Below are 227,902 nucleotides of genomic sequence, written 5' to 3'. Positions count from 1 at the left end.
CCGCGCGTCCGGGTCGTCGAGACCCCCGTGCCCTCCAAACACGAGGCCCTGCGCCTCGGCGACACGCACGCCCGCGGCTTCCCCCGGATCTACGTGGACGCCGACGTGGTGCTCGGCGCCGGGGACGTCCGCGCCCTGACCGCCGCGCTCGCCGGACCCGGCGAGGTCCTCGCCGCCGCGCCCGAGCGGGAGCTGCCGATGACCGGCTGCTCCTGGCGGGTGCGCGCGTACTACCGGGTCTGGCAGCGGCTGCCCGCCGTCCGCGACGGGCTCTTCGGGCGGGGCGTCATCGCCATGTCCGGCGCGGGCCACGCCCGGATCGCCGCGCTGCCGCCCCTGATGGCCGACGACCTGGCCGCCTCGCTCGCCTTCGGCCCCGCCGAACGCAGCGTGGTCCGCACCGCCCGCGTCGTCGTCCGGCCGCCGCGCACCTGGCGGGACCTGATCCGCCGCCGGGTCCGGGCGGCCACTTCCACGGCCCAACTGGAGGACCACCAGGCCCGGTCGGCGCGCGAGGACCATCGGGCCCGGTCGGCGCCCGAGGACCGCCAGGCGGCGCCGGAGCCCACCGCGCCGCCCTCGGCCCGTACCGGCGTCGCCGACCTGCGGGCCCTGGTGCGCGCCGACCCCACGCTGCTGCCCGCCGTCGTCGTCTTCCTCTCGGCGGCGCTCGCGGCGCGCAGGGGCGCGCGCAAGGCCATCAGGGCGCGGGACTTCGACACCTGGCTCAGGGACGAGAGCAGCCGCCAGGGGTGACGCCCGTGCCGTCGTCCGGGCTGGGGTCGGGGCTGCTTTCGGGGCTGCGGCGGGCTGCGTCCGGGCCGTGTTCCGGGCTGTGTTCGGGACTGCGTCCGGCCTGGGTGCGGCCTGCGTTCGGCCTGGGTCCGGGCCTGGGTCCGGGCCTGCGTCCGGCCTGCGTCCGGGACCGAACGAAAGGTTCCGGCCCGCCGGATGATCACCGCCGCCTACGCTGCGAGGGATCGCACCATGGGAGGGGCCCTTCATGAAGTTCCGGATATCCGGACGGCGTTCCGCCGCACTGGCGGTGGCGCTCGCCGCCTGCGCGGCCTGGACCGCCGTCGCCCCGGCGGCGTCGGCCGAGACACCGGGCGGGGGAGCGGGGCCCGGGGGGCCGCTCACGTCCGCCACCCGCTTCTACGTCGACCCCGACAGCGGCGCCGCACGCCAGGCGGTCGCCGACGAGGCGGCGGGGGGCGCGGAGAGCGCGGTCGATGCCGCGAACATGCGCCGGCTCGCCGCACTGCCCCAGGCCGCCTGGTTCACCGGCGGCACTCCCGAGGGCGTGCGCGCCGGAGCGGGCGCCCTCATGGCGCGGGCGCGCGCCGCGCACCAGGTCCCCGTGCTCGTCGCGTACAACATCCCCGGCCGCGACTGCGGGCTCTACTCCAGCGGCGGCGCCCCCTCCTCGGCCGCCTACCGCGACTGGATCGGCGCCCTCTCCGACGGCGTCGGCGAAGGCCCCGCGCTGGTGATCCTGGAACCCGACGCCCTGGCCGCCCTGCCCAAGGACTGCGCGGGGAACGCCGACCCGACCGGCGCGCTCACCGCCGCCCGCCTCGCCGACCTCGACTTCGCCGTCACGACGCTCAAGCGGCGCCCCGGCACCGCCGTCTACCTCGACGCGGGCAACAGCCAGTGGAAGGCGGTCGGCGACATCGCCCGGCGGCTGATCGACGCCGGGGTGGCCAAGGCCGACGGCTTCTCCCTGAACGTCTCCAACTTCCAGCCCACCGAGCAGCTGACCCGCTACGGCACCTGGGTCTCGAAGTGTGTCTGGTTCGCCACCCGGGGCCCCGACTGGGCCCGCGGCCACACCGACTGGTGCGCGAGCCAGTACTACTCCGGCGCCGCCCCCAACGACGGCGCGCCCGGCAACGCGGTCTCGGCGGCCGACCCCACCACCTGGCACTGGACCGACGCCTGGTACGACCAGGCCACCGGCAGCCCCGCCACCACCGAGCTCCTGCACTTCGTCGTCGACACCAGCCGCAACGGGCGCGGCCCCTGGGCCCCCGCCCCCGGCACGTACGCCGACCCGGAGACCTGGTGCAACCCGCCCGGCCGGGGCATGGGCCCGCGCCCGACCGCCGACACCGGCGTCCCGCTGGCCGACGCGTATCTGTACGTGAAGACGATCGGCGAGTCCGACGGCAGCTGCACCCGGGGCACCGGCGGCACCGTCGATCCCGCGTACGGAGTGGTCGACCCGCCCGCCGGCGCCTGGTGGCCGGAGTTCGCCCACGGTCTCGCCCGCGAGGCCCGGCCCGCCCTGACTCTCGACGCGGACCCCGCCCTTGCGCGATGATCGCGCCCGCACCACGCCACCCCCCCTCACATCCCCCAACGGGAGGACGTTGATGGCACGCCGCACAACCCGCGGCCTGATCGCCGCGGCCACCGCCACCGTGGCACTGACCGCCCCGCTCACGACGGCCACGGCCGCGCCCGCCGCGAGCGGCCCGCAGGCACGGATCTTCATGGTCAACCCGGTGCAGTCCTCGGGTGACCAGACGCTCACCGACGCCAAGGACGCCGCCGACGCGGTGCCCGCCTCGGCGTACACCACCGCCGCGCTGCGCAACCTCGACGGCAGCGGCGGGCTCTCCGGGCGCTGGGCGTACATCAGGTCCGAGACGGGCGCCCCCGCGAAGACCGCCGACGCCGGCGCGTACAACCGGGACGACGACCGGTTCGAGCAGGTCATGGCCTACTTCTGGGTCAACGAGGCCCAGGAGTACCTCCAGGGCCTCGGCTTCGGCAGCGAACTGCCCGGCGCCAACGACCGCCCGCAGGCCGTGCGGCTCAACCAGTGGGGCTCGGACAACTCCTTCTTCACCGACAAGAAGGACGAGATCCGCTTCGGCAAGGGCGGCGTCGACGACGCCGAGGACGCCGAGGTGATCGTGCACGAGTACGGGCACGCCGTGCACGAGGCCCAGGTTCCCGGCTTCGGCAGCTCCCCCGAGGGCGGCGCCATCGGCGAGGCCTTCGGCGACTACCTGGCCGTCGAGGTCGGCAGCCACGCCGCCACCCGCTACGGCTGGCCGGTGAAGACGGACCTCGCCTGCGTCGGCGACTGGGACTCCGTCCCGTACAGCACGGCCCCGCACTGCCTGCGCCGCGTCGACGGGGACAAGACGTACGCGGACCGGGTCGGCGAGGTGCACGCGGACGGCGAGATCTGGTCCCGCGCCCTGTGGGACATCCGCGGCGCGCTCGGCGCCCGGACCGCCGACCGGATCATCGTGAACGCGCAGTTCGGCTTCGCGCCCGACACCTCCTTCTCGGACGCGGCGACGAAGACGATCGCGACGGCCCAGCGGATGTACGGCCCGGACGCGGCGAACGCCGTCCGCGCCGCCTTCAAGGCCCGCGCCATCCCGGGGGTCTGACACCCGGGGGCCGCGCCAGGAGTACGGAAGCGGGGGCGGGATCCGGTGCACACCACCGGGTCCCGCCCCCCGCCCGCTTCGCTGAACGCCTCTGTCAGCGCACGCCCTTGATCCCCGCGACCGAGGCCGCTCCGAGCAGCGTGAGCAGGGCCGCCACGACGTACAGTCCGTCGTAGCCGAGCGTGAAGAGGACGGCCGCGCCCGCGATGACGGCGCCCATGACGAGGTAGCCCGTCGTGAGCGAGTCGGGGACGAAGAGCGCGGCGCCGGTGATGCCGACCGCCGAGCCGATCGGGGTGCCGATCCCGAGCGGGTGGTGCTTGCGGTGCGAGTGTTGCTTGCCGTGCGGGTGGTGCTTGCGGTGCGGGTGGTGCGCGGATTGCTGTCGGTGGGCGACCGTGCCGACGTCAGCTGCCGAAGCCGAGTCCGGCGCGGTCCAGGGTCCGCAGCCACAGGTTGCGGCGCCCCTCGTGGGCGTCGGCGCGGGCGAGGGCCCACTGGGTGATCCCGATGCCCACCGAGCGCATCGGCTCGGGCGGGAACGGCAGCGGCTTGCGGCGGACCAGCTCCAGGGAGGTGCGCTCGGTGCGCTCCCCGGCCAGCAGGTCGAGCATGACCTCCGCGCCGAAGCGGGTGGCGCCGACGCCCAGGCCCGTGTAGCCGGCCGCGTAGGCGACCTTGCCGCGGTGGCTGGTGTCGAAGAAGACGCAGAAGCGCGTGCTGGTGTCGATGGCACCGCCCCAGGCGTGGCTGAAGCGCACCCCGGCGAGCTGCGGGAAGGTCGTGAAGAAGTGCTGGGCGAGGGTGACGAAGGACTCGGGCCGCTGATCGTGCTCGGCCCGCACGGCACGGCGGTGGACGGCGTCGTAGCCGCCCCACAGGATCCGGTTGTCGGCGGAGAGCCGCACATAGTGGAAGCTGTTGGCGCAGTCGGCCCAGCCCTGCCGGTTCTTCCAGCCCACGGAGGCGAGTTGAGCCTCCGTCAGGGGTTCGGTCATCAGCGCGTAGTCGTAGACCGGGACGGTGTACGGGCGGTGCCGGCGCAGCAGTGAGGGGTACGCGTTGGTGGCCAGCGCGACCCGGCGGGCGCGCACCCGGCCGTACGGGGTGGTGACGGCGACCCGGGCGCCGTCCTCGGAGAGCCCCGTTCCCGGGGTGTGCTCGTAGACGCGGACGTCCAGCTCCTGGCAGGCCCGCTTCAGGCCCCAGGCCAGCTTGGCGGGGTCGACCATCGCCACGTCGTCCTTGTTCCACAGTCCGCCGAGGAAGGTCGGGGAGTCGATCTCGGCGCGGACGGCGGCCTCGTCGAGCAGCGTCAGCTCCCCGCCGTACCGCTGGGCGGCCTCGGCCTCCTCCACCAGGCCGTCGAGCTGGTACGGCTCGGTCGCCACGGCGAGGGAGCCGGTGCGCTCCCAGTCGCAGTCGATCTTGTAGCGCTCGATCGTGTCCTGCATGGCCCGCAGGTTCTCCCGGCCGAGGCGCTCCAGGCGCCCGATCTCGTCCGGCCAGCGCGCGATGCCGTTGCCGAGGCCGTGGGTGAGGCTCGCCTCGCAGAAGCCGCCGTTGCGGCCGGAGGCGGCGCCGCCGACCTGGTCCGCCTCGATGACGACCACGTCGGCGGACGGGTCGCGCTCCTTGGCGATGAGCGCGGTCCACAGCCCGGTGTAGCCGCCGCCGACGACCAGCAGGTCGCAGTCGGTGGGGCCGACGAGGGCCGGGGAGACCTGCGGCCTGCTCGGGTGGTCCAGCCAGAACGGGGTGGGCGAGGCGTCGCGGAGCGAGTGCACGGGGTCCATGGGGCGGGGCTCCTTCGGATCGCGGAGGTACGGGCCTCCGAAGTGCCGCCATGAGAACCGGCCGGGCGAATTTGCGTCAATGGTGTTGACGTAAGACGCCGGTGGCCGGCTCCGCCCCGCTCACCCCGCGCGGTGCGCCGCGAGCCGGGCGCCGACCGCGTCCAGCATCAGCTCCAGCGCGAACGGATGCCCGCTCTCGCTCATGTCCGCCGCGAGCAGCGGATACGTCGCGGCGACATGCGGGTGGGTGGCGGCCGACAGCTTCCCGTAGGCCGCGTGCCACACCTGCTCGTCGGCCTCCCTGGCGGGCTCCGGCAGGGCGAGGGCGGCGGCGTCCAGGGCCGCGAAGGCGAGCGCCTGGTCCACGAACGCGTGGTAGATCCGCACGGCCTCCGCGTCCGGGAAGCCCACCCCGCGCAGCACCGACAGGATCGCCTCCACCGCCCGGGTCTCGTGCTCGCGCCCCGTCGTGCGGTGCGCCGCGAGCGCCGCCGCCTGCGGATTGGCCAGATAGGCGGCATGGATGCGCAGGGCGATGTCCCGCAGGTCGGCCCGCCAGTCGCCGGTGGCCCGCCAGCCCCGCTGCGCCACGCCGATCATCTCGTCGGCGAGGGCCAGGAGCAGGTCGTCGGTGTTGCGGAAATAGCGGTACAGCGCGCTCGGGTCGGCGCCCAGCGCGGCGCCGAGCCGCCGCACCGACAGCGCCTCGGCGCCGTGCTGGGCGACCAGCCGCAGCGCGGTGTCGATGATGATCCGCTCGGAAAGGACGGTGCCCTGCTTGGTGGGACGCCTGCGCTGTCGCCGGTTCTCCGGCACCACTCGTTCGGCCATGCCGCCGACCTTATGACAACGCCCTTGACGTGTGAACCGTCACAGCGGTTGCATGACGCCCCTCGCACCGGCCCCGCCTCGGGGCCCGTCCGGTGGCCCGGGACGGCAACCGCCCCGGCCCCTCACCCTCCCTGGAGTACGCACATGAGCACGGCCGACCTGGTCTTCACCGGTGGCCCCGTCTTCACGGGCGACCCCGCCCGGACCCGGGCCACCTCCCTCGCCGTCGTCGGCGAGCGGATCATCGCCGTCGGCCACGACGAGGTCCGCGAGCTGATCGGCCCGCGGACCGAAGTCGTCGACCTGGCCGGCAAGCTGCTGATCCCGGGCTTCCAGGACGCCCACATCCACGCCGTCTCCGGCGGGATGGAGATGGCCGAGTGCGACCTCACCGGCACCACGGGCGTCGACGACTACCTGCGGATCATCGGCACCTACGCGGCCGCCCACCCCGACCGCCCCTGGATCACCGGCGGCGGCTGGTCGATGGAGAGCTTCGAGGGCGGACTGCCCTCCCGGCAGCTGCTCGACCAGCTCGTCCCCGACCGGCCCGTGCTCCTGTCCAACCGCGACCACCACGGAGCCTGGGCCAACTCCCGCGCCCTGGAGCTCGCCGGGATCACCGCCGAGACGCCGGACCCGGCCGACGGCCGCATCGAGCGCGAGGCCGACGGCACCCCGAGCGGCGTCCTCCAGGAGGGCGCGGTCGCCCTCGTCCAGCGGCTCGTCCCGGCCAGCACCGAGGCCGACCGGACCGAAGGACTGCTGCGCGCCCAGGCGATGCTGCACTCGCTCGGCATCACCGGCTGGCAGGACGCCCTCCTCGGCTCCTTCAGCGGGATCACCGACCCCTCCGACGCGTATCTCGCCGCCGCCCGGGACGGCTCCCTCACCGCGCGGGTCAGCGGCGCGCTGTGGTGGGACCGGGCCCGCGGCGCCGAGCAGATCCCCGAACTCGTCGAGCGGCGCGCGAAGTCGAGCCACGGGCGCTTCCGGGCCGGCTCGGTGAAGATCATGCAGGACGGCGTCGCCGAGAACTTCACCGCCGCCATGACCAGCCCGTACCTCGACGCCTGCGGCTGCGCGACGGCGAACACGGGGCTGAGCTTCGTCGACCCCGAGGCGCTGCGCGGCTACGTCACCGAGCTCGACGCCCTCGACTTCCAGGTGCACTTCCACGCGCTCGGCGACCGTGCCGTCCGCGAGGCCCTGAACGCGGTCGAGGCCGCGATCGAGGCCAACGGGCGCCGCGGCAACCGTCACCACCTGGCCCACCTCCAGGTCGTGCACCCCGAGGACGTCGCCCGCTTCGCCCGGCTCGGCGCGCTCGCCAACATCCAGCCCCTGTGGGCGGCGCACGAGCCGCAGATGGACGAGCTGACGATCCCGTTCCTCGGCCCCGAGCGCGCCGCCTGGCAGTACCCGTTCGGCGACCTGGTCCGGGCCGGCGCCACCCTGGTGGCCGGCAGCGACTGGCCGGTGAGCAGCCCCGACCCGCTCGCCGGTCTGCACGTGGCCGTCAACCGGGCCGAGCCCGGCGCCACCGACGGCCGGGTCTTCCTGCCCGAGCAGCGCCTCGACCTCACCACCGCGCTCGCCGCCTACACGGCCGGCTCCGCGCACGTGGGCGGTCACGACGAGGCCGGCAGCCTGCGCGCCGGATACCTCGCGGACCTCGTCGTCCTCGACCGCGACATCCTCACCGGACCGGCCGAGGAGATCGCCGAGGCCCGCGTGGAGCAGACCTTCGTCGGCGGCACCCGCGTGTACGCGGGCTAGGGGGGCGTCGTGGCGGTCGGACGGGAACGACGAGCGGCGCCGCGCGGGGTCGCGGGGTGCCGCACGCCCCGGGCGACCGTCACGACACCTCCCGGCGGCCGGGCCGTGGCCCGGCCGCCGTCACGACGAGGCCCGCACCCTGAGCCGGGCGGGGAGCAGCACGCCCGGGGGGGTGCTGCCTCCGCCCTCCAGGGCGGAGACGAGCAGCGTCAGACCCGCCTCGGCGACATCGGCCGGGCGCAGGCTCAGCGTGGTGACCGGCGGGTCGGCGTGGGCGGCGGAGCTGTCCTCGCTGACGCACACCACCCGCACGTCCCCCGGCACCGCGAGGCCGAGCCGCCGCGCCGCGTCCAGGACCAGCGGCGGGCTGGCCTCGGCCACGACGAACAGCCCGTCGGGCCGGGGCTCGGCGCCCAGGACCTCCTCGACGGACCGGATCACCGCCCCGTTGCCCGGGGCGGGCACCAGGGCGACCAGCTCCTCGGCGCCGTGCCGGGCGCACCAGTCGCGGTAGGCGGCGTGGACGTTCCGGTGGAAGCGGGTCGTGCTGTCGGGCAGGACGAGCGCGGTCCGCCGGGCCCCCCGCTCCCGCAGGTGGTCCAGGGAGTCCCGTACCGCGGCCTCCGTGTCGATGTCGACCCAGTACGCGCCGGTCCGGTCCGCGACCGACGCGTCGCTGAAGACCGGGATGCGGGCGGCGAGGAAGTCCTCGACGAGGGGATCGTCCTCGACGGGGTCGGCGACGATCACCGCCTCCAGGGGCAGATCGGCCCACTCCCGGTGCAGGGTCCCCGCGGGCAGCATCACCATCGCGTAGCCGTGTCTCAGGGCGGCGGCCGCGGTCGCGCTCGTCAGCTGGGCGAAGTACGGCGAGTCCAGGTACGTCCAGGGCTGTCCGGCGAACTCCCCCACGACGTAGCCGATCAGCCGGGCCCGCCCGGCGCGCAGCTGCCGGGCGGTGGCGTTGGGGCGGTAGCCCATGCGTCGCGCGGTCTCGCGCGCCTTCTCCCGCACCGCGGGGGAGAGGCGTCCGGTGCCGTTCAGGGCCGCGGAGACGGTCGTCTTCGAGAGGCCGGCCTCGCGGGCCACGTCGACGAGCCGGACCCGGGGTCCGGACGGTCGTGCGCCGGGTCCGCCGGGCCTCTCCCCGGCATGCCCTGCGGAGTGTTCACGTGTGGTCACGATCCGATGCTGCCACCTCCGTGACCATTGCAAAACCGTTCCCGCAAAGTCTTGTGCGGGAACGTTCCCGCATCAATACTCGCTCCATCCCCCACCATCCCCAGTGCACGTCTCTACACCCGTAAAGGGGTGGGTCTCCTTGCGCACGCCCAGACTCCTCGCAGCCCTCGCCGGTACCGCCGCCCTCGCCGTCGCGGCGACCGGCTGCGCCGGCGCCACCAAGCCGGGCGCCGGCTCCGCCACGTACACGGTCACGCCGACCTCCCCCGCGGCGAAGGGCCGGCTGTCCTCCCTGACGTGGTCCCTGTACGCCGAGCCGTACACGCTCGACTACGCCCAGGCCTTCGACTACCCGCCGAACACCGTCCTCGCCAACGTCTGCGAGCAGCTCCTGCGGGTCACCCCCGACCTGAAGATCGAGCCCGGTCTCGCCCTCAAGTGGGAGAACCCCGACCCGACGACGTGGGTGTACACCCTGCGCCCCGGCGTACGGTTCCACGACGGCACCACCATGACCGCCGACGACGTCGTCGCCTCCCTCAAGCGCCAGATGGACCCGGCCACCGGCTCCCCCTGGGGCTCCGCCTTCAAGAACGTCAAGGCGATCGAGAAGACCGGGCCCCTCCAGGTCACCCTCCGGCTCACCAGGCCCGACGTCCTCCTCAACGAGCTCATGGCCGCCTCGCCCGGCACCATCGAGAGCGCCGCCTTCCTCGCGAAGACCGGCAAGGAGTACGGCGTCCCCGGCGGCAAGGTCAACTGCACCGGCCCCTACGCGCTGGACAAGTGGCAGCAGGGCGAGTCCATCACCCTCAAGAAGCACCCCGCGTACTGGGACAAGAAGCTCACGCCGAAGAACGACACGGTCCGCTTCACCTTCGTCGAGGACCCCTCCGCCCGGACCAACACCTTCCTGTCCGGCACCGCCGACGGCGGCTACATGGTCCCCTCGTCCTCCCTCGCCCAACTGCGCGCGACCACCAAGGGCAAGCTGTACTTCGGCCCCAACACCGCCGCCGCCAACCTCGCCGTCCTCGACTTCAAGGGCACCCTCGGCGACCTCAAGGTCCGCCAGGCGCTGTCCATGGCGCTCGACCGCAAGAACATCATCAAGGCCGCCGCCGGAGGCATCGGCGTCCCCGCCAAGGCCCCCGCCGCCCGCGGCGCCTGGTCGCTCCTCCCCGAGCGCACCGAGGGGTACTTCAAGGACCTGCCCGAGCCCGTCTACGACGTCGCCGCCGCCAAGGAACTCGTGGACCAGGCCGGCGCCACCGGCAAGAAGGTCACCCTGGTGACCAGCACCCTCGCCCCCGAGATCAGCGTCGTCGCCAACGCTGTGCAGGCCGCCGGCCGCCAGATCGGCCTCGACGTCCAGCTCAAGTCCGTCTCGCCCGAGGCGTACAGCAGCATCTTCGTCGACAAGAACGCCCGCAAGGGACTCGACCTGGTCATCACCAACGGCTACGACAACACCCCGGACCCGCTGGAGTTCTACCAGTACCTGCGCACCGGCGACTTCGGGAACTACGGCAACTGGTCCGACCCCGTCTACGACGCCGCCTTCGACCGCGCCAACACCGCCGTCGACCCGGGCGCCCGCTCCGACCTCACCGCCGAACTCCAGAAGATCGCGATGCGCGAGCTGCCCATCATCCCGCTGTACGAGGCCCCGTACTCCGTCTTCCTCGGCAGCCACGTCACCGGCGCCCCCACCGGCATCTCCCAGCTCTACTACCCCTGGGCCGCGACGATCGGTGCCGCCTCCTGATGAACGGCATGCTCCGCTACTTCCTCGGCCGGTTCGCCGGACTCCTCGGCGTCCTCCTCGTCACCTCCTTCGTGGTCTTCGCCAGCGTCCACCTCGCACCCGGCGACCCCGTCTCCTTCCTGCTGCACGGCCGCCCGGCGACCCCCGAGACCGTGGCCGCGCTGCGGGCCGAGTACCACCTCGACGACCCGCTCGCCGTCCAGTACGCCAAGTGGCTCGGCGGCGCGCTCCACGGTGACTTCGGGCGCTCCGCCCAGTACCACCAGGACGTCTCGGCCCTGCTCGGCTCCCGGCTCACCGGCACCGTGCTGCTCGTCGCCTACTCCGCCGTCCTCGTCGCCGTCGGCGGCGTGGCGGCGGGCATGCTGGCCGCGCTGCGCCCCGGCTTCCTCGACCGGCTCGTCCTCATCGCCACCGGCGTCGCCACGGCCACCCCCTCGTTCGTCAGCGCCATCGGCCTGGTCTCGCTGTTCTCCGTGAACCTCGGCTGGTTCCCCGGACCCGGCGGCACCCCGGAAGGCCTCGGCGAACGCCTCTACTACCTCACCCTGCCGGCCTTCGCCCTCGCCACCACCTTCGCCGGACTCCTCGCCCGCGTCACCCGCTCGGCGATGCTCGACGAACTCGGCCGCGAACACGTGGACGTCTCCCGCGCCCGCGGCGTCGCCGGACGCACCGTGGTCCGCCGGCACGTCCTGCGCAACAGCCTCGGACCGGTCGTGACCGTCGGCGGCACCATGCTCGCCGGACTCCTCGTCACCACCTCCGTCGTCGAGACCGCCTTCGACGTGCCCGGCATCGGCTCCCTCCTCGTGCAGTCCGTCAGCGCCAAGGACTTCGCCGTCGTCCAGGCCATCACCCTGCTCAGCGTCGCGGCCTTCGTCCTCGTCAACCTGGTCGTCGACCTCTGCGCCCCCCTCATCGACCCCCGGCTCACCCTCCTCGGGGAAGGCACCTCATGACCCTCACCGCAAGCCCCGGGGCGGCCGGCCCCACGGACGCGCTGCGCCGCCGGCCCGGCCTGCGCCGGCTGCGGGCACTCGGCCAGGGCCCGCTGTTCAACGCGGCCGTGCTGCTCCTCGTCGCCCTCGTGCTCGTCACCGCCCTGGCCCCGTTCATCGCCCCGTACGACCCCGAGGCGATGGACCTGACGTCGAGCCTCGTCGGCACCAGCGGCGACCACCTCCTCGGCACCGACCAGTCCGGCCGCGACATCCTGTCCCGGCTCATGTTCGGCGCCCGCACCGGACTCCTCGGCCCGCTGCTCGTCGTCGCCGTCTCCACCCTCCTCGGCACCGTCCTCGGCGTCATCGCCGGCTGGCGCGGCGGCTGGGCGGACGCCTTCCTCTCCCGGTCCATGGACCTCGTCTTCGCCATCCCCGGCCTGCTCCTCGCGATCATGCTGGTGGCGGTCGTCGGCTCCGGCATGACCGGGCCCGTCATCGCCATGGCCGTCGCCTACACCCCGTACGTCGGACGCCTGGTCCGCGGCATCGCCCGCCAGGAGAAGGCCCGCCCGTACATCGAGGCCTACCGCGTGCAGGGCTGGTCCGGCTGGACCATCTGTCTGCGCCACCTGCTGCCCAACATCACCCCCACGCTCCTCGCCCAGTCGGCGATGAACTTCGGTTACGCCCTGATGGACCTGGCCGCCCTCTCCTTCCTCGGCTTCGGCGTCCAGCCGCCGACCGCCGACTGGGGCGCCATGATCAACGAGGGCCAGTCGGCGCTCCAGCAGGGCGCGATGCTGCCCGCGCTCGCGCCGTCCGCCTGCATCGTCCTCGCCGTCGTGGCGTTCGGCATCGTCGGCGAGGGCTTCGCCGACCGGATCGCGAAGCGGGAGCGGTGACCCCCATGAGCACCCACGACACCCGGCCCGTCCTGGAGATCGACCGGCTCACCCTGCGCCTCCCCGAAGGCCAGGCCGCCCGCCCCCTCCTCGACGGCGTCTCCCTGACCGTCGCCCCCGGCGAGACCGTCGGCCTCGTCGGCGAGTCCGGCTCCGGCAAGTCCGTCGCCTGCCGCAGCGTCCTCGGCCTGCTGCCCGGCGGCGCCCGCACCACCGGCGAGGTCCGCGTCGGCGGACGCGACGTCCTCACCCTGGACCGGGCCGGGCTCGCCTCCGTGCGGACCCGCGAGGTCGCCATGGTCTTCCAGGACCCGCGCGCCTCCGTCAACCCGCTGCGCCGCGTCGGCGACTTCGTCACCGAGGGCCTGCGCGCCGCCGGCACCCCCGCCGCGAAGGCGACCGCCCGCGCCGAGGAACTCCTCGCCGCCGTCGGCATCCGCGACCCGCGCGGCGCCCTGCGCCGCCGCCCGCACGAGTTCTCCGGCGGCATGCTCCAGCGCGTCGTCATCGCCGCCGCCCTCGCCGGCGACCCGGCGCTCATCGTCGCCGACGAGCCGACCACCGCCCTCGACGTCACGACCCAGGCCGAGATCATCGCGATCCTCACCCGCCTCCAGGCCGAACGCGGCACCGGCCTCCTCTTCGTCACCCACGACCTCGAACTGGCCTCCGCCATCTGCGACCGGGTGTACGTGATGTACGCCGGCCGCATCGTCGAGACCCGCGCCGCCGGCGAACTCTTCGACCGGCCGCGCCACCCCTACACCGCGGGCCTCCTCTCCTGCACCCCGCGCATCGAGCCCGACGCACCGGCCCCCCGCCCCATCGAGGGCCGCCCGGTCTCCGTCTCCGAGGCGCCGCCGGGCTGCCACTTCGCCGCCCGATGTCCCCACGCCCTGCCCCGCTGCGAGGAAGAGGCACCCGCGCTCACCGCCCACGGCGAGGGGCTCGCCGCCTGTCACCGCGCCGACGAAGGGATCCTGCTGTGACCACCACCGTGAAGGGGGAGGGCCTGGTCGTCACGGGGCTCCGCAAGGAGTACGGCGACCACACCGCCGTCGACGACGTGTCCTTCACCCTCGCCCCCGGTTCCTCCCTCGGCATCGTCGGCGAGTCGGGCAGCGGCAAGACCACCACCGTCCGCATGCTCGTCGGCCTCGAACGGGCCGACGCCGGCACCGTCACCCTCGACGGCCGCGACCGCTCCGCCCGCCCCCGCGGCCGGGCCGAACGGCTGGCCCGCGCCCGCGAGATCCAGATGGTCTTCCAGGACCCCTACCTCTCCCTCGACCCCCGGATCACCGCCGGCGGCTGCGTGGACGAGGTGCTGCGGCTGCACTTCCGGCTGGACCCGGCGGCCCGGCGGGCCCGGGTCGCCGAACTCCTCGACCAGGTCGGCCTCGGCCCCCGCGAGGCCGACGCCCTCCCGCGCCGCCTCTCCGGCGGCCAGCGCCAGCGCGTGGCCATCGCCCGCGCCCTGGCCGCCGAGCCCAGGGTCCTCGTCCTCGACGAGGCGGTCGCCGCCCTGGACGTCTCCATCCAGGCCCAGATCCTCGAACTCCTCGGCAGGATCAGGCGCGAGGCGGGAGTCGGCTTCCTCTTCGTCACCCACGACCTCGCGGTCGTCCGCCACATCACCGACGAACTGGTGGTGCTCCGCTCGGGCCGCATCGTGGAGTCCGGCCCGACCCCCCGCGTCCTCACCGCACCGGAACACCCCTACACGCGCCTCCTCCTGGACTCGGTCCCGAGGCGCGGCTGGGACCCGGCCGGCATCGCGGGCGCCCGGGCGGCGGTGGGCTGAGGGCGGTGGGCCGAGCGGCCGGTGGAGCGCGCGGGCACGTCAGTCGGTGAGCGCGGCGGTGACGAGCGCCTTGATGTGGGGGAGGGGCGAGCCCTGCCCCGTCGGGTTCAGGGAGTACACGACGCGGTGCCTGAGGTCCCGGGTGGCGAAGAACCCGTTGTCCCAGCCGGGGCGCGAGCCCGTCTTGCCCCAGACGTACTCGTGGTTCGGGAGCTCGTAGCGCATCAGCCCGCCGACGCTGAAGCAGGCCTCCGTACCGAGGCAGTTGGTGTTCCCGGCGGCGCTCGGCACCGCGGGTATGTCGAACACCAGGCGCTGCTGGGCGGGCGGCAGCAGCCGCCCCCGGAACAGAGCGGTGAGGAAGCGGTCCAGGTCGGCGGCGGTGGAGATCACCCCGCCCTCGGCCCACGGGTACGGGCTCTGCTCCGTGACGTCCTGCCCGCGGACGTACACCCGCGCGTGCGGCGAGGGGATGCGCGGGTCGTCGGCCGCGGGCAGGCTCGTGTGCCGCAGGCCCAGCGGCCGGATGATCCGCCGCTCCAGCTCGTGGGCGAACGAACGCCCGGTGACCCGCTCGACGATCAGGCCCAGGACCAGGGAGTTGAGCCCGTTGTACTGCTGCACGGAGCCGGCGGCGGGCGGGGTGCCGGTGGCCTCCGCGAAGGACCGGCGCAGGGTCTCCTCGGGCGTCACCGACCGGAGCCACCAGCCGGGCCCGTCGTCCGGGCCGGGGGTGGCGGCGGGCCTGGGCAGCCCGCTGGTGTGGTCGAGCAGCCGGCGCACCGTGACGCGGTCGTACGCGGCGGGCAACAGCCCGGGGACGTACCGCCGCGCCGGTGCGTCGAGGTCGACGCGGTGCTCGGCGGCGAGCTGGAGCACCACGGTGTTCGTGAACACCTTGGTGGTGCTGCCGATCCGGAAGTAGGCGTCGGGGATGACCGGCCCGGCGGCGATCCCCACGCCGTCCCGCCGGACCAGCGCACCCGCCACGACGGCGTCGGGGAGGCGGTTCACGATGTCCTGGACGGTGGGTCTCGCGGGAGCCGTCGTGGCCGGGACGGCGGCGGGGGCGAGGGCCCCCGGGGCGGGCGTGGCGGTCGCGGGCAGGGCCGTGACGCCGACGGTGACGGCGGTGGCCAGGGCGAGGGCGGTGGCGGCGTGGCGGATGCGCATCGCGGTTCCTCCGGAGCGGTGTCGACTCGACGTTCTGACAACGCCGACTCTGCTGGAGCGGGCCGCCGTTGCCCATCGGTGATCACCCGGACCGGAACCCTGGAGCGTCCCTGAGACGCACCCCTGAGACGCACCCCTGAGACGCACCCCTGAGACGCACGCCTGAGACGCACGCCTGACACGCACGCCTGACACGCACGCCTGAGGCGCGCCCCTGAGACGCCGATAGGGCCCACCCCCCTCGTGATCAGCCCCCGCCGACCGGCAGCAGCGCCGGGCGCTTCGCCGTGCGCCCGTCGCCGGACGAACGGCCGCGCAGCCGACGGGTCAGCCAGGGCGTCAGGAAGGACGCCACCCAGGCGACTTCGGCGAAGACCGCGCGCGGGCCGGTGGCCGGGCGGACGGTGGGCGTCGGGAGCGGGTGGGACCAGGAGCCGTCGCTGCCGGGGAGGCCGAGGGACTCGGCGACGGCGGCGGCGATCCGCTCGTGGCCGAGCGGCGACGCGTGGAGCCGGTCGGTGCTCCACAGGCGCGGGTCGGTGACGACCGGGTGGTGGCCGGTCTCGACGACGGTGACGCCGTGGGGGCGCGCGGCCTCCCGGATGCGGGCGTTCATCGCGGCGATGCGGGGCGCGACGGGGCGGGCCGCCGGGATCAGCCGGGTCAGGTCGGGGAAGGTCAGGGTCACCACCCGGGCGCCCTGGGCGGTGAGCGCGGCGAACATCGCCTCCAGCTGCCCGGCGACCTCGTCCGCGTCGAACCGCGGCCGCAGCAGGTCGTTCACCCCCGCCACCACACTCGCCAGGTCGGGGCGCAGCGCGAGCGCGGGCCCGAGCTGCTCCGCCCGTACCTGGCCGGCGAGGCGGCCCCGTACGGCCAGGTTGGCGTAGTGGAGGTCCGGGCTGTCCCGCGCGACCAGTCCGGCGAGCCGGTCGGCCCAGCCGCGCAGTCCCTGGTCGTCGTCTCCGTCCCCGACGCCTTCCGTCTGGCTGTCCCCTAGGGCGACGTACCGCAGGTACGGGGGGCCCGCCTGGACCGTCATGCGACCGACCGCCTTCTCTCGTTCGTGGGGTGGGCGCCCGTCGCCGACCGGCCACTCACCACCCATACCCGCGAATGCAGCTATTCGCTTTGTTGAGTATAGGGCTGGTGGGGACGCGCGGACTCAGCCCACGTGCACGCGCGGGCGGCGGGAGCGGTCCGGCTCCGCCTCGCGCAGGACCTCGCGGGTGACCGGGGCGACCTCGCCCTGGCCGAAGAGGAAGAAGCGCAGGAAGTTGGCGAAGGGGTTGCCCTCGGTCCACTCGAAGTAGATGTGCGGGCGGACGCCGGTCAGGTCGCGGGCGTGCAGGAGCAGCGCGCCGAGCGCGTTGGGGACGGAGGAGCTCTCCACCGTCAGGACGCGGTAGCGCTCGTGCAGGACCTCGCCCCGCACGGTCAGGCCGGACTCGAACTCGGAGGGGTCGGTGATGGTGACCTCGACGAAGACGAAGTCCTCGGTGGTGGGGAGGTCGTTGTCCGCGCGGATCTGCTCGATCTTCTCGCGGTACTCGGCCTTGTCGCGCCGGTCGGGCTCGTTGGCGATGAACCGGGGGGTGCGGTTGGCGATGTCGCGGATGAAGCGCTCGGCCAGGTCGTCCAGCTCGACGTGGGTGACGCGCAGCTCGAAGGCGCGGCCGAGACGGGAGAGGAGCGAGATGAGGATGATGCCGGCGATGAAGCAGGCGCCGATCTTCACGCCGTCGGGCCGCTCGATGACGTTCACGACGGTGGTGTAGAGGAAGACGGCCGAGATGACGCCGAAGCCGATCGTCCAGCCGCGCTGGCCCGCCTTGCGGGCCGCGATGGTCACCGCGATGGCCGCCGAGCAGATCAGCACGAGGACACCGGTCGCGTACGCGCCGCCCTGCGCGTCCACGTCCGCGTCGAAGATCCAGGTGACGAGGAAGGCGACCAGGATGAAGACGATCACCATGGGGCGCACGGCGCGGGCCCAGTGCGGGGCCATGCCGTAGCGGGGGAGGTAGCGGGGCATCAGGTTGAGCAGTCCGGCCATCGCGGAGGCACCCGCGAACCAGAGGATCGCGATCGTGGCGACGTCGTAGACGGTGCCGAAGGTGTTGCCCAGGTACTCGTGGGCGAGGTAGGCGAGCGCGCGGCCGTTGGCCTGGCCGCCCGACTCGAACTCCTTCTGCGGGATGAGGACCGTGGTGATGAAGCTGGTCGAGATCAGGAACACGCTCATGATGAGCGCGGCGGTCGTCAGCAGCTTCTTCGTGTCGCGGATCCGGCCGGCCGGCTTCTCCTCGGTGTCGTCCGGGTCGCCCTTGACGTGCGGCATGACGGCCACGCCGGTCTCGAAGCCGGAGAGACCCAGCGCCAGTTTGGGGAAGACGAGAAGGGCGACGCCGATCATCACGAAGACGTTGCCGTGTTCCTGGGTCAGCGCGGTGGTCCAGTCGGTGACGACGTGGCCCTCGGTCAGGACGTGCCACAGGCCCGTCACGACGACCACCACGTTGAGCGACAGATAGATCCCGACGAGCGCGACCGCGACGCCGATGGCCTCCAGGAAGCCCTTGAGGAAGACCGCGCCGAGCAGGGCGACCAGCACCAGGGTGATCAGCAGCTGCTTGTCGTGCAGGGCCTCGGACAGATGCGGGTTCTCGACCAGGTGGGTCGAGGCGTCGGCGGCCGAGAGGGTGATGGTGATGAGGAAGTCGGTCGCCGCGAAGCCGAGCAGCGTGAGGACGAACAGCTTGCCCTTCCAGAAGGAGAGCAGGCGTTCCAGCATCGCGATCGACCCCTCGCCCCGGTGGCTCTCCTCGGCCACCCGCCGGTAGACCGGCAGGGCGCCCACGAGCGTCACGACGACGAGCACGACGGTGGCGACGGGGGAGAGCAGTCCGGCCGCGAGGGCGGCGATGCCCGGCTGGTAGCCGAGTGTCGAGAAATAGTCGACACCGGTCAGACACATGACCCGCCACCAGGGCTGCCCCTTGTGGTCCGGCCCGGACTCGGGCGCGGCCTTTTCCGGCTGTTCCGGGACGGTGGTCCGCCCCTTGCCCATGTCGGACAGGCCTTCCAGCATCCAGGCGCGCAGGCGACCGGTACGGGCGGTGGAGGACGTGGGCATCGAGGGGCTCCTGCTGTCCGGGCGGAGGACTGGTCGGTTTTCGGCCATCGATCGGACGGCGGCCGAGTCAGCGTACGCAAGGGACATGGAGCGAACCCGGCGCCGGGCGTCAGGAACCCGTCAAGATCCCCCCTGCGGCCGTCGCGTGGGTCACATACGGCGCAGCGCGGGGCGTGGACGCGCCACAGGTAGCCTGACGCGCACCGGACAAGGGGGAGACGGGCATGGACGACGAGCACGAGCCGGTGTTCAAGCGCAGCCGGTACGGATGGCGTTACGAGTACAACCCGCGCAACCCGGTCGGACTCGTCCTCATCCTCGTCACCCTCGCCTTCGTCGGCGTGATGATGCTCCTCATGGCCAACCGCGCCGGACCCTTCGCGCCCCCGGCCGGCCCGACCTGGAGCCCGCCCGCCGAGGAGTGGCCGCACCCGACGCCCTCCGTCACGCCGTAGCCCGCCGGGACGGCGCCTCCGGCACCGAAGACTTGAAGATCATTTGGGGAGCGGTTGCCTTGTCCGCCCTCTCGGTGGCGTCCTACGGTGCGGTAACCGCACTGATCAGGCCATTTCATCCAGGGGGAACCATGTCCGCAGCAGAGGCGCGCCCAGCCGCGCCCGCACGCTCCGGGGCCGCGACAGCCATCGGCTGGACGCTCACCATCGGACTCAACGTCGTCGCACCCGTCCTCACCTTCGGGGCGCTCCAGGACCGTGGCTGGAGCGACTTCGCCGCGCTGCTCGTCAGCGGCGTCTGGCCGGTCCTCGACACCGTCGTCCATCTCGTCTGGCACCGGAAGATGGACGAGTTCGCCGTCGTCACCCTCTTCTTCCTCGCCCTCACCGCCGTCGTCTCGCTCGTCGGCACCCACTCGGCACGGGCCCTGCTCGTCAAGGACTCCGCCGTCACCGGCCTCTTCGGCGTGCTGTGCCTGGTCACGCTGCTCGCGCCCAAGCCCCTGATGTTCTACTTCGGGCGCCGCTTCTCCACCGACGGCACCGCCGAGAGCCACGCCTGGTGGAACGGCCTCTGGCAGTTCGAGGGCTTCCGCACCGTCATGCGCCGCATGACGATCGTCTGGGGCGTCGCCTACCTCGTCGAGGCCGCCGCCCGCGTCGGCCTCTCGTACACCCTCTCCGTCGAGGCGATGCTCGTCGCCAGCCCGGTCCTCGTCTACGGCACCCTCGGCCTGCTCGTCCTGTGGACCATCCGCACCGCCAAGCGCGGCCGCGCCGAGGGCGCGGCCAGGGCCGAAGCCGCCGCACGCGCCGCAGGGGCAGAGGCCTGACCCGTCACACCCCACCAGGGCAGGGCGGTTCCGTGCCTCGGCGCACGGGGCCGCCCGCGCCCGCCCCGCTCCGGGCCGCGCAGTCCAGCAGCGTCGGCAGCGCCGCCGCCAGCGCCTCCACCCCGTGCGCGTACGGCAGCCGCAGCCGGTCGCGGAAACCGTCCACCGGCGAGAACGCCGAACCCGGCACCACCGACACACCACGCCGCCGCGCCAGTTGGGCCATCGCCTCCGTGTCGGCACCCGGCACCCGCACCCACAGCGCCGGGCCGCCCGCAGGCCGCGTCCACTCCCACCCCGGCGCCTGCGCGCGCAGCAGCTCCTCCGCCGCCGCGAGCCGCTCCCGCAGCAGCGCGCGCCGCCGCGCCCGCGCCCCCGGCAGCCCCGCGAGCAGCCGGACCGCCACCAGCTGGTCCACCACCGAGCACGACAGGTCCACCGAGGTCTTGATCTTCGCGAGCCGGGCCACCACCTGCGGCGAGGACCGAACCCAGCCCACCCGCAGCCCGCCCCAGAACAGCTTCGACAAGGTGCCCACCGTCACCGTCGACCCGCTCGGCAGCCCCGCCACCAGCGGCACCGCCGCCTCGTCCCCGTCCAGCGACAGCTCCGCGCACGCCGTGTCCTCGACCGTGAACAGGCCCAGCTCCCCGAGCACCCCGCGCCACGCCCGGCGCGCCGCCTCGTCCATGCTCCGCCCCGTCGGATTGTGCGCGGTCGGCTGCAGATAGACGAGCCGCGGCCGCACCGACCCGCACAGCCGCCGCAGCCGCGCCGCGCCCGCACCGTCCGCCCCGGCCGTTCCGGCCGTTCCGTCGTCGGACACCGGGACCAGCCGCGCCCCGCGCGCCCGCAGCGCCTCCAGGGCGCCCCGGTACGTCGGGTCCTCCACCACCACCGTGTCGCCCGGGTCCACCAGCGCCTGCGCCACCAGCCACACCGCCTGCTGCGAGCCCGCCGTCACCAGGATCTCCTCCGCGTCCGTCGGCACGCCCGCCGCCCGGTAGTACGCGGCGACCCCCTCCCGCAGCTCCGGCAGCCCGTACGGGTGGTAGCCGTCGGCCCCGAGGAGCGCCGCCACGTCCCCGGCCGTCAGCGCCCCCACCGCCTCCGCCACGTCACCGAGCCCCGGCAGCGCCCCGCTCGACAGATCGGCCGTCCCCGCGCGGGCGTCGAAACTGGCGAGCCGCCCCTCCATGGGGTGCCGGTCGAGCACCCCGGAGCCGCGCAGCCGCGAACCGCTGCCCCGCACGCTCTCCAGCCGCCCCTCGCCCTCCAGGAATCCGTACGCCGCCGTCACCGTGGACCGGCTGACCCCCAGCACCAGCGCCAGCTCCCGCTGCGAGGGCAGCACCGTGCCCGCCGGCACGTCCCCCCGCTCCGCGAGCTCCCGCAGCGCGTCCGCGAGCCGCCGCGGCAGCGGCCCCGGCCCCTCCGACGCCCAGCCGGTCAGCAGTCGGGACAATCGCGTGGAGGGGATTCTGGCCATGCGTCCCATCTTGGCCACCGGGCGTCCCCGCAGGCCAATCGGTCCCGAGTGGTCGTTGCCGCGACCGGGCCCCGGACCGAGGATCGGTGACACCGCCACAGAAAGGGAGCGTGAGGGCATTGGCCACGGTGGTGCTGGTCGGGACACTCGACACCAAGGGGGAGGAGTACGCGTGGCTGCGGGAGCGGCTGCGCGAGTACGGGGCCGACGTCCTCCTCGTCGACACCGGCGTGCTGCCGCCGCCCGCCCACATCCCCGTCCCCGACATCCCCGCCGAGCTCGTCGCCCGCGCCGGCGGCCACGAGCTGGAGGCCCTGCGCGCCGCGGGCGACCGGGCAGCCGCGGTCGCCGCGATGGCCGACGGCCTCACCCGTGTCGTCCTCGACCTGCACCGGAGCGGCCGCGCCCACGCCGTGCTCGCCGCGGCCGGCAGCGGCGGCTCCTCCATCGCCGCCCAGGCCATGCGCGCCCTGCCCATCGGCGTGCCGAAGATCCTGGTCAGCACCATGGCGGGCGGCGACGTCTCGCCGTACGTCGACAGCAGCGACCTCACGATGATGTACAGCGTCGTCGACATCGCCGGCCTCAACTCCGTCTCCCGGCAGGTCCTCGGCAACGCCGCCGCGGCCGCCGCCGGCATGGCCCGGCGCCACGAACGCAACCAGGACCGGTCCGCGGGACGCGGCCGGAAGGTCGTCGCCGCCACCATGTTCGGCGTCACCACGCCCGCCGTGGACACCGCCCGCGCCCGGCTCGCCGAACACGGCTACGAGGTCCTCGTCTTCCACGCCACCGGCGCGGGCGGCCGCGCCGTCGAGAAACTGGCCCGCGACGGCCTGCTCGACGGCGTCCTCGACCTCACCACCACCGAACTCGCCGACGAACTCGTCGGCGGGGTGCTCAGCGCCGGACCGCGCCGCCTGACCGCCGCCGGCGCCGCCGGAATCCCCCAGGTCGTCGCCCCCGGCGCCCTCGACATGGTCAACTTCGGGCCCGAGGCGAGCGTCCCCGAGCGCTTCGCCGGACGCCGGCTCCTCGTCCACAACGCGACCGTCACCCTGATGCGGACCACCGGCGCCGAGATGGCCGAACTCGGCTCCGCCATCGGGCGCAAGCTGGCCGCCGCCCGCGGCCCCGCCGAGGTGTTCTGGCCGCGCCGAGGGGTCTCCGCCGTCGACGTGGCGGGCGGCCCGTTCGCCGACCCGGACGCCGACGCCGCCGGACTCCACGCCCTGCGCCGCGCCGTCGCCGGCAGCGGCGTGCGCATCCACGAGCTCGACGCCCACGTCAACGACGCCTCGTTCGCCGTCGCCATGGCCGACCGGCTGCACCAGCTCATCGGCGCCCACCCGGCCCCGGCCCCGGCCATGGCCGCCGCCCCCGCCGCGCCCCGGAGGACCTCATGAACCGTCAGGACGTACTCGCCCGGCTCCGCGCCCAGGTCGCCCAGGGCCGGCCCATCGTCGGCGCGGGCGCGGGCACCGGACTCTCCGCCAAGTGCGCCGAGGCCGGCGGCGTCGACCTGCTCATCATCTACAACTCCGGCCGCTACCGGATGGCCGGCCGCGGCTCCCTCGCCGGACTGCTCCCCTACGGCGACGCCAACGCCATCGTCAAGGACATGGCCCGCGAGGTCCTGCCCGTCGTCCGTGACACCCCCGTCCTCGCCGGGGTGTGCGGCACGGACCCCTTCCGCCGCATGGACCTCTTCCTGGACGAGCTGAAGGCGATGGGCTTCGCCGGGGTCCAGAACTTCCCCACCGTCGGCCTCTACGACGGCACCTTCCGGGTCAACCTGGAGGAGACCGGCATGGGCTACGGCCTGGAGGTCGACATGGTCCGCGCTGCCCACGAACGCGACCTGCTCACCGCGCCGTACGTCTTCGACCCCGAGCAGGCCGCCGACATGACCCGGGCCGGGGCCGACATCCTCGTCCCGCACGTGGGCCTCACCACGAAGGGCGCCATCGGCGCCGGGACGGCCCTCACCCTGGAGGGCGCGGCGGCGGCCGTACAGGAGATGCACGATGCCGCCAAACGGGTGAGGTCCGATGTCCTCGTGCTCTGCCACGGCGGCCCCATCGCCGAACCCGAGGACGCCGCCTACGTCCTGGCGCACACCACCGGAGTCGTCGGCTTCTTCGGCGCCTCCTCGGTCGAGCGGCTGCCCACCGAGCGGGCCATCACCGAGCAGACGAGGGCCTTCAAGGCGCTGTCGCCCGGCCACTGATCCCGGGGGCGACGGCACGGTTGTCAGTGGCGTGCCGTACAACGGGTGACGGGGAACGAAGTCCGTGGGGGACTGGTCATGAACACAAGCACAGGGGAGGGGAGCGTCGACCGCGCTCCCTTCGCCGGACGGCGAGCCGAACTCGCCCGTCTGGAATCGCTGCTGCGGTCACCGGGGCGCCGCGGGGCCGACGCCCCGAAGGCCGTCGACATCACGGGCGAGCCCGGCGTCGGCAAGAGCCGCCTCCTCACCGAGCTCGCCGCCCGCGCCCGCCGGGCCGGCGTCACCGTCCTGCACGGCCGGGCATCGGACCGGGAGCGGCCCCTGCCCTTCGAGGTGTTCGCCGACGCCTTCGCGGACCTCCGAGCGACCGGCGGGGAGCCCCGCCCCACCGGCGCCCCCGACACCGCCGACCCGGCGGACGCGGTACGGGTCGCCTGCGGCGCCGGACGCTTCCCGCCACCAGGGAGCACACCGGTCCGGCCGCCGCGCCGCACGGTCCGGCCGGCCACCCGGGCACCGTGGACGGTTCCCGACTTCCCGCCGGACACCGGCACCGGACCCACCCGGCAGCCGGGCAGCGGCCCGCACGCGACGGGACCGGGGGCGCCCGGGGGCGCCGGGCCCTGGGCCGACCCCGACGGGCAGGGCTGGGCCACCCCGTCCGGGCATCATCTGCTCGGCGCGCCGCCGCAGGTCTGGCCGGAGCCGTACGGACTCTTCCGGCGGACCGCGGAAGCCCTCGCCAAGGTCGCCGAGCCCGCCCTGCTCCTCGTCCTCGACGACGTGCACCGCGCCGACCCCGAATCGCTCGACCTCCTCGACCACCTGCTGCGCCACCCCGTGGCCGCGCCCGTGCTCGTCGTGACGGCCCGCCGCGAGCAGCGGACCCCGCCCGCCCTCGCCGCCGCCCTCGCCCGGGGCGCCGAGAGCGGCATCCTCACCAGGATCGCGCTCGGCCCCCTCGGCGAGACGGAGTGCGCCGAGCGGCTCGCCCCCGGACTGCCCCGCGACCGTGTCGCCGAACTGCATGCGGCCAGCGGCGGCAACCCCGCCTACTTCCTGGCCCTCGCGGGCGGCCGGGGCAGCGGCGGCGCGCGCGCCGTGCTCTTCGACGAACTGGCATCGCTCGCCCCCCCGGCACGCGCCGTCGTCGACGCCGTCGCCCTCCTCGGCGACGAGGCCCGCACCGACCTCCTGCCCGCCGTCACCGGCGCCACCCGCGACGAACTCGTCCAGGCCGTACGGGAACTGGTGCGGCTCGACCTCCTGCGCCCGCACCCCGACGGGCACACCCTGGAACTGCGGCACCCGGCCCTCGCCCGGCTGGTGCGCCGCGCCATGGATCCCCTGCGCCGCCGCGAGTACCACCGCCGGGCGGCCGAAGGCCTCGCGGGCGCGGGCGCGCCCGCCACCGCGCGCGCCGCGCACATCGAGCGCTATCTGACGCGCTGGGAGCCCGCCGCGGCCGCCGCCCTGGTGCGGGCCGCCGAGCTGACCGAGGCCACCGACCCGGCGCTCACCGCCCGCCGCCTGGCCGCCGTCCTCGACGTCCTGCCCGACGCCCCCGAACACCGCCAGGCCCGCGTGGAGCTGAAACTGCGCCGGGCCCGCGCGCTCGGCCACGCCGGCCGGGTCGAGGAGAGCCGGGACCTGCTGCACCGGCTCCTCGCCCTGTGCCGCGAGGAGGGAGCCGGCCGCCGCACCGGCGCCCGGTGCCCCGCGACCGCCGGCGAGGAGGAGCCCCGCAGCGCCGCCGTGCTCCTGTGCGCCTTCATGGAACGGCACCTGGGCCGCTACCGCGAGGCCGACGCCCTGATCCGCCGCGAACTGCGGCGCGGCCCCGGCCCCCGCCCCTCGCTCCGCCTCCGGCTCGTCGTCGAATGGGGCTGCCGCGCCCTCTTCGAGGCCCGCTTCCCCGAGGTCCGCGCCGAACTCGCCGCCGTCCTCACCGACGCCCGCGCGCGCGGGGACGAGCCCGGCACCCTCGGGGCGCTCACCCTCGGCGCCCTCGGCGAGGCCTATGAGGGGGAGACGGCCGCCGCCCGCGCCCACGCGGACGAGGCCGCCGCGCTCGTCGACGCCCTGACCGACGGCGAACTCACCCCGTGCTGCGAGGCCCTGGTCCGGCTCGGCTGGAGCGAACTCTTCCTCGACGACCCCGCCGCAGCCGAACGCCACACCACCCGGGGCATCGCCCTCGCCCGTCGCGCGGGACGCCCCTTCGCCCTCTCCCACATGCTCCTGTGCGCCGCGTACGTGCAGTCCCTCACCGGCCGCGTCGACACCTCCCTCGGCCTCGCCGACGAGGCGCTGGCCCTCGCCCACACCCTCGGCGGCGCCGAGGTCGTCGGCTTCAGCCGCGCCATCAGAGCCACGATCGTGCTCCAGGCCAGGCCCCTCGGCGACCCCGAGGCCCTCGCCGCCGCCGAGGAGGCCGCCGCCACCGTCGGCACCGCCGGCGGCTGGTGGGGCACCCTCGCCCGCAGCCTGCTCGCCCACGCGATCCCCGTCGCCACGGACCCGTACCGGGTACGGGACGTCCTGCTCACCGCCGGCGACGGCCCCGCCCTGCCCCGGATCCAGCCCTCCGTACGCCCCGGCTTCCTCGAACTCCTCGCCACCGCCTCGCTCCACACCGGCGACCTCCCCGGCGCCCACCACGCGGCCCGGCGCGCCGAGACCGAGGCCGACCGCCTGGACCTGCCCGGCCAGCGGGCCGCCGCCCTGCGGGCCCGCGCCCGGCTGCGCCTCCACAACGGCGAACAGGCCGCGGCGGCGGCGCTGTTCGCCCGGTCGGCGCACGAGTACGCCCGCGCGGGCCTCGGCCTCCGCGAGGCCCACACCCTGCTGCTCGGCGCCCCCGTCGCCCGGGCCGCCGGGGACCCGGCCGAGGCCGCCGCGATGTGGCGCCGGGCCCGGAGCCTGGCCACCGCCGGAGGTGCCCGCCTGCTCACCGACCTCGCCGACCGCACCCGCACCGCGGCCCTGGGCCCCGAGCCCCCCGCACCCGGCACGACCCGGCCGGGCACCACGGCGGACGCGGAAGGTCCCCTCGCCACCCTCACCCCGCGCGAGCGCGAGATCTCCGCCCTCGTCGCCGAAGGCCTCACCAACCAGGCGGTCGCCGACCGCCTCGGCCTCAGCCCCCGCACGGTCGAGAGCCACGTGGCCCGGGTCTACCGCAAGACCGGCGTGGTGACCCGAGCCGGCCTCGCCTCCCTCGTGGCCCGGACGACGGGCTGACCCTGGCCGGGGCGGCTCAGGGGACGGCTCCGCTAGGGCCTGTCGTCACACTCCCGTCTGCCCCGCGACGCCTGGCACGCGCTCTCGCCGCACCGGGCGAAAGCCCAAGTACGGTCCAGTACGAGGGCTTCCACCCGGCACACCGAGAGCACGCACCAGACGCCGCGGGGCCGCCCTTCGGGCAACGACGGGAGTGTGACGACAGGCCCTACGGGTCAGAAGGAGTCCGGCGTGCCGAGCAGCGCCTCGCACTCGGCGGCGACCACGGACAGCGTGCCGTCCGGATCGGGCAGGTCCTGCACCCCGGCGTGGACCCGCCGGGCCCGCCCGTTGGCCGCGCCCGCCCGCCCGAGCCCCCACTCCAGCCGTACGGCGAGGAGTTCGCAGAGCCACAGGTCGGAGCGGGCGGGCTCGCCACAGGTCCGCAGGGCCGCGATGGCCCGCTCCGCCTGGCCGAGCGCCCGCTCGAAGAGGGCGGCGAGCTCGGCGTACCGCTCGGCCGAGTCGACCTCCTCGAACGGCGCCGCCTCCGCCGTCTCCACCAGGAGATGCGCGAACTGCTGGTGCGTGTGCCCCAGTTCCGCCGTCCCGCGCGCCCGCTCCTCGCCCGTCCCGGCCAGCGCGAGCGCCCGCTCGTTCTCCCGCAGCGCCTCCGCCATGACGACCTCGCCCTCGGCCGGCCCCCACACCTTCAGCGCCTCCCAGGCCCGGCCCCGCAGCGCGCGCACCGCCCCGATCCGGTCCCCGAGCGCCCGCCACAGGTCGGCCGCATGCTCGTAGGCGCGGGCCGACTCCTCGGGCAGACCGGCCGCCGCCAGCGCCTCGGCCGCCTGCTGCGAGAGGGCCGCGTGATGGTGCCGGTCCGCCCAGTCCCGGGTCCCCGCGGCGGCCAGCGCGTACTGCTCGGCGGCCTGCCGAGGCTCGCCGAGACCCGTCGCCGCGTGCGCCAGCCACACCCGGGCCTGGACCAGATCCGCCGGGTCGTGCCCGACGGACAGCTCCGGCAGCACCGCCTCCAGGGTGGCGGCGGCCTCGTGGAACCGCCCGAGCGCGCAGTAGTGCCCGCCGAGCCGCAGCCGCACCAGGGCGCCCAGACCGGCGCCCTCCCCGGCGGACCCGGCGAAGAGATCGGCGTCCAGGAGCAGCGCCTCCGCCTCGGGCCCGGGACCCTCCAGACCGGTCACCGCCTGGGCGAGCGCCAGACAGAACCGGGCCCGGTCACCCGGACCGAGCAGCTCCACCCGCGCGCTGTCGCCGAGGACACCGCGCGCCACGGCCGCCGCCCGCTCGTGGTCCTCCACCGCCGACAGCAGGCTCACGAGCAGCAGTTCGCCGGGCGTGGCGAGCCAGGGCCGGCCTGCCTCGTGATGGTCGGTCACCGCGGCTGTCACGAGCCGCACGGCGGCCCGAGGATCCTCCGGCGCGGTGATCCGCGCGAGCAGTTCGACGGCGGACGCGATCCGGCTCAGTAACTCCGGGTCCTGCCGCCGGTCCCGCCCCACCCGCGCCTCCTCGGCGAAGGCCAGCAGCCGATGGATCTCCTCCCGAGCCCGAGCGACATCGGGGACGGCCGGACCGCCGACCGGTATGCCGACCGACGGTGCGCCACCCCCCGGTACAGCGTCCACCGGTACACCGTCCACCGGTGCGCCGCCCCCCGGTACCCCGCCCACCGAGCCCGGCTTCGTGCCCCCCGCGCCCCCGACCGGCGTCTCGACCAGCCCCTCGGTCACCCCGCAACCCGCCGCACCAGCCTCCACGCCGGCCCCGATGCCAGTCCCCACGCCGGCCTCGATACGAGCCCCCACACCCGCCGGTACGAGCGCGGCCCCCAGCCCCGCCACCAGCGCACGGCAGCGCAGCAGGAGCACCGTGACCGTCTCGGCTGCGGTGGCCCGCCCGGCCGCGTGCAGCGCTCCGGCCCGTACGCACAAGGCGTCGAGCCCGTCCGCCGGGGCGTCCGGCGTGACGATCAGCGCACGGGCCCGCGACACCAGGGCCCGCCCGTCGCGCCGGGCTCGTACGTGCAGGTCCGCCGCGCGCGTGAACAGCGCCGCCGCTTCGGGGCCGCCCGCGGAGGAGCGCTGGAGGTCGAGGGCTTCGGCGTCCAGGGCGTCGGCGGCGTCGGCGGGGGCGAGCGTGTCGCCGCGGGCCTCGACGGCGGCCCGGGCGCGGTCCCAGGCCGCCCTGGCCGACGGGTGGCCGCCGGCCGTCAACGCCCGTGCACGGACGACGAGTTCCTCGGAACTCTCCACGGAACCGGCCGCACCCACACCTGCACCCGCAGCCGCTGCGTACCCGTCCTCCCGGTCGCCTCCCGCAGCCGTGTCGTGCGACGCGGCGATCTCGATCTCGACCACCCCGTCACCGGTCCGCCGCTCCCCGCCCCACCCCAGTGCCAGGGCGTCGAGCAGGGGTTCCGCCGTCATCCGGGCCCGTACCCGCGCGGACGTGAGGGAGTTGCCGTTGCGGGCGTCGAAGCGGGCCGCCTGGGCGAGGGCCTCCTGGGCCGCGTACGCGTGGAGCGAGGCCGCCGTCCACTCCGTGCCGGCGGGCCCGGGCACCGGGCGCTCGCCCTGGCCGAGGGCGACGAGCCGGCCCGTGAGCAGGGCCGCGCAGGTCAGCCACTGGAGGTAGGGGCCGATGTCGCCGCGCAGGCCCCAGCGGGCGGACTGTTCGGCGAGGATCTCCAGGCCGCGCGGCTCGTTCCCGGTCAGCGCGCAGAACTCGATGTGCGCGGCGACGGAGCCGGTGAGCCCGGCCTCGGCACGGGCCATGCGGTAGCCGCGCAGGTGGTGGGCGCGGGCCTCGTCGAGCCGCCCGAGGCGCACGAGGGGGAGCAGGGAGAGCGCGAGGACGGCGTGCGGCTCGTGCATGCAGCCCGCGCGCCCGTCGAGCACCGGCCGCCACACGTCGAGGGCGCGGGCGTCCTCGCCCCGCTCGGTCTCCCACCGGCCGCGTTCGTGCAGTTCGCAGGCGGGGCAGTCGGCCATCTCGTCGCGTTCGGAGGCGAGCATCGCGGCCAGCGCGCGCTCGGCACGCGGCAGGTCCCCGAGGTGCCGGGCGACCTCGAACTCCCGGGAGTGGACGCCACGTTCGGAGTGTCCGGCGAGCCGGTAGCGGTGCCGCATCTCGGTGAGCCACCGCTCGATGGAGTCGAGGGGGATGCCGGGCTGGTCGAGCGCGTTGCCGCTGACCCACTTGAACATCCAGAACAGCTCGTGGGTGTCGTCCTCGTCGAAGTCGCCCGGGTTCTGGTCCCACATCCGCAGCAGCCGCGCGAACGGCACGAACATCTTGTCGCCCTCGGCGCTGGAGGTGTACGCGACGGTGAGTTCCGTGAGGGCCTCCACGAGCAGCGGGCGGTCGCCGGTCGCCTCCGCCTCGGCGACCAGCCGCTCGGCGCGGGCGGTGCGGGCGGAGCCGTACGGTTCCTCGCTGTTGCGGTAGACGTCGGTGCGGATCTCGTCGAGCGAGCGGCGGCTCATCGGTGTTCTCCGGAGGGGCGGTCGGGGGCCGGGTCCGCCGTACGGGCCGTCCCGCCGGGACCCGGCCGCACGGACCGTTCGAGGAGGCCGAGGAAGGTGCGGTTGAGGAGGGCGTTGTCGGCGGGGCGGAGGGGGCGTTGGGCCATGAGGAGGGCTTGTCCGTAGAGGGCTTCTACGGCGGTCGCGGTGAGCTGGGGTTCGTCGAGGGCGGCGATGCGGCGGACGAGGGGGCTCTGGTGGTTGAGGACGAGGCGGGCGCGGGGTGCGCTGCCGCGCAGGGAGCCGAGGATGCCGGCCCACAGGTCGTCGGCCTCGCCCTCCGCCTCCGCCCGCGCCTGTTCGTGCCGTCCCTCGCGGGCGTCGAGCAGCAGGGCGGGCAGGGTGAGCGGCCGGTAGGCGCGCAGGGTGACGTCGCAGTCGAGCGCGTCGAGGGTCGTCCGGGCGACGGCGAGGAAAGCGGTGAGGGCGCGCTCGGCGTCGGGGGCGACGGTGTCCAGGCGGTCGGTGACGGTGTCGGCGTCGAGTTCGGCCACGACGGTCCCCGGGAGCACCGACGGCAGCCGCTCCACGAGCGCGCTGTCGTAGGTGTATCCGCCGTTGACGACGCCGATGCCCTGGGCGGCGGCGATGGCGGCGACCTGGCGGAACTCCTCGACGGTGCGGGTGAAGTGGACGACGGGGTGGCGGCGGGCGAACTCGTCGAGGGAGAGGCGGCCGTCGGTGGTCTCGAACGGCAGCCACGGCAGCATCGCCGCCAGGATCCCGTCGTCGTGCCGCGCCAGCGACTTCACCCCGAGGTGGTGGACCGCGAGGAGGCGGCGCAGGCGCTCCGGATCGCTGGCCGCGAGCTCCGCCAGCCAGTCGCGGACGGCCCCGCCGAGGGCCTCGCGCACGCCTTCCAGCGTCTCGTCCTCGTACAGGGCCTCGCGCGACGCGGTGGGGCGCAGGGTGTCGGTGTCCAGGACGCAGCGGACGAAGAACGCCCAGTCGGGCAGCAGCCCGTCGGCCTTCTCGGTGAGCAGCATGCCCTTGAGGTGGACCCGGTGGCCCGCGCGGTGGGCCGGGCTGACCTGCGACGGCAGCACGTAGGCGAGGCCGCGCAGCCCGGCCAGGGGCACGTCGAGCTCGATGACGTCGAGCGGAGTGAAGCCCAGGGTCTCGCGGCAGTGCCCGGCCAGCGCGGTGCCGCGCTCCTCGGCGCTCGCGAAGGCGCGGTCCCAGACGGCCGGTGTGTCGGTGACGGGCTCGTCGCCGACGTGGATGGGGTGGGGGAGGAGGGTGCCGTAGTGGCGGGCGAGGGTGAGGGCGCGGTCGTGGGTGAGCCAGTCGGTGGTGCCGGGGCGGGCGGTGAGGTGGACGGTGGTGCCGGGTTCGGGGTGTTGGGTGGGGTCGAGGGTGGTGACGGTGTAGGAGCCGTCGTCGTGGGCGCGCCATTCGACGGGGGGTGCGTCGGGGGTGCGGGCGGAGCGGGAGACGACGCGGATCTCGGCGGCGACGACGAAGCAGGCGAGGAGTCCGATGCCGAACTGGCCGAGGAAGTCGGCGCGGGCGGTTTCGAGTCCGTGGGTGGTGTCGAGGCCGTGGGTGGTGTCGCGTTTGGAGCTGCGGCCGATGGTGGCGAGGAGGGTGTGGACGTCGGTCTCGGTGAGGCCGATGCCGGTGTCGGTGATGCGCAGGGTGGTGCCGTCGGCGTGGATCTGGACCCGGGCGGGTGCCCGGGGGTCGAGGGCGCGTCGGGCGGTGAGGGCGTCCACGGCGTTCTGGAGGAGTTCGCGCAGGTAGACCCGGGGACTGGAGTAGAGGTGGTGGGAGAGCAGATCCACCAGGCCACGCAGATCGACCTGGAACATGTGGGGCTTGTGGGGGGCGATCTCGGGTTCCTCGGAGTCCATGGGTGCGCATACGGTCCATGGATGCGCATACATCGTGGGCGTTTGCGCAGACTCTTTCAGAACGGCACGGGTTCGTACATCCGTAGAACTACGGAATCGTGACCCCCCGGGGGTATCCGGAAAGGGCTCTCCGTCGTCGCTCGGCGGAACCGCGCAGCGCCTGTGCGGAGTGTCTCGGATAGGGTGAATCGGTAGGTGTTGCGCCCCTCGGGGCCAGGCTGATGCGTAGGTCGATGCATTGCACGTTCACCAGTCGCCGAGCAGGGTTCCGCAGCCGCCACGGGCGGCCGTGGGGTACGCGGGCGTGCTCAACGACCTGCTGCCCATCGCGCTCTGGCGCGAGGACGCCCAGGGCCGGATCGTCGAATGGTCCCTCGCCGCACAGGACCTGCTCGGCCACCGTCCCGAGGACGTCATCGGGCGCCTGGCCACCCCGCTCCTCGTCCCCGACACCAACCGCGAGCTCGCCGACCGGCTGACCCGGCGGGTCCAGGCCGGCGAGACCGTCGTCGGCACCCTGCCCGTACGGCACCGCGACGGCCACCAGGTCGTCATGGAGATGTGGATCGTGCCCGCCGCCGACCCGCAGGGCCGCCCCGGCGCCATGCTGATCGCCGTCGAGACCTCCGAGGTCCTGCGGATGCGGGACTCGCTCGCGGCCCTGGAGTCCCTCTTCACCCAGTCGCCCATCGGCCTCGCCACCCTCGGCCCCGACCTGCGCTTCCTGCGCGTCAACGACGCCCTCGCCCGGATGAACGGCGTGCCGCCCGCCGAGCACCTGGGCCGCCGGCTCACCGAGGTCGTCCCCGGGGTGAACGCCGGCGCGCTGGAGGCCCTGATGACCCAGGTGCTCGACAGCGGCACCGCCGTCGTCGACGCCCGCCGGGTCGGCCGCACCCCCGCCGACCCCGGCCGCGACCACATCTGGTCCTGCTCCTACGCGCCGCTCCTCGACCACGCCGGGCGCCCCCTCGGCGTCATCGCCTCCCTCATCGACGTCACCGACAGCCAGCAGGCCCACGTCGAGGTCGAGCGCGCCCGGCACCGCTTCACCCTGCTCGCCGAGGCCGGCGCCAGGATCGGCACCACGCTCGACCTGCGGCAGACCGCGGAGGAGGTCGTCTCCTTCCTCGTCCCGCAGCTGGCCGACTCCGCCGACGTCCAGCTCCTCGCGTCCGTCCTGGAGCCCGACGAGTCCACCGCCGCCACCCGGGGCGTGCTGCGCCGCCTCGCCGCCGCCTTCCCCGACGCGGACGCCCCCACCGCGCTGCTCGGCGTCGGGAGCACCTTCCAGATACCGCTGGACTCCGTGTACGAGGAGGTCATCACCGACGCCCGCGCGATGGACCTGTACGTCGCCGACATCCCGGCCCTGATCAGGGACCCCCGGATGGAGGCCCTGCGCAGCTATCTCGCCACCCGCATCGGCTCGGCCCGGCTGATCCCCCTGGTCGCCCGCGGCACGGTGCTCGGCACCGTCTCGGTGACCCGGCTGCGGACCCGTGAACCCTTCGACGACGAGGACCGCGTCCTCATCGACGAGGTCGCGGCGCGCGCCGCGCTCAACATCGACAACGCCCGCCTCTACACCACCCAGCGGCAGGCCGCGCTCACCCTCCAGCGCAGCCTCACCAACAACGCCCTGCCGGACGTGACGGGCCTGGAGCTCACCGGCCGCTACCTCCCCGCGAGCGAGCACGACGTCGGCGGCGACTGGTTCGACGTGGTCGCGCTGCCCGGCGGACGCACCGGCCTGGTCATCGGCGACGTCATGGGCCACGGCATCCACGCGGCCGCCGTCATGGGGCAGCTCCGCACCGCCGTACGCACCCTGGCCCCGCACGACATCCCGCCCGAGCGGATGCTCCGCTCCCTCGACGCCGTCGTCGCCGACCTGGGCGAGGACGAGATGGCCACCTGTGTGTACGCCGTCCACGACCCGGTCACCCGGATCTGGACCATCGCCCGCGCGGGCCACCCGCCGCCGGCCGTGGCCACCCCGGACGGGGCCATCACCTTCCTCGACGGCCCGCCCGGCACTCCGCTGGGCACCGGCGCCCACGAGTTCGGCACCGTGGAGGTCGCCCTGCCCGCCGGCGGCCTGCTCGTCCTGTACACGGACGGTCTGATCGAGGCCCGTGACCGCGACCTCGACCAGGGCATGGCCCAGCTCGCCGACGCCCTGCGGGACACGGGCCGACCGCTGGACGCGCTGTGCGACGACATCCTGGCCGGACTGCTCGACGGCCAGGCGCAGGACGACGTGGCCATGCTGCTCGCCCGGACGACGAGCTGACCGGCGTACGACCGCGTGGAAGGCCGTCAGCCCGTGGCGCCTTCCAGGATGCCCTTCAGCTTCTGCTCGTCCCGCGCCATCTCCTTGCGGGCGCGCGGTGTGACGACCAGGGGGACGAGCGCCTTGCCGATGCCGTGGCCCTCGAAGCCGACGGAGAGCGTCAGCCGTGAGCGCCGGCCGTCGTCGAGCGGCTCGATGGTGCCCTGGACGTCACCGCGTACCGGACCGTCCACGCCGTGGACGTGCCAGCTGCGCGGCGGGTCGATCTGGGTCAGCTCCATCGTCATGTCGAAGTCCCGGCGTCCCATGCGCCGGGTGACGGCGACCTGCTGCCCGATCGTGCCGGGAGTGCCGGCGGTCCGCCGCACGGCGACCGCGCTCTCCTGCCATTCCGGCAGGTGGGAGGGGTCGGTCACATAGGCGAAGACGTCCTCGGGGCGACGGGAGATGTCGACGGAGGCGTTGATCCTGGACATGTCGCCTCCTTGCTCGGGAGGGGGGACCCCTTCCATCGTCCCACTCGCCGCCCCCGCGGGGAGGGGTTCAGACGCCGGCGCCCCGGGCCCGGTACAGGTCCCTCAGCAGGGCGATCTCCGCGCCGTGGTGGAGGAGCTCCTGGTTCATCCACCAGATGACCTCCAGGAGCGGGTCCTCCGGGTCGCTGCCGTGCGGGTACGAGCTGTACCCGATCTTGTCCAGCACGCCGTCGTCCAGCGAGAGCAGCATGGTGTGCCAGGCCCCGGCGGCCCGCTCGAAGTCCGCGACGGCCGCGGCGGCGTCCCCGTGGCTGCGGAAGTCGTCGCGGGTCAGCCGGTGGCCGCCGGCGGTGTGGTCGGTGCGGAGGGTGAACATCTCGGAGAGATGGCTCAGCCGCCAGGCGATCGTGGTGAACGGCGCCGGCTCGGGGTGCGGGTACGGTGCCGCGTCACGGCCCCAGTCGCCGGTGCCGGCCAGCACGGTGGCCCGGTGTCCGGGCCCGTCCTCGCGGCGGCGGACCGACCAGCACCCCTCCACCGGCTCCCACAGGAACTCGGCGTCGGTGATCGGACCGACCGGCACGCCCGTCCCGTCGCCGCTGTCCGTCACCGGCCCGTTCAGCCGGTTCACGAGCCGCTCGCGGGCGAACTCGAACTGGTCGAGCAGGGGGGCGAGGCGGGGCGGGATCGCCATGGACGCTCCAGGTCTCTCGGGGGTGCGTGCCGAACCCTGTCACAGAACTCCGCCTGCGACCACGCGATTTCAGGCGCGGTCGATGTGCACGCTGGTCGACTTCACGCGGGCCGTGGCCTGCATGCCCACCTCCAGGCCGAGCTCCTCGACCGCTTCCCGGGTGAGGAGGGAGACCAGCCGGTGCGGGCCCGCCTGGATCTCGACCTGGGCGGCGACGTCACCCAGCTTGACCGCGGTGACGATCCCGGGGAACGCGTTGCGGACGGAGGTGTACGTCTCCTCCTCGTCGCCCTGGCCGCTCTGGGCGATCTCGATGGAGAACGCGGCGAGGTCGGGCCCTTCGATGAGGCGCCGGCCGCCCTCGTCGCGGTGGGTCGCGACCCGGCCGGCGTCGGCCCAGCGCCGCGCGGTGTCCGGGCTGACGCCGAGGAGGCGCGCCGCCTGGCCGATGGTGTAGGTCTGCATGTACGCACCCTAAGCCGACGATCATCTCATCTGCAAGGGATGTGGTGTCATCGCGCTCGCATATGCGATGCCCCCGTGGCCTTTGACGTCGGCCCGACCAGCCAGTCCAGCGCGGCCCGCGCCGTGAACTCCCGCTGCCCGTCGCGGAAGAGCAGATCGACCGTGGCGAAGGCGGGATCGTCCGCCGTACCCGGTACGTAGGGGAGCGCGAGGCAGCGCATTCCCGCCGCGTGCGCGGCGGCTGCCCCCGGTGCCGCGTCCTCCAGCACCACGCACTCCTCCGGGGCGGCGCCGAGGCGGCGGGCCGCCTCCAGGAAGACGTCCGGCGCCGGCTTGCCGTGCGCCACCTCCTCGGCCGAGACCGTGGTCGTCAGGTACGCGTCGAGGCCGGTCCCCGCGAGGACGGCCCCGATGGCCGCGGGCGAGGAGCCTGAGGCCACCGCCATGGGCACCCCCTCCGCGTACAGCCGCTCCACGAAGGCCCGCATCTCGGGGAAGACGGGCGTCGCCGTCCGCGCGAGCTCCAGGTAGTGCCGGTTGGTCGCGTCGAGGAGCGTCTCCACCGGAGCGGTCACGCCGTACTCGGCGGCCAGGGCCCGCAGCGACTCCAGGGTGCCGATCCCGATGAACTCCGTGTGGCGCGCCCAGTCGAAGGCCGTCACGCCGTGGGCGGCCAGGGTCCGGCGGGTCGCCTCGAAGTAGTTCGGCTCGCTGTCCACCAGCGTTCCGTCGAGATCGAAGACGACCGAATAGCGCGGGGTGCTCATGGGTCCAGCCTGGCAGAGGCGCCGCCGGAATCGGAGGGTCCTTGGTCCCTCAGGTGGCGCGGTCAGGTGGCGCGTCGCCCCACCGACTCGACCAGGGGCAGCAGCCGGTGCGGCACCCGTTCGCGCAGCGCGATCTCGGTCCGGGTGCGGACCACCCCCGGCAGCTGGATCAGGCGCTGGATCACGTCTTCCAGGTGGCCCGCGTCCCGGGCGACCACCCGGGTCAGCAGGTCGCCGCCACCGGTGATCGAGAAGGCCTCCACGATCTCCGGGACCGTCGCCAGGGCGTCCCCGACCTCGTCGAGATGCCCTTGGGTCACCTCGATGTGCACGAACGCGAGCACCGGGTGCCCGAGAGCCGCGGGGGAGAGCACCGGGCCCGTCGCGGTGATCACCCCGTCCCGTTCGAGCCGGTCGATCCGGGCCTGGACCGTGCCCCGCGCCACCCCGAGGATCCGGGCGTACTCGCGCACGCTGGTGCGCGGCTGCTCGATGAGCAGCCGCAGGACGCGGGTGTCGAGCTCGTCCACCGCCATGGTCCGTTGGCCTCCCTCTGGCTGAAACTCCGACGCTTCGACTGTACCAATGGCCCACCCTTCAGCCCGTCGGTTGAGCCACTGAGCGGAAGGATGCTTTCCTCTTGGAAGAGTTGGACAGATGGCGCCGCGCACGCGCCGGACCGGCAAGGTGGCCGGCCCCGGACCCGCGGCGCCATCTGCATGTCCGAAGACGACAGCGACGACGAAGAGGGTGTGTGTACGGCAGCGGGGGCGGGACGACCGTCGTGAAGAAGGGCCTGACGGCCGGAAGCCGGCTGTTCCGGCTGGTGTGTGTGGCGCCCGACCCGGGCAAGGTCCGCCTGCGCGTGGCCTCGCGGGCCGTGCTCGGCGTCGGCCTCGCCGTCGCCGCGGCCGAACTGGTGGGGCTCTCCCTGACCGCCTCGATCACCGCCGGCCTCGCCGCGCTCCTGGCGCTCTTCACGGTGGGCGACCCCACCGTGCGCCGCCAGGCCGTCACCACGGCCCTGCTGCCGCTGGCCGGCTTCCCCGTCCTCGCGCTCGCGACCGCCCTGCACGGGCTGCCGCTGCTGCGCGACGCCGCCTGGCTGCTCGTCGTCTTCGCCGGTGTGTACGCGCGCCGCTGGGGACCGCGCGGGCACGCCCTCGGCATCTTCGCGTTCATGCAGTTCTTCGTGACGCAGTTCCTGCACGCCGTGCCCCGGCAGCTCCCCGAGCTGTACGCCGCCGTGCTCCTCGCGCTCGGCGCGGCGGGCGCGGTCCGCTTCGTCGCCTGGTGCATCGAGCGGCGCGTCCCGCCGCCCGCCGCGCCCGCCCCGCTGCCCGGCACCGGGCTCGCCCGGCCCACCACCCGGCAGGCCTTCCAGGCCACCGCCGCCTGCGCCGTCGCCCTCGCGGCGGGACAGCTCGTCTCCCCGGACCGCTGGTACTGGGCCGTCGGCACCGCCTGGTGGATCTTCGTGAACACCGCCTCGCGGGGCGAGACCCTCGTACGCGGCTTCCGCCGGGTCGTCGGCACCGTCACCGGCATCGCCGCGGGCCTGCTGATCGCCCTGCCGCTGGGCGGGGCCGCCGGCCCGACGGCCGCGCTGGTCGCCGTGTGCGTCTTCGGGATCTTCTACACGGCGCCGCTCTCGTACAGCTGGATGATGTTCTTCGTGACCGTCATGGCGGGGCTCCTCTACGGGCTGCTGGGCGTCCTGCACCCCGGGCTGCTGCTGCTCCGCTTCCAGGAGACCGCGGTCGGCGCCCTCGGCGCGGCCGTCGGTGTCGCGCTGCTGCCGGTCACCACGCACGCCGCGACCAACGCCTGGATCCAGCGGGCCGTGGGCTCCGTGCACGCCTGCACCACGGCCGCCGCCCGGCGGCTCGCCGGCGACCCGGCCGCCGACCCGGCGCCGCACGCCGCCGAACTCGACCTCCTGCTCGGCCGCGCCCGCCTCTCGCTGGCCCCCCTCGTCCACCCGCTGAGCCCGCTGCGCGCCCGCAAGGCCCGGGCCCGCCGGGTCCTCGCGCTGCTCGACGACTGCGCCCGGGAGACCCGCGGGCTCGCGGCCGTCGCCGCCGACCCGGACGCCTCGCACGACGCCCGGCTCGCCGCCGCCGCGTGGCGCGTCGAGGCCGCCGTCCACGCCCTCGTACCGCCCGTCGAAGCGGCCCGCCGAGGCACCTCCACCGCCGCCCAGCCGCCCGCCCTGCCGCCCCACCACCCGGGCGCCGAAGCGGCCCTCGGCCACCTCCACGGCCTGGAACGCGCCCTGGTAGACCTGGCGGCCCCCCTCCGCACGTCGCCCCGCGCACCTTTGGTCCCGGCGGCCTGACCGTCCGACCAGGTTCGGGGTACGCCTCAGGCCCGCTGATCACCCTTGGCCCCGGCGGCCTGACCGCAGGCCCGGAACCCCGCCCCACCACCCCCGCCTGGTCTAGACCGCCTGCTAACGTCGGCCCCGACGACGGCCGGTCTGCCGTGATCGGTCTGGGGACAGCGGACAGGGGAGGCGCCGTGGGCGACACACGCCGTACGCGGGCATACATCGGATCGTTCACCTCGGCCGGCGGCCGGGGCGTGCTCGTCGCAGAGGTGGAGCCGGGGAGCGGAGCGCTGGAGATCGTCGGGGTGAGCGACGCCGTCGCCGACCCGTCCTTCCTCGCTCTCGGGACCGGCGCCGAGGTGCTGTACGCGGTCTCCGAGACCGCGGAGGGCGCCGCGGCCGCCCTCGACGTCACCGGCCCCGAGCCCCGCCTCCTCGGCGCCCCCGTGCCCGTGGACGGCTCAGGGCCCACCCACCTCGCCGTGGCCGCGGGACACCTCCTCACCGCCAACTACAGCTCCGGCAGCGTCAGCGTCCTGCCAGTGGCCGCCGACGGCGGCCTGAAGCCCGTCACCGACGTGGTGCGCCACCAGGGCTCGGGGCCGGTCGAGAGGCGTCAGGAGGGGCCGCACGCCCACCAGGTGCTGCCGGATCCGAGCGGCCGCTGGGTGCTCGCCGTGGACCTCGGCACCGACTCCGTCGTGATCGGCGCCCTCGACGCCGGCACCGGCGTCCTGCGCCCGCACGGGACGACCGCGCTGCGCCCCGGCACCGGGCCCCGCCACCTCGCGTTCCACCCGGACGGCGCCCACGCCTACGTCCTGAACGAGCTGGAGCCCACGGTCACCGTGTGTCGCTGGGACGCCGAAGCGGGCGTCCTCGAACCGCTCGGCGAGACCCCCGTCGTCCCCGCGGACGCCACCGGGGACCGCTACCCCTCCGAGGTCGTCGTCGCCCCCGACGGGCGCTTCCTGTGGGCCGCCGTACGCGGCCACGACACCCTCGCGGTCCTCGCCCTCGACGCGGGCGGCGCGGAGGCCCGGCTGGTCGCCTCCGTGCCGTGCGGCGGCCACTGGCCCCGCGACCTGACCCTCGACCCCACCGGGCGGCACCTCTACGCCGCGAACGAGCGCTCCGGCGACGTCACCTGGTTCACGGTCGACCCGGAGACCGGCCTGCCGGCCCGTACGGGCTCCGTCCCGGCCCCCGCGGCCTCCTGCGTCGTCCTCGCCTGAACCGCCGCCCCCGCACGTACGGGAAGGGCCCGCACCGGTCATGTCCGGTGCGGGCCCTTCCCGTCACGGTCCTGCGTGCGCCCGGTCCGTCAGTGGACGGGCGAGCCCTGCTGCGGGGAGATCCCCAGCGTCGACGCGTACTGCGAGAGCACCAGCTTGCCGATCGCCGGGTACGCGCCCAGCGCCTCCGCCGTCGCGCAGCCCGCCTCCTTGGCGGCCGCGTCGAGCAGGCCCTCGGCCAGCTCCGGGCCGATCAGGTACGGGGCGAGCGCCAGCTGCTCCGAGCCCGAGCCGCGCAGCTGGTCGGCGATCGCCGTGATCGAACCCTCCTGGTCGAGCGCCGCCGCCATCACCGGCACGGCCAGTCGCGCCGCCAGCAGCATGCCGGTGATCCCGGCGGCCTGGACCGCCTCCTCGCCGCCGACCGTGGCCAGGATGATGCCGTCGGCCGCCGTGGCGACCGTGAACAGCCGGGCGCGGTCGGCGCGGGCCAGACCGGCCTCCGAGAGGCGCACGTGCAGGGCCTCGGCGAGCAGCGGGTGCGGGCCGAGCACATCGGTCAGCTCCGCGGTGTTGCCGCTGTCCATCACGGACTGGCGGATCCGCCGCAGCAGGGCGCTGTCCGGGCCCGCGAGCAGCGGGACCACGACCGCGGGCGGGCCCTCGGGCGCGGCCGGCTCACGGCCGGCCGCGACGGCCAGCTCGTACCGCTCGGTGCGCAGCGCGGCGGCGCGCGCGAGGACGGCGCCGAGGGTCGGGTACTCGGTGGCGTCGTCGCCGTCCAGGTAGCCGATCACGGCGTCGAGGCCGGGCAGCTCCGAGCGGGCGATGCTCACGACCTCTTCGGCCAGCGAGCGTATGGCGGGCGACGGCACGCCGGGGACGGCGAGAACGAGCGCGGGCGCGCCCTCGGGCGCCACCACGGGTTCAGGGCGCCGGTGCCGCCCGGGCTGGCGGGGGCGCGGCATTCGTACAGGCAGGCCGGGAGTAGGCCCAGTGGGGGAGCTCATGGCGCCGCATGCTACTGGTTTTGCCCGTCGCGCAATTCGGTGAGGTGCGGCTGGGCGACTTCTGCCCCTGTATGTCCGACTCGCCGGGAACCGCCGATTACCTGGTGAGTTCAAGGAGGTGCGGATCGCCGGGCAGCCGCACGGTTCCGTCGGCGAGCGCGGCGGCGATCGTGACCGCGCCGGCGAGCGGATCTCCCGCGGCCGGCACCTCACGGGCCCGCGGGAGCAGCGCGCCCAGTTCCGCCCGCAGCGGACCGAGGAGCGGCTCGCCCATCTTGAACAGGCCGCCCGTCAGGGCCACTTCGACGTCGGCGTCGGAGGGGCAGACGGCCGCCGCGGCTTCCGCGATGTGGCCGGCGGCCCGCTCCAGGATCCCCGCCGCCACCGGGTCCCCGGCGGCGGCGCAGTCGCGCACCCGGGGCGCGAAGGAGGCGAGGACGGCGGGCCGGTCGCTCCGGGGGTAGAGCGCGCCCGGCAACCCCGCCACCGGACCGAAGAGTTCCTCGGCGCGCGCCAGGAGCGCGGCCGAGCCCCCACGCCGCCCGTCGTACGCCCGCAGGGCCGCTTCGAGCCCGGCGCGCCCGATCCACGCCCCGCTGCCGCAGTCACCGAGCAGATGGCCCCAGCCGTCGGCCCGGTGCCAGCCCGTCAGATCCGTACCCATGGCGATCAGGCCGGTGCCGCCCGCGACGACGGCACCCGGCCGCTGGCCCAGCGCGCCCGCGTACGCGGTGACGGCGTCGGCCGCCAGCGCGAGCCGCCGCACGCCCCAGGCCCGCGCGAACGCGCCCGGCAGCTCGGCCCGCAGGCCGTCGCCGAGGGTCGCCATGCCGGCCGCCCCGACCGCGACCGCCACGATCCGGTCGGCGGCTCCGGCGGACCGGGCCGTCATCGCCTCTACGGCGGGCAGCAGTTGGGCCAGCAGATGGCCCGCGTCGATCCCGCCCGACCCGGTCCGCACCGGCTCGTTGCACGCGACCGTCTCCAGCACCCGGCCGTCCACGGCCCGGGCGAGCGCGACCCGCAGCCCCGACCCGCCCGAGTCGACGCCGACGACCAGCCCGCGCTCCGCCCCGTCCGTCACGGCAGCTGCCAGTCCACCGGCTGGGCGCCCTGACGGAGCAGCAGCTCGTTGGTGCGGCTGAAGGGGCGCGAGTCGAAGAAGCCGCGGTCCGCCGACATCGGCGACGGGTGCGAGGACTCGATCGCGGGCAGGTCGCCGAGGAGCGGGCGCAGATTGCGGGCGTCCCGGCCCCACAGCACCGACACCAGAGGCTTGCCGCGCGCGGCGAGCGCCCGGATGGCCTGCTCGGTGACGGCTTCCCAGCCCTTGTCACGGTGGGCGCCGGGCCGGCGCGGGGCCGTGGTGAGCGCCCTGTTGAGTAGCAGGACGCCCTGCCGGGTCCACGGGGTCAGGTCGCCGTTCGAGGGGCGGGGGTGCCCGAGGTCCGTGTGCATCTCGCGGAAGATGTTGTCCAGGCTCGGTGGCACCGGACGCACGTCCGGTGCCACCGAGAAGCTGAGGCCCACCGCGTGCCCCGGTGTCGGGTAGGGGTCCTGGCCGACGATGAGGACCCGCACCTCGTCGAAGGGCTGCTGGAAGGCTCTGAGGACATTGGCCCCGGAGGGCAGGTAGGTGCGCCCCGCGGCGACCTCCTGCCGGAGGAAGTCGCCCATTCCGGCGATGCGTTCGGCCACCGGTGCGAGCGCCTGCGCCCACCCGGCCTCGACGATTTCGTTCAACGGTCGTGCTGCCACACCTGTCACTCTAGTGGCGCAGTCGGACATCAGGGTCCGCCGCTCGGCGGCCCCGCCTCCGCCCCGTCCCTGGCGTCAGCCGATCACCGCGGCCCGTACACACAGCACGTCCGGCAGATGTTCGGCGAGCAGCCGCCAGCTGTCCCCGTCGTCGGCGCTCGCGTACACCTCGCCGTTGCGGTTGCCGAAGTAGACGCCCGCCGGGTCGCCGTCGTCCGTGCACAGGGCGTCGCGCAGCACCGTGCCGTAGTGGTCGCCGTCCGGCAGACCCTTGGTGAGCGGCTCCCAGGTCTCGCCGGCGTCGCCGGTGCGGTAGACGCGGCAGCAGCGGTCGGCGGGGACGCGGTCGGAGTCGGCGTTGATGGGGAAGACGTAGGCGGTGTCCGGGCGGTGCGGATGGGCGGCCACGGCGAAGCCGAAGTCGGAGGGGAGCCCGGAGCCGATGTCGGTCCACCGGCCGCCGGCGTCGTCGCTGCGGAAGACGCCCCAGTGGTTCTGGAGGTAGAGCCGGTCGAGATCGCCCGCGTCCTGGGCGATCTTGTGCACGCACTGGCCGAACTCCGGGTGCGGGTCGGGCAGGAAGACCGCGGACACCCCGTCGTTGGCCGGGGCCCAGCTCGCGCCGCCGTCGCGGGAGCGGAAGACGCCGGCCGTCGACACGGCGACCGTCACGGCGTCCGGGTCCCGCGGATCGGTGACGACGGTGTGCACGGCCTCGCCGCCCCCGCCCGGCACCCAGCGGTCCCGGGTCGGGTGCTCCCAGAGGGGGCGGACCAGCTCGAAGGACTCGCCGCCGTCGGTGGACCGGAAGAGCGCGGCGGGCTCGGTCCCCGCGTACACGACGTCGGGGGAGTGCGCGGGCGCCGGGTGCAGCTGCCAGACCCGCTCCAGCGAAGCCCCGGTGTCCTGGGGGAACTTGACCGCGGGCCTGGTCGGCTCGGTCCAGTGGCCGCCGAGGTCGTCGGAGTGGAAGACGGACGGGCCCCAGTGCGCGCTGTCCCCGCCCACGAGGATTCTGGGGACCTCGCGGCGGGTGTCGATGCCGATCGAGTAGATCGCCTGCGCGTTGAAGTGGGGTTCGTCGAACTCCCAGCGGCCGCCTCGGCAGCGGCCGATGAACAGACCCTTGCGGGTGCCTACGGTCAGTAGCACGTCGGTCATGCCGACACCTCCAGGACGCCGTTGTCGCGGATACGGACCAGTCTGCACCCGACCACTGACAACGGCCCCCGGCGGCGGCTCCGCCCCAGGTGAGGGGCGTGTTGAGGACGTGCAGGCGCGGCGGTCAGATCGCCCAGGCGTACGGGGCCGGGGCGTGGGTCTCGGCGCCCAGCTCGCGGGCGGCCCGCCGGGCCCAGGAGGCCTCGCGGAGCAGTTCGCGGCCGATGAGGACGGCGTCCGCCTCCCCGTTGGCGACGATCTTCTCGGCCTGGCCGCTCTCCGTGATCAGGCCGACGGCCGCGACCGGCAGCCCGGTCTCCGCCTTCACCCGGGCGGCGAACGGCACCTGGTAGCCGGGGGACACGGGGATCCGAGCCGCGCCGCCGTTGCCGCCGGTGGACACGTCCAGCAGGTCGACGCCGTGCTCGCGCAGCAGCGCGGCGAAGCGCACGGTCTCGTCCGCGGTCCAGCCCTGCTCGTCGAGCCAGTCGGTGGCGGAGATGCGGAAGAAGAGCGGCAGTTCCTCGGGCCACTCGGCCCGCACGGCGTCGACGACCTCCAGGGCGAAGCGGGTGCGGTTCTCGAAGGAGCCGCCGTAGGCGTCGGTGCGCCGGTTGCTGTGCGGGGAGAGGAACTCGCCGATCAGGTAGCCGTGGGCGCCGTGCACCTCCAGGACCTGGAAGCCGGCGGCGAGCGCGCGCCGGGCCGCTTCGGCGAACCGGGCGGTGACCTCGTGGATCTGCTCGGGCGTGAGCTCGGTCGGCACCGGGTGGTCCTCGGCGAAGGCGACCGGGCTCGGTCCGACCGGCTGCCAGCCGAGTCCGGTGGCGGGGTCGACGGGGCCGCGGCCCTCCCACGGGCGGTTGGTCGAGGCCTTGCGCCCGGCGTGGGCGATCTGGATGCCCGGAACGGTGCCGTGCTCCTTCAGGAAGGTGGTGATCCGCCGCAGTCCCTCGATGTGCACGTCGTCCCAGATGCCGAGGTCGGCGGGGCTGATCCGGCCCTCGGGGGCGACCGCGGTCGCCTCGGTCAGGATCAGGCCGGTGCCGCCCGTGGCGCGGGCCGCGTAGTGGGCGAAGTGCCAGTCGCCCGCGACGCCCGCGAGGGGGCCCGTGGTCTCCGCCGAGTACTGGCACATCGGGGCCATCCACACCCGGTTCGGGACGGTCAGGGACCTGAGGGTGAAGGGCTCGAAGAGGGCGGTGCTCATGGCGGACTCCGTTTCGGCGTCTCTCGGTACTGCCTGGAGAAGGTGCTTACTACGATAGGCATCGTAGTACGGTGCCTGTCAAACTACGAGGATGCTCGTACAATGACCGCACACATTCCCGAGAGCCGCCCGGCAGCACGCACCCCCGGACAGAAGTGGAGCCGCAGCCGTGACGACCGCGACCAACCCCAGGGTCCTGGAACACCCCGCGCGCGAGGACATCCGGCTCGAAGCCGTGCTGCACGCCCTGTCGGACGCCGTCCGGCTGCGGATCGTGCGCTGCATGGCCCTCGCCGACACCGGCGCCGAGCTCAGCTGCTCGTACTTCGAGCTGCCGGTCACCAAGTCGACCAGCACCCACCACTTCCGGGTGCTGCGCGAGAGCGGCGTCGTCCAGCAGATCTACCGGGGCACCGCCAAACTCAACATGCTGCGCCGCGACGACCTGGAGGCGCTCTTCCCCGGCCTCCTGGACAGCGTCCTGAACGCCGTCGGCGCCCAGGCCGCCCGCCTCGGAGAGAGCGAGCAGCACACCTCGTAGGGCCGTTCCGGGGGCTCAGGCCTCCTGGGGCGCCGGGTGCTGGGCCCGCCTGGCCGTCGCCCGGGGTGCTGCCCGCCTGGCCGTCGCCTGGGGTGCTGAGCCGGCTTGGCCGTGCGCCCGGGGCGCTCAAGCCCCCCGGGCCGCCGCACGCAGCCCCGCCCAATCGGGGATCTTCACGCGCCCGCGGCCCAGCGCCCCGCCCAAGGCCGCCTCGGCCCGCTCGATCGCCAGCCAGCCCGTCCAGGGCACCGGCTCGTGCCCCAGGGCCCGCAGCTCCGCCACCGGGTCGTCGGCGATCCGGCGGCGGGCCAGGGCCGGGGCGTCGGCCAGCAGTGAGGCGGCGGTCTCCTTGGCGCAGGGCCGGTTGGTGCCGATCACGCCCGTCGGGCCGCGCTTGATCCACCCCGCCACGTACTCCCCGGGCGAGACCGCCCCCTCGCGCAGCACCCGTCCCGCCGCGTGCGGGACGGTGCCCCGCGCCGCGTCGAAGGGCAGCCCGGGCAGCGGGGCGCCCCGGTAGCCGACCGCACGCAGCACGAGGCCCGCCGCGATCTCCTCGTACCGGCCGGTGCCCCGCACGCCGCCGTTCCCGTCCGGCTCGGTCCGCTCGAAGCGGACCCCGGTGACCCGGCCGTCCGCGCCGAGGATCTCCACGGGCCGCAGGAAGAACCGCAGCCGGATGCCGCGCGGGGCGGTGGAACCGTCTGCCGCCCACCCCCGTACGACCTCCACGTTGCGCCGGTTGACGGCGGGCAGCGCCGACGGGTCGGCGTACGCGGGGTCCAGGGCGAGCTCCGCCGGGTCGACCAGGACCCGGGTGTCGGGCAGGGCGCCCAGTTCGCGCAGCTCCTTGGTGGTGAACTTCGCCTGCCCGGGGCCGCGCCGGGCCACCATGTGCACCTCGCGCACCCCGCTCGCGGCCAGCGCCTCCAGGGCGCCCTGCGGCACGTCCGTCGGCGCGAGTTCCGTGGCGCGCCGCACCAGGAGCCGGGCCACGTCCACCGCCACGTTCCCCGCCCCGACGACCACCGCGCGGGGCCCGTCCAGGCCGAAGCCGGCCCGCGCCGCGTCCGGGTGCGCGCTGTACCAGGAGACGAACTCGGTGGCGGAGAAGCTGCCCCGCAGCTCCTCGCCCGGCACCCCGAGCCGGCGGTCGCGGGAGGCGCCGACGCAGTACACCACCGCGTGGTACAGCTCCAGGAGCCCGGCCGGGGTGAGCCCGCGCGCCCCCACCTCCACGTCGCCGAGGAAGGAGACGCGCTCGTCCTCCAGGACCGTCCGCAGGTTGCCCTGGAGGGACTTGATCTTCTCGTGGTCGGGCGCCACCCCGTACCGCACCAGACCGTACGGGCAGGGCAGCCGGTCCAGGACGTGCACCCGGATCCCGGGCACGGCGGTCTGCCGGACCAGCTCCTGGGCGGTGTAGACCCCGCTGGGTCCCGAGCCGACGACGGCGACGCGCAGCACGAGGGGTGCCCCTTCCTGCCGGGAGGCTTCCAGCATGGCACCGCCGGGGCCTCCCGGGCCCTTCTACAGCGAGCGCATCCGGTGGATCTCCGTCGTCTGCTGGGCGATGACGTCGTCGGCCATCTCCTCCACGAGGACGTTGTTGCCCTGGCCGAGCACCTCACCGGCCATGCTGACGGCGCCCTCGTGGTGGGTGATCATCAACTTGATGAAGAGGGCGTCGAACGCCTTCCCCTTGGCGGCGCGCAGTTGGGCGAGCTGCGCCTCGGTCGCCATGCCCGGCATGGCGTGGTGGTCGTGGCCCGTCTGCGGCCGGGGGCCGCCGTTGTTCTTCAGCCAGCCCTCCATGGCGCTGATCTCCGGCCCCTGCGCCGCCCCGATCCGCTCGGCGACCTTCCGCACCTTCTCGGACGCGGCCCGCTGCGGGACCAGTGCCGTCATGGTGAGCGCCTGCCGGTGATGCTCGATCATCATCTGGACGTACGAGAAGTCGGCGCCGTTGGGACGCTCGTCGGGCATCAGCCGGGCCGCCTCCTCGGGGGTGAGCTTCTTCGCCGGCTCGCCCGGCTTCCCCGGGGCCACCACCAGGGGGCCGCCCGACGTGGGCGCCGGGGGCGCGGCCGCCCCGGTCTTCGGGTCCGACTCGCACGCGGCGAGCGCGCACACGGCGACGACGGCGAGGACACCGGCGGCGACTCCACGGACACGGCGCTTCGACAACACGACCTCCACGGGCACTTCGGCGACTGCGAGGGGCGGGTGCGGGTGTTTCTCCATTACGTCTCTGTTGCCATCTGTTGAGATGTGCACACCAAGGAAGATACTGCCGGGGTCCCACCACCGTTCAACTGTGCGACATCAGATGAGGACGGAGTGACTTCGTTGCGTACCACGAGTACCCCGCGTGCACGGATCAGAGGCCTGGGGGTGGCGACCGCCGCCGCCGGACTGCTGATCGGCCTGCTCGCCGCCGGACCCGCGGCCGCCACCCCCGACCCCGGCGACGCCCCGGCCCCGGCAGCCGTCTCGGCGGAGCAGGCGTCCGACGCCCGCGCCGCCATCGCCGCCGGTGAGATACCCGGCGTGGACGAGGTCGTCCACAGCCCCAACATCGAACACCTCGTCAATGTCCCGAAGGACGCCCTGAAGGGCATCAACTCCGACCTGGCCTTCCAGGGGAAGTACGCCTTCGCCGGCAACTACGACGGCTTCCGGATCTTCGACATCAGCGACCCGCGGTCGCCCAGGACCGTCGCCCAGGTGCTGTGCCCCGGCTCCCAGAACGACGTCTCCGTCTCCGGGAACCTGCTCTTCCTGTCCACCGACTCCTCGCGCAGCGACAACTCCTGCGCCAGCGTTCCGCAGCCGGCCTCGGTGAAGGAATCCTGGGAGGGCATGAAGATCTTCGACATCAGCGACATCGCCAACCCGAAGTACGTCGCCTCCGTCGAGACCAACTGCGGTTCGCACACCCACACGCTGGTGCCGAAGCGCAAGGACGTGTACATCTACGTCTCCTCGTACTCGCCCAACGCCGCCTTCCCCGACTGCCAGCCCCCGCACGACGGCATCTCCGTCATCAAGGTGCCGCGCAAGGCCCCGGAACAGGCCAAGGTCGTCGACTTCCCGGTCCTCTTCCCCGGCGAGGGCCCCGACGGCGGCGGCAACCCCGGTGCGCCCACCAACCCGGGCGTCTCCAAGACCACCGGCTGCCACGACCTGACCGTGCTGCCCAGCGAGGACCTGGCCGCCGGCGCCTGCATGGGCGACGGCATTCTCTTCGACATCAAGGACCCGGAGCACCCCAGGGTGATCGACCGCGTCCAGGACAACGTCAACTTCGCGTTCTGGCACTCCGCGACCTTCAACCAGAAGGCGGACAAGGTCGTCTTCACCGACGAGCTCGGCGGCGGCGGCGCGCCCACCTGCAACGCGGTCGTCGGCCCGAACCGGGGCGCGGACGGCATCTACGACATCGTCGGCAAGGGCGACAAGCGCAAGCTGGTCTTCCGCAGCTACTTCAAGATCCCGCGCCACCAGGCCGACACCGAGAACTGCGTCGCCCACAACGGCTCGCTGATCCCGGTCAAGGGCAAGGACATCATGGTCCAGGCCTGGTACCAGGGCGGCGTCTCCGTCTGGGACTTCACCGACTCCAGCCGCCCGAAGGAGATCGCCTTCTTCGAGCGCGGCCCGGTCTCCGCGACCACCCTGGCCACCGGCGGTTCCTGGTCGGCCTACTACTACAACGGCCACATCTACTCGAACGACATCGCCAAGGGCTTCGACGTGCTGAAGCTCAGCGACAAGCGCACCGACAAGGCGGCGCGGGTCCGGATGGACGAGCTGAACGTCCAGACGCAGCCCGACTACTTCGACTAGCCGACGGACCAGGAGACGGATCAGTTGACGGGATCGGTCTCCTTCGAGGCCTGACGCGGCACCCGGGCCGACAGGTCCGGTAACGCCGTACGCGACCCCGGCATGCCGTCGGGCGGACCCCCGCCCGGCGGCATGCCCTGCTCCCAGTCGAGCCCGTACCGCTGGAACAGTTCCGAGCGCAGCCGGGCCATCGGCATCGGCGCCCCCGGCAGCAGCACGGCGACCACCGCCCCCATCAGTAGCGCCCGCAGCAGCGGATAGTCCGTGTCCACGTCGTCGGAGCCGTACCGCGTGACGGTGTCGCGCAGCAGCTCCGCGAGCCGCTGCTGCTCGGGGCACCGCACGAAACCCTCGGCCTGCAGGATGCCCGCCATGTGCGTCCGCATGAGCTGCGGGCGACTCTCCGCCAGGCCCAGGATCGCGTCGATCGCCCGCGCCAGGCGCTCCCGGCCGTCCTCCGTGCGCGGCTCGCGCTCCAGCGCCTCCTCCAGCGTCAGATGCATCAGCCGGTGCACCGCGGACTGCAGGAGCTGCCGCTTGCCGGGGAAGTAGTACGAGATCAGACCACGTGCCGAGCCCGCCCGGGCGGCTATGTCCGCGAGGGTCGTGGCCTCGTACCCGCGCTCGTCGACCAGCTCCACGGTCGCCTGCAGGAGCCGCTCGCGGGAGCGCCGCCGAAGCTCTTCATTGACCGATGCGCTACGCGGGGACATGCTGGACTCCTGCGTTGACTGGCTGGCAGCCAATATACTCAGCGCGTCCTGCTGTCGCGCCCTCGTGGCCGGAAGCGGGACATGCCGTCTGTTCTGGGCGACGCGGGGGATCGTCCAGGACAGGCGGCTTCATCGCCTGTCTCCCATTCTGCTCCCGCCGTTCTGCCCCGGTCCCGCACCCGGTCTCCGTGCCACGGCCGCGCGGTACGTGACGATCGCCGCGGCCACACAGGCCCAGCCGAGGAGCCAGCCGCCCACCACGTCGGACGGCCAGTGCACGCCCAGGTACACCCGGGTCCAGCCGACCCCCACGACCGACACCACGGCCACCCCGGCGAGCGTGCCCCAGCCCCGCCGGCCCTCGTGCCAGTGCAGGGCGAGCACCCACAGCAGCAGCCCGCAGGTGACCGTCGCCGTCATGACGTGGCCGGAGGGGAACGCGGAGTAGTTCGCCGAGTCGACCGGATCCGGCCAGCTGGGCCGCGGCCGGTCCACCGCCGCCTTCACTCCCTGCTGGAGGCCCACCGTGAGCAGGCTGGCGCCCGCCACCCACAGCGCGAGCAGCCGCTCACGCCGCCACCACAGCCAGCCCACGGCCACCGCGGCCAGCGCGCGCATGGTCCACGGGTCCCAGACCCAGTCGGTCAGGATCCGGTTGAGGTGGGTGAACCCGGGCTCGGCGAGCGCGCTGCGGTGCAGGGCCTCGGAGATCTCCCGGTCGAGCGACAGCAGCGGGGGCCACCCCACCGCCACCAGGACGAGCAGCAGCACGGCCAGGACGCCGGAGACGGCGGCGGAGATGCGCATGGACCCGATCCTGCCCGAAGCCCTGCGGACGCCGTGCGCCCGACCCCCCCGGTGATGCGGGGGACCGGGCGCGGCCGACCTGCTTCGACGCTCATCCCGAGCCTGACGGCGCTCCGAGCCACCGCTGCGACGCGCCGCGCCCGGCGGGCGTGCGCGAGGAGTGTGCGCGGTGTTCGGTCGGGGTGATCCCGTAGGCCTCGCGGAACGCCCGGCTGAACCCGGTGGCGCTGGGAAAGCCCCAGCGCGCCGCGATCGCCTGCACCGGCTGCCTGTTCAGATCCCCGCGGGCGAGGTCGGCGCGGGCGCGCTCCAGCCGGCTTCGGCGGATGTGGGCCGCGAGGGTCAGGGGCTCGTCGTCGAAGAGGTTGTACAGGCGCCGCAGTGACATGTTGTGCCGGTCGGCGATCAGTTGAGGGGTCAGGTCCGGGTCGCCGAGGTTGTTCTCGATGAAGCGGTGGATCCGCTGGAGCGTCTCCTGCGTACGGGCCGCGGCAGGCGCCTGGCCAGGGTCGCCGAGCTGCCGCGCGAGAAACGCGGTGGCCAGGTCGAGGGCGACCGAGCCCATGCCGCGCAACTCCTCCGGCCGGCAGTCCGGGCCGTACGCGAGTAGCGTCTTCAGGAAGTCGGTGAGGATCGCCCCGGACCCCCCGTCCGCGGCGAGGCACTGCGCGAGGAGCCGGTCCAGCCGGTCCGCACGCAGGGCCAGGGCCTGCCGGGGAATCTGGAGGACCAGCGACTCGATCTGTTCGCCGGTGCATTCCCCCTCGCTCGGCCGTGACGTGTCGGTCAGGACGAGCCCCTCCGCGACCACCGACTCGTTGCGTCGCTGGGAGATCCGCAAGGCGCCTTTCGTGATGAGCGCCAGCTGCACGTGCTCGGGATCGCCACGCCGGACGTGCGCCGCCGTACGACGCGACAGGACCGGCGAGGACGCCACGAAGGACAGCCGCACGACGCCGAGGTCCAGGTACCTGATGCCCGCCCGGAAGTCCGCCGCGTGCCGGGTGCTGAGCGTGATGGGCATGACCTCCGTGGACACCGCTTCACAGAACCGGTCGAACCTGTCCTCACTCGTCCCGACGGCCTCTGGCGCGAACTGCGCTTGCATGCGATCCCCTGCACCTCGACGTAGCGGCGTCCCTCGCTCCATTGGGGCGGTGCACCGCCGTTCCTCACCCCACCGCGCCGTGATCATTATCGGACACCGCCGCCCACGGCCCGGACTCCCGGGCGCGGCGCCGCAAGCACCGTTGTTCTTCCCTCGGCGATGGTTCGCCTCGGGCCTCGGGACCGGTGCGGGCCGGAGCGACGCTCCGTCGACCCTTAACCCAGCGCCCTCAGCGCCGGTACGAAGGCCACCAGGACCGGGAGCACCGGGACCAGCGCCGCCGCGGCCGTCAGGCGCAGCCGGCGGGCCGCGGTCAGGCGGGGCGTGGCGGCGAGGAGGCGGTCGACGCGCTGCGGCAGGCCGGCGTGCGGGGCCGGGCCGGGGCCGAACACCCCGCGGTCCTCGTTGAGTTCCACCAGGGCGAGCGCGATCGTCAGACGTCCGAAGCGGCGCGAGGCCACGTCGTCCGCCGCCAGTTCCACCAGCCGGTGCATCTCGCCGCGGAAGGCGGCGAAGACGGGTACGCCGGGGAAACCGTCGGCCAGCGCCGCCGAGCAGTGCAGCAGCCAGTCGTGCCGCGCCCGGGCGTGTCCCTGCTCGTGCGCGAGGACCGCGTCGAGCTGCCGGCCCTTGAGCCGGCGCAGCGCGCCCGTGGTGACGACCAGTCGGGGCGTCCGGCCGCCGGGCAGCCACCGGGCGTCCGCGCGCTCGCCCTCCAGGATCACCAGGCGGTCGCCGCCCGTGGCCTCCTCGCCGGGCACCAGCGGCGCCCGTACGAGCAGTTCGCGGCGGCGCAGCTTGCGCCGGGCCCGCGCCTGGCCGATCTCGCGGCCCAGCATCGCGCCGGTCCACAGCCCGCCGGCCGCGAGCAGCACGGCGAGCACCGCCGACCAGGGGCGGCTCGCGCCGAGCTCGTACGCCTCGATCACGGCGTGCGGGGCGGGGGCGAAGAGCTGGCCGCGCACCGCCTGCCAGGCCGCGGACGCGCTGAACGTCATCGACAGCGCGAAGCTCAGCAGCACCGCGGCCACCACGCACTGCCACACCCAGAGCGCCACCACGGGTTCCCGCTCCGCCCAGTCGGCCCGCGACAGAAGCCGCGGGGCCACGACGGCGGTCAGGACGCCGAGCGCGAGCAGCGCGAGGGAGACCAACATGCCGCCAGCCTATGAGCCGGTACCACGCGGGGGTATGGCCTTGACGATCAAGTGACGCACGCCACGTTTGCCGGTTCACCCGAGCCCCGCGCGCCCCGGCCGGCCTCAGACGGTGAGGAGCATCGCCAGCATCGCGAGCGCCATCGACAGCCGGCACACCAGCGTGAGCTCCGACCCGGGTGCCCGGCTCCCGCCCGTCGTCCGCGCCTCACCGGCGCCGCCCGCCGCCACCGGCACCAGCCGGGTGCCCGAGCGCAGCACGTACGCACCGAAGTAGGCGAGCAGCGCACCGGTCAGCACGGGTATGCCCCCGGCGCCCGCCGCCGCGTGCCCCGCGTGCGCCCCCGTGCCCGGCGCGCCGGGGGCCGCCGCCATCGCCAGCGCCATGTAGACCATCGCCAGCGAGCCCACCAGGTGGTGCAGATGGTGGCCGCCGCCCCGCACCGCCCCGAGCAGACCGCCCAGGGCCGCGAGCCCGAACACCCCCACGTACAGCCCGAGCACCCACTCCGGCGGGGCCACGACCGTCGCGGGCAGCGCCATCGCGGCCATCCCGAAGCCCATCACGGCCTCGCCTCCCGCCGCCCGGCGCTCCTCCCCGGAGCTGCGCCGCGCGCGCAGCAGGCAGTACGCCCCGCCGGCCGCGCACACCAGCACGAGCAGCCAGCCGGACAGCGCCGGTCCATGCACGTCGGACCCCCTCCTCGCCGACCGCGAACCTTCCGACCCCGAGTGCATGCCCGGCGCCCGGAGCGCCTACGCGGGCGCAGAGGCGCACACGGGTGTACGAGAGGGGGTGCGGGGCGCGCGTTAGGCTCGGGGCGATCGCGTACGCCGATCGCCCGCGCCCGAGGGGAGCCCCGCACACCATGGACACCGCCGAGTCCCAGCACACCGGCCGCATCACCTACCGCGACGCCGTGCCGGACGACGTTCCGGCGCTCGTGCCGCTCGTCGAGTCGGCGTACCGGGGTGACTCCAGCCGGGCCGGCTGGACCACCGAGGCGGACATCCTCCAGGGGCAGCGCACCGACGCCGACGGCGTCGAGGCGGTCATCGCCACCCCGGGCAGCCGGCTGATGGTGGTGGAGCGCGACGGCGAGCTCCTCGCCTGCTGCCAGCTCGAACACCGCGGCGAGGCCGCCTACTTCGGCATGTTCGCGGTCCGCCCGGAGCTCCAGGGCGCGGGCCTCGGCCGGCAGATCATCGCCGAGGCGGAGCGCCGGGTGCGCGAGCTCTGGGACGTGCGCGAGATGCACATGACCGTCATCTCGGTCCGCGAGGAGCTGATCGCCTGGTACGAGCGGCGCGGCTACCGCCGGACCGGCCGGATGACGCCCTTCCCGTACGGCGACGAGCGCTTCGGCCTGCCGCAGCGCGACGACCTGCAGTTCGAGCTGCTCGTCAAGGAACTGGTCTGACCCGAAGGGTGCCGCTCACGCGGTGAGGCCGTCGCCCCGGATCTCGGGGCGGTCGGTCGTCACGCCGTCGAGCCCCAGGGCGTGCGCCAGGCGCAGGTCGTCCTGGGTGTTCACCACCCACCCCGTCACCCGCAGCCCCTCCGCGTGCGCCCGCTCGACGGTGTCCTGCGTGAGGTGCCGGATGTTGAGGACGAGCGCGCCGGCGCCGACCGCGAGCGCCCGGGCCACCACGTCGGCCTGGCGCCGGTCGGCCACCAGCGCCGTGCGCACCGCCGGGACGAGGGCGCGGACCTCGGCGAGGGCCTCGTCGTGGAAGGAGATCACCTCGACGCGGCCGGTGAGCTCGCGCGCGAGGATCACCCCGGCGAGGGTCCGGGCCGCCGCGACGTCCTTGATCTCCGCCTGGAGCGGCGCGCCGACCGCGTCCAGGACCTCCTCGAAGACGGGGACGCGCTCGCCGTCGCCGGCGTCCAGCCCGCGCAGCTCCGCGAGGGTCTTGTCGGCGATCGGCCCGGTGCCGTCGGTGGTGCGGTCGACCTCCGCGTCGTGCATGACGACCAGGGCGCCGTCCTTGCTGAGGTGCAGGTCGAGCTCGATGACGTCCAGGCCGGCCCGCTCGGCCCGGACGAAGGAGCGCAGGGTGTTCTCGGGCTCGACGCCCATGACCCCGCGATGACCGATGGTGAGGAAACTCAAGATCTTCTCGCTTCCGTCGAGGACCGGTCCGGCTCCGCCGTGCCCGGTGCGGTTCGCGCAGCAGCCTAATGGCCGGCCCCGCAACCGGAAGCGACCCTACGGAACACCGCATTTCTCGGCCGTAAACCCCACGGCACAGGAAAAACAGCGGTCTACCCGGGGGTCGGACAGGAGAATTTCCCTTGCCCCTCTTGTGGTGGGGAACCGTCGATGGTTACGGTGTCTTGACGCGAGGTTCTCCTGTGGAGGAAGAGGCATGACGGAAATTCTTGTGCAGGACGTGACCGGCGGGGGGATATCCGCCGACGCTCCCGTGGTCGACCACCCTGCCTGGCCCGAGCTCAAGAATGCCGTGGAGGAGCTCCGACCCTGGCAGAGCGCGGACGGCTCCATCGACTTCCGGGCCGAGGGCGCGCCCGCGCTGGCGCTCGCCGAGCAGACCGTGGAGCGCATCGTCGCCGCGGTCGAGCAGCTCTCCCCGCTGGTCCCGCACGACGCGGAGTACCACCGCGCGCTCGTCTCCGACCTGCGCAAGTGGGCCCAGGGCGGCTTCGCGGTCCCCGACTTCCTCGACGCGCTGCTGGCCTTCCAGCCGGCCGCCGACCGCGTGGACGGGCTCCAGCACCTCGTGCTGTTCCCGATGTACACGCAGAACGGCAACCCGGACCGCAACTTCGAGGCCGTCGTGCTGCGCATGGTGTGGCCGGAGTGGCTCTCCGAGCTGGAGGCCACCCGCTACGACAACCCGCTGTTCTGCGGCATCACCTTCGAGGACTTCACCGCCGGGTACGACACCAACTCGGCCGTCCTCTTCCCGGAGACCATCGCGGTCCGCGAGGCCCCCGAGCGCTTCAGCTGGGGCGGCATCTTCTGCGACCGCGAGGCCGCCCGCTTCCGCAAGGTCACCGAGGCCGCCGTCGACACCCTGGGCATCCAGCTGCCCGAGGACATCGCCGCCATGGTCGACGACCAGGACCGCTGCGAGAAGGCGTTCGTCCTGTGGGACATGGTCCACGACCGCACCCACAGCCACGGCGACCTGCCGTTCGACCCCTTCATGATCAAGCAGCGCCAGCCGTTCTGGATGTACGGGCTGGAGGAGCTGCGCTGCGACCTCACCGCCTTCAAGGAGGCCGTGAAGCTGGAGGCCGAGGGCAACGAGCACGGCCGTGACGTGCAGTACGCGGTCCTCTTCGACCGCATGTTCCGCTTCCCGCTCTCCGGCGACCGCAACCGCAACTACGACGGTCTCGGCGGCCAGCTGCTCTTCGCGTACCTGCACAAGCACGACGTGGTGCGCTGGACCGACAACACGCTGAAGATCGACTGGGAGCGGGTCTCCGAGGTCACCAACCAGCTCTGCGGCGAGATCGAGCAGCTCTACCGCGACGGCATCGACCGCCCGAAGCTGGTCCACTGGTTCAAGGCGTACGAGCTGGTCTCCACCTACCTCGCCCCGCACCCCGGCTCCACGTGGGCCAAGGGTCCCGACGCCCTCGACCTGAGCCTCCCGCCGCGCAAGCTGGTCGACGACGTGCTTCCGGACGAGTTTCCGCTCAGCATGTTCTATGAGGCCCTCGCCAAGAAGCTCAAGAGCGTGATCGCCGCCACCAAGGGCATCACCGCCGCGAACGCTTCGGACGCCGAGCGGGCCGCCGCGTGAGCACGGACACCGACCAGACGGAGGAGGCGGCGCCCATGAACGCCAACGGAAACGGTGGGCCGCTCGACGGCGCCGTCATCGCCGTCGCCGGCGCGGCCGGCCCGGCCGGCCGGGCGACCCTGCTGCGCCTGGCCGAGGCCGGCGCGACCGTGGTCGGCTCCGACGCCGACCCGGCGCGCCTCGCGGAGGCCGTCGACGCCGCCCGCTACGCCCACGGCGGCGCCCGGGTCATCGGCGACACGGTCGACCTGCTCGACCTGGCCGCCACCAAGGAGTGGGCCGAGAAGACCGAGAAGGAGTTCGGCCGGATCGACGGCCTGATCCACCTGGTCGGCGGCTGGCGCGGCAGCCAGTCCTTCGTCGAGACCGACCTCAAGGACTGGGACTTCCTGGAGAAGCTCCTGGTCCGCACGGTCCAGCACACCTCGCTCGCCTTCCACGACGGGCTGCTGCGCAGCGGCGGCCGTGGCCGCTACGCACTGATCAGCCAGGTCGGCGCGCACAAGCCGGTCGCCAACAACGCCGCGTACAACGCCGGCAAGGCGGCGGCCGAGGCGTGGACCCTGGCCATGGCGGACTCCTTCCGCAAGGCGGGGGGCGACGACGGCGCACAGGCCGCGGCTGCCATCCTGGTGATCAAGGCACTGGTGCACGACGCCATGCGCGCCGAACGCCCCAATGCGAAGTTCGCGGGCTTCACGGACGTCAAGGAGCTGGCCGACGCCATCGCCGGACTCTGGGACCGGCCCGCACAGGAAGTGAATGGACAGCGCCTGTGGCTGACCCCCAAGCCGTGACCCCGGCCCTGGGCCCGAAGACCGACGCCCGTCGTCACCACGACCCGTCGGTCCGGGGCTTCGCCAGCGACAACTACGCCGGTGCCCACCCCGAGGTCCTCGCGGCCATCGCCCTCGCCAACGACGGCCACCAGGTCGCCTACGGCGAGGACCAGTACACCGAGCACCTCCAGCGGATCATGCACAGCCACTTCGGCCCCATGGCCGAGGCGTTCCCGGTCTTCAACGGGACCGGGGCCAACGTGACCGCCCTCCAGGCGCTCACCGACCGCTGGGGCGCCGTGATCTGCGCCGAGTCCGCGCACATCAACGTGGACGAGGGCGGCGCCCCCGAGCGGATGGGCGGCCTCAAGCTGCTCACCGTGGCCACCCCGGACGGCAAGCTCACCCCCGAGCTGATCGACCGGCAGGCCTGGGGCTGGGAGGACGAGCACCGGGCCATGCCCCAGGTCGTCTCGATCACCCAGAACACCGAGCTCGGCACCGTCTACACCGTGGACGAGATCCGGGCCATCGTCGAGCACGCCCACTCCAAGGGCATGAAGGTCCACCTCGACGGCGCCCGCATATCCAACGCGGCCGCCTCGCTGGACGTGCCCATGCGCGCCTTCACCAGCGCGGCGGGCGTGGACGTCATCTCGTACGGCGGCACGAAGAACGGCATGCTCTTCGGCGAGGCCGTGGTCGTGCTGAACCCCGACGCCGTCAGCCACATGAAGCACCTGCGCAAGCTGTCCATGCAGCTCGCCTCCAAGATGCGCTTCGTGTCGGTCCAGCTGGAGGCGCTGCTCGCCAAGGACCTGTGGCTGCGCAACGCCCGCCACGCCAACACGATGGCCCAGCGCCTCGCGGCCGGCGTGCGGGGCGTGGACGGGGTCGAGATCCTCTACCCGGTCCAGGCCAACGCGGTCTTCGCGCGGCTGCCGCACGAGGTCAGCAGGCGGCTCCAGGAGCGTTTCCGCTTCTACTTCTGGGACGAGGCGGCCGGCGACGTGCGCTGGATGTGCTCGTTCGACACCTCGGAGGACGACGTGGACGCGTTCCTCCAGGCGCTGAAGGAAGAGATGGCGCGGTAGCTCCTCGCGGGCGCACCGGCGGACGGCCGGACGGAAGTCACCGACTTCCGTCCGGCCGTTCCGTCATGTGCCCGTTCCCCGTTCGCCTCCGGCCGAAGTCCAGTGAAGTGGATTATCCGGTGTTCTATGCTGAACCGCACCCTGACTTCCGGAACACCGAACGGCGGACCATGACCCTGACGCTCACCGTCTCCGACGAGGTACGCACCCTCGTACCCGGCTTCACCCACCTCGCCGTCGAGGCGCGCGGACTCGTCAACGGGCCCAGCGACGAGACCAGTTCGGCCCTGCTCGACGAAGCCGCCCGGCGGCTCGCGGAGCGCCTGGACGGACAGGCCCCGGACAAGGACCCGCATGTCGCCGCCTGGCGCGCCGCGTACTCCGCGTTCGGCGCCAAGCCCTCCCGTACCCGCAACTCCGCGGAGGCGCTGGCGAAGCGCGCCCTGGCGGACGGCGGACTGCCCCGGATCAACCGGCTCGTGGACGCGTACAACGCGATCAGCGTCGCCCACCTGATCCCGGTCGGCGGCGAGGACCTGAACAAGATCAAGGGCTCGATGCGGCTCGTCCGGGCCACCGGCGAGGAGGACTTCGTCACCGTCGCGGGCGGCGAGGAGAGCGTCGAGCACCCCGAGCCCGGCGAGGTCATCTGGTGCGACGAGGCGGGCGTCACCTGCCGTCGCTGGAACTGGCGCCAGGGCCCGCGCACCCGCATCGAGGACGACACCACCGACGCGATCTTCCTGCTGGAGTCGCTGGAGCCGATGACGCTCGACGAGCTGCGCGCGGCCGGCGAGGAGCTCGCCGAGGCGCTGCAGAAGGTCAGCCCCGGGGCGCAGATCACGGTCCGCGACCCGGAGTGACGTTTCGCCGAGGGGGCCGGGGCCGCCGCGGGACTACTTCTCGGCGGCCTTGACCTCTTCCGGCGTCGGCGCCGTGCCCCCGAGGTGCGCGGGCACCCACCAGGTGTCGCCCGCGTCCTTGGGGCGCACCGGGTAGGCACGCTGCGCGGCCTCCAGGAGCTCCTGGACGCGCCCGCGCAGCCGCCGGGTGATCGCACCCGCGTACTGGTCGGCCGGGGCCTCAAGGGGCTCGCCCACGCGGATGGTGATCGGGATGTGGCTGCGCTTGAAGTTCCGCGGCCGGCCCTTGGTCCACACGCGCTGCGTGCCCCACAGCGCCATCGGGATCAGCGGGACGCCCGCCTCCTGCGCGAGACGCGCGGCACCGGACTTGAAGCTCTTCAGCGTGAACGACTGCGAGATGGTCGCCTCGGGGAAGACGCCGATGATCTCGCCCGCGCGCAGCGAGCGCAGCGCGTGCTCGTAGGCGTGCTCGCCCTGGGCGCGGTCCACCGGGATGTGCTTCATCGCGCGCATCAGCGGGCCGGAGACCTTGTGGCGGAACACCGAGTCCTTCGCCATGAAGCGCACCAGGCGCTTCTGGGGGAGTGCGGCCAGACCGGTGAAGATGAAGTCCAGATAGCTGATGTGGTTGCTCACGATGACCGCCCCGCCCTCGCGGGGGATGTGGTGCGAGCCTTGAGTGTCGATCTTCAGATCCAGCGCCTTGAACAGGGTCAGTGCGGCGCCGATGACCGGCCGATAGACGAGCTCTGCCATCTGGGACGAACCCCTTCGTCAGTGCCTGGGGAGGGTTCTCCCGGCGAAGTTACGCAGCCGTAGGTTTTCGGCTTTGGGCAGATCGTGCCCCATGTGGGCCCTCGTGACCAGTCCAGGCGGCTTCGTACGGGGAGATTCTCGTCACTCGGGGTATGCGTGGCGGGAATCGTTCGCTCACGTGCGACGCTGCACCCGTTACGGACCACAGGAGGAGCAGCGGGATGACCGAGGTCGTGGGCGCCGAGGAGCTGGGCGCGGAGCTGGGGGAGCGGGCCACCCTGGTGCAGTTCTCCACCGCCTTCTGCCAGCCCTGCCGGGCCACCCGGCGGACGCTCGCTGAGGTGGCCGCCATGGTCGACGGCGTCGGGCACATCGAGATCGACGCCGAGGAGCGCCTCGACCTCGTACGGGAGCTGGGCATCGTCCGTACCCCCACGGTGCTCGTCCTCGACCGGTCCGGGCGGATCGTGCGCAGGGCCGCCGGGCAGCCCCGCCGCGCCGATGTCATCGCCGCGCTCGGACAGGCGGTCTGACGCGGTGTGCGGCACGGTCCCTGACGCGGTGACACATCTCCCACATCGCGGTACGCACTTGACTGCACGCGGCAACGATCGTCAGTCTGGCGTAGTGCCCCCAGAACTCCTTCTCTACGGGCGGGCCCATGTGGACCTGGCCCGCAACGCGAGCGCGCGCTGTCCGGGTGTCTGACCGACCCGAGACTCCCCTCACGCCGCCCTCGCAGAAGGACAATTCCATGACGGTCTCGCCCGAGCTCCGCACGCTCCCGACGATTCCCGCCCCCGGCGCACCCCGACAGGCCACTCCGGACCTGCTCCGTTCCGTCTTCCGGCAGCACGCCGCCGGTGTCGCGGTCATCACCGCGCACGGCGAGCGCCCGGTCGGCTTCACGGCGACCTCGCTCAACTCCGTCGCCGCCGAACCCCCGCTGATCTCCTTCGGCGTGGGCACCGGCTCCTCCAGCTGGCCGGTGGTGGCCGAGGCCGAGTACATCGGCGTCCACATACTCGGCGAGCACCAGCGGGAGCTGGCCGCCACCTTCGCCCGCAGCGGCGCCGACCGTTTCGGCGCTCCCACCCGGTGGAGCCGCGGCCCCGAGGGCGTCCCCGTGCTCGACGGCGTCCTGGCCTGGCTGGTGTGCCGGGTGGTGGCCCGGGTCCCGGCCGGAGACCACCGGATCGTGATAGCCGAGGTGGTCGCCGGAGACCCGGACGGAGTCGGCCGCCCGCTCCTCTACCACCAGGGTCGCTTCAACGCGCTGCGCGACTGAGAGTTCCCCCGCCGCCGGCTTCGGGCGCGTTGGCAAGGTCACACGTCTGAGCGCTTGCTTACTCGTAACGAACTGGGTGTACTGGCGAGTAATATTTCGGTCGGGGCGTCCGACGCCCCGACCGGAAACCCGCCCTTCAGGCGCCTATGCTGCGAGCAACAAGGCAGCCCAGTTATCACGATGCAGTAGGAGAGCCGGCGTGAGCTTGAGGATCGTTGTCTGTGTGAAGTACGTGCCGGACGCCACTGGCGACCGGAAGTTCGCCGACGACCTGACCGTCGACCGTGACGACGTCGACGGCCTGCTGTCCGAGCTGGACGAGTACGCGGTCGAGCAGGCGCTCCAGATCGCGGAAGAGGCCGACGACGCCGAGGTCACCGTGCTGACCGTCGGCCCCGAGGACGCCAAGGACGCGCTGCGCAAGGCGCTCTCCATGGGCGCCGACAAGGCCGTCCACGTCGAGGACGACGACCTGCACGGCACCGACGTCATGGGCACCTCGCTGGTGCTCGCCAAGGCGATCGAGAAGACCGGCTACGACCTCGTCATCGCCGGCATGGCCTCCACCGACGGCACCATGGGTGTCCTCCCGGCCATCCTCGCCGAGCGCCTGGGCGTCCCGCAGGTCACCCTGCTCTCCGAGGTCTCCGTCGAGGACGGCACCGTGAAGGGCCGCCGTGACGGCGACACCGCCTCCGAGCAGCTCGAGGCCGCCCTGCCGGCCGTCGTCTCCGTGACCGACCAGTCGGGCGAGGCGCGCTACCCGTCCTTCAAGGGCATCATGGCCGCCAAGAAGAAGCCGGTGGAGTCCCTGGACCTGTCCGACCTCGACATCGAGGCGGACGAGGTCGGCCTGGAGGGCTCCTGGACCAAGGTCGACTCGGCCGCCGAGCGTCCGGCGCGCACCGCGGGCACGATCGTCAAGGACGAGGGCGAGGGCGGCAAGCAGCTCGCCGCCTTCCTCGCGGAGCAGAAGTTCATCTGATCCGCAGTCCGCGGGCCGCGGTTCCGCCCCGGACCCGCGTGCCCCGCGCCGCCCCCTCAGGCCGTCCCGTTTTCTTCCGCAGGAGATTGAAGTCCCATGGCTGAGATTCTCGTCTACGTCGACCACGTCGACGGAGCCGTCCGCAAGCCCACCCTGGAGCTGCTCACCCTGGCCCGCCGCCTCGGCGAGCCCGTCGCCGTCGCCCTGGGCAACGGCGCCGCCGACACCGCCGCGGCCCTCGCCGAGCACGGCGCGGTGAAGGTCCTCACCGCCGACGCCCCCGAGTTCGCCGAGTACCTCGTCGTCCCGAAGGTCGACGCGCTCCAGGCCGCGTACGAGGCCGTCTCCCCGGCCGCCGTGCTCGTCCCCTCCTCCGCCGAGGGCAAGGAGATCGCCGCCCGCCTCGCGGTGCGCATCGGCTCCGGCATCATCACCGACGCCGTCGACCTGGAGGCCGGTGCCGAGGGCCCGGTCGCGACGCAGTCCGCGTTCGCCGCCTCCTTCTCCACCAAGTCCCGCGTCTCCAAGGGCACCCCGGTCATCACGGTCAAGCCGAACTCGGCCGCCGTCGAGGCCGCCCCGGCCGCCGGCGCCGTCGAGGCCCTCGCCGTCTCCTTCTCGGCGCAGGCCACCGGCACCAAGGTCGTCGCCCGCACCCCGCGCGAGTCGACCGGCCGCCCGGAGCTGACCGAGGCCGCGATCGTGGTCTCCGGCGGCCGTGGCGTCAACGGTGCCGAGAACTTCGCCATCATCGAGGCGCTCGCCGACTCCCTCGGTGCCGCCGTCGGCGCCTCCCGCGCCGCCGTCGACGCCGGCTGGTACCCGCACTCCAACCAGGTCGGCCAGACCGGCAAGTCGGTCTCGCCGCAGCTGTACATCGCCTCCGGCATCTCCGGTGCGATCCAGCACCGCGCGGGTATGCAGACCTCGAAGACCATCGTGGCCATCAACAAGGACGCGGAGGCCCCGATCTTCGACCTGGTCGACTACGGCGTCGTCGGCGACCTGTTCGACGTCGTGCCGCAGCTGACGGACGAGGTCAAGGCCCGCAAGGGCTAGGGCTCGGGGTCCGAGCCTCAGGGCTGACCTGCGGTTCTTTTACGGTCCGGGGGCCGCGTGGTGATCTTCACCGCGCGGCCCCCGGTCGTTTCGGACACCCATTGACGTGGGTCCCGGCGGGCCATTAACTTCGCTATACGGATTGTTGATTCCGTGAAGCGGAAAACAGGAGGATGTGGGATGGGTCAGCAGGAGAAGGTGTCGACGAGCCTCGCGGGCGCGGTCAGCGAGGAGATCAGCGCCTCCCTCACCGCCGTGGACGCCGAGCTCGACCGGCGCTACCCGGGAGACCCCGGCACCCGCCAGCCCGTCCACACCGTCTACGTACCCGGCAACCTCTTCGACGCCGGAACCATCCGCTCCTGGGGCGACCAGGCCCTCGCCGCCCTCGACGAGCACGCCCCCGACGCCGCCACCTTCGCCGCCGTCCTCGGCCTCTCCGACGACCTCGCCGAGGACGTCTACGGCCGCGTCCGCGCCAAGCTGGAGCGCGAGCCCGTCGAGGACCTCCGCGTCGACTTCGAGGACGGCTACGGCGGAGCGGACGGGGCCGCCGAGGACGCTGACGCCGCCCGCGCCGCCCGCATCATCACCGAGGCCTACGCGGACCTCAGCGCCGCCCCGTACATGGGCATCCGGATGAAGTGCATGGAGTCCGCCGTACGCGACCGCGGCATCCGCACCACCGACGTCTTCCTCACCGGCCTCATGGAGAACGGCGGCCTGCCCGACGGGCTCGTCCTCACCCTCCCCAAGGTCACCTACCCCGAGCAGGTCACCGCCTTCGTCCGGCTCCTCGAAGCCTTCGAGAAGGCCCACGGCCTCGACGCCGGCCGGCTCGGCTTCGAGATCCAGATCGAGACCAGCCAGTCCATCCTCGCCGCCGACGGCACCGCCGCCGTCGCCCGCATGATCGACGCCGCCGAGGGCCGCGCCACCGGCCTCCACTACGGCACCTTCGACTACAGCGCCTGCCTCGGCGTCTCCGCCGCCTACCAGGCCAGCGACCACCCCGCCGCCGACCACGCCAAGGCGATCATGCAGGTCGCCGCCGCCGGCACCGGCGTACGCGTCTCCGACGGCTCCACCAACGTCCTCCCCGTCGGCCCCACCGCCCACGTCCACGAGGCCTGGAAGCTGCACTACGGACTGACCCGCCGCGCCCTCGCCCGCGCCTACTACCAGGGCTGGGACATGCACCCGGGCCACATCCCCACCCGCTACGCCGCCGTCTTCGCCTTCTACCGCGAAGGCTTCCAGACCGCCGCCAAGCGCCTCTCCGCCTATGCCAACCACGCGGGCGGCGACGTCATGGACGAGCCCGCCACCGCCAAGGCCCTCAGCTCCTACCTGCTGCGCGGCATCGACTGCGGCGCCCTCGACACCGCCGAGGTCGACGCCCTCACCGGTCTCACCCGCGCCGACCTGGACCGTTTCTCGGCCCCGCGCCGCGGTGATCTCACCGCCCAGGCGCAGTAAACGTCACTTTCACGCCAACTGCCCCGTACCCTGTACGAGTTCACAAGTCCGACAGGGAACGGGGCAGCGGTGTCATCGGGGGAGAACGGACGGCTCGCGGGCCGCTACAGAATCGTGCGCAGACTCGGCCGCGGCGGCATGGGCGTCGTCTGGCAGGCCGTCGACGAAGTCCTCGGCCGCGAGGTGGCCGTCAAGGAACTGCGCACCTACACGGACACCGCGGCGCCCGAACTCGACGCCATGCGCCTGCGCATGCGGCGCGAGGCCCGCGCCGCCGCCCGGGTCCGGCACCCCGGAGTGGTCGCCGTCCACGACGTCACCGAGCACGAGGGCCGGCCCGTCATCGTCATGGAACTCGTCGACGGCCCCTCCCTCGACGACGTCCTCGCCGCCGACGGCCCCCTCGACCCCGTCGAGGCCGCCCGCATCGGCGCCCGCGTCCTGGAAGCGCTCGCCGCCGCGCACGAGGCCGGCGTCCTGCACCGGGACGTCAAACCCGGCAACATCCTGCTCGACCGCACCGGCCGGGTCCTCCTCACCGACTTCGGCATCGCCACCATCGAGGACCCCGGCGACGGCTCCGCCGCCCGCCTCACCCGCAGCGGCGAGATCGTCGGCTCCCTCGACTACCTCTCCCCGGAACGCGCCCGCGGCGCCGCCCCCGGGCCCGCCGCCGACGTGTGGGCCCTCGGCGCCACCCTGTACGCCGCCGTCGAAGGAGCCGTGCCCTTCCGGCGTACGTCCACCTGGTCCACCCTCGCCGCCATCGTCACCGACCCCCTCCCGGCCCCGGTCCGGTCCGGGGCCCTGACTCCGGTGCTCCTCCGGCTGCTGTGCAAGGAGCCGGAGGGGCGGCCGTCCGCGCGGGAGGCGGCGGGGATGTTGGCGGGGGTTGTGGCGGAGGCGGAGAGTTCTACCGGTGCCGGTGCCGGTGCCGGTGTCGGTGTGGGTGCGGTCGTGCAGCCGGTCGTGGTTGAGGCTGTGGAGGCGCAGGCGCCCATGGCCGCGCACGTGTCCGTCGCTGAGCCCGTCGCCGCGCACATGCCTGTCGCCGAGCCCCTGGGCACCTTCGGGCCGCCCGCACCGCCTGCCCCGCGGGTGCGGCGTCGTGAGCGGCGTCGGGCCCGGGGGGTCGTAGCCGCTGCCGTGGCCGGGGTGGTGCTCGTCGGTGGTGGCGTCACGTACAGCTTGATCGACCGGTCCCCGGGTGATGCCGTGGGCGCCGGCGGGCAGCCGTCCCAAGCGGCCACCGGGGAGCCGGGGCGGGTACTGGACGGGCGTGCCGACGCGCCGCGGAGCAGTGGGTCCGCCGGCGCGGCCACGCGTACGCCCGGGGCCGGCGAGAGAGCCACGCCCGACGGAGGGGGCTCCGCCACGGCCGACGTACCGCCTGGGGAGAGCGCCGGTGCGTCGCCCGGCGCCACGGTGGCGCCCACTCCGGGCAAGAAGGGTGGCGGCGGCTCGGCCGCGACAAGTGGGGCCAAGCCGACCACCGTCGCCCCGACCACCGCCCCGCCGCCGGTCGCCTCCGGGTGCACCGCGTCCGGGTCCTCCGCCACCTGCCAGGTGGTGCGGACGGCCACGAGCAAGCGGTACGACGGCGGTGAGATGGGGACCGTGGGCGCGGGGCCGCAGGAGTTCTTCTGCCAGGTGGATCTCGATCACAGCGAGACCTACGGGGGGCGCAGCAGCCGTTGGTGGGCCCGGACCGACGACGACAGCGGCAACACCAATGTCTACGTCAGCGTGCTGCACCTGAAGGGCGGTTCCGGCGGCGGGCCCGTCGAGGGGCTACGGATCTGCTAGGACGTGTCCGGCCGTCGATCCGGTGAGAGCGTCCTTGAGGAAGGCGCCGCCTTGGCGGATGGCGGCCTTGGTGGGCGGACTGTCGCGTAGGGCGTTCAGGGACGCGAAGTCGTGGACCGTTCCGAGGTAGCGGATGGCGGTCACACCTGCCTGCTGGAGCTGATCGCCGCCCAGGGGGCCGGCAAGGGCCTGGACGGCACGCGACTGGCCGCACGGCACGCCGGTACGGGTCGCCCGCCGCTACACGAGCCCGTGACCGCCGTCGCCCGGTGGGGCGATCTCGCCCGAGCCGCGGGGGATCAGTGTGGTGTCCAGCACCACGGTGGTGGGGGGCTCCTCGATGCCGTCCAGGCGGCGGAACAGGCGTTCCGCGGCCGTGCGGCCCAGGGCCGCCGCGTCCTGGGCGATGACGGTGATGCCGAGGAGGTCGGCCAGCTCGATGTCGTCGAAGCCGACCAGGGCGGTGGGGGGCTTGTGCGCCGCGAGGGTGCGTACGGCGGTCACCGTCACCCGGTTGTTGCCCGCGAAGAGGGCCGTGACCGGGGCCGGGCCGGACAGCATCGTCTCGACCGCGCGGGCGACCCGGTCCGGTTCGGTCGGGCCGAGGGAGATCCACTCCTCGGGCACCTCCAGGCCCGCGTCCTCCATGGCCGCCCGGTAGCCGCGCAGGCGTTCCGTGGCCGTGTGGATGCGGGGGCGGTCGCCGATGAAGCCGATCCGGCGGTGGCCGTGGGCGATCAGGTGGGCCACGCCCTCGCGGGCGCCGCCGAAGCTGTCGGAGAGGACGGCGTCCGCGTCGATGCCTCCCGCCGGGCGGTCCACGAAGACGGTGGCGACGCCCGCCTGGATCTCCGGCTCCAGGTAACGGTGGTCGGAGCCCGCCGGGATGACGATGAGTCCGTCGACGCGCCGCGCGCACAGCGCGAGCGCCAGTTCCTGCTCGCGGTCGGGGTCCTCCGCGCTGGAGCCGTTGATGAGCAGCGCCCCGTGGGCTCGGGCGACCTCCTCGACGGCGCGGCTGAGCGGACCGTAGAACGGGTCGGCCAGGTCCTCCAGGACGAGGCCCACGGAGGCGGTACGCCCCTTGCGCAGCACTCGGGCGCTGTCGTTGCGGCGGAAGCCGAGGGAGTCGATGGCCTCCTGGACGCGCCGCTCGGTGTCGGGCGTGACGCCGGGCTCGCCGTTGACGACGCGGGAGACGGTCTTCAGGCCGACGCCCGCGCGGGCGGCGACGTCCTTCATCGTGGGCCGGTTGCCGTATCGGTGCTCGGGGCGGCGGGCGGTGTCGGCCACGGTGTGCGGTTCCTCCGTCGTGGGTTTCGATCTCGTCCCTGTCGAGCATAGGGCCTGGACAACGTTGTCAGAGGTGGGGAGACTGTAGATCGCACCCACCGCCCCACGGAGATCCGGAGCCCATGAGCACTGACCTCGTCGTCGCCCTCGACATCGGTGGCACCAAGATCGCCGGTGGGCTGGTCGACGGAGCGGGCCGGATCCTCGTACGGGCGCGGCGGCCCACGCCCGCGCGGGAGGACGGCGAGACGGTCGCGCGCGCGGTCGAGGCGGTGCTCGACGAGCTGGCCCGCTCCCCGCTCTGGGACTCGGCCGGTGCCGTCGGCATCGGCAGCGCGGGGCCCGTCGACGCCTCCGCGGGTACGGTCAGCCCGGTCAACGTGCCCGGGTGGCGCGACTTCCCCCTGGTCGAGCGGGTCCACCGGGCGACCGGCGGACGCCCCGTCACGCTGGTGGGCGACGGTGTCGCCATGACGGCCGCCGAGCACTGGCTGGGAGCCGCCCGGGGCCACGACAACGCGCTGTGTCTCGTCGTCTCCACGGGCGTGGGGGGCGGGCTCGTCCTGAACGGGCGGGTCCACCCCGGACCCACCGGCAACGCCGGGCACATCGGTCACATCAGTGTCGACCTCGACGGCGACCCGTGCGCCTGCGGCGGGCGCGGCTGTGTCGAACGGATCGCCAGCGGCCCGCACATCGCCCGCCGCGCCCTGGCCGACGGCTGGCGCCCCGGCCCCGACGGCGACTCCTCCGCCGCCGCGGTGGCCGCCGCAGCCCGGGCCGGTGACCCCGTGGCCGTCGCCTCCTTCGAACGGGCCGCCCAGGCCCTCGCGGCCGGCATCGCCGCCACCGCCAGCCTGGTCGAGATCGACATCGCCGTCGTCGGCGGGGGAGTGGCGGGGGCGGGCGAGGTCCTGTTCGCTCCGCTCCGCCGCAGCCTCCGGTCCTATGCCACCCTCTCGTTCGTCGCGGGCCTCGCCGTCGTCCCCGCTCTCACCGGGACCGACGCCGGGCTCCTCGGCGCTGCGGCGGCCGTGCCCCGCGCGACGAAGGGCCTGCCGCCGTCCTGACCGGCGCCCTCGGCCCCGTACCGTGCGCGTGCTCCGCGCCCGTTCCCGCCCCTGGCACTCCCGGGGGGTTTCCGTGGCAGGGTGGTGCGGGCAAGCCACAGGGGGAAAACGAGGAGGGGGAACCGTGATCGTCTGGATCAACGGTGCGTTCGGCGCGGGGAAGACCAGCACCGCGCGCGAACTGGTCGAGCTGATCCCGAACAGCACCCTGTACGACCCGGAGGTCGTCGGCGGCGGCCTGAGCCTGCTACTTCCGCCGAAACGCCTCGCGGAGGTCGACGACTTCCAGGACCTGCCGATCTGGCGCCGACTCGTCGTGGACACCGCCGCCGCGCTGCTCGCCGAGGTCGGCGGGGTGCTCGTGGTCCCCATGACCCTGCTGCGGCAGGAGTACCGGGACGAGATCTTCGGCGCGCTCGCCGCCCGCCGGATCGAGGTCCGGCATGTCGTCCTCACTCCGGACGAAACGATCCTGCGCGAGCGGATCGACACCCGCCGCGAACACCCCGGCGACCCCGACGCCGAGGACCGGGCCCGCCGTTGGTGTCACCGGCACATCGAGCCGTACCGCGCCGCCCTCGACGCCTGGCTCGGCGACGACGCCTACGCCGTCGACAACGGCGGGCTCACCGCGGCCGAGGTCGCCCGGACCGTCGCCGACGCCGTGGCCGCCGGGCTCGCCGCCCCGTGCGGCATCGTCCAGACCCCTGAACCCACCGGCGAGACCGTCGCCGCCGGCGTCCTGCTCTTCGACGAGCAGGATCGTTTCCTCCTCGTCGACCCCACGTATAAGCCCGGCTGGGAGTTCCCCGGCGGCGTCGTCGAACCCGGCGAGCCCCCCGCCCGCGCCGGCATGCGCGAGGTCGCCGAGGAGATCGGCATCGAACTCGACGCCGTACCCCGTCTGTTGCTCGTCGACTGGGAGCGGCCCCAGCCGCCCGGGTTCGGCGGTCTGCGTCTGCTGTTCGACGGCGGCCGACTGCCCGCCGCCGACGCCGACCGGCTCCTCCTGCCCGGCGCCGAGCTCCGCGCCTGGCGCTTCGTCACCGAGGAGGAGGCGGCCGACCTGCTGCCCCCGGTCCGCTACCGCCGCCTCCGCTGGGCCCTGCGCGCCCGCGAGCGCGGCACCGTCCTCAACCTGGAGGCGGGGGATCCGGTCGGCTGAGAGGGGTTGCCTCGCCGGGGGCGCCTCGGCGTAGGCGCCTCTGCGGTGGCCGTCTCTCCGCGGGCGGCTTCTCCGCGGCCGGCTTCTCCGTGGGTGGCTCCTCGGTGAGCGGCCTCTCCCCGGACAGCCGCCCCTCAGCGCCGGCCGAACCGGGCGGCGATCCGTTCCGCCACGAAGCGGAAGTCCTCCGGCATCTCCGGTGCCGAGGGCGTTTCCACCAGTGCGATCTCCACGCCCTCGCGCAGCAGGCGCAGCAAGGGCCCGTCCGTCTCGACGCGTACCTCGTGCCACGGATGCGCCCACACCAGGTCCTCGCCCTTCCAGAACTGCAGGTGCCGGGTGGTCGTGTGCAACTGGTACGGCGCGTTCTCCGGGGCGACCATCCCGCTCCGCGGCGGCGCGGGGTACGGCCACACCCCGTACACGTTGAGCACCGTCTCGTTCGGCTCCAACGAGTCCTTCTGTGCCCGGTCCTCGCGCCCGTGCCGCACCCCCACCAGGACGCCGACCGTCACGCCCAGGGCCACGAAGGGGACCACGATCCACCAGGGGAAGCCCGTGTCGAGCCCCTGGATCGTCGTGCCCGCGCCGCCGATCGCCCCGCCGATCGCCCCGCCGAGGATGCCCGCCCGGCGCAGCCGCCGGGTGCGCACCGCGCCGCCGTCCGCGGCCGCCCCGGCACCGACCTCTGTCATACGTCCCCCTGACACCTGTCGTCCGAGCCGTCGCGGGTCGGACCGGGAGAGAGGACGGTGACCGGAGCGCCGTCGGTTCCCTCCCCGGACCGTCTCAGGCGGCCGCCTTCCTGAGCCGGCCGGCCGTGTCGTCCGTCACGGGTGCGCCGTGGCCGCAGCACAGCACCGACGGCTCCAGCTCCGCCAGCCGCCGCATCGACTCCCGCGCCCGCGCCCGGTCCACATGGAAGACCCCGAAGGTCACGCCCTGGACGGTGGCCACCGTGTCCCCGGTGAACAGCACGCCGTGGCGCGGGAGATGGACCGCGAGGGAACCAGGCGTGTGGCCCGGGGTGTGCACCACCACCGCGCCGTCGCCGAAGCCCAGCTCCTCACCGTCCGCCACCTCCCGGTCCACCCGGGTGGGCGGTGCCTCGGGAACGGTCAGCCCGTGCTCGTACAGCGGCAGCTCCCAGTCGAGCAGATCCGGCTCCGGGACGGGGAGTTCACCCCGGATCACCGCGGCGTCCAGCGCGTGCGCCAGGATCTCGGCGCCGAAACGGTCGGCCAGCTCCTGCGCCGCGCCCACGTGGTCGCGGTGGCAGTGGGTGAGCACGATCCGGCGGATCCGGGCCGGGTCGAGGCCCGCGCCGCGCAGCGCCGCCTCGATGCCGTCCGCCGCGCCCGCCCACCCGGCGTCGACGAGGGTCAGCTCGGTGCCGTCCCGCCACACGTACGCCTGCCCGATCGGCAGGCGCAGCATGTGCAGTCGGGGGGTGAGCTCGACGAGTTCGACGAGCCGGGCGGCAGGGTCGCCCGCGGGGTGCGTGTGGTCCGTGTGTTCTTCGCTCATACGGCGAACGTACGTAAAGGAGTTCGTCCGCCGTGTGTGTGTACGCTCTGGGCGAGTTACGCCCAGAGCGTCACGCCGCTCCCCGAATGCGGGATCAACCCTGCTTGGAAGCCGCGTAGTTCAGCAGGAAGTGCGCCTCGGCCACCGACAGGCGCTCCAGCTCCTCCGGCGACACCGACTCGTTCACCGCGTGGATCTGCGCCTCCGGCTCGCTCAGGCCGATCAGCAGGATCTCCGACTCCGGGTACAGCGCCGCCAGCGTGTTGCACAGCGGGATCGAGCCGCCCATGCCGGCCGCCTGCATCTCCTCGCCCGGGTACGCGATCCGCATCGCCTCCGCCATCGAGGTGTACGCCGGGCTCGACGTGTCCGCCTGGAACGGCTGGCCCTGGCCGACCTGCTCCATGCTCACCCGGGCGTTCCACGGGGTGTGCTTCTCGATGTGCGCGAACAGCAGCTCCGTCGCCTTCACGGCGTCCTGGCCGGGCGGCACCCGCAGGCTGATCTGCGCGCGGGCGGTCGAGGGGACCGACGGCGTGGCACCGGCCACGGGGTGCGCGTCGATGCCGATGACGGTCACCGCGGGCCGCGCCCAGATCCGGTCGGCGACGGTGCCCACACCCGGCAGCTCCACGCCGTCCAGCACCTTGGCGTCCTTGCGGAAGTCGGCCTCCGGGTACTGCAGGCCCTCCCACACCGCGTCCGCCGGCAGCCCGTCGATCACGGTCGCGCCGGTCTCGTCGCGCAGCGAGTCCAGTACGCGGATCAGCGCGGCGAGCGCGTCCGGCGCGGCACCGCCGAACTGCCCCGAGTGCAGGTTGCCCTGGAGCGTGTCGATGGTGACCCGGATCATCGTCATGCCGCGCAGCGTCGCCGTCACGGTCGGCAGACCGACCCGGAAGTTCCCCGCGTCGCCGATGACGATCGCGTCGGAGGCCAGCAGCTCCGGGTGCGCCTCCGCGTACCGCTCCAGGCCGCCGGTGCCCTGCTCCTCGGAACCCTCCACGATCATCTTGACCGTGACCGGGACGCCGCCGTTCGCCTTCAGGGCGCGCAGCGCCAGCAGGTGCATGATGAAGCCGCCCTTGCAGTCGGCCGCGCCGCGCCCGTACCAGCGCCCGTCCGCCCGCTCGGTCAGCTCGAACGGCGGGGTCACCCACGCGGACTCGACCAGCATCGGCTGCACGTCGTAGTGCGCGTACAGGAGGACGGTGGGGGCGCCGGCCGGGCCGGGCAGCACGCCGTACACGGACTGCGAGCCGTCCGGGGTGTCGAGCAGCGCGACCTCCTGGAAGCCCTCGGTGCGCAGCGCGTCGGCCACCCAGTTCGCGGCGGCCTCGCACTCGCTGCGCGGGGCGACGGCCTCGTCCGCGACCGACTGGAAGGCCACCAGCTCCGTCAGCTCCGCCTTGGCGCGGGGCATCAGGGACGCAATGGTCTCGGCGATCGGATTCGCGGTCATGGGCACGCTCCTGGTGGGTGCGACGTTGTGACGTTGTGAGTCGTTCGGCGTGTATCGGTTGTACGACGAACGCATGGCCGATCCTACGGCTCGGGTCGGCCCGGGGCGGCGCGGTCCGGCCCGGCTACCGGGCCGTAGGATGCGTGCAGAGCAGGAACCACCGGTCGGATCAGGAGCAGAAGCACATCGTGAGCAGCGAGAACGCAGACGCCGGAGCGGCGGAGTCCGGCGTGGCCGGAGCGGGGTCGGTGGGTCCGGACGGGGGTCCGCCCGTGGTCTGGGACGTGGTCGTGGTGGGTGCCGGACCCGCCGGTGCGTCCGCGGCGTACGCGGCGGCCGTCGCCGGCCGTCGGGTGCTGCTCCTGGAGAAGGCCGAGCTGCCTCGCTACAAGACCTGCGGCGGAGGCATCATCGGCCCCTCGCGCGACGCGCTGCCGCCCGGCTTCGAACTGCCCCTGCAGGACCGGGTCAAGGCCGTCACCTTCTCGCACAACGGGCGCTTCTCCCGCACCCGCCGCTCGCGCCGCATGCTGTTCGGGCTGATCAACCGGCCCGAGTTCGACGCCCAGCTCGTCGAGCACGCGCAGAAGGCGGGCGCCGAGCTGCGCACCGGAGCCACCGTCACCCGTGTCGAGCAGCACGGGCAGTCCGTGCCGGACCGTCGCACGGTCGCCGTCGTCCTCGCCGACGGCGAGACCGTCCTCGCCCGCGCCGTCGTCGGCGCCGACGGAAGCGCCAGCCGGATAGGGGCGCACGTCGGCGTGAAGCTGGGGCAGGTCGACCTCGGTCTGGAGGCGGAGATCCCCGTCCCGCCGTCGGTGGCCGAGGACTGGAAGGGGCGCGTCCTCATCGACTGGGGCCCCCTGCCGGGCAGTTACGGCTGGGTGTTCCCCAAGGGCGACACGCTGACCGTCGGCGTCATCTCGGCGCGCGGTGAGGGCGCCGCCACCAAGCGCTACCTGGAGGACTTCGTCGCCCGGCTGGGCCTCGCGGGTTTCGAACCGGCCATCTCCTCCGGTCATCTGACCCGCTGCCGTACGGACGACTCGCCGCTCTCCCGCGGCCGGGTCCTGGTCTGCGGCGACGCGGCCGGTCTGCTCGAACCGTGGACCCGCGAGGGCATCTCCTTCGCGCTGCGCTCCGGCCGGCTCGCCGGCGAGTGGGCGGTCCGTGTGGCCGAGGCGGGCGACGCGGTGGACGCGCGGCGTCAGGCGCTGAACTACGCGTTCGCCATCAAGGCCGGCCTCGGCGTCGAGATGGCCGTGGGCCGCCGGATGCTGGCGCTGTTCGAGCGGCGCCCGGGTCTGCTGCACGCGACGATAACGGGACTGCGCCCCGCGTGGAACGCCTTCGCCGACATCACGCGCGGCTCGGCCACCCTGGGCGGCCTGGTCCGCGGCAACGGTCTGGCGCGGCGCGCGATCGACCTCCTGGACCGCCGCATGGACACCGAGTCGGGCGTGGGCCCGGCGGGACGGGGTGTCACCGCCCGCAAGGACGAGGAGACGGGGCAGGAAGGGCAGGAGGGGCCGGCGGAGGATGCCGCTCCCGCCGCCTCGGTGAAGCCGGGGGAGCGCGGCGCCGCGGACGGCACGCAGGTGCCCGAGACCTCCTGAGGTCTTCGATCGTGGTGTGAGGGCGGTGCGGAGAGGATCCGTGCCGCCCTCACTTCGTGACGGTGATGCGGAAGACGGGGTGGTCGGGGGCGGCGGCCGTCAGCTCCGCGTCCGTGGACTGCGCGGTCACGCCCTGGAAGTACTGGTTGACCTCCCAGCCCCAGCGCTGGAGATAGCCGCGCAGCACCTCCGGCTTCTCGGCGTCCGCCACCTCGACGGCGGTGAAGTGGCGCACCTTCCGGCCGACCCGCAGCTCGCCGCCGCCGGCCGCCCGCATGTTGCGGACCCACTGGGAGTGCCCGCGGGCCGAGACCAGGTACTGGGTGCCCCCGTGCTCGTACGGGTTGACGGGGATGCGCTGCATCCGGCCGCTCTTGCGGCCCTTCACGGAGAGCTCGGCCGAGCCGAGGAGGCTGACGCCGTGGCGGGCGAGCCAGCCGACGATGTTGTTGAAGCGGATGGCGAGGGGGCTGCCCTGGAGGTAGTACGGCTGGGGCTGGGGCTGCGAGGACGACATCGAAGGCTCCTGTGAGGTTCCGGGATGCGGGATGCGGGATGGGGGACAGGGGGGCGGGAGGGGGTCTCTGAAGCGGTGCTCCGTTTTGTGAGCACTGCTCTCGCTTGACATCAGTGTGCACGGATCGGCGCTCCGAAGCAAGAGCAGTGCTCTTATTTCGGGGCGGTGCTCCGAAACGTGGCACACTGCTCTCCATGACCCCCGTTCAAGGAGCCCGCGCCCGCGCCCGCATCGAGATCACCGCGGCCATCAAGGACGAGGCCCGCACCCAGCTCGCCGCCGAGGGCGCCGCCAAGCTCTCCCTGCGTGCCGTCGCCCGCGAGCTCGGCATGGTGTCCTCCGCGCTGTACCGCTACTTCCCCAGCCGCGACGACCTCCTCACCGCCCTCATCGTCGACGCCTACGACGCCGTCGGCGCCGCCGCCGAACAGGCCGACGCCGCCACGGCGGCCACCGCGCCCGCCGACCACCTCGCCCGCTGGACCGCCGTCTGCCGCGCCGTCCGCGCCTGGGCCGTCGCCCACCCCCACGAGTACGCCCTCATCTACGGCTCCCCGGTCCCCGGCTACACCGCCCCCCAGGACACCGTCGGCCCCGCCGCCCGCGTCGGCCTCGTCCTCGTCTCCCTCGCCCGCGCCGCCTACCAGGGCCCCGGCATCGCCCTGCCGCCCCTGGCGCCCAAGCTGCGCCCCGAGGCCGAGCGGCTCGCCGCCGAGCTGACCCCCGATCTGCCGCCCGCCCTCGCCACCGCCCTCGTCGCCGCGTGGGCCCAGCTCTTCGGGCTGATCTCGTTCGAGCTGTTCGGCCAGTTCCACCGGGTCGTCGAGGACCGGGACACCTTCTTCGCCGCCTCGGCCGAGCGCCTCGGCCGCGAGGTGGGGCTGCTGCCCGTCGCCTGACGCCGGGGCGGGACGCCCGTACTCCCTCGGGAGTACGGGTGAGCACCCCGCCCGGCGGACGCCCCCGCGCCCCGGCCCCGTCTAGCGTGGCGCCATGGACGCGCATCCGACGAGGAACCCCGGCCGCGGCGGCCCGCCGTGGCCGCGCCCCTGGCAGTGGGCGGCACACGGGCCGGGCGCCGGGCTGCCCTGGCGCTCGACCCTCGTCGTCACCGTCTTCGTCATGATCGGCACGGGCTTCGCCGCCCGGAACCAGCCCGACCGGCTCGCCCTCGACGTCCTCGGCCGTGCCCTCCTCCTGCTGGCCTGCGCCCCGCTGCTCCTGCGTCACCGCCACCCCGTCCCGGTGGTGTTCGGCGTGTCGGCGGCCACTCTCGGATACCTGGCGGCGGGTTACGCGTACGGCCCGGTCTTCGCCGCCGTCGCCGTGGCGTGCTTCGCCGCCGTCGTGCACGGGCACCGCCGGGCCGCCTGGTGGGCGCTCGGACTGCTGTGGGCCGGGCACCTGCTGCTCGCGCACTGGCTCTACCGCTGGCTGCCGCCCGGCGGCGACGGTCCCGCCCCCTGGGGGCAGGAACTCCCGGTCGCCGCCTTCGCCGTCGCGATCCTCGCCGCCGCCGAACTCGCCCGGGTCCGCCGTGAGCAGTGGGCGAAGGAACGCGCCGAGCGGGCCGCCGCCGAACGTCGCAGGGCCGACGAGGAACGCCTGCGGATCGCGCGCGAGCTCCACGACGTCCTCGCCCACTCCCTCTCCGTCATCAACGTCCAGGCCGGCGTCGGGCTCGCCCTCCTCGACGCGGACCCGGCCCAGGCCCGTACCGCCCTCACCACCATCAAGGCGGCCAGCAAGGAGGCCCTCGGCGAGGTGCGGCAGGTGCTCGACACCCTGCGCGCCCCCGGCGACGCGCCCCGCGCCCCGGCCCCCGGCCTGGACCGCCTGCCCGAACTCGTCGAACAGGCCGCGGCCGCCGGTCTCACCGTGCGGACCCGGGTCGAGGGGCGCCGCAGACGCCTGCCGCCCGGCACGGAGCTGGCCGCCTTCCGCATCGTGCAGGAGGCGCTGACCAACGTCGTGCGCCACTCCGGCTCGCGCACCGCCGAAGTCGTCCTCGGGTACGGCCCGGACGTGCTCTCCCTGCGCGTCGACGACGAGGGCCCGGCCACCGGCGGCGACGCGGGCGGCAGCGGCAACGGACTCGTCGGGATGCGGGAGCGGGCCGCCGCGCTCGGTGGCACGATCGAGGCGGGCACCCGGCCGGACGGCGGCTTCCGGGTGCGCGCCACCCTTCCCGTACGCCCTGAGGAGCCCTCGTGATCCGTGTCGTGCTCGCCGACGACCAGTCGCTCGTCCGGGCGGGCTTCCGCGCCCTCCTGGACGCCCAGCCGGACATCGAGGTCGCGGGCGAGGCCGCCGACGGCGAGGAGGCCGTCGCCCGGGTGCGCGAACTGCGCCCGGACGTCGTCCTGATGGACATCCGGATGCCGCACCTCGATGGCCTCGCCGCCACCCGTCTGATCACCGCCGACCCGGAACTCGGCGCGGTCCGGGTGGTCATGCTCACCACGTTCGAGCTCGACGAGTACGTCTTCGAGGCCATCCGCTCCGGCGCCTCCGGCTTCCTGGTCAAGGACACCGAACCGGAGGAGCTGCTGCGGGCCGTGCGCGCGGTGGTCGGCGGCGACGCGCTGCTGTCGCCGGGGGTGACGCGGCGGCTCATCGAGGAGTTCGCGGCCCGCTCCAAGCCGCCCGGCCGCGCCGCCGGCCTCGACGAACTCACCGAGCGCGAGCGCGAGGTGATGGCGCTGGTCGGCATCGGCCTGTCCAACGACGAGATCGCCCGCCGCCTGGTGGTGAGCCCGCTCACCGCCAAGACCCACGTGAGCCGCACCATGGTGAAGCTGGGTGCCCGCGACCGGGCCCAACTCGTCGTCCTGGCCTACGAGTCGGGGCTGGTCCGGCCGGGCTGGCTCGGCTGAGGCCCCGCAGGTCGGCGGCTGAGGACCCGCAGGTCGTCGGCTGAGGCCTCGCAGGTCAGCCGATGGCCGAGTTCTCCCGCCACAGCCGGGCCAGGCCGGCGTCGCCGGTGACGGTCACCGTGTCCTGGGGAAGGCGGTTCCACAGCGTCAGGTAGAGCCGGTCGGCGGGCCCGCTCAGCTCGCAGTCGGCCGGGCCGTCCGCGCCCGTCTCCGTCCGAGGCACCTCCGGCGACAGATGCACGGTCCACACGTCGCCGCTGTCCGTGGCGCGGACCCGCAGGGTGCGCGGCCCGTCGGTGCGGACCCGGCTGCGGTCACGGCCGTGGAAGCCGCGCAGCAGTTCGTCGATCCCGTCGGCGGCGATGACCGGGTCGACCGGGCCGGGCCCGGAGGAGAGCGCGGACTCGGCGTCCGCGCGGTGCACGGTCGTCTCGTGGGTCTGCCGCCGCGCCCAGAACGCGCGCGGCGAGGAGGCCGGCAGGAAGGTCCAGCACACCAGGTCCTCGGGGGCGTCGCGCAGGGCCTCGACGAGCCGGGCGTGGCCCTCGCGGGTGTACGTGAGGAGCGCGTCGCCGTCCAGGTCGGGCTCCCCGCCGAAGGGCAGGTACTCGGTGCGCGCCTCGGCGACGAGCGTGGTGGCCCAGTGGTGGACCGCCGTGGTGTGCCGCAGCAGGTCCCGCACCCGCCAGCCCGGGCAGGTGGGGACCTCGGCGTCGAGTCCGGCCGCCTCGGCGGCCTCCAGGAGTGCCTTGCCCGCGGTGTCGAGCGCGTCGATGTGCGTGTCGGTGCTCAGGATGTCCATGCCGCGGATTATGGCCCGCGGCGGATCACGGTGTCCCGGACCGGCCGCGCGGGAGCCGGACGGTCTGGGACGGCGGCCGGTCCCGCCCGGCGCCTGAACGGGGCTTCTCAACTCACGGAGTGCATCCGGTCGTTGCGGGTCGCGTACCCCATGGCGGCCGCGCCGGCGGCGAGCAGGGCGACGGTGGTGAGGGCCACGGGCAGGGAGAACCAGTCGGCGAGGAAGCCGATGGACGGCGGGCCGAGCAGCATGCCGCCGTAGCCGAGGGTGGAGGCGGTCGCGACGCCGCTCGGGCCCGCGAGCGCCCCGGCGCGGGCGACGGCGACGGGGAAGATGTTGGCGAGGCCGAGCCCGGTGACGGCGAAGCCGAGCAGCGCCGCCCACACGGTCGGCGCGAGCGCCCCGAGCAGCATGCCCGCGGCCGCGGTGAGCCCGCCGGCGACGAGCGTACGGGTCTGCCCGAGCCGTTCGAGCAGGGCCGTACCGGACAGGCGTCCGGCCGTCATGGTCAACGCGAACAGCGAGTACCCGGCGGCGGCCACGCCGGGATGCGCGTCCAGGTCCTGCGCGAGGTGCAGCGCGCCCCAGTCGGCGAGCGCGCCCTCCCCGTACGCCGTGCACATGGCGATCACGCCGAAGACGAGCACGGCCCTGCGGGCCCCGGCGGGGCGGGCGGCGGCCGGGCTCGACGTGTTCGACGGCTTCGACCGGTTCGTCGGCAGCGCCTCCGGCGGGGCGGGGGAGGGGTGACGCAGGAGTACGGGCCCGGCGGCGGCGGTCAGGAGGAGTCCGACGACGGTGAGCCCGAGCAGGTGCGCGGTGGGCGACAGGCTGCCGGCGACGAGCCCGCCGAGCCCGGCCCCGACCATGCCGCCGAGGCTGAAGGCGGCGTGGAAGCTGGGCATCACGGGCCTGCGGAGCGCGGCGACGAGGTCGACGGCGGCGCTGTTCATGGCGACGTTGATCCCGCCGTACGCGGCGCCGAAGGCGAGCAGGACGAGGCCGAGGGCGAGCGGGGAGCGGGTGAGGGGCGGCAGGGCGAGGGAGAGCGAGAGCAGGACGGCGGTGACGACGGTCACGGGGTGGCTGCCGTAGCGGCGGCAGAGGCGCCCGGTGAGCGTCATCGTGACGACGGCGCCCGCGGAGACGCCGAGCAGCGCGAGCCCGAGGTCGCCGGCGGAGGCGCCGGTCTGCTGCTTGATGGCGGGGATGCGGACCACCCAGCCGGCGAAGAGGAAGCCGTCGAGGGCGAAGAAGAGGGTCAGGGCGGAGCGGAGGCGGGACAGGGGGAGGGGAGCGGTGTCTCCGCCGGATCCCCCTGAGACGGCCGTCCGTACTTTGTTTAGTAGCGGCACAAAGTCAGGATAGGGGTGGGACGGCCCTGGACACAACACCGGCGGCGCCACGCCCGCCGCGGCGCTTCCGGCCGGGGCGGCGGGCGAGACCCGGCCAAAGAGAGGGCGCCGGAGGCCCGGGACGGACCGATCATGGGAGACTCGCACCCATGAACGGCAAGGCGACGACGACCACGCGAACACGGCTGGACAGGGGGCGCAGCGCGCTCGGACCCGCGCTGGAACTGGTGCACACGGGCCGCGCGCCCACCCGCGCCGTCCTCACCGCCGAGCTGGGTGTGACCCGCGCCACCGCCGGAGCCGTCGCCGCCGAACTGGAGGCGCTCGGCCTCATCCGGGTCGACTCCAACCCGGGCGCCGCGGCCGGCTCGCAGGGACGCCCCTCGCACCGCCTGTCGGTCGACGAGAAGGGCCCCGTCGCCCTCGCCGCGCAGGTCCACGCCGACGGCTTCCGTGCCGCCCTCGTCAGCCTCGGCGGCACCCTCGTGGCCACCGCCCCCGGCTGCGTCACCGTCTCCGCCGACCCCGCCCAGGTCCTCGGCGCCGTCGTCGAGGCGGGCGCCGGGCTGCTCCGCGCGACGGGGCGCCGCTGCGTCGGCGCCGGCCTGGCCGCGCCCTCCGCCGTCGCCGAACCCGAGGGCACCGCGCTCAACCCGCTCCACCTCGCCTGGCCCGCCGGCGCCCCCGTGCGCGAGATCTTCGCCGAGCAGGTGCGCGCGGCCGGCATCGAGGGCCCCGCCTTCACCGGCAACGACGTGAACCTCGCCGCCCTCGCCGAGCACCGCCACGGCGCGGGGCGCGGCGCGAAGGACCTGCTCTGCGTGGCCACCGGCCACCGCGGCGTCGGCGGTGCCCTCGTCCTCGACGGGCGCCTGCACACGGGGAGTTCGGGCCTCGCCCTGGAGGTCGGCCACCTCACCGTCAACCCGGAGGGCCGCCCCTGCCACTGCGGCTCGCGCGGCTGCCTCGACGTCGAGACCGACCCCCTCGCCTTCCTCACCGTCGCGGGCCGCGCCCCCGGCCCCGAGGTCTCCCTCCTCCAGCAGGCCCGCGACCTGCTGCGCGACCAGCCCGACGACCCCGGCGTGCGCGCCGCCACCGAGGAGCTGATCGACCGCCTCGGCCTCGGCCTGGCCGGCCTGGTCAACATCCTCAACCCGGACCGCATCATCCTCGGCGGCCTCCACCGCGAACTCCTCAACGCGGACCCGAGCCGCCTCCGCGCCGTCGTCGCCGACCGCAGCCTCTGGGGTCGCAGCGGCGGCGTCCCGATCCTCCCCTGCACCCTCGACCACAACAGCCTCGTGGGCGCCGCGGAACTGGCCTGGCAGCCGGTGCTCGACGATCCGCTGAAGGCGCTGGGCGGCGCGCTCGCGGGCGAGTAGATCCGGCGTGGCCTCAACGGCCCACGTGACGGCTCCGCGCCCATGCCGCAAAAGAATTGGGCGCGCCGGTCGGCGCGGACTAGGGTCCCGCCCTATGACCAATGATGATCTTCCGCCGCGCCTCGGCAGCGGCCTCACCTTCCACGGCCCGCTCTCCGAGGCCAGGGCCGGCCGGCTCGTGGCGCGGATCGCGGCGATCTCGCCGGGGTCGGTGCTCGACATCGGCTGCGGGCAGGGCGAGTTGCTGCTGCGGGTGCTGGACGCCGTGCCCGGGGCCAAGGGGGTCGGGATCGACATCGACGGCCCCGAGCTGGCCCGGGGGCGCGAGCGCGCCGCCGGGCGTGGGCTCGCCGGACGGGTCGATTACGTCGAGGAGTCCGGGGTCGGCACGGCGCAGGGCCCCGCCGACGTGGTGCTGTGTCTCGGGTCGGGGCAGGCGCTGTGCGAGGGGGACACATACGATCCGGCCGTCATCCTGCGGGAACTGCGCCGGCTGGTACGGCCCGGTGGGCGGGTCGTGCTCGGTGAGGGCTTCTGGGAGCGCACCCCGACGGAGGCGGAGCTCGGCGCGATGTGGCCGGGTGCGCGGGCCGACGACCATCTGTCGCTCGCGGCGCTCGTCGACCTGGCGATCGAGGCCGGGTTCCGGATCGCGTGGACCGAGACGGCGAGCCAGGAGGAGTGGGAGGAGTTCGAGTCCGGATACCGCCACGACGCCGAAGTCTGGCTCGCCGCCCACCCGGAGCACCCGCAGGCGGCCGAGACCCGCGCCCGCGTCGATCGTCAGCGCTCGGCCTGGCTCGGCTACCGGACGGTGCTCGGCATCGCGTATCTGACGCTGGTGCCGGTGGGCTGAAGCCGTCAGGCGGCGGGGGCGGTCACCACAGGCGTCCCGAGCGGAGGGCCGGCCGGCCCGGGGCCGACAGGTGGAGGACCTGGAAGCGGTCGCCCGCCCCGGCCGGGGCCTCCGTCCCGGCCCACAGGGTGAACGACAGCAGTTCCCAGTGGCGCGGGTCGATCGCCAGCGCGCTCGCCACCACACCCTCGGCCCGCGCCTCCTCGGCGTGCCGCCCCACCGCCTCGGCGACCGCCTCGCCGGGCGCCGTGCCCTCGCCGAGCGGGGTCGCGCGACGCGTCGCCGTGCGCGGCGCGTGCGCGGCCGCCGGGCCCTCCCCGTACGCGAGCCCGGTCCAGTGCCGTACGACGGGCCGGCCGAAGTCGTCGACGATGCCCTGGAAACCGGGCCCCCAGAGGAACGCGTTCATGCCCTCGGGCGCCGCCCACAGGTAGAAGGGCGCGTACTGGTTGACCGGCGAGCCGTCCTCCCGCTCCCGCATCAGATACGCCTTCAGGCCCAAACCCGGGAAGTCGTCCAGGAGATGACCCCGGGTCGCCACCCGCTCGCGGATGATCCCCATGTCGTAGTCGGCGGGCAGGGTGATCTCGTACTGCATCGCGTGCACGGGACTCGCTCCTCGGCTCAGTGGGTACGGGGGGACAGCAGCGTGAGCAGGCCGCGCACCGCCGCGTCGAAGGCGGCGGGGGAGCCCGAGGCGCGGGCCAGGACGTAGCCGCCCTGCACCGTCGCGACGACCGTCGCGGCCACCTCGTCCGGGCGCAGCGGGCCGGTCAACTCGCCGCTGTCCAAGCCCTCCTGGACGACCTCGGCGAGCCGTCCGCGCAGCCAGTCCAGCGTCTCGTCGACCGGCGCCCGCAGCGCCGCGTCCGCCACGACGTCCGGGTCCATGGTCAGCCGCCCCACCGGGCAGCCGCGCAACACGTCGCGCTCGCGCAGCAGATACGCCTCGATGCGCGCGTACGCCGAACCCTCGCCGTCCAGGACCCGTCCGGCCGCCCGCCGCAGCTCCTCGGCGGTGCGCCGGATCGCGGCGAGCGCGAGGTCGGGCTTGCCGGTGAAGTGGTGGTACATGCTGCCCTGCCCCGCTCCGGCGGCCTGCTGGATCGCCTTGGGGCTCGTGCCGACGTAACCGCGCTCCCAGAGGAGTTCGCGGGTGGCCTCGATCAGTCGCTCGGAGGTGCTCGCACTCATGATCCGACTGTACATACCAGTAGGTACAGAGTCGAGAGGTGGGGTGGGAGAGGCGCGGGAGCAGGGGTGGGGGGCTTCGGTACTCCCCGTGGGGTACGGGCGAAGCCGCTGGGCGTACGACGACTCGGAGGGGGTCCCGGGGCGAGGCTCGAAGCATCGACCACACGAGGAGCTGAGCACGATGAACACCCTCGCCTATGCGGGCCCCGGCCCATGGGTCCTCTTCTTCCCACTCGTCTGGGCCGCGGTGATCGTCACCGTCGTGACCGTCCTGCGCCGCTTCGGCCCGCGCCGCCACCGTGGCCCCTGGGCCCCGCGTGTCGACGAGCGGTCGCCGATCGCGCTGCTGGGGCACCGGTTCGCTGCCGGTGAGATCGACGAGGACGAGTACTGGCGGCGGCTGACCGTCCTGGAGGAGCAGTTCGGGCGCGCCGCCGGGGAGAAGGGGCGACGGTCATGACCGCCACGACCGATACGAAGGCCCCGAGCCCGGCCGCGGCCCGCGTCGTCGACGCGGTCAAGGTGTACGGCGTCGGAGACACCGAGGTCAGGGCCCTGGACGGGGTGAGCGTCGACTTCCCGGCCGGGCGCTTCACCGCGATCATGGGCCCCTCGGGCTCCGGCAAGTCCACGCTGATGCACTGCGCCGCCGGTCTCGACACGCTCACCTCCGGCTCCGCCCTGATCGGCGACACCGACCTGTCCGCCCTCGACGACCGGCGCCTCACGCTGCTGCGGCGGGAGCGGATCGGCTTCGTCTTCCAGGCCTTCAACCTGCTGCCGACCCTCACCGTCGCCGAGAACATCACGCTGCCCCTGGACCTCGCGGGAACCACCCCGGACCGGGCCCGGCTCGACGCGCTGATCGACGCCGTGGGGCTGCGCGACCGGCTCCGTCACCGGCCTGGCGAGCTCTCCGGGGGACAGCAGCAGCGCGTCGCCGTCGCCCGGGCCTTCGCCGGGGACCCGGACGTCGTCTTCGCCGACGAACCCACCGGCAACCTCGACTCGCGTTCGGGCGAGGAGGTGCTGCGGCTGCTGGGGGACACGGTCCGGCGCACCGGTCGGACGGTCGTCATGGTCACCCATGATCCGGTGGCCGCCGCCCACGCGGACGAGGTCGTGTTCCTGGCCGACGGGCGGCTTGTCGATCGGATCCAATATCCGACATCCGATGTCGTCCTGGACCGGATGAAGTCCTTCGACCGGAGGGGAGCGGTGTCATGACCACCCTGCGTCTGAGCCTCTCCTCCCTCCGCGCCCACCGGCGCCGCTTCCTGGGCACCTTCGCCGCCGTGCTGCTCGGCGTCGCCTTCCTCACCGGCACGCTCGTCATGGGCGACACCCTGCGCGCCAGCTTCGACACCCTGTTCGCCGACGCCAACCGCGGCACGGACGCCGTGGTCCGCAGCGCGAGCGTCGTGACCGTCGCCGGCGAGGCGCAGGGCACCCGCCGCCCGGTGGACGCCGCGCTCGCCGACAGCATCGCCCAGGTTCCGGGCGTCGCCGCCGCCGTGCCGCGCATCGAGGGGGCTGGGCAGCTCGTCGGCGCCGACGGCAAGCCGATCGGCGGCCAGGGGCCGCCCACCCTCGCTGGATATTGGATCCAGGATCCACAACTCAATCCGTACGCCCTCGCCGAGGGCCGCGCCCCGCAGAAGAGCGGCGAGGCCGTCGTCAACCGCGGCGCGGCGAAAGCCGGCGGGCTGACGCTCGGCTCCACCACCGTGCTGCGCACCCCCGACCCGGTGCGCGTCACCGTCGTCGGCCTCGCCACCTTCGGCGGCGCAGACGGCATGGGCCAGGTCACCTACACCGGACTGACCCGCGCGGACGCCGAGAAGTACCTCACCCCGAAGGCCGGGGACGCCTCCGACATCCTCGTCCGGGCCGGTCCCGGGATCTCCCAGCGGGAACTGGTCGACGCCCTGAACCCCGTACTCCCCAAGGGAGTCGAGGCCCTCACCGGGCAGCAGGCCACCGACGAGAGCAACGCGTCCGTCTCCGGCCGCTTCCTCACCCTGTTCACGACCTTCCTGCTGGTGTTCAGCGGGGTCGCCCTGCTGGTCTCGGTGTTCTCCATCCACAACACCTTCGCGATCGTCGTCGCCCAGCGGACCCGCGAGAACGCGCTGCTGCGCGCCCTCGGCGCCGCCCGTCGCCAGGTCGTCGCGATGACCCTCACCGAGGCCGTCGCCGTCGCCGTCCTCGCCTCCGGGGCCGGACTCCTGGGCGGCATCGGCGTGGCCGCAGGGCTCCAGGCCCTCTTCCCGGCGATCGGCTTCCCCTTCCCCGAAGGGGACCTGGTGGTCAAGGGACTGTCCCTCGCCCTGCCGTTCGCCGTCGGGCTCGCCGTCTGCGTCGGCTCCGCCCTGCTGCCCGCCGTACGGGCCGGGCGCACCGCGCCGCTCGCCGCGCTCCGCGAGACGGCCGTGGACGACTCCGCCGCCTCCCGCACCCGTGCGGCCACGGGAGCCGGACTCCTCGCCCTGGCCGTGGGCCTGGTCCTCGTCGGCGTGCTCGGCACGCCGTCGCTGTGGCTCGCGGGGACCGGGGCGGTGCTCGCCCTCGCCGCGTTCGTCGTCCTGGGCCCGCCGGCCTCCTCGTACGCGGTACGGATCCTCGGCGGCCCCCTGCGCGGCGCCAACCGGGGACTCGCGCGACGCAACGCGCTGCGCAGCCCCCGGCGGACCGCCGCCACCGCCACGGCGCTCATGATCGGCGTCGCCGTCGTCTCGCTCTTCACGGTCTTCGGGGCCTCGCTCAAGGCGACCATGGACCGGACCGTCTCGCACTCCTTCGCCGGCGACGTGGCCGTCAGCGCGCCGTCCTTCGGGGCGGGCGGCAGCGGCCTGAGCCCGCGGCTCGGGCCTGCCGTGGCCGCGCTGCCGCAGGTCGAGACCGCGGTCGGGCTCGGCCGGGGCGTGGCGGAGGTCGACGGCCGCGGCCGGGCGCTCACCGTCACCGACCCGGCGGCGCTGGCCCGCACGTTCGACCTCGGGACCGTACGGGGCTCCCTGGACGGGCTCGGCACGGACGGCCTCGCCGTCGCGTCCTCCGAAGCCGACCGGTACGGCCTGGCGCCGGGGCGCACGGTCCAGCTGGCCTTCGCCGACGGCACCCGGCGGACCTTCACCGTCAAGGCCGTGTACCAGCAGTCCGAACTCGCCGGCGACTACGTCCTCACCCGCGCCGCCTGGGCCCCGCACCGCACCCAGGACGCCGACCGGTTGGTGGCCGTCACCTTCAAGGACGGCGTCTCCACGGACGAGGGCAAGGCGGCGGTGGAACGGGTCGCGGCGCGGTACGGCGACCCGGAGGTGCAGACCAGGGACGCGTACGCGGAGTCGTCGGCGGCCGGCATCGACATGATGCTGACCCTCGTCTACGCGCTGCTCGCGCTCGCGGTGCTGATCGCCCTGCTGGGGATCGCCAACACGCTGACCCTCGCCGTCCACGAGCGCACCCGCGAACTGGGCCTGCTCCGGGCCGTCGGTCAGACCCGCTCCCAACTGCGGGCCATGGTCCGCTGGGAGTCCGTCCTGATCGCCGCCTTCGGCACGGCCGGTGGCCTGCTCCTCGGCGGCTTCCTCGGCTGGGTCCTGGTCCGCGCCTCCGACGGCGCATCCGACAGCGCCTTCGTCTTCGCGCTCCCGCCGACCCAGCTCGCGACCGTAGCCGCCATCGGCCTCGCCGCGGGAGCCACCGCCGCCTGGCGCCCGGCCCGACGGGCCGCCCGCCTGGACATCCTGCGGGCGATCGCGACGGAGTGACGGGGCGTCGGGGCGTCGGATCCACTACCCAATATCCGACATCCGGCCGTCCGCTATCCAAGGGCCGATACCCGGGGCACTGGATCCAACGCCCCGGATATCGGCTATCGGACATCGGCTACTGGATATGGGATCCAGGACTCACCGCACCAGCGCCGCCGCCTCCAGCGGCCCCGCCGTCGTCGCCCCGTACACCACATCGGACCGTGGCGTCTCCGCCACCGGCGACGGCGGTGCCTGGAGCGTGAACCAGACGACCTTCCCCGAATCGCCGTGCGGTCGCACGCCCCAGCTCTCGCTCATCGCCTCGATGATGGCGAGTCCGCGCCCCGAGGTGGCGAACTCGGCGTCCGTATCGCAGCGTTCGGTGAGGTCCGGTATCCGTGGATCGTGGTCGCGGACGGAGACCGTGAGACGGTCGAGCAGGAGCGCGACCTCGACGGTGCATGTCTTGTCCGGCTGGGCGTGCCGGTGGACGTTGGTCAGGAGCTCGGTGACGCCGAGCGCGGCAAGGTCGATCAATGCGTCGAGCTGCCAGTGGCGCAGATGCGCCGAAACGATTCTGCGGACCTGACCGATCCGCGGCGGCAGGGCCTGGAGCTCCACCGTGCAGTACCTGCTGGGCTCGCTGATCACGGCTGCGACTCCCCGAAATTAGGTCCGGAAGAAGACGGAGGTTCGGATCTGTCATGCGGTGTAGCAGGGCGGTGGGCCGGCTCGCAGCGTCACCGCCGGTAAACCCTCGGTGAGGTGGTTCCAGCCTGAACCAGTGGTGACCGAGCCGCAACTCGCGGCGACTCGCCGCAGGTCAGGGGCGCGGACCGGTCTTCTTGAGGACTTCGAGCAGCCGTCCGGAGCCCGAGTCCGACATGCCGGAGATCCGGTAGCGGGTGCCGTTCACCGTCGCGACCGCCTCGTCGGGCCTCGCGAACCAGGGCCTGCCCGCCCTGACCTTGTCCACCGGCGCGCTGTCGATCTCGCTGCCGTAGCTGGTCAGGAGGGAGAGCCGCCCGTCCTCGACACGGACCTCGCCCGCGCGGGTCAGTGACCTGGGCCAGCGGTCGATCCGTACCCCGGTGGCCGTGAAATCGGGTTCCGTCATCTCGCTCCGCCCCCTTCGCGCAGGCAACCCCCACCCCAGTGTGCCGGGCCCCCGCGCCCCGCACCAGCAGGCCTTTCGCGACAGCGGCCCGAACGCTTTCGCGCGGGTGCCTGCAAGCCACTCCTATGGACTCTCAAAGGGAACGTTTGCCCAGGTGAGAGCGGTATTGTCGGTCAGTGGGGCACCGTTGCACATCCATGAGAAGAGGCGCACATGACCAGCATCGACGCCATCGCGCGCAGTGCCATGGCCACCATCGACGTCGACCGCAGCGACCCCGGTTACCGGTCGTGGCTCAAGGAGGCCGTGCGCAAGGTCCACGCCGACGCCAACCGCTCGGCCGACACCCACCTGCTGCGTTTCCCGCTCCCCGAGAGCTGGGGCATCGACCTCTACCTCAAGGACGAGTCGACCCACCCCACCGGCAGCCTCAAGCACCGCCTGGCGCGCTCGCTCTTCCTCTACGGCCTGTGCAACGGCTGGATCCGCCCCGGCGCGCCCGTCATCGAGGCCTCCAGCGGTTCGACCGCCGTCTCCGAGGCGTACTTCGCCAAGCTGATCGGCGTCCCCTTCATCGCCGTGATGCCGCGCACCACCAGCCCCGAGAAGTGCCGTCTGATCGAGTTCCACGGCGGGCAGTGCCACTTCGTCGACGACTCGCGCACGATGTACGACGAGGCCGCCGAGCTCGCCGAGCGCACCGGAGGCCACTACATGGACCAGTTCACGTACGCGGAGCGGGCCACCGACTGGCGGGGCAACAACAACATCGCGGAGTCGATCTACCAGCAGCTCAAGCTGGAGCGCTACCCGGAGCCCGCCTGGATCGTCGCCACCGCCGGTACCGGCGGCACCTCGGCGACCATCGCCCGCTATGTGCACTACATGCAGCACGACACCCGGGTGTGTGTCGCCGACCCGGAGAACTCCTGTTTCTTCGACGGCTGGACCCACCACGACCCGGAGGCCAGCTCCGACTGCGGCTCGCGGATCGAGGGCATCGGCCGGCCCCGGATGGAGCCCAGCTTCGTGCCCGGCGCCATCGACCGCATGATGAAGGTGCCCGACGCGGCGAGCGTCGCCGCCGTCCGCGCCCTGGAGACGGCGATAGGGCGCAAGGCCGGCGGTTCCACCGGCACCGGCCTGTGGAGCGCGTTCAAGATCATCGCCCAGATGGTCGCGGAGAAGCGCACCGGCAGCGTCGTCACCCTGATCTGCGACCCGGGCGAGCGCTACCTCGACAAGTACTACTCGGACGCCTGGCTGGCCGAGCAGGGCCTCGACATCGCGCCGTACGAGGCTACGGTCGAGCGCTTCCTGGCGACGGGTGTCTGGCCGGAGTAAGCCTCCGCTCCAGGTTGCGCATCGCGTCCCGGAAGGACTTGCCGACGCCCGGCCGGGCCAGTCGCATCGCCACCCGGCAGGGGCCGTTCCCGTCGACGGCCATGGTCCAGCGGACCCGGGTGCCGTCCGCCGTGGGGGAGAGGACCCACTCCTCCAGGAGGGCGGACAGCCCGGGGACGTTGGTCTCGTCGACCCGGTACGCGTAGCGGGCGGCCGGGTCGGTCGCCAGGATCGTCTCGCGGAACTCCACCCCGCCCTTCAGCCGGACCGTCCGCCCCGCACCGCCATGGGTCGGCGTGGCGGACGTGACGGCGCCGAACCACGCGGGTGTGCTGGCCAGTTCGACGGCCAGCGACCGGTACACCGCCGCGGGCGGGGCGGCGAGTCCGGTGGTGAACACCAGGCGCAGCGGCGCGGATGCGGCGAAGTCGAGCTCCACCGGCCTCAGTCGGCGTGCCATGGGCCGTACCTCCCGTCGGGCGGGTCCTGGGTCCGGATCCCGCACCGTTCGCGGATCCGGACCCCCCACCGTAGCTGACAACCCGTCAGTTCCGCAGTAGTCCGTCCAGTGCCCGGCCGAACAACACCCGTCCCGCGAGGGCCAGTACGGGATCGAAGGCGGCCGGCACCCCGCGCAGCCGCAGCTCCTCCACCCACACCACCCGGCTGCCCACGGACCCGCCCGACGCACCGGCCACGCCCGACGCACCGGCCCCGGCCACGCCGGACGCATCGGCCACGCCCGACACCTCGAACGAGGCCGAGCCCAGCACCACCCGCCCCAGCTTCACCAGCCGGCACACTCCCGTACGGCCCGGCGCGGGCGGTTCGAGGACCACGACCTCCATCGGGTCGTCGAAGGCGAGCCGTCCGAGGCCGGTCCGCGCCGTGAACCGGGTGCCCACCGCGTTCGGTCCCGCCGTGAGCACCGTCGTCCGCGTGAACGGGACCTGCGCGCCGTGCGCCGGCCAGTCCGTCAGCCGCCGCCACACCTCGGCGGGCGGCAACGCCACGGTCCGCTCGATCCGGAACCGGCTCATCCGGGTCCCACCCGGCCCGGCCGCGCGCTCACTCCGGCTCCTCGCCCGCCACCACGAGCCCCGGCAGACGCTCCGCCATCTCCTCGCGCACCTCCGCCGACAGGCCCCGGTCCGTGACCAGGGTGTCCACCTCGTCCAGCGTCGCGAAGGAGCTCAGCCCCACCGTCCCCCACTTGGTGTGATCCGCGACGACCACCACGCGCCGGGCCGCCCCCACGAGCCGCCGGTTGGTCTCGGCCTCCGCCAGGTTCGGCGTCGACAGGCCGGCCTCCACCGAGATGCCGTGCACCCCGAGGAACAGCGCGTCGAAGTGGAGCGAACGGATCGCCTGGTCGGCCACCGGCCCCACCAGCGCGTCCGAGGGCGTGCGCACCCCGCCGGTCAGCACCACCGTCGCCGCCCCCGGCCGGGCCTCCCCGCCGGAACCCGAGTGCTGCGCCTCGTAGAAGACGTCCGCGACCCGCACCGAGTTGGTCACCACCGTCAGGTCCGGCACGTCCAGCAGATGCCGGGCCAGCGCGAACGTGGTCGTACCGCCGGAGAGGGCGATCGCCGTCCCCGGCCGCACCATCGCGGCCGCCGCCCGGGCGATCTCCTCCTTGGCGCCGAGCTCCAGCGCCGACTTCGCCTCGAACCCCGGCTCGTGGCTGCTCGCCTCGACCACCGGCACCGCCCCGCCGTGCACCTTCGCGACCACACCCTGCCGGGCCAGCGCGTCCAGGTCCCGGCGGACCGTCATGTCGGAGACGTTGAGACGGCGGGTCAGCTCGTTGACCCGGACGCCTCCGCGCCGCCGCACCTCGTCGAGAATCAGGGCGCGCCGCTGTTCCGCGAGGAGGTTCTGATTGTCACTCATCCGCCGGGGCCGGTCCTTTCCGCAGGGAATAGGGAAGAAGAGGAGAAGGGGTGTCGGAATCCGGAAGGGCCGTGCCGAGGAGCCCGGCCGTCCGCGATCCTGATGCCGCCGTCGAATCCTCCCACTCAGAGAGCGAGTCACCGAAGTGTCCCCTGCCACACCTGACCCGAAGAGCGGAGGTGCGGCGCTCGAACTGCTCGTCCACGGCGTGGGCGGAACCACCGCGGCCGACATGCTGGACGACCCGCGCGTCGCACGGGTCACCGGCGACCGGACGGCCGCGATGTACCGCCGCAGGGACGATCTCGACGCCGAGGACCACCCCGAGCGCTACGCCGAACGCCCCGTACCCGAGGCCTACTGCTGGTCCAACCTCACCTCCGGCAACGGAGCGCGCGCCCTGTGGCTGCTGCTCCTGCCGTTCATGGTCGCCAACCTCGCCCACTGGATGCGCCCGCCCACCCAGGGCCACGCCCGCCTCGTACGCCTCTACGGCGTCCTGGTCCGGCTCGTCGCGCTCACCCTCACCGTCCTGCTCACCGCCGCCGCCTGCGAGGTCGCCCTCGACCTGACCGCCTGGCAGTGCGCCGGCTCCGGCGCCTGCGCCGCGCAGCGCTCCTGGCTCGGCTTCCTCTCCGCCGAGCGCGGCGGCTGGTGGTCCCAACCCGGCCGTCGGCTCGCCCTCGCCGCCGTCGTCCCCGCCGCGCTCGTCGGACTGCTCTGGTACCTGTCCAACCGCACCTGGAGCGCGTACGAGGCCCAGCGCCCGCCCACGGGGTACGAGACCGACCCCGGCCCCGCCCAGCCGCCCGCCTCCGACACCGAGGCCGCCGACGCCGCCACCCCCACCGCACTGCGGCCCGCACTCGGCCGCCCCGGCTTCTGGTACGGGCGCCGGCTCGTCGCCCGGCTGCGTGCCGCGCACACCGCCGCCGGCTTCCTCACCGTCGCCGTCGTCCTCGCCGGGGCGGCCGCCCGGCACGACGCCCCCGGCGGCCTCCTCGGGGCGCTCGGCCTGGTCGTGCGCGGCGCCCTCGTGATCCTCGCGCTCGTCGTCGTGGTGGTGATCTGCCGCCGGGGACGCAGCGAGAACCGCCTCGACCTGCGGATCGAAGGCGCCCTCGTCTCCTGGCTGCCCGCCACCGCCCTGCTGCTGCTCGCGCTCACCGCCCTGCACACCGGCTGGTCACGCCCCGGCTGGGTCTCCACCGGCACCCTGCCGGGCGACGTCGTCTTCGGCACCCTCACCCTCGCCCAGGGCGCGCTCGTCGTCGGACTCGGCGTGGTCGCCCTGCTCCTGTGCCGCCCGCGCCGCGACCCGCGCACCGCCCTGTACGGGCTCGGCGGCCCCGCCGTCGCGATGCTCGCCTGCGCCCTCGGCGGGGTCATGTCCGGCGGCGTCGCCCAGCGGGTCGCCGACTGGCTCGACGGCAACGGCACCCCCGGCACGGGCGAGGGGTTCATCACCGGGCCGCCGGTCCTGCTCAGCTGGCAGGCCTCCGTCATCCCCGTCCTGCTCCTGCTGCTCCTGGTCCCCGGCGCCGTCCTCGTCGCCCGCACGGCGCTCGCCGCCCGCTCGCTGCGCGCCCCCGTCGAGGCCGACTACGCCTCCGAGGACCCCGACCCCGTCCGTACCGGCCAGATCGCCGCCGGCCGGGCCCGCGCCGCCCTCACCGACTCCGCGCCGAACCTCATCGGTGTCATCTCCGGAGCCACCCTGCTCCTCGGCGCCGCCTCCGTGGCCGGAGCCTGGGCCAGCGGCAACGTGCCAGGCCGCGCCTTCGACGGTGCCCACCCGGCGGTCGCCTCGGCCGCCACCGCCGCCCAGGCCCTCGGCTCCTGGATGATCGGTTTCGGCTTCCTGCTCTTCGTCACCTGGGGCAGGCGCGCCTACAAGGACCCCTCCGCGCGGCGCACGATCGGCATCCTGTGGGACGTCGGCACCTTCTGGCCGCGCGCCGCGCACCCGTTCGCACCGCCCTGCTACGCCGAGCGGGCCGTGCCCGACCTCACCTGGCGGATGAGCTCCTGGACCCGGCGCACCGGCGGCCGGCTCGTCATCTCCGGCCACTCCCAGGGGAGCGTCCTGGCGGCCGCCGCCGTCTGGCAGCTGCCGCCGGCCACCCGCGGCCGGGTCGCGCTGCTGACCTACGGCTCCCCCCTGGAGCGCCTCTACGGGCGCTGGTTCCCCGCCTACTTCGGCCCCGAGGCCCTGCGCGGGCTGCACCGCACGGTGCACTGCTGGAGCAACCTGTACCGGGCGACCGACCCGATCGGCGGGCCGGTGCGGGTCCCGGCGGAGGGCGACCGGCCGGCCGTCGACCACCCGGTGCTGCTCGACCCCGTCGTGTACGGGCGCACCCGCGAACACCCGCTGCCCGAACCGATCCTGGGGCACTCCGACTACCAGGCCGACCCCGAGTTCGCCGCCGCGCGCGCCGCACTCCTCGACCGGCTGCCGCCCGCCCTGCCCCGCCAGCGGGGCAACGCCCCGGCGGGCCAGGGGAGTCCGGGGAGTCCGGGGCTGGCCGGCCCGGGTCATGAAGGTCCGGGGAGCCAGGCGAGCCCGGGTCAGGGCAGCTCTGGAAGGTCCTCCGGGTAGAGCAGGGTCAGGTCGTCCGTGCTCGCCTCGGCGAGCGCGGCGACCCGTCCGGCATGCCGCTCGACCATCGACTCGAAGGTCTGCCGCGCCGTACGCCCGTTGCCGAAGGCCGGCCCCTTGGGCAGCTCGGTGAAGTACTTCATCAGCGCTTCCCCGGCACCCTGGGCGAGCCGGTACTCGTGGTCCTCCGCCTGCTGCTCCACGATCCGCAGCAGTTCCTCGGGCGCGTAGTCGCTGAAGGTGATGGTCCGTGAGAAGCGGGACGCCACACCGGGGTTGACGGTGAGGAAGCGCTCCATCTCCGCCGTGTACCCGGCGGCGATCACCACGACCGCGTCCCGGTGGTCCTCCATCAGCTTCACCAGCGTGTCGATCGCCTCGCGGCCGAAGTCCCGCCCCGAGTCCTCGGGGGACAGCGCGTACGCCTCGTCGACGAACAGCACCCCGCCGCGGGCCCGGTCGAAGGCCTCCTGGGTGCGCAGCGCGGTCGAGCCGATGTGCTCGCCGACCAGATCGACCCGGGAGACCTCCACGAGGTGCCCGCGTTCGAGCACGCCGAGCGAGGCGAGGATCTCGCCGTACAGCCGGGCCACCGTCGTCTTGCCCGTGCCCGGGTTGCCGGTGAAGACGAGGTGGCGGCGCGCGGACACCACCTTCAGGCCGGCCTCCTGGCGTCGGCGGCCCACCTCGATCATGTTGGTGAGGGTCCGCACCTCGTGCTTGACGCTCTCCAGGCCGACCAGCGTGTCCAGTTCGCCCAGCACCTCGTGCGAGGAGCGCGCCTCCACCGGCGCGGGCGGCTCCTCCACGGGCGGGGCGACCGGGGCGCGGGCCGCCGGTACGGTGCCGAGCAGCCCGCCGGTCCGCGTCGCCGTCAGGACGGGGCCGGCGTCCGGCGCCACGGGCGTCCGCAGCTGGCTCTCGTCACTGGTGCAGTCCTCGACGACCGGCCCCTCCTCCGGGAACTCGTAACCACCGCGCGCGCACCGCTCCGTACGGCACTTGCGCAGGGTGGTCCGGCAGCCGTCCATGATGTGGAAGCCGTAGCCGCCGCTGCCCGTCACCCGGCAGCCGAGGAAGGAGCCGCGGCCCTCGGCCGAGACGTAGAACCCGGCCTCGGCGGGTGAGGTGACCGTGCAGCGCTCGATCGTCGGGTCGGCGCCCTTGGTGACGATGACCCCAGTCTGCACGGCGTCGATGGTGCAGCCGCCGAGCGTGCCGCCGCTGCCGTGGTCGCGGAACCAGGCGCCCGTGGCCGCCTCGCGGATGCGGCAGTCGTCGAGCTGCGCGGTGGCGCCGTCGCTGACCGACACGGCCGTGTTGCGCACCTGGGACAGGTCGCTGTCGACGACGTCGGCGCGCGAGCCGCGGTCGAGGACGAACAGGGCGTCGGGCACGTCGTGGACCCGGCAGGAGTCGAGCACGGCGGTCGCCCCGTCGCTCACCCAGACCGCGGGGTAGTCGCCGGTGCTGTCGTGGATCTCGCACTGGTTGGCGTCCACGCGGGTCCCCGGGTCCCACACCGACAGGCCGTTGCGCCCGAACCGGCGCACCGTCGAGCGGGTCAGCGTGAGGACCGAACGCGACCGCAGGTCCACGGCGTTCTCGGGGATGTCGTGGATGTCGCAGTCGGAGAGCGTGAGCACGGCGTCCGTGTCGAGGGTGATGCCGTCGGCGGAGGTCCGGTGCACGGTGGAGTCGGCGATGTGCGCCGTGGCGCGGGAGGCGATCTGCAGGCCGGTGCCCTTGATCTCGTACACCTCGCAGCCGAGCGCCTCCAGGCCGCTGCCCTCGCCGTTGACGGCGATGCCGGCGCCCGAGGCGTGGTGCACCCGGCAGCGTTCGAGTCGGGGGTGGGCGCCGCCGCGCACGGAGACCCCGGACTGGCCGGCGGCGACGACCTCGCACTCCTCGAACACCCCGCCGGCGCCGTCGAGCACGGCGATGCCGACGCCCGCCGGGTTGTCCACGGTGCAGCGGCGGACGGTGGGGCGGGCCGCGCCGCGCACCTCGATGCCGGCGGCGGAGCGGGTGCTGATGCGCAGGTCCAGCAGTTCCGGCGTGCCGTCCTCGACGAGCAGCGCGGGCGCCGCCGCGTCCTGCCCCTCGACGTGCAGGTCCCGCAGCGTGGCCGAGGCCCGTACGGTCAGCGGGACCCCGTCGGCCGGCGCGATCCGCACCGAGCCGCCGTCCCCGCCGCGCAGGGTGACGGACCGCTGGATCACCAGGTTCTCCCGGTAGGTGCCGGGGGCCACGGTGAGGGTGTCGCCGTCGCCCGCGGCCTCCAGGGCGGCGGCGAGGGAGGCGTACTCGCCCGTGCGGCGCCGCCATCGCGACGTGCCGGTGTGCGTCACCTGGACCGTGCCCTGTGCCATGGGTGTGCTCTGCCCCCGCCTCGTGCGCCGACGCTGCTCCGATGCCCCACCGTAGCGCGCGCGGCGCCGCGGAGTTGACGGGTCAGCTGCCCGTCCCCGTACGGCCCCAGTCGGGACCGGCCTGGGCCCAGGCGCGGTCGAGACGCGCGTACCGCCGCCGTACCAGCCGCTGTACGACCAGACGTCGGGCGGTCTCCACGAGCAGGCCGCCGAGGAGCGCCACGGTCAGGCCCGCGATGAGGGCGTGCGCCCGCGCGGTCTCCGGGTGCATCGGGGCGGGCACGACCCGTCCTGACCGGTCGGTCCACAGCGGGAAGGCGTCGCCGGGGCGCGCGTGCTGCCGGGTGGTGTGGACCGTGCCCGTCCGGGAGCTGCCGTCCGGGGCGGTCCACTCGGCCACCACGGCGGGTCTGAGCCGCTGCTCGCCGGAGGCCTCGGCGGTCCGCTGCCCGGCTCCCTCCTCGGCGGTCCGCACCACCCGGGCGACGGTCGGCACACGCTCCTGGTACTGGGCGCGGACCGCGCGCTGGAGCGAGGTGTTCGCCGAGAGGCCCGCGGCCACCCCGGCCGCGGGCACCGCGAGGCACAGCAGAACGGCCGCCGTGAAGGCGACCCAGGCCTCTATCACGTCGGTGGTCCGGCGCAGGGGATTGCGCCGCCAGCGCCAGAGTCCGATGGCTGCACGCACGCTCCGCACCCCCTCGTTGTCCGTTCTTCCAACGAGTGTGACCCGGGGGAGGGTTCCGCGCCTGTCGAGCACGGAAGAGTGACGCGTACCGGTCGGCGGGTCAGTCCAGGATCTCGACCGGGTCTCCGGCCTTGATGACGCCCCGCCGCTCGGGGATCAGGTTCTGCCCGAAGATCAGCCGGCTGCCGTCCCTGCGGTGCCGGGCCAGGGTGCGCAGCGGCTCCTTGCCGCGCTCGGCGGTCTCCTGGTCGGTGGTGGTGACCACGCAGCGGCCGCAGGACTTGGCGACCCGGAAGGTGACCTCGCCGATGGCGAGGCGACGCCAGCCGTCCTCGGCCCAGGGGGCGGTGCCGTCGATGACGACGTTCGGCCGGAACCGGTTCATCGGCAGGGGGCCCTCGTCGGCGTGGTCGCCCTGGGCGATGAGGGAGTTGAGGGCGTCGAGCGAGGAGGTGGTGGTGGCGAGCAGCGGGAAGCCGTCGGCGAAGCTGACGGTCTCGCCGGGCAGCGCGACCTCCGGGTCGACGGGGCGCCGGCGGGCCGGGTCGTCCATGTGGACGAGGCGGACCTCGCTGTCCAGGTAGGCGCTGAACCAGGCGTCCGCCGCGGGGTCGGCGGGGACGGCCTCCACCAGGGTGCCGAAGATCTCCGTCGTGATCGTGTCCGCTTCCCGCCGGGGCTTCGGCACCCCGACCGTGAGCGTGTCGGCACCAGGCGCGGACAGCGTGACACCGCCGTCCGGCAGCAGGGCGGCCGAGGCCAACGCCAGCCGCGCGTGCTGGCGTTGGGTCACGACCTTGCCCGTGGTGTCCACCACGGTCCAGCGGCGGTCGCCGGCCAGTCCCCATGGCTCGACCTCCGCCCGCGCGGGGGAGAACCCGCGCAGTGCCTTGACCGGATGGACGTGGACGGAGCGCAAGACAGGAATCGGCATGCCGCCATCCTGCCAGTCGTTCCGCCCGCTTCCGAGATCAGTACCCGCGGCCCTGGTAGGGGCGGTTGTACGGGTCCTCGTACGCGGCGGGCGTCGGCATCGGCCGGGGGGCGGCCGGACGCATCGCCTCGTACCCGCCGGCCGTGGGGCGCGGCTGCTGCGGTGCCTGGGGGCTCGGGTAGCCGCGCGGGGTGACGGGCTGCTGCGGGATGTACGGGGCGGGGGCGTGGTGCAGCGGCACGGGGGCCATCTGCGGCGTGGGCTGGGGGTAGCCGTACGCGCCGCCGTGGCCGCCGTAGGACGGGGCGGGCTGCTGCGGGGCGGGGGCCGCCGGGAGGGCGGGCAGGGCCGCGGGCAGGGCCGGCAGGTAGCCGCTGCTTCCGGAGAAGCCGCTGGGGGTGTCGTACACGGAGGGCACTCGGATCGGGGCGATCTGAGGCGTGCCCCGCTCTGCGACGAGGGAGTCGTAGATCGGGGTGTCGGGGAACGACGGCGCGGTGTAGTAACCGCCTCCGTAGGTGGAGCGCGGGGAGGTCATGGCTCATAAGGTAAGCCCACGATGTGCCCTATGGGGAGCCCGGAATGACGGTTGGTTGACGGGTTCTGAGAGGCCGCCGATCCCCAATGCGATCGAACGTGACAAAAACGGACGCCCAGTCGCGTATGGATCTTGTAAACCCCAAGCTGAGGAGGGGTTACCGGTGGGTCCGGTGTCAGGTTGACGTAAAGAAAACCGGCGGCGACAAAGAGGTTCCGGGACCGTTCGCGGGCCGTCTCGCGTGCGCGTTTAATGGCGCGGGTCCCGCGGCGGCGTTCCGTCATTACTCCGTGTGTCGGGAAAAGCGCGCTGCGGCGCGGATTTCGTCGGCCGGGCGTAAGTCCTCCCCTTCCACGCCGCCCCCCGCCCCCGGTAGTGCTGCACCGCGGAGTCCACCGTCATCAACAAATAGAGGAGTGCGGTGAACGGGAGCAGTGGCCCGAGCCAGAACGGCTGCCGGTAATAGCGGAGCATCGGCAGGTACGTGAAGGCCATCACCGCCCAGGCCGCCCCGCCCGCCCACGCCGCCGGGGCGTCCTCGGCGAACAGCCCGGCCAGCAGCGTCGCGGGCGGCGCCAGATAAACCAGGGCGAGACCCGCGACCGTCCCGGCGAGCAGCGGCGGGCTGTGCCGGAGCTGCGCGTACGCGCTGCGCGAGACCATCCGCCACAGGTCGCCCAGGCGCGGGTACGGGCGGATGCTGTCCACCCGGTCCGCGAGCCCCAGCCAGATCCGCCCGCCCACGCCCCGCACCGCCCGCGCCAGCGACACGTCGTCGATGACCGCCTGCCGGATCGCCTCCGGCACCCCGGCCCGCTTGGCCGTCTCCGTCCGCAGCAGCACACAGCCGCCCGCGGCCGCCGTCGCCAGGGGGCGGCGCCGGTTGATCCAGCGGAACGGATACAGCTGGCAGAAGAAGTAGACGAAGGCCGGGACGATCAGCCGCTCCCAGGGGCTCGCCACCCGCAGCCGGGCCATCTGCGACACCAGATCCAGGTCGTGCCCCGTCGCCGCCATGACGAGCAGCCGCAGACTGTCCGGCTCGTGCGCGATGTCCGCGTCCGTCAGGAGCAGGAACTCCGGCCCGCGCGCCTGCGCGAGCGCCGTCCCGTGCCGCAGCGCCCACAGCTTCCCCGTCCAGCCCGGCTCGGGCTCGCCGGGCGAGACCACGGTCAGCGCCAGGCCCGCCTGCCGGGCCGCCAGCTCCTCGGCCAGCCGCCCGGTGCCGTCGGTGCTCCCGTCGTCCACCAGGATCACCTCCGCCTGACCCGGATAGTCCTGGGCGAGCAGCGAGGGCAGGCTCAGCGGCAGCACCTCCGCCTCGTCGCGGGCCGGTACGACGACCACGACCCGCGGCCACGCCTCGGGGACGCGCGGGGGCACCGGCAGGCGCTGGTCCGTGCGCCAGAAGAATCCCTGGCCGAGCAGCAGCCAGGCCCAGACGGCCAGGGAAGCGATCGCGATCCAGGCAAGCGGGCTCATTCGCCGCAGTCTGCCCCAGATTGCCGGGGATGCAAGGGTGGTCGGCTAGGGTGACCGGGTGAAGATCGCGCTCATGGACTCCGGAATCGGCCTGCTCCCGGCAGCGGTCGCGGTTCGCCGCATGCGGCCCGACGCGGACCTGGTGCTCTCCTGCGACCCCGACGGCATGCCCTGGGGCCCGCGCACCACCGAGGACCTCACCGGCCGGGCGCTGGCCGTGGCCCGGGCCGCCGCCGCCCACGAGCCCGAGGCGCTGATCGTCGGCTGCAACACGGCGACCGTCCACGCCCTGCCCGCGCTCCGCGCGGCGCTGGAGCCCCGGATCCCCGTGATCGGCACCGTGCCCGCGATCAAGCCCGCCGCCGTCGGCGGCGGCAAGGTCGCGATCTGGGCGACCCCCGCCACCACCGGCAGCCCCTACCAGCGCGGGCTCATCCGCGACTTCGCCGAGGGCGCCGAGGTCACCGAGGTGCCCTGCCCAGGCCTCGCCGACGCCGTCGAGCACGACGACGCCGAGGGCGTACGGCGGGCCGTCGCCGCCGCCGCCGCGCTGACGCCCCGCGACGTCCGGGCCGTCGTGCTCGGCTGCACCCACTACGAGCTCGTCGACGAGCAGATCCTGGCCGCCCTCGACCGTGCCGAGCTGCCGCCGGTCGTTTTGCACGGCTCCGCGGGGGCAGTGGCCAGTCAGGCACTCCGGCGCATCGGGGCCGAGGCCGACCCGACGGCGGCTCCGACGGGCACCCTGACCGTGCTCCTGAGCGGCCGCACCGGCGCGCTGCCGGCCGCGGCCCTCGCCTACCCGCAGGGGCGCTTCCTGGAGGCGGCCGCCGCCGCGCGCTGAGCGCGACCCGGATGCCGCGCCCGAGGCGCCGGGGCAACGGAACGTCCGTAGGCTGTCACCATGAGGGAGCACTCCTCGCACCAGGGCCCCGAGGGGCCCGCGCCCCCGGTCTGGACCGGCCGGGCGACCAACCGGCTGCAGTGGCTGCCGGCCGTCGCCGGGGCCGCCTTCATGGCGCTCGGCATCACCCTGGCCGTCGAGTCCCCCTGGACCTCCGGCATCGCCCCCCTGCTGATGGCCGTCATCGGCTGCGTCGCGGTGGGCGTCCTCGTCCTCTTCGGCACCCTCGCCTTCGTGCACGTCGCGGTCCGCGTCGACGACGACGCCATGGAGGTCCGCTGCGGCCACATCGGCGTGCCGCGCCGCCGCATCCCGCTCTCCCACGTGGTCGGCGCCGACTTCGAGCCCTCCGTCACCCCGCGCCAGTGGGGCGGCTGGGGTTACCGCTGGCGCCCCGAGAAGGGCACGGCGGTCGTCGTCCGGCGCGGCGAGGGGCTGGTGCTGCGGCTCGGCGACGGGCGGACGTTCACGGTGACCGTGGACGACGCGGAAGCGGCCGTACGGGCGATCCGCGGGCTGCTGCGGAGGGCGACGCCCACGGGGCCGGGGGTCTGAGGCCTCCCCGGGGTCGCCGAGCGCCCACAGGGCGCGCGGCTAGACTCCGGCACGTGAGCACCACCATGACCCCCGTAGACGTGCCCGAACCCGCTCCCGTACCGGGGCGGGGCCGTGTGCCGCGGCGGCTGCTGCGGCCCGGTGCGGCCGTCCTGTCCGGGCTTCTGCTCTTCCTGAGCTTCCCGCCCCGGCCGCTGTGGTGGCTCGCGCTGCCCGCGTTCGGGCTGCTCGGCTGGACCCTGCGCGGCCGCAGGCTGCGCGCCGGGTTCGGCCTCGGCTACCTGACCGGTCTCGGCTTCCTGCTCCCGCTGCTGGTGTGGACCGGCGAAGAGGTGGGCCCCGGGCCGTGGCTGGCGCTCGCCGGAGTCGAGGCGCTGTTCGTCGCCGCCGCGGGTCTCGGCATCGCCGCGGTCTCCCGACTGCCCCTCTGGCCGGTCTTCGCCGCCGCCGTGTGGATCCTCGGCGAGGCGGCACGCGCGCGCGTGCCGTTCGGCGGCTTCCCCTGGGGCAAGATCGCCTTCGGGCAGGCGGACGGCTTCTTCCTGCCGCTCGCGGCCGTCGGCGGCACCCCGGTTCTCGGCTTCGCCGTCGCCCTGTGCGGCTTCGGCCTGTACGAGGTGGTGCGCCAGGTCCTGAAGCGGCGTCGCCCCGGCACGGACGAGACCCCGGCACCGGCGGCCCGCGGCCCGCTCGTCGCCGCCGCCCTCGCCGTGCTCGTCCCCGTCACCGGCGCGCTGGCCGCGCTGCCACTCGTGGACGACTCCGCCGAGGACGGCACCGCCACCGTCGCGGCCGTGCAGGGCAACGTGCCGCGTCTCGGCCTCGACTTCAACTCCCAGCGCCGCGCGGTGCTCGACAACCACGCCAACCGCACCAAGGAGCTCGCCGCCGAGGTGAAGGCGGGCCGCGAGCCGCAGCCCGACCTCGTGCTGTGGCCGGAGAACTCCTCCGACATCGACCCGTACGCCAACCCCGACGCCTACGAGGTCATCGACCAGGCGGTCCGGGCGATCGGCGCGCCCACCGTGATCGGCGCCGTCATCGCGCCCGAGACCGGCAAGCTGCGCAACACCCTCATCCAGTGGAACCCCGGGCGCGGTCCGGTCGCCGAGTACGACAAGCGGCACGTCCAGCCCTTCGGCGAGTACATCCCGATGCGCTCCTTCGTACGCCTCTTCAACAGCAACGTCGACCGGGTCCGGCGCGACTTCGGCGCGGGCACCAAGGTCGGCGTCTTCGACCTCGCCGGCACCAAGGTCGGCCTCGCCACCTGCTACGAGGCGGCCTTCGACTGGGCCGTGCGGGACACCGTCACGCACGGGGCGCAGATCATCTCCGTGCCCAGCAACAACGCGACCTTCGGGCGCAGCGAGATGACCTACCAGCAGCTCGCCATGTCCCGGGTGCGGGCCGTCGAGCACAGCCGCAGCGTGGTCGTGCCCGTCACCAGCGGCGTCAGCGCGGTCATCCGCCCCGACGGGGAGATCGTGGCGCAGACGAAGCTGTTCACGCCGGACGTGCTCGTCGAGAAGGTGCCGCTGCGCTCCTCGCTGACCCCCGCGACCCGCATGGGCACCCTGCCCGAGGCGCTGCTCGTCGCCCTCGCCGTGGCCGGTCTCGGCTGGTCGGCGGCCCGTTCCGTGCGGGCCCGGCGGGGCCGGACCGGCGCCGCCGCCTGACCAGGGCGGCCCGCCCCGGGCCCGGAAGATGATCTAGGGTCGCCCCATGGGCACCCCTGACTTCATCCGCGACATCCGGGCCTCCGCAGGTCACCAGCTGCTCTTCCTGCCGGGCGTGAGCGCGGTCGTCTTCGACGACCGCGGACGGGTGCTGCTCGGCCGGCGCGCCGACACCGGGATGTGGGCGGTCATCGGCGGGATCGTCGAGCCCGGCGAGCAGCCCGCCGCCTGCGCCGTCCGCGAGGTGTACGAGGAGACGGGCGTGCACTGCGTGGCCGAACGGATCGTGCTCGTCCAGACCCTGCGCAAGCCGGTCGTCTACCCCAACGGCGACCAGTGCCAGTTCATGGACGTCTCCTTCCGCTGCCGTGCCGTCGGCGGCGAGGCCCGGGTCAACGACGACGAGTCGCTGGAGGTCGGCTGGTTCGAGACCGACCGGCTGCCCGAGATGAAGCGCTTCTCGTACCTCCGGATCGAGAAGGCACTGGTCGACGAACCCACATGGTTCGACACCACCTCCCAGGGCTGAACTGTGGGTGGAGAACACATCGGTCGGGGGTGGGGCGGTTCATAGGGTGCGGAGCATGAGCGCCCCCACCACATCAGGTCCCGTACCGGCCCAGGCCCCCGCGCCCGGTCCCGTACCCGGGGCCGTCACCCTCGACCTCTCCGGGCGCACCGCGCTCGTCACCGGCGCCGCCAGCGGCATCGGCCGGGCCTGCGCGCTGCGGCTCGCCGCCGCCGGGGCCCGGGTCAGAGCCGTCGACCGGGCCGCCGAAGGCCTCGACGAACTGGCGGGAGCCGCCCAGGGTCTCGCGGGCGCGGTCGAGCCCCGGCTGCTCGACCTCACCGACCTCGACGCCGCCGAGGCGGCCGCGGCGGGCACCGACATCCTCGTGAACAACGCCGGACTCCAGCTCGTCCGGCCCATCGAGGAGTTCCCCCCGGAGGTCTTCCACACCGTCCTCACCGTGATGCTCGAAGCACCGTTCCGGCTGATCAGGGGCGCGCTGCCGGAGATGTACGCGCGCGGCTGGGGCCGGATCGTCAACATCTCCTCCGTCCACGGGCTCCGCGCCTCGCCCTTCAAGTCGGCCTATGTGGCCGCCAAACACGGTCTGGAGGGCCTCTCCAAGACCGCCGCCCTCGAAGGCGCCCCGCACGGGGTCACCTCCAACTGCGTCAACCCCGGCTATGTGCGCACGCCCCTGGTCGAGCGCCAGATCGCCGACCAGGCCGCCGCCCACGGCATCCCCGCCGAGCGGGTCCTGACCGACGTCCTGCTGAAGGACTCGGCGCTGAAGCGGCTCATCGAACCCGAGGAGGTCGCCGAGGCCGTGGTCTACCTCTGCGCCCCGCAGGCCTCGTTCGTCACGGGCACCTCGCTGGTCCTCGACGGGGGCTGGACGGCCCACTGAGCGCCCGCGCGCCGAGTCCGTTGTCCACAGGCGGTTGTCCAGGGCTGGTGCGACCCCCCGTACGGCAGGTATCCCTGTGACCATGACCCACGAACAGGCCGTCTACCTGGAGCTCCTCGCCCGCGGCGCCGCCACCGAGGCGTACGACCGGCCCGCGCTGCTCGCCCGAGCGAGCGGCGCGGGACCGGAGGAGCTGGCCCAGCTGGAGCAGGCCAAGCAGCTCGCGCTGCGGGTCCGGGCCGAGCTGGAGGGCCGGCGGCGGCGCGAGGCCGAGCTGTCCGCGCTCTTCGAGACCGCCAACGACCTCGCGGGCCTGCGCGACCTCGACGACGTGCTGCGCGCCATCGTCCAGCGCGCCCGCTCCCTGCTCGGCACCGAGGTCGCCTACCTCAGCCTCAACGACCCGGCCCGTGGTGACACCTACATGCGGGTCACCGAAGGCTCCGTCTCCGCCCGCTTCCAGCAGCTCCGGCTCGGCATGGGGGAGGGACTCGGCGGCCTCGTCGCCCAGACCGCCCGGCCGTACGTGACCGACGACTACTTCCACGACGCGCGCTTCCAGCACACCGAGCCCATCGACGGCGCCGTCGGCGACGAGGGCCTGGTCGCCATCCTCGGCGTGCCGCTCACCCTCGGCAGCCAGGTCATCGGCGTCCTCTTCGCCGCCGACCGGCGGGCCAGGGTCTTCGAGCGCGAGCAGGTCGCCCTGCTCGGCTCCTTCGCCGCCCACGCCGCCGTCGCCATCGACACCGCGAACCTGCTCGCCGAGACCCGCTCCGCCCTCGCCGAGCTGGAGCGCGCCAACGACATCATCCGCGAGCACAGCGGCGTCATCGAGCGGGCCTCCGAGGTCCACGACCGGCTCACCGAACTCGTGCTGCGCGGCGGCGGGGTCCACGACGTGGCCGCCGCCGTCTCCGAAGTCCTCGGCGGCACCGTCGAGTTCACCGAGGAGACCGCCCGCCCCGGCCGGATCACCGAGGGCCACGCCACCCGCGACGGCGACGACTGGATCGCCGCCGTCTCCGCCGGCGGCGAGAGCTTCGGCGCCCTCGTCCTGCGCGGCAGCCCCGACATCGACCCCGTCGACCTGCGCACCCTGGAGCGGGCCGCCCTGGTCACCTCGCTGCTGCTGCTCGCCCGCCGCTCCGCCGGCGAGGCCGAACAGCGCGTCCGCGGCGAGCTCCTCGACGACCTCCTCGACGCGCCCGACCGCGACCGGCGACTGCTGCGCGAGCGCGCCGCCCGGCTGCGCGCCGACAGCGACGGGCCCCATGTGGTGCTCGCCGCCCGCATCGACCAGGCGGGCGGCGGAGCCGAGCCGGAGACCGGCGGACGGGAGAGCGCCGACCGCCAGCGGCTGCGCTCCGCCGCCTCCCACCTGGCCGCCACCCGGCACGGCCTCGCCTCCGCCCGCGACGGCGGCACGGTCCTGCTGCTGCCCCTCGGCCCCGGCGAGAGCGCCGCCGAACTGGCCCGGCAGACCGCCCGACACCTCGGCGGAGCCCTCCACGAGCCGGTCACCGTCGGCGCCTCCGCCCCCCTCACGGCCCCGCTCGCCCACCCGGACCGGGTCGCCCCGGCGTACGAGGAGGCCCGCCGCTGCCTCGACGCCCTGCGGCTGCTCCACCGCCAGGGCGAGGGCGCGGCCGCCGAGGACCTCGGCTTCCTCGGCCTGCTGCTCGCCGACACCCGCGACATCGAGGGCTTCGTCGACCGCACCATCGGCCAGGTCGTCGCCTACGACCGGCGCCGGGGCACCGACCTGGTGCGCACCATGGACGCCTACTTCGCGAGCGGGATGAGCCCCGCCCGCACCAAGGACGACCTGCACGTCCACGTGAACACCGTGGCCCAGCGCATCGACCGCATCGGCCGCCTCCTCGGCCCCGACTGGCAGACCCCCGCCCGCGCCCTGGAGATCCAGCTGGCCCTGCGCCTGCACGCCCTCGCGGAGGCCGTCATACGCTGACGGACCCGCTCCGGTCGCCCACGGCGTGCCGCGCGGCCTGCCGCCGGGGGAACGTCGGTGGGGAGCGCGGGCATCGGCGGGTTCCGGTAGGCGTCCACCGCCGTCGCCGCGCCGAGCGGGTACGTCGCGACGAGCCCGGCGGCCACCGCCGCGACGGCCGTGGCCGACCCGGCCGCGAGGAGCCGCAGCCGTATCGCCGTGTCCCGCAGGTCGAGCCGGCCCAGCGCCAGACCGAGCACGAGGAACGGCAGGACCGAGACGGTGTCCTGGGTGCTGCCGCCGAGGCCCCGTCGGGTCCATCGGGTCCGGGACGAGCCCCCACCCGCCGGCCCGCGCGGCGGCGACCTTGAAGACGGGCGCCGCCACCGCGAGCGCGCCCGCGAGCCCGCGCAGCGTCGGCACCCGCAGCCGGGACAGCGGCAGCAGGAGCAGCAGCCACAGCGCGTAGAAGTGCAGGATCTGGACCTCCCAGTCGCCCATGGCGCCGAGCGTCAGACCGAGCAGCAGGAGCAGCCCGGCCCGTACCAGGACGCGGCGGCCGTCGGCGCGCCGGGCGTCCCCGGCACGGGGCCGGTGCCCGCCGGTCATGAGGGCGAGCGAGAGCCCGGCCAGGAGGAAGAAGATCTCGCGCGAGCGGGTGCCGAGGAAGCCGTTGATCCAGAGCACCGATTCGTTCGGAGGCCGCCCCGGCGGAGCGGCGGAGAGCCAGCCGGTGAGGACGAAGTGCGCCCAGACCATGCCGAGGACGGCGAGCAGTCGACCGGCACGCGGGACGGCCGGGGGAGACACGGATTTCACGGAATTCCTTGAGATGAGGGACATGGTCAGCCGGCCTTCGGGAAGCTGAAGGAATAGCCCTGTTCCTTGAACCACGGAAGCAACTGCTCCAGCGCCGCCATGGTCTGCTCGCGATTGCCGCCGCCGTCGTGCATCAGCACGGTCGGGACGGCCCGTACGATCTGGTCGGTACCGGGCCGTTCGTAATCGCTCGGGTCGACGTTCCAGCCGAGGTTCCGCATGCCTTCCGAGGCGGCGATCTGCCGGCTTTCCGGGGTGAAGGCGCCGCCGGGGGCGCGGTAGTACCAGACCCGTTCGCCGCCCGAGGCCGCATCGATCATGGCCTTGGCGTCCAGGACCTCCTTGCGCTGGTAGTCGACCGGCTTCTTGTCCATGGCGGTGTCGTGGCCGATCGAGTGGTCGCACAGCCGGTGCCCGGCGGCGACGACCCGCTTCACCAGGTCGGGGTGGGCGGCGGCGTTGGGCCCCGTCATGCAGAAGACGGCCTTGGCCTCGTATTTCTTCAGGATCTCCAGGGCCTTGGGGGTCCAGCGCGGGTCGGGGCCGTCGTCGAGGGTGAGGTTGACCGTCTTCCCCTCGTCCTCGGAGCCTCGGACGATCGCCATGTCCACCTTCGGGTCCGGCAGCTCCGGCGCGAGCGCCGCGTCGCCGGACCCGGCGGCCGAGGAGTCCGAGGAGTCCGCCGCCTCGGCCGACCCGCCGTCCGGCGCGGGCAGCAGCGTGACCGAGGCCAGGGCCAGGCCGGAGAGGATCGCCCCCGCGATCGTCCTGCCGCGCTTCCGGTCCCGCTTCGTGCATTCCGTTTCGTTCTCGTTCATGCCTTCGACGCAAACACGCCGGAATGCCCGGGACGGAGGCCGTCATCGTTTCGTCACACGACACGAAAAGGCTCGTCATCCGCGTCGAGCACACTGTTCAAGAAATCCGGCGAAATCCGGGGCACGATGGCCCAGGAAAGATCGCGGAGAGGAAAGCGGAGTCACCAGCACCCATGACACGAGTTCTGCTGATCGAGGACGACCTGGCCGTACGGAAGGGGGTCACACTGGCGTTGCGCCGGCGCGGTCACGAGATCGAGACCGCGGCCAGCGGCGAGACCGGACTGCTCGCCCTGGAACGCGCACAGCCCGACCTCGTCCTGCTCGACCTGATGCTGCCGGGGATGAGCGGCCTGGAGGTGTGCCGGCGGATCAGGGAGACACGGCAGATCCCGATCATCGTCCGCGTCCACGAGCAGGACCTGGCCGGCGCCTGGGACCTGCGCTGCGACGCCTCCGGCAGCGCCTACCCGGCGGAGGCGCCGACACCCGCGGCGTAATGTCATGGCTGCGCCAGGACCGTTTCCTCAGGAGGTCACCCCATGACCGCACGCCCCGACGGGCTCCCGCTCTCCGGCATCACCGTCGTCAGCCTCGAACAGGCCGTGGCCGCGCCCTTCGCCACCCGCCAGCTGGCCGACCTCGGCGCCAGGGTGATCAAGGTGGAGCGCCCCGGAGAGGGGGACTTCGCGCGCCGGTACGACACGACCGTGCACGGCGAGTCCAGCTACTTCGTGTGGCTCAACCGGTCGAAGGAGTCCCTCACCCTCGACCTGAAGAGCGAGGCCGGCCGCGAGGTCCTGGAGCGCCTGCTCGAAGGGGCCGACGTGTTCGTGCAGAACCTGGCGCCGGGCGCCGCCGCCCGCATGGGGCTCGGCGCGGAGGCGCTCGCCGAGCGCTTCCCCTCGCTGATCCCCTGCACCGTCTCCGGATACGGGACCAGCGGACCCTGGGCCGACCGCAAGGCATACGACCTGCTGGTGCAGTGCCAGACCGGACTGGTGTCGCTGACCGGGAACGAGCACGGGGCCGCCCGCGCCGGGGTGTCCGTCGCCGACATCGCCGCCGGGATGTACGCCTACAGCGGCATCCTCACCGCCCTGTTCACCCGCGCCACCACGGGCGTGGCCCGCGCCGTCGAGGTGTCGCTCTTCGAGGCGCTCGCCGAATGGATGGGCCAGCCCGCCTACTACACGCGCTTCGGCGGCACCCAGCCCCCGCGCGTCGGCACCCGGCACGCCACCATCGCCCCCTACGGCGCCTTCACCGCCGCCGACGGCAAGGACGTCCTGTTCTCCATCCAGAACGAGCGCGAATGGGCCGCCCTCTGCGAGCGGTTCCTCGGCAGGCCCGGCCTGGTCGACGACCCGCGGTTCGCCACCGGCTCCGACCGCGTCGCCCACCGCGACGAACTGGACGCGCTCGTCGCCGCCCGGTTCGCCGAACTCGACAGCGCGACGGCGGGCAAGCTGCTCGACGAGGCGGGCGTCGCCAACGCCGGGGTCAACGACATCGCCGAGTTCCTGGAGCACCCCGTGCTCAGCGCCCGGGACCGCTGGCGCGAGGTGCCGATCCCCGGCGGCGCCATGGTGCCCGCGCTGCTGCCCCCGGCCGATCTCGCGGGCGTCGATCCCCACATGGGCGCGGTGCCGGCCGTCGGCGAGCACACCGAACGCATCCTCGTGGAACTCGGGTACGAGGCGTCCGACATCGCCCGGATGCGGGCCGGCCATGCCGTCTGAGGGCCTGTCACCAGACCTGCCGGTCAAGCTCGTTCATGCCTGCCGACGCGACGGGACCGGCGGCAGTCCCACCGCCGTCGTCCTGGAGACGGGCCGGCGCGGCGAGCCGATCGACGACGAGGCCCGCCGCCGGGTGCCCGGAGCGTGGGGCGCCTCGCACGCCGTGTACGTCCGCGTGCACGACGAGGATGCCCCCGAACCCACCGTGGACCTGCGCTTCTTCACCGCCGAGGGAGAACTGCCCGCCTGCGGGCACGGCACCGTCGCCGCACTCGTCCTCCTCGCCTCGCGCGCCACGCCGGGGGAGCCGTACCGCGCCACCCTCCGCACCGCCCGGCACGTCCTCCCCGGCCGGGCCCGAGCGGAAGGGGACCAGGGCAGCGGCCTGTTCGACCCCGGCCCCGTCGACCTGCGCGCACCCACCCCCGCCGAACTCGCCCTCGTCCTGCCCGCCCTGGGCCTCGCCCCCGGCGAAGCGGGCCCGGACGTCCAGGTCGCGGGGGTCGGCCGGGAACGGATCCTGGTGCCCGTGGACTCCCGGGCCGCCCTCGCCGCGCTCGCGCCGGACCCCGCCCGGCTGCGCGCCGCCTGCGACCGGCTCGGACTCCTCGGCGCCTACGTCCACTCGCCGCCGTCCCCCTCGGGATCCCTCGCGGCCCGCATGTTCGCGCCCTCCATCGGGGTCCCCGAGGACATCGCCAACGCCAACAGCACCGCCTGCCTCGCCGCCCACCTGGCCACGCGCGGCCACACCGACCTCGCCGTCGACATGGGCGACGCGCTCGGCAGCCCCGCGCGGATCACGGCCACGGTCGTGGACCGGCGGGATGCCGGGGCGGGGGTGGGGGCGGGGGTGGGGGCGGGAGCCGGGGCGGGGGTGTCCCGTCCGGGGCCCCGGATCCTCATCGGCGGCACGGCGCTGATCGAGGGATAGGGGGGAGCCCCGCCCGTCACGCCTCGCGGTAGAGCGCGGTGAGCAGTTCGATGACGGTGGGGGCGGCGGGGTGCGGGTCGTCCCGCCACCAGGCCAGCCGGACCGCGACCGGCTCGGCGTCCCGCACCGGGCGGTACACCACCCCCGGGCGGCGGTACTGGCTCGCGGTCGCCTCCGCGCTCATGCCGATGCGCCGGCCGGTGGAGATCGCGGTGAGCCAGTCGTCCACGTCGAAGGTCTCCTCCGTCGCCGGCCGGGAGTCCGGTGGCCACAGTTCCGGCGTGGTGGTGCCGGTGCGCCGGTCGATCAGCAGCGTGTGACCCGTCAGGTCGGCCAGGCGCACCGAACGGCGCCGGGCCAGCGGATCGTCGGCGGCCATCACGCACAGCCGCCGTTCCAGCCCCACGATCGCGGAGTCGAAACGCCGGTCCTCCAGCGGCCTGCGCAGCACCGCGAGATCGCACGAGCCCTCCGCGAGCCCGGCGGTCGCGGTGTTCACCCGTACCATCTGCAGCTCGCCCTCCGGATGCGCCGCCGCCCACCGGCGCTGGAACGCCGGGGTGTGCCGGCCCAGGGCCGACCAGGCGTAGCCGATCCGGAGCACACGCTGCCCGGACGTGGCCTCCCGGACCAGTTCGTCCGCCTCCGCGAGCACCCGCCGTGCGTGCGCCACCACCCGTATCCCGTTCGCCGTCGGGGTCACCGAGCGCGAGGTGCGCCGCAACAGGCGTACGCCGAGCGCTCGTTCGAGGGAGGCGAGGGTGCGGGAGACGGCCGCCTGGGAGACGCCGAGCGTGAGCGCCGCGTCGGTGAAGGTGCCCTCGTCGACGATCGCCACGAGACAGCGCAGCTGCCGCAGCTCCACACCCGCGCCGCCCGTGCCGTTCCTGTCGTCCATGACTCCAGCGTATAGATCTGACTCGTTCATGCATTTTGCGCAAGGAGGCCCCGCCCCGACGATCTGCTCATGCACTCTGCTCCTGCCGCCGGAACCGCCCCGGCACCGCGCACCGGGCCGACGCCGCGCGCCTCCTCGGCGGGCGTCGCCGCCATGCTCGGCAGCGGTCTGTCCAACCAGATCGGCGCCGCCAGCGGCTCCCTCGCCTTTCCCGTCCTCGGGCCCGTCGGCGTGGTCGCGGTGCGCCAGTACGTCGCCGCCGCCGTCCTGCTGGCCGTCGGGCGGCCCGCGCTGCGCAGTTTCACCTGGCGCCAGTGGCGGCCGGTCGCCCTGCTCGCGGTCGTCTTCGGCACCATGAACCTGTCCCTCTACACCGCCATCGACCGCGTGGGCCTCGGGCTCGCCGTGACCCTGGAGTTCCTCGGGCCGCTCGCCATCGCGCTGGCCGCCACCCGCCGCCGGGTCGACGCGTTCTGCGCGGTTGTGGCGGCGGCCGGGGTCGTCGTCCTCATGCGCCCGCAGCCCACCACCGACTACGTGGGGATGGGCGCGGGGCTGCTCGGGGCGGTGTGCTGGGCCTCGTACATCCTGCTCAACCGCACGGTCGGCAGCCGCGTCCCCGGCGCCCAGGGCAGCGCGGCGGCGGCGCTGCTGTCCGCCGTCATGTTCCTGCCGATCGGGCTCTACGTCGTCCTGCACCACCCGCCGACGTCCGCGTCCCTCGGGTACGCGGTCGCCGCCGGTCTGCTCGCCTCGGCCGTGCCGTACCTGGTGGACCTGTTCACCCTGCGGCACGTGCCGCCCGCCGCCTTCGGGCTCTTCATGAGCGTCAACCCCGTCCTCGCGGCCCTGGTCGGCTGGATCGGCCTCGGCCAGGGCCTCGGCTGGATCGAGGCGGCCGCCATCGGGGCCGTCGTCGGTGCCAACGTACTCAGCATCGCCGCCTCGGGCCGAGGGCGGCCCGGCGCCTGAGTCCGGGGCCGGTCGTCAGGCGTCGGAGGGACCGGCCCCGCCCGGTCCGCCGTCATCCGCCGCGCCAGTGCCACCTGCCCCCGAGCCTCCCGCCCCCGCTCCACCCGCCCCAGCCTCACCCGCTTCCGCTCCACCCGCTTCCGTCCCCTCCACCCCACCCTCCTCGCGCAACGCCGTACGCACCGACCACACCACCGACACCAACGGCACCGCCACCACCGCCCCGAGGATGCCGGCCGCGATCGTTCCCGCGACCACCGAGAGGGCCACCACCAGGGGATGCAGCCGCACGGCCCAGCTCATGACGAGCGGGTGCAGCAGGTGGCCCTCGATCTGGCCGATGATCACGATCAGGGCGATCACGATCGCGGCCACCCACGGGCCCTTCGACGCGAGCGCCACGACGGCCGCCACCGCGAGGGCGACCGGGGAGCCGATCAGCGGGATGAACGCGGCCAGGAACTCCAGCAGCGCCAGCGGCACCGCGAGCGGCACGCCGAGCAGCCACAGGGCGATGCCGACGAGGATCGCGTTGGTAGCGGCGACCAGGACGATCCCGTGGGTGTAGCCGGTGAACGTGCGCCAGGCGGCGAGCCCGCCGACGCCCACCCGGCGGCGCGCGGACGGCGGCAACTGCTCCCGGAACCAGTCCCACTGCCGGTCTCCCGAGTGGATGAAGAACACCGAGCAGAACACCGCGAGGACCAGGGTGGTCAGCACCGCCACCACCTGGTGCGCCCCGCTCAGCGCCTGGCTGACCAGGGTCGACCGGTGACTCGACAGGAAGTCCCCGATCTTGGACTGGACGTCCGTGAGCGCCCGCGGGTTCAGCCGGAAGGGCGGCCGCTGCAGCCAGCGCTCGATCCGGCCGATGCCGTCCCGGAACTCCCGTGCCAGGGTCGCGCTCTCGCCCGCGACGGCCTCGCCGACCAGGGTGAGCGCGCCGAGCACGAGTGCGATGCCGGCGAGCAGGGTGAGGGCCACCGCCAGGGGGCGGGGCAGTTTCCGCGCGACGAGATCGGCGACCGGGCGCAGCAGCGCCGTGATCACCAGGCCGAGGAAGACCGCCACCGCGACCTCGTGGAACCGCCCGAGCACGGAGAACAGGGCGTAGACGAGCGCGCCGACGACCAGCAGCCGCCACGCGTAGGCGGCGGCCGTGCGGAGGAACGGGGCGACCGTGGGCGGTGCGGCTGGCTGCATGACCGACGACGTACCACCGCAGCCGCGCCGCGCCACGCCAGGGAGCGGACATTCGCCCGACCGGGTCGGGCGAATGTCCGCTCCCCGGCACGCGTCCTAGGGCCGGTCGCCGACCAGGACGACCTCCAGGGTGCGCGGGCCGTGCACGCCCTCCACCCGGTCCAGTTCGATGTCGCTGGTCGCCGAAGGACCGGAGATCCAGGTCAGCGGGCGGGTCGGGTCGAGGCGGCCGAGGGCCAGCGGGACGGAGGCGACCACCTGGTCGGGGACGCGCACCACGCAGACGTGGTGGTCCGGGATCAGGGTGATCCGGCGGCGGCCCTGGTCGGCGGAGCCGTCGAGGACCAGGGTGCCGGTCTCGGCGACGGCCACCGCGCAGCCGGTGACCACGCTGTCGATCCGGTCGAGTTCGGCGGGGGTGCTCCCGGCGCGGTCCGGGATCCGTTCGGCGTCGCTCGCCGCGAGCCACCCGGGGTCGAGGCCCGGCGGCACGAGCACGGTCCGCGCGCCCCGTGCCGTCAGCAGTTCGGCGAGGAGCGCCGGGAGTTCCGCGGGCGTGCAGCGGTGCACCAGTGCCCGGTAGTCCGTCAGGTTCTCCGCGAGCAGGTCCACGGTCCGCTCGGGGCTCCGCTCGCCGTGCTGCCGCAGATAGGCGCGCGGGACGGCCTCCTCGTACGGCTCGGGGTCCGCCGGCAGTCCGGCGAGGGCGCGCCGCACCCGGCCGAGGACCCGGTCCCGGCTGCTCATCGTGTCTCCTCACGGTCCTGCGGGGTGCCACCGTCGTTCCGGCCGCCGTTCGTCCGCTCCCACCAGTCGCGGAACGGCTCCGCCGGCACCGGCGGCAGGTCCCGGGTGGCGCTCCAGGCCCGCCCGGGGCCGGGCAGCGTCCGGGGGTGGAGCCACCGGGTGCGGGCGGCGAGCCGCTGGCCGGTGCGCAGCACGCCCGGCCGGCCGAACGCCCAGCGGGCCGCGCGCATCGCCGCCCGTTCGGCGGCGTGGCCCTTCGCCGGACGCAGCACCACCTTGTTGCCCGCGCGGGTCGCCGGACCGCCCTGGGCGACGCGTTCGCGCAGGTGGACGAGGACCTCCGGGATGTCGATGGCGACCGGGCAGACCTCGTAGCAGGCGCCGCACAAGGTGGAGGCGTACGGCAGGGAGGCGTCGATCTCGCTCGCCGTCCCGCGCAGCTGGGGGCTGAGGATGGCGCCGATGGGCCCCGGGTAGACCGAGCCGTACGCGTGCCCGCCGGCCCGCTCGTACACCGGGCAGACGTTGAGGCAGGCCGAGCAGCGGATGCAGCGCAGCGCCTGTCGGCCCACGTCGTCGGCGAGGGTGTCGGTGCGCCCGTTGTCGAGCAGCACCAGATGGAAGGCGCGCGGCCCGTCGCCGTCGCTCGTGCCGGTCCACAGGGAGGTGTACGGGTTCATCCGCTCGGCGGTCGAGGAGCGCGGCAGGGTCTGGAGGAACACCTCCAGGTCGCGCCAGGTCGGGATCGTCTTCTCGATGCCGACGACCGAGATGAGCGTCTCGGGCAGGGTCAGGCACATCCGGCCGTTGCCCTCGGACTCGACGACGACCAGCGTGCCGGTCTCGGCGACCATGAAGTTGGCGCCGGAGATGCCGACCTTGGCCCGCAGGAACTTCTCCCGCAGGTGGAGCCGGGCCGCCTCGGCCAGCTCGGCGGGGGAGTCGGTGAGGCCCTCGGGCGCCGGGCGGCCCCATTCCTTCATCTCGGAGCGGAACACGTCCCGGATCTCGCCGCGGTTGCGGTGGATGGCGGGGACGAGGATGTGCGAGGGCCGGTCGTCGCCCAACTGCACGATCAGTTCGGCGAGATCGGTCTCGTAGGCGCGGATGCCCTCGGCCTCCAGGGCCTCGTTGAGGCCGATCTCCTGGGTGGCCATCGACTTGACCTTGACGACCTCAGACTCGCCGGTGGCCTTCACCAGGCCGGTGACGATCCGGTTGGCCTCCGCCGCGTCCGCCGCCCAGTGCACCGTGCCTCCGGCGGCCGTCACCGCCTCCTCCAACCGCAGCAGGTAGTGGTCCAGATGGCGCAGCGTGTGGTCCTTGATGCGCCGGCCGGCCTCCCGCAGCTCCGCCCAGTCCGCGAGCTCCGCGACGGCGGCGGCCCGCTTGGCGCGGATCGTGTGGGTGGCGTGCCGCAGATTGCCGCGCAGCCGCTCGTCGGCCATGGCCTCGCGCGCCGCCTCGGGGAACGCCGGCATGCCGACGAAGGTGCCTTGTCCGCTCATGCCAAGGGCTCCTCTTCCGTGCTCGCCAGGATCTCCGCGATGTGCACCGCCCGCAGCCCGGTCCGCAGCCCCGGCCCCGACCCCGTTCGCAGGCGCGCCATCGTCCCTCCGAGGTGCATCAGACACGAGTTGTCGGCCGCGCACAGCACCTCCGCGCCGGTGGACTCGGCGCTGCGCACCTTGTCCGCGCCCATCGCCGCCGAGACGTCCGGGTTCTTCAGGGCGAAGGTGCCGCCGAAGCCGCAGCACTCCTCGGCACCCGGCAGCTCCCGCAGGTCGATCCCCTTCACCGCCCGCAGCAGCCGCAGCGGACGGTCGCCGAGCCCGAGGCCGCGCAGCCCGTGACACGTGGGGTGGTACGTGACCGGGTGCGGGTAGTGGGCGCCGACGTCCGTCACCCCCAGCACGTCGACGAGGAACTCCGTCAGCTCGTACGTCCTCGGCACCACGGGCGCCAGGACCGTGGCCAGCTCGTCCCCGCGCCCCTCCGACCGGGCCCGCTCGCCCAGCCGCGGATACAGCTCCCGCACCATCGCCCCGCACGAACCGGAGGGCGTCACGATCGCCTCGTAACCGCCGAAGACCTCCGCGAAGCGCCGCGCGAGCGGTTCGGCCTCGTGCCGGTAGCCGGTGTTGTAGTGGGCCTGCCCGCAGCAGGTCTGCCCCTGCGGGAAGTCGACGTCGACGCCGAGGCGGGTCAGCAGCCGCACCACGGCACGGCCGGTGTCCGGGTAGAGCGTGTCGTTGACACAGGTCAGGAACAGGGCGACACGCATCGCGGCTCCTTCGGGAAGGTCGGGGGCGGCGGGGGCTTGCACCAACTGGTGATCACCCTAGACAGCACGCCCCCTTGCCTGCCCCCGGAGACGCAGAACGCCCGCTTCCCCGGGAGAGAACGGGAAGCGGGCGTTCTGGGTCAGACGTGGGCCGGGCGGATCAGCGCTTGGTGCCCTTGATGACGATGTCGCCGATGCCGACGTGGAGGCGGCCGCTCGCCTCGAAGCCGAACTCGGCGGCCCACTCCTCGTACTCCTTGGGCGTGTAGACCATGCCCTCGCCCGACGCGATGGTCAGGAAGTACGCGGACAGGGCGGCCGCCACGTCCGGGCCGGTCTCGTCGTCGTGGGCCAGCGGGGTGGCCACGAACAGGCCGGCGCCGGGCTCGACGGCGCGGGCCGCCTTGGCGATGAGCTCCTTGTTGCGGTCCGCCGACCAGATCTCCAGGAAGTGGCCGAAGAGGACGGCGTCGCAGCCCTTGGGGAACTCGTCCTTGAAGACGTCGAGGCCGACGGCGCGGACCCGGTCGCTCAGGCCGAGCGAGGCGATCTTCTGGTTGGCGCGCTCCGCCACGGTGGGCAGGTCGGCGATGGTGATCTGCAGGTGCGGCCAGCGGCGCGCCAGGTGCGTCGCGTTGACGGCCGTACCGCCGCCGATGTCCAGCAGGTGGGTGTAGCCGGACAGGTCCAGCTCCTGCACGAGCTCCTCGGCCATGACACGGCTCACGGAGCCCATCATGTTGTGGAACACGGTCTCCTTCGCCGGGTCCAGCGCGAGGCGGCCGTACAGCGTCGGGGAGTCGCCCGGGACCTCCTTCTGGAGGCCGACGTTGCTGTACTCCTTCAGCGACTCGTAGAACCAGAACATCGGCCGGTAGTTGATCTGCTGCTCCCACGGCACGAACGCGGCCGGGATGTCGTCCAGCTTGCCGGCCAGCGGCTCGGAGACCGCCGTGTTGTAGTAGCGGTCGTCCTCCTTGCGCAGCAGGCCGGCGCTGGTGCAGCCGAGCAGCAGGATGCGGGCCGGCTGCTCCTGGATGCCCAGCCGGTCGGCGACGTCCTTCCGGGTGAGGCCGGGCTCGCGCCCCAGCACCTCGAAGAGGCCGAACTGGCAGGCGGCGCTCAGGTACTGGAACCTGTAGTGCCCGTAGAAGAGCTCACGCAGCGGCTCGATGGAACCGGTCGAGGGGTCGATCGAAGTGTCCGACATTGTATTTCGCTCCCAGATTCAGTGCGTGGTGAATACCCGGTCGGGCGAGGTCTTTTCGGGCCGGCCGCTCAGCGGAGGCGTGAATACAGGCTGTCGCACGGGGAGTTGTGGAGCATCACGTATTCATGCGATCTGCGAAAGGGCCCGGTGGGGCGGGTTAATGGACTCTCGTGATGCCCGGGAACGGCACGGGAACGGTCCGGGAACGGGTGAATTTCGGTAGCACGCGTACCGGGGGATCCCTTTTGAATCGCCTTTGTGGTAGGGCGCGTCGGGCAGGCGCCGCCGTACCCGGGCATACGCGAACGCGCCCCCTGTCGACGGCGGGAAGCCGTCGGCAGGGGGCGCGCCCGGGAAGCCGGAACGGGTCAGGCGTTCTCCTTCTTCGGCACCGCCAGGCTGACCAGCGCGATGCCCACGGCGATCCCCGCCGCGCAGAGGAAGACCAGGTCGTAGCCGGAGGCCACGGCCTCCGCCTTGGAGGTGCCCGCGGCCGCGTCGGCGGCCTTGGCGCCGGCGGCCGTCGCGAGCACCGCCAGACCGATCGAACCGCCCACCTGGCTCGCCGTGTTGGCGAGACCGCCGACGATGCCCGCGTACTCCTCGGGAGCGCCCGCGGTCGACGCGGCCATGAGGGTGGGGAAGGTCAGACCGATGCCGACCGAGATGAGCAGCGTCGGGCCGAGCACGCTCGCCGCGTAGCCGCTGCCGGGGCCGGCCGCGGACAGCCACAGGAAGCCCGCCACGAAGCAGGCGCTGCCGGCCAGGATCAGCGGACGCACACCGACCTTCGGCAGCCAGGCCGAGGCGTAGCGGGCGACCACCATGAAGCCGACGGCGGCGGGCGTCTGGCCGAGACCGGCCTGGAGCGCGGTGAAGCCGAGGACGTTCTGCAGGAAGAGCGCCGTGAAGTACCACATCGCGATGGCGATCCCGCCGAACAGCAGCAGCATCGCGTTGCCGGTGGCGATGCCCCGGTTCCTGAACAGCTTCAGGGGAACCATCGGGTGCGCGACCTTCGTCTCCACCACCAGGAAGGCGAGCAGCAGGACCAGGCCCACCACGATCGGTCCGACGACCAGGGGGTCGCCCCAGCCGTGGTCCGCGATGTGCATGACGCCGAAGACCACCGCGGCCAGGCCGAGGGTGCCGGTGAGGGCGCCCAGGAGGTCGAGGGACTCGCGGCGGGCGTTGCGCGCGGCGGACAGCTGCGTGAGCGCCACGGTGATGAGCAGCGCGCCGATGGGCACGTTGATCAGGAAGACCCAGCGCCAGGACAGACCGGTCGTGAACGCACCGCCGACGATCGCGCCGGCCAGACCGCCCACGCCGCCCGAGGACGCCCAGGCGCCGAACGCCTTGGCCCGCTCACCCGGCTCGGTGAAGACCGTGTTGATGACCGCCAGCGTCGACGGAGCCATCATCGCGGCGCCGACACCCTGCACCACACGCGCCGCCACGAGGACCTCGGAGGCGGACGCGAGACCGCCGACGAGGCTCGACAGCGAGAACACGACCAGACCCGCGGTCAGCATCCGGCGCGGACCGAACAGGTCGGCCGCGCGTCCGCCGAGCAGCATGATGCCGGCGAAGGTGAGCAGATAGCCGTTCACCACCCAGGCCAGACCGGTGTCGGTGAAGCCGAGGTCCTCGCGGACCGACGGCAGGGCGACATTCACGATGGACGAGTCCAGGATCACCATGAACTGACAGGCGCACACCAGCGCCAGGATCAGCCAGGCCCGTCCATTCGCCGTTCCCGCGTCGCTGCGGGTGGTATTGCTTTTCTCAAACTGTTCGGTCGCCACTGACGCCTCCATAAAACGAATCTGCAATGCCCGTCACGAGTTCGCCGCCCCTGTCGGCGGCGCTTCGTCACTCGCTGCGCCCCTCACCCGGTCGATGACGGCGGCCGGGTCGGCGGGGGAGCGGTCCCCGCGCCAGGCGATGTGCTGGTCCGGGCGTACCAGCGCCAGGTCGCAGGCCCACAGGTCCCGCACCCGGTCGTCCTTCACCACGAGGTGGGTGAGCGGCAGTCCGGCCGCCTCGGCCGCGGCCAGCAGCGCGTCGGCCTGCCCCTCACCCACCGTGTCGACCAGCGTGAACTCGCGGCCGAACCGGTCGAAGAGCTGCTCGCCGTCCTCCAGCACCAGGCTCGGCGGGCGGGAGCCCGGCCAGGTGCTGGGGACGTACCGCAGCGGGTCGGAGGGCGGCTCGCTGGTCCCGTCGGCCCAGACGATGGGCGATCCGGCGTACCGGTAGTCCAGGTAGATGCCCTCGTACGTGTTCTCGCCCGGCTGCGCGGCGAGGAAGCGGCCCTGCTCCGCGGGCGTCGCGCCCTCCGCGCCGAGCCGCATGAACCGGAAGTGCACGTCGAGGTGGCGGCGCGACATGGTCATGTTGCGCAGGCCGACCGGGCGCCGCTCCGCCTCGTAGCTGTCGAGCAGCCGGGACCCGCCGAACCCGTTGAGCACCGCGGCCAGCTTCCAGCCCAGGTCGACCGCGTCGCCGGCGCCGGTGTTCATGCCGTGGCTGCCGGAGGGGAACATCTGGTGCGCGGCGTCACCGGCGAGGAACACCCGGCCGGAGCGGTAGCCGTCGGCGATCAGGTACTTCGGCGTCCAGCGCGAGGTGACGTGCACTTCGTCGATGTCCAGGTCGATGTTGAGCTGGGCACGGATCCAGGCCGCCGGATCGGCGGGCGGCGGATCGAAGTCCTCCTGGCGCATCGAGTGCAGAGCCCAGGTGCCGGCCTCGTCGAGCGAGATGATGACGTAGCGGTTGGTGAAGTAGTGCCAGAAGTAGCCGTGCCGGAACAGGCTCTCGCTGTCGGAGCTGCGGAAGGTCACGGAGTAGGCGGCCGGCAGGTCGTGGACCTCGCCGCCCTCGCCGTCCGCGATGCCGCCGTTGGTCAGCGGGATCCCGACGGCCCGACGGACGGCGCTGCCGGCGCCGTCACAGGCCGCGACGTACCGAGAGCGCACCGTGCGGGTGGTGTCGGCGTCCAGGTCGCGGAAGGTGCTGGTGACACCGTCGGCGTCCTGCTGGAGCGACTCGAAGCGCCAGAGGTTGCGCACGTCGATCAGGGGGTGACGACGGCAGTGGTCGAGAAGGACCGGCTCCAGGTCGGCCTGGGAGACGCGCTGGTACGGCTGGCTGGGCTGCCCGCCGTCCTCGTTCTCCCGGATCTGCCGCCACTTCTCCTCGACGGAGGGCTGCTGCCAGACGGCGAGCCGCTCGGCGTCGAGACCGGTCGACCAGAGCACGTCGAAGGGGTACTCGGCGGGGACGCCCGCCCTGCGGATGTCGTCCGCCACCCCGAGCCTGGCGTGGTGCTCCATGGTCCTGGGGTTGGTGAACTCCATCTTGGGATGCACGGTCGGGCCGGCGTTCTGCTCGGCGAGCACACAGGCCACACCGTGGTGGGCCAGTTCCAGTGCTGTCATCATCCCGACCGGTCCTGCACCGACCACGACTACGGGGACGTTCTCCATAGCTCCTCACCCTCCGCTGCCCTCGGTGACATACGCAGCATCCCCCTCCGGGGGCGCGTACACATCACGTGTTCGTGGGATCTTGATCGACGACGGGAACCGGCCGGTCAGCCATGCGGAATCGCGTCAACCGGTCGGTCCGTCACAAGGCCGGAACGGCCCGTTCAGCCCTTCGCGCCGAGCAGCGTCGCCGCCCAGTCGCGGCTGTACTCCTCCAGCACCGGGAAACCGCCCTCCGGCGGGGGGACCTCCTTCGACCAGTGGTAGCGGGCGCCCGGGTTGTGCACCGGCTGCCCGTCGGTGCCGAACAGGGTGGGGCTGCCCTGCACCGAGGTGCGCTTGGCCTCCTCCCAGTCCCGGTGGATCTCGGCCCGGCCCCGGCCCTCGGCCATGGCCCGCGCCAGGCCGTCGGTGTCCACGAGCGGGCAGCTGTCGGCGGCCTCCAGGATCACCGCGGGGATGCTCACGCAGCGGCTCTCCACGAGGAAGGCGCGGCGCAGCGCCGTGTCGAGCTGGTCGCTGCCGGCCAGACCGCCCACGGCCGGGTCCTTGGCGGCCTGCACGGCCTCCATAGCGGGGAGCATCGTGACCGGGTACGTGGAGTCCGGGGCGTGCCACAGCCGCCAGCCCAGCTCCGGCAGCCGGCCGGCGACGGCGACGATCTCGCTGTCGATGATGTGCTTCGGCGTGGCCATCTTGTTGAAGAGTTCGAGCGGGAACGCCCGGTGGTCGACCAGCAGCTCCACGTCGAGGCGGAGCGCCTCGGAATGCAGGGTGTCCAGGGCGAGAGCCGCCCAGGGACAGCTCAGGTCCGACCAGACGGTCAGGGTGACGGGTGCGTCGGGCACGGGATCGGGCCTCCGGTGTCGGGGTGGGTGGGGAAAGGGCGAGCGAGGGTGTGCGTGGTGTGCGTGGCGCACGTGGCGTGCTTGGCGCGCGTGCTGTGCGTGGCGTGCGTACGGGCATGGCGTGCGTGGCGTGCGTGGCGTGCGTACGGCATGGCGTGAACACGGCATTCCGTGGGCCGGTGGCCGTGCGCGGGCAGCACCGCGGGCCGGTCCCCGTCGGGGGACCGGCCCTCAGCGCTCCGCGGCCGGAACCGTACGGCCACGGCCCGGCGGCCGGGTCACATGTCCGAGGGAGCCCGGACCGCCGGCGTCAGCTGCTCGGTGTGGTTCCTGCGGCGGATCTCCTCGACCGCGCGGCGCAGGTCCTCCTCGTCCTTCGGGGGCGAGGCGAGCAGGTCGGCGATCTCCTGCTGGTAGTTCTCGTGCCCGGCCGGCGTGCCGACCAGCAGGAAGCGCATCTTGACGTCGCCGGGGTTGCGGAAGCCGTGCGGGGTGCCCTTCGGCACGTACAGCACCGTGCCGGGGGTCGCGCGGGTCACCTTCTGGCCGGTCTTGGACTCCCACTGGGTCCACGAGCCGGGCTCGGAGGTGATCACCTTGGGCTGGAAGGCGAAGAACTCCACCTCGCCCTCGAGGACGTAGAAGATCTCCTCGTGGGTGGAGTGGCTGTGCGCGCCGACGTCGAAGCCCGGCGCGAACTCGCACTCGACGGCCAGCAGGTTCGGGGTGGTCTCCTGCCCGACCTTGAGGTTCACCTGGTGGCCGATCGGCCGGCCCTCACCGGGCCCCAGCGTGAATCCGTCGGTGATCTCGCTGATGAAGGTCATGACTGCTTTCCTCTCGTATCGTTCCGGGCGCGGCCGGCCGTGACCGAAACGTCACCTTCAGCTTCCTGGGGCCGCCCGCTAGGCCACATCACGTGTTCCTGGGATCCCGATCGCCTCGACCACCTGCGACGTGGTCAGCACCGCCGCGCAGCGGTCGGCGGCCTGGCCCAGCGCCTGCCGGTGCTCCGCCGGGCCGAAGTCCGCCAGGGCGTCCGCGACCAGGAAGGGCTGGATGTCGTGGGCGAAGGCGTCGTACGCGGTGGCCAGGCAGCCGATGTGGGCGTAGACCCCGACCACGATCAGCTGGTCCCGTCCCCGGTCCCGCATCAGCTCGGTGAGCGGGGTGCGGTGGAAGGCGCTGTAGCGCCACTTCGTCAGCACCGTGTCATCACCGGTCGGCGCGATCTCCGGCAGCAGCTCCCGGTCCTCCGGGGCGCTGCTCATGCCCGGCCCCCAGAAGTCGGCGAGCAGCCCGCGCTGGCGCGGGTCCATGTCCCCGGGCTGGGCCGTGTAGGCGACCGGGATGCCCAGCGCGCGTGCCGTGTCCAGGAGCAGGCGCACATGGGTCAGGAGCGGGCCCGCGGGCTCGGCCGTGCGGTCGAACGGGGCCAGGAAGTAGCGCTGCATGTCGTGGACGAGCAGCACCGCCCGGTCGGCCGACGGCAGCCAGGACACCCGGTTCCGCGGCAGCTCGCTCTCGGTCGGGAGCGGATAGGGCGGAATCGGCGGGATCGCCATCTCGATTCTCCTTCGTGGGCGGACGACGGCGGGAGGACGGCGGCGGGCGTCGGCGGTCAGCCGAGCGCCGCGCCGCCGTCGACGTACAGGTCCTGCAGGGTGATGTGGGAGGCCTGGTCGGAGAGCAGGAACAGGACGGCCTGCGCGACCTGTTCGGCGGTGCCGACGCGCCCGAGCGGTATCCCGACCCGGAACGCCTCCAGGGAGCCCTTCACCGTGGCGTCGTTCGCCCCGTCGCCGGCCGCGTCCCACATGTCCCGCAGCATCGGGGTGTCGGTGGAGCCGGGGGAGACCACGTTGCAGCGCACGCCCCGGCCGGCGAGTTCGAGCCCGAGGCACTTGGTGAGCATCGAGGACGCCGCCTTGGACGCGGCGTACGCGCCCATCCCCACACGCGGCACGCCGCCCGCGTTGGAGGCGACGGTCACGACCGCCCCCCTGCCGCGGCCGGCCATCCGGCCGGCGACGGAGCGGGAGACCGCGAACACCCCGCGCACGTTGACGCCGAAGACCTCGTCCCACGCCTCGTCGGCGAGGTCGAGGACGGCGCCGGTACGGAGCACCCCGGCCACGTTCACCAGGAGGTCCACCGGGCCGAGCTCACGCTCCACCCGCTCCGCCGCCGCCTCGACCGCGGCGCTGTCGCGGACGTCCACACACATGGCCGTGTTCTTGACACCGGCGGCGTCGAGTTCGGCGGCCACGTCGGTGACCGGCTCCGGCGCCGCGTCCCACAGCGCCACCTGGGCGCCGTGCACCCCGAGCAGCCGGGCGACGGCCGCGCCGATGCCCTGGCCCGCACCCGTCACCACGGCGACGCGACCGCTGATCCCCTCCGTACCGGTGGACAACACCGTGCTCATTGGCTCCCCCTGCCTCGTTGATGGTGTTTCGCTTACTCCTGAACGGTGGCCTCGGCCGCCTCGGCGACGGCGTCGTACCCGAACAGCCAGGCCCGTTGGCGCAGCCCGAAGTCCGTGTCCATGGCGGCGTCCCGCTCGCGCTGCCGGTCGCCGTCCTCGACGTGGTGGTTGCGCTCGTTCTCCCGGATGAAGCGGTGGACCTGCTCGGCGCGCGGCCTGCGCAGCCCCTCGTAGCGGCGCAGCGCGTCGGGGACCGTCTTGGCGGTGGCGTCCTTGAGGCAGACGGCCAGGGCCAGCGCGTCCTCCAGGCCCAACGCGGCACCCTGGGCCCCGAAGGGCAGCATCGGGTGCGCGGCGTCGCCGATCAGGGTCACCCGGTCGGTGCTCCACTTCTCCACCGGGTCGCGGTCGTACAGCGCCCAGCGCGTCACGCTCTGCGCGGCGGACAGCAGCGACACCAGCTCCGGCGCCCAGCCCGCGTAGGCGTCGAGCAGCTCCTGCGGGGAGCCCTCGGCCGACCAGGACTCCCGCCGCCACTCGCCCGCCGGGGCGGTCGCGGCGATGCTGACAGAGCGGCCGCCCGAGATCGGGTAGGCCACGCAGTGCTGGCCGGGTCCCATCCAGATGGAGACGTGCGGCCGTTCCGCCGCCGGCCAGGCCGCCGCCGGGACGACGGCCCGGTAGATCGACTGCCCGGAGAACCGCGGCTCGTCGCCGACGGTCCGCCCGCGGATGGCCGAGCGGATGCCGTCGGCACCGATGACGACATCCGCCCGGAACTCGAAGCCGTCGGCGAACCGCAGCACCACCTCGTCGTCCAGCTCGTCGATCTCCACGCACTCCATGCCCAGGTGCAGGGCGGACTCCGGGAGTTGCTCCACCAGGGCGCTGTGCAGCCCGGCCCGGTGCAGGGCCAGGTAGGGCGCCCCGTACATGTCCGTACAGGCCTCGCCGAGGACGGTCCGGGCCAGCGTTCCGCCGTCGGCCCAGTTGCGTACGTCGATCGACTCCGGCCGCACACCGGTCCGGTCCAGGCTGCGGCCGATCCCGAGGGCCAGCAGCAGCCGCGAACCGTTGGGCGAGATCTGGATCCCGGCGCCGATCTCACGCAGGTGCCGGGTGCGTTCGAACACGTCGCAGGTGAGACCACGCTTGGACAGGGCCACCGCGAGCGCGACCCCGGCGATACCAGCGCCGACAATGGCGATTCTTGGGGGTACCTCCGCCATGCGCTGCTCTCCTTTCATGCCTCCCGTGCCGCCCGTGACAGCCGGGACCCGATGTCTGACGGACGTGCGGAAGTGGTTCAGTAGTAGAGGAGCGCCTTGCTCCAGTCCTCGTCCGGCCCGAAGAGGCTGCGCGGCTTCACCACGTCGTGGACGCCCGTGAGGGCCTCCAACGGCACCAGCGAGCCGGGCGGCACCCCGTCGATCCGCGCGGGGACGGGCCCGTACTCGGCCTCGATCGCCGCCGCCAGCGCGGTGCGGGCGGCCTCCCGGTGCTCGGGGGCCACCTCGACCTCCAGCTCCAGCAGATCGGCGCGGGCACGGGCCCGCCAGAACATGACACCGTGCTCGACCGGCAGACCGAAGACCAGCTCCTCCAGGCGCGCCTGGGTGACGGTCGCGGAGCCGACCCGGTGGCCGAACGAGGAACGCCCGAGCACCCGCACCGTCGGCAACTGCCAGCCGCACGCGCAGGGCTCGTCGGAGACCTCGACGTTGTCCTCCAGGTTGTACCGCAGCAGCGGCATGGCCTGGCGGTACAGCGGGGTGACCACCAGCTGCCCGGCGCCTTCGGCGGACAGCGTGCCGGTCCCGGGGTCGTACACCTCGAAGACCGCCCGGTCCGCCCACAGGTGCAGGTGCCCCTCCGGGCACTCGCCGGCCAGGCTGCCGGTCTCCGTGGAGCCGTACTCCTCGACCACGGGGACGCCCCAGATCTCGCTGATCCGGGCGCGCCGCGCCGGGCTGAGCGGCTCCCCGCCGACGAACACCGCCCGCAGGGCCGGGAAGTCGCGGTCCGGGACCAGCCCGGCGGCCCGCGCGGCCGCCGCCCACAGCAGGATCTCCGTGGGCATCGACCAGGTGAGGCTGACCTCCAGGTCGTGCAGCACCCGCAGCACGCGCGAGTACGGCATCGCCAGCGAACGGTTGTCGCCGGGGACCACCGTGGCGCCCTTGAGCCGCGCCGCCGCCTGCGCCAGATGACCGGTGATCATCAGCGCGTACGGGGTGCGGACCAGGAACGTGTCGTCCGGCCCGATGCCGACCCACTTGCGGGCGTACCGCTCGGCCAGATCGGTCCAGTCGCGCTCGGTGTAGTACGAGGCGGTCGGGCTGCCCGCCGTGCCGCTGGACTCGTGGTAGGTGGCCAGTTCGCCCTTCGGCACGGCCAGCATGCCGAACGGATAGGCGTCCCTCAGGTCCTGCTTGCCGGTCAGGGCCAGCCCCTCGAAGTCGGCGCGCGAGGCGGGCGCCGGCCCGCCACCGAAACGGCCTTGGTAGAAGGGCGAGTTCCGGGCCCAGACGAGCGTCTCGCGCAGCTGCTCGTCCTGCATCTTGCGGAGCTGCTCCTGATCGCGCCAGTCGCCCAGTTGGGGAAGGCGCTCCGAGAACTGCCGGCTCATGGTGACTCCAGTCCGAGAATCCGGTGGGCGTTCTGCCACAGCACCTGGTGCAGCAGCGGTTGCGGAAGCCCGAGGGCCTGGTACTTGGCCAGCTCCACCGAGGGATGCTGGAGCGGGTGCTCGGCGGAGAAGAGCACCCGCTCGGCCCCGAGCCGCTCGATCGCGACCCGGACGGTGAAGCCGAACGCCCCGGACGTCTCCACGACCACGTTCGGGACGGGCTCCACCAGGCTGATCCCGTAGGTGTCGATCAGCCCGATGCCGAGATGGCCGAGCACGAACACGGTCTCCGGGCGCTTCGCCGCCTGCGCGGCGAGGTCCGACACCCGGCAGCCCGCCCGGTCGACGCACACCACGTAGACGGGATGCCCGAACTCCGCGGCCAGATCGAGGAAGGCGGCGGTGCGCGGATCGTCCAGGGGGACGCCGTGCACCGCCGGGGAGAGCTCCAGGGCGGCGAACCGCGCGCCGTTCGCCCGGTAGTCGGCGGTCCCGCCGTGCGGGTTGCCGAACCAGAACGGCGTCAGCCGGCCGCCCGAGGCCCGCGCGGCGTCCCGTACACCGGCGTTGTCCGGGTCCGAGGTCACATGCCCGCCCTCGATCAACTGGCGGGCGAGGACGTCCAGATCGACCACACCGCCCGCCGCGACCCCGGCGCGCCCGATACCGCTGCCGTCCATCACGGACAGCAGACGGTCGAGGGCGCCGGGGGCACCGGGCAGCCTGGCGTGGAAGTCGAATACGGGCTGCCGCTCCATCAGGACGTGTCCCTACTTCTCGATGCAGAACTCGTCGATCGCGTAGCCGACGTGCCGGTCGGCGGTCGGCAGGTAGCCGAGCACCTTGTCGCCGGGCTTCAGCTCGGTGCTGTTGAGCACCGTGCCGCCGGGGCCGAGGACCCGGACGTGCCAGTCGTCCTGGAGGATCAGGTTGGCGCTCCGCCCGTCGGGCGCGACCGCGTCGATCGAGATCAGCGGACGCGACTCGATCTTCACCCGGCCGACCGTGACCACCCGGGTCTGGCCCTTGACGTCGACCGCCAGGACCTTGCTGCCGGCCTTCAGCTCGCTCAGGTAGTTGGTGCGGTCGTTCTCGCCGGAGATCGTGTACGACATGATCGCGCCGGCGTTGACACGGAACGGGCGGGTCGGCATGTAGGGCAGCGGGTGCGTCTCGCTGACGCACAGGATCATGCCCTTGGAGTGCGAACCGACCAGGATGCCCTCGTCCTCGCGGAAGTGCGAGCAGGTGTCGACACAGGCACGCTCGCCCATGCCGATGTGCTCGGTGCGCACCACCTCCAGCTCGGTCAGCTGGAGTTCGGCCGGCTGGACCTCGGCGGCGGCCTTCAGCGCGGTGGCGTCGCCGACCGTCTTCGGGGCCATCATCACGCCGTCGGAGCCGTGCTCCAGGACACCGAAGATGATGGTGGCCTCCTCCACGTCCTGGGCCACGGTGATGATGCTGCCCTCGGCCTTGGCCGCGGCGGCCAGCACGATCTCCAGCGGGATCTTGGTGGGGTCGCGGAAGAGCAGCAGCGCCCACTTCTCCTCGCGGGAGGCCACGCAGGCGTCCTCCAGCGTGTCGGCGTCGACGATCTCCACGAAACGCCCGAACTCGATCGTCGGGTGCGCCTTGGCCAGCTCGGCCGCGTCGCCCTGACGGTCGGACAGGATCACCACGTCGGCGGGCCCGAACTCCGCCGGGAGTTCCTTCCCCTGCGGGAGGAAGACCTTCTTCACGGTCGGCGGCAGGCCTTTGAGGTCCGACAGGCTGGAGCTGACGACACCGTCGATCCGCTGGTGCACGGCCTCTTCGATGACGGCCTTCTTGGCGTTCTTCAGCGAGCGGACGTCGATCCAGGTGAGCTTCACGGGTACGGCTCCTTATATGTCACACGTAAACGGGTTCCGGTTGAGCAGCGGCGGCCGGCGGACGGCGGTCCGCCCCGGCCGGACGGCCGGACAGCTGGACGGCTAGACGGCGCCGGAGACGAAGGCCTCCCGGCGGGCGGAGTGCGCGCCCGGGCCCTCGCTCGTGCTGTGCACGATCTGCGAGATCTTGCGGGCCATCGCCCCGGGGTCGGGCGCCTGGAAGACGTTGCGGCCCATGGCGACCCCGGCGGCACCGCCGCGGATCGCGTCGCCCACGAAGTCCAGGACCTGGTCCTCGGCGTCCACCCGGACCCCGCCGGCGACGATCACGGGGATGGGGCAGGCCTCGACGATGTCGGCCATCTCGTCGGGAGAGCCGGTGTAGAGGGTCTTGACGATGTCGGCGCCGAGGTCGGCGGCGAGCGTCGCGGTGTGCACGACCAGCTCGGGGTCGCGCGGGTTGCTGATCTTGGGGCCGCGCGGGTACATCATCGCGAGCAGCGGCACGTTCCAGCGGTCGCACACGTCGGCCACCGCGCCGAGGTCGGCGATCTGCTGCCGCTCGTCCCGGGAGCCGAGGTTGACGTGGACGCTGACCGCGTCGGCGCCCTGCCGCAGGGCCTCCTCGACCCCGGTGACCAGGTACTTGGCGTCCGGGTCCGGAGCGTGGGCCGTGCTGGCGCTCAGGTGCATGATCAGCGACATCCCGGTGAACCGGTCGGTCCGCACATGGCGCAGGCTGCCCTTGTGCAGGACCACCGCGTCCACCCCGTTGCCGACCAACTGCCCGACCAGGGCGTCGAGTCCGCCCCGCGCGGTCAGCGGGCCGTCCGCGATCGAGTGGTCCAGCGGCACGACCATGAGTCTCTGGTCGCGGTGACGGAACAGACGCCGCAAGCGCAGACTGCGCGCGGAATAGTTGACTGACACGACTGACCTCCCCAACTGGTGGCTCAGAGCGCCACGGTCTGCTCGGTACCGGCTCCGGACAGGTCGAACTCCTTGTGCAGCAGGCACAGCGCCTGCACGCGACGGTCCGCGGGCACGGTGACCGAGGCACGCAGCTGGGAGGAGGACACCCAGCTCGTCGCGATGCCGGCGGCGGCGAGCGCCGCGGTCATCCGGGCCACGTACTCGGGCCGGTTGAGCAGCCCCATGCCGATCAGCGAGACCTTGGCCACGTCCGAGTCCACCCGGACCTCGCCGCCGTGCACGGCGACCGCCTTGTCCAGCGCGGGCCCGACCTCGGGCACGTGGCTCCTGCGGATGGTGAACCCCATCCGGAACTCTTCCTCGTGGGGACCCGAACGGGCCACCAGATCCATCGGCACGGCGTGCCGGGCGAGGATCGACAGCACCTCGGCCGCCAGATCACTGCGTCCCCGGGCGTGCACCAGGACCCTTGCCACATCGGGGTCCGACGTGACGGCGACGACCGCGCCCCCCGTTTCCAGCGAGGTCATCTCGCTCCCCTCTTCCTCTCCTTGTCCGACAACGGTTCCCTCCTGAGTTCCGAGCGAGGTACGGACATGCAGCTCGACCCCGTGCAGCGCGGCGAGCTCCACCGCCCGTGGGTGGAGGACCTTCGCCCCCGCGAACGCCATCTCCGCCATCATCGAGGCGTGGACGAACGGGAGTTTGCGGGCGTCGGGGACATGGGTGGGGTCCGCGCTGTAGACCCCGTCGACGTCGGTGTAGATCTCGCAGCGCTGTGCCTTCAGGGCGGCCGCCACGGCGACGGCGCTGGTGTCCGAGCCGCCCCGGCCGAGCGTCACGGTGTCCCCGTGCGCGTTGTGGCCCTGGAAGCCCGTGACCACGGTGACGCTGCCCTGGTCCAGGTGCTCGTTGATCCGGGTGGTGTCGATCCGGTCGACGATGGCGGAGCCCGGCTTCCCGACCACCGCGATGCCCGCCTGGGCCCCGGTCAGCGAGACCGCGGGCACCCCCAGCCGCAGCAGTGTCAGGGCCAGCAGCGCGGCCGAGGCGCACTCCCCGGTCGCGAGGAGCTGATCGGTCTCGCGCAGGTGCTCCGTACCGATGTCGCCGCCGCCGGCGGCGGCCGCCTGTGCGAGGAGCTCGTCGGTGGCGCCGCCCCGGGCGGACACGACGACGACGGTCGACGCTCCACGGCGGTGTGTCTCGGCGATTCTCGCGGCCACCGCGTCGAGGCGCTCCGTGCTGGCCAAGGAGCTGCCACCGTATTTCTGAACCAGCACGCCCATGTCAGGAGCCCCCGTCGGCTGTTTCTGTCGAATGTCGGCTGTCGGCTGTCTGTCGAAATGTCAGATGCCTTCCGGTCGCTGTGACCCCGAAGGCGGCCTCACCCATCTGTTCGAGCGGCGAGGGTCAGCCTGGTCCAGCACAAGGTTTCGGTCATCGCCGTTTCACGGGATATCCGGGGAATGGCGTGACGGCGCGAGATCACGGGGATCACGCGAAGTCGTGATCCCCGGGCACCGGACGCCCCGTGAGGATGGTGGCAACGTCGCGTGTCCAAGGGGGCCGTGCAGGAGCCGAAGGAGCCGTCCGACGTGGGTGTGCAAGAGCTGCGGAGCCGCACGGGGGACGAGGCGCGCGTGCTGGTGGCCGGCGCGGGACCGGCGGGCGCGATCCTCTCGCTGGAACTGGCCAGGCACGGCGTACGGAGCAGGGTGGTCGACCGGGCCGCCGCTCCGCCGCTGTTCCCCAAGATGGACTACATCAACGCCCGCAGCATGGAGTTGCTGCGCAGGCTCGGCCTCGCCGACCGCATCAGGGAAGGCGCGGTGCCCGCCGGGTTCGACGCGGACTTCGTCTTCCTGACGGGCCTGGACGAGCCGCCGGTCGCGGTCTGGCGCCAGCCCTCCCCGCGGGCCCAGGCCGAGCGCTACGCCGCCGCCGCGGACGGCACCGGAGCGGCCGAGCCCTATCTGCGGATCACGGGCTCGCTCCTGGAGGACGTGCTCCGCCAGGCGCTGCGGGAGCACCCGCTCGTGGACTTCGAGGAGAGCGTCGAGGTCACCGCCCTGACGCAGGACGCGGACGGGGTCACCGTCACCCTCGCCGACCGCGGCGAGGCGCCGGCCGGCCGGAGTCGTGAGCTCCGGGTGGAGTACCTGGTCGGCTGCGACGGCGGGGGCAGCGCGGTGCGCCGCGCGCTCGGCGTCGACCAGCCCGTCAGCGGCCCCTCCAGCAGCCGCTGTTCGGTCTACTTCCGCAGCTCCGACCCGCTGCTGCGGCGCCACGGGCGCGCGTTCATCACCACCAGCGCCCGGGGCATCACCCTGGTCTCCCGGGACGAGGGCGAACTGTGGACCGCCTCGTTCCAGATACCCGACGGCACCCGCTTCGAGGGCGACCCGGTCGCCGCGATGTGCGAGAAGCTGGGCGAGGACTTCACCGTGGACGAGGTGCTCACGGTCAGCCACTGGACCGGCACCCTCGCCGTCACCGACCGCTACCGCGAGGGCCGGGTCTTCCTGGCCGGCGACTCGGCCCACCAGTTCTACCCCTTCGGCGGGCACGGGGCGAACACCGGCATCGCGGACGCCGTGGACATCGGCTGGAAGCTGGCCGCCCGCCTCGCAGGCTGGGGCGGCGAGGCCCTCCTCGACAGCTACGAGGACGAGCGGCGCCCGGTCGCCCTGTTCAACAAGGAGATGTCCAGCAACCTCCTGGAGGTCTGGCGGCGCTTCGGACAGCTCGCCCGCGACGGCGCCTCCCGCGAGCAGCTGGCCGGCTTCCTGGAGCGCGAGTCGTACCAGGTCGACAACTCCGGCATCCACTTCGGGCACCGCTACCACCGCTCCCGGGTCATCGCCGCCGAGCCGGGGCCCGCCCCGCGCTGGGAGTGGACGGGCATCACCCCCCAGGTGTGGCCCGGCGGCCGGGTGCCCGCGCTCCGACTGGCCGACGGGACCGAGCTCTTCGACCGCTTCGGCCCCGGCCTCACCCTCGTCGACCTCTCCGGCACGGGCGCCGGCGCCCCGCTCGCCAAGCGCGCCGCCGAACAGGGCGTGCCCCTGGAGCACCTGACCCTCGACGGCGCCGACGGTGCCGCGGTCCGTACGGTGTGGGGCGCCGACCTGGTCCTCGTACGGCCCGATCAGCACGCCGCCTGGCGCGGCGACCGCCTCCCGGAGGACGGCTCGGCCCTGCTCGACCTCGTGCTCGGCCGCGCGAAGGCGGTCGGGGCATGAGCGAGCTCCTCGACCTGCTGCTCGCCCGGGCCGCCCGGCCGGCCGGAGACGCCGGGCATGCCGGGGACGGCCCGGCGGACTTCGCCGGAACGCCCGTACCGGAGGCGTTCGCCCTCCTCTACCGGCCGGAGCGCACCGGCGACCGGGTGGAGATCCTGCTCGGCGACCCCGGGACCGCCGGCCTGCTCTCCGAACTCCCGCTCACCGGAACGGAGTCGGGCGACCCGGAGGGCGCCGCCGACGCCACGGACGGGCCCCGCCACCAGGTGCTGGCCCTCATCCCGTACCGCCAGATCACCGAACGCGGCTTCGTGTGCCAGGACGACCACGCACCGATCCGCACCCTGACGGTACGCAGGCAGGGGACCGTCGGCGTCGACGAACTGGTGCGACGCCTGCCGCGCACCCCCGTCGAGCTGCGCGACGCCGGATTCGACCTGGACGACCAGGAGTACGAGGCGATCGTCCGCGACGTGATCAAGCAGGAGATCGGCTCGGGCGAGGGCGCCAACTTCGTCATCCACCGCACCTTCACGGCGGACCTCCCCGGCTTCGGGCCGGAGCAGGCCCTGTCCGTCTACCGCCGCCTGCTCGCCCAGAGCCAGGGCGCGTACTGGGTGTTCCTGGTGTACACCGGGGACCACATGATGCTCGGGGCCACCCCGGAACGGCACATCAGCGTGGACGCCGGCACCGCCGTCATGAACCCCATCAGCGGCACCTACCGCTATCCGCCGGCCGGACCCGAACTCGGCGACCTGGCCGCGTTCCTCCGCGACCGGAAGGAAGCCGACGAGCTCCTGATGGTCGTGGACGAGGAGCTGAAGATGATCGCCGGGTTCTGCCCGGACGGCGGCATCGCCCACGGCCCGTACCTCAAGGAGATGGCCCGGCTCGCGCACACCGAGTACCTCATCGAGGGGCGCACCCGGGCCGGTGTCGACGCCATCCTGCGCGGCAGCCTGTTCGCGCCGACCGTCACCGGCAGCCCGCTGGAGAACGCCTGCCGGGTCATCGCCCGGCACGAGCGCGGCGGGCGCGGCTATTACAGCGGCGTGGCCGCGCTGATCGGCCGGGACGCCTCGGGCGAGGTGGCGCTGGACTCGGCGATCGTGATCCGCACCGCCGAGGTCGACGCCGAACGCCGGCTGCGGCTCGGCGTCGGTGCCACCCTGGTCCGTCTCTCCGACCCGGCCGCCGAGGCCGCCGAGACCCGCGCGAAGGCGGCGGGGCTCCTCGCGGCCTTCGGGGTGGACGAGGAGGAAGAGGAGAGAGAGGAGAGAGGGGAGAGAGAGGCGGGAGTGGTGGCGGAGGCCGGCCGCGCGGCGCGCCCGGTGGGTGCCGAGTCGGTGGGTGCCGAGCTGGTGGGTACCGAGCTGATGGGTGCCGAGCCGGTGGGTGCCGAGCCGGTGGTTCCGGCCGCCCGGACCGCCCCCGTACGCCTCGGGGAGCACCCCGAGGTCCGCGCGCTGCTGGGCGAGCGCAACCGTTCGCTCGCCCGGTTCTGGCTGGAGCCGGGGCGGGGCGGGGCGCACCGGCCGCCGGAGCTCGCGGAGCGGCGCGGCCTGGTGATCGAGGCCGAGGACACCTTCACCGCCATGCTGGCCCGCCAGATGGAGGCGCTCGGCTGCCGCGTCGAGGTGCGCTCCTGGCGGGACCACCCCGACCCCACCGCGTACGACTTCGCCGTGGTCGGACCCGGCCCCGGCGACCCCCGGGACCTGGCCGATCCGAAGATCGCGACGCTGCGCCGGGCGGTCCGCCGCCTGCTCGCCAAGGACGTCCCCTTCCTCGGGGTCTGCCTCGGGCACCAGGTGGTGTCGGGGGTCCTCGGCCTCGACCTGGTGCGCCGGGACCGGCCCAACCAGGGCGTGCAGCTGCCGGTGCGGCTGCCGTGGGGGGAGGAGCTGGTCGGCTTCTACAACACCTTCGCCGCGGTCTCCGCGGCGGACAGCTTCGAACTCCCCGGCCTGTCCCGGCCGGTCGAGGTGAGCCGCGACCCCGTCACCGGCCAGGTCCACGCGATGCGCGGCCCCGGCTTCGCGACGGTGCAGTTCCACCCCGAGTCCGTGCTCACCGAGCACGGGCCCGGGATCCTCAGCGAGTTGCTGTGCGGAGTCCTGGCCCCTGTGGCCCCCGTGGCCGTCTGAGCCGACGCCCGCGGAACATCCCCGCAACCCCCGGATCCCCGGATCCCCGGATCCCCGGATCCCCGGATCCCTCCGATACCCGGATCACCCGCCGAACTCTGGAAGACCACCTGAACCCTGGCACACCCCCGGAACCCCTTGCCCACGGACGAGGACGACGAGGAACCCCCATGCCCCAGACCGCATTCGACCGCACCGAACGGCCGCCCGGCCGTCGGCCCTCCCAGCCGGAACTCCTCCGCCACTCCGCCATGCGCTGGCTGGCCCGCCACCTCCTGGACCGACGGGAGGGCGGCGTGCACCGGGCCGCCCCCGCGGCCGGAGGCAGCCCGATCACCGGCCACAAGCACCTGACCGACCAGTCCGCGGCCGTGCTCGCCCTGGCCGACAACGCGCCGGAGGAGCTGCCGATCGCGCTCCAGGGCCTGGAAGCCCTGCTCGACCGGGACGGCCGCCCCGGCTTCTCCGAGGTGGCGGACCGGTCCTGGCGGGTCCGGCCCGAGGGCCGCGCCCGCACCCTGCGCCACCAGTTCCACGCGGCCACCGCGCTGCTCGTCGGCAGCCGGTACACCGGCGACCCGGTCGCCCGGGTCCGGGCCGTCGACCTGCTCAACCGCTGCCTGAGCACCTGCCGGGACGGCGCCTTCCCCGGCGCGCTCAGCGAGGACTGGAAGCGGACCGACGACGACACGCCCTCCCCGCTCACCGCGGCCGCCGCCCTGCGCGCGCTGGCCATCGCCGACGCGCTCGGCGAGTCCGACGTGGACACCGAGCAACTCCCGCGCATGGCGACGACTTTGGGCCAAGCGGCGCGCGAACTTCCCACCCCCGGGGGCGAACCGAGGATCGCGCTCGCCCTGGCCCATGCCGCGCGGCTGCTCGACTCGGCGGAACACGTCGACGCCGCGCACCGGACCATGGCCATGACGGTCCGTCACTTCACGTCCCAGGGCGGCGGGGTGGGGATCAGCGGCGGTGACGCCGCGCATCTCCTGCTCGCCGGGGCGGTGCTCCGCTCCCGTGGCCACGACGACTGCGGGGCGACGGCCGTCTCCCGGGCGGCGATCGACCGGCTGGCCGACCGTCGGCACGGCGGCTTCCACACCGTACCGGGGCAGGCCGACGACGCGTCGGCCGTCAAGTACGCGCAGGTCCAGTCCGCGCTGGCCGGGGCCCTGTGCGCGGCCTCCGCCCTTCCGACCTCCCACCAGGGCTGGCCCGCCGAGGACGCCCGTGACGCCGATGAGTGAGTCAGCCATGGCCACCGCCCCGTCCACCGCGGCCCACGCCGACCTCCAGCGCTGGACCGCCCAGCCCGCGGCGCAGAACCCGCAGTGGCGCGACCACCCGGCGTACCCGGCCGCCATGGAGGCCCTGACCTCGGCGCCCGCCCTGGTCCGGCCCGAGGACCTGGTGCGGCTGCGGGCCGCCCTCGCGAAGGCCGCGCTCGGTGAATGGCTGGTCGTGCAGGCGGGCGACTGCGCCGAGAGCTTCTATGAGTGCAACCCCGAGGCGATCGGCGCCCGGCTCGACATGCTGGACCGGTTCGCCGAGGCGATCGGCGGCCGCACCGGCCGCCCGGTGCTGAGGATCGGCCGGATCGGGGGGCAGTACGCCAAGCCCCGGTCGAAGCCGGTGGAGCGGTACCAGGACCGGATGCTGCCCTCGTTCCGCGGGCACCTGGTCAACTCCGAGGTGCCCAGCCGGGCGGCCAGGCAGCCCGATCCGCGCCGCATGCTCTGGGCCTACCAGGCGGCGTCCCGGGTCCTGGGCCAGGTGGACGAGCACCGGTCCGCGCGGGCGGCGGCCGAGGAGGCCGCGGGTCACCGGGGTCCCTCGCTCGGGCCGTGGTCCAGCCACGAGGCGCTGGTCGTCGACTACGAGGCGGGCCTGCTGCGCGAGGACCCGCGCCTCGGGACGTACCTGGCCTCCACCCATCTGCCGTGGATCGGGGAGCGCACCCGGGATCCCGATTCCGTCCATGTGCGGATGCTCGCGACCCTCGCCAATCCGGTCGGCTGCAAGGTCGGCCCGACGGCGGACCCCGCCGCGCTGCGGCGCCTGTGCGGGCTCCTGGACCCGGAGCGCACGCCGGGCCGGCTCGTCCTGATCGCGCGCATGGGCCGGGACCGGGCGGCGGAGGCGCTGCCCGGGCTCGTCGCCGCGGTACGGGAGGCCGGGCACCCGGCGGTCTGGCTCTGCGACCCGATGCACGGCAACACGGTCACCGCCGCCAATGGCCTGAAGACCCGGCATCTCGACACGCTCGTCGAGGAGGTGCGGATCTTCCTGCGGACGCTGGAGGCACAGGGCGTGCCCGCGGGCGGTGTCCATCTGGAGGCGGCGGGGGAGCCGGTCACCGAGTGTGTCGGCGGCACGGTCACGAGCGAGGGGGAGTTGACGCGGCGCTATACGACGCTGTGTGATCCCCGGCTCAGCCCGGAGCAGGGGCTGAGGTTGATCGACAGCTGTTTCTGAGGCGGTGTCCGCGCCGGCGCGGCGCCTGTGTCGTCACGGCCCGGAGCGTGTCCTAAGTTGATTCGTAGTGTGTTCAACACATGTACGAACCGCCTTAGTAGAGCGTCCGAATCGCTCCGCTGGCCGCTTTCGTCCGTCGGGGACCTGATGGATTCCGGTCCCCGACGGCGCGATTGTTTCCTGCCGGAGTCAGGGCCTCCGGGCCCGATTCGCCGGTCCGTCAGGCCTCCGGCGTGCGACGCGAGTTCTTCCGGGGCCAGGCGCCGGTGTTCCGGCGCCCGACGGCTTCACGGGATCGGCGTGAAATCACCGCGATCCGATCGCGCCACAGGTGCGAGGATCGGTCATGCCCAAGTCATCCCGTGGTATCGAGTTGATCAAGGGGTGAACCGCCCGGTCGCCGTTCAGAGGTTCGATCAGTAGCCTGACGCCGTGTGCGACGATGGCGGCGCGGAGTGAGTGACGCAGCTCACGAAGCGTCCTGGGTGCATCCATGAGAAGTGGTGCGTGAGTTGGGGGAGGACACGCATATGCCCGTGGGACGCATGGTCGGCAGAGACGCCGAACTGGCCCGCATCCGCACAGCGCTCGACAACACCATGGCCGGCGTCGGCGAGTGTCTGATTATTGAAGGTTCACCCGGAATCGGCAAGAGCCGACTCCTCGCCGCGGCCAGCGAGTACGCCACCGAACTGGGCATGGCGACGGCCACCGGACGCGCCACCAAACTGGACCACGTCGCCCCTCTGAGCACCCTGCTCGGCGCCCTGAGGAACAGCTGCCCCCTCGTCGTCGACAACTTCGACCAGCTGGGCGACCCGGCCTCCAACCGCTTCTGGCTCATCGACCAGCTGGGCGACCGGCTGGAGCGCTACGTGGCCGAACGGCCGCTGCTCATCACCCTCGACAACGTCCAGTGGGCCGACGAGCTCACCGCGCTCGCCCTGCGCCTGCTGGTCCCCTCGCTCACCTCCTCGCCCGTCCTGTGGCTGCTCGCCTGCCGCACCGCGCCGTCCCGTTCGCCGGGCCGCAGTGCCGTGGAACTGCTCCTCCAGGAAGGCGTCGAACGTCTCGACCTGCACCCCCTCGACGACGCCGCCGTGAACGCCCTGTGCCGGGAGATCCTCGGCACGGAACCCGACCGGGACCTCCTCGCCCTCGCCCGCCGCAGCGGCGGCAACCCCTTCCTCCTGGAGGAGCTGCTGAGCGGGCAGCGCGCCGGCGGCGGACCGCTGCCGGCCGTCGACGGCCTGCCCGGCTTCGGCGACCGGCCCATCGGCGCCGACCTCTCCGCCGGCTTCGTCGACGCGGTCCAGCGGCACTTGCAGAGCCTCTCGCAGGACGCCCACCGATTACTGGAAGCGGGCGCGGTACTCGGACGCCCCTTCACCGTGCACGAGGCGGCGGGCCTGTGGGGCCGCAGAGCCGTCGAACTGGTGGCCGCAGCCGAGGAGGCGATGCAGCAGGACGCCCTCATGGAGACCGGCACCGAGCTGGCCTTCCGCCACGACCTCATCCGCGAGTCCGTGCTGAGCGCCATCCCCGGGCCCGTCCGCAAGGTGCTGCACCGCGAGGCGGTCACCGTGCTGCGCGCGGAGAACCGCCCGGCCAGCGAGATCGCCGAGCACCTCATCCGCGGCAGCTCGCACTGGAACAGCCAGACCGTGGACGCCCTGCGCACCACCATCACCCAGCTCGCCCGGACCTCTCCCAGCACCGCCGCCGACCTGGCCCTGCGCACCCTGAAGGCGATCGGCGACGACCACCCGGTCCGGCCGCGGCTCGCCGCGGAGGCGGTCGGCCTGCTCTCCACCGTCGGCCGGCTCTCCGAGGCGCAGGAACTCGGCGAGTCCGCGCTCAAGATCGGCATGCACCCCGAGACCGAGGCCATGCTGCTGTACGGACTGGCCTCGGCGCTCAAGCACGGCGGCCAGGACGTGGCGGCCGTCCGCTACACCGAGCGGGCGCTCGCCCTGCCCAGCGTCGCCGACCCGGTCCGCGCGCGGGTGCTCGCCATCCAGGCCCACGCCCTGCTCAACGCGGGCGGACTGCGCGACGCGGCCGTCTCGGCGGACCAGGCGGTCCTGCTCGCCCGCAGCGCGGCGGAGTACCCGTCGATGGCCCTGGGCATCGCCGCCCAGAGCATCGCCGCCCAGTCCTCCGGCGACATCTCCGGCGCCATCACCCTGGCCGGCGAGGCGGTGCAGATCGCCGACGAGTACGGCGGCGAGGCGGCGCAGCTCCACCCGCGCCTCTGGCTGGGCTCCGCGATGGCGGCGGCCGACCGCTTCACGGAGGCCGCCGCGGTCTACGAGTACGGCCAGCGCGAGGCGCACCGCTTCGGCACCGCCTGGTCGCAGCCGCTGTGGCACTACCACCGGGCAGAACTGTGGCTGGCCCGCGGCCTGGTCGACGACGCCGTCGCCGAGGCCGAGGCCGGACTGCGCATGGCCGAACAGCTCACCACCATGGCCATGGGCGTGCCCCTGCTCGCCACCCTCTCCCGGCTCGCGCTCTGCTCCGGCGACCTGGAGACGGCCCGCACCCGCCTGGAGTGCGCCCGCCGCCTCGACGCGGACGGCATCGGCTCCCGCGTCGAGGACCTCGCCTGGTGCACGGCCCTGCTCCTGGAGGCCGAAGGCCGCCCCGAACAGGCACTGGAGGCGCTGAAGCCCCTGCTGGACGGGCTGCCCGGCCGGGTGCTCCTGTTCACCCAGGAGCCGGGCGCCGCCCCGCGCGTGGTGCGGCTGGCGCTGCGCACCGGCGCCCGGGACATCGCCAGCGTCGTCGCGGACGCCATCAGCGGACTGTCCCGCCGCAACCCGGGCTTCGTGTCGCTGGCCGCCGCCGACACCCACACCCGCGGCCTGCTCGAAGGGGACCCGGCGATGCTGCGGGCCGCCGTCGAGGCGTACCAGGACAGCCCGCGCACCCCGCTGCGCGCCGAGGCCCTGGAGGACCTGGGCGCGGCGATGCAGCACACCGGGCACCGGCACGAGGCGACGGACCTGATCCGCGAGGCGTACGACCTGTTCACGACGGCGGGCCTGCGGATGGACGCCGACCGGGTCTCCGAACGGCTCGGCCGGCCCCTGGTGGCCCGTACGGCGGCGGGCCCGCCGCAGCTGGCCTCGCTCGCCTGGAGCCAGCTGACCCGGTCCGAGATCAAGGTCGCCCGGCTGGTCGCCGAGGGCCTCACCAACCGGGAGGTGGCGGCCCGCCTCTTCCTCTCGCCGCACACCGTGGACAGCCACCTGCGCCACATCTTCTCCAAGCTGGGCCTGTCCAGCCGCGTGGCGCTGACCCGCTGGGTCCTCAAGCAGGACGCCGCCGCGGAGGGCTAGTCCGGAACGTCCCGCCCGGCCGGAGCCTCCGGCCGGGCGGCGCCGGGTCACAGCCAGCCGGAGCGCTGCGCCTGGAGTGCCATCTGGAAGCGGTTCGCCGCGCCCAGCCGGGCCATCAGGATCTGCAGCCGCCGGAAGAAGGTGCGGCGGCTGATCCCCAGCTCGCGGGCGATCACCTCGTCGCTCGCCCCGCCCGCCAGGAGCCGCAGCAGCCGCCGGTCGCCCGGCGCGAGGCCGCCCGGGCGGGCCGTGCCGCCGTGCAGCGGCAGCGCGTTCTGCCAGGACTGCTCGAACAGCGCCACCAGCGCGGAGAGCAGCCCGCACGGCTGCACGACCAGCATCGTGTTGACGACGTCCGCCTCCTTGATGGACAGCGACACCAGCGCGTACGCCTCGTCGATGATCAGCAGCTTCACCGGCACCGACGGCAGCACCCGGGCCTGCTCCCCGGCCTCGACGCACGGCTCTATGACGTCCTTCAGATGCCCCGGATGCTCCAGCGACTCCCGCGCGTACACGACCCGCTGCCGCACCCCCCGCGCCAGCGTGGCCAGCGAGTCCTCCGTGGCACCCGTCAGCGGGACGTACGGCGGCGACTCGAACTGCCGGATCTGCTCGCGGGCGCTCGCCCAGGCGTGCCGCATCCGGCGCCCGATCGCCTCGCCGGTGACGACCTCCACGAGATCGTCGTTGTACGCGGCCAGCCGGTGCCGCCGGAACGAGTCGAACGCGCCGCCGACGGCGATCCGCGACTCCTCCAGCTCCGCCGCCCGGTGCCGCGCCAGGATCTCCAGGCCCGCGGCCGGCGGCACCGGGGCCACCACGTCCCCGGCCGCCTCGGCGGCACTCGCCAGACCCGCCTCCACCAGCGCGTCGTAGGCGGCGGCCAGCGCCTCGCCGTCCAGCCCGGCCGCGCTCCCGATCTCGCCCAGCGGGGCGGGCGCCCGCTCCAGGAGGGTCAGATAGACCCGCACCGCCGTCTCGTCGATGCCGAGCAGCCGGAGCGCCTCGCCGAGTCTCGCGTTCGTCATGCCCCTCATTATCGGCCCTCCGGCACCCGAAGTGGCCGATCGGTGCCACTGGCACTGTGTGGCCCCCACGGGCGTCGCCGGGCGCTACCGTCCAGGACGACGCCGAGCGACGGCGGCAGCGGGCGCGTCCCGGCGAACGGGGGCGGGGCGCGCCCTGCCCCGCACTCGCCGGCACACCCGCGCGACACCCACAGCGAAGAAGGGGCACATCGTGGCCAAGGGGCGGAAGAACGGTCTGTACGACGGGGTCTCCGAGGAACTGTCCGCGCTGATGCGCACGGGCTGGGCCGACACCGAGCGGCACGACCTCGAACTCGCCGAGCAGTCCCCGTACGCGGCCCGCCGCCGTGCGGCGCTCTCCGCGCTCTTCCCGGGCGAGCGCCTGGTGATCCCGTCGGGCAACCTCAAGGTGCGCTCCAACGACGACACCTTCCCCTTCCGCCCGTACACCGGCTACGTCCACATGACCGGCGACCAGGCCCGCGACTGCGCCCTCGTCCTCGAACCGCGCGCGGACGGCGGCCACGACGCCGCCCTCTACACCCTGCCGCGCGACAGCAGGGACACCGACGAGTTCTGGATCGGCTACACCGCCGAGCTGTGGATGGGCCGCCGCCGCTCCCTCGCCGAGTCCGAGAAGGTCCTCGGCCTGCCCTGTCGCGACGTCCGCCAGGCCACCGCCGACCTCGCCGCCGACACCGAGGTCCCCACCCGTATCGTCCGCGGCATCGACCCGGCCCTCGAGGCCGCCGTCACCACCGACGAGGACCGCGACGACGAGCTCGAAGAGGCCCTCAGCGACCTGCGGCTCGTCAAGGACGCGTGGGAGCTCGGCGAGATGCGCAAGGCCGTGGACTCCACGGTGCGCGGCTTCGACGACGCCATCCGCGAGCTCTCCAAGGCGATCGCCACCTCCGAGCGCTGGATCGAGGGCACCTTCTACCGGCGCGCCCGCCTGGAGGGCAACCACGTCGGCTACGGCACGATCGCCGCCGCCGGCGACCACGCCACGATCATGCACTGGACGTCCAACGACGGCCCGGTGCGCCCCGGCGAGCTGCTCCTGCTCGACGCCGGCGTGGAGACGCACAGCCTCTACACCGCCGACGTCACCCGCACCCTCCCCATCAGCGGCACCTTCACCGACGTGCAGCGCAGGGTGTACGACGCGGTGTACGAAGCCCAGCAGGCCGGCTTCGACGCCGTCAAGCCGGGCGCCGCGTACCGCGACTTCCACGTCGCCTCGCAGCGGTACCTCGCGGAGAAGCTGGTCGAGTGGGGCTTCATCGAGGGCCCCGCCGAGCGCGCGTACGAGCTCGGTCTGCAGCGCCGCTTCACCATGGCCGGCACCGGCCACATGCTCGGCCTGGACGTCCACGACTGCGCCCACGCGCGCAACGAGGAGTACGTCGACGGCGTCCTGGAGCCCGGCATGGTCCTCACCGTCGAGCCCGGCCTGTACTTCCAGCCGGACGACCTCACCGTGCCGGAGGAGTGGCGCGGCATCGGCGTCCGCATCGAGGACGACCTGGTCGTGACCGCCGACGGGTACGAGAACCTCTCCGCCGGCCTCCCGCGCACCGCCGACGAGGTCGAGGCCTGGATGTCCCGCACAGCGGGCTGACCCTCCGCGCTGCCACAGCCCCCGTGGCCCCGGTGTCCGCCCGGACGCCGGGGCCACGGGCGTCCCGCCGACCGGGCCGGACGGCGGGGCATCACCGGCGTGGTGCCCGACCGGCGGCGCGGGGCACCGGGATGCCTCCGTCACCGGCGGGCGCCCAGGACCTCCCGCAGCAGGCCGCCGGAGAGGCGTACGCCGTCCTCGGTGAGCAGGGACTCGGCGTGGAACTGCATCGAGGCGAAGTGCGGGCCGCGCAGGGCGTGCACCTCGGAGGTGAGCGGGTCGCGGCTCACCTCCACGGCGCCCACGCCCTCGCAGTCGACCTTGTCCTCGGGGCTGCGTGCGGCGAACGTGTTGTAGAAGCCGACGCGTTCGCGGGCGCCGAAGAAGTCGATCTCCTGCTGGACGCCCTGATTGGGCACGTCCCTGCGGGCCAGGGGGAGGCCGAGGCGCAGGCTGAGGACCTGGTGGCTGAGGCAGACCGCGAGGAACGGGCGGCGCTCGGCGAGCAGGGTGTCGACCGCCGTACGCAGGTGGGCGATCTTGGGGTGGGAGCTGTCCCGCGGATCGCCGGGACCCGGCCCCATGACGACCAGGTCGTGCCCGTCGAACGCGTACGGCTCGTCGAAACGACGGACCGTCACCTCCAGTCCCAGCGAACGGAGTTGGTGGTCGATCATCGAGGTGAAGGTGTCCTCGGCGTCCACCACGAGGACCCGCCGGCCCGCGAGTTCGGGCACGAGCCGGGCCCGCTCCGCGTGGCCGGTGAACCAGAAGCCGGAGAGGGTCGTGTTCCGGCCCTCCAGCGTGGCCCGGACCTCGGGGTGGTGGTCGAAGCCGGGTGCGCCCGCCGCGGGCCGCCGGCCGGCGGCCGGTCCGGGTTCCTGGAGCGCCGCCAGCAGCCCGGCCGCCTTGGCCCGGGTCTCGGCCACCTCCGACACGGGGTCGGAGTGGCGTACGAGCGTCGCGCCCACGCCGATCCGCACCCGGCCGCCGCGGTCGATGTCGGCGGTGCGGATGAGGATGGACGAGTCCAGGGCGTGCTCGCCCCGGGCGTCGCGGCCGATGAGGGCGACCACGCCGCTGTAGTAGCCGCGGCCCTCGGGCTCGTACCGCTCGATGACCCGGCAGGCGCTCTCCAGCGGGCTGCCGGTGACCGTCGGGGCGAACATCGACTCCCGCAGGATCGCGCGCGGGTCCCGGGTGGTGTGCCCCTCGATGAAGTACTCGGTGTGCGCGAGCCGGGCCATCTCCTTGAGGTACGGGCCGACCACCCGGCCGCCGTCCTCGCAGATCCGGGCCATCATCTTCAGCTCTTCGTCGACGACCATGTACAGCTCGTCGGCTTCCTTCCGGTCGGAGAGGAAGTCCATCACCCCGGGCAGGTTCGGGCCGGCGGGCGGATAGCGGTACGTCCCGCTGATCGGGTTCATCACGGCGTTGCCGCCCCGGACGCTGATGTGCCGCTCGGGCGTCGCGCCGACGAACGTCCGCTCGCCGGTGTGCACGACGAACGTCCAGTACGCGCCCGATTCGCCGCTCAGCAGGCGTTTGAAGAACGACAGCGCGCTGCGCGGCGTGTAGCCGGTGATGTCGGTGACGAAGGAGCGCTTGATGACGAAGTTGGCGCCCTCACCGGTGCCGATCTCGTCCGCGATGACCCGGCGGACCGTCTCCGCGTACGTCTCGTCCTCGACGTCGAAGTCACCTCCGGCGAGGTCGAGCGGCAGGTCGGGGAGCCTGCGCAGGACCTCGCCGAGGGGGACGGCGGCCTGGTCGGTGACGCTCATCGCGATCAGCGGCTCGCCGTCGTCCGGCGCCGCGAAGCCGCGTTCGGCGATCTGCCGGTACGGGACGAGGGCCAGCAGGTCGTGCCGGGGGCCGTCGCCCGGGGCCGGAGCCCGGTCCGGGAGGGGCAGGTCCGCCAGCGTCGCCGGGGTGGAGATCCGGCCGAGCAGCACGTCCACGGTCTCCGGTCCGGCGCTCTCCGGGCGGTGCAGCAGGGCGTAGGCGGGCGGGTCGGCGGCCAGCACCGCGGCGAGGAGGTCGGTCGGCGTCCCGGTCATGCGGTGGCTCCGGCGGTGCGGGCGGTCGGCGTTCCCAGCTGGGCGAGGACGGTGTCGGTGGTCGTGACGACGGCGCAGCGCTCGGCGGCGTACTCCAGCGCCTGCCGGTGGTAGGCGGCCGAGAAGTCGGCGACCGCGTCGGCGACGAAGAACGGCTGGATGTCATGGGTGAACGCGTCGACGGCGGTCATCAGCACCCCGACGTGCGCGTACACACCGCACACCACCAGCTGGTCGCGGCCCCGCTCGCGCATCCACTCCAGCAGACCGGAGCGGAAGAACGCGCTGTAGCGCCACTTGGTGAACACCTGGTCGTCCGGCCCCGGCGCCAGCGGCTCCACGACCTCGCGGTCCGCGGGGTCGACCCGCATCCCGGGCCCCCAGAAGTCCTTCAGCAGCCCGCGCTCCTCGGCGTTCATCCCGCCGGGCTGCGCCGTGTACGCCACCGGCATCCCGGTCGCGACGGCCCGCTCGCGCAGCAGGGCGGCGTTGCGCACCAGCGGCTCGCGCAGCGGCTCGGGGAACGGGCGCAGGAAGTAGCGCTGCATGTCGTGGACGAGCAGCACCGCGCGGTCCGGATCGGCGGACCACCGGGCGGTGTTGCCGGGCAGTTCGTCCGCGGACGGCAGCGCGTACGGCTCGATGGGGGGTATGCCCGCCATGGCTGATCTCTCCTTGGGGGGAGGTGGTGTGGTGTGGATGGCACGGGTGGCACAAGGGGCACGGACGGCGTGGGCGGCCGGGTGCCGGAAGGCGGCGGAGGGGCGCGGCGAGGCACGGAGGGGTGTGGGACCCCGAGGGGTTCCCCGGCCGGGCCGCGCCCCTCCCGTGGGCCCCGGTACGGCGTGGTCGGCGCCGGGCCGGGGGCGGTGGGGCCGTCGCGGCTACGCGGCCGCCGGCCGGGCCGCGTGGGCGGCCTTCCACCAGGACGAGACCACGGACAGGGCCTGGCCGGGGTTGAGCCGGGGGTCGCAGCAGCTCGTGTAGCGGGTGCCGACGAGGTCGACCTCGGAGGGGTTCAGGACGCACTCGGTGACGTCGTCGGGGGTCGTCTCCAGGTGGAGTCCGCCCGCGACACCGCCCCCGGCGGCGACCGCGTCGCGGAACTCGTCGGCCTCGCGCGCGATCGTCTCCAGGTAACGGGACTTGAGGCCCACGGGGGTGTTGACCGTGTTGCCGTGCATGGGGTCGCTCAGCCAGATCACCGGGTGCCCGGCGGCGCGTACGGCCGCCACCAGCGAGGGCAGCTTCCCGGCGACGGTCCCGGCGCCCATGCGGGCGATGAGGGTGAGCCGGCCGGCCTCCCGCTCGGGGTCGAGCCGCTCGCACAGGGCCAGCAGCTCCTCGGCCGTCATGTCGGGGCCGACCTTGCAGGCCACCGGGTTGACGACGTCCGCGAGCAGGGCGACATGGGCGCCGTCGAGCTGCCGGGTGCGGTCGCCGATCCACGGGAAGTGCGTGGAGGTGAGGAGCAGCCGCCCGTCGGGCTGCCGACGCAGCATCGGGACCTCGTAGTCGAGGAGCAGCGCCTCGTGGCTGGTCCACACGGGAGCGCCGATGCGGGGGCGGCCGGGGGCGTCGAGCCAGCCGAGGCCGGCCATGACGGCACGGGCCGCCTGGTAGCCGGAGAGCAGCCGCTCCGGGTCGGGGCGGCGCGACTCGGGGTCGGGCTCGGGACTGTTGACCATGTGCCCCCGGAAGACCGGGAGTTCGAGGTCGCCGACCCGCTCGGTGGGCCGGGAGCGCGGCTTGCCGTACTGGCCGGCCATGCGGCCGATCCGGACGACCGGTCTGGCCGTGGCCATCTGCAGCTGCCCGGCGAGGACGTTCAGCAGACCGGCCTTGCGGGCGACGTGACCGGGGGTGGACTCGGCCGTGTCCTCGGCGCAGTCGCCCGCCTGGACCACATGGGCCTCACCCGCCGCGACCCGGGCCAGCATGGACCGCAGGGTGCGTACGTCCTCGGCGCCGACCAGGGCGGGCAGGGCGGCGAGTTCCTTGCGCACCCGCAGGACGTGTGACTCGTCCTCCCACGGGGGCTGCTGCAAAGCGTTCTCATAGCGAATGTCGAGCAGGGCGTCGTCCATCGGATTCTCCAATCGCGCGGCGGCATACGGCGATGCGGGACGCGAGGAAGGGAAAGAGAAGGGAGGAGGGGAAAAGGGCAGGGCGGGAATTCCTGCTCGCGTTAGATCGTCCGACGGATTCCGGCGCCTCGGGGGAAACGGGGTCGGTATCCGTCAGGTGACGCGCGATCCGTCAAGTGGCCGTGGATATGTCAAGTGCGCGTGCCCACGTGGTAGTTGAATGGCGCGCGCATACGAAGAGACCGGCGGGCCGACGGTGGGGAAACCGTCGGCCCGCCGGTCGCGGGGAGAGAGAAAGGGGGGAGAGATATAGGGGATAGGGGTATAGGGAAAGAGGTCCGGAGGAGGTGGAATACCGGGGGAGGGTACGGATCAGGCGCTGTGCGCGCGGGCGTCGCTCCTGGCCAGGGCCACGACCGCGTGTGCGGCCGAGGCGAGGGTGATGTGGCGGTGCCAGCCGCCGAAGGAGCGCCCCGAGAAGTCCCGGATGCCCACCCGGTCGGCGATCTCCCGGAAGTCCCTGTCGACGCGGTCGGCCAGTCTGGTGAGCCGTACGAGGGAGGCCGGCGGCGCGGTGGTGAGGTTGGTCAGCCACAGCTTGGCCGGCCAGCGGCCGCCCTCCTCGCCCACGCCGAGGAGGAGCACCTCGCCCTGCCCGGCGGAGGGTCCGGGCAGGGTCGGTCCGGTGACCCGTACGGTCGCGGCCCAGTGCGTGCGCGGCGCGCCGCCCCGGTCGTGGTGCGGGGTCGTGACCGGGCGCCGCAGGTCCTTGGCCATGATCATGATCTGTTCGGCGGTCAGTGGCGTGCGTCCCGCGCCGGGCAGGGCGGGGTCCGCGACGGTCAGCGGCTGGTCCTCGCAGACGCTGACCAGCAGCGGCATGCCGGTGGCGTGCAGCTTCTCGAAGATGGGGACGGCGTGCACCTCGCAGGAGTCGAGCACGAACGGGCGCACGGGCAACTGCCAGCGGGTCACGGCCTCCAGGCAGGCCTCGACCACCGACTCGCTCAGGGTCTCCACCGGCACGTCGTCGGGGATCGCCACCTGGCTGCGGCGCCGGTCGTCCTTGAGCCAGGCCTGGGGGAGGTGCAGACGCCAGTTCACCGGGGTGCTGGTGGTGTCCGAGGCCGCCCATACGCCGACCGCGCGCTGGGCGTTGAGCATCTGGCCCAGGGTCGGGAAGAAGTGCTTGTCCACGCCGACCGAGTGGCGTCCGGTCTTGGGGATGATGACCGGCTGCACGACCCAGGCCTGCGGCGGGCGGGCGTCGACCCAGTGGTCGGCGAGTGCCCGGCGGATGGGGATCCAGTCCCAGGTGGACGCCGAGATGAAGTGGTGGAGGTTCTGCTCGGAGGCCTGCTCGCCGAGGAGCGCGGCGATGTTGCGCACGGACTTGCGGCCCGGAGTCTCCAGCAGGCCCCGCAGGTACTGGACGGCCTTCCTGCACTGGTCGTTCCGGGACAGCGAGGTGAAGAGCGTCGAGGAGAACTCGGAGAGGACGGCGTCGTGGGTGCCGGCCTGGAAGGGGCTGGGTGTGGGGGTGGGGGTGGCGTGAGTCCCTCGCACCGGGGCGATGGGACGCGGGTCGAGGCTGAGCATGATTCTCCTCACTACTGATCCAGCCCGTGCCCTCGAGCATCGACTCTGATCGATCAGGGGCACGGGGTGAGCCCGGCCTGACAGTAAGGGGCGACCGGGCGGTTGATCCATCACGAGCAGGAGGAGAGTGTCAAGTTACCGAACGGTAGTCCCGTTGATGTGGGTGACATCACCGCCGCCGTCCCGCGCCGCGCCCTGTCGCGTGCCGTCGCGACGGCCAGATGGGCCACTGACGCCAGCGTGATGTGCCGGTGCCAGCCGGGGAACGAGCGCCCGGCGAAGTCCCGTAAGCCGACGTCGTCCGCTATCTCGGCGAAATCCCGCTCCACGACGCCCGGCATCCGGGTGAGCCGTAGGGCGGGGGCGAGCAGCGAGGCCGAGAGGTTGGTGAGCCACAGCCGGCGCCCGGCGCGCTCGTCCGGGTGCCACTCGCCCATGAGGGTCAGCGGGTCCCGGCCCGACCGCGCCACCACCACCGGCACCGCCGCGGCCGTCGTCCGCCCGTCACCGGGGTTCACCTGCTGCCGCAGATGGGGCAGGGACTCGGCCAACTCGCCCGCCGTGCGCTGGAGATCGCCGAACCGGGGCAGCGACGAGCGGTCGAGCCGCATCGGTGCCGCCGGATCGACCCGGACCAGGAACGGCAGCCCCATGGCCGCCAGGGAGCGCGCGACCGCGGTGCCGTCCGCCTCCGCCACGTCCACCACCACGGGCAGCCGCACGGTGCACCTGATGCCCGACAGGGCGGCGACGGCCTGGCGTACGCACTCCTCGATCGTGCAGGCGACGGCGCCCTCCGGGACGCTCGCCCGCTCGCGCAGCGGATCGGCCGTCCAGCGCGAGGACAGGCACAGCTGCCAGTCGACCGGCACCGCCGACCGCTCGGAGGCCAGCCAGGTCCCCACCGCCCGCTGCCCGTTGACCGTCCCCAGTGGGGTGCGCTGCGGGTCGGCGCCGACGGAGTGCGGCCCGGCCTTGGGGATCAGGGTGGAGCGGATCACCCAGGCCTCGGGCGCCAGGGTCCGCTGCGCCTGCCGGGCCAGCGCGTGCCGGATCGGCATCCACTCCCAGGGGGAGGTGGTGATGAAGTGGTGCACGCTCTGCTGCGCCGAGGCGCCGTCGAACTGCGCCGCCAGGCTCCGCAGGGTCTTGCGCCCCGCCACCGACAGCAGTCCGCGGACGTACTGTTCGGCCTTCACTCGCTGCCCGTTGCGGTGCAGCGACCCGAACAGGCGGCGGCAGGACTCCGGATCGAGCCCCGCCGCCGGCCGTCCGGCCGCTCCGCTCCCGTCTTCCCGCAGGTTCCCCATCGCGCGTAGTGACCCCCTGCCCAGAGAAAGAGGACTTCCGTCCGGTTTCTTTATACGACGCGCGTGCGAGACGACCGCACATTTGCGCCATACGTGACATGGGGTCCGTGATCGACGGGACCGGCCCGGCGTCAGGCCTGGTGGGCGACGGGCGGCAACCGGCCCCGCTTTACTGTTGCTTGGGCTTACATTTACCTATGACCAAAATCGAACGTACATCCCGTACTTCAGCGGTGCACCGGGTATGCCTGGAGGGCACCGACCCAGGGGGAACCTTGAACGACGTCACCCTCGCCCCGCTCCCGCCCGCGCCGTCGCCGGCTCCGCTGGCCGCGTACGCGCATCTGCGGCGGGCGGAACACCTCCTCGTGACCGGCTGGGAGCGCCGCTCCGACCGAGAAGTCGTACTGGGCGTCAGATGGCCCGCCGTGCAAGGGGACTTACCGTACGACCCACGCGTCCTCGCCCAGACCGTCAGACAGACCGGGCTGGTCGTCGCGCACGCCGTGCACGAGGTCCCGCTGAGGCACCAGACCATGCTCAGCACCCTCGACTTCGCGATAGCCCCCGGCCTGCGCGTGCCCCGCGGCCAGACCTCGAACCTGGACGTCCATGTCACCGTGCGCGGCGGCGGCGGTGGCCGGCGCGGCATGAGCGCCCTGCACATGACCTTCCGCGTCCTCTCCGGCGGGGACCAGGTGGCGGGCGCCGAGAGCGAGTTCACCTGGATCTCGGAGCGGGTGTACGCGCGGATCCGCGGCGCCCGGCGGGACCTGGCGTGGGGCTCCTGGGAGGTCCCGCCGCCCGTGGACGCCGGGCTGGTCGGCCGGGCGACGCCGGGAGAGGTGATGCTGGCCGCCGGCGACCGCCCCCACCGCTGGCTGTTGCGCAACGACCCGGGGGACCGGCTGCTCTTCGACCACCCCGTCGACCACGTGCCCGGCCTCGCGCTCCTGGAAGCCGCCGACCAGGCGGCCCGCGCCCTGCGGGCCCCCGCCCCCTTCGCGCCCACCGCGATCGAGGCCTCCTACCAGCGGTACGTCGAGTTCGACCGGCCTTGTTGGATCACGGCCGATCGGCTGCCGGAGCCGGGGGCGGTGCGGGTCGTGGGGACGCAGGAGGGGGAGACCGCGTTCCGCGTCGACTTCCGTACCGGGGCGGATTCCGGACCGGGGGCTGATTCCGCACCGGGGGGCTGATCCCGTACGGGAGGGGCTCGTGCTCGCGTGGCGGCTGACCCCGTACGGGAGGGGCCGGCGCTCGGTTAGAGCGCCCGCGCCCCGCACGCACGACACGGCCCTGCGGTCCGTCCCCGTCGTGAGGGGCCGGTCCGCAGGGCCGGGAGTGTCCGTGCGTCGCGTTACGAGGTGGCCGCCAGCGAGTCGGTCTCGGCCTCGGCCCCGTCGTCGCCGTCCTTGCGCTCCTTCGGGATCCACCGCAGGGCCAGGACGCCGAGCGCGAGGCAGAGCAGGCTCGCCACGCCGACGGCCACGTGCAGGCCGCTGAGGAAGGCGTCCTCCGCCTTCGCGACGACGGCGGGGGACAGCCCGGGGGTGTCCAGGGTCTCGTCGAGCGTGCCCGCGACGTCCGGGCCGAACAGGCGGAAGCAGACCGCCGCCAGCGAACCGAGCAGGGAGATGCCCAGCGCGTTGCCCAGCTCGTTGCTGGTCTCGGCGAGCGAGGCGGCCGAGCCGGCGCGCTCGGGCGGCACCGCCGCGACGGCGTAGTCGGCGACCAGGCTGAAGGAGAGGCCGTAGCCGACGCCGGCGATGATCGTGGAGGCGATGAACGCGGCCACGCCGTGCTCGGTGGTCGTCGCCAGGAGCAGCAGCAGGCCGACCCCCATGAAGAAGTGGGAGGCGATGAGCGCGGACCGGGTGCCGATCCGGTCGGCGATGCTGCTGGTCTTGATGCAGACGACGGTCAGGACGGCGGCGCCCGGCAGGGCCAGCAGGGCGGCCGAGAGGACGCTGTAGCCGAGGACCGACTGGAGGTAGACGCCGCTGAGGTAGCCGGCGGCGGCCCAGGCGACGAGCGTCATCAGACCGGTGAGGATCGCCACGGTGAACACGCGGTCCTTGAAGAGCCGCAGGTCGAGCAGCGGGTGCTCCAGGCCGAACTGGCGGCGCACGAACCACACCAGGAGGGCGACGCCGACGACGCCGATGACGGCCTGTGTGGGGGAGAGGCCCTCCGCCGCGGCGCTCTTGACCGAGTAGACGGTCAGCAGGATGCCGAGGGCGGACAGGACGACGCTGAGCGCGTCGACCCGGCCCGGGTTGGAGGTGCGGACCTCGCGCAGCAGCACCGGCGCGAAGGCGAGGAACAGCACGACGACCGGGAGGTTGATCAGGAAGACCGAGCCCCACTCGAAGCGGCTGAGGAGCAGTCCGCCGATGACCGGTCCGGCCGCGAATCCGGCGGCGAAGGTCGCCGCGAAGATGCCGATGGCCTGCGAGCGCTGCTTCGGGTCGTGGAACAGGTTGCTGATGATGGCGAGGCCGGCCGGGAGCAGGGTGGCGCCGCCGAGGCCCATCAGCGCGCGGCAGGCGATGAGGATCTCCGGGTTCGGCGCGAACGCGGCGCCCGCGGAGCCGAGGCCGAAGACGGCGGCGCCGGTCAGCAGGAACTTGAGCCGGCCGTAGCGGTCGCCCAGGTTGCCGAAGGCGATGAGCAGGGACGAGACCACGAAGCCGTAGATGTCCAGGATCCACAGTGCCTGGTCGGTACTGGGCGTGATCGCGGACGTGATGCTCGGCATCGCGAGGTAGAGGACGGAGCCGTCCATCGCGACGAGTGCGACCGGGCCGAGCACGATGACGAGGCCCAGCCAGGCCCGTCGGTCGGCACGCTCCGCGACTAATTCAGGGGAAGTCACGGGGGGCAACCTTTCAGGAGAAGGTGCGAAGAAGTTCCGAACCGCTGCATACGGCGTACGCGATAGGCCGGCGCGCGTCGTGGGCGAGCGGTGTGCGTACATCGTACGCGAATTTCGTGCGTACGTCGTACGCAAGCTGCTGGGTATAATAACGCATGGCCATCAAGACACAAGGCAGGCAAGTGAGTTCACCGAGCCTGTCGCGGGGTGCGATCGTGGCGGCCGCGGTCCGCATCGCCGACGCCGAGGGCATCGCCGCGATCTCGATGCGACGCCTGGCGACCGAGCTGGACTCGGGCGTCATGTCGCTCTACCGCCACGTGGCGAACAAGGACGCGCTGCTCACCCTGATCACCCAGGCGGCGTGCGACGAGCACCCCTACCCCGAGCCCGCCCCGCCGGACTGGCGCGAGGCGATGCGGCTCGCCGCCCGGCTCGACTGGGAGGTGTACTGCAGCCACCCCTGGGCGCTGGTGACCTCCAGCTCCGCACGGCACTTCTCGGACACGTCCTGCCTCGACTGGATGGTGGACGCCCTCACGGACCTCACCGACGACCCGGACCTGGCGCGGACCTGTTCCATCGCCCTGTGGTCGTACGTGCAGGGGGTCTGCATCCAGCACGTGGCCCAGCAACTGCTCCCCGGCGGCGACAAGCCCGAGCAGTCCCCGCTGAGGGCCACCGAGGAGGACTTCGAGACCGGCCTGGAGATCTTCCTCGACGGGATGGAGCTGCGGGCCGCCCGCGCCGGGGCCGACCGCGCGGAGCCCGCCCGCGCGCGCACCTTCTCGGCCGCCGCCCGGCCCTGACGGCACGCCACCGGACCGGCCGGATCCGGCCGCGCACCTGCTCCCGGCGAGCGTGAAAGCGGGTGTCCGCCCGGGCGTCGCGTCGTTGGGCACGACATGACGACCACTCAGTCGAACTCCACGATGACCAGGCGCAACGACCAGGAAGCAGAGGCTCCGGATCTCGCGCCGCTCGCCTTCGCCGGATACGCCCACTTCACCGCGGCGCAGGTGCGCGACGGCCGGATCCGCGGCCTCGACCTGCACCTCGCGCGCCTGCGGCACGGCTCGCTCGAACTCTTCGGGCGGGCCCTGACCGACGACCGGGTACGCGAGCTGCTGCGCGCCGCCCTGGCCGGCGCGCCGGCCGACCTCTCGCTGACCGCCACGGTCTACCTGCCCTCCGGCGAGTTCACCGTGGCCGCGCCCGACGAGGAGCCCGAGCTCCTGATCCGTACCGCACCCCCCGCCACCGGCCCCCGGGGCCCGCTGTCGCTCGCGGTGGTGGAGCACGAGCGGTTCCTGCCGTCCGTGAAGCACGTCGGCGAACCGGCCAAGACCTTCTTCCTGCGGCAGGCCACCGACCAGGGCCACGACGACGTCGCCTTCGTCGACCGCCGGGGCCGGCTGAGCGAGGCGTCGATCTGGAACCTGGCCTTCTGGGACGGCGACGCCGTGGTGTGGCCGGAGGCCGCCATGCTGGACGGCGTCACCATGGGCATCGTCCGCCGGCAGTTGGATCACCTCGGAATCGCCCAGCGGAGCCGGCAGCTCACCCCCGCCGACCTGCCGGAACTGGCGGGCGCGGCCGTCATGAACTCGTGGACGCCGGGCGTCGCCGTCCGCCGCGTCGGCGCCGTTCCGCTGCCCGAGGCGCCGGCCTTCATGGAGCTGCTGCACCGGGCCTACGAGGCCGAGCCGCTCATCTCCCTGTAGGGGACACCGCACAGCTCCGCGTCGGTCATCGGCACGCAGGAGTGCGGCGCCGGCCGCCCGTCGAGCCGCCGGTGCGCCGCCGGTGACTCGCCGCCCGGGCGGCTGACGCCGCCCGGCGCGTCCGGCCGGCCGCCCGCCGCGTCGATCCGCCCGCGCACGGCATCGGCGGCGAGCTGCGGCAGCACCAGCCGCCAGAACGGGGTCACCGACTGCGCGGGCCGGGCGCGGGCCGGGCCGTGCTCCAGCCCCTCCACCCCCACCATCACCGCCGTGATGGCCGAAACGGCGTCGTCGAGGTCCACCCCCGGCGCCAGGCTGCCCTGCCGCCGGGCGAGACGGAGCACGCCCCGGACCCACTCCCGCCAGTGCTGCCAAGGGCTTGCCCCGCCCTCCCAGCCCGGATCGCGCGCCAGGCCGAAACCCGCCCGGAGCACCAGGTCGCCGGCGACCCGCTGCGCGAGCGCGTGCGAGGTGTCGACGAGCAGCTGGAGCGGCGCCGGATGCCACGCCGGGACCTGCCCGGTGACGCACAGCAGGATCTCCGCCGCGGCCGACTGGACGGCCTCGCCGAGAGCCTGCTTGTTCCGGAAATGGAAGTGCAGCGCGCCCTGGCTGACTTGGGCCAGGGAACAGATCTGTCCGACGGACGACCCCGCGAATCCGCCCCGGTCGAAGACCTCGGCGGCGGAGCGGATCAATTGTCGGCGGGTTTTAGCGGCACGATCCTGCATGACGATGCGCACTCCGGGAGAAGAAGGGGAGCGGTGAGCGAAAAGGGACCCGCGCGCGAGGTGCCGGGCCCCCGTACGGGCACCCGGTCGCGGCGGAATCAAGGGCGCACTTCCCGTGCGCCGCTCCACTCTTACCACGCCGACAAAGGACAGGTACCGACGGTCGGCCATACCGGCCGGGGACCTGACAGATAGTCGGCCGATTCTCCGGAAGCCCGTTCGGGTGTGCCTAGCATCGAGTGACGGACTGAACGGCACGGCGCCCTTTAGCGCGGCGGCCCCCGAGGCTGCCGGTATTCCCGACGGAATACCGGCGCGCGCCCGCCGGCCGTCCGATTCCCCATTCCCTGAAGTCGGCCCAATCACGTGACGCGGAGAACCAGAATGCGACTTGCGCAAGTGGTGGCATCTGTCATGCAGAGCCACGCGGACCGGCCCGCCATCGGCGAGCGCGTCAAGGAATTCGCGAAGGACGCCGAGACAGGACGGGTCTCGATCCGGCTGCTGCCCCGCTACGAGACCACCACCTACAGCGAGCTGTGGGCGCGGGTCCGCGCCGTGGCGAGCGAGTGGCACCACAGCCCGGACCGGCCCCTGGCCCCCGGCGAGCGGGTCGCCCTGCTCGGCTTCACCAGCCGCGACTACACCACCATCGACCTCGCCTGCATCCACCTCGGCGCCGTCTCCGTCCCGCTGCAGACCAGCTCCGCCCCCGCGCAGCTGGGCGCGATCCTGGCCGAGACCGAGCCGTTCACGGTCGCCGCCAGCCTGGAGCGGCTCTCCGTCGCCGTCGACCTGGTCGGCGCGAGCACGTCCGTGCGGCGCCTCGTCGTCTTCGACTTCCACCCCGAGGTCGACGCCCACCGCGAGGCGCTCGCCGCGGCCCGCGAGCGGCTGGCCGAGACCCGGCCCGCCGTGACCGTGGACGTCCTGTCCGAGCTCATCGAGCGCGGCACCGCCCTGCCCGAGGCCCCGCTGTTCACGGCGGCCGACGGCGAGGACCCGCTCGCCATGCTCATCTACACCTCCGGGAGCACCGGCACGCCGAAGGGCGCCATGTACACCGAGCGCCTGGCCGGCGCCATGTGGGGCGGCGCCTGGTCGAAGCTGTTCGACGAGACGTACGCCGTCACCTTCCACTACGCGCCGATGAGCCACGTGGCCGGGCACTCCTCGCTGAAGGCCACCATGGCGCGCGGCGGCACCAGCTACTTCACCGCCAGCAGCGACCTGTCGACGTTCTTCGAGGACGTCGCCCTGGCCCGGCCCACCGAACTCTCCCTGGTGCCCCGCGTCTGCGAGATGCTCCACCAGCGCTTCCGCGGCGACGTCGACCGGCGCACGGCCGCCGGAGTCGACCGCGAGACCGCCGAGGCCGAGGTGCGGACCCACCTCAGGGAGAACGTCCTGGGCGGCCGGGTCACCTGGGCGAGCAGCAGCTCCGCCCCGCTCTCCGCCGAACTGACCGCGTTCACCGAGTCCCTGCTGGGCCTCGAACTGCACAACGTGTACGGCTCCACCGAGGCCGCCGGCGTCTCCGTCGACGGGGTGCTGCTGCGCCCGCCGGTCCGCGACTACAAGCTGGTCGACGTGCCCGAACTCGGCTACTTCCGCACCGACTCGCCCCACCCGCGCGGCGAACTCCTCCTGAAGTCCGACGTCATCATCCCCGGCTACTACAAGCAGCCCGAGCTGACCGCCGAACTCCTCGACGAGGACGGCTACTACCGGACCGGCGACATCGCCGCCGAACTCGGCCCCGACCGGATCGCCATCGTGGACCGCCGCAAGAGCGTCCTGAAGCTGTCCCAGGGCGAGTTCGTGGCCACCGCCCGCCTGGAGGCCGTCTTCGCGGCCAGTCCGCTCGTGCGCCAGATCTTCGTCTACGGCAACAGCGAGCGCTCCTACCTCCTCGCCGTGGTCGTCCCCACCCCCGAGGCGCTGGCCGGACACGGCACCGACGAGCGGGCGTTGAAGCAGCGGATCGGCGAGGCGTTCCAGGAACTCGCCAAGGAGGCCGGGCTCAACTCGTACGAGATCCCCCGTGACGTCCTCGTCGAGACCGAACCCTTCAGCCAGGCCAACGGCCTGCTCTCGGACCACCGCAAGCTGCTCTGGCCCCGCCTCGTCGAACGGTACGGCGCCCGGCTCGAAGAGCTCTACGCCGACACCGCCGCCCGCGAGGACGCCGAACTGGCCGACATCCGCGCCGCCGGCGCCGACCGGCCGGTCCTCGAAACCGTGCAGCGCGCGGTCCGGGCCCTGATCGCCGGCTCGCTCGCCGAGGTCGACCCGAGCGCGCACTTCCGCGACCTGGGCGGCGACTCGCTGACCGCCGTACAGTTCTCCAACCTGCTCCAGGACACCTTCGGCGTGCGGGTGCCGGTCGACCTGCTCATCAGCCCCGCGTACGACCTGCGGCACCTGGCCGAGCACATCGAGGCCCGGCGCGGAGCCACCACCGAGCGCCCGACCTTCGCGTCCGTGCACGGCGAGGGCAGCACCGAGGTCTTCGCCAAGGACCTCGCCCTGGACGCCTTCCTCGACGCGCGGACCCTCGCCGACGCCCGCGCCCTGCCCCGCTTCGAGGGGGAGCCGCGCACCGTGCTCCTGACCGGGGCGAGCGGCTACCTCGGGCGCTTCCTCGCCCTCCAGTGGCTGGAGAAGCTGGCCCCCGTCGGCGGGCGCCTCATCGCCCTGGTCCGCGGCAGGGACGCCGCCGCGGCACGGGCCCGCCTCGACGCGGCCTTCGACAGCGGCGACCCGGAGCTCCTGCGCACGTACGGCGAACTCGCCGAAGGGCACCTGGAGGTGGTGGCCGGCGACATGGCAGACCCGCGCCTCGGCCTGGACGAGGCGACCTGGGACCGGCTCGCCGACGAGGTCGACGTCATCGTGCACGCCGGCGCGCTCGTCAACCACGTCCTGCCGTACCCGCACCTGTTCGAGGCGAACGTCGTCGGCACCGCCGAACTCGTGCAGCTGGCCCTCACCCGCCGGATGAAGCCGTTCACGTACATCTCCAGCGTCGCCGTCGCCACCGCCCGCCCCGGCGAACCCGCCCTCGACGAGTACACCGACGTCCGCGCCGCGCTGCCGGTGATGGAGGTCGACGGCGGCTACGCGGGCGGCTACGCGACCAGCAAGTGGGCCGGCGAGGTCCTGCTGCGCGAGGCCCACGACCTGTGCGGGCTGCCCGTCACCACCTTCCGCTCCAACATGATCCTCGCGCACAGCCGGTACGGCGGACAGCTCAACGTCCCCGACATGTTCAGCCGCCTGCTGTTCAGCGTGCTCGCCACCGGGATAGCGCCGCGCAGCTTCTACCGCGCGGACGGCGAGCGGGCCCACTACGACGGCCTGCCCGTCGACTTCACCGCCGCGGCCGTGGTCGCCCTGGGCGGGCGCACGGGCCGGCCGACCGCACCCCAGTACCGCACGTTCAGCCTGGTGAACCCGAACGACGACGGAGTCTCCCTCGACCGGATCGTCGACTGGCTGGCGGAGGACGGACACCGCATCGAGCGGGTCGACGACCACGCCGACTGGTACGTCCGCTTCGAGGCCGCGATCCGCGCCCTGCCCGAAGCACAGCGGCAGTACACGGCCCTGCAGATCCTGCACGGCTTCCGGGAGCCCGAGGAGTCGGTGCCGGGTTCCGTCATCCCCTCCGACCGGTTCCGCGCCGTCGTCCGCGCCGGGCGCGTCGACGGCCACCAGGACATACCGAGCCTCGGCCGGGCCCTCGTCGCGAAGTACGCGAGGGACCTGAAGGACCTCATGGGGCAGAAGGGACTGACGGGCACCACGGCCGGGGTAGGCACACGGGCATGACACCTCCGAACCACACGCACAGCGGCCTCCTCGCCGGGAAGGTCGTCCTCGTCACCGGCGCCAGCAGCGGCATCGGCGCCGCCGCCGCCCACGTCTTCACACAGGAGGGCGCGACGGTGGTCCTCGCCGCGCGCCGTGAGGAACGTCTGGCGGAACTCGCCGAGGAGATACGGGCCAAGGGCGCCGAAGCCGCGTACGTCGTCTGCGACGTCACGCGGCCCGAGGACGCGGCCCGGGCCGTGGAGTTCACCGAGACGCGGTACGGGCGCCTCGACGCGGCCTTCAACAACGCGGGCGTCGGCGGCGACCGCACCCCGCTCCACCTGATGCCCGACGACGTCTACGACACGGTCATGGACGTCAACGTGCGCGGCATCTGGAACTGTCTGCGCCCCGAGATCGGCGCCATGCTCCGGCACGGCGGCGGCGCGATCGTCAACAACAGCAGCGTGGCAGGACTGGTGGCCATCCCGGCCGCCGCGCCCTACATCGCGGCCAAGCACGCCGTCGTCGGCCTCACCAGGGCGGCGGCGGACGAGTACGCCCAGCAGGGCATCCGGGTCAACGCCGTCGCCCCGGGCACCACCCGCAGCGAGATCACCGAGGACTGGTTCCGGCGCAACCCCGGGCTCGAACGGACCGTCAACTCGATGACGCCGCAGGGCCGTACGGCCGCACCCGAGGAGATCGCCGCCGCGGCGGCCTGGCTCCTCAGCGACCGCTGCCCGTTCCTGACCGGCACGGTGCTGCCGGTGGACGGCGGCTTCGTCAACCAGTGAGACGAACCGCGGCCGGGACGCGGATCCGGCGGAACCCCCGCCGCCGGATCCGCGTCCTTCCCACCGTCCCGTACGAATATTGTGCGAACGCTTGATAACATACCGAGCCTTTGTCAGCGGAGACTCCGAGGGGGGCGGCCGAGTGGCGCGGCAGGAGCGGGCGATCCGCACGCGTGAGTCCATCCTCGAATCCATGGCGAGCCTCTTCATCGAAGTCGGCTACGAGGCCGCCACCATCGCCGCTCTCGTCGAGCGCACCGGCCTCACCAGGGGCGCCCTGTACTTCCACTTCCCCACCAAGGAGTCGATGGCCCACGGGGTGCTCGCGCGCGCCGTCACCCGCGAGGGAATCCTTCCGCAGACGTACAAACTCCAGGAATGGGTCGACCTGGGCCTCCTCCTGGCCCACCGGCTGCCCCGCGAGCCGATGCTCCGCGCCGCCGTCCAGCTCTCCGTCGACCCCAAGGCCCGCACCCTCTTCGGCACCCGCTGGCCGGACTGGATCGACCTGGGCCAGGACCTCCTCGTCGAGGCCAAGGAACGCGGGGAACTCCTCCCGCACGCCGTCCCCGCCGAGATAGCCCGCCTCGCCGTCGGCGCCTGGACGGGCGTCCAACTGGTCACCGAGGCACTCCCGGAGGACCGCGCGCTCTCCGGGGAGATCGCCCGTCTCTACCAGCTGATCCTCCCCAACATCGCCAGCATCGGCGTCCTCGCCAAACTGGACACCTCGCCGTACCGGGCGGAACGGCTGCTGGACTCCGCGGGGGAGCTCACGCCCGAGGTGGCCCGCTAGCGCCGCCGTCGGGAAGACTGGCGCCCATGGTTTCGACAGTGCAGAACGTGGCGATCGACTGTGCGGACGCCTACGGGCTGGCCCGCTTCTGGAGCACGGTGACCGGCTGCCCCCTGGAGCCGGACGCCCGCCCCGGCGACCGGGAGACGCAGGTGACGCTGGGGGAGGGGCCGGTCCTCTACTTCAACCAGGTGCCCGAGCCCAAGACGACCAAGAACCGGATGCATCTGTGCCTGCGCCCGGAGACCACACGCGACCGCGAGGTGGAGTGGCTGCTGGGCCTCGGCGCCACCTTCGTCGGCGACCACCGCAACCCCGACGGCACCGGCTGGGCGGTCCTCGCCGACCCCGAGGGCAACGAGTTCTGCGTCCTGCGCAGCGCGTCCGACCGGGCGGCCCCCACACGTTGACCGGTTGCCGGCCGGGGCGCCGGGAGGGTCCCGCCGTCCCCCGCCGTGTTCGCGGAGCATCCGCGAACACGGCGGCCACGAAAGGCGGCCGTCGCCGAGCAGACGGACCGGGCGTCCTCGGCCCCGAGGCCCTGCCGCCGCGCCCCTTCCTCGACCTGCTTACGGCGTACGGGACTCCGTGGGGGCAGCGTGAGGAGCGCGGTCGCTCCTGAGGGTGCCGGCGATCCACGGCGCGTAGGCGGGCGCGCTGCTGTAGAGGCCCGGCCCTTCCGAGCAGGGCACCCCGGGAGCGCCGGGGCCGGAGGTGACGCCGACGAGTTCCCAGTGCCCGTCCCGGCCCTTGCTGACCTGCGGCCCGCCGGAGTCCCCGAAGCACGCCATGGCCTGCGGCACGCGGCTGATGGTGCACAGCCGGGTCCGGTCCGCGTAGCCCGGAGCGCACTCGGACGCGGCGCCCCGGCGGGTCTCCAGCTCCTGCAGTCGCTCGGGGAACGCGAACGCGGTGTCGACGGTGGTGCCGAAGCCGAGGATCCGGGTCGAGGTGCCCGGCAGTCCCGCCTGCCGCGCGATCCGGACGGGCGTCTCGGAGACCGGGCGGTCGAGCCGGACCAGCGCGACGTCGTTCCGGTTGTAGGTCGTGCCGTCGCCGGGGACGTAGCCGGGGTGGACGACCGTGCGGTCGATCTTCCGGACGGTGCCGCCTGACTTCCGGTGGTCGCTGCCGATCCTGACGATGCCCTCCAGCTCCAGCCCGTCCCCCTTCACACAGTGGGCGGCCGTCAGCACCCACTGCGGGGCGATCAGTGACGCCCCGCAGTTGCCCTCGTCGATCCCGTGCTTCGGGGCCGACTCGGGGATGCTCGCCATGAACGGGTAACTCTGCGTGGAGTCATGCCCGTTGACGATCGCGGAGGCGCTTCCGGTCATGAGGGTGGCGCAGGTCGCGACGGCGAGGGCGCCGGCGACGGCGAGGTGGGTGGTACGGCGGTGCGGGGGCTTCAGGCTGAACAAGGAGCGTTCCTTCTGCTCGGGGGATGCGTCGGACGCTTCCGGGGAGGCCCCGGGTGCGTCGTACGCGTTCAGCCTGCCCGCCCGTGATCGTCCGTCCCATCCTGGTAGCGGGCCGGAAGGGGTGGGGGTAGCCCCCGGTCCGGGAGGGCGGCGATTTTCGGACAGTCCTGGGGCATCGGTCGGAAATCCGGTGTGCGGCCTCCACTCCGCCCCTATTCTTCTACAGAACTGTAGAAACACAGGTGTGAAGGAGAGAACGCCCCATGGTGTTCAAGCGTCTGCTCGGCTCGCTCGGCGTGGGCGGCCCCGCCGTGGACACGGTCCTCGATCCGGGCCCCGTGGCACCGGGCGGTGTCCTCGGCGGACAGGTCCACCTGAAGGGCGGCGACGCCGACTTCACCGTCGAGCACCTGACCCTGGAGCTCCTCGCGCGCGTCGAGGCCGAGCACGACGACGGTGAGTCCGAGGGCACGGTGGTCTTCCACCGGCACACGGTGGGCGGCGCCTTCCGCCTGGCCGCGGGGGAGGGGCACAGCATCCCGTTCTCCTTCCCGGTGCCGTGGGAGACTCCGATCACCGAGCTGTACGGGCAGGGCCTGGGCATCGTGCTCGGCGTGCGCACCGAGCTGGGCGTCGCCGGTGCGCGGGACAAGGGCGACCTCGACCCGCTCGCCGTCCGTCCGCTGCCCGCCCAGGAGGCGATCCTGGAGGCGCTCGGACAGCTCGGCTTCGGTTTCAGGTCCGCCGACCTCGAACTCGGCCACATCGGCGGGACCGGGCAGCAACTGCCCTTCTACCAGGAGATCGAGCTCACCCCGGCGCCCCGGTACGCCCACCAGGTGAACGAGATCGAGCTGACGTTCCTGGCCGCTCCGGGCGGCCTGGAGGTCGTCCTGGAAGCCGAAAAGCGCGGCGGCCTCTTCTCCGGCTCCCACGACACCCTCACCCGCTTCACCGTCGCCCACCACGACGTCGACCGGGTCGACTGGAACACCGAGGTCGACGGCTGGATCCGGCAGCTCGTCGAGCACCGCGCCGCGTACGCCCCCCAGGGCGGGCACCCGCATCACGACACGTACGGCACCGCCCACCACGACACGTACGGCCATCACGACGGCCACGGCCACCGCTCGGGGCCCGGGATGGGTACGGCCGTCGCCGCCGGGGCCGCGGGTCTCGCCGTCGGAGTGGTCGGCGGCATGGTCGCGGCGGAAGTCGTCGACGAGGTCGGTGACTTCTTCGAAGGCGACGACGAGGAGGACGGCGGCGGCGACGACGAGGACTGACCCGCGAGGGCGCGGGCCTATTCGTTGACGAGCACCGGTATGGAGAGCACCGCGGCCACGGGCATCCCGCCCAGGTTCTTCGCGGAGACCGAGAAGTCGATGCCCGCGCCCGCCGCCCGCTTCGCGTGGTGGCCGCCCTTCTCGCCCTCGTGCTCCTCCCCGTAGGTGAAGACCCCCGAGCCGAGGAGACGTCCGTCGGCGCCGTAGAAGGCGGCGCGTACCTCCAGGGCGATCACGTCGCTGACGTCGGAGGTGACCGCCAGGTGCCCGGCCACCGCCCGCCGGTCGAGCAGGGCGAGGCGGGTGAAGCGCACGCGGTCCGTGAACGGCCCGTCCTCGACGCGTACGTCACCCTGCTCGGGCCGGGTGGCGAGCGTGGGCGCCGGCGCGGGGGCCGTACGCGGGGCGGGGAGCGAGGCGGAGGGCGGCGGAGCCGAGGACGCCGCGGCCGCCGGTCGTACGCCGTCCGTGCCGGTGCCGTCGCCGGAGGCGCCGCAGCCGGTGAGCGAGGCGAGGGCGGCGACGGCGGCGATCAGCGCCACGGTCGCGGCCGAGGTGCGCGTTCTCATCGGTCGTGTCTCCAGAGATGCGGGGTGTACGGGGGCGTGGGGTGTGAGGAAGGGCTGGTGTGAGGGGGCCGGGCCGATGCGGTTCCGGCCCGGCCCCCTCACACGCGGTGCGGGGTCAGTGGCCGCGGGGAGCGGTCCCGAACAGCGAGCGGTACATCTTGCCGTACAGCTCGACGTTGTTCTGGCTGGCGGCGAAGCGCCCGCCGCCCGGGCCGTAGGCGTAGATCGGGACGTCGGCGCCGGTGTGGTTGCCCGACAGGTAGGAGAGCCACAGGCTCGCCTCGGGGCTGCCGTCCCGGACGTCCGCCGGGTCGTCGGGGGTGCGGAAGGTCGCCGGGCCGAAGTTCTTCGGGTCGTTCGCGCCGGCGCCGTTGACGGTGCCGGAGGAGCGGGCCGGGTCCTTGGCGCCGGACGAGGGGCGCGACGGCGTGGAGTTGTTAGCCGAGTTGCCCGCGTCGGCGTTGGCCGGCGGGGCGGCGGCCTCGGCGTTGGTGTACGAGCCCTTCTCGATGATGTTGAAGCCGGCGCACTCGTGGTCGGCCGTCACGACCACCAGGGTGTGGCCGTCCTTCCGCGCGAAGTCGACCGCGGCCCGCACGGCGTCGTCGAAGGCCTTGATCTCGCCGAGCGTCTGCGCCGCGTCGTTGGCGTGCGAGCGCTTGTCGATCTGGGCGCCCTCGATCTGGAGGAGGAAGCCCTTCTTGGAGCGCCCGTCGAGCAGGGACAGCGACTTCCTGGTCATCTCGGCCAGGGTCGGCTCCTGCCGCTGCGGCGCGTCGGCCGGCAGCGTGGCCTTGGCCTGCTCGACGGTCAGGTTGCCGCGGTTGAACAGGCCGACGACCTTGCCGCGCCGCACGCCCGCCAGGTCGGCCTTGGTGGCGACCTTCTGGCTCGCGGCGGTCTGCGCGGGCAGCGCCGGGTCGCCGAAGCTGCCGAGGACCTGGTAGCCCTGCGCCCGCAGCGCCTCCTGGTCGTCCGGCTCGAAGCGGGACAGGCCGCCGCCGAGGATGACGTCGGCCGTGCCGTTGCGGGCGATCTGCTCGGCGATCGGCGTGATCAGGGTCGGGTCGGCCGGCTTGTTCTCGTAGCTGCCGTCCGCCTTCTTGGGCAGGCAGGAGGAGTCCGAGTAGACGGGGCCCTGGCAGCCGCGCAGCAGCGCGTGGCTGAACTGGGCGGCCGGGGTCGCGTCCGTGATCTCCGCGGTGGAGACGTTGCCGGTGGCGAAGCCGGCCCGGTGGGCCTGCTCCATGAGGGTCGCGACGCGCTGCTCGTACGCGTCGACGCCGATGGCGGCGTTGTACGTCTTGACGCCGGACGACCAGGCGGTGGCGGAGCTGGCGGAGTCGGTCACCAGCGCCGGCCGGTCGCTGTCCTTCTCCACGGCGTACGTGGCGACGGCACCGTAGTTCGGCAGCCGCTCCATGTTCAGCTTGCCCGTCGCGCCGTAGTAGCGCTCGCGGGCGGCGGTGACGTGGGTGCGGCCCATGCCGTCGCCGAGCAGGTAGATGACGTTGCGTATCTCCTGGTGCCGCTCCTCGTGCCGCGGCGCGGAGTGGGCGGTGACGGCGACGCCGGCGGTCACCGCACCGGTCACGCCGAGCACCATCAGGGTCCTCATGCCTCTACGCATGTGAGAGCTGCCTCCTCGGGCAAGGTCGTCGACCGCGCACGTCCCTCCCCCTTGAGGCCGTGCGCGTACCCGGGTCCCCAGGCGTTGCGAGGCTAGGGACGGCCGGTGTACGAACCACGGATTCCGGATGACGTACGGGCCAACGCCGCCCGCATGATGGCGGACGGCCCGGAATCACCACCCGTGCCCCAGGGATCCACGTCGGTTCCGGAAGAATCCTTTTCTCATGATGTGGTGCATTCGGGTGAATCCTGACGATCTTGGTACTTCCGGATGCTTAAGATCCCTCGTTGTGACAGACAGTCAGTACGCCTGGCCCGCCCACGACTCGGCCGATGTGGTGATCCTCGGCGCCGGCCCCGCCGGGCTCGTCCTGGGGAACCTCCTCCTCCGCGCCGGCATCGACTGCGCCATCCTGGAACGGTCCGGCCTCGAGTGTGTGCGGACCCGGGCACGAGCCGGCTTCCTCGCCGCGAACACCGTGCGGATCCTCGCCCGCCACGGCCTGGACGAAGGGCTGCGCCGGTACGGACAGGAGCACCGCGTCTGCGAGTTCCGCACCGAGGGCGGGCGCTTCCGCCTCGACTACGGACGCCTCGGCAGCAAGGACCCGCACACCGTCTACCCCCAACACGAGCTGGTCACCGACCTGTTGACGCAGTTCCTCGACGCCGGCGGACGGATCCGCTTCGACACCGAAGCGGTCGCCGTGTCCGACGCGGACGGCCCGGCACCCTCGGTGACCGTACGGGAGGCCGACGGGCGCACCGGACGATGGCGGGCCCGGTACGTCGCCGCCTGCGACGGGCGGCACGGCGCGGGACGCCGCTCGGTCCCGCCCGGCGCGGTCCGCCACTACCGCCGGGACCACGGCGTGTCCTGGCTGGGCCTGCTCGCCGAGGCGCCGCCGAGCCTGGACGCCGTGGGCTACGCCCTCCACCCGCACGGCTACGCCGGGCACATGGCCCGCTCGGCCGAGATCACCCGCTACTACCTCCAGTGCGCACGCGGAACCCGCGCCGACACCTGGAGCGAGGACCGCGTCTGGGACGAACTCGACCTGCGCATGCGCGCGGCCGAGTACGGCCCCCTGTCACGCGGCCGCCTCGTCCAACGCGCCGTCGTCGACCTCGCGTCCGACGTGCTCGAACCCCTGCGCCACGGCGCGCTGTTCCTGGTCGGCGACGCGGCGGCGTTGATCAGCCCCTCGGCCGCCAAAGGTGCCAACCTCGCGGTACTGGAGGCCGAGATCCTGGCCCAGGGCCTCACCGCCGCCCTGCGCGAGGGCGACCCGACGGCGCTCGACGCCTACTCGGACCGGTGCCTGGCGCACATCTGGCGCGCGCAGGAGTTCTCGCACTGGATGATCGGCCTCCTCCACGAGACCCCGGACCCCCAGGGCGCCCCGCCCTTCCAAGAGCGTCTGCGCCGGTCCCGGATCAGCGCCCTGCGCGACTCGCCGACCCAGCAGGACTGGTTCGCCGAGAACTACGTGGGGATCTGACGGCCCCGCCGCTCGCCCACGACCTGATGGCCCTCATTTCCCCTTCCCCGTAACCCATTTCCTCCCCGGGGCCAGCCCGGGTATCCAGACATGGACAGGCAATGCACTCCGGACTTCCCTTCACCATGCCCACACCCGTGCCCGCCGCCGCCCACACGCCTGCGCCCGCGATGACGGCGAACGCCGTGGACGACGTGGACCGGCTCGGCGCGACGGCCGCCTTCGTGCGGGAGCAGGACACCTCCGTCCTCCTCTCGCGCGTGCTCCCCGGACTCGACGGCCCCGAACTACGGGCGTTGACGGACCGGTGCGCCTTCGCGCACGCCGCCGTGCTCGTGTTCCCGCCCGACGAGGCCGCCCTGCGGGCGCAGTTGAGCGCGAGCGGGCTGGCCGCGGACGTGTCGGCGCAGCCCAGTGTCGTCGTCCGGGAACGCCTCGCCGCGCGCCACCACCGCAACCCGGCCGATCTTGACGTAAGGATTCTCCGGCCCACGGTCCACGGCCCGGCGGGCGAGCACCGCGCGGTCGAGGTGTTCGCGCTGACCGTGCCGCCGGGGTCGGGGCTGCACGGGATCGCCGCCGACGAACGCCGCCTGGACCGTGAGGCGCACCTCGCCTTCGACGTCGAACGGCCCGACCCGCTGGTGCTGCGCGGGCTGCTCGCCTGCCTCGCACGGCACGGCGCGGGCGCCGACGGCGGCGGCTACAACCCGCACGAGGACGGCACCGTCTTCTACTTCACGGCCCCCGCCGACACGAAGACGGAGTACCGGCGCGTGGAGCTGTACGCGCGCGGCGACCACCGCGACGTCCTGGCCGAGCATCTCGGCCGCCCGCTCGCCGCGGGGCCGTCGCGGCCGTCCGGTGATCCGGAGGCGGCGGAGGCGCTGCTGCGGATGCTGACGGGCGCCTGGACCACCCAGGCCCTCGCGGCGTGCGCGCGGCTGCGGCTGCCGGAGGTCATGCACCGCCACACCGGGGCCGGGATCCAGGAGCTGGCCCGCGCCGTCGACGCCCATCCGCAGAGCCTGGCGACGCTGCTGCGGTACCTCGCCATGCTGGGCGTGGTCGCCGAGGGCCCGGACGGGTTCCGCCTCACCGGCGTCGGCGCCCTGCTGGCGGCGGAGGCCCCGGGCTCGATGCGGCCCCTGGCGCTGATGTACGGCGGCCCCTTCTACCAGTCCTTCGCCCACCTGACCCACACGGTACGCAGCGGCGAACCCGCCTTCGACCACTTCTACGGGGAGAACCACTTCGACCACTTCGCGGGCGACCCCGAACTCGCCGCCCTCTTCGACCAGTCCATGGTGTCGAGCGCCCCCCTCTTCGATCCGCTGCCCGCCCACCCCGTCCTCGCCACCGCGGCCGCCGCCGCCGGCCCTCCCCGTACCGTCGTCGACATCGCCGGCGGCACCGGGGAGCTCCTCCGCCGCATCCTCACCGCGCACCCCACCCTGCGCGGCGTCCTCCTCGAACGCCCCCAGGTCCTCGCGGCGGCACGCACCCGTCTCGGCGCCACCGTGGCGGGGGAGCGGTGCGCGTATCACGCGGGCGACTTCGCGGACGTCCCCCCGGAAGGCGACGTGTACGTGCTCTCCCGCGTCCTGCACGACTGGGACGACGCCCGCTGCCGGAGCATCCTGCGCTCCTGCGCCGAGGCCATGCCCCGGCACGCGGACCTCCTCGTCGTCGAACGCCTCCTGCCGGCCGACGGCGGCTCCTCGCTCGCCACGGCGTGGGACCTCCACATGATGTGCAACACCGGCGGCCGCGAGCGCACCGCCGACCACTACGCCCGCCTGTTCGAGGAGTGCGGCCTCGTCCTCGTCGGACACACCCCGCTCGCCCTCGGCGCCCACACCCTCCACGCCCGCAGGGCCTGACCCGGGCACGGCGGGCCCGGAGGAAGGCCCTCCAGGCCCGCCGGCCGCCGACGAGCACCCCGGGGCACCCCCGCCTACCGTGGAGGGTGGGAGTCGACCCTTCGGAGGGACCGCTGTCATGAGTGGCGCCGTGGACAAGGCCAAGGGCAGACTCAAGGAGCTCGCCGGGAAGATCACCGGCCATGAGCGCCTTGAGGCCGAGGGCAGGACGGACCAGGCGAAAGTCAAGATCCGCGAGAAGGCGCAGAGCGTCCGACGCCGCGCCGAGGGCGTCATGGACTCCTTCAGACACGACCGCTCGTGACGCACCGGGCCCGCGGGCCCGCCCCCGCGGCCAGGACCGGGCCCGCCCCCGCCGCTAGGACACGAAGAACTCCTCCGGCGCGTCGTCGAGGACGAACCCGTTGTCGAGCCGGACCCGGACCGTGACGCGCAGGCGCTGCTGCTGGTAGGCGAGCCACGCGGGTCCCAGGGCGGCGACCTGCTCGTCGAGCTGGGACCTGCTGGCCGGCGGCATCTGATGCCCGAAGGAGTCGAGCAGCGACTTCAGGCGCAGGTACTCGGTGACCTCGTGGCTCTGTTCCCTGTCGTGCGCGTCGACCCGCTCGACGGTGCCCTCGACACCCGCCGCCAGGGCCAGGGAAGCGCCGCCGAAGCCGCTCGCCGCGGGGGGCTCCTCGTCCGCCGGGGCCACCGACCCGTGCCACGCCAGCTCGGTCGCCAGCCGCACCCGCTGGCCCACGTTCAGCTTCATCGATCCTTCGTCTTCCTTGTCGGCCGGGAGCAGGATCATCCCATCCGGCCGGACGCCGGGCGTCCGCCGCCCCTCGTCCGCGTTGACGCGACGGCCGATGCGGGTAGGCCCGCTCGTGGTGCGCACCCGACGGACGCACCCCACGACGGAAGGGGCACGGAATGGACCACGACGGTACGCGGGGGCGGCCGGTGTCGGCGGCGGAGCTGTTCGACGGGCTGGGGATCGCCTACGAGCACGCCTTCGTCCGGCTGCCGGCCCAGCTGCGGGCGGTCGAATGGCTCACCGCACGGCTGGGCAAGGGGGCCAGGGTCCTCGACGTCGGCAGCGGCACCGGACGCCCGGTGGCCGAGCTCCTGGTGCGGGCCGGCTGCGAGGTGACCGGCATCGACGTGTCCGGCGAGATGGTCGCCCTCGCGCGCTCCCAGGTGCCCGGGGCCCGCTTCGAGCAGGGCGACGTGCGCGCCTTCGACGCGCCCGAGGGCGGCTTCGACGCGGTGTGCGCGTTCTTCCCGCTGCTGATGATGAGCCGGGCCGAGGCGGCCGCCGCCCTGAAGCGCATGGCCGGCTGGCTGGCCCCGGGCGGCTTCCTGGTGACGGCGACCGTGCCCGCGGACGTGGCGGACGTCGAGATCGTCTGGATGGGGCGGACGGTCCGGGTCTCCAGCTTCTCCGCCGAGGAGTACGTCCGCCTCCAGCGGGAGGACTGCGGCCTCGTCGTGGTCCACGACGAGGTGTCGCTCTTCACCCCGGACGACGCCCGCGCGGACCCCGAGGAACACCTCTTCACCTACGCCCGCCGCCCGCTCGACCCGGCGGACGGGGCGTCGGCGGGCTGACCGGGCGGGGTCCCGGGGCGGCTGTGCGCTGTCGTGCCAACTCCTGGGCGCGGGAGGTCAAATCGCCAGCCCCGCCCGCTCGTAGCTTCAAGGGGTGCCGAGCCGCCGAGGCGGCGGCACGACAGCGATCGCCTCGAAAAAGGGACCCCTCATGTTCGACATCGACAAGGTGCAGGCCGCCCCCAGTGCGGACCTGCTCACCCCCGACAACGCCGTCATGCTCTTCGTCGACCACCAGCCGCAGATGTTCTTCGGCACCGGCAGCGGCGACCGTACGGCGATCATCAACAGCACCGTGGGCCTCGCCAAGGCGGCCCGCGCCTTCGACGTGCCGGCCGTCCTGACCACGGTGGCCGCCGAGTCGTTCTCCGGCCCCCTGCTGCCGCAGCTCGCCGAGGTCTTCCCGAAGAACGAGATCATCGACCGCACCACCATGAACGCCTGGGAGGACGAGGCGCTCGTGGCGGCCGTCAAGGCGACCGGCCGCAAGAAGATCGTCCTGGCCGGTCTGTGGACCGAGGTCTGCCTCGTGCTGCCCGCGCTCTCCGCGCTGGAGCAGGGGTACGAGGTGTACGTCGTGACCGACGCCTCCGGCGGTGTCACCCCGGCCGCCCACGAGCACGCGCTGCAGCGCATGCTCGCCGCCGGCGCGGTCCCCGTGACCTGGGTCCAGGTCCTCCTGGAGCTCCAGCGCGACTGGGCGCGCCAGGAGACGTACGGCGCCGTTATGGAGATCGTGAAGGCCCACGCCGGTGCGTACGGCCTGGGTGTCGTGTACGCGCAGAGCGTCATCGGCGCGCACGCGGCCGGCTGATCCCCGTGGACACCGGCATTCTGATCCTGCGTCTGCTGGTGGGACTGCTCGTCGCCGGCCACGGTGTGCAGAAGGTCAGCTCGCACCTGGGCGGCAGGGGACTCGAAGGCGGTACCGAGGAGTTCCGCGCCGACGGCTTCCGCGGCGGTGCCCTCACCGCCCTGGCGGCGGGCGGCGGCCAGATCGGCTCCGGTCTGCTGCTCGCCGCGGGCCTCCTGACCCCGCTCGCCGCGACCGGCGTCATCGGCGTCATGACCGTCGCGCTCACCGTGAAGTGGCGCCACGGCCTCTGGGTGCAGAACGACGGATACGAGTACCCGCTCGTCCTCATCGGCAGCGCCGCCGCCCTGGCCGCCACCGGCCCCGGCGCCTGGTCCCTCGACGCGGCCCTCGGCCTCACGCCGTACCCGCTGTGGTGGGCGCCCCTCGCGCTCGCGGCCGGTCTCGGCAGCGGACTCCTCACCCGGCTCGTCCTGCACCGCCCCGCCGCCCCGGGCCGGCGCTGAGCACGAGCCTCACCGACCGGGTCCGGCCGCTCGCGTACCCCCGACCGGGCGGCCGGGCCCTCCCGCCTCCTCCCTCTTTCTATCCGACAGGAAGTAACCGATGGACACCACCGTCACGACGCCCGCGCACGGCGGCGGCCAGCCGCTGCTGCACCAGAAGGGCGCCGAGATCCAGGCGTTCGGCACGCTCAAGCAGCTGCCGATCGGCCTCGGTCACGACACCCGCATGTACGGCTGCCAGCGCCTGAACCGCGTCCTCGCCGACACGCAGATCCTCTACTCGCTCTACAAGAAGCACCACTGGCTCATGCGCGGGGCGACCTTCTACTCGCTCCACCTGATGCTGGACAAGCACGCGGAGGCCCAACTGGCCCTCGTGGACGCGCTCGCCGAGCGGGTCCAGAGCCTCGGCGGCGTCGCCGTCGGCGACCCGCGCCACGTCGCCGAGCTGACGTCGATCCCCCGGCCGCCCGACGGCGTCGAGCCGGTCCCCGTCATGCTGTCGCGGCTCCTCGACGCGCACGAGCGGATCCTGATCGACGCCCGCGACGCCGCCGCCCGGCTCTCCCAGGAGGGCGACGAGGGCAGCGCCGACCTGCTCGTCTCCGAGGTGATCCGCCCCGGCGAGGCCCAGGTGTGGTTCCTGGCCGAGCACCTCGTCGACACGCCGCTGGTGCGCGGCTGATGGACACCTACGACGTCGTCGTGGTCGGCGGCGGTCCGGGTGGCGAGGTCGTCGCCGACCGGGCCGTCCGCTCGGGTCTGACCGCCGTCGTCGTCGAGGCGGAGGCGGTCGGCGGCGAGTGCTCCTACCGCGCGTGCGTCCCGAGCAAGGCGCTGCTGCGGCCCGCCGCCGCCCTGGCCGCGGCCCGCGCCGTCGACGGGGCCCGGCAGGCGGTCACCGCGGCCCTCGACCCGGCGCACGTCCTGGCCCGCCGGGACCGCTTCACCGGGCGCGGCGACGACACCGGCCAGGCGGACTGGCTCGACGGCGCGGGCATCGCGCTCGTACGGGGCCACGGGCGGCTCGCCGGTGAGCGACGGGTGGAGGTGACCGGGGCCGACGGCTCGCTGCGTACCCTCCGCGCCCGGTACGCGGTCGTCGTCTGCACCGGCACGGAACCCGTCCTGCCGCCGGTCGCAGGGATCGACGGCATCGGCGTGTGGACCAGCCGGCAGGCCACGACCGCCGACGCGGTGCCCGAGCGGCTGGTCGTCATCGGCGGGGGAGTGGTGGCCTGCGAGATGGCCACCGCGTGGCGCTCGCTCGGCTCCTCCGTCACGATGCTCGTCCGCGACCAGGCCCTGCTGACCGGCTGGGAGCCGTGCGCCGGCGAGGAGGTCACCCGGGGTCTGGGCGAGCTGGGCGTCACGATCCGCTTCGGGGTCTCGGCCCGCCGCGTCACCCGCGACCCGGCCACCCGCACCGTGACCGTGGACACCGACGACGGCACCACCCTCCTCTGCGACGAGCTCCTCGCCGCCGTCGGCCGGCGTCCGCGCACCGCCGACCTCGGCCTGGACTCCGTCGGCCTGCCGTCGGGCGACTGGCTGCCCGTCGACGACACCTGCCGGGTCACCACCGTCGAGGGCGACTGGCTCTACGCCGTCGGCGACGTGAACCACCGCGCACCGCTCACCCACATGGCCAAGTACCAGGCGCGCGCCTGCGCGGCGGCGATCGCCGAGCGCGCCGCGGGCCGCCCGGCCCGCACCGGCGGGCGGCAGCCGTGGAGCGCGGAAGCCGACCGGTTCGCCGTCCCGCAGGCCGTCTTCACCCACCCCGAGGTCGCGTCCGTCGGACTCACCGAACGCGCCGCGCGCGACGCGGGCCTCGCCGTACGCGCGGTGGAGTACCGCGTCGACGACGTCGCCGGGGCCGCGCTCCACGCCGACGACTTCCGGGGCTTCGCCAAGCTGGTCGTCGACGAGACCCGCGGCGTCGTCGTCGGCTGCACGCTCACCGGTCCCATGGCGACCGAGCTCATCCACACGGCCACCGTCGCCCTCGTCGGCGAGGTCCCGCTGGAACGCCTGCGGCACGCCGTGCCCGCCTTCCCGACCGTCAGCGAGGTCTGGCTCCGCCTCCTGGAGGCGTACGGCCTCTGAGGCGTGGCCCGCCCGCCGCACCCGCCCGCCCCGCCCGCCCGCCGCACCCGCTCGGCCCGCCCGCCGCACCCGCCGCACCCTCCCGCCCGACCGGTGCGTCCCCGCCCGCCCGGCGCCTCCTCCCGCCCGACCGAGTACGCCCGAACGCCTCACCACCCGACAAGGAAACCCTCATGCATCTCAAGAGGCGCGCCCTCGCCCTCGCCCTGCCGGCCGCGCTGGCCGCCCTGGTCGGTGCCGCCCCCGCCGCACCCGTCGCACCCGCCGCACCCGCGAGCGACCCGGCCGCGGCCGGCACCGACCGGCACGGCCCCAAGCCCACGATCGTCCTCGTCCACGGGGCGTTCGCCGACGCCTCCAGCTGGAGCGGCACGATCAGGCGGCTGCAGCACGCCGGTTATCCCGTCCTGGCCCCCGCCAACCCGCTGCGCGGTCTCGCCGCGGACACCGCCTACCTGCGCAGCGTGCTGGCCGCCGTCGACGGACCCGTCGTCCTGGTCGGCCACTCCTACGGCGGCGCGGTCATCAGCGGCGCCGCCTTGGGTGACAGCCGTGTGAAGGCCCTCGTCTACATCGCCGCGTTCACCCCGGACAAGGGCGAGAGCGCGGCCGAGCTCGCGGCCAAGTTCCCCGGGTCCACCCTCGGTGACACCGTGAACCCGCGGGCGTACCCGCTGCCCGGCGGTGGCATCGGCACCGAACTCGTCATCGAACGGGCCAAGTTCCAACGCCAGTTCGCCGCCGACGTCCCCGCCGCCGACGCGGCCGTCATGGCCGTGACCCAGCGCCCGGTCGCCACCGCCGCGCTGGAGGAGAAGGCCGGGCAGGCGGCCTGGAAGACGATCCCGTCCTGGGCGCTGGTCGCCACCGCCGACAAGAACATCCCGCCGGCCGCACAACGGTGGATGGCCCGGCGCGCCGGCTCGCAGGTCACCGAAGCGGACGCGTCGCACGCCGTGGCCGTCTCCCGTCCGGCCGTGGTCACCCATGTGATCCTCGCCGCCGCACGGGCGACCCGCTGAAACCTCGACCTGCCCTTCCCGTACATCCCCTGACCTCCCCCGAAGGAGAGCCCCTCATGACGAACCGTCCGGTCCTCGAACCCGCCGCCCAGGCGTTCGCCGACGCCACCGCCCAGCCGCCGTTCCTTTACCAGATCCCCGTCGCCGACGGCCGCAAGGCCGTGGACGACGTCCAGAGCGGTGACGGCGTCCCGCTGCCCGAGGTCGACGAGGAGTGGATCACCGTCCACGGTGGCCCGACCGGCGACGTCCGCACCCGGATCGTCCGCCCCCGCGGCGCCACCGGCACCCTCCCCGTCATCCTCTACATCCACGGCGCGGGCTGGGTGTTCGGCAACGCCCACACCCACGACCGGCTCGTCCGCGAACTCGCCGTCGGCGCCCGGGCGGCCGTGGTGTTCCCCGAGTACGACCTGTCGCCCGAGGCGCGCTACCCCGTCGCGATCGAGCAGAACTACGGCGTCGCCCAGTGGATCGCCCGCGAGGGGCACCACAAGGACCTCGACGGCAACCGGATCGCCGTCGCGGGCGACTCCGTCGGCGGCAACATGACCGCCGCCCTCACCCTCATGGCCAAGCAGCGCGGCGACGTGACGCTCGTCCAGCAGGTGCTGTTCTACCCGGTCACCGACGCCGCCTTCGACACCGACTCGTACGACCGGTTCGCCGAGGGCTACTTCCTGCGCCGCGACGCCATGAAGTGGTTCTGGGACCAGTACACGACCGAGGAGGCCGAGCGCGCCCAGATCACCGCCTCCCCGCTGCGCGCCTCCACCGAGCAGCTCACCGGCCTGCCGCCCGCCCTGGTCATCACCGCCGAGGCGGACGTCCTGCGCGACGAGGGCGAGGCCTACGCGGACAAGCTCCGCGCCGCCGGCGTCCCGGTCACCGCGCTGCGGGTGCAGGGCGTCATCCACGACTTCGTCATGCTGAACGCGCTGCGGGAGACGCGCGGCGCGGAGCTCGCCATCGGTGTCGCCACCGACATCCTGCGCAAGGCCCTCGCATGACCGGGGCGTCGACCGGCATGCCGGTGGCGGGCCTCGTCCCCGCCCCGCGGCGGGAGGACGGGCACGCCGACCTCCTCGTCCGCAACGCCAAGGTCTTCACGGGTGACCCCGACCGCCCCGAGGCCCGCGCCGTCGCGATCCGCGACGGCCGGGTCGCGGCCCTCGGCGACGACCACGACCTCGCCCACCTCGTCGGGCCGGGCACGAAGGTCGTCGACGCCCTCGGCCGCCGGGTGATCCCCGGCCTGAACGACTCGCACCTGCACGTGATCCGGGGCGGCCTGAACTACGTCCTGGAGCTGCGCTGGGACGGGGTGCGCAGCCTGCGCCAGGCCCTGGCCATGCTGCGCGAGCAGGCCGGCCGCACCCCCAAGGGGCAGTGGATCCGGGTCGTCGGCGGCTGGACCGCCGAACAGTTCGCCGAGCGCCGGATGCCCACCGTCGCCGAGCTGAACGCCGCCGCCCCCGACACCCCCGTCTTCGTCCTGCACCTGTACCAGTCGGCCCTGATGAACCGGGCCGCCGTCAAGGCCGCGGGATTCACCCGCGAGACCCCCGACCCGCGCGGCGGGCAGATCGTCCGCGGCCGGGACGGCGAACCCAACGGCGTCCTCCTCGCCGCGCCGAGCGCCCTCATCCTCTACTCCACCCTGGCCAAGGCGCCCACCCTCGACGAGGCCGACAAGCGGACATCGACCCGGCACTTCCTGCGCGAGCTCAACCGCTTCGGACTGACCTCCGCGGTCGACGCCGCCGGCGGCTTCCAGAACTTCCCCGACAACTACGCCACGGTCACCGACCTGGCCCGGTCGGGGGAGCTGACCCTCCGGATCGCCTACCACCTCTTCCCGCAGACGGCCGGGCAGGAGCTCGCCGACCTCAAGCGCTGGACCGAGATGGTCAAGCCGGGCGACGGCGACGAATGGCTCCGGCTGAACGGCGCGGGCGAGAACCTGACCTGGGCCGCCGCCGACTTCGAGAACTTCTCCGAACCCCGGCCCGAGCTCGCCGCGGGGTACGAGACCGAGTTCGAGCAGGCCGTCCGGCTGCTCCTGGAGAACGGCTGGGGCTTCCGGCTCCACGCCACCTACGACGAGACGATCCGCCGCGACCTGGCCGTCTTCGAGAAGCTGGCGGCGGAGGGTCTGTTCCCCGGCGGCAACCGCTGGCTCTTCGACCACGCGGAGACCGTCTCCGCCGACAGCCTCGACCGGATCGCGGCCCTCGGTGGCGCCCTGTCCGTCCAGAACCGCATGTCCTTCCAGGGCTCCGCCTTCCTCGACCGGTACGGTGCCGAGGCGGCCGCCCACACCCCGCCGGTCCGGGCCATGCTCGACCGGGGCCTGACCGTCGCCGCCGGAACCGACGCCACCCGGGTCTCCTCGTACAACCCCTGGGTCGCCCTCCACTGGCTGGTGACCGGGCGCACCGTCGGCGGCACCGCCCTCTACCCGGCCGGGAACCTCATCGACCGGGAGACCGCCCTCGGCCTCTACACCCGGGGCGGCGCGCGGCTCACCGGCGAGCAGGACGTCAAGGGAACGCTGCGCGAGGGCTGCTACGGCGACCTGGCGATCCTGTCCGACGACTACCTCACCGTGCCCGAGGAGGTCATCCCCGACATCGAGTCCGTGCTCACCGTCGTGGGCGGCCGCGTCGTCTACGCGACCGCGGAGTACGAGGGCCTCGACGAGGCCGTCCCGCCGGTGAGCCCCGAGTGGAGCCCCGTGGCCCGCTTCGGCGGCTACCAGGCGGCAGGGGCGGGCGCCCGCCAGGCGTCGCTCGTCGCCGAGGCCGCCGCCGAGTCCGAGCAGCACCGCCGGTGGCGCGTCGCGCGCGGCGCCGTACCCGAGACGACACCGTCCTTCGTCGACCCCTGCTTCGAGCACTGAGTCCGCGCGTGGAAAGAGAGAACCAACCGATGACCGCGACTGCTCCGGCCGGCGGCGAGGACGCCCAGGCCACCCCGCCCGACGCTCCGCCGGGACGCCGCTTCGAACCGGACCTCCGGTCGATGACCCGGATCAACCTGCGCCCCATCGCTTCACCCATGCCGCTCGGCTTCTTCACGATCGCCATCGCGTCCGTGATGACGGGCTGCCTCCAGCTCGGGATCTTCGGCGAGGAGGCCCGCGCCGCCGTCGCCTTCACGGTGCTGCCCGCCTTCGTGCTCCAGCTCCTGGTCAGCTTCCTGGCCTTCGGCGCCCGCGACGTGATCGCGGCGACGCTCATGGCGGTGTTCGCCGGCAGCTGGCTGCCGTACGCGCTCATCATGCTCACCGGCGCGGCCGACGGCCTGAAGGTCCTCGGCGTCTTCAACCTGGCGCTCCTGTGCTTCGGGGCGCTGATGTCCGCCGTGACCCGGCCCAAGCGGGCGCTGTGGCTCGTGATCGCGGTCTCGCTTCCCCGCTGGGCGGCCACCGGGCTCGCGGGCATCACCGGAGCCGAATGGCTGACGCGCACGTCGGGCGCGCTCGGCCTCGTGGTGGCGCTGGTCGCGATGTACACGGCCTTCGCCCTGATGCTGGAGGACATGCGCAGCGAGCAGGTCCTGCCCATCGGCCGCAGCGGCCCCGCCCACCTCGCCGTCGAGGGCGACCTCGGCGTCCAGCTCCGCAACCTGGAACGCCAGGCGGGCGTGCGCCGCACGCTCTGAGCTCTCCTGCCCTTTCCGACCTTTCCAATCCACCCTGTTCACCGAGGAGTTGTCCCACCATGCCCCGACACGCCCGCCCCACCGTCGTCCTGGTCCACGGAGCCTTCGCCGACGCCTCCAGCTTCGCCCGCGTCATCCCCGAACTGACCGCCGCCGGCATGGAGGTGACAGCCCCGGCGGTGCCCAACCGCGGCCTCGTCGACGACGCCGCGTACATCGCCTCCGTGGTCCGTGCCGTCGAGGGCCCCGTGATCCTGGTGGGTCACTCGTACGGCGGTGCCGTCATCACCCTCGCCGGCACCGAGGACAACGTCCGCGCACTGGTGTACCTCGCGGGATACGCGCTGGAGGAGGGGGAGAGCCTGGGTGAGCTGCAGGGCCGCTTCCCCGACTCCGGCCTCGCCGACGCGCTCGTCTACACCCCGTACCCGGTGGCCGGCTCCACCGAGACCGGCACCGACGTCTCGGTGGACATCGAGAAGTTCCCCGCCCTCTTCGCGGCGGACGTCGACCCCGACCTCGCCGCGGTGCTCGCCGTCTCCCAGCGCCCCCTGGCCGCACGTGCCTTCTCGGAGCCGGCGCCCGTCGCGGCGTGGAGGACCAAGCCCTCGTGGGGCCTGGTCGCCTCCGCCGACCGCACGATCAACCCCGACGTGGAGCGCTACGGGTACGAGCGGGCCGGCATGACGACCATCGAGGTCGACTCCTCTCACCTGGTCATGCTGGCCCAGCCCAAGGCCGTGGCGGAGCTCATCCAGGACGCGGCCCGGGCCACCGCGCACTGACCCGATCGTTCACGATCGAACGATTAGTCGATATTGTTCGAGCGCTGGTAGCTTCTGCTCGCCCCCGAGAACCCTTCGGCGGGCGATCGGAGGAGATACACCCATGAGGTTCGGCGCGAGGCTCGCTCTCGCCGTCATCACCCTCGCCGTCACCGCCACCGCCTGCGGCACCCCGCAGGGCAGCGGTTCGCGGGCGCACACCACCGCGGACTGCGGACCGTACGCCCGGTACGGCGAGCACCCGGGCACCAAGGTCACCGTCTACGCGGAGAACCGGGACCGCGAGGCCGACCTGTTCGAAGAGACCTGGGCGGACTTCGCGGACTGCACGGGAATCGACGTCCAGTACGAGGGGGACGGGGAGTTCGAGGCGCAGATCCAGCTCAGGGTCGACGGCGGGAGCGCGCCCGACGTGGCGTTCTTCCCTCAGCCCGGACTCCTGGAACGCTTCGCGCGGGCGGGGAAGCTCAAGCCCGCGAGCGCCGGGGTCGTGGCCCTCGCGAAGCAGGGCTGGTCGGCCGACTGGAACAGCTACGCGACCGTGAACGGCACCCTCTACGGCACCCCGCTGGTCGCGAACGTGAAGTCGTTCGTCTGGTACTCCCCGACGTTCTTCCGCGACAGGGGACTGAGCGTTCCCCGCACCTGGTCCGAGCTGACGGCCCTGACGGAGAAGGTGGCGGCGTCGGGGGTCACGCCGTGGTGCGCGGGCGTCGAGTCCGCCGAGGCGACCGGATGGCCCGTGACCGACTGGATCGAGGACGTCCTGCTGCGCCAGCAGGGCACGGGCGTCTACGACCGGTGGGTCGCCCATGAGATCCCGTTCGACGACCCGCGGGTGATCAAGGCCATGGACACCGTGGGGTCCATCCTCAAGAACGACCGGTACGCCAACGGCGGTTTCGGTCCGGCCCGGTCGATGGCGTCGATCTCCTTCCAGGAGGCCGGCACGCCGATCCTCTCCGGCGACTGCGCGATGCACCGCCAGGCCTCGTTCTACGCCGGCATGTGGCCGAAGGGCACCGAGATCGGACCGGACAAGGACGTCTACGCCTTCCTCCTCCCGGGGGCCGATCCGGCGAGCCGCCCCGTGCTGGGCGGAGGGGTGTTCACCGCCGCGTTCGCCGACCGTCCCGAGGTGCGGGCGTTCCAGGAGTACCTGGCCTCCGCGGACTTCGCGAACGCGCGCATGAAGAAGGGCCCGTTCGTCTCGGCGAACAGGGGCGTGGACCCGGCGAACGCCGCGACCCCGGTCGACAGGCTCTCGGTCCAGCTGCTCCAGGATCCCCGGACGCAGTTCAGGTTCGACGGTTCGGACCTGATGCCGGCGTCGGTCGGTGCCGGCACGTTCTGGAAGGGAGCCGTCGACTGGATCGGCGGCGCGAGCACCCGGCAGGTCGCCGACTCCATCGAACGGTCCTGGCCGAGAAACTGATGTCGTTCGACGCCGTCGCCCAGCAGCCCAAGCTGATGTACCTGCTCCAGGGCGTCGCCGCCTTCGCGGCGGTGGTCGCCCTGGTCCTGCTCGCCCTGCACCGGGGGCCGGTACGGAGGAGGGCCGCGGCCCTGATCCTGCTGACCCCGGCACTGCTGCTGCTCACGGTCGGTCTTCTCCTGCCCGGTCTGCGCACCCTGGTGCTGTCGTTCACCGACGGCGGGGGAGACGCGTGGGCCGGGTTCGACAACTACGTGTGGATGTTCACCGACCCCCGGGCGCTGGTGGCGCTGCGCAACACCCTGGCGTGGGTGGTGCTCGTGCCCTCGCTGTCGACCTCGGTCGGCCTGCTCTACGCGGCGGCCGTCGTACGGTCGCGGTTCAGAGCGTTCGCGCTGTCCCTTCTCCTGACGCCGATGGCGATGTCGTTCGTCGGCGCGGGTGTCGTCTGGAAGTTCGTCTACGCCTACCGTCCCGCGGAGACCGGGCAGATCGGGCTGCTGAACCGACTCGTCGTCGCGTTCGGCGGCGAACCGCGGCAATGGCTCGTGGACTCTCCCTGGAACGTCCTGTTCCTCATCGTGGCGATGGTGTGGACACAGGCGGGCTTCGCCGCCGTCCTGCTGGCCGGCGCGATCAGGGCCGTACCCGATGAGCTGACCGAGGCGGCCCGACTCGACGGCGCGTCCCCCGGACAGATCTTCCGGCGGATCACCGTGCCGTCGATCAGGCCCACGCTGCTCGTCGTGGTCCTCGCCCAGGCGATCGGCACCTTCAAGGCCTTCGACATCGTCAAGACCATGACCGGCGGACAGTTCGGCACGGCCGTCCTCGCCCAGGAGATGTACGACCAGGCCTTCCGCTACGGCGAGACGGGCCGCGGCGCGGCGCTCGCCGTGCTCCTCTTCGTCCTCGTCACCCCCTTCGTGGCCCACCAGGTCCGGGCCCGGCGGAGGGCGGGGTGAACGGCGTCCGGGAGCGCCTGGCCTCCCGCGCCTTCACGGCGATCGCCGTGGTGATCGCGGTCCTCTGGACGACACCGACCCTCGGTCTGCTGCTCTCCTCGTTCCGTCCCGAGGACGAGATCAAGACGACGGGCTGGTGGACCGTGTTCGGTACGCCGCACTTCACACTCGACCACTACGGCGAGGTGCTGTCCGGCGGCGGCAACGGGTCGGGGCGGCTCGCCGAGTACGTCGTCAACTCCGTCGTCATCACCCTTCCCTCCGTGCTGTTCCCGCTCGTCGTCGCCTTCTTCGCGGCGTACGCCCTGGCGTGGATCGACTTCAGGGGGCGGGACACCCTCGTCGTCGGCATCTTCGCGCTCCAGGTCGTGCCGCTCCAGATGGCGCTCGTCCCCCTCCTGAAGCTCTTCTCCGAGGGCTGGCTGTTCCTGCCCGCGTGGCACCTCACCGGTCCCGCGCGGTTCGGCCAGGTCTGGTTCGCCCACACGGTCTTCGCGCTGCCGTTCGCGGTGTTCCTGCTGCACAACTTCCTGGCCGGGCTGCCCCGGGACCTGATCGAGGCCGCCCGCGTCGACGGAGCGTCGCACGGGACGCTGCTGCTCCGGATCGCGCTGCCGCTGGCCCGCCCGGCCCTGGTCTCCTTCGCCGTCATCCAGTTCATCTGGGTGTGGAACGACCTCCTCGTGGCCCTGACCCTCTCGGGCGGAACGGCCGACACCGCGCCGATGACGGTCAGACTGGCGAGCATGGCCGGGACCTACGGCGACGAGTGGCAGCGGCTCACCGCGGGGGCCTTCGTGGCGGCGCTCGTCCCGCTGCTCGTCTTCTTCTCCCTCCGGCGGCACTTCGCACGGGGACTGCTCGCCGGATCGGTCAAGGGATGAGCCCCGACCGGCCCGAGGAACAAGAGGAGCAAGGCCGGGCGACGGGGCTGAGCCGGCCCGGCCTACGGGGCCGCGAAGCCGAGCTGGAGCGGCTGCGCGCCCTGGTCGGGGCGGTGCGCGACGGCGAGGGCGGAGCGGTCGCGCTGCTCCTGGGCGAGCCCGGCATCGGGAAGTCCGTGCTGCTGCGGGAGACCCTGGCGATCGCACGGGCCCACGGGTTCGTCGTCAGCCACGGACGCGCCGAGGAGCTGCACGAGCTGGCACCGCTCGCCTCCCTGGCCTCGGGCCTCCTGCACGGTGACCCGCCCCTGCTGGCCGGCACGGACTTCGCGGACCTCGCCGGCCACCACGACCAGCGCATCTGGCTCGTCGAACGGCTGGCCCAGCTGATCGAGGAACGCGCGGCGGGCACGCCCGTGCTGATCGCCGTCGACGACGTCCCATGGGCCGACCCGCTGAGCCGGTTCGCCCTGAGCGTCCTGCCGGCACGGCTGCTCAGCTCCCCGGTCCTCTGGCTGCTCACGGGAAGGGAGGACCCGGAACTGTACGGGCAGGGGCCGAGGCCCACGACGCTCCCGCTGCGGCCGCTGTCCGACGCGGCCCTGGCCGAGCTGGCACACGACGTCCTCGGCGGGGACGTGCCGGCGCGGGTCGGGGAGCTCCTCGACGGGGCGGGCGGCAACCCCTTCCTCGCGGCCGAGATGCTCGCGGGCATCGCGGCGTCGGGCGCGGACGGACCGGTTCCGCCCGAGCGGCTGGTCCTCGGCGTACGCGGCCGACTGGCCGACCTCCGGCCGGACACCCTGCACTTCCTGCGGATCGGCTCGGTCCTCGGCCGCGCGTTCACGCTCGCGGACGCCGCGGCCCTGTGTGGCCGGCCGGCCTCCGGACTCAGCGCCGAAGTGGACGAGGCGATCGACGCCGCCCTCCTCCACGACGACGGCGAACGCCTGCTGTTCCGCCACGACCTGCTCCGCCAGGCGGTGTACGCCGACCTCGCCCCCTCCGTACGCCGGGCGCTGCACCGGGAGGCCGCGAGCCGGCTCGTCGCGGCGGGCCGGAGCTCCGTCGACGCGGTCCCGCACCTGTTGAAGAGCGCCGAACCCGGCGACATGGAGGCGATCGGACTGCTCGGCACGGCCGTCACGGAGGTGATGGCCGTGATGCCCGACCTCGCCGCCGACCTGGCCGTACGCGCCCTGGAACTCGTACCGCCCCGGGCGCCCGCGGCGTACGACGTGGGCGAACGGGCCATCGTCGCGCTGACCCGCGCGGGCCGCTACACGCGGGCACGGGACGCCGGCGACGCGCTGCTCGCCCGGCAGCCGCCCCTGGACGTCTTCGCCCGTCTGCAGTCCGTACTCGGTGACACGCTGTGGCACCTCGACGACGTCCATGAGCTGACCCGCCGCCTGACAGCGGCGCTGGCCGCCGTCACCGACCCGGTGATCCGCGCCCGGCTGACCGCCAGACTGGCCCTGGCCCGGTCCCGCGGGAACGATCTCGGGGCCGCTCGCGAGACCGGCGAACGGGCGCTCGCCGAGGCGGAGCGGGCCGGTGACCGGGAGGCCCGCGTCCTCGCGCTGTGGGGCCTCGGCGAGATCGCCCTCAACGCGGGCGACTGCGCCGCGGCCGTCGAACACCACACGGTGCTGGGCGTGTTCGACTCGGCCTTCCTGCCGGAGGAGGCCGTCGCCCGGATCCACGGGGACGACTTCGACACCGTACGGCGACTGCTCCGGACGGCGGGCGACCCTCCCCCGCGTCCCGCGATGCTGATCTGGGCACAGGGAACCCTGAACATGGGGCTCGGTCGGCTCGATGACGCGGACGCCGACTTCGTCACCGCCGAGCGGCTCGAAGCGGACCTCCACGTGCCCGGCAACCTGGTCAACATCCGCGTCAACCGCGGTCTCCTCGCGATGCTGCGCGGCGACCGCGAAGCCGCGCGGGAACACCTGGACGTCGTGCGGGCGACCGTGGCCGACCGGCCGAACACCGGCAACCACGCCGCGCACCAGTACTTCGAGGCTGTCGTGGCCGACGCCGACGGCGACCACGCGGCAGCGGCCGAACTGGTCCGGTCCGTCCAGCGGGACCACCCCTTCCTCCGGTGGCGGCTCCTGCGCCCCCATGTCGTCCAGGCCGTGGGGATCGCCCTGCGCGGCGGGGACCGGAACCTGGCCGAGGACCTCGCGGCCCAGGCCGCCGAGCACGCCACTCGCAACCCCACCGTGCCGACCGCCCAGGGGACCGCCGCCCACGCGGCCGGCCTGGTGAACGCCGATCACGGACTCCTGGAGCGATCGGTCCGCATCCTCCTCGCCGGCCCCCGGCCGCTGCCCCTCGCCGCCGCGTCCGCCGACCTCGGGCACGCTCTCCTCGCCGCGGGCGACCGGGCCGCGACACCCGCCCTGACCAGGGCCCACGACATCTACGCCCAGGCGGGGGCCGATGCCGAGGCCGACCGGATCCGAGCCGACCTGGAACCGGCCACCAGCCGCTCCGGCCGACGCACCGGAAACCTCGGGCCGCGCCCCGTCCAGGGCTGGGGCGCGCTCACGGCCTCGGAACGCAAGGTGGCCCTGCTGATCGCCGCGGGCCACACCAACCGGTCGGCCGCGGAGGCCCTCCTCGTCTCCCCGCACACGGTCGGCACCCATCTGGCGTCGATCTTCCGCAAGCTGGCGGTGCGTTCGAGGGTCCACCTGGCCCGCGTCGTCCTCGCGGAGGACGACGCCGGAACGGCGACCGGCGACTGAGCGAGCTCTGCGCCCCCGTGCAAGGTGTGGTGCGCGGGACGGCAACAGCGGGTGCGGGACCGGTCCTAGCGTGACGGGCATGCCGCGCCGCTCCGCCGCGCGGACCAGCCACCCCGAATCGAGGAAGCAACCCCATGCCGTACATCACCGTGGGCCAGGAGAACACCACCCCCGTCGAGCTGTACTTCGAGGACCAGGGCGCCGGGCAGCCCGTCGTGCTCATCCACGGCTTCCCGCTCGACGGGCACTCCTGGGAGCGCCAGTCCGCCGCGCTGCTCGCCGCCGGCTACCGCGTGATCACGTACGACCGGCGCGGCTTCGGGCAGTCCTCCCAGCCGACGACCGGCTACGACTACGACACGTTCGCGGCCGACCTGCACACCGTGCTGGAGACGCTCGACCTGAGGGACGCCGTCCTCGTCGGCTTCTCCATGGGCACCGGCGAGGTCGCCCGCTACGTCTCGACGTACGGCTCCGCCCGGGTCGCCAAGGTCGCCTTCCTGGCCTCGCTGGAGCCCTGCCTGCTCAAGAGCGACGACAACCCGGACGGCGTGGCCCCCAAGGAGTTCTTCGACGGGGTCGTCGCCGCCGTCAAGGCCGACCGGTACGCCTACTACACGGCCTTCTTCAACGACTTCTACAACCTCGACGAGAACCTGGGCACCCGCATCAGCGAGGAGGCCGTCCGCAACAGCTGGGACACCGCCGCCCGCGGCGGTTCCTTCGCCGCGTCCGCCGCACCGGCCACCTGGTACACCGACTTCCGTGCCGACATCCCCGCCGTCGACGTGCCGGCCCTGATCCTGCACGGCACGGCCGACCGCATCCTGCCGGCCGAGGGCACCGCGCGCCCCTTCCACAAGGCGCTCCCGTCGGCCGACTACGTCGAGATCGAGGGCGCCCCGCACGGCCTGCTGTGGACCCACGCCGAGGAGGTCAACACCGCCCTCCTCGCCTTCCTGGCGAAGTGACGCACCACCGTTGACCCGCCGGGGTGACGCCGGAGTCCCCGGCGGCACCCCGGCGTCACCCCGGCCCCCGGTTCCCCGGCGCGGGAACGGGACGAGCTCAGGAGACGAGACACCCCATGCAGTTCGGCATCTTCACCGTCGGGGACGTGACCCCCGACCCCACCACCGGTCGCACTCCGACCGAACACGAGCGCATCAAGGCGATGGTGGCCATCGCGCTCAAGGCCGAGGAGGTCGGTCTCGACGTCTTCGCGACCGGCGAGCACCACAACCCGCCGTTCGTGCCCTCGTCGCCGACGACCATGCTCGGCTACATCGCCGCCCGCACCGAGAAACTGATCCTGTCCACGTCCACGACGCTGATCACCACCAATGACCCGGTGAAGATCGCCGAGGACTACGCGATGCTCCAGCACCTGGCCGACGGCCGCGTCGACCTCATGCTGGGGCGCGGCAACACCGGCCCGGTCTACCCGTGGTTCGGACAGGACATCCGCCAGGGCATCAACCTCGCCAAGGAGAACTACGCCCTGCTGCGCCGGCTGTGGCGCGAGGACGTCGTGGACTGGGAGGGCACGTTCCGTACGCCGCTCCAGGCCTTCACCTCGACACCGCGGCCCCTGGACGGCGTCCCGCCCTTCGTCTGGCACGGATCCATCAGGTCCCCCGAGATCGCGGAGCAGGCCGCCTTCTACGGCGACGGCTTCTTCCACAACAACATCTTCTGGCCGGCCGACCACACCCGGCGCATGGTGCAGCTCTACCGGCGCCGGTTCGCGCACCACGGTCACGGCCGGCCGGAGGACGCGATCGTCGGCCTGGGCGGACAGGTCTTCATGCGCAAGAACTCCCAGGACGCCGTACGGGAGTTCCGTCCCTACTTCGACAACGCTCCCGTGTACGGCCACGGCCCGTCGCTCGAGGACTTCACCGAGCAGACCCCGCTGACGGTGGGCTCTCCCCAGCAGGTCATCGAGCGGACCCTGTCGTTCCGGGAAGGCGTCGGTGACTACCAGCGCCAGTTGTTCCTGATGGACCACGCGGGCCTGCCCCTGAAGACCGTCCTGGAGCAGCTCGACATCCTCGGCGAGGAGGTCGTGCCCGTCCTGCGGAAGGAGTTCGCCCAGGGACGTCCGGCCGACGTGCCGGAGGCCCCCACACACGCGTCCCTCCGAGCCGTCCGGGAGGTGTCCGCCGCATGAAGCTGACCGTCGTCGCCGCGGGGCTGAGCACCCCCTCCTCCACCCGCCTGCTCGCGGACCGGCTGGCCGAATCGGCCCGCGACGAACTCGCCGCCAAGGGGCGGGCCCCGTCGACCGAGGTCGTGGAGCTGCGCGAACTGGCCGGCGACATCGCCAACCACCTCGTGACCGGATTCCCACCGCCGCGACTGAGCGCCGCGATCGACGCGGTGACGGCGGCCGACGGCCTGATCGTCGTGACTCCCGTGTTCGCGGCGTCCTACAGCGGCCTCTTCAAGTCCTTCTTCGACGTGATCGACCCGGACGCCCTCTCCGGGAAGCCGGTCCTGATCGCGGCGACGGGCGGTACCGCCCGCCACTCCCTGGCCCTTGAGCACGCCGTGCGCCCGCTCTTCGCCTATCTCCGCGCCGTCGTCGTCCCCACCGCCGTGTTCGCGGCCTCCGAGGACTGGGGCTCGGGCGGGGACGAGTACACCGACGGCCTGCCCGGCCGCGTCCGCCGCGCGGGTGTCGAGCTGGCCACGCTCATGGCGGCGCGCCCGGTCGGCGAAGAGCCCGAGGACGACGTCACGGTCCTCGAACGGCAACTCGCCGACCTGCGCTTCGACTGAGACGGGCCCGTGGGCCGGGCGCCGGCGGGGTGGTTCCCATGGTTCATACTGTTCCGCCGTATGAGCGTGAACCGAGTGACGACAAGGACCGTGCCCGAGGAGTCCGACGGCGTACGGACGCCCCTCCGCGGCAGGGACGCCGAACTGGCGTTCATCGAGGCGCGGCTCGACGCGCTCGACCGGGGTGAAGGCGGGATCGTCCGCGTCGAAGGCCCCGCCGGCATCGGCAGGTCCAGGATGCTCGCGGAGGCCGCGGCAGCCGCGGGACGGCGCGGGACGAGGGTGTTCGAGGGCGCGGCGGACCCGGACGGACAGTTCGTGCCGCTCGGCCCGCTCCTCGACGGTGTGCTCGCCGGCGAGGGGCCGCTGTCGGGCGCAGCCCGTCTCCGGGACCTCGCCACGACACCCGGCCAGCGGTTCTGGCTGCTCCAGGAACTGGGGGACCGCCTGCGCGAGACCGTGCGCGAAGGCCCCCTGCTCATCGTCCTCGACGACCTCCAGTGGTGCGACGACCTGACCCTCCTCACGTTCCACACCCTCGCGGCCGGACTCTCGTCGCACGCCGTCCTCTGGCTGGTCGCCGTGCGCGGCGGCAGCGTGCCTTCGGGGGTGCGCACCACCCTGGACAGGATCCGACAGGCAGGTGCACACGAGCTGGCCCTCGGCGCGCTGGGGGACCTGGCGACCACACAGATCAGCGAGGACATCCTGGGCGCCGCTCCCGACCCGGACGTCCTGCGCGTCGCACGCCGCGCCGAGGGGGTGCCACAGCTGCTGGTCGAGCTGATCGGCTCACTACGGGAGGACGGGGCGGTGACGATCGAGAACGGCACGGCCAGGCTGACCGCCGGACCTCCGGCCCCACAGGTCCTTCCGTCCGTCGAGCGCCGCCTCGACCAGCTGTCGGACGAGGCCCGTGAGCTGGTACGGACGGCGGCCGGCGTGGGCGGCCCGGTCACCGTCGCGCTGCTCGCCGAACTGCTCGGCAGGTCCCCGGCGGCGCTCATCAGGACGGTGCAGGAATCCCTCGACGCCGATCTGCTCGCCGAGAGCGGCGATCGCCTCGCCTTCCGACAGGACCTGATCCGCGAGGCGGTCGAAGCCGGCCTGCCCCGGCCCCTGCGCCAGGCCCTTCGCCGGCAGACCGCCGGACCGCCGCCGGGAGGCGCGGCCTCCCCCGTCGACCGCCCCGGGCCGTCGGAGGGACCGGCGGGAACAACGGCGCCGGGAGACGCCGCTGAGGCCGACCGGCTGCGCACCGAAGCGGCGGAACTCGCGGCCACCGCCCCCGGACCCGCCGCGGAACGCAGCCTCAGGGCCCTGGAGCTCACCACCGCGGACGCTCCGGAGCGGCCGCGGATCATCGCCGAGACGATCCCGCTGCTCTGGCAGACGGGCCGGGCCGCCCAGGCACGTGAGCTGGGAGGCGCCGCCCTGGCGGCCGGCGGTATCGGACCCGAGGACGAGGCACTGATACGCCTCGCGCTGGCGCGCCTCGCCTTCCAGTTCAACTTCTCCGAGGCGGTCCGGCAGGCCCGCGCCGGGGCTGCGCTGCCCGGGATCTCCGTGACCGCGAGGGGACGGCTGCTCGCCATGCTGGCCATCGGCCTGTCGATGTCGGGCGAGCACGCGGCGGCCGAACGGATCGCCGCGGAGGCGTGGGAGACCGCGGCGGCAGCGGGGGACCGCACCGCCGAGGCCACGCTGACGACGGTCCGCTCGGCGGTCGGTTTCCACCGCATGGACCTGACCGAGGCGTTCCGGCAGGCCGAGCGGTCCGCCGCGCTGGCCGACGCCCTGGGCATCAGCACCTCGCTGTGGGTGCCGGAGGCCCTGTGGCACGCCCTCCTGTCGAACACCACCGGACGCACCGCGGAGGCCCTCGCCGCCGCGGAGGAGGGCATCCGGATCACCAGGGAGCAGGGGCGGACGACCGCCACCCGCATGTGGCTCATGACCCGCACCCGCATCCTTCTGGAAACCGGACGGCTGTCGGACGCCCGGGCCGACGCCGAAGCCGCGTCCCCGGCGGCCGACGATCCCGGCCCGGGCAACTTCGCCGACGTCACGCTCCGGTACGTGATGTTGCGCGTCGCCCTCCACACCGACGACCGGCGGACCGCGGAAGCGTACGCGGCGGAGGCGAGGCGCATGCGGAGCGACGGCGCACCCGTCGTGCGGCACTTCGGCACCTGGATGCTGGCGCTGATGGCCGACTTCGAAGGCCGGCCCGACCGCGCCATGACCGTACTCGACGAGGTGATGACGTCACCCGCCGCGGACCTGCCCGCCTACGCCGGTCTGATCGACCCCGCCGACGCCCCGGTGCTCGTCCGGATGGCGCTGCGGGCGGGCAGGCACGAACGGGCCGCGCAGGCGGTCGCCCTGGCCGAGAGGCGAGCCGTCCTCAACCCCGGGCTCACGTTCCTCACCGCCACCGCCGCGCACGCCCGGGGGCTCCTCGACAACGACCTCGCCTCCCTCGTACGAGCCGTCCGGCTGTACGAGAACTGCCCTCGGGTGCTGGCCCGGGCGTCGGCGCTGGAGGACGCCGGACGCAAACTCGCGGCCACCCGTAGGTCCGAGGCGGTGTCGTACTTCGAGACGGCCCTCGCGCTCTACGCGCGAGCGGGCGCCGAACGGGACGTCGCACGCGTCCGTCGGCGCCTGCGGGCCGCCGGCGTCCGACGCCGGCCCTCGACGTCCGGACTCTCCGACGCATGGCCCGAGCTGACGGCCGCGGAGCTACGCGTGGTACGGCACGTGGCCCGGGGGCTGACCAACCAGCAGGCGGCCGAGCAGCTCTCCCTCTCACCCCACACGGTGAGTTCGCACCTGCGTCGGGCCTTCACCAAGCTGGACGTCACCTCGCGCGCCGAGCTGCCCCGGCTGGTGAGGGATCGCGACAGCGGAGAGTAGTCGCTTCGTATCCCACAGGGGCGCCATGGCAATGGACGATTCATGCGATGTGCCGACGTCGTCGTTTCCTCAGACTGATCAAGAACCGCGGAATGCAGAAGTCCGCGGGGAACCGTTGATCGAGAGGAACAGCGCATGACCGTCAGGCTCCAGCGAGCCCGCCCCGGCAGCCCCGAGCTGCAGGCGCTCGTCGACGAACTCGCGGAGCGGCTCGGCCGGTCCGTCGCCGTCGACGACCCGCTGGTCCGCATGGTCTGCACGAGCCGTCACTTCGGCGACGAGGACCCGGTGCGCATCGGCACCCTCCTCCAGGGCCGCGCCGACAACGCGGCCATCCGCTACGTCCTCGCGCAGGGCGTCACCCAGTGGTCCAGGCCAGGATTCATCGACGGCCGCGACGACCTCGGACTGCTGCCCCGCTACGTCGTGCCGCTGCGCGAACGCGGCCACCTGCTCGGGCTGCTCGTGGTGGTCGTGCCCGAGAAGGCACTGGGCGAACAGGACACCGCCCGCATCGCCCGCGCCGCGGACGCCATGGCCGCCCAGATGTACGGCGAGCAGATCGCCGCCGACACCAGGAAGGCCGCCGAACGCGACCTGGCCCTCGAACTCGTCGGCCCCGACGTCGCGGCGCGCACCGCCGCACACCGGCGGGGCAGGGAACTCGGGCTCCTCGGCGCGGCCGAGCACGTCCTCGTCACCGTCGTCCAGCTGCGCTCCGGCACCGAGCTCGTCCGCCAGTCGGAGGCCGCCCTGTGGGGGGCGCTGGAGGGGTTCCGGCGGACCCGCTCCGCCCAGGGACTCATCGCCATCGGCCAGGAGCGGGCGACCCTCCTCCAGCTCCGCGACCGCCCGCCCCTCCCGGACGAGGTCACCGCTCAGTCCGCCCGCATCCTCGGCGAACTCCGTACCTTCCTCGCCCCGTCGGCCGACCCGGTGATCGGCGTCGGCGGGCGGCACCCCCGCCCGTACGACGCCCACACGTCGTACGAGCAGGCCCTCGTGGCGGCCCGCGCCGCCCGCAGACTGCCCGCCCTGCGGAGCGCCGGCGACTGGGAACGGCTCGGGGAGCTCGCCGTACTCCTCCAGCTCCCCGAGCACGCCCTGAACGCGTCCCTGGTGCCCAAGCCCCTCCGCACCCTCACCGAGGCCCACGGCGGCGACCGCCTGCGGGACACCCTGCGCAGCTTCCTCGAACACGCGGGATCGATTCCCCGGACCGCGGAGACGCTGGGCATCCACCGCACCTCGCTCTACTACCGGCTGCGCCAGATCCAGGAGATCACCGGACTCGACCTCGACGACGGCGCCCACCGGCTGGCGCTCCATCTCGGCCTCAGGATCGAGGAACTCCTCGCCCCGGCCACCGGCGGAGCCGCCTGACCTCTTCCTCGCTTCGACAGAGCGAGGAAGATCCACCGCTCGATTCCTACAGCTCGCGGTGGTGCGGGCGACGGGCCCCATTCGATGATGTTCGGGACGGGCGGGGCGGGTGTACCGCCCCTGACCAGGGGAGAGGTCATGAAGGAAATGATCACGACGGACGGTGCGCGGCTCGCGTACCAGGACACCGGCGGTGACGGCGTCCCGCTGGTCATGCTGCACGGCTGGGGGCAGACACAGGCGATGTTCCGCCACCAGGTCGAGGGGCTGGCGCCCGCTCGTCGTGTCGTCACCGTCGACCTCCGCGGCCACGGGAAGTCCGGCAGACCGCGTCACGGCTACCGCGTCGCCCGGCTCTCCCGCGACGTGCTCGAACTCGTCGACCATCTCGGTCTCGACCGTTTCGACGCACTGGGCTGGTCCATGGGCGTCTCGGTGTGGTGGAGCTTCATCGACCAGCACGGGACCGGACGGATCCGGCGCTTCGTCGCCGTCGACCAGCCCGCGGCGGTCGCCGCCGTGCCCTGGATGACCGAGCGGGAACAGCGGGACTCCGGCGCCATCTTCGATGTGCCGGGGCTGCTGCACCTGGGCGCGGCCCTCGCCGGTCCCGAGGGCGACACGGTCCGCGCCGACTTCGTGCGCGGCATGTTCTCCGGCGAGCCCGACCCCGAGGTGCTGGCCTTCGTCGCCGAGGAGATCAGGTCGACCCCCGCCTACGCGGGCGTGCCGCTGCTGTTCGACCACTGCGCGCAGGACTGGCGGGACGTGCTTCCCCGGATCGACGTGCCGACCCTGGTGATCGGCTGTGAGGGAAGCCATGTGCACCCCGATTCCCAGCGCTTCGTCGCCGAGCGGATTCCCGGCGCACGCCTGCACGTCTTCGCCTCCGACGTGGCGAGCTCGCACTTCCCCTTCCTGGAGAACCCGCCGGCCTTCAACGCCGTGGTGGAGAAGTTCCTGGCCGAGGAGCCGCCGAGAGCGGCGTGAACCGCCTTCCGCCCGTACGAACCCACGGCTAGGAACCACCATGCCCCACACACTGATGTCACGTGCGCCCGAACGGGTGCCCCGGCAAGCGCCTGAACCGGCCTCGCCCTCCTCCCGCTCGGGGTGGCTGGTCCAGACGCTCTCCGAGATGCCGGACACGAACGACCCGAACCACATCTATCTCGGCGTCCATGTCCGTGGACCCGTCACCGTCGTCCACGAGCGTGCCAGGACCCTGTTGGAGCCGAACGACCTGGTCTTCTGCGACCCGGCTCGACGGCACCTGCTGCGGTTCGGCGAAGACTGCCAGATGATCTTCTTCCGGGTGCCCCGCTGCTATCTGGGCGTCACGGAGCCGGAACTGCGTCAGGTGCTCGGCGTACCCGTACGCGGAGGGGAGGGGATCGGGGCGCTGGCGGCCGACTTCCTGACCGCGCTCGCCGCCAGGGCGGAGTTCCGCCGGTCCTCGACGGGCGACCGGCGCGCCCGGACCGCCGTGCACCTCCTCTCCGTCCTGGTCATGGAGCTCCTCGCGGCGGACACCACGGACGAGGAAGCCGACGCGGCCGGGACGGGCGGCGCGATGCTGACCCGGATCCACGCCCACATCGAGGAGCACCTGATGGACCCGGACCTCTCGCCGGAGTCGATCGCGCGTGCCCACCACATCTCCGTCCGCTACCTGCAGAAGCTGTTTCAGAACGACGGCAGCACGGTGAGCCAGTGGGTGCGGCACCGCAGGCTCGAGTTCTGCCGGCTCGAACTGGGCAGGTCCCACCGCAGGATCACCATGGCCGCGATGGCACACCGCTGGGGCTTCAACAGCCCCTCGCACTTCAGCCGCACGTTCCGGGGCGCCTACGGCATGAGTCCCAGCGAATGGCAGGCCCTGGCGACCTCGGCCTTCGAGCCGATGCCGTCCTGAGTCCGGGACCGCCGGAGCCGTCCGTACACACGTTCCCGGAGCTCCGGGAGTGCGCCGCCGTGCCCGCGCGGGTGCGCGTACGGACAAGACCCGCCCCACCCGGGACCTACCGTGAACCACCGCACGGGCCTCCCGCCGCCCCGCCCGGGCGCGCCCGACACCGAGAAGAGAACCAGCATGCCCCTGCCCACCGTCGTCCTCGTGCACGGCGCCTTCGCCGACGCGACAGGCTGGATAGGCGTCATCTCGGAACTGCGGAGCAGCGGCATACCGGTGCTCGCTCCACCGAACCCGCTGCGGGGCCTCACGTCCGACGCCGCCTACCTGGCCTCCGTCCTCGCGCAGGTCGAAGGGCCGGCCGTCCTCGTCGGCCACGCCTACGGCGGTGCGCTGATCACCGTGGCGGGCGCCGCCGAGAACGTCGTCGGGCTCGTGTACGTGGCCGCCTACGCCCCCCACGAGGGCGAGAGCCTCGCCGCACTCCAGGGGCGCTTCCCCGGCGCCCCGCCGAAGAGCGACCTGAAGGAGTGGAGGTACCCGCTCCCCGACGGCGGCTCCTCGGTCGAGCTCACCATCGACGAGACGGCCTTTCCGCTGGTCTTCGCGGCGGACCTGCCCGAGGACGTCGCCGGGGTCCTGGCGGCGGCCCAACGCCCGCTCGCCACCGCGGCCTTCACCGAGACCGTGCCGACGGCGGCCTGGCGCACGAAGCCGTGCTGGGCCCTGGTGGCCGGGGCCGACCGCACGATCGGCCCCCAGGTCCAGCGCTTCGGCGCCCGGCGCGCCGGCGCCGTCGTCGTCGAGCTCCCCGACGCCTCCCACGCCGTCCTCCTCTCCGAGCCCACCCGGGTCGCCGACCTGATCACGACCGCGGTACGGGCGACGAGCTGACGGCGGTCCCTCCGATGTCCCGTGGGGTCGGGACACCTGCCCCATGTGCGGGGGACAGGGGGCGGGCGAGGGTGGAGGACGACGGCGCGGATACGCCGCGCTCCCTAGACGGTGAGGCATCGACGATGTCCCTTTCACGCAACTCGGCTCTGGCCGGGGCGGTCGCCGTGGCGGCCCTCATGACCCTGGCGGGCCCCTCGGGGGTCGCCGCCGCCGCGACCGGCGACGGTGGCGGCAAGGAGCACTGCACGGTACGGCCGCACCAGCGGGCCGCCTGTTTCGACACCTTCGCGGAGGCCATCGCCGACGCGACCAACGGCGCCGTCCGCCTGCCGGCCGGGGCGCGGACGGTGACGCAGCGACAGCTCGACGCGGCCGAAGGCGCCCAGGGGTTCGGGGTGAACGCGGCGACGGTCATCGCCGTCATCTACAACGACGCGAACTTCGGCGGGCACTCGTTCACCTTCGTCAAGGACCACGGGTGCGACGGGGACTGGGGGACCGTCGAGTTCGAGGAGGGCAACCTCCGCTACTTCAACGACAACACCAACTTCAACTGGGGCGACGAGATCGGATCGGCGCAGGAGTACTCCGGCTGCCACGGCATCTACTACGAGAACAGCTGGTTCAACACCCGCGTGTCCGGCCGCACCGTGGAAGGGCCGTGGAGTGGGGGCTGGATGGACGACGAGGCGTCCTCCATCCGCTGGGTGTGACGGCCGGGCGGCGGGCCGGGGCACTCCGCCGGCCCGCCGCCCAGCCGGTCACGGCCCGCCGCCGAGGCCCGACTGCCGGGCGCGCACGATGGCCTCGGCCCGCGTCGCCGCCTGTAGTTTCGCGAGGATGTTGGACAGGTGGTTGCGGACCGTCTTCGGGCTGAGGCTGAGCCGCCGCGAGATCGCGAGGTTGTCCAGCCCCCGGGCCACCAGGTCCAGCAACTCCCTTTCCCGTACCGTCAGTTCGGGCAGCGGCACCGGCCCGCCCCACCCCGCGTGGCCCAGCAGGTACGCCATCGCCCGGCTCGCCACGGCGGGGCCCAGGATCACCTCGCCGTTGGCGACGGCCCGCACCGCCCGCTCGATCTCCGCCGCGTCCGCCCCCTTCAGGAGGTACCCCCGGGCGCCCGCCCGCATCGCCGCGAAGACCGAGTCGTCGTCGTCCAGCATCGTCACCACCAGCACCCCCACCCGCGGCAGGATCCGCAGGATCTCGCGGGTCGCGTCCACCCCCGACGAGGCCGCGTCGCCCAGGTGCAGGTCCATCACCACGACGTCCGGCGCGTGGGCGGCCGCCGTCGCCACGGCCGCCTCCATCGAGGACTCCTCGCCCACGACCTCAAGCCCCGTCAGCGAACCGAGCAGCGCCGACATCCCCAGCCGGAAGACGGGATGATCGTCGACGACCAGCACCCTCAGCACGGGAGCCTCAGTTCCAGCCGGGTGCCCCGGCCGGCCCCGCCCGGACGCCAGGTGGCGGTGCCGCCGACGCCCTCGGCCCGTTCGCGGATCGAGACCGTGCCCACCCCGTGCCGCGCGTTCCTGGGCATGCCCCTCCCGTCGTCCTGCACCGACACGTTCAACAGGCCCTCGGCCGAGCAGAGTTCGACCGTGCACAGCCGGGCGTGGGCGTGCCGTGCCACATTGCGCATCGCCTCCGCGACGATCGCGTACACCGCGCCCGCGACCTCCTGGGGCGTGCCGTCGAGCCCGTCGCCCTCTTCCCGGACGAGCACCGTCAGACCGTCCGCCTCGTAGCGCATGACCAGTTCCCGGAGCGCCGCGACCAGGCCCAGCTCGGTCAGGACCGGCGGTACGAGGCCCCGCGCGAGCACCCGGACCTCCTCCCCTCGCGCGTCGACCTCGCCCCGTAACCGGGCCAGCAGCTCGTCGGCCCGGTCCGCACCGTCCGGCAGCAGATTGCGCGCGGCGGAGAGCGCGAGCCCGATGCCGGCCAGGGCGGGCCCGATCTCGTCGTGCAACTCGCGCCGCAGCACCCGGCGTTCCTCGTCGCGGGCCGCGGCAAGCCGCCCGCGCGACTCCCGCAGCGCCCGCGTGACGGCGGCCAGGCGTACGGCGGTGGCGACCAGCGGCGCCACCTCGTCGAGGGCCGCGCGGGCCCGCCGGTCGAGGCGCTCACCGGGCCGCGGGGTCACGAGCAGCACGCCGACGCGCTCCCCTCGTACGACCAGCGGCACCGCGACGGCGACGTCCCTCACGTCCCCGCCCCCGCCCTCGGCCTCCGCCTCGCCCTCGTCGGCGTCGACGATCCGTACGTCGCCCAGGTTGAACGACGCCGCGATGGACTCCGCCATCCCCGCCAGCGACTCCTCCACGCTCCCCGCGCTCCCCAGGTGCCGCCCGACCCGGCTGAGCGCGGGCGCGGCCCCCTCCCCGTACACGAGCCGGTCCACGCGCCGTTGCAGCCGGGCGCGCACGGGCTGGACCCCGGCCCCGGTGGCGGCGGCGGCCAGCACCCGGACCATGCCGTCGTCGCCCGGCAGCAGCAGCCCGAGGACCGCGACCGCGGCGAGGTAGCCCGCCACCAGCACGCCCGTGAGGAGCGTCCACGTCAGGGTCCGGCTGATCGCCAGGTCGATGCCGAACATGCGCCGGCGCAGGACCGTGACCAGGATGGCGGCCGGGAAGAACGCCTGGGAGGCCAGGTGGGCGAGGGTGGTGAAGAGCCCGACGGCCGGGCCGGGTTCGCCCTCCGTCCAGAAGAGCAGCGGGACGAACGTCGAGGACATCAGCGCGACTCCGACGGCGAGCCAGCCGAGACCACGGGCGGCCGGGTCCCGGTACCGGTGCCGGGCCGCGTGCCCGGCGGCGGCGAGGCCGAGCACGACGACGGCCAGCTGGATCCACCGGTCGGCGGGCTCCGCGAGACGCGCCCACACCTCGCCGCGGATCGCCAGCGGCGACCAGGGCTCGCCCGTCGCGGGCCACGGCCAGGGGTCGGTGAGCCGGACGAGGAGGGTGGCCCCGATGGCGCCCCCGCCGACGCCGACCGCGGCGCGGGCGGCCCGCGTCGGTCGTTCCTCGGCCAGCAGGTACGGCACGACGAGCATCAGCACCAGGGTCCCCGGCACCCAGGCCGTGCTCTGCAGGATCACCCAGCTCGGCGGCGGGCCGCCCGCCGACGCCATGGCCAGGACCCCCAGCTGCGCGACGACGGCGGAGACCCCCGTGCCCACCGCCGTCAGGGCGACGAGCCAGCCCACCGGGTGCAGGCGACGGCTCAGCACGACGGCCGCGACGAGCCCGTACACGAGCGCGTCGGCGGTGTCGACCAGGAAGAAGCCCTGATCGCTGCTCCAGGGGCCGCCCGCCAGGACGGCGAGCACGATCGCCGTCCCCGCGAGCCCCCAGGCCGCCACGAGCACGAGGACGGCCACCCCGAGCCGGCCGCCGCGCCGCGGAAGTGTGCTCCCCGCTGCCGCGAGGCCGGCCTTGACCCCTGCCCCAGGGCCCACCCCGCGCCCGGCCCCGACCTCTCCCTGACGATTCACCTCAAGATCCCCCAAGTCCCCCATGGGGCAAGGGTCTCAAGGCAGTGGGTGCTTGTCACAGGGGCAGGCCGGACGTCGCCGCCCCGAGGTGCGTGCACCTGTCCGACCTCGTACGCTGACCTGGCCCGTTGACGAGGGCGTCACCGACGCGTCCGCCCCGACCAGGCTGCCGGGCCGCCTGCCGAATCGTTTTGTCTATCTGAGGAGAGCCTTGCCCAGACTTCGTCGCGGCCTCGCGGCTGCCATCGCCCTGACGTCCATGGTCGTGCTGCCGCCCGGCGCGTCCGCCGTGGCGGACGACGCGAACGTCACCGCGGAGCACATGCCGTTGGGCCCCGCCGATCTCGAAACGGTCGTGGAACCCGCCCAGGACATCGCGCCCGGGATCACGTACCAGAAGTTCAGCCAGGGCCGGGCGTCCGACCTGTGGTCGGTCGAGCTGGAGATCGACCGACCGGGCGGCAGGAGCTGGCGGGTCGGCAACAGGACGTACGCGGACGCCATGGTCGCCGACCTGGCCGACAAGGGGTTCGCCGGCCGTGTCGACACCCGGCAGGTGCCCGTCCTGACGGGGAGCGGCGGCTTCCTGCCGGAGAACATGGTGCGGGTCGGGCGCTTCGACGCCGGCAACCAGGCCGCGGCGAACCGGATGAAGGGCTGGCTGGAAACCTCCGGGTACTCCGCCCGCACCGTCTACACGGCCCAGGACGGCTCCTCCAGTACCGGGCCGTGGCAGGTGCAGGTGGTCAAGGTCGACCCCACCGCGAACGTCGCCTTCAAGGCCGTGCACGGACAGGACGTCCGCACGGCGCAGACGGTCCGCGACATGGCTACGGCGGCCGGCGCCCTGGTCGCGGTCAACGGCTCCGAGTTCGACATCGACTCGCCGACCAACACGGACTACTCCGGCTTCGGCGGAGACCCCGAGGGGCTCTACGTCACGGGCAACAACCTCCTCAGCGAGGCCAACAACGGCCGCACCGCCCTCCTCCTGGAAGGCGCGGGAGCCCGGGTCCGCGTCGACGAGGTCACCTCGAAGACCCAGGTGACCGCCGCCAACGGCGACGCGCGTCCGGTCGACGGCATCAACCGCACGCCCGGCCGGATCCGCGGCTGCGGCGGCATCGGAGACGACCACCGCCTCGACGGCAAGGGCGCGAACCCCGAGGCCAAGCCGTGGCGAGGGGCCCTCTGCGTCGACGACGACGAAGTGGTGATCTTCCGGCCCGAGTGGGGGCCGGTGACCCCGCGACCGGATGCCGCCGACAGCGTCGACATCGTCATGGACGGCAACTGGAAGGTCACCGAGATCCGGGCCACCGGCGGCCCCATTCCCGCCGGCAGCAGGATCCTCCAGGGCATCGGCACCGGGGCGGACTGGCTGCGCGCCCACGCCGTCGTCGGTGAGAGCTTCAAGCCCGGCACCTCCATCACCGACGCCCAGGGCAAGTCGGTCACCGGCACGGCCTTCTCGGCGGTCGCGGGCGGCGGTCCCGCCCTGGTCCGCAACGGCGAGGCCCTGATCAACACGGTGGCCAACGGCATGCACGACCCCGTGTGGGGCACCCCGAGCAGCGCCGTCGTCGAGCGCCACCCCCGCACCCTCGCGGGTGTCACCGCCGCCGGCGAGCTTCTCCTGGTCACCATCGACGGGCGCGACCCCCGGACCAGCGTCGGTGTCACGGCCCAGGAGGCCGCCGAGGTCATGAAGTGGCTCGGCGCCAAGGACGCCCTCAGCCTGGGCATCGGCGGCGACACCACCCTCGTCACCAAGGGCGGCCTCGCCAACCGCCCCATGGACAGCTGGACCGCGAGCGGCCCCACGGAACGCCCGGTCGGCAACGCCGTCGTCGTCGTGAACAAGTAGGGGGCCGGGGTCTCGCGAGGGACCTATGTCTCAATGCGTCAACAAGGCATCGCCGCAAGCGAGTTGTGGCCGATTCATGCCGCACAATCGGTCTGCCACCGAAGCGCGGCCTACTGAGCACCGCTGAGTACGACCGCGTACGGCTGAGCACGGCTGATCACAGGGGGAAATGATGAACGCTGGTGCCTTCGAGAACCGCAGGAATCCACGCGGTTGGAGGACGTACGCGCTGGGCGTCACGGCCGTGGCCGCGCTGCTGGCGACCACCGCCTGCGGGCCCGCCTCGGACGATGCCGCGGGCGGAGGCAAGTCATCGGACGGGCCCAACTCGTCGGCGTCGAAGGGTTCGACGGCGTCGCCGAGCGCGTCGGACTCGGCGGGCCCGTCGAAGCCGAGTCCGTCGGCGGCGAAGCGTCCCGGCGGCGGCAAGAAGAGCGGCGGCGACGACGGCTCCGGCATCGCGCTGTGCACCATGAAGGACCTGTCCGTCTCCGCCACGAACTACGACGCGAAGGGCGAGCCGGTCCGGCACATCCTCCTCGTCGCCACCAACGCGAGCAGCAGGAAGTGCGACCTCCAGGGCGCCCCCGAGGTCACGCTCGGCGACGCCAAGGGCCCGGCCCCGGTCAAGCGGGAGACCGACCCCGGCGAGGTCCTCACCCTCGCCCCCGGCGCCGAGGCGTACGCCGGGCTGCTCGCGACCGGCGGCAAGATGGACACGTACGACGTGACGTCCATGACCCTCGGCCTCGGCAGCCCCGGCGGCGAGAGCGAGCCGGACAAGCCGGTCGACGTGCCGATGCCCGTCGCGTCCTTCCAGGCCGACGACGGCCAGCGCGTGACGTACTGGGCGGGCACGGAGGGCCTGGCGATGCGCCCCGTGACCCGGTCCTGACGCATCCGGGCCGACCGGCCGGCGTTGTAGAGGTCGGACAGGAACGAAGCCTCCCCCACCAGCGGTGCGGGAGGCTTCGCCGTTCACCGGGCCCGGGGCCCGCGGCCTTCTGCCCCCGGGGCAGAAGGGGCGGGTGCGAGGTTTACCGGACCCTGTACGCGGTGAGGCGCCCGTCGTCCGGCTTTGTGGGATGCTCGGCATATGGAGGGCGAGCCCCCGTCCCTGGCCGACGGCGCATCTCCACAGGTGCTGGCCCTGGCCAAGGTGGTAGCCAGGTTGCGGGCCGAGGTCGCGGACCTTGAGGCCGGAGCCGCGGCGGCCGCTGTCCTCGAACGGGCCAAGGGCGTGCTCATGGCCCAGGAGGGTGTGTCCGCCGACGAGGCGTACGAACTTCTGCAGGAGCGTGCCGAGCGGCACCACTGCACGCCGGCCGAGGAATGCTGGCTCACCCTGGGAGCCACCGGCCGGACAGCGGCCTTCGGCACGGCCGGCCCGACGCCGCCCGCCCAGGCCGAAGCGGCGGCGTCGCTCTTCAGCACCGCCCGGTACTCGGCACGAGCGCCCGACCGGGGGAGGCGGGCGCTGCTGGCCCGCCTGGCCGAGGGCCTGGCGGCCACGAGCACCGCGAGCGAGGTCGCGGAGCTGCTGCGACAGGTCCTCGGCGAAGCCGAGCAGGTGGACGCCGTCATGATCTACGCCCTGACGGCCTCGGGGAGCCTGGAGCTGGTCGGGCACGCCGGCAGTGACGCGGCCCTGACCGAGCAGTGGAGCCACATCCCGCCGCTGGCCGGTGTGGCGGCGTTGGAGGCGCTGAACGAGCAGCGTCCGGTGTGGCTGGAAAGCCCCCAGGCGGACGCGGAGCGTTACCTCCTCATCGGCGGCTCACCCGGGCCCTGGCCGTCGCGCGCCTGGATCCCGCTGCCGGAGCCGGGGCCCGCGACCCTCGCGGTCGGGTTCTTCCGGACGACGCCCGGGCCCTTCGACAACGGCACGCGCGGTCTGCTCCGCCGCGCGGCCAAGCTCTGCGAGGGGCCGCTGCGCGCGGCCGGGGGACCGGGCGCCCCCGAGCCGGCGGACGGCGACGAGAGCGTCGCGGCGGTCCAGCGGATCTTCGACGTCCTGTCCGGACCCGCCGTCCTGCTGACCCCGCTGCGCTCGGCCGACGGGCGCGTCGAGGACTTCCGGATCGACGCGGCGACGGCCGAATCGGTCGACGTCGCGGGGCGGCGCGGCCGGGAACTGGTCGGCCGCAGGATCCTGGAGACCTATCCGACGGTGGCCGGCACCGATCTGTGGGACGGGTACCTCGACGCCCTGACCACGGGAACGGTCTACGACGGGCTTCCGTTCCGGTACGAGGAGGCCGCCCAGGGGGTGCCGTACGAGTCCGTCTACTCGGTGCGGGCGGCCCCCCTGGACGGCCGCCTGGTGGCCTGCTGGACGCGCCACGACACCAGCGAACGCGAGGCGCGCCGCCTGGAGGACCTGCAACGCCTCGGCAACCTCGGCTGGGCGAGCTGGAACCTGGCGACCGACACCATCACCTGGTCCGATCAGGTCTACACCATCTTCGTGCGCGACCGCAGGCTGGGGCCGATGACCTTGGAGGAGCTGCCGGCCCACCTCGTACCGGACGATCTACCGCGCCTCGGCACGGCCGTCCAGCGCCTGCTCGGCGACGGTCGGGCGATCGATCAGCCCTTCCGCATCAGCACCGCGCACGGCGTACGGCACCTCCGGATCGTCGCCGAGGCCCACAAGGACGCGGCCGGCACCCCCGTCGAAGTGCACGGTTTCTTCCAGGACCTCACCGCCCAGCGCGGCACCGAGATCGCCCTCCGCGAGAGCGAACGCTCCAATCTCGTCCAGCGGGGCATGCTCAAGGCCGAACGTGCCCTCGCCGCGCGGCTCCAGGAGACCCTTCTGCCGATCCCCGAGCAGTCCCTGGACCTCGCCGACCTGTGCGTCGACGTCGCCTACGTGCCGGCCGACACGGGGGTGAACGTGGGCGGTGACTGGTACAGCGCCATCGCGCTGCCCGACGGCGAGGCCCTCTTCGTCGTCGGGGACGTCGCCGGGCACGGCCTGACGGCCGTCGGCACCATGGCGCAACTCCGCTTCACCGCCAAGGGCATGGCCATCACCGGATCCCGGCTCCCCGTCGTCCTGAGCCGCCTGAACGCCTTGCTGCTCCACACCGCCACCGAGTCGTACTCGGCCACGGCCACCATGGTCATGGGGCGCTACCGGCCCGAGGACCACCGGCTGACCTGGGTCAGGGCCGGGCACCTGCCGCCGTTGCTGATCCGCGACGGGGAGGGACGCTACCTCTCCCAGCCCGAAGGATGCCTGCTCGGCGCCTCGTTCGACGCGCCGTACGGGCAGGCCTCGCTCGACCTGATGCCCGGCGACCACCTCGTGCTCTACACCGACGGCCTCGTCGAAGTCCCCACGGAGGACCTGGAGGAAGGGCTCGCGCGGCTGGCCGCCGACGCCGTCGGCCTCGTGCGCGACGGGCACGACCGGAGCCTCGCCCGCAGGCTGGTCGAGGGGCGCCCGCGGCATCGCGACGACATCTGCGTCCTGGACATCCACCTGCCCCCCGACACCTGAGACGGCCCGCGTCCCCTCCCCGGGGTCGCGGGCCGCGCGGCGTCCGGTCAGGCCAGGTGGACCGGCAGGTCGTACAGGTCGTTCTGGGTGACGACCGGCTTGTTCCGCAGCTCCTCGCGCGGCACCGCGAGGCGCAGCTCCGGGAAGCGCGCGTAGAGCGCCGGGAGCGCCACCGAGGCCTCCAGACGGGACAGCGCCGCACCCGGGCAGACGTGCGGGCCGTGCCCGAAGGAGATGTGCCGGTTCGGGGTACGGGTGACGTCGAACGCGCCCGCGGTCTCACCGTGCTGGGCCTCGTCGCGGCCGATCGCGCCGAAGGACACCACGAGCCCCTCGCCCTTCGGCAGGACCTGGTCTCCGACCTCGATGTCCTCGGCGGCGAACCGGATCAGGACGTGCGAGGTCGGCGTCGACCAGCGCAGCGTCTCCTCGATCACGTTCTCCCACGGCACCTCGCCCTTGAGGACGAGCTCCCGCTGCTCGGGGTGGGTCTCCAGGGCCACCACGGCGTTCACGATCAGGCTGATCGTGGTCTCGTGACCGGCCGCCACCATGAGCTGGAGGGTGTTGGTGATCTCCTCGGTCGTCAGCCGGTCGCCGTCCTCGGACGCCTCGATCAGCGCGCTCGTCAGGTCGTCGCCCGGCGTCTCCTTCTTCGCCGCCACGATCCCGGCGAACAGCGCGCCGAGGTCCGCCATCATCTGCGGGACCTCCTCCGGCGGCGTCTGCGTCGAGAAGAACTTGTCGAACAGCGCCTTCATCCGCGGGTGGTCCGCCGGGTCCACACCCATCAGTTCGCTGATCACGTTCATCGGCAGCGGGTAGGCGAACTCGGCCTTCAGGTCGACCGGCGCACCGGCCGGACGCTCCGCGAGCCGGTCCAGCAGCCCCGTCGTCAGCTTCTCGATCCCGGCCCGCAGCCGCTCCACCCGGCGGGCCGTGAGCGCCTGCGCGACCAGGGTCCGCAGCCGCCGGTGCTCCTCGCCGTCCACGGTCAGCATCGACTTGCCGGGGTTGGCCAGTCCGATCAGCGGCCAGTCCAGCGGGATCTCGCCGCGCTGCCAGGCCCCCCACACGCCGATGTCCTTCACCAGGCGGGAGTCCGTCAGCAGGGCCCGCGCCTCGGCGTGCCGGGTCACCGACCAGACGGGGACGCCGCCGGGCAGCACGACCCGGGCCAGCGGGCCGGCCGCGCGCAGCCGGGCGCTCTCGCCGTCGAGGTCGGAGACGAACGGGTCGAGGACGATCGCCTCGGTGCCGGAACCGGCGGTGTGGTCCATCGGGCAGGTCATGCGTGGGCTCCAAGGGCGGGGGTCGGGGTGTACGTGACGGGGAGCGCGGTCAGTCCCCGAAGCCACGGCGAGGGGCGGCGGGTGAGGCTGTCCTCGGCGGCCGCCAGGTCCACGTCCGGCAGCCGGTCGAGGAGCACTTCGATGCCGGTCCGCGCGATGGTCTCGGCGACCTCCTGTGCGGGGAAGGGGCAGCGGTGCTCGCCGTGTCCGAAGGACAGATGGGCGTTGTTGCCGCCGGTGAGGGCGGACCCGGCGTCGGCCCGTACGTGCGGATCGGCGTTGGCGGCGGCGAGGCCGAGCAGCACGAGGTCGCCCCGGCCGATCATCCGGCCGCCGAGGTGGGTGTCGCGGGACGCCCACCGGCCGGCCACGTTCTGGGTCGGGGTGTCCTCCCACAGGACCTCGTTCATGGCCTCGCCGACGCTGTGCCGGCCGCCCGAGAGCGACGCCGCGAAACGGTCGTCGGTCAGCATCAGGCGCAGCGAGTTCCCGATCCAGTCGGCGGTCGGCTGGTGGCCGGCGGCGAGCATCACCATCAGGTCCTGGGCGACCTCCTCGACGGTGAAGCCCAGGGTGTTGCCGAGCATCCGGGAGGCCACGTCGTCGCCGGGCTCCGCCAGCTTGGCCGCCAGCAGCGCCCCCATCGACTCGGCCAGGTGCCGCTGGCCCGCCAGCGCGTTCTCCCGGCCGTTGATCATGTCGTTGAGGGCGGTGACCAGCCCCGGGCCCTGCTCGTCGGCGAAGCCGTAGATGCTGGCCAGGACCCGTACGGGCAGCAGCGTCGCGTACTCGGCGATGATGTCGCAGGCGCCCTTCGCGCAGAGCCTGTCGATGAGTTCGTCGGCGAAGTGCTCGGCCCGCCGCCTCAGTTCGAAGGGGTCGACGGCCTCCAGCGCGGCCGAGATGACCTCGGCCCGCTCGCGGTGCCGCTCGCCGACGGTGTAGAGGATGGACGGCTGCCTGCGGCCGATCATCGGCAGCAGGGGCCAGTCCGCGGGGATCGCGTCCCACTGGTTCCACAGTTCGGAGTCGCGCGAGAAGAGCACCGGGTCGCTGGTGACCTGGTGCAGTTCGCGGTAGCCGAGGACCAGCCAGGCGGGCACGTCGCCGTCGAGCACGACCGGGGCGACGGCGCCGTGCTCGCGGCGGATCCGCCGGTACAGCTCGGTGGGGTCGGTGTGGAACCTCGGTCCGCTCAGCGGGACGGGCGCGGGCTCGGTGGGGGTCACGGGGCGTGCTCCGGTATCGGCTCGGGGTGGGTCCGCGGGTGCGAGGCGTTCGGGCGTCCGCTGGGCTCGGTGATCGCCTTCAGGTGCTCGACGAGGGCGATCAGGACCTGCTTGCTCGACTCGCGCGAGCGGGCGTCGCAGAAGACCAGCGGCACGTCCTCGCCGAGGTCCAGCGCCTCCCGGACGTCGGCCGCCGCGTGCGCGGGGCCGCCGAAGTCGTTGCAGGCCACGACGAACGGCGTCCCGTGGTGCTCCAGCCGGTCCACGGCGTACCAGGAGTCGGCGATCCGCCGGGTGTCGACGAGCACGACCGCGCCGAGGGTCCCGGAGAACAGCCGGTCCCACAGGAACCAGAAGCGTTCCTGGCCGGGCGCCCCGAACAGGTACAGCACGTTGCGGGTGTCGAGCGAGATCCGGCCGAAGTCGAAGGCCACCGTGGTGGCGGTCTTCGTCGCGACCCCGTCGGTGTCGTCGATGTCCTCGCCGGCCTGCGACATCGTCTCCTCGGTGTTCAGCGGGCGGATCTCGCTGACCGAGCGGACGAGGGTGGTCTTGCCGACCCCGAAGCCGCCGACGACGACGATCTTCAGTCCGTTGTCGGCGGTGCTGCTCAGGGTCTGGTGCTGGGGTGCGGCCGGAAGCGGTTCAGAGGTTACGGAGTCCAACGAGCACCTGCTCCAGGATGTCGTGATCGGGAAGGCGGTACGAGGAGGGGCGGGGGTGCCGCGCGCTGATCCGGCCCGTGTCGTGCAGGTCGGCCAGCAGGATCCGGGTGATCGACACGGGCAGCCCGAGCCCCGCCGCGACCTCCACGACGGCGGTGGGGAAGCGGCACATGCGCAGGATCGCCGCGTGTTCCGACTGCATGCCGGGCACCGGTTCGCTCTCGGCGACCACGAGGGTCACCACGTCGAAGGCGGTGGACCCGGTGCGGCTGCGGCCGCCCGTCAGGGTGTAGAGCCGGTCGGGGGAGTCGTCCCGACCCGGCCTGACGCGGCTCATCCCCGCGGCCTCGCGACGAGGTGCTCGCCGAGCTGCTCGACGAGCTCGGTCATGTTGTGCCCGACGAGACCGGCGTCGGCCTCCTCGTCGGCGACGAGCGCGAGGTGGGCGCCCTCCCCGGCCTCGACGATGAAGAGGATGCCGCCGTAGAACTCGGCCATCGCGGAGCGCACTCCGCCGGTGCCGTCGCCGAACTCGACGGAGGCGCCGTGCGACAGGCTCTGGATGCCGGCGGCGATCGCGGCGAGCTGGTCGGCCTGGTCGACGGAGAGTCCGGTGGTGCGGCAGAGCTTCAGGCCGTCACGGGAGAGCACCAGGGCGTGCCGGGTGCCGGGGGTCCGTTCGAGGAGCCCCTCCAGGAGCCAGCTCAGCTTCTCGTCGGTGGTGGTGCCGGTCATCGCGGGTTGCCTTCCGAATGAGGGTGGTTCGAGGACGGCGGCGCGGCGGGGGCGGCCGTGTGGCCGGGCGCGGAGCCGTCGGATGCGGAGTCTTCGGGTGCGGAGCCCTCGCGGGCGGTCTCGTCGGGGGCGGACTCCGCGCCGCGCACGGCCTTGTGGAAGCCGCCGAAGCGGATCGAGACGGTGGGGGAGTCGGCGGTCCGGGGCGTGCGCTCGGCGGCCGGGCGGGTGGCCTCCTGGTGCGCGGCGAGGGTCTTCCCCCGCCTGCGGCGGGGCAGGACGACGTCCTCCGGGGCGGCCTCGGGGTTCGCCTCGGTGCCGGCCGGCGACGCGTGGGCGGCCTCGGGCTCGGCGGCCGGCGCGACCGCGGGGACGGCCGGGGGCGCGGTCCGCTGCGCCGGTACGGGCAGGGGCGCGGCGGGCGTCTCGGCGCCCCGGCTGATGATCTCCTGGGGCAGCATCAGGACGACGCCGGTGCCGCCGCGCGCGGAGGGCCGGAAGGAGACGGACAGGTTGTGCTTGCGGGCCAGGCGGCCGACGACGTGCAGACCGAGGCGGGTGCCGGAGAGCCGGCCGAGGTCCTGGGTGGTGGTGGCGACGGCGGACTCGGCGCGCCGCAGCTGCACGTCGCTCATGGTCAGGCCGCTGTCCTCGACGGTGATGACGACACCGGCGGGCACCTCCTCCACGTACACGTGGACCTCGGCGCTGGGCGGGGAGAAGTTGGCGGCGTTGTCGAGGAGCTCGGCGAGCGCGTGCATGACGCCCTCGGCGGCGTGCCCGGCGACGGCGGCCTCGCTCCTGGAGTGCAGCCGGACCCGCTGGTAGCCGGCGATGCGGCCCATGGCGCCGCGCAGGATCGACTCCATGACGATGGGGCGGGCCCAGCGGCGGCCCGAGCGGGCGCCGGTGAGGACGGCGACGGAGTCGGCGAGGCGGCCCGCCTGGGCGGTGCGGTGGTCGAGGTGGAGGAGGTCGGAGAGCACGTCCTCGTCGGCGTGCCGGTGCTCCATCTCCCGCAGGTCGGCCATCATGCTCGTGGCCAGGGCCTGCATCCGGCCGGCCGCGTTGGCGGCGGCGGCCAGGGCGGCGGAGCGGGCCGACTCGGCCCGGCGGACCCGCTCCTCCATGCGCGCGACACCGGTCGCGTGCTCGGTGGCGAGCCGCTCGGCCTCGGCCCGGTGGCTCCGGGTGAGCTCCTCGATCTCGGCGCGGTGCTGCTCCGCGAGCGCCTCGGCGCGGGCGGCGTGCGCGGCGGCCTCGGCGGCGGCCGTGGCCTCGTGGCGCTGCCTCAGGGCCGCGGTCTCGCTGTCGGCGGCGGCCTGGCGGTGGGCGGCGTAGGCGTCCTGGGAGGAGACCTGCGCGGCGAGCCGGTCGGCCCGCTTGGTCAGGATCCGCAGGGCGCGCGCGTACCAGGTGACCGCGAACGCGGCGGCGGAGAGGAGGAGGACACCGCAGGCGGCGAACCAGGCGATCGGGGAGCGCACGTCGGCCGGTGCCGCGGTGACCGCGGCGACGGTGAGCGCACCGCCCGCGGCGGCGGTCAGCAGCGAGGCGGTCAGGGCAGGACGGAACGGGGTGGGTGACGCCGACATCAACCGGACTCTCAAGAGCAGGCAGGGGAGGTGCGCGGACGACCGCACTATAGAGGCGTGTGTGATCATTTTGGAACTTGTGTGATCGGATTGGCATCCGGAGCGACGGGAAAGTTTCCAATTGACCCACGATTCCTGCCGTCCTGACCCCCTGTCGGCTTCAAGTGGAGGCCAAGCGGAAGTGGAGTGCAGCGCTCCGGTCAGGGGGTCGCGTGGTAGTAACGCACACAGGTGCGGACCATCCCGTCCGGGGCGATGGTGAACACGTCGACGAAGCGGTGATCCGCCGGTTCCGGCCCGGCCGCCGTCGGCGCCGGGACCCGCCGGCCCGTGGCGATCACCGTACGGTCCCGCGCCACCAGCTGCTCCACCTCGTGACGGGCCGCCGGCGGCACGTGCCCCACATGCGCCCGCACCGCCGCGCTGCGGCCCCGGGCCGGCGGCAGCCCCGGCAGCTCGAAGACCACGGCGTCGTGCAACAGGGACGCGCAGCCGTCCAGATCGCCCGCGTCGAGGTAGTCGTAGACCAGGCGCACATGGTCGATCCCCGCGGCGGTCACCAGATCCACCGCCGCCGTTCCGTCGGCCCACACGGTCCTCGTGTCGTCATGGCTGTTCAACGGTGTCAACCCCCTTCACTCTCGCTCCAGGATTCTGCGGCGCCTCCCCAACTCCGCGTTATCGCCTCCCTATCCCCGAGCGGGATCTTCACGGCATGGACAGGGCGGGAAGAGATGTGGAGACTGTCCTCACTTGAGCCTGACATCCCGGCGTGGCCGGGTCTGGTCCTGGCGAGTCGACTCTTGTTGTTGAGTGGGGGATCAGTGGCTGCTGCCGCCGGTGGGTTAGCGGACGAGGACGTCCAGGGCGAGCCGCGCCTGACCTTCCGGGTGCTGGGGCCGCTCCAGGTCCAGGGGGCCGACGGGCCGCTGCGCGTCCCGCCGGGCCGGCAGGAGGTGATCCTCGCCGCGCTGCTCCTGGAGAGCAACCGGGTCGTGAGCACCAGCCAGCTCGTGGACCTCATCTGGGAGGACAACCCGCCGGAGACCGCCCGCACCCAGGTGCAGATCTGCGTGTCCCGGCTGCGCAAGCTGCTCGCCGGCGCCGAGGGCGAGGTCACCCTGGTGACCCGGCCGCCCGGCTACGTGCTGCACACCGGCGCGGGGAACGTCGACGCCGCCCTCTTCACCAGCCTCGTCCAGCGCGCCCGCGCGCTGCGCGAGAGCGGGGCCGCCGAGGAGGCCGTCGGCCTGCTCCGCTCCGCCGTCACCCTCTGGCAGGGCGAATGCCTCACCGGACTCGACAGCGGCCCGCTCGCCAACAAGGCCCGCCAGCTCAACGAGGAACGCCTCGCCGCCGTCGAGCTGCGCATCCGCATCGAGCTCGAACTCGGCCGCCACGACCGGCTCGTGGGCGAACTCCAGCGCCTCACCCACGAACACCCGCTCCGCGAGAAGCTGCACGGGCAGCTCATCCAGGCCCTCTACTGGTCCGGGCGCCAGGCCGAGGCCCTCGAAGCCTTCCGCACCGCCCGCCGCTACCTCGCCGAGGAACTCGGACTCGAACCCAGCCGCGAACTCCGCGACCTCGAAGCCGCCATCCTCGCGGGAGAACTGCCTCCGCCGACCGCCGCCGAGCCTCCCGCCGTACCGGCCGGGAGACCCACCGGGAGACCCGCCGGCCCTGCTTCCGAGGCGCGCCCCGAGCAGCCACCGACGTCCCCCGAGAGCTCCGCGACCCCCGCGACGCCTGCTGCTGAAACGGTTCGCCAGGACACCGTCCCGCACCAGCTGCCTGCCGACATCGCCGACTTCGTCGCCGACGGACAGCGCCTCGCCGCCCTGGAGAGAGCCCTCGCCGGCAGCGACGGACGCGGCACCGTCCCGCTCGCCGCGATCACCGGCAAGCCCGGCACCGGCAAGTCCACCCTCGCCGTCCACGTCGCCCACGCCCTCGCCGAGACCGGCTTCCCCGACGGACAGCTCTACTGCGACCTGCGCGGCACCACCGGAGCCCCCGCCACCCCCGTCGAGGTCCTCGGACGCTTCCTGCGCGCCCTCGGCATCCCCGGCCAGCTCATCCCCGAATCCCTCGACGAGCGCGCCGAGATGTACCGCACCCGGCTCGCCTCCCGCCGCGTCCTCGTCGTCCTCGACGACGCCGCCGGCGAGGGCCAGGTCCTCCCGCTGCTCCCCGGCAGCCGGGGCTGCGCCGTCCTCGTCACCAGCCGCGCCCGCCTCACCGCACTGCCCGGCGCCCACCGCGTCGAACTCGACGTGCTCGACGAGGACCGCGCCCTCGAACTGCTCTCCCGCATCATCGGGGAGGACCGCGTCACCGGCGAGTCCGCCGCCGCCGAAGCGCTCGTCCGCACCGTCGGACGGCTCCCGCTCGCCCTGCGCATCGTCGCCGCCCGCCTCGCCGCCCGACCGCACTGGACCCTGGCGTCCATGGTCCACCGGCTGGCCAACGAACGCCACCGACTTGACGAACTCGCACACGGTGAAATGACGATGCGCGCCAGCCTCTCCCTCACCTACGAGGGACTCGCACCCGGCGACCGGGGCCTGCTGCGGCTCCTCAGCATGGCCCAGGCGCCCACCCTGCCGAGCTGGCTGGCCGGAGCGCTCCTCGACGACCGCCGGCCCTTCCCCTCGGACCTCCTCGAACCCCTCGTCGACATGCAGATGCTCGACGTCGCCGGCATGGAGAGCGGAGGCTTCCGCTACCGCTTCCACGAGATCATCCGCGTCTACGCCCGCGAGCAGCTCGCCGTCCAGCACCCGCCCGAGGAGCGCAAGGCCGCCTTCGCCCGCATGGCCGGCGGCTGGATGCACCTCGCCCAGCAGGCCCACCGCAAGGTGTACGGGGGCGACTTCACCGTCCTGCACGGCGACGCGCCCCGCTGGGAACCCCCGGCCGCCTACACCGACGAGGCGCTCGCCGACCCGCTCGCCTGGCTCGACGCCGAACAGGGCGCCCTCTGCGGGATGGTCGAGCACGCGGCCGAGGAGGGCCTGCACGACCTCAGCTGGGACCTCGCCACGTCACTCGTCACGCTGTTCGAGGTGCGGGGCCACTACGACCTCTGGGAGCGGACCCACCGCATCGCCCTCGCCGCCGTCCGCAAGGCCGGAAACCTGCGCGGCACCGCCGCCGTCCGCGCCTCGCTCGGCTCGCTCTACATGAGCCGCAACCAGTACGACACCGCCCGCCAGGCCCTGAACTCGGCCCTCGACGTCTTCCAGGCCCTCGACGAACCCATGGGCGAAGCGCTCTGCCGCCGTGACATGGCCCTCATCGCGCGCACCGGCGGCGACGACACCGCCGCACTGGAGCTCTACGGGCGCTCCCTCGCCGACTTCGACCGCGCCGGCGACGTCGTCGGCCGCGCGATCGTCCTCACCCAGAGCGCCCACATCCGCATGCGCCAGGGCGAGACCGACACCGCGCAGCGGCAGCTCGACGAGGCGCTCGACATCTACGAGGGCATCGGCTACACCGGCGGCCGGGCACGCACCCTGCGGCGCGTCGGGCAGCTCCTCCTCGAACAGGGCCGGAGCGACCTGGCGGTCCTCACCTTCACCGAAGTGCTCGAACTCTGCCGGGACTCCGGCGACGCCATCGGGGAAGGACACCTGCTGCGGGACCTCGGCCACGCGTTCACCGTCATGGGACGGCCGGACCGGGCCCGGGACTTCTTCGACCGCGCCGTGTCGGCGCGGGAGCAGATCATGGATGTCAGCGGTGGCGCGCTCGCGCGCCTGGACCTCGCACGGCTTCTGACGACGGAGCCGCGACGCTCAAGGGAACTGCTCGCCCCGGCGGTCGAGGTCTTCCGCGACCGGCGCATGGCCCGGGAACTCACGGAGGCGGAGCGACTGCTCGGCGCCTGCTGAGGCGCTGACACCCCCGCGTCGTACGGGGCAGGTCAGTCCCAGGGGTTGTTGTCGGTGCAGGTGGGGGCGCCGGTGGGGGTGCCCGTGGTGCCGGCCGGGACGCAGCCCTCGGGGGTGGTGGCGTTCGCCGTGGCGGCGGTGCCCGGGGTGCCCGTCGCCGGGACCGGCTCGTCGGCCCAGCTGGTCTGGAGGCCGGCGCCCGTCACCAGGACGATCAGCGCGGAAGTGACGGCGGCGCGGAGGGCGGTACGGGTGGTGGCGGCGGTCTTCGACATCGGATTCTCCGTCTCGTTCGGGGCTGGCGTTTCCTTCTGACCACCAACTTAGGAACGAGCGGATTCACCGCACCGGCCGCAGCCTTATCACCCCGCTATCACCGGACCACACCCCCTATCACGGCCCCCGGCGGCCCTATCCCCGACGCTGTCGCGCTATCACCGACGCCGCCCGGACGCCCGACCCGCCCCCGATGCCGGTTAGCGGCGGGATGCCCCCCGGATAGGCCGATTCGGAGGATGGTTCCCAGCAGCCGGCGAGGCCCGGAAAGCAGCCCTGACCTGGTCGCTTTCCGGTCCTCGCCCCCACCTGACCAGCGGGAGCACCCCATGACGACCAGTCTCTCTCCCGAGGGCGCGCAGACGGCCACCGCCGCTCTGGGCACCCTCATCCGCGGACACCGCCGCCGCATCGGCCTCACCCAGCGCGAACTGGCCGACCTCTCCACCATCAGCGTCCGCGCCATCCGCGACCTGGAGAAGGGGAAGGCCCTGCGGCCCCGCGCCGACACGATCCGGCTGATAGCCGACGCACTCCGCCTCGGCCCGCGGGCCCGCACCGCCCTGGAGGAGTCCGTCTCCCGCGGCCACCAGAGCGGCGCCGGCCGGTTCCTCCTCCCGGAACGCTGCGCCCCGCCCGTCCCGCTGCACCCGCTGATCGGCCGGGAGGCCGAGGCCGCGATCCTCGCCGAGGAACTGCGCTCCGGTGCCGAGCGGCTCGTCACCGTCGTGGGCCTGAGCGGCGTCGGCAAGACCCGCCTCGCCCTGGAGACCGCCGCCCGCCTGCACGCGAACGGCTTCCCCGTCCTCTGGCACACCGCCCCGGGCGCCGTCACCGACTGCCTCCCGGCGACCGACGAGGACCCGTTCGCCGCCCTCGTCACCGACTGCGCCGCCTATCTCCAGGGAGCCGGAGCCCCCGCGGACGCGGGCCGTCCGCACGGGGGCGGCGCGCCGGCGACGCGGGCCGTCGCCGACCCGTACGGCTCCGCGGACGGGCACAGACCCGGGGGCGGCGGAGCCTCCCCCTCCGCCTCCCTCTCCGCCTTCCCTTCCGCCTCCCCCTCTTCTTCCCCCTCTTCCTCCCCCTCTTCCTCCTCCGCCTCCTCCGGCGAGCTGCCGCCCCTCGCCCTCGCCGCCGCGCTCGGCGACCGTGAGGCGCTGCTGGTCCTGGACGGTGTCGACACCGCCCGGCTCGACTTCTCCCGCCTCGCGCGGCTCCGTCGCGAACTCCCCGGCCTGCGCCTCCTCCTGACCGCCGACACCCCCTGGGACGTCCCCGGCGAGCGCCTCTTCCTCCTCGCCCCGCTGGAAGCCCCCCTCCCGGCGGGCCCCGCGGCCCCCGGCACCGGTGCGGACGCGCCCGCCGTACGGTTCCTCCTCGCCCGGCTCCGCCGGATGCGGCCCGAACTCCTCCCCGACGAGCAGACCCTGGCCCACACCGCCTGGATCGCCCACCGCCTCGACGGGCACCCCCTCGCGCTCGCCGCCGCGGCCTCCTGGCTCGGGGTCTGCGACCTGCCCACCCTGCGCGACATCGTCGAGAGCGACCCCGGCGCCGTCCTCGACCACCTCGCCGACGGGCACGGCGGCTCCCGCCTCCGCGACCGTGTCGCCCGCACCCTCGCCGCCCTCCCGCCGGAGCAGCGGACCCTGCTCACCACGCTCTGCGCCGCCCAGGACACCTCCGGCGCCCCGGACTTCGGGCTCGCCGACGTCGTCCGCCTCACCGGCAGGCCCCTCCCGGACGCCGGCCGCACGGTCCGTGCCCTGCTCATCGGCGGTGTCATCCGCCCCAGCACCGACCACGGCCGGTCCGGCTTCCGGGTGCTGTGCGTCGTCCGCGCCGCCCTGGGCCCGGCCGACGGGACCGGCGCCGCGGCGGAGGCTCCGGTCGCCGTCGCTGCCTCCGCCCCTGCCGCCTGACTGCCGCAGCGCCGCCGATCCGCTGCCGTACCGCCGGATCAACTGCCGCTCGCGGGCCCCGCGCACGGGTTGTATGGCCACTGCCCGGCCGCCGAACGCGGCGGCCGACGGCACGGCCTCACCGCCGTTCCCGCCTCCCGGCCGCCGACCCGGCCACCGACCCCGGTCACCCACCTGGAGCCCCCATGCCGTTCGACCAGCCCGTCGCCTCCGCACCGGCCGCCGTCCGGTTGCCGCTCTCGGTAGCCCAGCGGGACATCTGGACGGCGCATCTCCTCGACCCCACCGGCGTCACGTACAACGTCGGCGAATGCCGGGAGATCCAGGGCCCGGTCGACCCGGAGCTGATGGCGGCCGCCTGGCGGCGGCTGGTCGACGAGGCCGACTTCCTCCGGGTGCGGGGCTTCGAGGACGACGGCGAGCAGGTCTGGCAGGTGCTCGACGCCGGCGCCGGGGACCGCGAGCTGCCCTTCACCGACCTCAGCGGGGCCGCCGATCCCGAGGGCGCCGCCTGGGACCTGGTCGACGCACTGATCGGCACCCCCTTCGACCTCACCGGCGAGTCCCCCGTCCGGTGCGCGCTGATCAAGCTGGCGGAGGACCGCTTCTTCTACTTCTACGGCTTCCACCACCTGGTCGTCGACGGCGTCGGCGCCTCCATGGCGCTGGCCCGTCTGGTCGAGCTGTACGAGCGGGCCGCGGCGGGCGAGCCGTGGGGCGACACCCCGTTCGGCACCCTGACCGAGCTGCTCGCCGAGGACGCCGCCTACCGGGCCTCCGACGAGGCCGTCGCCGACCGGGCCGCCTGGCGCGCCCACCTGGCCGGGGCTCCCGACGCACCCGCCGGTCTCGTCCGGGGCCGCGACCGGGTGCCGTCCGCACACGGCGGACTGCCGTTCGCACGCCGCAGCGTCCCCGTCTCCCCGGCCGACGCCGAACGCCTGCGCACCGTCGCCCGCGCCTCCCGCGTCTCCTGGTCCGTGCTGCTCGTGGCGCTGTTCGCCGCCTACCTCCAGCGCGTCACCGGCCGCCAGGAGCTGATGATCGCCCTGCCCGTCACCGGCCGCACCAGCCGTGCCGCCCGCAGCACCCCCGGGATGATGTCGAACATCGTGCCGCTGCGCCTCCGGGTCCGTCCGGAGGACCGCCTCGCCGACCTGGTGCGCACGGTGTCCGCCGAGGTGAAGCACGGCCTGCGCCACCAGCGGACCCGGTACGAGGACCTGGGCCGCGAGGCCGGTGTCATCGACGGCACCCGCCGCCTCGCCACGCCGGTCCTCAACATCATGGGCTTCCAGACCGAGTTGACGGTAGGTGGCCATCCGACCGTCAACCACAATGTCAGCAACGGCCCCGTCGACGATCTCAGCGTCGCCGTCTTCGACCTGGGTCCCGCCCATGGCCTGCGCATCGACTTCGACACCCCGGTCCAGGACGTCGACCCGGTCCTGGCCGCCGCCCACCAGGACCGCTTCACCGCCTTCGTCAGCCGGTTCCTCGCGGACGACGACGCCCCGGACGCCACCGTGGCCGGCCTCGCGCTCCTCGGCGACGACGAGCGCGCGCTCCTCACCGGCGCCTGGGCGGGTCCTGTCGGGCAGCCGGTGGAGACGACCCTCGTCGCCCGCTTCGAGGAGCGGGTACGGCTCCACGGCGACCGCCCCGCCCTGATCGACACCGCCGGCGCCGTCACGTACGCCGAACTCAACGCCTCCGCCAACCACCTCGCCCGCGAACTGCGCGACGGCGGACTCGGGCGCGGCGCCCTGGCCGGCGTCCTCCTGGAGCGCGGAATCCCCTTCGCCACCGCCCTCCTCGCCGTGCTCAAGACCGGCGCGGGCCACGTCCTGCTCGACCCCGACTTCCCCGAGGAGCGGCTCCGCTCGGCCGCCGCCGACGCCGGGATCACCCATCTCGTCACCACCTCCGCCCTCGCCGGCCGCGCGGACGGCCCCTGGACCGTCACCCTCGCCGGACGGCGCCCCGGCCCGGACACCGTCGCCGACGACCTCGGCGTCCCGATCAGTCCCGACGACCCCGCCTGCGTGATGTTCACGTCGGGCTCCACGGGCCGGCCGAAGGGGATCCTGTCGTCGCACCGGAACCTGGTGTCGACGGTGAGCGGTCAGACGTACGGGCGGTTCGGTGAGGGTGAGGTGTTCCTCCAGTGCTCGCCGGTGTCGTGGGACGCGTTCAGCCTGGAGTTCTGGGGCGCGCTGCTGCACGGCGGGACGACGGTCCTCCAACCGGGGCAGCGGCCGGAGCCGGTGCTGATCGAGGAGCTGTCACGCCGCCACGGGGTGACCATGCTCCAGCTGTCGGCGAGCCTGTTCAACTTCCTCGTCGACGAGCACCCGGGAGCCTTCGGCACCGTCACCGTCGCCTACACCGGCGGCGAGGCCGCCTCCCCGGTCCACGTCCGCAAGCTGCAGCGGCTGAAGCCCGGCATCGCGGTGGTCAACGGCTACGGCCCGGCCGAGTCGATGGGCTTCACCACCACGCACGCGCTGGATGCCGGGGGCGTGGAGGAGACGGTCGTCCCGATCGGAACGCCCCTGGTCAACAAGGGTGCCTATGTCCTGGACCCGTACCTGAACCTCTGCCCGCCCGGCGTGACCGGCGAGCTGTACCTCAGCGGTGACGGTCTGGCCCACGGCTACCTGGGCCGGCCCGACCTGACCGCCACCCGCTTCGTCCCGGACCCGTTCGGCGCCGCCCCCGGCGGCCGGCTGTACCGCACCGGCGACCTCGTCCGCTTCGACCCGGACGGGCGGCTCGTGTACGAGGGCCGCGTCGACGACCAGATCAAGATCCGGGGCTTCCGGGTGGAGCCGGGGGAGACCGAGGCCGCACTCCTGACCCATCCGCGGGTCACACAGGCCGTGGTGACGGTCCATCAGGAGCGGCTGGCCGCCTACCTGGTGGTCGACGGGGACGGCGTGGCGCCGGAGGACATCCGCCGGTACGTCGCCGACAGGCTCCCCGAGCACCTGGTCCCCAGCCACGTCACCGTCCTGGACCGGCTGCCGCTGACACCCAACGGCAAGATCGACAAGCGGGCGCTGCCCGCCCCCGCCACGCTCCTGACCGCCGTCCGCCGCGCCCCGCGCGACCGCACCGAGGAAGTCCTCGCGGGCCTGTACGGGCTGACCCTCGACAGGGATCCGGACGAGATCGGCATCGACGACAGCTTCTTCGCCCTCGGCGGCCACTCCCTCCTCGCGGCCCGGCTGACGAACCGCGTCGCCGACGTCCTCGGCGTGCGGCTGACGATCCGGGACGTCTTCGGACACCCGACCGTGACCGCGCTCGCGGAGCTGATCGCGGAGCGGGGAGGCGAGACCCCGGACTCCGCCGCGCTCCCCGCGCTGGTGCCGGGGGAGGGCGACGGTGAGCTGGTCCCGGCCTCGTACGCGCAGCGGCGACTGTGGCTGCTGGCCCAGTTGGACGGCGGGAGCGCCGCCTACAACGTGCCCACGGTCGTACGTTTCGACGGCGCCGGCCTCGATCTCGCCGCGCTGGAGTCCGCGCTGAACGACGTGGTCGCCCGGCACGCTCCGCTGCGCACGGTGTTCGAGGCCGTGAACGGCGAACCCTTCCAGCGGGCCCTCGACCCGGAGCTGGCCCGGCTGACGATCGAGCGCCGCCGGACCGACGCCGACGCCCTCGACGCCGGCCTCGCCGAGGCCGCCGGGCAGATCTTCGACCTGGCGTCGGACCTCCCCGTCCGTGCCACCGCCTTCGCACTCCCCGACGGATCCGTGGTGCTGGCCCTGGTCCTCCACCACATCGCGACGGACGGCCTGTCGAACGGGGTGTTCTTCGCCGACCTGGAGCGGGCCTACGCGGCCCGTGCGGCGGGCGAGGGCGGAGTGCTCGAACCGTTGGCGGTACGGTACGCCGACTACGCGGCCTGGCAGCGCCGGGTCCTGGGCCCGGCCGACGAGCCGGAGAGCCCGCTCGGCCGCGAACTGGACTTCTGGCGCGAGAACCTGGCCGGCGTCCCCGAGGGGCACGGCCTCACCCTCGACCGCCCCCGGCCGGTGAGCGCCTCGCACCGCGGCGGACAGGTCGGACTCGACCTCGGCGCCGACCTCTTCCGGCGGGCGCGGCAGCTCGCCCGGGCGGAAGGGTGCACGCCGTTCATGGTGGTGCACGCGGCCCTGGTGGCGGCTCTGGCGCGGCTGGGCGCGGGTGCGGATCTGGCGATCGGTACGCCGGTGGCGGGCCGGAACGACGAGGCGCTGAACGAGCTCGTCGGGTTCTTCGTGAACACGCTGGTGCTGCGTACGGACAGCTCGGGCGACCCGACGTTCCGCGAGCTCCTGACCCGTGTCCGCACGGCGGACCTGGACGCGTTCGCCCACCAGGAAGCCCCCTTCGACCTGGTCCTGGAAGCGCTCAACCCGACCCGGACCCTGTCCCGCCACCCTCTCTTCCAGATCTGCCTGACCGTGGAGAGCGGCACCGGCACCGCGAAGCCGCTCCTGCTGGCCGGAGTCGCGCCGGCGCCCATGGCGAACATCACCAGCGGCTCCGCCAAGTTCGACCTGGAGTTCTTCCTCCGCTCCGACGACGAGCACGGCCTGCACGCCACCGTCCTCTTCGCCGCCGACCTCTTCGACGAGGAGTCGGTCCGGCGCATGACGTCGGTCCTCGCCCAGGTCCTCCACCACGCCCTCGCCGAGCCCGACGTCGCCCTCTCCGCCCTGGACGTCCTGACCGAGGAGGAACGGGCCCTGCTGACCGGCACCTGGGCCGGGTCCAAGGCCCCCGGCGCGGGGGAGGGTTCGCTGGTCGGACGCTTCGAGGAGCAGGCGGCCAGGGTCCCGGAGCGGACGGCGCTGGTGGACGGCGAGCGGAGGATCTCGTACGCCGAACTCAACGCCTCCGCCAACCGCCTGGCCCGTCACCTGGCCGAACAGGGCCTGGGACGCGGGGACATGGCGGGCGTGCTGCTCGACCGGGGCGGCGACTTCGCGGTGGCGGTGCTCGCCGTCCTGAAGACCGGCGCGGCCTACACGCTCCTCGACCCCGACTTCCCCGACGAGCGGCTCCGCTCGGCCGCCGCCGACGCCGGGATCACCCATCTCGTCACCACCTCCGCCCTCGCCGCCCGCGCGGACGGCCCCTGGGCCGTCACCCACGCCGCCGACCGGCCGGCCGACGCGGCCGCCGACAACCTGGGAGTCCCACTCGGGCCCGACGACCCCGCGTGCCTCATGTTCACCTCCGGCTCCACCGGCCGGCCGAAGGCGATCCTGTCGTCGCACCGGAACCTGGTGTCGACGGTGAGCGGTCAGACGTACGGGCGGTTCGGTGAGGGTGAGGTGTTCCTCCAGTGCTCGCCGGTGTCGTGGGACGCGTTCAGCCTGGAGTTCTGGGGCGCGCTGCTGCACGGCGGGACGACGGTCCTCCAACCGGGGCAGCGGCCGGAGCCGGTGCTGATCGAGGAGCTGTCGCGCCGTCACGGGGTGACGATGCTCCAGCTGTCGGCGAGCCTGTTCAACTTCCTCGTCGACGAGCACCCGGGAGCCTTCGGCACCGTCACCGTCGCCTACACCGGCGGCGAGGCCGCCTCCCCGGCCCACGTCCACAAGCTGCACCTGCTCCGCCCCGGCATCGAGGTCGTCAACGGCTACGGACCCGCCGAGTCCATGGGGTTCACCACCACCCACCTCGTCCCGCCCGCCGACCGGCCCCACACCCTCGTCCCCATCGGCGTCCCGCTCCTCAACAAGGGCGCCTACGTCCTGGACGCCTCCCTCAACCTCTGCCCGCCCGGCGTCACCGGCGAGCTCTACCTCACCGGTGACGGCCTCGCCCACGGCTACCTCGGCCGCCCCGACCTCACCGCCACCCGCTTCGTCCCCGACCCCTACGGCCCGCCCGGGACCCGCGTCTACCGCACCGGCGACCTCGTCCGCTTCGACCGCGACGGGCGGCTGGTGTACGAGGGCCGGGCCGACGACCAGATCAAGATCCGGGGCTTCCGGGTCGAGCCGGGGGAGACGGAGGCCGCGCTCCTCACCCATCCGCGGGTCAGCCAGGCCGTCGTGACCGTGCACGCCGAACGGCTCGCCGCCTACCTGGTGACGGAAGGGGCGACGGTCGCGCCGGAGGACATCCGCCGGCACGTCGCCGGCCGGCTGCCCGAGCACCTGGTCCCCAGTCACGTCACCGTCCTGGACCGCCTGCCGCTGACGCCCAACGGAAAGATCGACAAGCGGGCGCTGCCCGCCCCGGCCGCGCTCTCCAGCGGCGGACGCGCACCCCGTACCCCCCTCGAAGAGACCGTCCTCGGCCTCTTCACCCGCACCCTCGACACCTCCACCGCCCTCACCATCGACGACGACTTCTTCCACCACGGCGGCCACTCCCTCCTCGGAGCCCGCCTGACGAACCACATCGCCGGAGCCCTCGACGTGCGGCTCACCGTCCGCGACGTCTTCCAGCACCCCACCCCGGCCCGGCTCGCCGCGCACATCGACTCCCTCAGAACCGCTCCGGCCAGGAAGGCGCGCCCCGCCCTCCGCCGCCGCAACGACACGGATCGGATCAGCTCATGAGCACCCACGCCACCCCCGCCTTCACCCCCGCGCCCGAGGACGTCGTCTGGGACCTGCCCGGCGACGCCCCGCACCGCCTGTCCCTGCTCGTCCTGCCGCACGCCGGCGGCAACGCCCACGCCTACAGCGCCTGGCGCGAGCACCTCCCGGCCGACGTCCGGCTGCTCATCGGCCAGTACCCGGGCCGCGGCGCCCGCTACTGCGAGGACCTGCCCGGCTCCGTCGACGACCTCGCCCTCCCCGTCGTCGACGCCCTCCCCGGCGACACCGGCCCGCTGGTCGTCCTCGGGCACAGCATGGGCTCCCTCGTCGCCTTCGAGGTGGTCCGGACGCTCCAGGCCGCCGGCCGCACCCCGCTCGGCCTCGTCGCCTCCGCCTGCCGGGCGCCCGTCCTGCCCAACCAGGCGCCCGTCCACCCCGAGCGGCTCGACGACGACGAGCTGGTCGCCTCCATCAAGGAGCGCGGCGGCACCGACGACGGCATCCTCGACGACCCGGAGCTCCGCGAGATCGTCCTGCCGTCCATCCGTGCCGACTTCGGCATCGACGACGCCTACCAGTGCACCGCCCCCGACGTACGGCTCGACTGCCCGGTGGCCGTCTTCGGCGGCGACATCGACCCGATCGTGCCGGTCGGCCTGCTCGACGGCTGGGCGCTCGTCGCCGGGAACGACGTCGCCCCCGTGGTGCTGCCCGGCGACCACTTCTACTTCCAGCAGGACCTCGCCGGATTCTTCGCCCACCTCAACCCGGTCCTGACCGCCCTCCAGGGCACGCCCGCCACCGCCGCCTGATCCCTCCCCAGGCCCTCAGGCCCCAGGCCCCAGGCCCCGCGCGGCCCGCGCGCCCGCCCCCGCCCGTACTCCGTGAAGCAGAGGAACCCCGCCATGACCACCTTCGCCCCGAACCCGGCCGCCACCGAGAACGGCATCAGCGTCGTCCGTGAGCCCGGCAAGCCCGCCCTCGTCCAGGTCCCCCGCCACGCGACGATGGCCGAGGCCACCGCCTGGCTCACCGCCCGGCGCGCCGACATCCAGGCCGAGCTGCACCGCTCCGGCGCCGTCATGCTCCGCGGCCTCCCCATGACCGACGCGGCGACCTTCGCCGAGGCCCGCGACGCGCTGATCGCCACCCGCGCCGGATACAAGGAGAAGGCCACCCCGCGCACCGACTTCGGCGAGGGCGTCTTCTCCTCCACCGACCTGCCGGCCATCCAGCCCATCCGCCTCCACAACGAGAACAGCTACACCCTCGACTTCCCGGGCGTCCTCCTCTTCGGCTGCGTCACCGCCCCCGAGACCGGCGGCGCCACCACCGTCGGCGACATGCGGCGCGCCCTCGCGCTCCTCCCGGACGAGCTCGTCGCCCGCTTCACCGAGGCCGGCTGGCTCCTCGTCCGCAACTACTCCGACCTCGCGGGCATGCCCTGGCGCAAGGCCTTCTCCTCGGAGGAGCCGGCCGGCGCCGAGGCGTACTGCGACGAGCACGCCATCGGCTACGAATGGCTCGACGAGGACACCCTCCGCACCCGCCAGCTCCGCTCCGCCGTCATCACCCACCCGGTCACCGGCGAGCGCGCCTGGTTCAACCACTTCGCCTTCTGGAACGCCCGCGGCCTCGACGAGGACGTCCGCGAGGTCCTCACCGAGACCTTCGGCGCCGACGGCCTCCCCTTCGACACCCGCCTCGGCGACGGCACCGCCCTCACCGACGCCGAGGTCGACACCATCATCGACGCCTACCAGGCCGTCACCGTCCGCGAGACCTGGCAGGACGGCGACCTGATGCTCGTCGACAACATCCTCTGCGCCCACGGCCGCGAGGCGTACACCGGCGCCCGCAAGATCCTCGTCGCCATGGGCGAGCCGGTACCGCTCGCCGACTGCGCCCCGACCGTCGCCCCCTCCGCCACCCCGTACGGAATGTGAGCCCCGCCATGACCGCCGTCCTCCCCGAGCCCGCCACCCTCGCCGCGCCCTCCGCCGCCGCGACGCCCGCCCCGGCCGTCGGACCCGCCGACTGCACCTGCGCCGCCTGCGCCACGGGCACCGGCCACGCCGACCTCCTCGCCCGGCTCGCCACCGCCCCCGGCGACCGTACGGCGGTGGTCGCCGCCGACCGCAGCCTCAGCTTCGACGAGCTGCGCGCCGAGGCCGCCGCCGTCGCCGCCCGCCTCACCGCCCTCGGCGCCGGACCCGAGAGCGTCGTCGCGCTGTGCCTGCCGCGCGGCGCCGGGCTCGTCACCGCCCTCATCGGCACGCTCACCGCCGGCGCCGCCTACCTGCCGGTCGACCCGGCGCTCCCCGCCGACCGCCGCCGCTACCTCCTGGAGGACTCCGGCGCCGACCTCGTCGTCCTCGACGCCCCGGGCGAGTCCCCGGCGCCCGGCGCCCGCACCGTCACCCTCGCCG

General features: G+C 73.6%; 190 protein-coding genes and 1 pseudogene (2 of these 191 running past the window's edge). 102 read left to right on the top strand and 89 right to left on the bottom strand.

What is annotated here, in order from left to right:
* From ACZ3ZE_RS14030 to ACZ3ZE_RS14020, 3 genes are all read left to right on the top strand, one after another.
* Positions 1 to 756: the 3' portion of a glycosyltransferase family 2 protein gene (locus tag ACZ3ZE_RS14030; RefSeq protein ID WP_363292491.1), read on the top strand. Its footprint begins 156 nt before the window's first position; the window shows 756 of its 912 coding nt (coding positions 157–912); the start codon falls outside the window, past its left edge; its stop codon occupies positions 754 to 756.
* A gap of 247 nt (positions 757 to 1,003) precedes the next feature.
* Positions 1,004 to 2,326, top strand: coding sequence for a glycoside hydrolase family 6 protein (locus ACZ3ZE_RS14025; protein ID WP_467259141.1), 1,323 nt, complete (start codon positions 1,004 to 1,006; stop codon positions 2,324 to 2,326).
* Positions 2,327 to 2,378: 52 nt separating this feature from the next.
* Positions 2,379 to 3,413 carry a M4 family metallopeptidase gene (locus tag ACZ3ZE_RS14020; protein WP_361627638.1) on the top strand — a complete coding sequence of 345 codons (1,035 nt, stop codon included), beginning with the start codon at positions 2,379 to 2,381 and terminating at the stop codon, positions 3,411 to 3,413.
* Positions 3,414 to 3,507: 94 nt separating this feature from the next.
* Here the strand turns inward: ACZ3ZE_RS14020 and ACZ3ZE_RS14015 are convergent, their stop codons facing one another.
* The 3 genes from ACZ3ZE_RS14015 to ACZ3ZE_RS14005 form a co-directional block, all read right to left on the bottom strand.
* Positions 3,508 to 3,633, bottom strand: coding sequence for a hypothetical protein (locus tag ACZ3ZE_RS14015; protein WP_361179015.1), 126 nt, complete (start codon positions 3,631 to 3,633; stop codon positions 3,508 to 3,510).
* 187 nt (positions 3,634 to 3,820) lie between these two features.
* Positions 3,821 to 5,209 carry an NAD(P)/FAD-dependent oxidoreductase gene (locus ACZ3ZE_RS14010; RefSeq protein WP_363292494.1) on the bottom strand — a complete coding sequence of 463 codons (1,389 nt, stop codon included), beginning with the start codon at positions 5,207 to 5,209 and terminating at the stop codon, positions 3,821 to 3,823.
* A gap of 120 nt (positions 5,210 to 5,329) precedes the next feature.
* Positions 5,330 to 6,040 carry a TetR/AcrR family transcriptional regulator gene (locus tag ACZ3ZE_RS14005; protein ID WP_361179011.1) on the bottom strand — a complete coding sequence of 237 codons (711 nt, stop codon included), beginning with the start codon at positions 6,038 to 6,040 and terminating at the stop codon, positions 5,330 to 5,332.
* A gap of 144 nt (positions 6,041 to 6,184) precedes the next feature.
* Between ACZ3ZE_RS14005 and ACZ3ZE_RS14000 the strand changes: the two genes are divergently transcribed.
* Positions 6,185 to 7,819, top strand: coding sequence for an amidohydrolase (locus ACZ3ZE_RS14000; RefSeq protein WP_361179008.1), 1,635 nt, complete (start codon positions 6,185 to 6,187; stop codon positions 7,817 to 7,819).
* Positions 7,820 to 7,939: 120 nt separating this feature from the next.
* Here the strand turns inward: ACZ3ZE_RS14000 and ACZ3ZE_RS13995 are convergent, their stop codons facing one another.
* Positions 7,940 to 9,001, bottom strand: coding sequence for a LacI family DNA-binding transcriptional regulator (locus ACZ3ZE_RS13995; RefSeq protein WP_361179006.1), 1,062 nt, complete (start codon positions 8,999 to 9,001; stop codon positions 7,940 to 7,942).
* A gap of 139 nt (positions 9,002 to 9,140) precedes the next feature.
* On the opposite strand from ACZ3ZE_RS13995, the gene ACZ3ZE_RS13990 reads away from it, so the two are divergent.
* The 5 genes from ACZ3ZE_RS13990 to ACZ3ZE_RS13970 are packed head-to-tail and all read left to right on the top strand — an operon-like array spanning position 9,141 to position 14,422.
* A complete protein-coding gene (locus ACZ3ZE_RS13990) occupies positions 9,141 to 10,769 on the top strand; it encodes an ABC transporter substrate-binding protein (protein WP_361179004.1) in 1,629 nt (542 codons plus the stop codon).
* 8 nt (positions 10,770 to 10,777) lie between these two features.
* Positions 10,778 to 11,731 (top strand): ABC transporter permease, encoded by a 954-nt coding sequence (locus ACZ3ZE_RS13985; RefSeq protein ID WP_361179125.1) that lies wholly within the window; start codon positions 10,778 to 10,780, stop codon positions 11,729 to 11,731.
* The gene (locus tag ACZ3ZE_RS13980) at positions 11,728 to 12,618 is read left to right on the top strand and encodes an ABC transporter permease (RefSeq protein ID WP_361179002.1); all 891 of its coding nucleotides are present in this window, start codon (positions 11,728 to 11,730) and stop codon (positions 12,616 to 12,618) included. Before ACZ3ZE_RS13985 ends, ACZ3ZE_RS13980 begins: the two co-directional genes overlap by 4 nt.
* A gap of 5 nt (positions 12,619 to 12,623) precedes the next feature.
* Positions 12,624 to 13,607, top strand: coding sequence for an ABC transporter ATP-binding protein (locus tag ACZ3ZE_RS13975; protein ID WP_361179000.1), 984 nt, complete (start codon positions 12,624 to 12,626; stop codon positions 13,605 to 13,607).
* Positions 13,604 to 14,422 carry an ABC transporter ATP-binding protein gene (locus ACZ3ZE_RS13970; protein ID WP_467259138.1) on the top strand — a complete coding sequence of 273 codons (819 nt, stop codon included), beginning with the start codon at positions 13,604 to 13,606 and terminating at the stop codon, positions 14,420 to 14,422. Before ACZ3ZE_RS13975 ends, ACZ3ZE_RS13970 begins: the two co-directional genes overlap by 4 nt.
* A 39-nt stretch (positions 14,423 to 14,461) precedes the next feature.
* On the opposite strand, the gene ACZ3ZE_RS13965 is transcribed toward ACZ3ZE_RS13970, so the two are convergent.
* From ACZ3ZE_RS13965 to ACZ3ZE_RS13955, 3 genes are all read right to left on the bottom strand, one after another.
* Positions 14,462 to 15,595 carry a serine hydrolase domain-containing protein gene (locus ACZ3ZE_RS13965; RefSeq protein WP_361178998.1) on the bottom strand — a complete coding sequence of 378 codons (1,134 nt, stop codon included), beginning with the start codon at positions 15,593 to 15,595 and terminating at the stop codon, positions 14,462 to 14,464.
* Positions 15,596 to 15,842: 247 nt separating this feature from the next.
* A complete protein-coding gene (locus ACZ3ZE_RS13960) occupies positions 15,843 to 16,637 on the bottom strand; it encodes an SGNH/GDSL hydrolase family protein (protein ID WP_361627644.1) in 795 nt (264 codons plus the stop codon).
* Between the two features lie 123 nt (positions 16,638 to 16,760).
* Entirely contained in the window at positions 16,761 to 18,731 is a 1,971-nt protein-coding gene (locus tag ACZ3ZE_RS13955; RefSeq protein ID WP_361178993.1) for an APC family permease, read from the bottom strand.
* A 224-nt stretch (positions 18,732 to 18,955) separates the two neighbouring features.
* Here ACZ3ZE_RS13955 and ACZ3ZE_RS13950 point away from each other — a divergent pair, with 224 nt between their 5' ends.
* Positions 18,956 to 19,186: a hypothetical protein gene (locus ACZ3ZE_RS13950; RefSeq protein ID WP_361178990.1), complete on the top strand. Its 231-nt coding sequence runs from the start codon at positions 18,956 to 18,958 to the stop codon at positions 19,184 to 19,186.
* A gap of 131 nt (positions 19,187 to 19,317) precedes the next feature.
* Entirely contained in the window at positions 19,318 to 20,019 is a 702-nt protein-coding gene (locus ACZ3ZE_RS13945) for a VC0807 family protein (protein ID WP_361178987.1), read from the top strand.
* Positions 20,020 to 20,023: 4 nt separating this feature from the next.
* Here the strand turns inward: ACZ3ZE_RS13945 and ACZ3ZE_RS13940 are convergent, their stop codons facing one another.
* Complete coding sequence (locus tag ACZ3ZE_RS13940) at positions 20,024 to 21,508, bottom strand: aminotransferase-like domain-containing protein (protein WP_361178985.1); 1,485 nt, start codon at positions 21,506 to 21,508, stop codon at positions 20,024 to 20,026.
* A gap of 119 nt (positions 21,509 to 21,627) precedes the next feature.
* Here ACZ3ZE_RS13940 and ACZ3ZE_RS13935 point away from each other — a divergent pair, with 119 nt between their 5' ends.
* The 3 genes from ACZ3ZE_RS13935 (at position 21,628) to ACZ3ZE_RS13925 (ending at position 26,984) form a co-directional block, all read left to right on the top strand.
* Positions 21,628 to 22,914 (top strand): Tm-1-like ATP-binding domain-containing protein, encoded by a 1,287-nt coding sequence (locus tag ACZ3ZE_RS13935; protein WP_467259284.1) that lies wholly within the window; start codon positions 21,628 to 21,630, stop codon positions 22,912 to 22,914.
* Positions 22,911 to 23,738, top strand: coding sequence for a phosphoenolpyruvate hydrolase family protein (locus tag ACZ3ZE_RS13930; protein WP_361178982.1), 828 nt, complete (start codon positions 22,911 to 22,913; stop codon positions 23,736 to 23,738). Before ACZ3ZE_RS13935 ends, ACZ3ZE_RS13930 begins: the two co-directional genes overlap by 4 nt.
* Positions 23,739 to 23,816: 78 nt before the next feature.
* A complete protein-coding gene (locus tag ACZ3ZE_RS13925; protein WP_363292500.1) occupies positions 23,817 to 26,984 on the top strand; it encodes a helix-turn-helix transcriptional regulator in 3,168 nt (1,055 codons plus the stop codon).
* Between the two features lie 215 nt (positions 26,985 to 27,199).
* On the opposite strand, the gene ACZ3ZE_RS13920 is transcribed toward ACZ3ZE_RS13925, so the two are convergent.
* The gene (locus ACZ3ZE_RS13920) at positions 27,200 to 30,472 is read right to left on the bottom strand and encodes a tetratricopeptide repeat protein (protein ID WP_467259135.1); all 3,273 of its coding nucleotides are present in this window, start codon (positions 30,470 to 30,472) and stop codon (positions 27,200 to 27,202) included.
* Complete coding sequence (locus ACZ3ZE_RS13915; RefSeq protein WP_467259133.1) at positions 30,469 to 32,364, bottom strand: HSP90 family protein; 1,896 nt, start codon at positions 32,362 to 32,364, stop codon at positions 30,469 to 30,471. The genes ACZ3ZE_RS13920 and ACZ3ZE_RS13915 overlap by 4 nt, the downstream gene beginning before the upstream one ends.
* 304 nt (positions 32,365 to 32,668) lie before the next feature.
* Between ACZ3ZE_RS13915 and ACZ3ZE_RS13910 the strand changes: the two genes are divergently transcribed.
* Positions 32,669 to 34,660 (top strand): SpoIIE family protein phosphatase, encoded by a 1,992-nt coding sequence (locus ACZ3ZE_RS13910; RefSeq protein ID WP_442304192.1) that lies wholly within the window; start codon positions 32,669 to 32,671, stop codon positions 34,658 to 34,660.
* Positions 34,661 to 34,686: 26 nt separating this feature from the next.
* On the opposite strand, the gene ACZ3ZE_RS13905 is transcribed toward ACZ3ZE_RS13910, so the two are convergent.
* The 5 genes from ACZ3ZE_RS13905 to ACZ3ZE_RS13885 form a co-directional block, all read right to left on the bottom strand.
* Positions 34,687 to 35,136, bottom strand: coding sequence for an SRPBCC family protein (locus ACZ3ZE_RS13905; RefSeq protein WP_361173687.1), 450 nt, complete (start codon positions 35,134 to 35,136; stop codon positions 34,687 to 34,689).
* Between the two features lie 67 nt (positions 35,137 to 35,203).
* Positions 35,204 to 35,830, bottom strand: a complete 627-nt coding sequence (locus ACZ3ZE_RS13900; protein WP_361173690.1) for a DinB family protein — start codon at positions 35,828 to 35,830, stop codon at positions 35,204 to 35,206.
* A 69-nt stretch (positions 35,831 to 35,899) separates the two neighbouring features.
* A complete protein-coding gene (locus ACZ3ZE_RS13895) occupies positions 35,900 to 36,295 on the bottom strand; it encodes a TOBE domain-containing protein (protein WP_329418543.1) in 396 nt (131 codons plus the stop codon).
* Between the two features lie 47 nt (positions 36,296 to 36,342).
* A complete protein-coding gene (locus tag ACZ3ZE_RS13890) occupies positions 36,343 to 37,062 on the bottom strand; it encodes an HAD family hydrolase (protein ID WP_363293330.1) in 720 nt (239 codons plus the stop codon).
* Positions 37,063 to 37,124: 62 nt separating this feature from the next.
* Positions 37,125 to 37,598 carry an Lrp/AsnC family transcriptional regulator gene (locus tag ACZ3ZE_RS13885; protein WP_329418541.1) on the bottom strand — a complete coding sequence of 158 codons (474 nt, stop codon included), beginning with the start codon at positions 37,596 to 37,598 and terminating at the stop codon, positions 37,125 to 37,127.
* Between the two features lie 290 nt (positions 37,599 to 37,888).
* On the opposite strand from ACZ3ZE_RS13885, the gene ACZ3ZE_RS13880 reads away from it, so the two are divergent.
* Together ACZ3ZE_RS13880 and ACZ3ZE_RS13875 are read left to right on the top strand one after the other, a co-directional pair.
* Complete coding sequence (locus ACZ3ZE_RS13880) at positions 37,889 to 39,400, top strand: FUSC family protein (RefSeq protein WP_361625195.1); 1,512 nt, start codon at positions 37,889 to 37,891, stop codon at positions 39,398 to 39,400.
* A gap of 182 nt (positions 39,401 to 39,582) precedes the next feature.
* The gene (locus tag ACZ3ZE_RS13875) at positions 39,583 to 40,626 is read left to right on the top strand and encodes a lactonase family protein (RefSeq protein ID WP_363293332.1); all 1,044 of its coding nucleotides are present in this window, start codon (positions 39,583 to 39,585) and stop codon (positions 40,624 to 40,626) included.
* Positions 40,627 to 40,715: 89 nt separating this feature from the next.
* On the opposite strand, the gene ACZ3ZE_RS13870 is transcribed toward ACZ3ZE_RS13875, so the two are convergent.
* The 5 genes from ACZ3ZE_RS13870 to ACZ3ZE_RS13850 all read right to left on the bottom strand — a co-directional run bounded on the left by ACZ3ZE_RS13870 (position 40,716) and on the right by ACZ3ZE_RS13850 (position 45,765).
* Positions 40,716 to 41,636 (bottom strand): sirohydrochlorin chelatase, encoded by a 921-nt coding sequence (locus tag ACZ3ZE_RS13870; RefSeq protein ID WP_361173701.1) that lies wholly within the window; start codon positions 41,634 to 41,636, stop codon positions 40,716 to 40,718.
* 97 nt (positions 41,637 to 41,733) lie between these two features.
* On the bottom strand, positions 41,734 to 42,720 hold the full coding sequence (locus tag ACZ3ZE_RS13865; RefSeq protein WP_361173704.1) for an N-acetylglucosamine kinase: 987 nt from the start codon (positions 42,718 to 42,720) through the stop codon (positions 41,734 to 41,736).
* Positions 42,717 to 43,394 carry a uracil-DNA glycosylase gene (locus ACZ3ZE_RS13860; RefSeq protein ID WP_467259130.1) on the bottom strand — a complete coding sequence of 226 codons (678 nt, stop codon included), beginning with the start codon at positions 43,392 to 43,394 and terminating at the stop codon, positions 42,717 to 42,719. Before ACZ3ZE_RS13860 ends, ACZ3ZE_RS13865 begins: the two co-directional genes overlap by 4 nt.
* 75 nt (positions 43,395 to 43,469) lie before the next feature.
* Entirely contained in the window at positions 43,470 to 44,555 is a 1,086-nt protein-coding gene (locus tag ACZ3ZE_RS13855; RefSeq protein WP_467259128.1) for a WD40/YVTN/BNR-like repeat-containing protein, read from the bottom strand.
* Between the two features lie 124 nt (positions 44,556 to 44,679).
* Positions 44,680 to 45,765 (bottom strand): NADH:flavin oxidoreductase/NADH oxidase, encoded by a 1,086-nt coding sequence (locus ACZ3ZE_RS13850; RefSeq protein ID WP_361173710.1) that lies wholly within the window; start codon positions 45,763 to 45,765, stop codon positions 44,680 to 44,682.
* A 169-nt stretch (positions 45,766 to 45,934) separates the two neighbouring features.
* Here ACZ3ZE_RS13850 and ACZ3ZE_RS13845 point away from each other — a divergent pair, with 169 nt between their 5' ends.
* On the top strand, positions 45,935 to 46,306 hold the full coding sequence (locus ACZ3ZE_RS13845) for an ArsR/SmtB family transcription factor (protein WP_361173713.1): 372 nt from the start codon (positions 45,935 to 45,937) through the stop codon (positions 46,304 to 46,306).
* Positions 46,307 to 46,432: 126 nt separating this feature from the next.
* On the opposite strand, the gene ACZ3ZE_RS13840 is transcribed toward ACZ3ZE_RS13845, so the two are convergent.
* The gene (locus tag ACZ3ZE_RS13840) at positions 46,433 to 47,773 is read right to left on the bottom strand and encodes an FAD-dependent oxidoreductase (RefSeq protein ID WP_361174255.1); all 1,341 of its coding nucleotides are present in this window, start codon (positions 47,771 to 47,773) and stop codon (positions 46,433 to 46,435) included.
* Positions 47,774 to 47,836: 63 nt separating this feature from the next.
* Positions 47,837 to 48,493 (bottom strand): DUF305 domain-containing protein, encoded by a 657-nt coding sequence (locus ACZ3ZE_RS13835; RefSeq protein ID WP_361625011.1) that lies wholly within the window; start codon positions 48,491 to 48,493, stop codon positions 47,837 to 47,839.
* A gap of 153 nt (positions 48,494 to 48,646) precedes the next feature.
* Here ACZ3ZE_RS13835 and ACZ3ZE_RS13830 point away from each other — a divergent pair, with 153 nt between their 5' ends.
* Entirely contained in the window at positions 48,647 to 50,155 is a 1,509-nt protein-coding gene (locus ACZ3ZE_RS13830) for an LVIVD repeat-containing protein (RefSeq protein ID WP_467259126.1), read from the top strand.
* A 20-nt stretch (positions 50,156 to 50,175) separates the two neighbouring features.
* Here the strand turns inward: ACZ3ZE_RS13830 and ACZ3ZE_RS13825 are convergent, their stop codons facing one another.
* The 5 genes from ACZ3ZE_RS13825 to ACZ3ZE_RS13805 form a co-directional block, all read right to left on the bottom strand.
* Positions 50,176 to 50,868, bottom strand: a complete 693-nt coding sequence (locus ACZ3ZE_RS13825; RefSeq protein WP_361625014.1) for a TetR/AcrR family transcriptional regulator — start codon at positions 50,866 to 50,868, stop codon at positions 50,176 to 50,178.
* 129 nt (positions 50,869 to 50,997) lie between these two features.
* Complete coding sequence (locus tag ACZ3ZE_RS13820; protein ID WP_361173725.1) at positions 50,998 to 51,675, bottom strand: phosphatase PAP2 family protein; 678 nt, start codon at positions 51,673 to 51,675, stop codon at positions 50,998 to 51,000.
* A gap of 91 nt (positions 51,676 to 51,766) precedes the next feature.
* The gene (locus ACZ3ZE_RS13815) at positions 51,767 to 52,783 is read right to left on the bottom strand and encodes an AraC-like ligand-binding domain-containing protein (RefSeq protein ID WP_467259123.1); all 1,017 of its coding nucleotides are present in this window, start codon (positions 52,781 to 52,783) and stop codon (positions 51,767 to 51,769) included.
* Positions 52,784 to 52,998: 215 nt separating this feature from the next.
* Entirely contained in the window at positions 52,999 to 53,940 is a 942-nt protein-coding gene (locus tag ACZ3ZE_RS13810) for a M56 family metallopeptidase (protein ID WP_361173728.1), read from the bottom strand.
* A gap of 105 nt (positions 53,941 to 54,045) precedes the next feature.
* Complete coding sequence (locus ACZ3ZE_RS13805) at positions 54,046 to 54,630, bottom strand: DUF5134 domain-containing protein (RefSeq protein WP_467259120.1); 585 nt, start codon at positions 54,628 to 54,630, stop codon at positions 54,046 to 54,048.
* Positions 54,631 to 54,809: 179 nt separating this feature from the next.
* Between ACZ3ZE_RS13805 and ACZ3ZE_RS13800 the strand changes: the two genes are divergently transcribed.
* Complete coding sequence (locus tag ACZ3ZE_RS13800; RefSeq protein ID WP_361173734.1) at positions 54,810 to 55,361, top strand: GNAT family N-acetyltransferase; 552 nt, start codon at positions 54,810 to 54,812, stop codon at positions 55,359 to 55,361.
* Positions 55,362 to 55,376: 15 nt separating this feature from the next.
* Here the strand turns inward: ACZ3ZE_RS13800 and ACZ3ZE_RS13795 are convergent, their stop codons facing one another.
* Positions 55,377 to 56,057, bottom strand: coding sequence for a glycerophosphodiester phosphodiesterase (locus tag ACZ3ZE_RS13795; protein WP_361625026.1), 681 nt, complete (start codon positions 56,055 to 56,057; stop codon positions 55,377 to 55,379).
* A 256-nt stretch (positions 56,058 to 56,313) separates the two neighbouring features.
* Between ACZ3ZE_RS13795 and ACZ3ZE_RS13790 the strand changes: the two genes are divergently transcribed.
* From ACZ3ZE_RS13790 to ACZ3ZE_RS13775, 4 genes are all read left to right on the top strand, one after another.
* Entirely contained in the window at positions 56,314 to 57,720 is a 1,407-nt protein-coding gene (locus tag ACZ3ZE_RS13790) for a DUF6421 family protein (protein WP_361173740.1), read from the top strand.
* 35 nt (positions 57,721 to 57,755) lie between these two features.
* Entirely contained in the window at positions 57,756 to 58,517 is a 762-nt protein-coding gene (locus tag ACZ3ZE_RS13785; RefSeq protein WP_361173743.1) for an SDR family oxidoreductase, read from the top strand.
* Positions 58,514 to 59,593, top strand: a complete 1,080-nt coding sequence (locus ACZ3ZE_RS13780) for a threonine aldolase family protein (protein ID WP_361174261.1) — start codon at positions 58,514 to 58,516, stop codon at positions 59,591 to 59,593. Before ACZ3ZE_RS13785 ends, ACZ3ZE_RS13780 begins: the two co-directional genes overlap by 4 nt.
* A 170-nt stretch (positions 59,594 to 59,763) precedes the next feature.
* Positions 59,764 to 60,456, top strand: a complete 693-nt coding sequence (locus tag ACZ3ZE_RS13775; protein WP_361173746.1) for a B3/B4 domain-containing protein — start codon at positions 59,764 to 59,766, stop codon at positions 60,454 to 60,456.
* 33 nt (positions 60,457 to 60,489) lie between these two features.
* Here the strand turns inward: ACZ3ZE_RS13775 and ACZ3ZE_RS13770 are convergent, their stop codons facing one another.
* On the bottom strand, positions 60,490 to 61,215 hold the full coding sequence (locus ACZ3ZE_RS13770; protein ID WP_361173749.1) for a lysophospholipid acyltransferase family protein: 726 nt from the start codon (positions 61,213 to 61,215) through the stop codon (positions 60,490 to 60,492).
* Between the two features lie 221 nt (positions 61,216 to 61,436).
* Here ACZ3ZE_RS13770 and ACZ3ZE_RS13765 point away from each other — a divergent pair, with 221 nt between their 5' ends.
* The 6 genes from ACZ3ZE_RS13765 (at position 61,437) to ACZ3ZE_RS13740 (ending at position 67,832) form a co-directional block, all read left to right on the top strand.
* The gene (locus ACZ3ZE_RS13765; protein WP_361625032.1) at positions 61,437 to 61,748 is read left to right on the top strand and encodes a TlpA family protein disulfide reductase; all 312 of its coding nucleotides are present in this window, start codon (positions 61,437 to 61,439) and stop codon (positions 61,746 to 61,748) included.
* 221 nt (positions 61,749 to 61,969) lie between these two features.
* Positions 61,970 to 62,503, top strand: a complete 534-nt coding sequence (locus ACZ3ZE_RS13760) for a flavin reductase family protein (protein WP_467259117.1) — start codon at positions 61,970 to 61,972, stop codon at positions 62,501 to 62,503.
* 199 nt (positions 62,504 to 62,702) lie between these two features.
* The gene (locus ACZ3ZE_RS13755; protein ID WP_361173758.1) at positions 62,703 to 63,488 is read left to right on the top strand and encodes an electron transfer flavoprotein subunit beta/FixA family protein; all 786 of its coding nucleotides are present in this window, start codon (positions 62,703 to 62,705) and stop codon (positions 63,486 to 63,488) included.
* Positions 63,489 to 63,584: 96 nt separating this feature from the next.
* Entirely contained in the window at positions 63,585 to 64,547 is a 963-nt protein-coding gene (locus tag ACZ3ZE_RS13750) for an electron transfer flavoprotein subunit alpha/FixB family protein (RefSeq protein ID WP_361173761.1), read from the top strand.
* Positions 64,548 to 64,727: 180 nt separating this feature from the next.
* Positions 64,728 to 66,026 (top strand): DUF6986 family protein, encoded by a 1,299-nt coding sequence (locus ACZ3ZE_RS13745; RefSeq protein ID WP_361173764.1) that lies wholly within the window; start codon positions 64,728 to 64,730, stop codon positions 66,024 to 66,026.
* 69 nt (positions 66,027 to 66,095) lie between these two features.
* The gene (locus tag ACZ3ZE_RS13740; protein WP_467259114.1) at positions 66,096 to 67,832 is read left to right on the top strand and encodes a serine/threonine-protein kinase; all 1,737 of its coding nucleotides are present in this window, start codon (positions 66,096 to 66,098) and stop codon (positions 67,830 to 67,832) included.
* Positions 67,833 to 68,072: 240 nt separating this feature from the next.
* Here the strand turns inward: ACZ3ZE_RS13740 and ACZ3ZE_RS13735 are convergent, their stop codons facing one another.
* Positions 68,073 to 69,125, bottom strand: coding sequence for a LacI family DNA-binding transcriptional regulator (locus ACZ3ZE_RS13735; RefSeq protein ID WP_361173773.1), 1,053 nt, complete (start codon positions 69,123 to 69,125; stop codon positions 68,073 to 68,075).
* Between the two features lie 122 nt (positions 69,126 to 69,247).
* Here ACZ3ZE_RS13735 and ACZ3ZE_RS13730 point away from each other — a divergent pair, with 122 nt between their 5' ends.
* The gene (locus tag ACZ3ZE_RS13730; RefSeq protein WP_361173776.1) at positions 69,248 to 70,195 is read left to right on the top strand and encodes an ROK family protein; all 948 of its coding nucleotides are present in this window, start codon (positions 69,248 to 69,250) and stop codon (positions 70,193 to 70,195) included.
* Positions 70,196 to 70,319: 124 nt separating this feature from the next.
* Positions 70,320 to 71,360, top strand: a complete 1,041-nt coding sequence (locus ACZ3ZE_RS13725) for an NUDIX hydrolase (protein ID WP_361173779.1) — start codon at positions 70,320 to 70,322, stop codon at positions 71,358 to 71,360.
* 134 nt (positions 71,361 to 71,494) lie between these two features.
* Here the strand turns inward: ACZ3ZE_RS13725 and ACZ3ZE_RS13720 are convergent, their stop codons facing one another.
* The 3 genes from ACZ3ZE_RS13720 to ACZ3ZE_RS13710 form a co-directional block, all read right to left on the bottom strand.
* The gene (locus tag ACZ3ZE_RS13720) at positions 71,495 to 72,055 is read right to left on the bottom strand and encodes a hypothetical protein (RefSeq protein ID WP_361173782.1); all 561 of its coding nucleotides are present in this window, start codon (positions 72,053 to 72,055) and stop codon (positions 71,495 to 71,497) included.
* 94 nt (positions 72,056 to 72,149) lie between these two features.
* Positions 72,150 to 72,887, bottom strand: coding sequence for an MBL fold metallo-hydrolase (locus ACZ3ZE_RS13715; protein WP_361173785.1), 738 nt, complete (start codon positions 72,885 to 72,887; stop codon positions 72,150 to 72,152).
* Positions 72,888 to 72,981: 94 nt separating this feature from the next.
* Positions 72,982 to 74,349 (bottom strand): dipeptidase, encoded by a 1,368-nt coding sequence (locus ACZ3ZE_RS13710; RefSeq protein WP_361173788.1) that lies wholly within the window; start codon positions 74,347 to 74,349, stop codon positions 72,982 to 72,984.
* Positions 74,350 to 74,537: 188 nt separating this feature from the next.
* Between ACZ3ZE_RS13710 and ACZ3ZE_RS13705 the strand changes: the two genes are divergently transcribed.
* Positions 74,538 to 75,965 (top strand): geranylgeranyl reductase family protein, encoded by a 1,428-nt coding sequence (locus ACZ3ZE_RS13705; RefSeq protein ID WP_442304183.1) that lies wholly within the window; start codon positions 74,538 to 74,540, stop codon positions 75,963 to 75,965.
* Between the two features lie 49 nt (positions 75,966 to 76,014).
* Here ACZ3ZE_RS13705 and ACZ3ZE_RS13700 read toward each other — a convergent pair whose 3' ends face one another.
* Complete coding sequence (locus ACZ3ZE_RS13700) at positions 76,015 to 76,482, bottom strand: nitroreductase family deazaflavin-dependent oxidoreductase (RefSeq protein WP_361173791.1); 468 nt, start codon at positions 76,480 to 76,482, stop codon at positions 76,015 to 76,017.
* A 194-nt stretch (positions 76,483 to 76,676) separates the two neighbouring features.
* Between ACZ3ZE_RS13700 and ACZ3ZE_RS13695 the strand changes: the two genes are divergently transcribed.
* From ACZ3ZE_RS13695 to ACZ3ZE_RS13685, 3 genes are all read left to right on the top strand, one after another.
* Positions 76,677 to 77,381 (top strand): TetR/AcrR family transcriptional regulator, encoded by a 705-nt coding sequence (locus ACZ3ZE_RS13695; protein ID WP_363291503.1) that lies wholly within the window; start codon positions 76,677 to 76,679, stop codon positions 77,379 to 77,381.
* Positions 77,382 to 77,475: 94 nt separating this feature from the next.
* The gene (locus ACZ3ZE_RS13690; RefSeq protein ID WP_467259111.1) at positions 77,476 to 78,696 is read left to right on the top strand and encodes a sensor histidine kinase; all 1,221 of its coding nucleotides are present in this window, start codon (positions 77,476 to 77,478) and stop codon (positions 78,694 to 78,696) included.
* A complete protein-coding gene (locus ACZ3ZE_RS13685) occupies positions 78,693 to 79,358 on the top strand; it encodes a response regulator transcription factor (protein WP_361173797.1) in 666 nt (221 codons plus the stop codon). The genes ACZ3ZE_RS13690 and ACZ3ZE_RS13685 overlap by 4 nt, the downstream gene beginning before the upstream one ends.
* Positions 79,359 to 79,413: 55 nt before the next feature.
* Here the strand turns inward: ACZ3ZE_RS13685 and ACZ3ZE_RS13680 are convergent, their stop codons facing one another.
* Positions 79,414 to 80,151 (bottom strand): maleylpyruvate isomerase family mycothiol-dependent enzyme, encoded by a 738-nt coding sequence (locus ACZ3ZE_RS13680; RefSeq protein WP_442304193.1) that lies wholly within the window; start codon positions 80,149 to 80,151, stop codon positions 79,414 to 79,416.
* Between the two features lie 116 nt (positions 80,152 to 80,267).
* Positions 80,268 to 81,515: an MFS transporter gene (locus tag ACZ3ZE_RS13675; protein WP_467259108.1), complete on the bottom strand. Its 1,248-nt coding sequence runs from the start codon at positions 81,513 to 81,515 to the stop codon at positions 80,268 to 80,270.
* A gap of 149 nt (positions 81,516 to 81,664) precedes the next feature.
* Between ACZ3ZE_RS13675 and ACZ3ZE_RS13670 the strand changes: the two genes are divergently transcribed.
* Entirely contained in the window at positions 81,665 to 82,900 is a 1,236-nt protein-coding gene (locus ACZ3ZE_RS13670; protein WP_361173806.1) for an ROK family protein, read from the top strand.
* A 94-nt stretch (positions 82,901 to 82,994) separates the two neighbouring features.
* Positions 82,995 to 83,756 (top strand): SAM-dependent methyltransferase, encoded by a 762-nt coding sequence (locus ACZ3ZE_RS13665; protein WP_361173809.1) that lies wholly within the window; start codon positions 82,995 to 82,997, stop codon positions 83,754 to 83,756.
* A 22-nt stretch (positions 83,757 to 83,778) separates the two neighbouring features.
* Here ACZ3ZE_RS13665 and ACZ3ZE_RS13660 read toward each other — a convergent pair whose 3' ends face one another.
* Both ACZ3ZE_RS13660 and ACZ3ZE_RS13655 read right to left on the bottom strand, forming a co-directional pair.
* Positions 83,779 to 84,363: a DUF4865 family protein gene (locus tag ACZ3ZE_RS13660; RefSeq protein WP_361173812.1), complete on the bottom strand. Its 585-nt coding sequence runs from the start codon at positions 84,361 to 84,363 to the stop codon at positions 83,779 to 83,781.
* A 17-nt stretch (positions 84,364 to 84,380) separates the two neighbouring features.
* On the bottom strand, positions 84,381 to 84,965 hold the full coding sequence (locus ACZ3ZE_RS13655) for a TetR/AcrR family transcriptional regulator (RefSeq protein ID WP_361173815.1): 585 nt from the start codon (positions 84,963 to 84,965) through the stop codon (positions 84,381 to 84,383).
* A gap of 166 nt (positions 84,966 to 85,131) precedes the next feature.
* Between ACZ3ZE_RS13655 and ACZ3ZE_RS13650 the strand changes: the two genes are divergently transcribed.
* Genes ACZ3ZE_RS13650 through ACZ3ZE_RS13640 form a run of 3 tightly spaced genes read left to right on the top strand, consistent with a single transcriptional unit; the run spans position 85,132 to position 88,723 of the window.
* A complete protein-coding gene (locus tag ACZ3ZE_RS13650) occupies positions 85,132 to 85,410 on the top strand; it encodes an SHOCT domain-containing protein (RefSeq protein ID WP_361173818.1) in 279 nt (92 codons plus the stop codon).
* The gene (locus tag ACZ3ZE_RS13645) at positions 85,407 to 86,177 is read left to right on the top strand and encodes an ABC transporter ATP-binding protein (protein WP_361173821.1); all 771 of its coding nucleotides are present in this window, start codon (positions 85,407 to 85,409) and stop codon (positions 86,175 to 86,177) included. The genes ACZ3ZE_RS13650 and ACZ3ZE_RS13645 overlap by 4 nt, the downstream gene beginning before the upstream one ends.
* On the top strand, positions 86,174 to 88,723 hold the full coding sequence (locus tag ACZ3ZE_RS13640) for an ABC transporter permease (protein WP_467259104.1): 2,550 nt from the start codon (positions 86,174 to 86,176) through the stop codon (positions 88,721 to 88,723). The genes ACZ3ZE_RS13645 and ACZ3ZE_RS13640 overlap by 4 nt, the downstream gene beginning before the upstream one ends.
* Before the next feature lie 141 nt (positions 88,724 to 88,864).
* Here the strand turns inward: ACZ3ZE_RS13640 and ACZ3ZE_RS13635 are convergent, their stop codons facing one another.
* Positions 88,865 to 89,359, bottom strand: coding sequence for an ATP-binding protein (locus tag ACZ3ZE_RS13635; protein WP_361173827.1), 495 nt, complete (start codon positions 89,357 to 89,359; stop codon positions 88,865 to 88,867).
* A 172-nt stretch (positions 89,360 to 89,531) separates the two neighbouring features.
* Complete coding sequence (locus ACZ3ZE_RS13630) at positions 89,532 to 89,825, bottom strand: hypothetical protein (protein ID WP_361173830.1); 294 nt, start codon at positions 89,823 to 89,825, stop codon at positions 89,532 to 89,534.
* Between the two features lie 213 nt (positions 89,826 to 90,038).
* Between ACZ3ZE_RS13630 and cds1 the strand changes: the two genes are divergently transcribed.
* Positions 90,039 to 91,169 (top strand): L-cysteine desulfhydrase Cds1, encoded by a 1,131-nt coding sequence (cds1, locus tag ACZ3ZE_RS13625; protein ID WP_361173833.1) that lies wholly within the window; start codon positions 90,039 to 90,041, stop codon positions 91,167 to 91,169.
* Here the strand turns inward: cds1 and ACZ3ZE_RS13620 are convergent.
* The 3 genes from ACZ3ZE_RS13620 to ACZ3ZE_RS13610 all read right to left on the bottom strand — a co-directional run bounded on the left by ACZ3ZE_RS13620 (position 91,126) and on the right by ACZ3ZE_RS13610 (position 93,065).
* A complete protein-coding gene (locus tag ACZ3ZE_RS13620; RefSeq protein ID WP_361173836.1) occupies positions 91,126 to 91,629 on the bottom strand; it encodes an SRPBCC family protein in 504 nt (167 codons plus the stop codon). The genes cds1 and ACZ3ZE_RS13620 overlap by 44 nt on opposite strands.
* Positions 91,630 to 91,714: 85 nt before the next feature.
* Entirely contained in the window at positions 91,715 to 92,209 is a 495-nt protein-coding gene (locus tag ACZ3ZE_RS13615; RefSeq protein WP_467259101.1) for an SRPBCC family protein, read from the bottom strand.
* A 28-nt stretch (positions 92,210 to 92,237) separates the two neighbouring features.
* Entirely contained in the window at positions 92,238 to 93,065 is an 828-nt protein-coding gene (locus tag ACZ3ZE_RS13610; protein ID WP_361173842.1) for a DeoR/GlpR family DNA-binding transcription regulator, read from the bottom strand.
* 145 nt (positions 93,066 to 93,210) lie between these two features.
* On the opposite strand from ACZ3ZE_RS13610, the gene ACZ3ZE_RS13605 reads away from it, so the two are divergent.
* Complete coding sequence (locus ACZ3ZE_RS13605; protein ID WP_363291496.1) at positions 93,211 to 95,667, top strand: hypothetical protein; 2,457 nt, start codon at positions 93,211 to 93,213, stop codon at positions 95,665 to 95,667.
* On the opposite strand, the gene ACZ3ZE_RS13600 is transcribed toward ACZ3ZE_RS13605, so the two are convergent.
* From ACZ3ZE_RS13600 to ACZ3ZE_RS13580, 5 genes are all read right to left on the bottom strand, one after another.
* Positions 95,637 to 98,042, bottom strand: a complete 2,406-nt coding sequence (locus ACZ3ZE_RS13600) for a right-handed parallel beta-helix repeat-containing protein (protein WP_467259098.1) — start codon at positions 98,040 to 98,042, stop codon at positions 95,637 to 95,639. The genes ACZ3ZE_RS13605 and ACZ3ZE_RS13600 overlap by 31 nt on opposite strands.
* 82 nt (positions 98,043 to 98,124) lie before the next feature.
* Complete coding sequence (locus tag ACZ3ZE_RS13595) at positions 98,125 to 98,730, bottom strand: Rv1733c family protein (protein WP_361173851.1); 606 nt, start codon at positions 98,728 to 98,730, stop codon at positions 98,125 to 98,127.
* A 100-nt stretch (positions 98,731 to 98,830) separates the two neighbouring features.
* Positions 98,831 to 99,664 carry an MOSC domain-containing protein gene (locus ACZ3ZE_RS13590; protein WP_467259095.1) on the bottom strand — a complete coding sequence of 278 codons (834 nt, stop codon included), beginning with the start codon at positions 99,662 to 99,664 and terminating at the stop codon, positions 98,831 to 98,833.
* A gap of 37 nt (positions 99,665 to 99,701) precedes the next feature.
* A complete protein-coding gene (locus tag ACZ3ZE_RS13585) occupies positions 99,702 to 100,202 on the bottom strand; it encodes a DUF6643 family protein (RefSeq protein WP_467259092.1) in 501 nt (166 codons plus the stop codon).
* Between the two features lie 249 nt (positions 100,203 to 100,451).
* Entirely contained in the window at positions 100,452 to 101,684 is a 1,233-nt protein-coding gene (locus ACZ3ZE_RS13580) for a glycosyltransferase (RefSeq protein WP_442304171.1), read from the bottom strand.
* Between the two features lie 58 nt (positions 101,685 to 101,742).
* Here ACZ3ZE_RS13580 and ACZ3ZE_RS13575 point away from each other — a divergent pair, with 58 nt between their 5' ends.
* The 6 genes from ACZ3ZE_RS13575 to ACZ3ZE_RS13550 all read left to right on the top strand — a co-directional run bounded on the left by ACZ3ZE_RS13575 (position 101,743) and on the right by ACZ3ZE_RS13550 (position 108,212).
* Positions 101,743 to 102,528: a glutamate racemase gene (locus tag ACZ3ZE_RS13575; protein WP_361173863.1), complete on the top strand. Its 786-nt coding sequence runs from the start codon at positions 101,743 to 101,745 to the stop codon at positions 102,526 to 102,528.
* A 60-nt stretch (positions 102,529 to 102,588) separates the two neighbouring features.
* Entirely contained in the window at positions 102,589 to 103,143 is a 555-nt protein-coding gene (locus ACZ3ZE_RS13570; RefSeq protein ID WP_361173868.1) for a hypothetical protein, read from the top strand.
* A gap of 53 nt (positions 103,144 to 103,196) precedes the next feature.
* A complete protein-coding gene (lnt, locus tag ACZ3ZE_RS13565) occupies positions 103,197 to 104,822 on the top strand; it encodes an apolipoprotein N-acyltransferase (RefSeq protein WP_467259089.1) in 1,626 nt (541 codons plus the stop codon).
* 46 nt (positions 104,823 to 104,868) lie between these two features.
* The gene (locus ACZ3ZE_RS13560; RefSeq protein ID WP_361173873.1) at positions 104,869 to 105,351 is read left to right on the top strand and encodes an NUDIX hydrolase; all 483 of its coding nucleotides are present in this window, start codon (positions 104,869 to 104,871) and stop codon (positions 105,349 to 105,351) included.
* A gap of 55 nt (positions 105,352 to 105,406) precedes the next feature.
* Positions 105,407 to 106,240 (top strand): 3-hydroxybutyrate dehydrogenase, encoded by an 834-nt coding sequence (locus ACZ3ZE_RS13555; RefSeq protein WP_361173876.1) that lies wholly within the window; start codon positions 105,407 to 105,409, stop codon positions 106,238 to 106,240.
* Positions 106,241 to 106,322: 82 nt separating this feature from the next.
* The gene (locus ACZ3ZE_RS13550) at positions 106,323 to 108,212 is read left to right on the top strand and encodes a helix-turn-helix domain-containing protein (RefSeq protein WP_363291493.1); all 1,890 of its coding nucleotides are present in this window, start codon (positions 106,323 to 106,325) and stop codon (positions 108,210 to 108,212) included.
* Positions 108,213 to 109,036: 824 nt separating this feature from the next.
* Here ACZ3ZE_RS13550 and ACZ3ZE_RS13545 read toward each other — a convergent pair.
* Positions 109,037 to 109,828 carry a polysaccharide deacetylase family protein gene (locus ACZ3ZE_RS13545; protein ID WP_467259086.1) on the bottom strand — a complete coding sequence of 264 codons (792 nt, stop codon included), beginning with the start codon at positions 109,826 to 109,828 and terminating at the stop codon, positions 109,037 to 109,039.
* Positions 109,829 to 110,001: 173 nt separating this feature from the next.
* Between ACZ3ZE_RS13545 and ACZ3ZE_RS13540 the strand changes: the two are divergent.
* The 3 genes and pseudogenes from ACZ3ZE_RS13540 to ACZ3ZE_RS13530 all read left to right on the top strand — a co-directional run.
* Positions 110,002 to 110,295: pseudogene (locus ACZ3ZE_RS13540) on the top strand (response regulator); the annotation flags it as partial.
* Positions 110,296 to 110,370: 75 nt separating this feature from the next.
* Positions 110,371 to 111,570 (top strand): CaiB/BaiF CoA transferase family protein, encoded by a 1,200-nt coding sequence (locus tag ACZ3ZE_RS13535; RefSeq protein WP_467259083.1) that lies wholly within the window; start codon positions 110,371 to 110,373, stop codon positions 111,568 to 111,570.
* A complete protein-coding gene (locus tag ACZ3ZE_RS13530; RefSeq protein WP_467259080.1) occupies positions 111,560 to 112,504 on the top strand; it encodes a PhzF family phenazine biosynthesis protein in 945 nt (314 codons plus the stop codon). Before ACZ3ZE_RS13535 ends, ACZ3ZE_RS13530 begins: the two co-directional genes overlap by 11 nt.
* Before the next feature lie 16 nt (positions 112,505 to 112,520).
* On the opposite strand, the gene ACZ3ZE_RS13525 is transcribed toward ACZ3ZE_RS13530, so the two are convergent.
* A complete protein-coding gene (locus ACZ3ZE_RS13525; RefSeq protein WP_361173894.1) occupies positions 112,521 to 113,402 on the bottom strand; it encodes a LysR family transcriptional regulator in 882 nt (293 codons plus the stop codon).
* Positions 113,403 to 113,471: 69 nt separating this feature from the next.
* Here ACZ3ZE_RS13525 and ACZ3ZE_RS13520 point away from each other — a divergent pair, with 69 nt between their 5' ends.
* The gene (locus tag ACZ3ZE_RS13520; RefSeq protein WP_363291488.1) at positions 113,472 to 114,374 is read left to right on the top strand and encodes an EamA family transporter; all 903 of its coding nucleotides are present in this window, start codon (positions 113,472 to 113,474) and stop codon (positions 114,372 to 114,374) included.
* A 15-nt stretch (positions 114,375 to 114,389) separates the two neighbouring features.
* Here ACZ3ZE_RS13520 and ACZ3ZE_RS13515 read toward each other — a convergent pair whose 3' ends face one another.
* The 17 genes from ACZ3ZE_RS13515 to ACZ3ZE_RS13435 form a co-directional block, all read right to left on the bottom strand.
* Positions 114,390 to 115,577, bottom strand: coding sequence for an AI-2E family transporter (locus tag ACZ3ZE_RS13515; RefSeq protein ID WP_363291487.1), 1,188 nt, complete (start codon positions 115,575 to 115,577; stop codon positions 114,390 to 114,392).
* A 96-nt stretch (positions 115,578 to 115,673) separates the two neighbouring features.
* Positions 115,674 to 116,324: a LutC/YkgG family protein gene (locus ACZ3ZE_RS13510; protein ID WP_361173903.1), complete on the bottom strand. Its 651-nt coding sequence runs from the start codon at positions 116,322 to 116,324 to the stop codon at positions 115,674 to 115,676.
* Positions 116,321 to 117,832, bottom strand: coding sequence for a lactate utilization protein B (locus ACZ3ZE_RS13505; protein ID WP_467259077.1), 1,512 nt, complete (start codon positions 117,830 to 117,832; stop codon positions 116,321 to 116,323). Before ACZ3ZE_RS13505 ends, ACZ3ZE_RS13510 begins: the two co-directional genes overlap by 4 nt.
* Complete coding sequence (locus ACZ3ZE_RS13500) at positions 117,829 to 118,608, bottom strand: (Fe-S)-binding protein (RefSeq protein WP_467259074.1); 780 nt, start codon at positions 118,606 to 118,608, stop codon at positions 117,829 to 117,831. Before ACZ3ZE_RS13500 ends, ACZ3ZE_RS13505 begins: the two co-directional genes overlap by 4 nt.
* Positions 118,609 to 118,768: 160 nt before the next feature.
* Positions 118,769 to 119,818: a methyltransferase gene (locus ACZ3ZE_RS13495; protein WP_361173912.1), complete on the bottom strand. Its 1,050-nt coding sequence runs from the start codon at positions 119,816 to 119,818 to the stop codon at positions 118,769 to 118,771.
* 368 nt (positions 119,819 to 120,186) lie between these two features.
* Entirely contained in the window at positions 120,187 to 121,539 is a 1,353-nt protein-coding gene (locus ACZ3ZE_RS13490) for an MFS transporter (RefSeq protein ID WP_361173915.1), read from the bottom strand.
* Between the two features lie 120 nt (positions 121,540 to 121,659).
* Positions 121,660 to 123,312 (bottom strand): FAD-dependent monooxygenase, encoded by a 1,653-nt coding sequence (locus tag ACZ3ZE_RS13485; protein WP_361173918.1) that lies wholly within the window; start codon positions 123,310 to 123,312, stop codon positions 121,660 to 121,662.
* A 164-nt stretch (positions 123,313 to 123,476) separates the two neighbouring features.
* Entirely contained in the window at positions 123,477 to 124,160 is a 684-nt protein-coding gene (locus ACZ3ZE_RS13480; protein WP_467259071.1) for a DsbA family oxidoreductase, read from the bottom strand.
* 278 nt (positions 124,161 to 124,438) lie between these two features.
* Positions 124,439 to 124,987 (bottom strand): cupin domain-containing protein, encoded by a 549-nt coding sequence (locus ACZ3ZE_RS13475; protein ID WP_361173924.1) that lies wholly within the window; start codon positions 124,985 to 124,987, stop codon positions 124,439 to 124,441.
* 78 nt (positions 124,988 to 125,065) lie between these two features.
* On the bottom strand, positions 125,066 to 125,725 hold the full coding sequence (locus tag ACZ3ZE_RS13470; RefSeq protein WP_361173927.1) for an isochorismatase family protein: 660 nt from the start codon (positions 125,723 to 125,725) through the stop codon (positions 125,066 to 125,068).
* A gap of 56 nt (positions 125,726 to 125,781) precedes the next feature.
* Positions 125,782 to 126,588, bottom strand: a complete 807-nt coding sequence (locus ACZ3ZE_RS13465) for a 2,3-dihydro-2,3-dihydroxybenzoate dehydrogenase (protein WP_361173929.1) — start codon at positions 126,586 to 126,588, stop codon at positions 125,782 to 125,784.
* A 32-nt stretch (positions 126,589 to 126,620) separates the two neighbouring features.
* Positions 126,621 to 127,817, bottom strand: a complete 1,197-nt coding sequence (locus ACZ3ZE_RS13460) for an FAD-dependent monooxygenase (protein ID WP_361173932.1) — start codon at positions 127,815 to 127,817, stop codon at positions 126,621 to 126,623.
* A gap of 77 nt (positions 127,818 to 127,894) precedes the next feature.
* Positions 127,895 to 129,217: a phenylacetate--CoA ligase family protein gene (locus ACZ3ZE_RS13455; RefSeq protein ID WP_361173935.1), complete on the bottom strand. Its 1,323-nt coding sequence runs from the start codon at positions 129,215 to 129,217 to the stop codon at positions 127,895 to 127,897.
* A complete protein-coding gene (locus tag ACZ3ZE_RS13450; RefSeq protein WP_361625098.1) occupies positions 129,214 to 129,975 on the bottom strand; it encodes an amidohydrolase family protein in 762 nt (253 codons plus the stop codon). Before ACZ3ZE_RS13450 ends, ACZ3ZE_RS13455 begins: the two co-directional genes overlap by 4 nt.
* 12 nt (positions 129,976 to 129,987) lie before the next feature.
* Positions 129,988 to 131,091, bottom strand: a complete 1,104-nt coding sequence (locus tag ACZ3ZE_RS13445; RefSeq protein ID WP_361173941.1) for a 3-dehydroquinate synthase II — start codon at positions 131,089 to 131,091, stop codon at positions 129,988 to 129,990.
* Positions 131,092 to 131,193: 102 nt separating this feature from the next.
* On the bottom strand, positions 131,194 to 131,952 hold the full coding sequence (locus ACZ3ZE_RS13440; RefSeq protein ID WP_467259068.1) for a 2-amino-3,7-dideoxy-D-threo-hept-6-ulosonate synthase: 759 nt from the start codon (positions 131,950 to 131,952) through the stop codon (positions 131,194 to 131,196).
* Between the two features lie 92 nt (positions 131,953 to 132,044).
* Entirely contained in the window at positions 132,045 to 133,313 is a 1,269-nt protein-coding gene (locus ACZ3ZE_RS13435; RefSeq protein WP_361173947.1) for an aspartate kinase, read from the bottom strand.
* Positions 133,314 to 133,622: 309 nt separating this feature from the next.
* Here ACZ3ZE_RS13435 and ACZ3ZE_RS13430 point away from each other — a divergent pair, with 309 nt between their 5' ends.
* The 5 genes from ACZ3ZE_RS13430 to ACZ3ZE_RS13410 all read left to right on the top strand — a co-directional run bounded on the left by ACZ3ZE_RS13430 (position 133,623) and on the right by ACZ3ZE_RS13410 (position 143,241).
* Complete coding sequence (locus tag ACZ3ZE_RS13430) at positions 133,623 to 135,269, top strand: FAD-dependent monooxygenase (protein WP_361173950.1); 1,647 nt, start codon at positions 133,623 to 133,625, stop codon at positions 135,267 to 135,269.
* Entirely contained in the window at positions 135,266 to 137,419 is a 2,154-nt protein-coding gene (locus ACZ3ZE_RS13425) for an anthranilate synthase family protein (RefSeq protein ID WP_467259065.1), read from the top strand. The genes ACZ3ZE_RS13430 and ACZ3ZE_RS13425 overlap by 4 nt, the downstream gene beginning before the upstream one ends.
* Before the next feature lie 170 nt (positions 137,420 to 137,589).
* Positions 137,590 to 138,669: a hypothetical protein gene (locus tag ACZ3ZE_RS13420; protein WP_467259062.1), complete on the top strand. Its 1,080-nt coding sequence runs from the start codon at positions 137,590 to 137,592 to the stop codon at positions 138,667 to 138,669.
* Positions 138,662 to 139,897, top strand: a complete 1,236-nt coding sequence (locus tag ACZ3ZE_RS13415) for a 3-deoxy-7-phosphoheptulonate synthase (RefSeq protein WP_467259059.1) — start codon at positions 138,662 to 138,664, stop codon at positions 139,895 to 139,897. The genes ACZ3ZE_RS13420 and ACZ3ZE_RS13415 overlap by 8 nt, the downstream gene beginning before the upstream one ends.
* A 530-nt stretch (positions 139,898 to 140,427) precedes the next feature.
* Positions 140,428 to 143,241 carry a helix-turn-helix transcriptional regulator gene (locus tag ACZ3ZE_RS13410; RefSeq protein WP_361625107.1) on the top strand — a complete coding sequence of 938 codons (2,814 nt, stop codon included), beginning with the start codon at positions 140,428 to 140,430 and terminating at the stop codon, positions 143,239 to 143,241.
* 47 nt (positions 143,242 to 143,288) lie between these two features.
* Here the strand turns inward: ACZ3ZE_RS13410 and ACZ3ZE_RS13405 are convergent, their stop codons facing one another.
* Entirely contained in the window at positions 143,289 to 144,272 is a 984-nt protein-coding gene (locus ACZ3ZE_RS13405) for a helix-turn-helix transcriptional regulator (protein ID WP_361173965.1), read from the bottom strand.
* 211 nt (positions 144,273 to 144,483) lie between these two features.
* Here ACZ3ZE_RS13405 and ACZ3ZE_RS13400 point away from each other — a divergent pair, with 211 nt between their 5' ends.
* Positions 144,484 to 145,896 carry an aminopeptidase P family protein gene (locus ACZ3ZE_RS13400; protein WP_361173968.1) on the top strand — a complete coding sequence of 471 codons (1,413 nt, stop codon included), beginning with the start codon at positions 144,484 to 144,486 and terminating at the stop codon, positions 145,894 to 145,896.
* Positions 145,897 to 146,036: 140 nt separating this feature from the next.
* Here ACZ3ZE_RS13400 and ACZ3ZE_RS13395 read toward each other — a convergent pair whose 3' ends face one another.
* The 5 genes from ACZ3ZE_RS13395 to ACZ3ZE_RS13375 all read right to left on the bottom strand — a co-directional run bounded on the left by ACZ3ZE_RS13395 (position 146,037) and on the right by ACZ3ZE_RS13375 (position 152,955).
* A complete protein-coding gene (locus ACZ3ZE_RS13395) occupies positions 146,037 to 147,959 on the bottom strand; it encodes an anthranilate synthase family protein (protein WP_467259056.1) in 1,923 nt (640 codons plus the stop codon).
* A complete protein-coding gene (locus ACZ3ZE_RS13390; protein WP_361173974.1) occupies positions 147,956 to 148,621 on the bottom strand; it encodes an isochorismatase family protein in 666 nt (221 codons plus the stop codon). The genes ACZ3ZE_RS13395 and ACZ3ZE_RS13390 overlap by 4 nt, the downstream gene beginning before the upstream one ends.
* Before the next feature lie 222 nt (positions 148,622 to 148,843).
* Positions 148,844 to 150,046, bottom strand: a complete 1,203-nt coding sequence (locus tag ACZ3ZE_RS13385; RefSeq protein ID WP_361173977.1) for a 3-deoxy-7-phosphoheptulonate synthase — start codon at positions 150,044 to 150,046, stop codon at positions 148,844 to 148,846.
* A 372-nt stretch (positions 150,047 to 150,418) separates the two neighbouring features.
* Complete coding sequence (locus ACZ3ZE_RS13380) at positions 150,419 to 151,645, bottom strand: IS701 family transposase (protein WP_361173979.1); 1,227 nt, start codon at positions 151,643 to 151,645, stop codon at positions 150,419 to 150,421.
* A gap of 110 nt (positions 151,646 to 151,755) precedes the next feature.
* Positions 151,756 to 152,955 carry an IS701 family transposase gene (locus ACZ3ZE_RS13375; protein ID WP_363291476.1) on the bottom strand — a complete coding sequence of 400 codons (1,200 nt, stop codon included), beginning with the start codon at positions 152,953 to 152,955 and terminating at the stop codon, positions 151,756 to 151,758.
* A 275-nt stretch (positions 152,956 to 153,230) separates the two neighbouring features.
* Here ACZ3ZE_RS13375 and ACZ3ZE_RS13370 point away from each other — a divergent pair, with 275 nt between their 5' ends.
* Positions 153,231 to 154,154: a ScbA/BarX family gamma-butyrolactone biosynthesis protein gene (locus ACZ3ZE_RS13370; protein WP_361173985.1), complete on the top strand. Its 924-nt coding sequence runs from the start codon at positions 153,231 to 153,233 to the stop codon at positions 154,152 to 154,154.
* A 161-nt stretch (positions 154,155 to 154,315) separates the two neighbouring features.
* On the opposite strand, the gene ACZ3ZE_RS13365 is transcribed toward ACZ3ZE_RS13370, so the two are convergent.
* The gene (locus ACZ3ZE_RS13365; protein ID WP_361174270.1) at positions 154,316 to 155,743 is read right to left on the bottom strand and encodes an MFS transporter; all 1,428 of its coding nucleotides are present in this window, start codon (positions 155,741 to 155,743) and stop codon (positions 154,316 to 154,318) included.
* Between the two features lie 272 nt (positions 155,744 to 156,015).
* Here ACZ3ZE_RS13365 and ACZ3ZE_RS13360 point away from each other — a divergent pair, with 272 nt between their 5' ends.
* Both ACZ3ZE_RS13360 and ACZ3ZE_RS13355 read left to right on the top strand, forming a co-directional pair.
* Positions 156,016 to 156,642 carry a TetR/AcrR family transcriptional regulator gene (locus ACZ3ZE_RS13360; protein ID WP_467259053.1) on the top strand — a complete coding sequence of 209 codons (627 nt, stop codon included), beginning with the start codon at positions 156,016 to 156,018 and terminating at the stop codon, positions 156,640 to 156,642.
* A gap of 96 nt (positions 156,643 to 156,738) precedes the next feature.
* A complete protein-coding gene (locus tag ACZ3ZE_RS13355) occupies positions 156,739 to 157,557 on the top strand; it encodes an aminotransferase class IV family protein (protein WP_442304158.1) in 819 nt (272 codons plus the stop codon).
* Here the strand turns inward: ACZ3ZE_RS13355 and ACZ3ZE_RS13350 are convergent.
* On the bottom strand, positions 157,527 to 158,288 hold the full coding sequence (locus ACZ3ZE_RS13350; RefSeq protein WP_363291474.1) for a ScbR family autoregulator-binding transcription factor: 762 nt from the start codon (positions 158,286 to 158,288) through the stop codon (positions 157,527 to 157,529). The two genes, ACZ3ZE_RS13355 and ACZ3ZE_RS13350, sit on opposite strands and share 31 nt — an antisense overlap.
* Before the next feature lie 414 nt (positions 158,289 to 158,702).
* Here ACZ3ZE_RS13350 and car point away from each other — a divergent pair, with 414 nt between their 5' ends.
* The 4 genes from car to ACZ3ZE_RS13330 all read left to right on the top strand — a co-directional run bounded on the left by car (position 158,703) and on the right by ACZ3ZE_RS13330 (position 164,107).
* Positions 158,703 to 162,122: a carboxylic acid reductase gene (gene car / locus ACZ3ZE_RS13345; RefSeq protein ID WP_467259050.1), complete on the top strand. Its 3,420-nt coding sequence runs from the start codon at positions 158,703 to 158,705 to the stop codon at positions 162,120 to 162,122.
* Positions 162,119 to 162,901, top strand: a complete 783-nt coding sequence (locus ACZ3ZE_RS13340) for a glucose 1-dehydrogenase (protein ID WP_467259047.1) — start codon at positions 162,119 to 162,121, stop codon at positions 162,899 to 162,901. Before car ends, ACZ3ZE_RS13340 begins: the two co-directional genes overlap by 4 nt.
* 142 nt (positions 162,902 to 163,043) lie before the next feature.
* Positions 163,044 to 163,697, top strand: coding sequence for a ScbR family autoregulator-binding transcription factor (locus ACZ3ZE_RS13335; protein WP_361174000.1), 654 nt, complete (start codon positions 163,044 to 163,046; stop codon positions 163,695 to 163,697).
* 26 nt (positions 163,698 to 163,723) lie between these two features.
* Positions 163,724 to 164,107 carry a VOC family protein gene (locus ACZ3ZE_RS13330; protein ID WP_361174003.1) on the top strand — a complete coding sequence of 128 codons (384 nt, stop codon included), beginning with the start codon at positions 163,724 to 163,726 and terminating at the stop codon, positions 164,105 to 164,107.
* A gap of 159 nt (positions 164,108 to 164,266) precedes the next feature.
* On the opposite strand, the gene ACZ3ZE_RS13325 is transcribed toward ACZ3ZE_RS13330, so the two are convergent.
* Positions 164,267 to 165,118, bottom strand: a complete 852-nt coding sequence (locus ACZ3ZE_RS13325; protein WP_467259044.1) for a S1 family peptidase — start codon at positions 165,116 to 165,118, stop codon at positions 164,267 to 164,269.
* Between the two features lie 263 nt (positions 165,119 to 165,381).
* Between ACZ3ZE_RS13325 and ACZ3ZE_RS13320 the strand changes: the two genes are divergently transcribed.
* Positions 165,382 to 166,404, top strand: a complete 1,023-nt coding sequence (locus tag ACZ3ZE_RS13320) for a sporulation protein (RefSeq protein WP_467259041.1) — start codon at positions 165,382 to 165,384, stop codon at positions 166,402 to 166,404.
* Positions 166,405 to 166,421: 17 nt separating this feature from the next.
* Here ACZ3ZE_RS13320 and ACZ3ZE_RS13315 read toward each other — a convergent pair whose 3' ends face one another.
* Both ACZ3ZE_RS13315 and ACZ3ZE_RS13310 read right to left on the bottom strand, forming a co-directional pair.
* The gene (locus ACZ3ZE_RS13315) at positions 166,422 to 166,973 is read right to left on the bottom strand and encodes a hypothetical protein (protein ID WP_361174013.1); all 552 of its coding nucleotides are present in this window, start codon (positions 166,971 to 166,973) and stop codon (positions 166,422 to 166,424) included.
* 115 nt (positions 166,974 to 167,088) lie between these two features.
* The gene (locus ACZ3ZE_RS13310) at positions 167,089 to 168,603 is read right to left on the bottom strand and encodes an alkaline phosphatase (protein WP_363291469.1); all 1,515 of its coding nucleotides are present in this window, start codon (positions 168,601 to 168,603) and stop codon (positions 167,089 to 167,091) included.
* A gap of 292 nt (positions 168,604 to 168,895) precedes the next feature.
* On the opposite strand from ACZ3ZE_RS13310, the gene ACZ3ZE_RS13305 reads away from it, so the two are divergent.
* The 3 genes from ACZ3ZE_RS13305 to ACZ3ZE_RS13295 all read left to right on the top strand — a co-directional run bounded on the left by ACZ3ZE_RS13305 (position 168,896) and on the right by ACZ3ZE_RS13295 (position 172,294).
* The gene (locus ACZ3ZE_RS13305) at positions 168,896 to 170,107 is read left to right on the top strand and encodes a 4-hydroxybenzoate 3-monooxygenase (RefSeq protein WP_467259038.1); all 1,212 of its coding nucleotides are present in this window, start codon (positions 168,896 to 168,898) and stop codon (positions 170,105 to 170,107) included.
* A gap of 101 nt (positions 170,108 to 170,208) precedes the next feature.
* Positions 170,209 to 171,990: a methyltransferase gene (locus tag ACZ3ZE_RS13300; RefSeq protein WP_467259035.1), complete on the top strand. Its 1,782-nt coding sequence runs from the start codon at positions 170,209 to 170,211 to the stop codon at positions 171,988 to 171,990.
* A gap of 118 nt (positions 171,991 to 172,108) precedes the next feature.
* Positions 172,109 to 172,294 carry a CsbD family protein gene (locus tag ACZ3ZE_RS13295; protein WP_361174022.1) on the top strand — a complete coding sequence of 62 codons (186 nt, stop codon included), beginning with the start codon at positions 172,109 to 172,111 and terminating at the stop codon, positions 172,292 to 172,294.
* A 54-nt stretch (positions 172,295 to 172,348) separates the two neighbouring features.
* Here the strand turns inward: ACZ3ZE_RS13295 and ACZ3ZE_RS13290 are convergent, their stop codons facing one another.
* Positions 172,349 to 172,744 carry a hypothetical protein gene (locus ACZ3ZE_RS13290; protein WP_363291467.1) on the bottom strand — a complete coding sequence of 132 codons (396 nt, stop codon included), beginning with the start codon at positions 172,742 to 172,744 and terminating at the stop codon, positions 172,349 to 172,351.
* Positions 172,745 to 172,905: 161 nt separating this feature from the next.
* Between ACZ3ZE_RS13290 and ACZ3ZE_RS13285 the strand changes: the two genes are divergently transcribed.
* From ACZ3ZE_RS13285 to ACZ3ZE_RS13175, 23 genes are all read left to right on the top strand, one after another.
* The gene (locus ACZ3ZE_RS13285; RefSeq protein ID WP_467259032.1) at positions 172,906 to 173,583 is read left to right on the top strand and encodes a class I SAM-dependent methyltransferase; all 678 of its coding nucleotides are present in this window, start codon (positions 172,906 to 172,908) and stop codon (positions 173,581 to 173,583) included.
* Positions 173,584 to 173,734: 151 nt separating this feature from the next.
* Complete coding sequence (locus tag ACZ3ZE_RS13280; protein WP_361625140.1) at positions 173,735 to 174,397, top strand: hydrolase; 663 nt, start codon at positions 173,735 to 173,737, stop codon at positions 174,395 to 174,397.
* 5 nt (positions 174,398 to 174,402) lie between these two features.
* Positions 174,403 to 174,903 (top strand): DoxX family protein, encoded by a 501-nt coding sequence (locus ACZ3ZE_RS13275; protein ID WP_361174034.1) that lies wholly within the window; start codon positions 174,403 to 174,405, stop codon positions 174,901 to 174,903.
* Between the two features lie 100 nt (positions 174,904 to 175,003).
* Positions 175,004 to 175,588, top strand: a complete 585-nt coding sequence (locus ACZ3ZE_RS13270; RefSeq protein WP_361625143.1) for a Dps family protein — start codon at positions 175,004 to 175,006, stop codon at positions 175,586 to 175,588.
* Entirely contained in the window at positions 175,588 to 177,012 is a 1,425-nt protein-coding gene (locus ACZ3ZE_RS13265) for a dihydrolipoyl dehydrogenase family protein (RefSeq protein ID WP_361174040.1), read from the top strand. The genes ACZ3ZE_RS13270 and ACZ3ZE_RS13265 overlap by 1 nt, the downstream gene beginning before the upstream one ends.
* A 173-nt stretch (positions 177,013 to 177,185) precedes the next feature.
* Positions 177,186 to 178,034: an alpha/beta fold hydrolase gene (locus ACZ3ZE_RS13260; protein WP_361625149.1), complete on the top strand. Its 849-nt coding sequence runs from the start codon at positions 177,186 to 177,188 to the stop codon at positions 178,032 to 178,034.
* Positions 178,035 to 178,090: 56 nt separating this feature from the next.
* Positions 178,091 to 179,044, top strand: coding sequence for an alpha/beta hydrolase (locus ACZ3ZE_RS13255; protein WP_361174046.1), 954 nt, complete (start codon positions 178,091 to 178,093; stop codon positions 179,042 to 179,044).
* Positions 179,041 to 180,936: an amidohydrolase gene (locus tag ACZ3ZE_RS13250; RefSeq protein WP_361174049.1), complete on the top strand. Its 1,896-nt coding sequence runs from the start codon at positions 179,041 to 179,043 to the stop codon at positions 180,934 to 180,936. The genes ACZ3ZE_RS13255 and ACZ3ZE_RS13250 overlap by 4 nt, the downstream gene beginning before the upstream one ends.
* A gap of 29 nt (positions 180,937 to 180,965) precedes the next feature.
* Complete coding sequence (locus ACZ3ZE_RS13245) at positions 180,966 to 181,700, top strand: GPR1/FUN34/YaaH family transporter (RefSeq protein WP_361174052.1); 735 nt, start codon at positions 180,966 to 180,968, stop codon at positions 181,698 to 181,700.
* Positions 181,701 to 181,759: 59 nt separating this feature from the next.
* Entirely contained in the window at positions 181,760 to 182,485 is a 726-nt protein-coding gene (locus ACZ3ZE_RS13240; protein ID WP_361174054.1) for an alpha/beta fold hydrolase, read from the top strand.
* Positions 182,486 to 182,588: 103 nt separating this feature from the next.
* Positions 182,589 to 183,920 (top strand): ABC transporter substrate-binding protein, encoded by a 1,332-nt coding sequence (locus tag ACZ3ZE_RS13235; protein ID WP_467259029.1) that lies wholly within the window; start codon positions 182,589 to 182,591, stop codon positions 183,918 to 183,920.
* On the top strand, positions 183,920 to 184,885 hold the full coding sequence (locus tag ACZ3ZE_RS13230; protein ID WP_361174060.1) for a carbohydrate ABC transporter permease: 966 nt from the start codon (positions 183,920 to 183,922) through the stop codon (positions 184,883 to 184,885). Before ACZ3ZE_RS13235 ends, ACZ3ZE_RS13230 begins: the two co-directional genes overlap by 1 nt.
* Positions 184,882 to 185,769 (top strand): carbohydrate ABC transporter permease, encoded by an 888-nt coding sequence (locus ACZ3ZE_RS13225; protein WP_467259026.1) that lies wholly within the window; start codon positions 184,882 to 184,884, stop codon positions 185,767 to 185,769. Before ACZ3ZE_RS13230 ends, ACZ3ZE_RS13225 begins: the two co-directional genes overlap by 4 nt.
* Complete coding sequence (locus tag ACZ3ZE_RS13220) at positions 185,766 to 188,531, top strand: ATP-binding protein (protein WP_467259024.1); 2,766 nt, start codon at positions 185,766 to 185,768, stop codon at positions 188,529 to 188,531. The genes ACZ3ZE_RS13225 and ACZ3ZE_RS13220 overlap by 4 nt, the downstream gene beginning before the upstream one ends.
* Before the next feature lie 134 nt (positions 188,532 to 188,665).
* On the top strand, positions 188,666 to 189,502 hold the full coding sequence (locus ACZ3ZE_RS13215) for an alpha/beta fold hydrolase (protein WP_361174069.1): 837 nt from the start codon (positions 188,666 to 188,668) through the stop codon (positions 189,500 to 189,502).
* 116 nt (positions 189,503 to 189,618) lie between these two features.
* Entirely contained in the window at positions 189,619 to 190,704 is a 1,086-nt protein-coding gene (locus tag ACZ3ZE_RS13210; protein ID WP_361174072.1) for an LLM class flavin-dependent oxidoreductase, read from the top strand.
* The gene (locus ACZ3ZE_RS13205) at positions 190,701 to 191,315 is read left to right on the top strand and encodes an FMN reductase (RefSeq protein ID WP_467259021.1); all 615 of its coding nucleotides are present in this window, start codon (positions 190,701 to 190,703) and stop codon (positions 191,313 to 191,315) included. The genes ACZ3ZE_RS13210 and ACZ3ZE_RS13205 overlap by 4 nt, the downstream gene beginning before the upstream one ends.
* A 60-nt stretch (positions 191,316 to 191,375) precedes the next feature.
* On the top strand, positions 191,376 to 194,234 hold the full coding sequence (locus tag ACZ3ZE_RS13200) for a helix-turn-helix transcriptional regulator (protein ID WP_361625167.1): 2,859 nt from the start codon (positions 191,376 to 191,378) through the stop codon (positions 194,232 to 194,234).
* A gap of 135 nt (positions 194,235 to 194,369) precedes the next feature.
* Complete coding sequence (locus ACZ3ZE_RS13195; RefSeq protein WP_442304147.1) at positions 194,370 to 195,617, top strand: PucR family transcriptional regulator; 1,248 nt, start codon at positions 194,370 to 194,372, stop codon at positions 195,615 to 195,617.
* Positions 195,618 to 195,755: 138 nt separating this feature from the next.
* Positions 195,756 to 196,607, top strand: coding sequence for an alpha/beta fold hydrolase (locus ACZ3ZE_RS13190; protein ID WP_361174084.1), 852 nt, complete (start codon positions 195,756 to 195,758; stop codon positions 196,605 to 196,607).
* Between the two features lie 148 nt (positions 196,608 to 196,755).
* Positions 196,756 to 197,532, top strand: coding sequence for a helix-turn-helix domain-containing protein (locus tag ACZ3ZE_RS13185; RefSeq protein ID WP_467259019.1), 777 nt, complete (start codon positions 196,756 to 196,758; stop codon positions 197,530 to 197,532).
* Between the two features lie 177 nt (positions 197,533 to 197,709).
* A complete protein-coding gene (locus tag ACZ3ZE_RS13180; protein ID WP_361174090.1) occupies positions 197,710 to 198,423 on the top strand; it encodes an alpha/beta hydrolase in 714 nt (237 codons plus the stop codon).
* A 125-nt stretch (positions 198,424 to 198,548) separates the two neighbouring features.
* Positions 198,549 to 199,139, top strand: coding sequence for a hypothetical protein (locus ACZ3ZE_RS13175; protein ID WP_361174093.1), 591 nt, complete (start codon positions 198,549 to 198,551; stop codon positions 199,137 to 199,139).
* Between the two features lie 48 nt (positions 199,140 to 199,187).
* On the opposite strand, the gene ACZ3ZE_RS13170 is transcribed toward ACZ3ZE_RS13175, so the two are convergent.
* Together ACZ3ZE_RS13170 and ACZ3ZE_RS13165 are read right to left on the bottom strand one after the other, a co-directional pair.
* Entirely contained in the window at positions 199,188 to 199,841 is a 654-nt protein-coding gene (locus ACZ3ZE_RS13170) for a response regulator transcription factor (RefSeq protein WP_467259016.1), read from the bottom strand.
* Positions 199,835 to 201,931, bottom strand: a complete 2,097-nt coding sequence (locus tag ACZ3ZE_RS13165) for a sensor histidine kinase (RefSeq protein WP_467259013.1) — start codon at positions 201,929 to 201,931, stop codon at positions 199,835 to 199,837. Before ACZ3ZE_RS13165 ends, ACZ3ZE_RS13170 begins: the two co-directional genes overlap by 7 nt.
* Before the next feature lie 211 nt (positions 201,932 to 202,142).
* Here ACZ3ZE_RS13165 and ACZ3ZE_RS13160 point away from each other — a divergent pair, with 211 nt between their 5' ends.
* The 3 genes from ACZ3ZE_RS13160 (at position 202,143) to ACZ3ZE_RS13150 (ending at position 207,306) form a co-directional block, all read left to right on the top strand.
* On the top strand, positions 202,143 to 203,798 hold the full coding sequence (locus ACZ3ZE_RS13160) for a phosphodiester glycosidase family protein (RefSeq protein ID WP_467259010.1): 1,656 nt from the start codon (positions 202,143 to 202,145) through the stop codon (positions 203,796 to 203,798).
* 172 nt (positions 203,799 to 203,970) lie between these two features.
* Positions 203,971 to 204,693, top strand: coding sequence for a DUF4232 domain-containing protein (locus ACZ3ZE_RS13155; RefSeq protein WP_361174104.1), 723 nt, complete (start codon positions 203,971 to 203,973; stop codon positions 204,691 to 204,693).
* A 201-nt stretch (positions 204,694 to 204,894) separates the two neighbouring features.
* Complete coding sequence (locus ACZ3ZE_RS13150; protein WP_363291447.1) at positions 204,895 to 207,306, top strand: SpoIIE family protein phosphatase; 2,412 nt, start codon at positions 204,895 to 204,897, stop codon at positions 207,304 to 207,306.
* 47 nt (positions 207,307 to 207,353) lie between these two features.
* Here ACZ3ZE_RS13150 and ACZ3ZE_RS13145 read toward each other — a convergent pair whose 3' ends face one another.
* The 7 genes from ACZ3ZE_RS13145 to ACZ3ZE_RS13115 all read right to left on the bottom strand — a co-directional run bounded on the left by ACZ3ZE_RS13145 (position 207,354) and on the right by ACZ3ZE_RS13115 (position 213,442).
* On the bottom strand, positions 207,354 to 208,598 hold the full coding sequence (locus ACZ3ZE_RS13145) for a cytochrome P450 family protein (RefSeq protein WP_361174110.1): 1,245 nt from the start codon (positions 208,596 to 208,598) through the stop codon (positions 207,354 to 207,356).
* Positions 208,595 to 209,827 (bottom strand): cytochrome P450, encoded by a 1,233-nt coding sequence (locus ACZ3ZE_RS13140; RefSeq protein ID WP_361174113.1) that lies wholly within the window; start codon positions 209,825 to 209,827, stop codon positions 208,595 to 208,597. The genes ACZ3ZE_RS13145 and ACZ3ZE_RS13140 overlap by 4 nt, the downstream gene beginning before the upstream one ends.
* Positions 209,824 to 210,492 carry a GTP-binding protein gene (locus ACZ3ZE_RS13135; protein WP_361174116.1) on the bottom strand — a complete coding sequence of 223 codons (669 nt, stop codon included), beginning with the start codon at positions 210,490 to 210,492 and terminating at the stop codon, positions 209,824 to 209,826. Before ACZ3ZE_RS13135 ends, ACZ3ZE_RS13140 begins: the two co-directional genes overlap by 4 nt.
* Positions 210,473 to 210,829 (bottom strand): DUF742 domain-containing protein, encoded by a 357-nt coding sequence (locus ACZ3ZE_RS13130; RefSeq protein WP_361174119.1) that lies wholly within the window; start codon positions 210,827 to 210,829, stop codon positions 210,473 to 210,475. The genes ACZ3ZE_RS13135 and ACZ3ZE_RS13130 overlap by 20 nt, the downstream gene beginning before the upstream one ends.
* The gene (locus ACZ3ZE_RS13125; protein WP_329418402.1) at positions 210,826 to 211,227 is read right to left on the bottom strand and encodes a roadblock/LC7 domain-containing protein; all 402 of its coding nucleotides are present in this window, start codon (positions 211,225 to 211,227) and stop codon (positions 210,826 to 210,828) included. Before ACZ3ZE_RS13125 ends, ACZ3ZE_RS13130 begins: the two co-directional genes overlap by 4 nt.
* The gene (locus ACZ3ZE_RS13120; protein ID WP_467259007.1) at positions 211,224 to 212,822 is read right to left on the bottom strand and encodes a sensor histidine kinase; all 1,599 of its coding nucleotides are present in this window, start codon (positions 212,820 to 212,822) and stop codon (positions 211,224 to 211,226) included. The genes ACZ3ZE_RS13125 and ACZ3ZE_RS13120 overlap by 4 nt, the downstream gene beginning before the upstream one ends.
* Before the next feature lie 200 nt (positions 212,823 to 213,022).
* A complete protein-coding gene (locus ACZ3ZE_RS13115; protein ID WP_361174125.1) occupies positions 213,023 to 213,442 on the bottom strand; it encodes a nuclear transport factor 2 family protein in 420 nt (139 codons plus the stop codon).
* 270 nt (positions 213,443 to 213,712) lie between these two features.
* Here ACZ3ZE_RS13115 and ACZ3ZE_RS13110 point away from each other — a divergent pair, with 270 nt between their 5' ends.
* On the top strand, positions 213,713 to 216,721 hold the full coding sequence (locus tag ACZ3ZE_RS13110; RefSeq protein WP_361625210.1) for an AfsR/SARP family transcriptional regulator: 3,009 nt from the start codon (positions 213,713 to 213,715) through the stop codon (positions 216,719 to 216,721).
* A 32-nt stretch (positions 216,722 to 216,753) separates the two neighbouring features.
* Here the strand turns inward: ACZ3ZE_RS13110 and ACZ3ZE_RS13105 are convergent, their stop codons facing one another.
* Positions 216,754 to 216,996, bottom strand: coding sequence for a hypothetical protein (locus ACZ3ZE_RS13105; RefSeq protein WP_361174128.1), 243 nt, complete (start codon positions 216,994 to 216,996; stop codon positions 216,754 to 216,756).
* 330 nt (positions 216,997 to 217,326) lie between these two features.
* On the opposite strand from ACZ3ZE_RS13105, the gene ACZ3ZE_RS13100 reads away from it, so the two are divergent.
* The 5 genes from ACZ3ZE_RS13100 to ACZ3ZE_RS13080 form a co-directional block, all read left to right on the top strand.
* Entirely contained in the window at positions 217,327 to 218,922 is a 1,596-nt protein-coding gene (locus tag ACZ3ZE_RS13100; RefSeq protein WP_467259004.1) for a helix-turn-helix domain-containing protein, read from the top strand.
* A gap of 185 nt (positions 218,923 to 219,107) precedes the next feature.
* Entirely contained in the window at positions 219,108 to 225,491 is a 6,384-nt protein-coding gene (locus tag ACZ3ZE_RS13095) for an amino acid adenylation domain-containing protein (RefSeq protein ID WP_467259002.1), read from the top strand.
* On the top strand, positions 225,488 to 226,285 hold the full coding sequence (locus ACZ3ZE_RS13090; protein ID WP_361174137.1) for a thioesterase II family protein: 798 nt from the start codon (positions 225,488 to 225,490) through the stop codon (positions 226,283 to 226,285). Before ACZ3ZE_RS13095 ends, ACZ3ZE_RS13090 begins: the two co-directional genes overlap by 4 nt.
* Positions 226,286 to 226,378: 93 nt before the next feature.
* Positions 226,379 to 227,419 (top strand): TauD/TfdA family dioxygenase, encoded by a 1,041-nt coding sequence (locus ACZ3ZE_RS13085; protein WP_361174140.1) that lies wholly within the window; start codon positions 226,379 to 226,381, stop codon positions 227,417 to 227,419.
* Between the two features lie 8 nt (positions 227,420 to 227,427).
* Positions 227,428 to 227,902 carry the beginning of a non-ribosomal peptide synthetase gene (locus ACZ3ZE_RS13080; RefSeq protein ID WP_467259000.1) on the top strand. 1,400 nt of this gene lie beyond the right edge of the window, so 475 of the gene's 1,875 nt are visible here — the first part of the coding sequence; it begins with the start codon at positions 227,428 to 227,430; the stop codon falls past the right edge of the window.

The organism is Streptomyces sp. NPDC023157 (assembly GCF_055560575.1).
The sequence above is the reverse complement of the archived record's forward strand: the minus strand, read 5'-3'. Positions and strand labels throughout refer to the sequence as shown.

Excerpts from the sequence above, each read along its gene's own strand:
- ACZ3ZE_RS13210 (WP_361174072.1), top strand. The coding sequence starts at position 189,619 with ATGCAGTTCGGCATCTTCACCGTCGGGGACGTGACCCCCGACCCCACC.
- ACZ3ZE_RS13945 (WP_361178987.1), top strand. The coding sequence starts at position 19,318 with ATGTCCGCAGCAGAGGCGCGCCCAGCCGCGCCCGCACGCTCCGGGGCC.
- ACZ3ZE_RS13920 (WP_467259135.1), bottom strand. The coding sequence starts at position 30,472 with ATGAGCCGCCGCTCGCTCGACGAGATCCGCACCGACGTCTACCGCAAC.
- ACZ3ZE_RS13925 (WP_363292500.1), top strand. The coding sequence starts at position 23,817 with ATGAACACAAGCACAGGGGAGGGGAGCGTCGACCGCGCTCCCTTCGCC.
- ACZ3ZE_RS13720 (WP_361173782.1), bottom strand. The coding sequence starts at position 72,055 with ATGACAGAGGTCGGTGCCGGGGCGGCCGCGGACGGCGGCGCGGTGCGC.
- ACZ3ZE_RS13525 (WP_361173894.1), bottom strand. The coding sequence starts at position 113,402 with ATGGACGACAGGAACGGCACGGGCGGCGCGGGTGTGGAGCTGCGGCAG.
- ACZ3ZE_RS13200 (WP_361625167.1), top strand. The coding sequence starts at position 191,376 with ATGAGCGTGAACCGAGTGACGACAAGGACCGTGCCCGAGGAGTCCGAC.
- ACZ3ZE_RS13440 (WP_467259068.1), bottom strand. The coding sequence starts at position 131,952 with ATGGTCGTGCCGCTGGACCACTCGATCGCGGACGGCCCGCTGACCGCG.
- ACZ3ZE_RS13240 (WP_361174054.1), top strand. The coding sequence starts at position 181,760 with ATGCCCCGACACGCCCGCCCCACCGTCGTCCTGGTCCACGGAGCCTTC.
- ACZ3ZE_RS13655 (WP_361173815.1), bottom strand. The coding sequence starts at position 84,965 with ATGTACAGTCGGATCATGAGTGCGAGCACCTCCGAGCGACTGATCGAG.
- ACZ3ZE_RS13790 (WP_361173740.1), top strand. The coding sequence starts at position 56,314 with ATGACGGAAATTCTTGTGCAGGACGTGACCGGCGGGGGGATATCCGCC.
- ACZ3ZE_RS13810 (WP_361173728.1), bottom strand. The coding sequence starts at position 53,940 with ATGTTGGTCTCCCTCGCGCTGCTCGCGCTCGGCGTCCTGACCGCCGTC.
- ACZ3ZE_RS13550 (WP_363291493.1), top strand. The coding sequence starts at position 106,323 with ATGACCCACGAACAGGCCGTCTACCTGGAGCTCCTCGCCCGCGGCGCC.
- ACZ3ZE_RS13885 (WP_329418541.1), bottom strand. The coding sequence starts at position 37,598 with ATGGCGGTGGACGAGCTCGACACCCGCGTCCTGCGGCTGCTCATCGAG.
- ACZ3ZE_RS13205 (WP_467259021.1), top strand. The coding sequence starts at position 190,701 with ATGAAGCTGACCGTCGTCGCCGCGGGGCTGAGCACCCCCTCCTCCACC.
- ACZ3ZE_RS13815 (WP_467259123.1), bottom strand. The coding sequence starts at position 52,783 with ATGCAAGCGCAGTTCGCGCCAGAGGCCGTCGGGACGAGTGAGGACAGG.
- ACZ3ZE_RS13385 (WP_361173977.1), bottom strand. The coding sequence starts at position 150,046 with ATGGACGACGCCCTGCTCGACATTCGCTATGAGAACGCTTTGCAGCAG.
- ACZ3ZE_RS13150 (WP_363291447.1), top strand. The coding sequence starts at position 204,895 with ATGGAGGGCGAGCCCCCGTCCCTGGCCGACGGCGCATCTCCACAGGTG.
- ACZ3ZE_RS13405 (WP_361173965.1), bottom strand. The coding sequence starts at position 144,272 with ATGACGAACGCGAGACTCGGCGAGGCGCTCCGGCTGCTCGGCATCGAC.
- ACZ3ZE_RS13460 (WP_361173932.1), bottom strand. The coding sequence starts at position 127,817 with ATGGCGGAGGTACCCCCAAGAATCGCCATTGTCGGCGCTGGTATCGCC.
- ACZ3ZE_RS13375 (WP_363291476.1), bottom strand. The coding sequence starts at position 152,955 with ATGGGGAACCTGCGGGAAGACGGGAGCGGAGCGGCCGGACGGCCGGCG.
- ACZ3ZE_RS13730 (WP_361173776.1), top strand. The coding sequence starts at position 69,248 with ATGAGCACTGACCTCGTCGTCGCCCTCGACATCGGTGGCACCAAGATC.
- ACZ3ZE_RS13125 (WP_329418402.1), bottom strand. The coding sequence starts at position 211,227 with ATGACCGGCACCACCACCGACGAGAAGCTGAGCTGGCTCCTGGAGGGG.
- ACZ3ZE_RS13380 (WP_361173979.1), bottom strand. The coding sequence starts at position 151,645 with ATGCTCAGCCTCGACCCGCGTCCCATCGCCCCGGTGCGAGGGACTCAC.
- ACZ3ZE_RS14025 (WP_467259141.1), top strand. The coding sequence starts at position 1,004 with ATGAAGTTCCGGATATCCGGACGGCGTTCCGCCGCACTGGCGGTGGCG.
- ACZ3ZE_RS14015 (WP_361179015.1), bottom strand. The coding sequence starts at position 3,633 with ATGGGCGCCGTCATCGCGGGCGCGGCCGTCCTCTTCACGCTCGGCTAC.
- ACZ3ZE_RS13930 (WP_361178982.1), top strand. The coding sequence starts at position 22,911 with ATGAACCGTCAGGACGTACTCGCCCGGCTCCGCGCCCAGGTCGCCCAG.
- ACZ3ZE_RS13905 (WP_361173687.1), bottom strand. The coding sequence starts at position 35,136 with ATGTCCAGGATCAACGCCTCCGTCGACATCTCCCGTCGCCCCGAGGAC.
- ACZ3ZE_RS13700 (WP_361173791.1), bottom strand. The coding sequence starts at position 76,482 with ATGTCGTCCTCGCAGCCCCAGCCCCAGCCGTACTACCTCCAGGGCAGC.
- ACZ3ZE_RS13545 (WP_467259086.1), bottom strand. The coding sequence starts at position 109,828 with ATGAACGAGAACGAAACGGAATGCACGAAGCGGGACCGGAAGCGCGGC.
- ACZ3ZE_RS13130 (WP_361174119.1), bottom strand. The coding sequence starts at position 210,829 with ATGAGCCGCGTCAGGCCGGGTCGGGACGACTCCCCCGACCGGCTCTAC.
- car (WP_467259050.1), top strand. The coding sequence starts at position 158,703 with ATGCAGAGCCACGCGGACCGGCCCGCCATCGGCGAGCGCGTCAAGGAA.
- ACZ3ZE_RS13235 (WP_467259029.1), top strand. The coding sequence starts at position 182,589 with ATGAGGTTCGGCGCGAGGCTCGCTCTCGCCGTCATCACCCTCGCCGTC.
- ACZ3ZE_RS13855 (WP_467259128.1), bottom strand. The coding sequence starts at position 44,555 with ATGACCGACGTGCTACTGACCGTAGGCACCCGCAAGGGTCTGTTCATC.
- ACZ3ZE_RS13555 (WP_361173876.1), top strand. The coding sequence starts at position 105,407 with ATGAGCGCCCCCACCACATCAGGTCCCGTACCGGCCCAGGCCCCCGCG.
- ACZ3ZE_RS13515 (WP_363291487.1), bottom strand. The coding sequence starts at position 115,577 with ATGCAGCCAGCCGCACCGCCCACGGTCGCCCCGTTCCTCCGCACGGCC.
- ACZ3ZE_RS13520 (WP_363291488.1), top strand. The coding sequence starts at position 113,472 with ATGCACTCTGCTCCTGCCGCCGGAACCGCCCCGGCACCGCGCACCGGG.
- ACZ3ZE_RS13395 (WP_467259056.1), bottom strand. The coding sequence starts at position 147,959 with ATGACCGGGACGCCGACCGACCTCCTCGCCGCGGTGCTGGCCGCCGAC.
- ACZ3ZE_RS13665 (WP_361173809.1), top strand. The coding sequence starts at position 82,995 with ATGACCAATGATGATCTTCCGCCGCGCCTCGGCAGCGGCCTCACCTTC.
- ACZ3ZE_RS13980 (WP_361179002.1), top strand. The coding sequence starts at position 11,728 with ATGACCCTCACCGCAAGCCCCGGGGCGGCCGGCCCCACGGACGCGCTG.
- ACZ3ZE_RS13215 (WP_361174069.1), top strand. The coding sequence starts at position 188,666 with ATGCCGTACATCACCGTGGGCCAGGAGAACACCACCCCCGTCGAGCTG.
- ACZ3ZE_RS13695 (WP_363291503.1), top strand. The coding sequence starts at position 76,677 with ATGACCCCCGTTCAAGGAGCCCGCGCCCGCGCCCGCATCGAGATCACC.
- ACZ3ZE_RS13745 (WP_361173764.1), top strand. The coding sequence starts at position 64,728 with ATGGGTCAGCAGGAGAAGGTGTCGACGAGCCTCGCGGGCGCGGTCAGC.
- ACZ3ZE_RS13420 (WP_467259062.1), top strand. The coding sequence starts at position 137,590 with ATGCCCCAGACCGCATTCGACCGCACCGAACGGCCGCCCGGCCGTCGG.
- ACZ3ZE_RS13495 (WP_361173912.1), bottom strand. The coding sequence starts at position 119,818 with ATGTCGGACACTTCGATCGACCCCTCGACCGGTTCCATCGAGCCGCTG.
- ACZ3ZE_RS13560 (WP_361173873.1), top strand. The coding sequence starts at position 104,869 with ATGGGCACCCCTGACTTCATCCGCGACATCCGGGCCTCCGCAGGTCAC.
- ACZ3ZE_RS13090 (WP_361174137.1), top strand. The coding sequence starts at position 225,488 with ATGAGCACCCACGCCACCCCCGCCTTCACCCCCGCGCCCGAGGACGTC.
- ACZ3ZE_RS13295 (WP_361174022.1), top strand. The coding sequence starts at position 172,109 with ATGAGTGGCGCCGTGGACAAGGCCAAGGGCAGACTCAAGGAGCTCGCC.
- ACZ3ZE_RS13800 (WP_361173734.1), top strand. The coding sequence starts at position 54,810 with ATGGACACCGCCGAGTCCCAGCACACCGGCCGCATCACCTACCGCGAC.
- ACZ3ZE_RS13505 (WP_467259077.1), bottom strand. The coding sequence starts at position 117,832 with ATGAGCGGACAAGGCACCTTCGTCGGCATGCCGGCGTTCCCCGAGGCG.
- ACZ3ZE_RS13270 (WP_361625143.1), top strand. The coding sequence starts at position 175,004 with ATGGACACCACCGTCACGACGCCCGCGCACGGCGGCGGCCAGCCGCTG.
- ACZ3ZE_RS13105 (WP_361174128.1), bottom strand. The coding sequence starts at position 216,996 with ATGTCGAAGACCGCCGCCACCACCCGTACCGCCCTCCGCGCCGCCGTC.
- ACZ3ZE_RS13095 (WP_467259002.1), top strand. The coding sequence starts at position 219,108 with ATGCCGTTCGACCAGCCCGTCGCCTCCGCACCGGCCGCCGTCCGGTTG.
- ACZ3ZE_RS13230 (WP_361174060.1), top strand. The coding sequence starts at position 183,920 with ATGTCGTTCGACGCCGTCGCCCAGCAGCCCAAGCTGATGTACCTGCTC.
- ACZ3ZE_RS13340 (WP_467259047.1), top strand. The coding sequence starts at position 162,119 with ATGACACCTCCGAACCACACGCACAGCGGCCTCCTCGCCGGGAAGGTC.
- ACZ3ZE_RS13280 (WP_361625140.1), top strand. The coding sequence starts at position 173,735 with ATGTTCGACATCGACAAGGTGCAGGCCGCCCCCAGTGCGGACCTGCTC.
- ACZ3ZE_RS13410 (WP_361625107.1), top strand. The coding sequence starts at position 140,428 with ATGCCCGTGGGACGCATGGTCGGCAGAGACGCCGAACTGGCCCGCATC.
- ACZ3ZE_RS13765 (WP_361625032.1), top strand. The coding sequence starts at position 61,437 with ATGACCGAGGTCGTGGGCGCCGAGGAGCTGGGCGCGGAGCTGGGGGAG.
- ACZ3ZE_RS13390 (WP_361173974.1), bottom strand. The coding sequence starts at position 148,621 with ATGGCGGGCATACCCCCCATCGAGCCGTACGCGCTGCCGTCCGCGGAC.
- ACZ3ZE_RS13470 (WP_361173927.1), bottom strand. The coding sequence starts at position 125,725 with ATGGCGATCCCGCCGATTCCGCCCTATCCGCTCCCGACCGAGAGCGAG.
- ACZ3ZE_RS13570 (WP_361173868.1), top strand. The coding sequence starts at position 102,589 with ATGAGGGAGCACTCCTCGCACCAGGGCCCCGAGGGGCCCGCGCCCCCG.
- ACZ3ZE_RS14020 (WP_361627638.1), top strand. The coding sequence starts at position 2,379 with ATGGCACGCCGCACAACCCGCGGCCTGATCGCCGCGGCCACCGCCACC.
- ACZ3ZE_RS13710 (WP_361173788.1), bottom strand. The coding sequence starts at position 74,349 with ATGACCGCGAATCCGATCGCCGAGACCATTGCGTCCCTGATGCCCCGC.
- ACZ3ZE_RS13220 (WP_467259024.1), top strand. The coding sequence starts at position 185,766 with ATGAGCCCCGACCGGCCCGAGGAACAAGAGGAGCAAGGCCGGGCGACG.
- ACZ3ZE_RS13245 (WP_361174052.1), top strand. The coding sequence starts at position 180,966 with ATGACCGCGACTGCTCCGGCCGGCGGCGAGGACGCCCAGGCCACCCCG.
- ACZ3ZE_RS13265 (WP_361174040.1), top strand. The coding sequence starts at position 175,588 with ATGGACACCTACGACGTCGTCGTGGTCGGCGGCGGTCCGGGTGGCGAG.
- ACZ3ZE_RS13850 (WP_361173710.1), bottom strand. The coding sequence starts at position 45,765 with ATGAGCACCGCCCTCTTCGAGCCCTTCACCCTCAGGTCCCTGACCGTC.
- ACZ3ZE_RS13120 (WP_467259007.1), bottom strand. The coding sequence starts at position 212,822 with ATGTCGGCGTCACCCACCCCGTTCCGTCCTGCCCTGACCGCCTCGCTG.
- ACZ3ZE_RS13300 (WP_467259035.1), top strand. The coding sequence starts at position 170,209 with ATGCACTCCGGACTTCCCTTCACCATGCCCACACCCGTGCCCGCCGCC.
- ACZ3ZE_RS13900 (WP_361173690.1), bottom strand. The coding sequence starts at position 35,830 with ATGGCGATCCCGCCCCGCCTCGCCCCCCTGCTCGACCAGTTCGAGTTC.
- ACZ3ZE_RS13320 (WP_467259041.1), top strand. The coding sequence starts at position 165,382 with ATGGTGTTCAAGCGTCTGCTCGGCTCGCTCGGCGTGGGCGGCCCCGCC.
- ACZ3ZE_RS13670 (WP_361173806.1), top strand. The coding sequence starts at position 81,665 with ATGAACGGCAAGGCGACGACGACCACGCGAACACGGCTGGACAGGGGG.
- ACZ3ZE_RS13610 (WP_361173842.1), bottom strand. The coding sequence starts at position 93,065 with ATGAGTGACAATCAGAACCTCCTCGCGGAACAGCGGCGCGCCCTGATT.
- ACZ3ZE_RS13690 (WP_467259111.1), top strand. The coding sequence starts at position 77,476 with ATGGACGCGCATCCGACGAGGAACCCCGGCCGCGGCGGCCCGCCGTGG.
- ACZ3ZE_RS13585 (WP_467259092.1), bottom strand. The coding sequence starts at position 100,202 with ATGACCTCCCCGCGCTCCACCTACGGAGGCGGTTACTACACCGCGCCG.
- ACZ3ZE_RS13890 (WP_363293330.1), bottom strand. The coding sequence starts at position 37,062 with ATGAGCACCCCGCGCTATTCGGTCGTCTTCGATCTCGACGGAACGCTG.
- ACZ3ZE_RS13535 (WP_467259083.1), top strand. The coding sequence starts at position 110,371 with ATGACCGCACGCCCCGACGGGCTCCCGCTCTCCGGCATCACCGTCGTC.
- ACZ3ZE_RS13365 (WP_361174270.1), bottom strand. The coding sequence starts at position 155,743 with ATGGACGGCTCCGTCCTCTACCTCGCGATGCCGAGCATCACGTCCGCG.
- ACZ3ZE_RS13820 (WP_361173725.1), bottom strand. The coding sequence starts at position 51,675 with ATGCGCATCTCCGCCGCCGTCTCCGGCGTCCTGGCCGTGCTGCTGCTC.
- ACZ3ZE_RS13465 (WP_361173929.1), bottom strand. The coding sequence starts at position 126,588 with ATGAGCACGGTGTTGTCCACCGGTACGGAGGGGATCAGCGGTCGCGTC.
- ACZ3ZE_RS13175 (WP_361174093.1), top strand. The coding sequence starts at position 198,549 with ATGTCCCTTTCACGCAACTCGGCTCTGGCCGGGGCGGTCGCCGTGGCG.
- ACZ3ZE_RS13455 (WP_361173935.1), bottom strand. The coding sequence starts at position 129,217 with ATGAGCCGGCAGTTCTCGGAGCGCCTTCCCCAACTGGGCGACTGGCGC.
- ACZ3ZE_RS13285 (WP_467259032.1), top strand. The coding sequence starts at position 172,906 with ATGGACCACGACGGTACGCGGGGGCGGCCGGTGTCGGCGGCGGAGCTG.
- ACZ3ZE_RS13510 (WP_361173903.1), bottom strand. The coding sequence starts at position 116,324 with ATGAGCAGCCGGGACCGGGTCCTCGGCCGGGTGCGGCGCGCCCTCGCC.
- ACZ3ZE_RS13960 (WP_361627644.1), bottom strand. The coding sequence starts at position 16,637 with ATGACGGTCCAGGCGGGCCCCCCGTACCTGCGGTACGTCGCCCTAGGG.
- ACZ3ZE_RS13620 (WP_361173836.1), bottom strand. The coding sequence starts at position 91,629 with ATGGCACGCCGACTGAGGCCGGTGGAGCTCGACTTCGCCGCATCCGCG.
- ACZ3ZE_RS13195 (WP_442304147.1), top strand. The coding sequence starts at position 194,370 with ATGACCGTCAGGCTCCAGCGAGCCCGCCCCGGCAGCCCCGAGCTGCAG.
- ACZ3ZE_RS14000 (WP_361179008.1), top strand. The coding sequence starts at position 6,185 with ATGAGCACGGCCGACCTGGTCTTCACCGGTGGCCCCGTCTTCACGGGC.
- ACZ3ZE_RS13180 (WP_361174090.1), top strand. The coding sequence starts at position 197,710 with ATGCCCCTGCCCACCGTCGTCCTCGTGCACGGCGCCTTCGCCGACGCG.
- ACZ3ZE_RS13770 (WP_361173749.1), bottom strand. The coding sequence starts at position 61,215 with ATGGCAGAGCTCGTCTATCGGCCGGTCATCGGCGCCGCACTGACCCTG.
- ACZ3ZE_RS13350 (WP_363291474.1), bottom strand. The coding sequence starts at position 158,288 with ATGCAGGATCGTGCCGCTAAAACCCGCCGACAATTGATCCGCTCCGCC.
- ACZ3ZE_RS13580 (WP_442304171.1), bottom strand. The coding sequence starts at position 101,684 with ATGAGCCCGCTTGCCTGGATCGCGATCGCTTCCCTGGCCGTCTGGGCC.
- ACZ3ZE_RS13775 (WP_361173746.1), top strand. The coding sequence starts at position 59,764 with ATGACCCTGACGCTCACCGTCTCCGACGAGGTACGCACCCTCGTACCC.
- ACZ3ZE_RS14010 (WP_363292494.1), bottom strand. The coding sequence starts at position 5,209 with ATGGACCCCGTGCACTCGCTCCGCGACGCCTCGCCCACCCCGTTCTGG.
- ACZ3ZE_RS13870 (WP_361173701.1), bottom strand. The coding sequence starts at position 41,636 with ATGAGCTCCCCCACTGGGCCTACTCCCGGCCTGCCTGTACGAATGCCG.
- ACZ3ZE_RS13650 (WP_361173818.1), top strand. The coding sequence starts at position 85,132 with ATGAACACCCTCGCCTATGCGGGCCCCGGCCCATGGGTCCTCTTCTTC.
- cds1 (WP_361173833.1), top strand. The coding sequence starts at position 90,039 with ATGACCAGCATCGACGCCATCGCGCGCAGTGCCATGGCCACCATCGAC.
- ACZ3ZE_RS13955 (WP_361178993.1), bottom strand. The coding sequence starts at position 18,731 with ATGCCCACGTCCTCCACCGCCCGTACCGGTCGCCTGCGCGCCTGGATG.
- ACZ3ZE_RS13330 (WP_361174003.1), top strand. The coding sequence starts at position 163,724 with ATGGTTTCGACAGTGCAGAACGTGGCGATCGACTGTGCGGACGCCTAC.
- ACZ3ZE_RS13965 (WP_361178998.1), bottom strand. The coding sequence starts at position 15,595 with ATGCGCATCCGCCACGCCGCCACCGCCCTCGCCCTGGCCACCGCCGTC.
- ACZ3ZE_RS13715 (WP_361173785.1), bottom strand. The coding sequence starts at position 72,887 with ATGAGCGAAGAACACACGGACCACACGCACCCCGCGGGCGACCCTGCC.
- ACZ3ZE_RS13630 (WP_361173830.1), bottom strand. The coding sequence starts at position 89,825 with ATGACGGAACCCGATTTCACGGCCACCGGGGTACGGATCGACCGCTGG.
- ACZ3ZE_RS13450 (WP_361625098.1), bottom strand. The coding sequence starts at position 129,975 with ATGGAGCGGCAGCCCGTATTCGACTTCCACGCCAGGCTGCCCGGTGCC.
- ACZ3ZE_RS13425 (WP_467259065.1), top strand. The coding sequence starts at position 135,266 with ATGAGCGAGCTCCTCGACCTGCTGCTCGCCCGGGCCGCCCGGCCGGCC.
- ACZ3ZE_RS13310 (WP_363291469.1), bottom strand. The coding sequence starts at position 168,603 with ATGCGTAGAGGCATGAGGACCCTGATGGTGCTCGGCGTGACCGGTGCG.
- ACZ3ZE_RS13290 (WP_363291467.1), bottom strand. The coding sequence starts at position 172,744 with ATGAAGCTGAACGTGGGCCAGCGGGTGCGGCTGGCGACCGAGCTGGCG.
- ACZ3ZE_RS13190 (WP_361174084.1), top strand. The coding sequence starts at position 195,756 with ATGAAGGAAATGATCACGACGGACGGTGCGCGGCTCGCGTACCAGGAC.
- ACZ3ZE_RS13895 (WP_329418543.1), bottom strand. The coding sequence starts at position 36,295 with ATGCAGACCTACACCATCGGCCAGGCGGCGCGCCTCCTCGGCGTCAGC.
- ACZ3ZE_RS13475 (WP_361173924.1), bottom strand. The coding sequence starts at position 124,987 with ATGACCTTCATCAGCGAGATCACCGACGGATTCACGCTGGGGCCCGGT.
- ACZ3ZE_RS13155 (WP_361174104.1), top strand. The coding sequence starts at position 203,971 with ATGAACGCTGGTGCCTTCGAGAACCGCAGGAATCCACGCGGTTGGAGG.
- ACZ3ZE_RS13315 (WP_361174013.1), bottom strand. The coding sequence starts at position 166,973 with ATGAGAACGCGCACCTCGGCCGCGACCGTGGCGCTGATCGCCGCCGTC.
- ACZ3ZE_RS13600 (WP_467259098.1), bottom strand. The coding sequence starts at position 98,042 with ATGGCACAGGGCACGGTCCAGGTGACGCACACCGGCACGTCGCGATGG.
- ACZ3ZE_RS13750 (WP_361173761.1), top strand. The coding sequence starts at position 63,585 with ATGGCTGAGATTCTCGTCTACGTCGACCACGTCGACGGAGCCGTCCGC.
- ACZ3ZE_RS13255 (WP_361174046.1), top strand. The coding sequence starts at position 178,091 with ATGACGAACCGTCCGGTCCTCGAACCCGCCGCCCAGGCGTTCGCCGAC.
- ACZ3ZE_RS13260 (WP_361625149.1), top strand. The coding sequence starts at position 177,186 with ATGCATCTCAAGAGGCGCGCCCTCGCCCTCGCCCTGCCGGCCGCGCTG.
- ACZ3ZE_RS13640 (WP_467259104.1), top strand. The coding sequence starts at position 86,174 with ATGACCACCCTGCGTCTGAGCCTCTCCTCCCTCCGCGCCCACCGGCGC.
- ACZ3ZE_RS13915 (WP_467259133.1), bottom strand. The coding sequence starts at position 32,364 with ATGGACTCCGAGGAACCCGAGATCGCCCCCCACAAGCCCCACATGTTC.
- ACZ3ZE_RS13485 (WP_361173918.1), bottom strand. The coding sequence starts at position 123,312 with ATGGAGAACGTCCCCGTAGTCGTGGTCGGTGCAGGACCGGTCGGGATG.
- ACZ3ZE_RS13785 (WP_361173743.1), top strand. The coding sequence starts at position 57,756 with ATGAACGCCAACGGAAACGGTGGGCCGCTCGACGGCGCCGTCATCGCC.
- ACZ3ZE_RS13085 (WP_361174140.1), top strand. The coding sequence starts at position 226,379 with ATGACCACCTTCGCCCCGAACCCGGCCGCCACCGAGAACGGCATCAGC.
- ACZ3ZE_RS13615 (WP_467259101.1), bottom strand. The coding sequence starts at position 92,209 with ATGAGCCGGTTCCGGATCGAGCGGACCGTGGCGTTGCCGCCCGCCGAG.
- ACZ3ZE_RS13415 (WP_467259059.1), top strand. The coding sequence starts at position 138,662 with ATGAGTGAGTCAGCCATGGCCACCGCCCCGTCCACCGCGGCCCACGCC.
- ACZ3ZE_RS13825 (WP_361625014.1), bottom strand. The coding sequence starts at position 50,868 with ATGTCCCCGCGTAGCGCATCGGTCAATGAAGAGCTTCGGCGGCGCTCC.
- ACZ3ZE_RS13645 (WP_361173821.1), top strand. The coding sequence starts at position 85,407 with ATGACCGCCACGACCGATACGAAGGCCCCGAGCCCGGCCGCGGCCCGC.
- ACZ3ZE_RS13355 (WP_442304158.1), top strand. The coding sequence starts at position 156,739 with ATGACGACCACTCAGTCGAACTCCACGATGACCAGGCGCAACGACCAG.
- ACZ3ZE_RS13145 (WP_361174110.1), bottom strand. The coding sequence starts at position 208,598 with ATGACCTGCCCGATGGACCACACCGCCGGTTCCGGCACCGAGGCGATC.
- ACZ3ZE_RS13590 (WP_467259095.1), bottom strand. The coding sequence starts at position 99,664 with ATGCCGATTCCTGTCTTGCGCTCCGTCCACGTCCATCCGGTCAAGGCA.
- ACZ3ZE_RS13950 (WP_361178990.1), top strand. The coding sequence starts at position 18,956 with ATGGACGACGAGCACGAGCCGGTGTTCAAGCGCAGCCGGTACGGATGG.
- ACZ3ZE_RS13185 (WP_467259019.1), top strand. The coding sequence starts at position 196,756 with ATGCCGGACACGAACGACCCGAACCACATCTATCTCGGCGTCCATGTC.
- ACZ3ZE_RS13500 (WP_467259074.1), bottom strand. The coding sequence starts at position 118,608 with ATGCGTGTCGCCCTGTTCCTGACCTGTGTCAACGACACGCTCTACCCG.
- ACZ3ZE_RS13435 (WP_361173947.1), bottom strand. The coding sequence starts at position 133,313 with ATGGGCGTGCTGGTTCAGAAATACGGTGGCAGCTCCTTGGCCAGCACG.
- ACZ3ZE_RS13940 (WP_361178985.1), bottom strand. The coding sequence starts at position 21,508 with ATGGCCAGAATCCCCTCCACGCGATTGTCCCGACTGCTGACCGGCTGG.
- ACZ3ZE_RS13975 (WP_361179000.1), top strand. The coding sequence starts at position 12,624 with ATGAGCACCCACGACACCCGGCCCGTCCTGGAGATCGACCGGCTCACC.
- ACZ3ZE_RS13250 (WP_361174049.1), top strand. The coding sequence starts at position 179,041 with ATGACCGGGGCGTCGACCGGCATGCCGGTGGCGGGCCTCGTCCCCGCC.
- ACZ3ZE_RS13985 (WP_361179125.1), top strand. The coding sequence starts at position 10,778 with ATGCTCCGCTACTTCCTCGGCCGGTTCGCCGGACTCCTCGGCGTCCTC.
- ACZ3ZE_RS13100 (WP_467259004.1), top strand. The coding sequence starts at position 217,327 with ATGACGACCAGTCTCTCTCCCGAGGGCGCGCAGACGGCCACCGCCGCT.
- ACZ3ZE_RS13760 (WP_467259117.1), top strand. The coding sequence starts at position 61,970 with ATGACGGTCTCGCCCGAGCTCCGCACGCTCCCGACGATTCCCGCCCCC.
- ACZ3ZE_RS14005 (WP_361179011.1), bottom strand. The coding sequence starts at position 6,040 with ATGGCCGAACGAGTGGTGCCGGAGAACCGGCGACAGCGCAGGCGTCCC.
- ACZ3ZE_RS13530 (WP_467259080.1), top strand. The coding sequence starts at position 111,560 with ATGCCGTCTGAGGGCCTGTCACCAGACCTGCCGGTCAAGCTCGTTCAT.